Below are 230,686 nucleotides of genomic sequence, written 5' to 3'. Positions count from 1 at the left end.
CGAGGAAATGCTGCGCGCGTTCGGAGCGTTGGCTGATGTCGCCAAAGAACTCTTCTTTCTTGCAGTCTTCGATGATCTTGCCGGCGTCCATGAAGATCACGCGGTCGGCCACTTTACGGGCGAAGCCCATTTCATGGGTCACGCACATCATGGTCATGCCTTCGTGGGCCAGCTGCACCATCACGTCGAGCACTTCGTTGACCATTTCCGGGTCGAGCGCCGAGGTCGGTTCGTCGAACAGCATGACGATCGGGTCCATCGCCAGCGCACGGGCGATCGCCACACGCTGTTGCTGACCGCCGGACAACTGGCCCGGATGTTTGTGGGCATGAGCCGACAGGCCGACGCGCTCGAGCAGTTGCAGGCCTTTCTTGGTCGCCTCTTCCTTGCTGCGGCCCAGCACCTTGATCTGCGCGATGGTCAGGTTTTCGGTGATGGTCAGGTGCGGGAACAGTTCGAAGTGCTGGAACACCATGCCGACGCGCGAGCGCAGTTTCGGCAGGTTGGTCTTCGGATCGGCAATCGACGTGCCGTCGACCACGATGTCACCTTTCTGGAACGGCTCCAGTGCGTTGACGCACTTGATCAGGGTCGACTTGCCCGAACCGGACGGACCGCAGACCACGATCACTTCACCCTTTTTGACCTCGGTGCTGCAATCGGTCAGCACCTGGAAGTCCCCATACCACTTGTTGATGTTCTTGATAGAGATCATACGGCGAACCTTTTTTGCAGACGCTTGACCAGCACCGAGGCGGCAAAGCTGATGGTGAAGTACACGAGACCTGCGAAGATCAGGAACTCATTCGAGCGGCCAATAATGTCGCCACTGGCGCGCGAGGCGTTGAGGAAGTCCACCAGGCCCACGGTGTAGACCAGCGAGGTGTCCTGGAACAGGATGATGCTCTGCTGCAGCAGCAGCGGGGTCATCTTGCGGAACGCCTGGGGCAGGATGATCAGGCGCATCATCTGGCCGTAGGTCATGCCCAGTGCCTGCGCCGCGCCCATCTGGCCTTTCGGGATCGACTGCACGCCGGCCCGGACGATTTCGCAGAAGTACGCCGCTTCGAACATCATGAACGCCACGATGCACGAGGTGAACGCGCCGATCGGGGTGTCTTCGCCGGTGATCCAGCGCAGCACGAACGGCACTGCCAGGTAGAACCAGGTGATCACCAGCAGCAGCGGGATCGAACGGAAGTAGTTGACGTACGCGCCGGCGATGCTCGACAGCAGTTTGCTGTGGGACAGGCGCATCAGCGCGAGGATGGTGCCGAGGATGATCCCGCCGACCACGCCCAGCGCCATCAGCTTGAGGGTCATCAGCATGCCGTTCCACAGGCCGGGAATGGCCGGAACGATGCCACTGAAATCGAATTCCATTATTTACCCCCCACGGAGATCAGGCCGGGCACGGCGACTTTCTTCTCGACCATGCGCATCAGCAGCATCAGGCTCATGTTGAGGGTGAAATAGATCAGGGTCGCCAGGGTGAACGCTTCAAACAGGTTGGCCGAGAATTCGGCGGTCTGTTTGGTTTGCGCCAGCAGCTCCATCAGACCGATCAGGGACGCCACGGAGGAGTTCTTGAACACGTTCAGGAATTCCGAGGTGAGCGGCGGAATGATGATCCGGTAGGCCTGAGGCAGCAGCACGTTCCAGTAGATCTGCGGCAGCTTGAAACCCATGGCGCGGGCAGCGGATTCCTGGCCGCGTGGCAGCGCCTGGATACCGGTGCGAACCTGTTCGCAGACACGGGCGGCGGTGAACAGGCCCAGGCAGACGACAACGCTCAGGTAGGCCGAAGTGGTCGGGTTCAGGTCCTGCTTGTACCACTCCTGCAGATCCGGCGGCAGCAGATCGGGCACCAGGAAGTACCAGATGAACAGCTGAACCAGCAGCGGCACGTTACGGAACAGTTCGACGTAGCAGGTCGCGATGCCCGACACGATGCGGTTCGGCACGGTGCGCATGATGCCCAGCAGCGAGCCGAGTATCAGGGCGATGATCCAGGCCACGATGGCGATGGCGATGGTCCAGCCCAGACCGGAAATGAACCAGTCGAGATAGGTCTCGCTGCCCACGCCGGTGGACTTGAAGAACACGCCCCAGTCCCAGTTGTAATTCATTAGGGTCTCCCCTCGATTCGATCGATGTACAAGTGCCCGCCTGGGGAAGCTCCGTTCCCGCCCTGATTGTGAAAATCAGGCACACGCGATCGGCTCGACAGCCACCGGTTCGAGTGTTTCCAGAAAATGCCAGCAGGGAGTGACCATCCCCTGAAAAGGCAGGCGCCTCCTCAGGGGATAAGGTTAGTCAGAAATCAGGATTTCTTGTCGTCAGCCGCTTTGTCGGTCGGATTGGCGATCAGGGCCTTGAGCTCGTCGCTCATCGGGAAGTTCAGGTTCAGGCCTTTTGGCGGAATCGGCTGCATGAACCATTTTTCGTAGATCTTGTTGATCTCGCCCGAGGCGTAGGTCGCCTTGATGGCGTCGTCGACAGCCTTTTTGAACGGCGCATCGCCCTTGCGCATCATGCAGCCATAGATTTCGTACGACTGTGGCGTGCCGGTTACAGCCCAATCGGAGGCTTTCTTGGCCTTGGCGGCTTCGCCGGCCAGCAGGGCGTCGTCCATCATGAACGCAACGGCACGACCCGATTCCAGCATCTGGAAGGATTCACCGTGGTCCTTGGCGGAGATCACGTTCATGCCCATCTGCTTGTCGGCGTTCATCGCCTTGAGGATGCGCTCGGAAGTGGTGCCGGCGGTGGTCACGACGTTCTTGCCTTTCAGATCGTCGAAATCCTTGTACTTGGAGTCAGCCTTGGACAGCAGACGGGTACCGATTTCGAAGATGCCGACGGAGAAATCAACCTGTTGCTGACGCTCGACGTTGTTGGTGGTGGAGCCGCACTCGACGTCCACGGTGCCGTTCTGCACCAGCGGGATACGGGTTTGCGAAGTCACGAGGTTGTATTTGACCTGCAGGTTTGGCAGGTCCAGGTCTTTCTTGATCGCTTCGACGATGGCCAGCTGGATATCGTGGGAGTAGCCGACCGGCTTGCCGGAAGCGTCAGCGATGTAGGAGAAAGGAATGGAAGCGTCACGGTGGCCCAGGGTGATGACGCCGGACTCTTTGATCTTCTTAAGGGTGCCGGTGAGTTCGGCAGCGAAAACTGGTGTGCTGATCAGAGCGGCAGCAATGGCTGCGCCCAGGATATGGGGAACGATGCGCATCAAATTTTCCTCGACATTGTTTTTTTTATGGAGCCGGTTGAGCGGGCCCTTTGTACTTCGAATGCCTGACGGCTCCTGTTGTGTTGGCGCAACGGGCATTCGTCGAAGGAGTGTAGAGCATGAGTCGTGCCAGACCAGTCAGTACAGGTTAATTCATTGATTTATAACGTTATTAAAGTTTTGTGATGGTGTTTTTCCGTCAATCTGATCCGGTTAACCGAATTGACCGTCAGGTCGCGTTCGGAAAACCGAACGTCCTCATTGCGCCTTGTTTCAGCCTGAATGCAAAAAGCCCCTGAATCTTTCGATTCAGGGGCTTTTTGTTCAGCGACGAACGGATCAGGCCGCTTCGATCTTGCTGCGGTTCTGCTCGACCTTGTTCAGGTATGCCGCCAGTCGCTCTTGCTCGTTCGACGTGGTGAACAGGCCCAGTTTGCTGCGACGCCACAGGATGTCGTGCGCCGTGGTGGCCCACTCTTCAGTGCACAGGTAATCGACTTCACGGGTGTAGAGCCCGCCACCGATGTGTTCACCCATGTCGGCCAGGGTGTCGACGCCTTCGAGCATGCGCCAGGTGCGGCTGCCGTAGGTGGTGGCCCAGCGGCGTGCAATTTCGGTCGGCACGAAGTCAAACTTGTCGCGGATCAGCGCGCTCAGGGCCTGTGGCGTGGTCATGTCCTCGCCGCCGGGCAGGGTGGCGGTGGCCGTCCAGCTCGGGCGCATCTGGGTGAAGTACGGCATCAGCTGCGCCATCGCTGACTCGGCGAGCTTGCGATAGGTGGTCAGCTTGCCGCCGAACACCGACAGCAGCGGCGCTTCTTCGGTGCTGCCGGACAGCGCCAGAGTGTAGTCGCGGGTCACGGCCGAAGGGTTGTCGGACTCGTCGTTGCACAGCGGACGTACGCCCGAGTAGGTGTGCAGGATGTCGTCACGGCTGATCTGCTTCTTGAAGTGAGCGTTGACCACTTTCAGCAGGTAATCGGTTTCGCCGTCGGTGATCGCCACTTTGGCCGGATCGCCGGTGTATTCGCGGTCGGTGGTGCCGATCAGGGTCAGGTTGTTCAGGTACGGAATGGTGAAAACGATGCGCTGATCTTCGTTTTGCAGGATGTGCGCGTGATCGCCTTCGTACAGTTTCGGCACGATGATGTGGCTGCCCTGGATCAGACGGATGCCGTACGGCGACTCCATCTTCAGGTCGTCACGGATGAACTTGGCGACCCACGGGCCGGCGGCGTTCACCAGCGCTTTGGCGGTGATCGAAAACAGGCTGCCGTCGGCGCGTTCCAGGTTCAGGTGCCACAGGCCCTTGGCGCGGCGGGCGCTGACGCAACGGGTCTGGGTGTGAATGTGCGCGCCTTTCTCGCGGGCGGCCATGGCGTTCAGAACCACGAGGCGGGCGTCGTCGACCCAGCAGTCGGAGTATTCGAAGCCTTTGCTGATTTCACTTTTCAGTGCGCTGTCGGCGCCGAACTTCAGGCTTTTCGAGCCTGCGAGTTTTTCGCGCTTGCCGAGGTGGTCATAAAGGAACAGGCCCGCACGGATCATCCACGCCGGACGCAGGTGCGGGCGGTGCGGCAGCACGAAACGCATCGGCTTGACGATGTGCGGGGCCTTGGCCAGCAGCACTTCGCGTTCGGCCAGGGCTTCGCGCACCAGACGGAATTCGTAATGTTCGAGGTAGCGCAGGCCACCGTGGATCAGCTTGCTGCTGGCCGACGAGGTGTGGCTGGCCAGATCGTCCTTTTCGCAAAGGAACACCGAAAGACCGCGACCGGCGGCATCCGCTGCGATCCCCACGCCATTGATCCCGCCGCCGATGACGGCGATGTCGTAGATCTCGGAGATAGGGGGCGTACGCAAGGTAGATGTGGACATCGGCTGGCCTCGGGCTCTTTTGATTTTCTGTCTTGGAAATCGAACATGAATGTTCATTTGCGAAAATGGTAGCCCATAAAGACGCGCGCAGCCAGTCGACTTCGATTGAAAAAACTCATCGAAGGACGGGTAAAAGAAAATTTTCGAACATAAGATGCGCGTTAGAGCACTGATCGTTGCACGCAGAGCGGACTGATCGTTCCCACGCTCTGCGTGGGAGTGCATACATTGACGCTCTGCGTCGGCTTCTGAATGGGACGCAGAGCGTCCCCGGCGGCATTCCCACGCAGAGCGTGGGAACGAGAATTCACCGGGAGGGAGTTATATGCGGGAGGGGGGTTAAACGACTTCCAGACGAATCTTGTGCTGGCTCAGCAGTTGCGCCAGGGCTGGCACCGGCTGCTGATCGGTCACCAGGCAATCGATCAGACTGATCGGGCCGAGGCGGATCATCGCATTACGGCCGAACTTGCTGGAGTCCGCCGCCAGGATCACCTGCCGGGCATTGGCGATGATCGCCTGGGACACCCGCACTTCCTGGTAATCGAAGTCGAGCAGGCTGCCGTCTTCGTCGATACCGCTGATGCCCACCAGCGCAAAGTCGACCTTGAACTGGTTGATGAAGTCCACGCTTGCCTGACCCACCACACCGCCGTCGCGACGCACGTTGCCGCCGGTCAGCAACACATCGAAATCATCCTTGGCGCTGAGCATCGAAGCAACGTGCAGGTTGTTGGTGATGATCTTCAGATGGCTGTGATTGAGCAGGGCGCGGGCAATCGATTCGGTCGTCGTGCCGATGTTGATGAACAGCGAGGCGTGATCGGGAATCTGCGCGGCGATGGCTTCGCCGATGCGTTGCTTTTCATCGCGCATCTGATCGGCGCGCATCGCGTAGGCGGTGTTTTCGACGCTGGAATCATAGGCGGCGCCGCCGTGGTAGCGACGCAGCAGATTGGCTTCCGCCAGTTGATTGATATCGCGGCGGATGGTTTGCGGGGTAACAACGAACAGCGTGGCCATTTCCTCGATGCTCACATAGCCGCGTTCGCGAACCAGCTCGAGGATTTGCTGCTGACGGGGAGGCAGATTCATGGGGCTTCCTTTGGGCTGCCGTGCAAAATTTGCCCATGATGCCGCAGGAATCCGCTCCCTACCAGTTACAACAGGTTACGAGTACTCAGCTTGGCTTATTCAGCGTCTTCACGTTCCCAGTCGCGGGTGCGGCTGACGGCTTTTTTCCAGCCTTTATACAGTTTCTCTTTTGCCGCTTCGTCCAGGCTCGGTTCGAACTCGCGTTCGATCACGGCCTTGCCGCGCAGTTCTTCCAGGCTGCCCCAGAAACCGCACGCCAGGCCTGCCAGATAAGCTGCGCCGAGCGCCGTGGTTTCGCGCATTTTCGGACGCTCGACCTGGGTGCCGAGGATGTCGGCCTGGAACTGCATGAGGAAGTTGTTCGCTACTGCGCCGCCATCCACGCGCAGGGCCTTGAGGCGTTCGCCGGAGTCCTGTTGCATGGCGTCGAGGACGTCGCGGGTCTGGTAGGCGATCGATTCCAGTGCGGCGCGGATGATGTGATCCACACGCACGCCACGGGTCAGGCCGAACAGGGCGCCACGGGCATACGGGTCCCAGTAGGGAGCGCCGAGGCCGGTGAAGGCTGGCACCAGATAGACGCCGTTGCTGTCCTTCACTTTATTGGCGAAGTATTCGGTGTCGTGGGCGTCGTTGACGATTTTCAGTTCATCGCGCAGCCACTGCACGGTCGAACCGCCGTTGAACACAGCGCCTTCCAGTGCGTAAGCCACTTCGCCGCGTGGGCCGCAAGCGATGGTGGTCAGCATGCCGTGCTGGGATTTCACCGCTTTGTCGCCGGTGTTCATCAGCAGGAAGCAACCGGTGCCGTAGGTGTTTTTCGCCTGGCCCGGCTCGACGCACATCTGGCCGAACAGCGCGGCCTGCTGGTCGCCGGCTATACCGCCGATGGCGATGCCGCTTTTGGTGCGACCGTAGATTTCCGAGGAGGCTTTGACTTCCGGCAGCATCTCGCGCGGGATGTCGAGGATCTCCAGCATCTTCGCGTCCCACTCAAGCGTGTGGATGTTGAAGAGCATGGTGCGCGAGGCGTTGGTGTAGTCGGTGACGTGGACCTTGCCGCCGGTAAATTTCCAGATCAGCCAGCTGTCGACAGTGCCGAACAGCAGTTCGCCGTTGCGCGCGCGCTCGCGGCTGCCTTCGACGTTGTCGAGGATCCACTTCAGTTTGGTGCCGGAGAAGTACGGGTCGGTGACCAGACCTGTGGTGTCGCGGATGTAGTCTTCATGACCGTCGCGCTTGAGCTGCTGGCAGATCTCGGTGCTGCGGCGGCATTGCCAGACGATCGCGTTGTACACCGGACGGCCGGTGGTCTTGTCCCAGACCACGGTGGTTTCACGCTGGTTGGTGATGCCGATGGCAGCGACCTGATCGTGATGCAGACCGGCCTGGGCCAACGCTTCGACCATCACCGCGCTCTGGGTGGCGAAGATTTCCATCGGATCGTGTTCGACCCAACCGGCTTGCGGGTAATGCTGGGCGAATTCGCGTTGTGCGGTGCAGACCACGTTCGCGTCGCGGTCGAAAATGATCGCGCGGGAGCTGGTCGTACCCTGATCGAGGGCAATGATGTAGTTCTTATTCTGAATGTCGGTCATGTCGATTGCCTTGGACGAAATAAGGGAGAGTGGGCCGTGGCGCGGGCTCTAAAGGGCAGGAGCCCGCGCCGACTGTTTCAAGAAGTTCTTGGTTTGCCGTCAATGGCCGGTTCTGCATCCTTTGTAGCAGGTGTGGCGCCGGTCAGGTGACGGGCAATCAGCCCGCGATACCCGGCAGCGCCGAGGCAGGCACCGACAATCGGTGCAAAAATCGGAATCAGGAAGTACGGGATTTCACGTGCGCCGGTGAAGGAAATTTCACCCCAGCCGGCGAAGAAAGTCATCAGTTTCGGACCGAAGTCCCGGGCCGGGTTCATCGCGAAACCGGTCAGCGGGCCCATCGAACTGCCGATCACGGCAATCAGCAGACCGATCAGCAGCGGCGCCAGCGGGCCTTTCGGCAGGCCGTTGTTGTCGTCGGTCAGGGACATGATCACGCCCATCAGGATCGCGGTGATGATCACCTCGACCAGGAACGCCTGGGCAGTCGACAGCGCAGGGTTCGGGAAGGTGGAGAACACCGACGCCAGTTCGAGGCTGGCTTCAGTGCCACGAACCATGTGGTGAGTCTGTTCGAAATCGAAGAACAGGTTGCTGTACAGCGTGTAAACCAACAGAGCGCCGCAAAAGGCGCCGGCGACCTGGGCCAGAATGTAGAACGGCAGTTTTCGCTTTTCGAAGTCGGCGAAAATGCTCAGGGCAATACTGACGGCAGGGTTCAGGTGCGCGCCGGAGACGCCGGCGGTGAGGTAGATCGCCATGCTGACGCCGACGCCCCAGATGATGCTGATTTCCCACAGACCGAAGCTGGCGCCCGCGACCTTGAGCGCGGCGACACAACCCGTACCGAAAAAGATCAGGAGTGCAGTACCCAGAAACTCGGCCAGGCATTGGCTCGAGAGCGAGGGTTGCTGTAACGCAGTTGTCATTGAAAACCTCGGTTTTTGTTGTTGTCTGGCGCGTTGCCGACAGGGCAAGGCGCGATTTTCGCCGAGGCAGGATCCCCATCCTGTTCCCGGTTTACTGCTGGGTGCTGCGATGACGATAATTCTTACATTATTCAGATTCGAAAAAATATAGACAAGAAACAAACCTGTCAAAGGTCGAAAGTGAACCGTCAGTCACAAATAAACTATCAGTCACGTGAATGATCCTGCGGGTCACCCGTCTCGCACGATTGTTATCGGCCTGCAAACCCCGGGAAACGTGGCGCGTGGTAGAGCCTTTTGCACAGCGATGGCCTAAAATCCGCCGCAGGTTTTTTTGCCACTGCCGAGCCCGGAGCTGCCATGACCCCTGCGTTGGACTTGTTGAAAAAAGTTCGTGCCGAACATCGCGTGCACAGTTACGAACATGACCCGAAGGCCGCGTCGTATGGCCTGGAGGCCGCGGAGAAACTGGGGCTCGATCCGGCGCAGGTGTTCAAGACGCTGCTCGCGGCGAGTGAGAAGGGTGAGTTGCTGGTGGCGGTGGTGCCGGTCGTCGGAAGTCTCGACCTCAAGGGGCTTGCCCATGCCGCCGGCGTGAAAAAAGTCGAGATGGCCGACCCGGCCGCCGCGCAACGTTCCACTGGTTACCTGCTGGGCGGCATCAGCCCGCTGGGGCAGAAAAAACGCCTGCGTACCTTCATCGATAACTCGGCCCAACCTTTTGCGACCATTTATGTCAGCGCCGGTCGGCGCGGGCTGGAAGTGGAACTGGCGCCGGCGGTATTGGCGGAACACACTCAGGCGAAATTTGCCGACATCGGTCGCCCTTGAAGTCTGTATGAAGAAAATTGGCCGGCACTGTCACTGGCGCTGATCCGGCCGGCGCTGCATGCTCGTTCGACTGACACAGGGAGAAGGTTATGCAGCTCGAGTTTCATCAGGTCGACGCGTTCAGTGATCGACCGTTCAGTGGCAATCCGGCAATGGTCTATCGGCTCGACGCGTGGCTCGCGGACGAACTGATGCAGAAGATCGCCGCCGAGCACAATCTGGCGGAAACCGCGTTTCTGGTGCGCGAAGGGCAGGCGTGGCACATCCGCTGGTTCACGCCGACCACCGAGGTGCCGCTATGTGGTCACGCGACCCTGGCCAGCGCCTATGTACTGTTCGAGATCTATAAGGAAAGCGCCGAGCGTCTGGACTTCACCTGCAAGTCCGGGCCGTTGAGCGTCAGCCGCGAGGGTGGCAGGTTGTGGCTGGATTTCCCGGCCATCGAAGCGGTGGAGAAAGGCGTCACCGTGGAGATCGAACGGGCGCTGAAGGTTCAGGCGGTGGATGTTCTGAGTTCCAACGAGCTATTCGTGGTGCTGGAGTCCGAGCAGGCGGTGCTTGATTGCCAGCCGGACATGGTCGCCCTCGCCAAGCTGCCTTGGCTGGGTGCGATCGTCACCGCCCGGGGCAATCAGCATGATTTTGTCTCGCGCTATTTCGCCCCGGCCATCGGCATCAATGAAGACCCGGTGACCGGCTCGACACATTGCAGCCTGATTCCGTACTGGTCGAAACGTCTGGGCAAATCCAGCCTCACTGCATGCCAGCGTTCGGCGCGGGGTGGTGAACTGTTCTGTCGGCTGGAAGGCGAGCGGGTGAAGATCGGCGGGAATGCGACGCTGGTGGCCAGCGGCACATTGATGCTGGGCTGAAGCCAAAAAACAAGGGAGCCATCAAGCTCCCTTATTATTTGTGTGCAGATCAGTGCGCGGTGCTGTAACGGCGAACGCCGTTTTCCACCGCCGGAATCTGTGCAGCGGTGCTGCCGGAGGCCTGGAACAGCACCAGATGTTCCGCTGCCACCCGAATCCCGACATCTGCCCCTACCTGATGGTCGGCATGGCTCGGGAAGATCGATTCCAGCTGTGCGCCGGTCGGCAGTTGCAGGCGATACAGGGTCGAGGCGCCGAGGAAGGTCTTGCCGACGATCCGCGCTTTCAGCGCACTGTCCGGCGCGTAAACGATGTCGTCCGGACGCAGCAGCACATCCACCGCGCCACCGATCGGCCAGGTGTAGGCGCGATTGCCGCGCAGTTCGCCGAGTTCGGTCTGCACCGATTCCGGGCTGCCCAATTGGCCGCGAATGAAGTAACCCTGACCGATAAAACTGGCCACGTACGGCGTCGCCGGCTCGTGATAGAGGTTGTACGGCGTGTCCCACTGCTCCAGCCGGCCTTCCTTGAACACGCCGACGTGGTCGCTGACGGCGAAGGCTTCTTCCTGGTCGTGGGTCACCAGAATCGCGCTGGTGCCACGGGCTTTGAGGATGTCGCGCACTTCATGGCTGAGCTTGCGGCGCAACTCGCCATCGAGGTTGGAGAACGGCTCGTCGAGCAGCAACAGTTGCGGCTCCGGCGCCAGGGCGCGGGCGAGGGCGACACGTTGCTGCTGGCCGCCGGACAGTTCGTGGGGGAAGCGCTTGCCGAGGTTCTTCAGGTTGACCAGTTCCAGCAGCTCTTCGGTGACGCGCTCCTTGTTCGGGTGCTTGCGGATACCGAAGGCGATGTTGTCCGCGACACTCAGGTGCGGGAACAGCGCGTAGTCCTGGAACACCATGCCGATCCGGCGTTTTTCCGGGGCGAGGGTAAAACCGGCGCTGGAGATGACCTCACCGCCGAGAGAAATTTCCCCTTCGTGCACCGGTTCGAAACCGGCAATCGCACGCAGGGTGGTGGTCTTGCCGCAGCCCGAGGAGCCTAGCAGGCAACCGATGTCGCCGGCGTTGAGGTGCAGATTGAGGTTCTGCACCACACGTTGATCTTGATAGCCGCAAGCGAGGTTGCGCAGGTTCAGCAGTAATTCATGACTCATGCGTGGTGATATGCCGGTTCGACGAGGAACTCGAGCAGGGCCTTCTGTGCGTGGAGACGGTTTTCTGCCTGATCCCAGGCGACGGAGCGCGGATCATCGAGCAGGTCGAGGCTGATTTCCTCACCGCGGTGAGCGGGCAGGCAGTGCATGAATAGCACGTCATCGGCAGCCAGGTCGAGCAGGGCGCGGTTGACCTGAAACGGCGCGAACAGTTTGAGGCGCTTGGCGGTTTCCTCTTCCTGACCCATGGAGGTCCAGACGTCGGTGCTCACCAGATGCGCGCCGCGCACGGCGTCTTTCGGGTCGCGGACGATGGTTACGCGATCACCGGCCTTGGCCACGAATTCAGGGTTTGGCTCATAGCCTTCCGGGCAGGCCACGCGCAACTGGAAGTCGAACTGGATCGCCGCTTCTATATAGCTGTTGCACATGTTGTTGCCGTCGCCGATCCAGGCCACGGTCTTGCCCTGGATCGAGCCGCGGTGTTCGAGGAAGGTCTGCATGTCGGCCAGCAACTGACACGGGTGCAGGTCATCGGACAGGCCGTTGATCACTGGCACGCGGGAGTTGGCGGCGAATTCGGTCAGGGTGCTGTGGGCAAAGGTACGGATCATCACTGCGTCGAGCATGCTCGACATGACGATGGCGCAGTCGCCGATCGGCTCGCCACGGCCCAGCTGGGTGTCGCGCGGCGACAGGAAGATCGCCTGGCCACCGAGCTGGATCATGCCGGCCTCGAAGGAGATCCGGGTACGGGTCGAGGATTTCTCGAAGATCATCCCCAGGACGCGGTTTTTCAGAGGCTCGAACAGTACGCCGCGGTTACGCAGGTCCTTGAGCTCAACGCCTCGACGGATCACGCTGACCAGCTCTTCGGGCGTGCAATCCATCAGGGAGAGAAAGTGCCTTGCGCTCATCATTGACTACCTTTTTGCTACAAACCGCAGATGCTCAAAGCCTTGTTTATCGGAACAACGGGCGAGACCTGCGGCGTAAGCCGCACGGGGGCGACGAAATAGGGGAAGGCGCGATATTGACACTAAATGTCGCGTTTTTCCAATAGGCTACGGTTTTTGCAGAAATGTGCCGGAGTGAGAACAGTGCGAACACTGTGATTTCCGGTCAGTTTTCGAGAGGGCAGCGAGGCATTTGTACACTGGCCCCACCGGGCTTGGCAATCAGGCGCGGCGGGGATGGCACAGCCCTGGTCGGTTTGCGACCGATGAGCCACTGGTTCGCTTGGTCGGATGCGCAGGTTGAAACATTTGCTAAAGCAAAGTGCTGGGTTATAAATAAATCACGAGCGACGCAGGAAGCCTCCGCATGGAATCGAAAGAAAAACTGTTAATGGAACTGCTGGGCCACACGGCACGCTCATTGACCCACCTTACCGCCTCGATGACCTCGATGTCCTTCGAACTGCTGCGCAGCGATGACGACGTGGTCAAGGCCGCCAGCCGGCAGATGATCGACCGCATGGCGACCATCAGCGCCGGGCTCGACGAGCATTGGCGACTGATCGGCGAACTCACCGGCGTCCACGTCGCCCACGAGCAGATCGAGACCATCCAGGAAATCCAGCTGGCCGCACCGCCCCAGCTTCCGGCGAACTGACGCGTCTATCGGCGGGCCTGATGGCCGCCGATTCACAAGACGAACGTCGCTGGCGCTGCACCGGGTCGCGGGCCATAGTTTTGTTCCCGCAGGCGTGATTGCCTGCCCAGAACAAGACAGAGACTGGCCATGACCAAGACTCTCCATCACCGTGCCTGCCACCTGTGTGAAGCCATTTGCGGCTTGACCATCGAAACCACCGAAACCGACGGTCAGGTGCAGATCACCTCGATCAAGGGCGATGCGCTGGACACGTTCAGTCGTGGACACATCTGCCCCAAGGCCGTGGCGCTGCAAGATATCCAGAACGATCCGGATCGCCTTCGCCAGCCGATGCGCCGGGTCGGCAGCGAATGGCTGCCGATCGAGTGGGACGAAGCGTTCGAACTGGTCGCCGAAAAACTCTCGGCGATTCAGGAGCGTCATGGGCAGAACGCGGTCGCCGTGTATCAGGGCAACCCCAGTGTCCACAACTATGGGCTGATGACCCACAGCAATTACTTCCTCGGCCTGTTGAAAACCCGCAACCGCTATTCGGCGACGTCGGTCGATCAACTGCCTCATCACCTGACCAGCTACTTGATGTACGGCCACGGCCTGCTGCTGCCGATCCCGGATATCGATCACACCGATTTCATGCTGATCCTGGGCGGTAATCCGCTGGCGTCCAACGGCAGCATCATGACCGTGCCGGATGTCGAGAAGCGTCTTAAGGCGATCCAGGCCCGAGGCGGCAAAGTGGTGGTGGTCGATCCACGGCGCAGCGAGACGGCGGCGATGGCCGATCAGCATTTGTTCGTGCGCCCCGGTGGCGATGCGGCGTTGTTGTTTGGTGTGCTCAACACGTTGTTCAGCGAAGGGCTGACGTCTGACAGTCATTTGCCGGTGGACGACCTGGATGAGGTTCGCGCTGCGGTGGCGGGGTTCACCGCTGAAGCCATGAGCCCGTTGTGCGCCGTTCCCGCCGAACAGATCCGCCAGCTGGCCCGGGACTTCGCCGCTGCACCAAGCGCCGTTTGCTACGGCCGGATGGGCGTTTCCACTCAGGCTTTCGGCACGCTGTGCCATTGGGTCGTGCAGTTGATCAATCTGGTCACCGGCAACCTCGACCGCGTCGGCGGTGCCTTGTGCACCGAGCCGGCGGTGGATCTGGTGGCGTCGACTTCGGGTGGACACTTCAATAAATGGCAGAGCCGCGTGTCCGGGCGTCCTGAGTACGGCGGCGAGTTGCCGGTCTCGGCGCTGGCCGAAGAAATGCTCACAGAAGGCGAGGGGCAGATTCGCGCGCTGGTTACCGTGGCTGGCAATCCGGTGTTGTCCACGCCCAACGGCCGGCAGCTGGAGCAGGCGCTGGACGGGCTGGAGTTCATGGTCAGCGTCGACCTGTATATCAATGAAACCACGCGCTATGCCGACCTGATCCTGCCATCGACCTCGGCGCTGGAGAACGATCACTACGACACCACCTTCAACCTGTTCGCGGTGCGCAACGTCACCCGGTTCAACCGGGCAATCCTCGCCAAACCCGAAGGGGCGCTGCACGACTGGGAAATTTTCGTCGGCCTGGCCAAGGCCTTTGCCGCGAAGACCGGCAAGGAGCTGAAGCCAACGATGCCGCCGGCGAAGATGATCGACATGGGGTTGCGCATGGGTTTGTATGGCGATGCATCCGAGCACAAATTGTCGCTGGCGACGCTGTTCGATCATCCTCACGGCGTTGATCTGGGAGCGCTGAAACCCAACCTGACACCGCGATTGAAGAGCGCCAATCAACGAGTTCAGGCGGCGCCGCCGGAAATCCTCGCTGACTTGGCGCGCTTTGCCGCTTTGCAGGCACCGGCCGCCGATGAGCTGTTGATGATCGGCCGCCGTCATGTGCGCAGCAACAATTCGTGGATGCACAATTACCATCGTCTGGTGAAGGGCAAGCCGCGTCATCAGCTGTTGATGAACCCGGACGATCTCGCCAGTCGCGGGCTCAGTGATGGTCAGCTTGTGCGCGTGAGTTCACGGGTCGGGCAGATCGAGGTCGAAGTGCTGGGCAGTGCGGACATGATGAAGGGCGTGGTCAGCCTGCCGCATGGATGGGGCCATGCCCGGCCGGGCGTGCAGATGGCGATTGCCAGCGGTCAGCCGGGCTCCAGTGCCAATGACCTGACCGATGAATGCCAGCTCGACGAGCTGTCAGGCAACGCGGCGCTCAATGGCGTGCCGGTGACGGTGGCGGCGGCTTGAGCATGTCTGTCGGGGAGACCGAGCAGCGCGCTCGGGATTCCGTTACAATGCGCCACCGTGCCGACCCATGAGTCGGAAAGTTCAGCCGAGGTGCTCCATGGATATCATCGAAACGATTAAAGAGCAGATTGCCAACAACACCATTCTGCTTTACATGAAAGGCTCGCCGAATGCCCCGCAGTGTGGCTTCTCCGCGAAAGCTGCGCAGGCTGTGATGGGCTGTGGCGAGAAGTTCGCCTACGTCGACATCCTGCAGAACCCGGAAATCCGTGCCAACCTGCCAAAGTACGCCAACTGGCCGACTTTCCCGCAACTGTGGGTCGGCGGTGAACTGGTCGGCGGCAGCGACATCATGGCTGAAATGTTCGCCAACGGTGAGCTGCAGACTCTGGTCAAGGAAGCATCCGCCAAGGCTGCTGCGGCCAAGTCCGAAGCCTGATTGGCTTCTGCCCGGGTTTCAGCCAGTCTGAAATCCGGGCAATAAAAAGCCCCGCCTCTTGAAAGAGGGCGGGGCTTTTTAGTGTCTCGAGTTTAGCGCTGGCTAATTACTCGTCTTCGCCCATCTGCGATTGCAGATAGTTCTCAAGACCGACTTTATCGATCAGGCCCAGTTGGGTTTCCAGCCAGTCGATGTGTTCTTCCTCGGATTCGAGGATGTCTTCGAGCAGTTCGCGGCTGCCGAAGTCACCGACGGATTCGCAGTGGGCGATGGCGGCCTTCAGATCGGCGTGGCCGGTCTTCTCGATACGCAGGTCGCACTCCAGCATTTCCTTGGTGTGCTCGCCGATGTGCAGCTTGCCCAGATCCTGCACGTTCGGCAGGCCTTCGAGGAACAGGATGCGCTTGATCAGCTTGTCCGCGTGCTTCATCTCGTCGATGGATTCGTGGTACTCGTGTTTGCCGAGCTTGTTCAGGCCCCAATCTTCATACATGCGTGCATGCAGGAAGTACTGATTGATCGCGACCAGCTCATTGGCAAGGATCTTGTTGAGATGCTGGATGACTGTTACGTCGCCTTTCATGATGGGAGTCCTGCCCTAAGTAACGGTATATAAGGCAGAGTTTGAGCTTGGTATTTATAAGTGTCAAACCTAAGTTATTGAATAATAAATGAAAATTAATCGGAATAAGAATGTTTGTGTTCCGCGTCTGGGCGCTAAGCAGTTGATTTTCAGGCATAAAAAAACCGGACTTAAGTCCGGTTCTTCGAAATCGGGGTAATTATGCGGCGGTAAATTCTGCCGGGTAGGGGATCGCAGCCTGGGCGGTTTGCAGCTTGGTCAGGGTTTCGCGAACCACTTCCTTCGCCAGGCACGCACATTTGCCGCATTGGCTGGCTACGCCGGTGGCCTGGCGGACTTCTTTATAGCTGCAGCAACCTTCATAGATCGCTTCGCGGATCTGTCCGTCGGTGACGCCAGTGCAGAGGCAAACATACATAAGTGAGAACCGTCGCTGGTTGTGACTCAATTGCGATGGATCTTAATGTTAACGAGAATGATTGTCAAAGTGCTTTCCCAGTGGTTTTCATCGCCAACGCCTGTGACTGACGAACGGTGGTACATGGCCGGATGCCAGCCGGGATTTCGCGAAAAACCTTTGAGGACAGTCGAAAAACGCAGTGTATGATGGTCGGCCCTTGCGAAGGGGGTTCGTGTCACAGGGCTGTCGCCTGAGGGTGGCAGGCTGGCCCGAACCCTGAACTTCAAGTTTCTACACCAGGAGATATCAATGAGCGTACTCGTAGGCAAACAAGCCCCTGACTTCACCGTCCCGGCCGTACTCGGCAATGGCGAGATCGTTGACAGCTTCACCCTGTCCTCGGCCATCAAAGGCAAATACGGCCTGGTGTTCTTCTACCCGCTGGACTTCACCTTCGTCTGCCCGTCCGAGCTGATCGCTCTGGACAACCGCATGGCCGACTTCAAGGCACGCAACGTAGAAGTGATCGCCGTGTCGATCGACTCGCACTTCACCCACAACGCCTGGCGCAACACCCCGGTCAACAATGGCGGCATCGGCCAGGTGAAATACACCATGGCTGCCGACATGAAGCACGACATCGCCAAGGCCTACGACGTTGAATCCGAAGGCGGCGTGGCTTTCCGTGGCGCGTTCCTGATCGACGACAAAGGCGTTGTCCGCTCGCAGATCGTCAACGACCTGCCGCTGGGCCGTAACATGGAAGAGCTGATCCGTCTGGTCGACGCTCTGCAATTCCACGAAGAGCACGGCGAAGTCTGCCCTGCCAACTGGAAAAAAGGCGACAAAGGCATGAACGCTTCGCCAGAAGGCGTTGCGGCTTACCTGACCGAGAACGCTGCTGCCCTGTAAGGCGCAACGTCGAGGTACAAAAAAACCGGCCCATGTGGCCGGTTTTTTCATGAATGGAAGAAACCCGACGAGTATCAGTCGTCGAAGTCTTCCCAACCGCCCATCTGTTTCCACCGGTTGACGATGCCGCAGAACAGCTCGGCCGTCTTCTCGGTGTCGTAGCGCGCGGAGTGCGCTTCACGGCCATCGAAGTCGATGTCGGCTGCCTGACAGGCCTTGGCCAATACGGTTTGACCGTAAGCCAGACCGGCGAGGGTCGCAGTGTCGAAGCTGGAGAATGGGTGGAACGGGTTGCGCTTCATGTCCAGCCGCGCGACGGCGGCGTTGAGGAAGCCCAGGTCGAAGCTGCTGTTGTGGCCAACCAGAATCGCCCGCTTGCAGCCGTTGGCCTTCAAGGCCTTGCGCACGCCACGGAAGATGTCGGTCAGCGCTGTTTCTTCGCTGACGGCCATGCGCAACGGGTGATCGAGCTTGATCCCGGTGAACTCCAGCGCCGCCGCTTCAACGTTGGCGCCTTCGAACGGCTCGACGCGAAAGAAGTAGGTGTGATCCGGGTAGACGAAACCCTTTTCATCCATGGCGATGGTGGTCGCGGCAATCTCCAGCAGAGCGTCGGTGGCCGAGTTGAAACCACCGGTTTCTACGTCGACGACAACCGGCAGGTAGCCGCGAAAACGTGCTGCCATTGGATGGCGCGAACCGCCGCCACCTTGACCGTCCAGTTCGTCGTCGAAATGGTCTTCACTCACGCGTGTTCCTCCAGCAGGCGCCAGCGCAGTTTTTCACCGGCGCGCAGCGGGATAACGGTCAGCTCGCCGAAAGGCAGGCTGGTCGGGGCGGTCCATTCGTCACGAACCAGGGTGATGCGATCGGTGTTCGCCGGCAGGCCGTAGAAACGCGGGCCGTTGAGGCTGGCGAAGGCTTCGAGCTTGTCCAGCGCATTGCGCTGTTCAAAGGCTTCGGCATACAGCTCGATGGCGGCGTACGCGGTGTAGCAGCCGGCGCAGCCGCAGGCGGCTTCCTTGGCGTGCTGGGCGTGCGGCGCCGAGTCGGTACCCAGGAAGAACTTCGCGCTGCCACTGGTGGCCGCGTCGAGCAAAGCTTCCTGATGGGTATTACGCTTGAGGATCGGCAGGCAGTAGAAGTGCGGCCGGATCCCGCCCACCAGCATGTGGTTGCGGTTGTAGAGCAGGTGATGCGCGGTGATGGTCGCGCCGACGTTGGCCGAAGCCTCGTTGACGAACTGCACGGCGTCGCCGGTGGTGATGTGTTCGAACACCACTTTCAGCGTCGGGAAACGCTCGACCACGCGACGCATGTGCTCGTCGATGAAGATTTTTTCGCGGTCGAACACATCGACGTCGCCACGGGTGACTTCACCGTGGATCAACAGCGGCATGCCGACTTCGGCCATGGCTTCCAGCGCCGGGAAAATCTTGTCGATGCTGGTGACCCCGGAATCGGAGTTGGTGGTGGCGCCGGCCGGGTACAGCTTGGCGGCGTGCACGAAACCGCTGGCCTTGGCCTCACGGATTTCTTCGGGCTGGGTGCGGTCGGTGAGGTACAGCACCATCAGCGGCTCGAAACGACTGCCGGCCGGGCGGGCAGCGAGAATCCGCTGGCGATAGCCGTCGGCTTCAGCGGCGTTGCGCACCGGAGGTACCAGGTTGGGCATGATGATGGCGCGACCAAAGGTGCGCGCGACATCCGCAACGGTATTGGTCAACACGGCACCATCGCGAAGATGAATGTGCCAGTCGTCGGGACGCAGCAGGGTCAGGCGGTCGGACATGAGGGGATTCCAGGCGGGTCAAACTGAGGCGAATGCTACCGGAAAAGACTCTTGCAGGCACTCGCTATCAAGTTTTGCGACGAGCGTCCGATATCCCATAGGTATGCCGTAAAGATGTATGTCTCGGTCTTTTTTGTTGTAGAAGCCAATGGAGCCTCCCGTGCGCCAGCGATATTTAGCCTTGCTCAGTGTGTTTGCCAGCCTTCCCGCGATGGCACTGACCTACCAGACCCGTCTGGAGAACATTGAGTGGACGGTCGAGGGCGACAAGTTCGAGTGCCGCCTGACGCAGCCGATCACCGACTTCGGCTCGGGGCAATTCGTGCGCAAGGCCGGCGAGCAGGCGACCTTCCGCCTGAACGCCTACAACGCCATGCTCGGCGGCGGTTCGGCGACCCTGCTGGCAGCGGCTGCGCCGTGGCAGCCGGGACGTGGCGACATCAATCTGGGCACGGTTCGACTGGGCAGCGGCAACGTGCTGTTCAACAGTTCTCAGTCCCAGGCCGGGCAACTGATCAGCGGGCTGATGGACGGTCGCAGCCCGGTGGTACGCCGGGCATCGGGCGATGGTCGGGTGTCGGAAGTGCGCCTGTTGCCGGTCAAGTTCAGCAAGGCGTTCAATGACTATCAGACCTGCGTGGCGAAACTGCTCCCGCAGAATTTCGATCAGGTCAAACAATCGCAGATCGGCTTCCCCGGCGAAGGCATCGAACTGGACGCCGCCGCCAAGGCCAAGCTGCAAGTGATGCTCGAGTATATGAAGGCCGATCCGACGGTCAATCACATCGAACTCGACGGCCATTCCGACAACAGCGGCAATCGCCTGACCAATCGCGAACTGTCGCGTCGCCGCGCGCTGGCGGTGGTCGACTTCTTCAAGGCCAATGGCATCCAGGAATCGCAGATCACCGTGCGTTTCCATGGTGAGCGTTATCCTCTGGTGCCGAACACCAATGCCGCCAACCGGGCCAAGAACCGTCGGGTCAACGTGCATCTGGCGCGGGTGGCACCGACGACTGCTCCGGCACCTCAGGCCAGCACGCCTGCCAACACTGCGGCGACTTCCTGACCTGCCGGTCATCGTCGCCCTCTCGACAGATTCTGTCGCTTTGTCGTCTTAAGCTGTCGCGCCTCTGTAAATTATCGCGTTTGAGCGGTAGACTCCTCGGCTTTCCGTAGAACCCCGTGGAGTGATGGCATGGCGGACGTAAACAAGGTCGTTCTGGCGTATTCCGGCGGCCTGGACACTTCGGTGATCCTCAAGTGGCTGCAGGATACTTATAACTGTGAAGTCGTGACCTTCACCGCTGACCTGGGTCAGGGCGAAGAAGTCGAGCCGGCTCGCGCCAAGGCGCAGGCCATGGGCGTCAAAGAAATCTACATCGACGACCTGCGCGAAGAATTCGTGCGTGACTTCGTGTTCCCGATGTTCCGCGCCAACACCGTTTACGAAGGCGAGTACCTGCTGGGTACTTCCATCGCGCGTCCGCTGATCGCCAAGCGTCTGATCGAAATCGCCAACGAAACCGGCGCCGACGCCATTTCCCACGGCGCGACCGGCAAGGGCAACGACCAGGTGCGTTTCGAACTGGGTGCCTACGCACTCAAGCCAGGCGTGAAAGTGATCGCCCCTTGGCGCGAGTGGGACCTGCTGTCCCGCGAGAAGCTGATGGACTACGCCGAGAAGCACGCGATCCCGATCGAGCGTCATGGCAAGAAGAAATCCCCGTACTCGATGGACGCCAACCTGCTGCACATCTCCTATGAAGGCGGCGTGCTGGAAGACACCTGGACCGAGCACGAAGAAGACATGTGGCGCTGGACCGTCTCTCCGGAGAAGGCTCCCGACACCCCGCAATATCTGGAACTGACCTACCGCAACGGCGACATCGTTGCGCTGGACGGCGTTGAAATGACCCCGGCCACCGTGCTGGCGACGCTGAACAAGATCGGTGGCGAGCACGGCATCGGCCGTCTGGACATCGTCGAGAACCGTTACGTCGGCATGAAGTCACGTGGCTGCTACGAAACCCCGGGCGGCACCATCATGCTGCGCGCTCACCGCGCCATCGAATCGATCACCCTGGACCGCGAAGTCGCTCACCTCAAAGACGAGCTGATGCCGAAGTACGCCAGCCTGATCTACACCGGTTACTGGTGGAGCCCTGAGCGTCTGATGCTGCAACAGATGATCGACGCCTCCCAGGTCAACGTGAACGGCGTAGTGCGCCTGAAGCTGTACAAGGGCAACGTGATCGTGACCGGCCGCAAGTCCGACGATTCGCTGTTCGACGCCAACATCGCGACCTTCGAAGAAGACGGCGGCGCCTACAACCAGGCCGACGCGGCGGGCTTCATCAAGCTCAACGCGCTACGCATGCGCATTGCTGCCAACAAGGGCCGAAAGCTGTTCTGAGTCCATCGGGACTGATGTGAAAAAACGGCCTTGTCTTAATGACAAGGCCGTTTTTTTTGGTGTTTCTTTTTCGACCTGATTGATATCGGACAGCGTTCCCGTCTTCATCGGCTGTAGATCTTGCATTGCATGGATGTCGCGCTCCGCGTTCTATTTTTTAAAACTTTCCCAATACGGAAATGTTAGATGACTGGGTGTTGTAAATACTAAAGTACGTTGTTCCTTGTGGCGTTTTCGCCTGTTTTGCTGATCTGGCGACATGTTCATTGAGTAAAATGTCCGACACCGCGTCAGTTAAAAAAAGGAATAATCGGGGCGAATGCTTGTTTGGGTGTGGGATTTTTTCCAGTAGCTCCTCTATTTTCAGAGTCGTGTTTTTCTGTCGAGCATCAATGATGTACACCTCGCTCAACGGTTTCGGTAGTTTTATTGGGTATGACCCGCTATTGACGTGTTCGCAGGGTATTTCTGGTGGGTGGGTAGTTGTTTCATCGAAAGCCTTCAGGAAATTCTTGTCATTATCAAAATCCGAAGGTGCATATAGTGCGCGATAGTTAAAGTTGAGTGTGATGAAAAATAGAAGCAGCAGGTAGAAAGGAAAGGTGATCAGAAACCAGACGTAGATTTCCCGTTCATTGTTATTGAGGAATGGCAGGGAAACGGCAGCGGAAGTCTCTGATATAAATGCAAAGATGGCGATAACGCTGATCGGGTTGGGTATCTTCTTGTTGAGTTTTAGCATGTTATTTACTCATGGTTTTAGTCTTTCTCATTGTCTTGGGTTGGGTGGGTGTGAAATGACTGGGTCAGTCTGAGGTGTGTTTTTTGTGTTTATATTAATTCTCGTGTTTGCGATACCGATAAGTTGTATCTGCTGTTTTTTTTGTGCTCGATAATAACTCGTGTTTTTTTTCCTTTTTGGATTTGCGGGCGCTCTCTTAAGCAGGGTGGCAGGCGTTCGTCGTACTGAAAAAATTTTATGTTTTTGTGTGGGTGAGTCATTTCTGTAGGAATAGTCTTTATTGGCTGTAGGAGGCGTCTCTCGCTACCCGTGTAGAGGAACTTCTCTATGCCATGTAGGAAATGACTACGTTATTGTGCCGGTTCTAAAAATTCGAACAGCGAAACTGGACTTGCCCATGAATAAAGTGCTGATCGTGGATGATCACCCCGTCATTCGTCTTGCGGTACGTATGCTGATGGAACGTCATGGCTACGAAGTCATTGCAGAAACCGATAATGGCGTAGATGCGTTACAACTGGCTCGTGACCAGATGCCGGATATCGTCATTCTGGATATCGGCATACCGAAACTGGATGGACTGGAAGTCATCGCGCGCCTTACAACAAGTGCAATGCCGTTGAAAGTGCTCGTGCTGACGTCCCAGTCACCGGGACACTTCTCCATGCGATGCATGCAGTCGGGGGCGGCGGGATATGTTTGCAAGCAACAGGATCTGACGGAGTTGCTGAGTGCAATCAAGGCGGTACTGTCTGGATACAGCTATTTTCCGAACCAGGCGTTGCACACCGTGCGAACCAGCCTGGGGAATGCCAGCGAGGCGGACATGGTTGATCGCCTGTCCGGGCGCGAGATGATGGTGTTGCAGCAATTGGCGCGCGGCAAGACCAACAAGGAGATTGCCGACGGAATGTTCCTCAGCAACAAGACCGTGAGTACCTACAAGACTCGGTTGTTATTGAAACTCAATGCGCGCTCGTTGGTGGATCTGATTGAACTGGCGCAACGAAACGGCCTTGTCTGAGCGTTTCAGTGGCTGACGGATCATGGGCGGATCGGAATCAGCGTGTGACATAAAGAGAAAAGCCTCCGTTTCAGGAGGCTTTCAAATGTCAGAGATCAAAATCGTAATCGGCCAATTGCTTCTGCAGTCGGCGCTCCTCGAGCAGGTTGTCGATGGTTCGGCGTTTGCTCAAGTTGGTCTTGGCGACTTCAACCACAGGTTCGGCATCATCGGCCTCCGTGGCGATAAAATCGTCATCCGCTTCTAATTGCTCTTTGCTGGTGCTCATAAGGTCGACTCCAGGCTAAGACTGCCTTTGGCGCTCCTTATATCGATATTCCAGCAGATGGTAAAAAAGATTTTTTCAATCGATAAATCAATAAAACCCATAGCCGCTCAATCGTCGGAAGTTTTGTGCTTGTAATCGCACAGATCTTCGATCCGACAGCTGCCGCAACGGGGTTTGCGCGCCAGACACACGTAGCGTCCGTGAAGAATGAGCCAGTGGTGGGAGTCGAGCAGGTATTCCTTTGGCACAAATTTCATCAGCTTCTTTTCCACCTCGACCACATTTTTACCCGGTGCAATCCCGGTGCGGTTGCTGACCCGGAAAATGTGGGTGTCCACCGCCATGGTCAACTGGCGGAACGCGGTGTTTAGCACCACGTTGGCGGTCTTGCGGCCAACGCCGGGCAAGGCTTCCAGTTCTTCGCGCGTCTGCGGGACTTCGCCATTGTGCAACTCGACCAGCAGGCGGCAGGTCTCGATCACGTTTTTGGCCTTGCTGTTGTAGAGGCCGATAGTCTTGATGTACTCGGACAACCCTTCGACGCCCAAGGCGTGAATGGCTGCCGGCGTGTTCGCCACCGGGAACAGCTTGGCCGTCGCCTTGTTTACCCCGACGTCCGTTGATTGCGCGGACAGAATCACCGCGATCAACAGTTCGAAAGGCGACGAGTAGGCCAGTTCGGTCTTGGGTTCGGGGTTGTCCTCGTGAAGCCTGCGGAAGATCTCCAGACGTTTTGCGGCATTCATGGGTGATGCGTTTCCTCGGGTAGGTCGGAGGGGCGAGCCCAGGCCTGACGGGCGGCCAGTAACAGTCCAAGCAATATGAAGGCGCCGGGCGCCAGCGTCGCGAAATGCAGGCCGTCGCCGAACAGAATCAAACCTTGCCAGTGTTCCGACAAATGATGGCCGATGCTGCCCTGACCGATCAGCTCACGCAACACCGCGAGCACAATCATCAGTGCGGCAAACAGGCCGCACAGTTTCAGTCGATTACGGACAGACCGGCGAAAAAATCCATTGTGCTCCAGCACGACGCACTGCAAGCCGATCAGCCCGGCATAAAGACTGATCAGTTGATGCCACTGCAGCGCACCGCGTTGCAGAACAATATCGGCGCTGCCGGCCAGGGTCGCGGCCAGTACCAGGCTGACCGGCAACAGGCTCTCGTTGCTCAGGCGCGAGCGCAGCGGTGCCATGCACAAACCGTAAATGCCCACGACAACCGCAAATATCAACAGAGTCGCCAGCGCGCCCGCCACAGAGTCGGTGGCACCGATCAACAACACCAGCATCATTGAGTTCGCCAGAGTCGCTGACGTATTCATGGCGTGCTCCCGAGCAGGGTCGTCCGGTGTTCATCAAAGTAACGCAGGGCATCGTGGATGGCATTGATGGCCGCGCGAGAGGTAATGGTTGCGCCCGCGATCTGGTCGAATTGCCCCTGATCCTTCTTCAAGGCCCATCCGGCGTCCGTCGGTTGGTTGCTCGATTTTCCGCTAAAGGTCTGAAGCCAGCTATTTGGCCAGTCGCCGATATGTCCACCCAGCGAAGGTGTTTCGTTTTGCTCGAGGGTTTTTACACCGAGCAATCGGCCGTTAGCGTCGATGGCAATCAGCAACTCGATATTGCCGGCATAACCTTGGGCCTGGCTGCGCAACAGGACTGCCACGGGTTGGCCGCCTTTGCTCGCCCGATAACCGCCCAGCAACAGACTGTGGCTCAGGTTGATGTCGGTCAGCGCCAGAGGTTGTTCAAGCGGCTGATTGTCGTAAGCGTCGACCGGCAGCACGTCCAACAGCTTGCGACTTTCAAGCAGACGCTGTTCGGCGGCGATCTGAGGTGCGTTGCTGCGTTGCACCAACCACGTCACGCCGATGCCCAACGCAGTAATCAACGCCAGTGTGATCAGGCTGTTCGTCCGGTTCATGGCGCCACCTGCGCCTGACGGGCCATCGCGAAGCGCTCCAGCGCCGGCACGCACAGGTTCATCAACAGCACCGCGAACGCCACGCCATCCGGGTAACCACCCCACGTGCGAATCACGTAAGTCAGCAAGCCCACGCCGACGCCGAACAGCAGGCGGGCGAGCGGACTTTTTGCCCCCGATACCGGTTCAGTGACGATGAAAAATGCCCCCAGCATCGTCGCGCCGCTCAGCAGGTGAAACAGTGGCGAGCCGTGGGAGTCGGATCCCGAACCGTTCCAGCACAGCAGGCTGATCACGAACAGGCTGGCGAGCATGCCGACCGGCGCATGCCAGCCAAACACTCGACGCTGCAACAGGAACAACCCACCGGCGAGGAACGCCAGGTTCACCCATTCAACGCCGTGCCCGCCAAAGCGCCCGAATGCCGGATTGCCGGCAAACAGTTCGTCCATGGTCAGGCTTTTATTGATGCGCAGACTGTCCAGCGTGGTGGCCTGAACCCAGGCATCCGGTTGCGCGCCCAGATTGAACACCTGGCCAAAAGCCGCCGCCAGATCCATGCCATGGCCCGGCCAGTGGGTCATCGGCTGAGGAAACATCACCATGGCCAGCGCGAAGCCGAGCATGGCCGGATTGAACGGGTTTCGGCCCACACCACCGTACAGATGTTTGCCCAGCAGCAGGCCCGAGGCGATCGCCGTGACCGTCAGCCACCACGGGCAATAGGGCGGCAGCGCGATCGCCAGCAGCGTGGCGCTGACCACTGCGCTGCCATCGGTCAAGGTGGCCTGCAGAGGTTGCCGACGCAGATGAGTCACGGCAGCTTCAACGCCCAAGGCCGTGACAACGGACAGGATCAGGTTGATCAGCACGCCCCAACCGTAAAACCAGAACAACGCCAGCCATCCCGGCAATGTCGCCAGTAAAACCAGCTTCATTGCCTGTTGCAGGCGCTCGTCTCCGGTTTCAATGGATGACATGGGCTTTTACCTGCTGCTCTGCTTCTTGCAGGCGGGCGCGGGCCTTTTCGAGGATATCGGCGGGCGTGCCGTCGCGCCGTTGCAGTTTGTTCAGGTCGGCGCGAGCGTAGGCCAATTCGGTTTTCAGTTTACGAAGGTGGTCGTCGATCGGACGTTTCTCGACACGCACAAGCTCGGGCGCCGGTTGATCGCTTGCCGCTTCGGCGTTGTGCAACGCCTGTTCGGCGTCACGCAGCGCTTGCTCCAGCGCGGCGATCTCGGCTGGCGGAGCCTCTGCGGTTTGCGCCTTTTTCAGCTCGGCGCGGCGCATCGCCAACTGGATCTTCGCCCGTTTCAGATCGGCGTCCTTCGCCGGAGCGGCCACGACTGGCGCAGGTGCCGCGCTGTTTTCCAGCTTCGCCAGTGCCTGTTCGGCCGCCTCGAACTGCTGTTGCAGGAGGATGAGTTGCGATTGCTGATCGAAGGTCGGCGGATGACCGAACGCCTTGAGCGACTTGTTCAATTGCGCCCGGCTCATGGCCACGTCGATCTTGGCTTTTTTCAGCGCGGCATCGGCGGTCGCGGCCTTTTGCGCGCGCACCCGTTCCAGCGCCGCCTGCACCGGATCGAGCGTGGTGGCGGCGACTTCGACCTGTGCCGCGCGCTGTGCCCGGGCCTCGCGCTCGGCCTGCTTCTGCTGTTCTTCGCGTTGCAGGCGAGCATTGCGCCGTTCAAAGCGTTGTCGGGCGTGATCGCGTTTGGCCGCGCGGGCCTGTTGTTCTTCAAGGCTGGCGGCCAGACCGCCTACCACCGGCAGTGTGCCCAAAGGCAGCGGGTGCATCTCGATGCAATCGACCGGGCAGGGCGCCACGCACAGATCGCAACCGGTGCATTCGTCGATGATGACGGTGTGCATCAGCTTCGCCGCGCCGACAATGGCGTCGATCGGGCAGGCCTGAATGCACTTGGTGCAGCCGATGCATTCGGCTTCGCGGATGTAGGCCACTTGCGGCGGCGCCGAACCACGACTGATGTCCAGCTCCAGCACCGGGATTTTCAACAGTTCGGCCAGCGCCGCGATGGTTTCGTCGCCACCCGGCGGGCACTTGTTGATCGGCTCGCCTTCGGCAATGCCTTCAGCGTAGGGTTTGCATCCGGGATGGCCGCACTTGCCGCATTGGGTCTGCGGCAGCAGGGCATCGATGCGTTGAATCAGACTCATGTTTTGATCAGTCCACTGAATCCGAGAAAAGCCACGGCCATCAGTCCGGCGCCGATCAACAGGATCGGCAGGCCACGAAAGGGCAGGGGAATATCGTTGTCGGCCGTGCGCTCACGCAAATCGCTGAACAGGCTCAACACCAGCCAGAAACCCAGACCGGCGCCAAGGCTCAGCGCTGTCGCATGAAACAGGCCTTTGTCCGCTTGCGCGTTGATCAGCGTCAGCCCCAGCACACCGGCATTGCCCAGCAGCAGCGGCCACAAACCGTCGAACGGCATATCGGGTCGCCAACGCGTCAGCAACTTCAGCAACGGCGTGATCAGCAGGACGCTCAGCGGCAGGAATACAAACAGCCGCAGGAATTCCAGTTGCAACGGCACCAGTAGCCAATGCCAGATCGCATAACCCGCCACGCCGACAATCAGCATCAGGCACAACGTTGCCAGCCCCAGCGCATGTACCTGACGGCGCTCGCCGGCCAGCGACGGATCGACGCCCAGCGGCCAGTGCAACACAAAGTTGTTGATCAGCGCAGCACTGAAGAGCGTAAGCACGAGTTCGGTCATGGTTCTGCCGGTGGCAACGGGGGGTGTCACTTAAGGTTAGGCATTATCCGGCAGCCGTGGAGGGCGGGCCAGATATGAAAAATCCCACAGGCGCACGGAGCACGCCTGTGGGATCTGTCAGGGCAGAACCTTACTTGATGCGCTGACCCGGCTTGGCGCCGCTATCCGGGCTCAGCAGGTAGATTTCTTCACCGCCAGGGCCAGCCGCCATCACCATGCCTTCGGAGATGCCGAACTTCATTTTCCGTGGCTTGAGGTTGGCGATCATCACGGTCAGGCGACCGTCGAGCTTGGACGGATCCGGGTAGGCGCTCTTGATCCCCGAGAACACGTTGCGTTGCTCGTCACCGATGTCGAGGGTCAGACGCAGCAGCTTGTCCGCGCCTTCGACGTGTTCGGCCTTGACGATCAGCGCCACACGCAGGTCGACGGCGGCAAAGGTGTCGAAGTCGATTTCCGGCGACAGCGGATCCTTGGCCAGTTCGCCGTTGCCGACAGGCGCGGCGGCGCCGGTGTCGGTCTGGCTGGCGGTCAGGTCTTCTTTCGAGGCGTCGGTCATGGCTTGCACTTTTACCGGGTCGATGCGGGTCATCAACGGTTTGAATTCGTTCAACTGGTGGTTGGCCAGCAGGGTGGTGTGGTCGTTCCAGGTCAGCGGGGCGACGTTGAGGAACGCCTCGGCATCGGCGGCCAGCACTGGCAACACCGGTTTGAGGAAGATCACCAGCTGGCGGAACAGGTTGATCGCCGTGGCGCAGACCGCCTGGACTTCATCCTGCTTGCCTTCCTGCTTGTTCAGCGACCATGGCGCCTTGTCGGCGATCCAGGCATTGGCGCGGTCGGCCAACGCCATGGTTTCGCGCATGGCACGGGCGAAGTCGCGGGCCTCATAGGCGTCGGCGATGCTCGGCGCAGCAGCCAGGAACGCTTCGGTCAGTTCCGGCGCGGCGTTGGTGTCCACCAGCAGACCGGCGTTGCCCTTCTGGATGAAACCGGCGCAACGGCTGGCGATGTTGACCACTTTGCCGACCAGGTCGGAGTTGACCTTCTGCACGAAGTCTTCGAGGTTCAGGTCGAGGTCGTCCACGCCACGGCCCAGTTTGGCCGCGTAGTAGTAGCGCAGGTATTCCGGTGACAGGTGATCCAGGTAGGTACGGGCCTTGATGAAGGTGCCGCGGGACTTGGACATCTTCTGACCGTTGACCGTCAGGTAGCCGTGCACGTTGATCCCGGTCGGCTTGCGGAAACCCGCGCCTTCGAGCATCGCCGGCCAGAACAGGGCGTGGAAGTTGACGATGTCCTTGCCGATGAAGTGATACAGCTCGGCGGTGGAGTCCTTGCCCCAGAACGCGTCGAAGTCCAGCTCCGGCGTGCGGTTGCAGAGGTTCTTGAAGCTGGCCATGTAGCCGATCGGCGCGTCCAGCCACACGTAGAAGTACTTGCCTGGCTCGCCCGGGATCTCGAAGCCGAAGTACGGCGCATCGCGGGAGATGTCCCACTGTTGCAGGCCGGCGTCCAGCCATTCGGCGATCTTGTTGGCCACGGCGTCTTGCAGGGTGCCGCTGCGGGTCCAGGCCTGCAGCATTTCCTGGAAGTCCGGCAGCTTGAAGAAGAAGTGCTGGGAATCCTTGAGCACCGGGGTGGCGCCGGAGATTGCCGACTTCGGATCCTTCAGGTCGGTCGGCGCGTAGGTTGCACCGCATTTTTCGCAGTTGTCGCCGTACTGGTCTTCGGTGCCGCATTTCGGACAGGTGCCCTTGATGAAGCGGTCGGCCAGGAACATTTTCTTTTCCGGGTCGAAATACTGGGTGATCGAACGTTGGGCGATGTGCCCGGCGTCACGCAGCTTCAGGTAGATCTGGCTCGACAGCTCACGGTTTTCTTCGGCGTGAGTGGAGTGGAAGTTGTCGAAGTCCACCAGGAACTCGGCAAAGTCGGCGCTGTGTTCGGCCTGGACGTTGGCGATCAGTTGTTCCGGGGTGATGCCTTCCTTTTCCGCGCGCAGCATGATCGCCGAACCGTGGGCGTCGTCGGCGCAGACATAAATGCACTGATTGCCGCGATGCTTCTGGAAGCGCACCCACATATCGGTCTGGATGTATTCCAGCATATGGCCAAGGTGGATCGAACCGTTGGCGTAGGGCAGGGCGCTGGTGACGAGAATCTTGCGTGGTTCGGACATGTGGGGCTTCGCTACTTGATGAAACGGAGGTCGGCCACTATAAAGCGCCGGGAAAGATATTTCACCTCTGCAAATCGTTGCCGGGCATGCCGTCCGGAGGACAGAAGGGGTAGGATACCCGCCATCTTTTCCCAGTCTTGTTATCGGAGTTGCCCATGAGTGCCGTCACTCGCGCAGCGGTGGAAGCCGTCCTCAGCCAATACACCGACCCTTACCTGAATCAGGATCCGGTCAGCGCCGGTTGCGTGCGCAACATCGAAATCACCGGCGATCGCGTCAGCGTGCAACTGGAAATCGGTTATGCCGCCGGTCTGTTCAAGAGCGGCTGGGCGCAATTGCTGCAACTGGCCATCGAAAACCTCGACGGCGTGGTGTCGGCCAAGGTTGAAGTCAACAGCGTGATCGCCGCGCACAAGGCCCAGGCACAGATCCCAGGGCTGGCCAACGTCAAGAACGTGGTCGCCGTGGCATCGGGCAAGGGCGGTGTGGGCAAATCCACCACCGCCGCCAACCTGGCGCTGGCGCTGGCTCGCGAAGGTGCGAAGGTCGGGATTCTCGACGCCGATATCTACGGCCCGAGTCAGGGCATCATGTTCGGCATTCCCGAGGGCACCCGACCGCAGATCAAGGATCAGAAGTGGTTCGTGCCGTTGCAGGCCCATGGCGTGGAAGTGATGTCGATGGCGTTCCTGACCGACGACAACACGCCGATGGTCTGGCGCGGGCCGATGGTCTCCGGCGCGCTGCTGCAGCTGGTCACGCAAACCGCTTGGGGCGACCTGGATTATCTGGTGATCGACATGCCGCCAGGCACCGGCGACATCCAGCTGACCCTGGCGCAGAAAGTCCCGGTGGCCGGTGCTGTGATTGTCACGACACCGCAGGATCTGGCGCTGCTGGACGCGCGTAAAGGCGTGGAGATGTTCCGCAAGGTCAACATTCCGGTGCTGGGCGTGGTGGAAAACATGGCCGTGCACATCTGCTCGAACTGCGGACACGCCGAGCATCTGTTCGGTGAGGGCGGTGGCGAGAAGCTGGCGACCCAGTTCGGCGTCGAGCTGCTGGCTTCGTTGCCGCTGTCGATGCTGATCCGCGAACAGGCCGATGGCGGCAAGCCAACGGTGATTTCCGAGCCGGACAGCCAGATCGCCATGGTTTACCAGGAGCTGGCCCGCCACGTCGGCGCGCGGATCGTGTTGCAGGAAGCGGCTTCGCCGGCGATGCCGAACATCACCATCAGCGACGATTGATGCCTGTGGTTTAAACAAAAACGCCCCGGTGCCTGTGCACCGGGGCGTTTTTCATTACGCGACAGAGGTCAGATGCGCAACCCGCCATCCATCTCCAGAATCCGGCCGGTGTAGTAGTCGTTCTCGAAGATGTACGCCGCCGAGTGGGCGATCTCTTCCGGCTTGCCCATGCGCTTGAGCGGAATGCCCGAGGTCATTTTTTCCAGCGCTTCCGGCTTCATGCCCAAGGTCATTTCGGTTTCGATGAAGCCCGGTGCGATGCCCGCCACGCGAATGCCGTAGCGCGCCAGTTCCTTGGCCCAGGTCACGGTCGCTGCCGCCACACCGGCCTTGGCGGCGGAGTAGTTGGTCTGGCCGACGTTGCCCGCGCGGGAGATCGACGAGATGTTGATGATCGCGCCGCTGTTTTTCAGCTCGACCATTTTCGCCGCCACTTCACGGGTGCAGAGGAATACGCCGGTCAGGTTGACGTCGATCACCGCCTGCCATTGGGCCAGGCTCATCTTGGTCATCTCGCCGTCCTTGACCTTGAGCAGCAGGCCGTCGCGCAGGATCCCGGCGTTGTTGATCAGGCCGTGGATCGCGCCAAAGTCTTCGGCGACCTGGGCAACCATGTGCGTCACCTGCTCTTCGTTGGCGACGTTGCACAGGTAGCTGCGCGCCTCGACACCCTTGGCCTTGCAGGCCGCGACCGCGTCGTCGAGTTTTTCCTGGTTCAGGTCGACCAGCGCCAGCTTCGCGCCCAGGCCTGCGAAATACTCGGCCATCGAGCGGCCCAAGCCTTGGCAACCGCCAGTGATAATGATTACTTTGTCGTTGAGTTGCATTCGCATGCCCCCGAGAGCAGGTCAGAGTGGTCCTTACAGGTAGCCTCTCGATCTGCACCGGCCAGCAGCCTGTTGCACATGAGAACTGCCCGATGGCGAGTGGGACAAAACCCATGCGCCTGTCCGTTTTGTCGACGGATTCTATTTAAGGAGTCATAAATTGAGCGTTGAAGCGGCTAAGAATGCCCGAGAATTGCTTCTCAAGGAATACCGTGGCGTGCTGTCGACCCACTCCAAATCAATGCCCGGTTTTCCATTCGGCTCTGTGGTTCCCTACTGCCTGGACGACCAGGGCCGGCCGCTGATCCTGATCAGCCGCATCGCCCAGCACACCCATAACCTGCAGAAAGATCCGAAATGTTCGCTGCTGGTGGGCGAGCGCGAGGCTGACGATGTGCAAGCCGTTGGTCGCCTGACCTATCTGGCCGAGGCGGAAAAACTCGAAGACGCTGCCGCCATCGAAGCTGCCGCCGAGCGTTACTACCGCTATTTCCCCGATTCGCAGAATTACCACAAGGCCCACGATTTCGATTTCTGGGTGCTCAATCCGGTGCGCCATCGCTACATCGGCGGTTTTGGCGCGATCCACTGGGTCGATCACCTGACCCTGGCCAACCCGTTCGCCGGCAAGGCCGAAATCAGCATGGTCGAGCACATGAACAGCGACCACGCCAAGGCCATCGCCCATTACGTCGACCTCGCCGGTCTGCCGAAAACCGTACCGGCGCAACTGGCCGGGATCGACACCGAAGGCATGCACCTGCGCATCGGTCAGGCGCTGTACTGGCTGCCGTTTCAAGCGCCTTGTCATACGCCGATACAAGTGCGCGAGGCCTTGGTTTCTCTGGCTCACGCCGAGGTCTGGCCAAAAAATGCGGTGGCCGACGCTTGAATTCACGAAAGGGCGACGTCATCTAAGGCTTACTGCAAGGCATTTCTTGCGTTGAGGAAACTTTGATGCGCCCTTTTTTGTTGCTCTTTCTGCTGTTCCCGGTGTTGGAGCTGTTCGTATTCGTCAAAGTGGCAGGATCGATCGGATTTTTCCCGGCCCTGCTGCTGATCATTCTCGGCTCGATGTTCGGCGTGTTTGTGCTGCGCGTCGCCGGTCTGGCCACCGCACTGCGTGCCCGTGAAAGCCTGAACCGCGGCGAACTGCCTGCGCAAACCATGCTGGAAGGCCTGATGCTGGCCCTGGCCGGTGGTCTGTTGATCCTGCCGGGCTTCATCAGCGACGTGGTCGGTCTGGTGCTGCTGTTGCCGTTCAGTCGTCGACTGGTCGCCAACAAGATGCGCCAGCGTGCCGAAGAACAGGCCATGCGCCAGCGAGCGTTCGCCGATGACCTGCAACCTCGCGGCGGCCCTGCACCGCGCCAGCCTCTTGGCCGCGAAGGTGATGTGATCGAAGGCGAATTCGAACACCGAGACACCAAGTAACTTCTACGTCGACACGGCACCTTCGGGTGCCGTGTTCGTTTGTGGGGCGAATTCATGCAATGTGCGTGAAAATTTTTTAGCCCCCGCCCTTGTAATAAGCTTATGCGCCCTTATGTATCGGTCACCGAAAGGTTTCCGACATTTTGAGTCGGACAGACTTCCGCGGTTCGCTCGACGAGCCGCAACCGGCGCAGGCCGGATTCGTTAAACCCGCCGGGACTACACCGGCCGATGAAAACCACAATTAGGAGAGATCGACAATGAAGCTTCGTCCTCTGCATGACCGCGTCGTCATCCGTCGCAGCGAAGAAGAAAAGAAAACCGCTGGCGGTATCGTCCTGCCAGGTTCGGCTGCTGAAAAAGCCAACCACGGTGAGATTCTGGCTGTAGGCCCGGGCAAGGCACTGGAAAGCGGTGAAGTGCGCGCACTGTCCGTGAAGGTAGGCGACAAGGTTGTGTTCGGTCCGTACTCCGGCAGCAACACTGTGAAAGTCGACGGCGAAGACCTGCTGGTAATGAGCGAGAACGAAATCCTCGCCGTTATCGAAGGCTGATTACCCCCGTTCATTTTCCCGCTACTACAAAGTATTTAAGGAATATCGATCATGGCTGCTAAAGAAGTTAAATTCGGCGATTCCGCCCGCAAGAAAATGCTGGTTGGCGTAAACGTCCTGGCTGACGCGGTAAAAGCGACCCTGGGCCCGAAAGGCCGTAACGTGATTCTCGAGAAGAGCTTCGGCGCTCCGACCATCACCAAGGACGGCGTTTCCGTCGCCAAGGAAATCGAACTCGAAGACCGTTTCGAAAACATGGGCGCGCAGCTGGTCAAAGACGTTGCCTCCCGTGCCAACGATGACGCTGGTGACGGTACTACCACCGCTACCGTTCTGGCTCAGTCGATCGTCAACGAAGGCCTGAAAGCCGTCGCTGCCGGCATGAACCCGATGGACCTGAAGCGCGGTATCGACAAAGCGACCATCGCGATCGTCAAAGAACTGAAAGCCCTGTCCAAGCCATGCGCCGACACCAAGGCTATCGCTCAGGTAGGCACCATCTCCGCCAACTCCGACAACTCCATCGGCGACATCATTGCCGAAGCCATGGAAAAAGTCGGTAAAGAAGGCGTGATCACCGTTGAAGAAGGCTCGGGCCTGGAAAACGAACTGTCGGTTGTAGAAGGCATGCAGTTCGACCGTGGCTACCTGTCCCCGTACTTCGTCAACAAGCCGGACACCATGGTTGCCGAGCTGGAAGGCGCGCTGATCCTGCTGGTCGACAAGAAGATCTCGAACATCCGCGAAATGCTGCCAGTGCTGGAAGCCGTTGCCAAAGCCGGCCGTCCACTGCTGATCGTTGCCGAAGACGTTGAAGGCGAAGCCCTGGCGACTCTGGTCGTGAACAACATGCGTGGCATCGTTAAAGTCGCAGCCGTCAAGGCTCCAGGCTTCGGCGACCGTCGCAAGGCCATGCTGCAGGACATCGCTGTTCTGACCGGCGGTACCGTTATCTCCGAAGAGATCGGCCTGAGCCTGGAAAGCACCACCCTGGAACACCTGGGTAGCGCCAAGCGCGTGACCCTGTCCAAGGAAAACACCATCATCGTTGACGGTGCTGGCGTTCAAGGCGACATCGAAGCCCGTATCGCTCAGATCCGTGCCCAGGTTGCCGAGACTTCCTCGGACTACGACCGTGAAAAACTGCAAGAGCGTCTGGCCAAGCTGTCCGGCGGCGTTGCAGTGATCAAGGTTGGCGCCGGTTCCGAAGTTGAAATGAAAGAGAAGAAAGCCCGCGTTGAAGACGCCCTGCACGCAACCCGCGCAGCCGTTGAAGAAGGCGTGGTACCTGGCGGTGGCGTTGCGCTGATCCGCGCTCTGGAAGCCCTGACCGAACTGAAAGGCGACAACGCTGACCAGAACGTCGGTATCGCTGTACTGCGCCGCGCTGTTGAAGCGCCGCTGCGCCAGATCGTTGCCAACTCCGGCGACGAGCCAAGCGTGGTTGTCGACAAGGTCAAGAACGGCGAAGGCAGCTTCGGCTACAACGCTGCTACCGGCGAATACGGCGACATGATCGAAATGGGCATCCTGGACCCAACCAAGGTCACCCGTTCGGCTCTGCAAGCTGCAGCCTCCATCGGCGGTCTGATCCTGACCACCGAAGCTGCTGTTGCTGACGCACCGAAGAAAGAAGGTGCAGCTGGCGGCGGTATGCCAGACATGGGCGGCATGGGTGGCATGGGCGGCATGATGTAAGCCAGCCTCACCCTGTAACGAAAAACCCCGTCTGCGAAAGCAGACGGGGTTTTTTATTGCCCGCGTTTCAGGGTTTCAGGCGTTGACCGGACTGGCCTGCGTGTTTGTTTCAGCCTTGACTGCTGGGCGATACAGAATCCAGTAATACGAACCCAGACAGATCAGCCAGCAAAAGATCGCCGTCCACACGTTGTGGGAAAAGAAGTGCGCGCCCTGCATCATCCGGCTGATCGAGAACACCGAACCCAGCGCGAAGGCAAAGATGAACGCCTGACGGGCCAGCCGCGGGCGACGGTCACGCAGCACGAAGAACAGCGCAAACAAGGTGAAACCGGTGGCCGCATGACCACCCGGCCAGCAACGACCGGGCTTGTCGGTCGGCGGGCGATGATCCAGCAGTTTGCTGTAGGTTTCGTGACCGCCAAACTGTTCGAGGCTCCATGGGCATTGCACCGCCGTCACGGCTTTCACCGGCGTGACAAACGAGGTGGCCAGACCCAGCGACAACACCAGGCAACCCAGTTCACGCTTGAATGGTTTGAGCCGTTCGATGAAAAAAGCACCGATGAACCCGAGGATGGAGAACACCGAAAAGGCGATCACCACTTGTTTGGCGCGGTCGTGGAGGATGTCTTCGAGAAAGTAACTGTGGCGGCCGATGAAGTCGCCCGCGACCGGATCGTAAAACAGCCGGGCCAGATCCATGTCCAGGTCGGTCAGCTCCAGCAACACCAGAATGACCGCCGCGACGGCGGGAATGCCCAGGCAAAGCCATACATTCAAAGGCCTTGAAGCAGGGCGGGCAGAGATCGAAACCATGGCAATTCCTTCATCGGTAAGGTCTTCAAAGAAGCACAACCGTGTGAGTCTGCGCCCGGTTCTGTCGGCGATTTGTCGGTCGCTCGTGAAAAACTCGTCAAGTCCGGCGATCCGTGCAATTAAGTCAAATCAACCCACTCGGTGCCTAGCCGTGAGCCACACTTGGCCGTAAGCTGCGCGGGCCAAGACGGCCGCTACTGTGTACGTAGGAGGTGCCCATGCGAATTCTATTGGTCGAAGACAACCGCGATATCCTGGCCAATCTGGCCGATTACCTGGGGCTCAAAGGCTATACCGTCGATTGCGCCCAGGACGGTCTGTCGGGCCTGCATCTGGCCGCCACCGAGCATTACGACCTGATCGTGCTCGACATCATGCTGCCAGGCATCGACGGCTACACCCTGTGCAAGCGCCTGCGCGAAGACGCCCGTCGCGATACGCCGGTAATCATGCTCACCGCTCGCGATCAGCTCGATGACCGCTTGCAGGGCTTCAAGTCCGGGGCCGACGATTACCTGGTCAAGCCGTTCGCGCTGTCGGAACTGGCGGCCCGGGTCGAAGCGGTGATGCGCCGCACTCAGGGCGGCGGTCGTCGGGCCCTGCAGGTCGGCGATCTGAGCTACGACCTCGATACCCTAGAAGTGACCCGCGAAGGCAAACTGCTCAAGCTCAATCCGGTCGGCCTCAAACTGCTGGCGGTGCTGATGCAAAAGAGCCCGCATGTTTTGCGTCGGGAAATTCTCGAAGAAGCGCTGTGGGGCGATGACTGTCCGGACAGCGACAGCCTGCGCAGCCATGTCCACCAATTGCGCCAGGTGATCGACAAACCATTCGCCAAGCCACTGCTGCACACCGTGCACGGCGTGGGTTACCGCCTGGCCGAGGGCCGCGATGGAGTTTAAGCAAAGCCTTGCCCAGCGGATCATCATCGCCTTTGCGCTGATGAGTGCGCTGGTGGCCGGGGCGTTTGCCATGGGCATCGTCGCGACCGTGCACCTGGTCGAGGAAAAACTGATTTCCGCCGGGTTGGGCGGGGATCTGCAACGCCTGCTGCTGATGGACAACGTCTCGGACTGGAGCCATCGGCCGGAGCCGGATCAACTGTTCTACTTCAGCGGCGGGCCGGGCGACTTCGAGCTGCCCAAGGACCTGCGACACCTGGATTCGGGGTTCCATGAAGTCTTTCGCGAGCAGCTGTCGTACCACGCGATGGTCGAGGTGGTCGACGGTCGCCGCTACGTGCTGCTGCAGGATCAAAGCGATTTTGAAGAACGCGAGCGCGTGCTGTTCGCCGTGGTGCTGGTGGGCTTCGTGCTCAGTCTGGCGCTGGCGGTGTTCCTTGGCTGGGTGCTGGCGCGCAAAGTGATGGCCCCGGTGGTGCGTCTTGCCCGCCAGGTGCGCCATCGCGACCAGTTGCTCGGGCTGGCACCTCCACTGGCGCCGGACTATGCGGCTGACGAGGTGGGCGAACTGGCAGTGGCGTTCGATGCCACGCTTGGGCGCCTGCGTCAGGCGCTGACGCGGGAGCGCCTGTTCACCAGCGACGTCAGCCACGAATTGCGTACACCGCTGATGGTATTGGCCAGCTCCTGTGAACTGCTGCTGGAAAATCCGGGCATCGATCAGCGCGGCAAGGCCCAGGTTCAGCGCATTGCGCGGGCCAGTGAAGAGATGCGTGAGCTGGTGCAGACCTTCCTGATGCTCGCTCGCGCCCAGCGTGAAGACGCAGGCGCGGCGCCCCAGCATAACCTCTCGCAAGTGGCCGACAGTTTGCTTTGCCTGTGGCGAGAACCCATCGAATCCAAGGGCTTGCAGCTGATTTTCGAGCCGGGCAATCCGCCCGACACCTGTTATAACGCGACGCTGCTCAATGCGGTGATGGGCAACTTGCTGCGCAATGCCTTGCACTACACCGAGCAGGGGTTCATTCGCCTGACGCTCAACGAGAACGGTTTCGTGGTCGAGGATTCGGGCGTAGGCATTCCCGAGGAAAAACGCGAGGCGATGTTCCAGCCTTTTGTACGCGGAAACGAAAAACGCGGCGAAGGGCTGGGGTTGGGTCTTTCACTGGTTCAACGCATCTGCGAGAACCAGGGCTGGAGCGTCACGTTGAGCACGATGGAGCCCAATGGCTGCCGTTTCGAGGTCGATCTGGGCAAGCGCTGAAGATCAGCCGGTCGACGAGGGTACTCCCGCCAACCTGTCTAATTCCTGTATAACCTTGAAATAGATTGCCGATTTACATGACGTTTTTTTCACAAAGGGATGACCTGACGCTGACACGCCGCTGCTTAAGGTGGCGTCATCAGTAATTCAGGAGTCCTGGTGATGGCCGGCCCGATCAAGCTCGATTTTTCCGAAAAGTACGACGATAAACATGCGCAGAAATACCTGCGCAAGCACCAGGACGGTCTGGGACGTCGTTTGTCCAACTGGCGGGATCAGCAGATGGCCCGCAAGGCGCTGACCCTGGTCGGTGAGCCGGGGCTGGTACTCGACCTGCCGTGCGGTGCGGGGCGTTTCTGGCCGATGCTCGCGGAAAAACCCAACCGGGTGATCATCGGTGCGGACAATTCCGAGTCGATGATCAAGACCGCCATGCAGGCACAACCGGCGGATGTGGTGAAACGGGTACAACCCTTGCACACATCTGCGTTCGACATTGCCTTGCCCGATAACGCCGTCGACAGCATTTTTTGCATGCGACTGCTGCATCACATCGGCGAAGCCGAGCACCGCCGGGCGATTCTGCGCGAATTCGAGCGCGTCACTCGCGACAGCGTGATCATTTCGCTGTGGGTCGACGGCAATTTCAAGTCCTGGAAACGCAAGCGCGCCGAGCGCACGCGTGGGCAGGAAGGTTACCAGAACCGGTTTGTGTTACCGGCCGCTACAGTTGAAAAGGAATTTGAAGACGCGGGGTTCCGGATCCAGGAACAACTGGACTTTATTCCGCTCTATGCCATGTGGCGAGTCTACGTATTACGCAAGAGGTAACAGGATGGCAGTGCAATTTGCAGCAGAAGCGGAAGTCGCTCCCGAGGATCGCTTCGACTACTACTGGAACCAGCGTGGCGAATGGGTCGAGGAACCCAATGTACGCCGGGGTGGCGAAAGTGGTGTGCAACGGATCATGGGACGTGACGGCCAGCTGCTGTATGCCAAACGCCAGACCGGACATATCTATCGCAGCTGGCTGCACCCGTTCGGACGGCCGACCGTGTTGCGCGAGCTCGATGCGCTGACGGGCGTGACCCGGCTCAGCGTCAGAGTCCCTGAAATCGTGTTCTGCGGTGCCCAGCCCGATCCCGAATTTAAATGGCGTGCACTGTTGGTGACGAAGTCGCTCGATGGCTTTCAGGAGTTTGAGCAATGGGAAGCCGCCGGCGGACGCGAGCAATACGGCGAAGCTGTCTATGAGCGCGTGCTCAAGGATCTCGCCGAAAATCTCGCGCGCATGCACAAGGGCCGTTGGCAGCACAGCTGCATCTACATCAAGCACGTATTTGTGCGGGTGACGGGCGAAGGTGAGTCGGTCAAGGTCGAAGTCGCCCTGATCGATCTGGAAAAGTGCCGTCAGCGATTGACCGCTTATCGCGCAGCCGCCCATGACATGAAGCAATTGCGTCGCCACTCGTCGTTCAGCGCAACGGACTGGAAAAAACTCGTCTACTTTTATGAGACGGCGTTTGGCAGCGCTATCAAAGGTTTATAGCGATGAAACTAGAAATTGCACGAGGTTTGTTTCTGGTAGGAGCCTTGGCAGTTGCATCATTGGCGGTGGCGGCCTGGGAACAGCCACGCATGCAGGTGATCGGTGCCTCGGCGAGCGATCCGCATTGCCCGATGCCACGGGTGGCGAAAGCCGCCGTGGCCACTCAGCCGGACCATGATCTGTTGCTGTTCATGTTCGGACTCTCTCAAGGAATGAGGCCGCAGAGTTGAATCGATTGAAATCTCTTTCTAGAAGAGCCAAAGGCCTCGCTGATGCGAGGCCTTTTTTATTGGGTCATGGCTTTTTTTACTGCGTCATGCCTTGGGATCGGGTTTCGCCAGCACGGTGTAAACGCACGGCAGGACAAACAGCGTGAACAACGTCCCGATCGACATCCCGGTGGCAATCACCGTCCCGATGTCGAAACGGCTGACCGCACCGGCGCCGGTGGCCACGATCAGCGGCACCATGCCGAAGACCATCGCCGCCGTGGTCATCAACACCGGGCGCAGGCGAATCGCTGCCGCTTCCTCCACTGCCTCGCGGGGTGTCAGGCCCTTCTCCTTGCGTAACTGGTTGGCGAACTCGACGATCAGGATCCCGTGCTTGCTGATCAGCCCGATCAGCGTCACCAGCCCGACCTGGGTGTAGATGTTCATGCTCGACCAGCCGAGGAACAGCGGAATCAGCGCCCCGCAGATCGACAACGGCACGGTCACCAGAATCACCAATGGGTCGCGGAAGCTTTCGAACTGCGCCGCCAGCACCAGGAAAATGATCGCCAGCGCCAACGCGAAGGTCACCCACAGCGCGCTGCCTTCCTGGACGAACTGCCGGGAGGCGCCGCCGTAATCGAAGGCAAAACCGGCCGGGGCTTCTTCCCGGGCTATCTGCAACACGCTGTCGATGGCTTCGCCCATGCTCACCAGCGGGAACCCGGACAGCTTGGCCGCGTTGAGTTGCTGGAACTGGTTGAGCTGTCGCGGTCGTGCGCGGTCGGTCACGGTGATCAGGGTCGACAGCGGCAGCAGTTCGCCCTGGGTGTTTTTCACGTAGTAATTGTTCAGCCAGTCCGGGTTGTCGCGGTAGGCCCGTTCGACCTGGGCGATGACCTTGTAGCTGCGGCCTTCGATGGTGAACCGGTTGATCTCGGCTTCGCCGAGCAAGGTCGCGAGGGTGCCGCCCAGATCCTGCATCGACACGCCCATCTGCGCAGCCTTGGCGCGGTCGATGTCGACCACCACTTCGGGTTTGTCGAAAGCCAGGTCGAGGTCGACGAAGGCGAACTTGCCCGATTCCATGGCGCGCTTCTTGATCCGGTCGGCCACTTGCAGCAACAGCTCGTAGTCGTTGGCGGTGTTGATCACAAACTCGAACGGCAGGCCTTCACCGGTGCCAGGCAGGGACGGCAGGTTGAAGCCGAAGATCTGCAGGCCCGGAATGCCCTCGAGTCTGCCTTGTACCTCGGGGAGGATTTCCATTTGCGTGCGGCTGCGCTCGTTCCACGGTTTGAGCAGGAAACCGCCGATGCCGCTCTGCACCCCGTTGTAGCCGTTGATCTGGAACGAGGAGTAGTACTCCGGAAACTCCTTGAAGATCTTGATGAACTCGTCGGTGTAGGTGTTCAGGTAATCGAGGTTGGTCGGTTGCGGCGCGTTGGCCATCATGAAGATGATGCCCTGATCCTCGTCCGGTGCCAGTTCCGATTTGGTGAACTTGAGCAGCACCGGAGTCAGGCACAGCACGATCACCGCGAACACCAGCACCACCGGCCGGGTATTGAGCGTGCCGTGCAGCATGCTCTGATAGCGACGCTTGAGGCTGTCGAAAATCCGGTCGAGGCGGTGGGCCAGGCCCGTGGGATTTTCGTCATGGCGCAGCAGCATGGCGCACATCATCGGCGACAGGGTCAGGGCGACGACGCCGGAAATCACCACCGCCCCGGCCAGGGTCAACGCAAACTCCTTGAACAGTGCCCCCGTCAGTCCGGTGAGAAAACCGATCGGTGCGTACACCGCCGCCAGGGTGATGGTCATCGACACCACCGGCATGGCGATTTCCCGTGCGCCTTCGAGCGCGGCCTCCAGTGGTGTCTTGCCTTCCTCGATGTGCCGGTGGATGTTTTCCACCACCACAATCGCGTCGTCCACCACCAACCCGATGGCGAGCACCATCGCCAGCAGGGTCAGCAGGTTGATCGAGTAGCCCATCATCTGCATGAAGAACATCACGCCGATCATCGACAGCGGAATGGTCACCACCGGAATGACCACTGAACGCAGGGCACCGAGGAACAGGAACACCACCACGATCACGATCAGCACCGCCTCGAACAGGGTTTTCACCACTTCGTCGATGGAGGCCTGGATGAACAGCGTGGCGTCGTAGGCGATCTCGCTCTTGAGGTTGGGCGGCAGCTGGGCTTCCAGCTCCGGCATGATCTTGCGCACTTCCTTGATCACTTCCAGCGGGTTGGCCCCGGGTGTGGCCTTGATCCCGATATACACCGAAGGCGTGCCGCCGAACGAACTGATCGAGTTGTAGTTTTCCGCGCCCATTTCGACCCGTGCCACATCGCTGAGCAGCACCCGGCTGTCACCGCTGACCTTGAGCGGGATCTTGCCGAAGGCTTCGGCGGACTTCAGTTCGGTGTTGGCGTTGATGCTGGTGACCACGTACTCGCCTTTCACTTCGCCGGCGGCGGAGAGAAAGTTGTACTGGCGCACCGCGTTGGTCACGTCGCTGGCGCTGAGGCCGAAGCCGGCGAGTTTCACCGGGTCGATCCACAGGCGCATGGCGAACACCTGGTTGCCGAGAATCTCTGCCTCGGCCATGCCCGGCAGGGTCGCCAGTTTCGGCTGGATCACCCGTGAGAGGTAGTCGGTGATCTGCGGGTTGTTCAGCTCCTTGCTGAAGAAGCTGATGTACATCAGCGCCGAGGCGTCGGCGGCTTCCTTGCTCAGCACCGGATCTTCGGCGTCCTGAGGCAACTTGTTCTTCACCTCGTTGGCCTTGGCCAGCAGTTCGGTGAACAAGCGGTCGCTGTTGGAGCCGATGCGCGCGTAGATCGAAATCACCGAGAAGTTCTGGCGACTGACCGAAGTCATGTAGTCGATGCCCTCGGCGCTGGCCAGGCTCTGTTGCATCGGTTGGGTGATGTAGCCCTGGATGGTTTCGGCGTTGGCCCCGGGGTACGCGGTGGTCACCGTGATCAGGGCGTTCTCCATTTGCGGGTACTGGCGCAGCGGCAGCTTGCTCCAGGCCTGGAAGCCCAGCAGCACAATCAGCAGGCTGACCACGGTGGCGAGCACCGGGCGGCGGATGAACGGATCGGTAAAAGCCATGGGGTTTCCTTGATCAGTCGGCGCGGGGCGGACTGTTCTGCTCGCCGAGGGTCTTGTCGTCGCTGATGGCAATGTGGGCGCCGTTGTCCAGTTTGATCTGGCCGGCCGTCACCACCTGTTCGCCGCTCTGCACGCCCTTGTTGATCATCACCTGGCCATCGCGGCGTTCGCCGGTCTCGACGAACCGACGCTCGGCGATCAGCACCGGTTGGCCCTTGTCGTCTTTTTCGACGGTGCCATCTTCGGCTTTCTTCTGGGTGACCACGTACGTCGAGTTGCCGTACAGGGTGTAGGTGATCGCACTTTCCGGGACCACGATGTGTTTCTGCGGATCCGGCAGCAGCACTTCGACGCTGGTGAACATGCCCGGCAGCAACTTGCCATCGGGGTTGGCCAGGGTGGCGCGCACCAGAATGTTGCGAGTGGTGCTTTCGACGATCGGGTTGATGGCGCTGATGGCGCCGGTGAAATGCTGGCCGGGATACGCCGCGACCGTGATCTGTACCGGTTGACCGATAGCCAGTTTCGGCACCGATTGTTCGGGCACGTAGAAATCGGCGTAGAGGCTGCTCAGGTCCTGCAGGGTGGCGATCTTGGTGCCGCTGGCGAGGTAGTCGCCGATGTCGACGAGGCGGATGCCGATGGTGCCGCTGAAGGGCGCGACGATGCGTTTTTTCGCCAGCGCCGCATTGAGCTGATTGACCGTGGCCTTGTTCTTTTGCAACTGCGCCGAGAGCCGGTCGAATTCGCCTTTGGAGATGGCGCTGCTGCCGACGAGTTGACTGCCGCGACCGTAATCCAGCTGCGCGAGGCCGAGATCGGCCTTGGCGGTTTCGAGGAAGGCGGCTTCGACGGCGCTGTCCAGTTGTAGCAACGGCTGGCCGGCCTTGACCTTCTGCCCCGATTCGAACTTCAGCTCGGTGACGGTGCCGGCGTTCTCCAGGCTCAGGTCGACGCCTTGCAGCGCTTTCAGCGTGCCGACGGTGGACAGACGCATCTGCCACGGGCGCTCGACGGCGGTGGCCACGGCGACGCTGATCGGCGGCTTCGGTTTGGAAAAGCCCTGGATCATCGTATAGATCGAGAAGGCCTTGTAACCGGCGAGAAGCAGAACGATCAGCAGTACAACACCCAACATGATCAGCATGCGGCGACGCAGCATATTTCCAGTTCCTTGGAGAAAATCAGGCGAGACAGGCGGGCACATTACCCCGAGTCCGGCAGGGATTCCAACTGCCAGTTTTTACCGGGTATGAGGGGAGGCGATACAAAAAAGCAGCGCCGCCGACCGAACGGCCGGCGGCGAATTTCAGGCCATCAGATGAAGATGGTTGTCCCAGAGCCCTGCGGGCAAATCCAGCGGTTTGGCCAGCAGATCGTCCTGACGGCAATCGTAGTAGCGGCAACGTCCCTGACCGGAGGTCACGACAAACCCGTCCTTCACCGCACCGACGCCGGCGCAGTCGGGCAACGGTGCGTCGAGGCGCACTTCGCCGCTGTCCAGGTCCCAGATGAAGAAGCGGTTGCCGCGCGGTGCGGTCAGTGCCACCAGACGCAGGTCGCTGTGCACGGCGACGCTGGCGGTGTAATGACCCATCGACTGCAACTGATGCTCCGGCACCGGGAACGCCACGAAAGGCTGGCCCGGTCGCTTGATCGCCAGCAGCTCCGAGCGCTCGTGGGAAGGCCCCATGAATTGCTGGCCGGCAACGATGGTGCCGTCGCTGGCGATCCCCAGGTGGCGCACGCTGTTCATCTGCTGGGCGAGGGTTTCCTTGCTCAGCAGGGTGCCATCGCGCTGCATCAGCACCAGGCTTGGCTCCATGGCGTCGAGGTTCATGTCGACCCGGCTTTCGGCCTCGGTGCGGATCCCGCCATTGGCCACCACCAGGGTTTCACCGTCGGGCATCCACGACACCTGATGCGGGCCGAGACCGTGGGTGGAAAGCTCGCCGCTGTGCACCAGCCGTTCGCCTTCGAACTTGTACACCCCGAGCAGTCCACGGCCCGGATCGGTGGTGTCGTTTTCGGTGGCGTACAGGTAGTCGCCGCTGTGGTGGATCACCGCGTGGCCGTAGAAATGCCGGTTCGGCTGCGACGTCACGGTTTGCAGCAATGCACCGTTGCGCAGATCGATCAGGTAGCTCTCGGTGCCCGGCCGGCGGGCAACGAACAGCGCGATCGGCAGCGTCGGGTGATTGATGATGTCGTGGCAGCGCTGGCCGACTTCGGTGGCAAACACCTGGGTGCCGTCCAGCCGATAACCGACGGCGTAATGCTTGCCGTCGGTGTCGTCCCGCGCCGACAACAGCAGCGGGCTTTGGTCCTTGCGTTTGAACAGCGTCCAGCCGCCCAGTGTCACTGCTCCCAGCAGCAAACTACCTAAAGTCAGAGCCTGGCGTCGCAGCATGGCACGTGCCCTCATCAGTCACCGTCGTTGGCGTTGAAGCCCAGTTGGATGCCCAGCGCCTTGGCCAGCTCGCCTTCGTGCAGGCGGTGGACGACGTTGAGGCTGTCGTAGATGTCGTTGAGCTGCTGGCGACCGGCGTCATCGTTGAGCATTTCGGTCAGCGAGCGCTGAGTGCTGCCGAACAGTTTGAGCGACGCCGCGTAAGCTGCATCGATCTTGTCCGCCAGCGGCTTTTGCTCAGCCGGCAGCAGGCCGCGCAGGCCTTTGTTGTCGACGCCTTCCCAGACGGTTTTGGCCGCTGCGAGGCTGGCTTCCAGCGACTCCATCGACGACTGGCTGCGCCATGCATCGGCCTGGAACGGCTGTGGTACGCCCTTGCTCTGACGGCCCATCGGCGTGCCGAGTTTTTTCTTCAGGGTGTCGAGGGCGGTGACCTGTACCCGCAGCAGATCGGCGATCGCTTCGTGGGAGTCGGCGTAGCGCTGGTTCGGGAACTTGCTCATCTGCGCGAGCATGCCGTCGGTGTTATTCCAGCTGCTGAGAATCTCTTCGGCCAGTTGTTTCTGACGCTCGCCGATGGCCACCAGCAGTGGGCAGTACTTGGCTTTCTGCGCGTCGTTGGCGACGTCAGGTTTGGCGTCGAACAGGATGTACTCGTAAGCGGACAGGCCTTGAACCACGACGCTGGACTTGGCCAGTGCGGCGGCATCGATCTGCGGCTGCGCGGTGACCAGTTGCTCGACCTGACGGCCGACCAGGTTTTTCTTGTCCGGCCAGAACTGCACCTGCCACGAACGGTTGCCTTCGGCCAGCGGGCCGATCAACAGCGGTTGCAACTCGGCCCAGGCTTTCTGCGCGTGCAGGAAGTCGGCACGGGCGGTGTCCAGCGACTCTTTGCCCTGGCAGTAAGCGAGGGCGCTGACGGCCAGTTGCTTGTCGGCTTCGACCCAGCGGGTGTAGGTCGGCAGGATCACCGATTTGGCGATGGCCGCCGAGGTGACGGCTTGCGGATCCTGCGGCGAGCACGCGCCGAGGGCCAGTGCGGCAAGGCTGGTGAACAACAGCTTGGGACGGAACATGTCGGGCTCCCGATTCTTTTAAGTGTTTAAAGTGAGTTCAAGAACGCCAGCAGCGCGGCACGCTGCTCGGCGTTGAAAGACAAAACCTGTTGCTGCGCCGCCTTCGCTTCGCCGCCGTGCCAGAGCACGGCTTCGAGCAGGTTGCGGGCGCGGCCGTCATGCAGAAACTGGGTGTGGCCGCTGACCGCCTGCGTCAGGCCGATGCCCCACAGCGGCGGGGTGCGCCAGTCGCGGCCGGAGGCCTGGAATTCGGTGCGGTTGTCCGCCAGGCCTTCGCCCATGTCGTGCAGCAGCAGATCGCTGTACGGGCGAATCACTTGATTGGCCAGTTCAGGTTCGGCCGCGTTGGCGGCGGTGGTGTATTTCGGTGTGTGACAGGACTGGCAACCCGCCTGGAAGAACAGATTCTTGCCGGCCAGCACTTGCGCATCGTTGACCCCACGGCGGGCGGGAACGGCAAGGTTGCGGCTGTAGAACAGCACCAGGCGCAGGATGTTGTCGCTGACTTCCGGTTCGCCGTCCGGGCCATTGCCGTTCGGTGCCTGTTTGCAGGCGGTTTGCGCGTCGGTGCAGTCATCAAACGGTCTCAGGCTGGTGGTGAGGCCCATATCACCAGAAAACGCGTGAACATTTTGTTGATTGAGGTTCGGCTGGCCGGCTTTCCAGCCAAATCGCCCCATGACGGTCTTTTGCTGCTCATCGTCCCAGACCCGATTTGGCCGGCCGTTGATGCCGTTGTTCTCTTTGGCCTGCGCGGCGGCATTGGCGAGGATCGCTTCTTCCGGGATCGCTTCGAGCAGGCCCAGGCCGATCATCGGCGGTGCAACGCGGGCCGAGAAACGTGTGTCCGGGTGCATCGGGCCGTAGCCGAGCTGGGTGATCTGCAGGACCGGTTTACGCAGCTCGACCTCGGTGCCGTCCTTGAAGCGGACCGGCACCGGCGTGTAATCGACCCGCACCTTGCCTTCCGGCGCGACGCCGGGGACGGCCATGTCCTGGAACTGGCCGCCGTAGACTGGCTCCGGCACCACGCCCACTTGCTCGATGACCTTGGCATAGGCCGGCGCATCGGGAATCGACAGGCGTACCAGCATCGACACCGCGTTGGCCGCATCCGGCGTCGGCGGATGGCCGCGGCCGTCCTTGATATGGCAGTTCTGGCAGGCGTTGGTGTTGAACAGCGGGCCGAGGCCATCGCGGGCCGTGGTGGTCGATGGCGCGATCACCCACGGGCTGCGAAAGAAGCTGTTGCCGACGCTGAAGTCCACCCGCCGCGAAGGCGGCAGGTTGGCCGACGGCAGGGAAAACGCGTTCTGATCGCTCTTGCGCACGGTCGCCGCGCCGCCGGAACGGGCCTCACCCGGCTCGGCCTTGGTGAAGCGCGGGGCGTCATCGCAGGCACTCAGGCCCAGGGCCAGAAACAGTGCGGACAAGCGAAGAGGCAGCGAGGGCATCAGACTTCCTGCAAGAGGGGCGAATTTAAAGGCGCAAAGTCTAACAGGGCGAGGGGGTTTGAATAAGAGGAATTATCGTTTGCTTGATGCGCGTCAGGTCAGCCAGAACGAAAAAGGCGACCCGAAGGTCGCCTTTATTAACGCGGACGCTGTGATCAGAACTCGTGATCGGCGTTGTCCGGGTTCAGGTCGCTGATGCCCAGCTTGCCGGCAGCGGCTTCGATCGAACCGGTCTGCTTGACCAGCGAAGCGATGGCGTCGCGCACGATCTGGTTGCCGGCGGTGTTGCCGGCCGCGATCAACTGGTCGTAGTGCTCACCCTTGTTGGCGTGATCGACCATGACCTGGATCTTGGCTTCGGTGGCGGCCAGATCGGCTTTCAGCGCGGTGTCGGCAGCCGGGTCGACCTTGGCCACCAGCGACGACAGGCTGGCGCCGGTCATTTTGGTGCCGTCGACACGGGTGTACTCGCCCAGGTACACGTTACGAATGCCCTTGGCATCGTAGAAGTGCGAGTTGTGGGTGTTGTCGCTGAAGCAATCCTGTTCGTCTTCCGGGGAGTTCGCTTCCAGGGACACTTTCATGCGCTCGCCGGCCAGTTCGCCCAGGGACAGACTGCCCATGCCGAACAGCATTTTGCGCAGGCCGCTTTCAGCCGGTTCGGCTTCCAGGGTGGCGCGGTAGTTGTCGGCCACGTTCGGCTTCCAGTTGCCGACCATTTCTTCCAGGTCGCTGACCAGCAACTGGGTCACGGCTTTCAGGTAGGCACGACGACGATCGTTGTGACCGCCGGTGGCGCCGGCGCCTTCCAGGTAGTCCGAGGCTGGACGGTTGCCGGCGCCAGGGCCGGTGCCGTTCAGGTCCTGGCCCCAGAGCAGGAATTCGATGGCATGGTAGCCGGTGGCAACGTTGGCTTCGGAACCGCCCAGCTCGTTCAGGCTGGCGAGTTTTTCCGGGGTGATGTCCTTGACGTCGACCTTGTCTTCGCCGACCTGTACTTCGGTGTTGGCGATGATGTTGGCGGTGGCGCCCGGGTTGCCCAGTGCGTGTTCGTAGGACTTGTCGACGTAGTCGATCAGGCCTTCGTCCAGAGGCCAGGCGTTCACCTGACCTTCCCAGTCGTCGATGATGGTGTTGCCGAAGCGGAACACTTCGCTCTGCAGGTAAGGAACGCGGGCGGCGACCCAGGCAGCCTTGGCGGCTTTCAGGGTGTCGGCGTTCGGCTTGGCGAGGAACGCGTCGATGGCGGTTTGCAGGGTTTTCGCGGTGGATTCGGCATCGCTGTAAACGGCGAAGACCATGTCGGCGTAGTGCGAGACAACGGCTTTGCCGGCGGCCTCGTCGACTTTACCGGCGGCAGCAGGCGCAGCCGGTGCAGCGGTGCTGGCAGCCGGGGTCGGCGCAGGAGCGGCGGCCTTGTCTTTGTCTTTACCTTCGCCGCAACCGGCGAGGGAAATAGCGATGGCCAGCAGACTGGCGGTAGCCAGAGGCATACGAATCATGGCGAACATCCTGCTTCGGTAATTGAGTGGACAGGCGCGGGGGTGCGCAAAAGCTGCGACATAATGCAAATCTTTCGCATTATGTGTAAAGGGTTGTAGCTGGAAATATTTCTTATTTGCGCGGGGGTTGCGCTGGATCAACAGCGTAGAGCACGCCCGGCGGATCAAGGGGTTTGCCGGGCTTCGCAGGGAGATTTCAGAGGATGGCCGCGTTGCTGCGCTGGGCCTGCTTGAGATAAATGCTCAGCTCGCGCGCCGGTAGCGGTTTGCTGTAGTGGTAGCCCTGACCTTCATGGCAGCCTTCGGAGATGATGTAGGTTTCCTGTTCGGCGGTTTCCACGCCCTCGGCGATCACCTGCATGCCCAGGCTCTTGCCCAGTTGAATGATGGCGCGAACGATGGTCGCGTCATCGTCGTCGTCCAGCAGGTCCTGGACGAAGCTCTTGTCGATCTTGATCTTGTCCAGCGGCAGACTCTTGAGATAACTCAGCGAGGAGTAGCCGGTGCCGAAGTCGTCGATGGCGATCAAGGCGCCGGAGCGGCGCAGGCTCAGCAGGTGCTGGGCGGCGGTGCTGATGTCTTCCATCAGGCCGGTTTCGGTGACTTCCAGCTCCAGGCTCCGCGGTGGCAGGCGGTACATCTGCAACAGGTTGTTGACCACCCGCGGCAGCTCGGCGTGGTGCAGTTGCACGGTGGACAGGTTGACCGCCATGCGCAGATCGACGAAGCCCTGATCGTGCCAGTCGCGCAGTTGCTTGCAGGCCTGATCCAGCACCCATTCGCCAATGGCGATGATGGTGCCGTTCTGCTCGGCCAGCGGGATGAACAGGTCCGGCGGCACCAGACCGTGTTCCGGATGCTGCCAGCGGATCAATGCCTCGACGCCGACCACGCGATGATCGCGGTAGCTGATCTGCGGCTGATAGACGAGGTAGAACTGATCGCGCAGCAAGGCGTCGCGCAGGTCTTTTTCCAGTTCGCGACGGCGGCGCATTTCGCTGTCGACGCTGGCGATATAAAACTGATAACGGTTGCGCGAGCGGGTCTTGGCCAGGGTCATGGTCTGCTCGGCTTTCTGCAACAGCTTCTCGGTGCTGTCGCCGTCCTCCGGGAACAGGGTGATGCCGATGGTCGCGCGCAGACGGATTTCCTGATGATCGAGGGCGAACGGCGCTTCCAGGTCATCAAGAATGCTTTGCGCCAGTTCCGCCGCTTCGTAGGGTTGCTCGATATCGGCCTGCACCAGCGCGAACTGGTCGCCGCCAAGACGGGCGAGGGCGCCGAGGCGACCGCTGTGGGCGCGCAGGCGGTCGGCGAGTGCCAGCAGCAATTGGTCGCCGGTCTGGTAGCTGAATTGTTCGTTGATGCCTTTGAAGTCATCCAGTCCGACACACAACACCGCAACCCGGCGCTGCAGCTTGCCGGCATCCACCAGGATCTTGTCCAGTTGCTGCTGCAATTGCTGGCGGTTCGGCAGGCCGGTGAGGAAATCGTACTGGGCCATGCGCAGCAGGCTGTTTTCCGCTTCGTGGCGCAGGTGGGTATTGCGTTCGATGGATTCGAGCAACTGGTTGGCGGTGTTGATCCAGATCCCCAGTTCGTTTTTCTCGTGGCCCTTGAGCTGCGGAATCTTGTGTTCGCTGGGGCGGTCCGGGTTGATCTCGGTGAGGTGTTCGATGATCCGCGACAGCGGTTTGGTCAGCAGCCAGTGATAGACCAGATACAGCACCAGCCCCATGGCCAAGGCGCGCAACACGCCGGAAATGAAGATGATCACCGAGCTGACGATGAAACCCTGACCGTAGGTGGCCGTGTCGAGGGTAATGCTCAGGTCGCCGTAATATTCGCTGTAGGGGCCGCGTCCCACCAGTTGGGTGGTGAACGTGCGTTCCTGGCCGAGGATCAGGTCGGTCAGCCAGCGACTGTTGGAATGCTGCAGCTCACGGGATTTCTGCGCGAGCATCGCTTCGTTGGGATGGCCGATGGAGGCCTGGCGCACAGCGTCGTCCTGGAACAGGCCTTCGATCACTTGCATGCCCATCTCCCGGTCCAGGCTATAAACCGCCTGGGTGGAGGGATCGCGGAACATGTCGAGGATGCGTTCGGCATCGCCGGCGACGGCCTGGCGTGTTTTATAGGCATCGAAAACGATCTGCGCGCAGCTCAAGACCACGCCGACGATCAATGCCGACAGGAGCACGACCCGGAGCAACTTCACCGACAAGCTGTTCTTGAGTTCCAGCTTCAAAGGGTTATTCCTTGTTCCGTGCGGGTAGCGTCAAGTTGCCATGAGTATTGGCAATCCCGTGTTGGCAGTCAAAGGGACAATCGAGCCGCGGAAAATTTGTCCGTGGCCTTGGCCGAAATGCTGCGGTCTGGAGTATTTGCCCTATTTGTACTGTGTCGGTAGTTTTGGCCTCCAACTTGAGGGGCGTCGGACAATTTTTCCTCTTTTGATGGTAGTTCGCCGCGGCTTGGGGGCAAGGCGAGAAGGGCTGCTTTACGTGTGGGAAAAGGCCCTGTTTGTGATGCGACGCACCCGTGATGATTTCTGCGGGCAGAAAAAAACCCGGCAATAGCCGGGTTTTTTGTCTGGCGTGCAGCTTAAGCGGTGAAGGTCTTGCCTTCGAACTGCTCGGCCACGAACTTCCAGTTGACCAGGTTCCAGAACGCCTCGACGTACTTAGGACGCAGGTTACGGTAGTCGATGTAGTAAGCGTGTTCCCACACGTCGCAGGTCAGCAGCGGGATGTCGCCGCTGGTCAGCGGGTTGCCGGCGCCGATGGTGCTGGCCAGAGCCAGGGAACCGTCAGCCTTTTTCACCAGCCAGCCCCAGCCGGAACCGAATGTGCCGATCGAGGTTTTGCTGAACTCTTCCTTGAACTTGTCGAACGAACCGAAAGCCGCGTTGATGGCTTCAGCCAGGGCGCCGGTTGGTTGACCGCCGGCGTTTGGCGCCAGGCAGTTCCAGTAGAAGGTGTGGTTCCAGACCTGAGCGGCGTTGTTGAAGATGCCGCCCGAGGAAGTCTTGACGATTTCTTCCAGGGTCTTGCCTTCGAACTCGGTGCCTGGCACCAGGTTGTTCAGGTTCACGACGTAGGTGTTGTGGTGCTTGTCGTGGTGGAATTCCAGGGTTTCCTTGGAAATGTGCGGCTGCAGGGCATCGTGTGCGTAAGGCAGCGGCGGCAATTCGAAAGCCATGATGATTCTCCTAATCAGGTCTGTTGCGGTGAGCGCAAGGCCGATCACGGGCGGCCAGAAATGCACCGGCGAGTTTTTACTCTTTGCGGCGCAGGGTTCGGATCATAGCACCGGGGGTGCGGCTTAACCACGCAACAACTGTGTGGGATAGAGGTTCCAGAGCTGTTTGGAATAAATCATGAAGCCAATATCAATTGCCCCGCCACCGTGAACATCATCACCGCCACCAGCAGATCCAGAATCCGCCACGTACTCGGCCGTGCCAGCCACGGTGCGAGCCATGCCGCGCCGAACGCCAGGGTGAAGAACCACAGCAGCGAAGCACTCGCCGCGCCGACGACATAAGCGCCGGGCACCGACTGTTGCGCACCGAGAGAACCGATCAGCAAAACGGTGTCGAGATAGACGTGTGGGTTGAGCAAGGTCACCGCCAGTGCGCTGAGCATCACCGCCCGCAGCGAACGTACGGTCTGGTTTTCACCCTGTTGCAGGCTCTGTTTGGAAAACGCCCGGCGCAACGCCTGGCTGCCGTACCAGATCAGGAACACCGCGCCGCCCCAGCGGGCGACCGCCAGTAAGGTCGGGTTTTGCGCCAGCACCGTGGCCAGACCGAACACACCTGCCGCCACCAGCAACGCATCACAGGCGACGCACAGCGCGGCGACTGGCAGGTGATGTTCACGTCGCAGGCTCTGCGCCAGGACAAAAGCATTCTGGGTGCCGATCGCCATGATCAGCCCGAACGCCACCAGCAAACCGTTGGTATAGCTTTGCCACATGACGGTTACTCCGCGTTGGCTGCGAGATCGCGCAGCACTTGCATGGCGCGTTCGGCGTCGGCCTGACCGACGAACAAATGATCGTGGTAGTAGCCGGCAATCACATTGCAGCTGATGCCGGCCTTGCCCAGTGCGGTGGCGAATGCGGCGGTCAGGCCGACGGCTTCCAGCGCCGAATGAACGTTCAAGGTGATCCAGGCCGCGACGTAGTCGAAGCTGAAACCGGCGCGCTCGGCGTGGGAACGTTCGAGAATTACCGTCAGGCCTTCCTGTTCGCGGAAACTGCCGACGATTTCCAGACCGCTCGGCAACTGCCCGTCGCGCAAAGTACAGAACACGTATTCGCCGGCATTGAGCTGCGGGCTCATGCTGCGCAGCAGGGTGGTCAATGAGGTTTCGCCAGCCATGATGGTGGTCCTTGATAAAGAGTGCTTGCTGGCTATTCTCCCGGTTGACGCGGTATAAGAAAAACCAATAGTGCTGATCGCTCATTAGGAAAACTGATGTTCGACTACAAATTGCTTTCCGCTCTGGCCGCTGTGGTCGAGCAGGCCGGATTCGAACGCGCGGCGCAGGTGTTGGGCCTTTCGCAATCGGCGATTTCCCAAAGGATCAAACTGCTGGAAGCTCGGGTCGGCCAACCGGTGCTGGTACGCGGGACACCGCCGTCGCCAACCGAAATTGGCCGGCGTCTGCTCAACCATGTGCAGCAGGTGCGCCTGCTCGAACGGGATTTGCAGACGCTGGTGCCGGCGCTGGACGAAGAGGGCCTGCCGGAACGGCTGCGAATCGCCCTGAATGCCGACAGTCTTGCCACCTGGTGGGCCGAGGCGGTGGGCGACTTCTGCGCCGAACAACATCTATTGCTCGATCTGATCGTCGAAGACCAGACCGTCGGCCTCAAACGCATGCGCGCCGGTGAAGTGGCCGGTTGTCTCTGCGCCAGTGAGCGTCCGGTGGCAGGCGCGCGCAGCGTGCTGCTCGGAGCGATGCGCTATCGGGCGCTGGCCAGTCCGGCGTTCATCGAGCGGCATTTTCCCGACGGCGTGCGGGCCGAACAATTGCCGCGCACCCCGGCGCTGGTGTTTGGCCCGGACGATTTTCTCCAGCATCGTTACCTCGCCTCCCTCGGCGTCGATGGCGGTTTCGAACATCACCTGTGCCCGTCGTCCGAAGGTTTCATCCGCCTGACCGAAGCCGGGCTCGGTTGGGGACTGGTGCCGGAATTGCAGGTGCGCGAGCAACTGGAGCGCGGCGTACTGCGCGAACTGTTGCCAGATAAACCTATCGACGTGCCCTTGTACTGGCATCATTGGCGCAATGGCGGTCAGTTGCTCGGGCTGTTGACCGAACAATTGGTGCGCTCGTCGGCGCAATGGCTGGTGGCCTGAAAGCAGCTACGAGCGTCAAGCTGCAAGCGCCAAGTAAAGCGCTTGTGTACTGTATTTACCTTGCAGCTCGAAGCTCGAAGCTCGAAGCTTGCAGCTGGTTTTGTTGGAGCTCTACATGAAAATTCTGGTCACCGGCGCAAGCGGCTTCATTGGCGGACGCTTTGCGCGTTTCGCCCTGGAGCAGGGCCTGGAGGTGCGGGTCAACGGTCGCCGGGCCGAGGGTGTCGAGCATCTGGTGCGTCGCGGTGCCGAGTTCGTTCAAGGCGATTTGAGCGACCCGGATCTGGTGCGTGCGCTGTGCAGCGATGTCGAAGCGGTGGTGCATTGCGCCGGCGCGGTCGGCTTGTGGGGCCGGTATCAGGACTTCCATCAGGGCAATGTGCAAGTCACCGAAAACGTGGTCGAGGCCTGCCTGAAGCAACGGGTCCGGCGGCTGGTGCATCTGTCGTCGCCCTCGATCTACTTTGACGGTCGCGACCATCTCGGCCTGACCGAAGAGCAAGTGCCCAAGCGCTTCAAGCATCACTACGCCGCGACCAAATACCTGGCCGAGCAAAAGGTCTTCGGCGCCCAGGAATTCGGCCTCGAAACCCTCGCCCTGCGCCCGCGTTTCGTCACCGGCGCCGGCGACATGAGCATCTTCCCGCGCTTGCTGAACATGCAGCGCAAGGGCCGTCTGGCGATCATCGGCAACGGTCTGAACAAGGTCGATTTCACCAGCGTGCACAACCTCAACGAAGCGTTGCTCAGCAGCCTGCTGGCCGACGCTTCCGCGTTGGGCAAAGCCTACAACATCAGCAACGGCGCTCCGGTGCCGCTGTGGGATGTGGTCAATTACGTGATGCGCAAGATGGAAGTCCCACAGGTCACCAAGTACCGTTCCTACGGTCTGGCCTACAGCGTGGCGGCGCTCAACGAAGGGGTGTGCAAGCTCTGGCCCGGGCGTCCCGAGCCGACCCTGTCGCGCCTGGGCATGCAGGTGATGAACAAAAATTTCACCCTCGACATCAGTCGCGCCCGGCATTATCTGGACTACGATCCGAAAGTCAGTCTGTGGACGGCCCTCGATGAGTTCTGTGGCTGGTGGAAGGCCCAGGACATTCGTTGATACGAATCTGCCGGCCGGCACTGAACCGCGTCACGGCTTGAGGGTCAACCCCAGCGGCCGCGGGGTTTATACTTCGCGCCAATCTGCCATCACCGCGTTTCACAAAGGTTGCCTCAATGTCCATGCGTAACGATGCCCACGACGATTTCGACGATGTACCGAGCCTGCGCGCCGACACCCTCGATGACGACGATTTTCCGGTCACCGCCCGCACCACCGTGCATTCGCGCACGCCGCCGGTGGTCAAGGTCAAGGCCGCCAGCACCGGGCCGTTGTGGGCACTGGTCGGCGCATTGTTCTTCGCCTTCATTGGTCTTGCCTGGTGGAGCTTCCAGCAGATCTCGCTGATGGAGCAGCAACTGGTGGCGACCCAGGAAAGTTTCGCGCGCATCAGTGAGGAAGCGGCGGGGCGCCTGCAGGACATTTCCGGCAAGGTCGTGGCCAGCCAGACCAACGTCACCACCGACAGCGAAGCGTTGAAGCTGCAGATCAAACAGCTGCAAAGCGCGCTTCAGGATCAGAGCAAACAGCAGCAGGGCGTGGCCGGGCAGGCGACGGATCTGGACAAGCGGCTGGCGCAGATGACCGCCCAGACCACTGAACAACAGAACGCCAACACTCAGTTGCAGGCCCAGGTCAAAGCCCTGAGCGCCGAACTGGCCACGCTGAAAAGCACCCCGGCCGACACCAGCAAGCTCGATGCTCAGCTCAAGAGCTTTGATGCACAGGTGAAGGGATTCGATGCGCAGTTCAAGAGCCTCGGTGCCGACATTACGGCTTTGAAAAAACAAGGTGGGTCGAACCCGGCGATCGATCGTCTGGAGCAGGAAATCGTCATCCTCAAGAGCGAGCAGGACAACCGTCCGGCCGCTGCGCAGGGAGGCACCAACACCGCCGAGTTCGATGCGTTCCGAGCGCAGATGACCCGCAACATCAACACCCTGCAAGCGCAGATCCAGAACCTGCAACAGCAACTCAACGCCCGTCCGTAAGCCTCTTGTGTGGCGAGGGCGCGAACGCCCTCGCCACAGCAACATTCAGAAGCTTTCTGAATATCCATACATGCCTTCAGGCCGTCTACGCTCTTGAAACACCAACAAGAACGAGGGATGCGTCATGGGGTTTGTGCACAAGCTGGCCTGGCTCGGCGCGGTGCTGCTGTTGAGTTTCGGTCAGGCCAATGCGGCCACCACGGAAAAAGACGACAGCAAGGCCGCCATCGCCTTGCTGGAAAAGGCTCTGGCCTATTACCACGACAACGGCGACAAGGCGTTCGCGGCGTTCAGCCGCCAGGGCGAATTCGTCGACAAGGACCGTTACGTGTTCGTGGTCGACACCAAGGGCGTGATGCTCGCCAGCGGCGGGCCGTCGTCGGCATTGATCGGTCGCGACGTCAGCGAAGTCCTCGGGCCGGACTTACAGAAGTCCTTCAAGGACGCCCTGAAGGTGCCGGAAGGCAACGGCATCCAGCAGGCCGAATACCGCTGGCAGAACTGGTCCGACGGCAAGGTCGAGCGCAAGCACGTTTACTATCAACGCATCGGTCAGCGGATTCTGGCGGTGGGTTATTACTTGCCGCGGGCGTCGGCGGAGCAGGCAAAAGCGTTGCTCGACAAAGCGGCCAGCGATTTGACCAAGGACGAGAAGGGCACGCTGTCCGCGATCAACTCGCTCAAGGGCGGTTACCTGCAGGACGACCTGTATGTGTTCGTGGTCAATCTCAACAACCACCGCTACGTCGCCCACGGCACCAACCTGCGGCTGATCAACACCGATTTCGCCAAGGTCGACGACCCGGAAGGCAAACCGGTGGGCGAGCCGATTCTGTCGTTGATCGGCAAACAGGATGAGGGCGAGTATGAATACCGCTGGAAAAATCCGGTGACCGGCAAGGTCGAGAACAAACATGCCTACCTGAAGAAGGTCGGGAATTTCCTGGTGGCGGTCGGTTATTACAGTGCTTGAATGCACTTCCCCTGTGGGAGCGAGCTTGCTCGCGATAGCAATGTAGCAGTGACGCAAATGTCGACTGATCAACCGCAATCGCGAGCAAGCTCGCTCCCACAGGTCATACGGTGTTCTACAGTCAGCGGGCGCCGTGCTCACGGCCCCGCAGCAACCGGTTGGGCATCGCAATCGCCGCCGCCAGCCCGAGCAGCGACACCGCCGCGCTCACCATCAGCAAATGCCGGAACGTCACCAGCAATTCGGCACGCAAGGCATTCTGCGCATCGCCGGGCGCGGCGTTCAGACCGTCGAGCAGCACGTTGCCGGAATGCCCTTCGCTCATCAGCGAGCTGCCGGTCAGGTGGGCGAAACTGGAGTCCTGCAACAATGCCAGCAACAGTGCCGACATCAACGCCACACCCACCGCGCCGCCCAAAGAGCGGAAGAGGTTGGTGGTGCTGGTGGCGACGCCGATGTCCTTTTGCTCGACCGAGTTCTGCGTACCCACCAGCGAAGTCGGGAACTGCATGCCACCGGCGATCCCGCTGAGCAGCATGAACAGGCTGCTGAGCAGCGTCGCATCAGGCGGGCTGAAGGCCATGCCAAGGATCGAGATCGGCATCAGCAGCGCACCGGTCAGAATCTGCGGTTTGTAGCGCCCGGTGATCGAGGTGCGACGTCCGGCGAAATACGCGCCGATCGGCAAACCCATCGCCAGCGGCAGCAAGTGCAGCGCAGCGCTGTCGGCCCCGGCGCCGGTCACGCTCTGAAAGCGCAGCGGCATCAGCACGATCAGGGAAATCGCCTGGAAGCTGCAAAAGAAAATCGTGCACCAGCACAGCAGGGCGCTGCGGTTGGTGAATAGGTGCATCGGCAGCAACGGCTCCCGGGCGCGCCGCTCATGCCAGACGAACACCGCAAGCACCGCCACCGCACAAGCGAACAGCCCGAGCACTTCGCTGCTGCGCCACGCATGGCCCTGGCCGACCTGAGTGATCGCCAGCAACAGCGCGGTCAGGCCGATGATCATAAGCAGCGTGCCGAGGTAATCGATGACCGGTTTGCGCTGGGGAATTGGCAGGCCGATCAGATTGCGTCGAGCCACCCAGTACGCGCCAAGTCCCAGCGGAAGGTTGATCAGGAACACCCAGCGCCATGACAGGTACTCGGTCATGTAACCGCCGAGCACCGGACCGGCGACGCTGGCCACCGCATACATGCTGCTGAAATAGCCCTGATAGCGCCCGCGCTCCCGAGGCGGCACGATATCGCCGATGATCGCCTGGCTCACCGAAATCATCCCGCCGGCACCGATGCCCTGGAAAATCCGCGCCAGCACCAGTTGCTCCATGCTCTGGGCCATGCCGCAGAACAGCGAGGCGAGGGTGAACAGGCCCATGCCGAACAGCATCAGTTTGCGCCGCCCGTACAGGTCACCGAGCTTGCCGTAGATCGGCACCGCGACGGTCATCGCCACCATGTAGCCGGAAATCACCCAGGCCAGCAGGCTGACGTCCTTGAACTGTGCGGAGATGGCCGGCATGGAAACGGCGACGATGGTCTGGTCCAGTGCGCCAAGGAAGATCGCCATCATCAGCGCGACCAGCACGCTGCGAATGGCCGGTTTGGGCGTTTCGGGATGGTTGAGATTGGTCACGGGCGAACCTGCGGGCAGTGATTGACCCGCAGTGCCACGGCGAGCGGGTGAGTGCTCGCCAGTGTAAGTCGGTAGCAGGCTATTCGATAGCCTCATAAGGAAGCCCGACGTAATTTTCTGCAATGGTTTTTTGACCGGCCTCCGAGCTGACAAAGTAGTCCAGTTCCGAAGCACAGATCCGCTGGCTGAAATCATCGTGCTCGTCGAAGCGGTGCAGCATCGAGGTCATCCACCAGGAAAACCGTTCGGCCTTCCACACCCGGCGCAGGCAGATCTGCGAGTATTTCTCCAGCAAGTCAGTGCGACCTTCGCGGTAAACCTTCAGCAAAATCCTGAACAGCGTGCTGACATCGCTGGCCGCCAGATTCAAGCCCTTGGCACCGGTCGGCGGAACGATGTGCGCCGCATCCCCGACCAGAAACATCCGCCCGTATTGCATCGGCTCGACCACAAAACTGCGCAGCGGCGCGATGCTCTTTTCAATCGACGGACCGGTCACCAGTTTCTGCGCCAGATCCTCCGGCAGACGATTGCGCAGTTCATCCCAGAAACGCTGATCCGACCAGTCGTCGATGTTTTCCTCGGCCGGCACTTGCAGGTAATAACGGGTGCGGGTCGCCGAGCGCATGCTGCACAGGGCAAAGCCGCGCTCGTGGCGGGCGTAGACCAGTTCATCGTGAATCGGTGGTGTGTCGGCGAGAATCCCCAGCCAGCCGAACGGATACACCCGTTCGAAGACTTTCAGGCAGTCCTCGGGAATCGACTGCCGGGCCACGCCGTGGAAACCGTCGCAACCGGCGATGTAGTCGCAATCGACGCGCCAGGTTTCGCCGTCCTTTTCGAAGGTCACATAGGCTTCGTCGCTTTTCATGCCACAGGGAACGACATGGCTGGCTTCGTAAATTGTCTGCCCACCGGTCTCCCGACGAGCGGCCATCAGGTCGCGAGTGACTTCGGTCTGGCCGTAGACCATCACGGTTTTTCCACCGGTCAGGGCTTGCAGGTCGATGTGGATCCGGCGCCCGTCGAGGGCCAGTTCGAAACCACCGTGCACCAGACCTTCGGCGTCCATCCGCTGACCCACGCCAGCCTCGCGCAACAGCTCTACCATGCCTTGTTCAAGCACGCCGGCGCGGATTCGGCCGAGCACATAGTCAGGTGTCTGGCGCTCCAGAATCAGAGTGTCGATGCCGGCGTTGTGCAGCAGCTGGCCGAGCAATAATCCGGACGGACCGGCGCCGATGATGGCGACTTGGGTTTTCAGCGTTTTCATTGTTTTTATGACTCGCAAGCTTCACGCGACAACGGCCGGTGAATGATTTTCAGGATTCGAGTGCTTGCATTTTTCCCTTGCGGGTCTGTCAATTGAAGGTGAAAACTGAGCCGATACCTGTACATTCTGCCAATCGGTGCGATTATCGCCCGCAAACCTCGAGGCCTGGATTGAAGTGATGAACAAGCCTGACCTGCCTTCGATTCCGGTGTTCAAGCTCTACGGTGAAAGCCTGGACTGGCCGACCCCTGACTTGCTGCACTGTGAAACCATTTCCAAACGCAGCCGCGAACACCAATGGGAAATCAAACCCCACCGCCACGCCGATTTGTGCCAGTTGCTCTTCGTATTCAAAGGTCAGGCAGAGCTTGAAATCGAAGGCCAACGCACGCAACTGAACGAAGCCGCGATCCAGATCCTGCCGCCGTTATCGGTGCATGGATTCCGTTTTTCCGAGGACGTCGAAGGATTTGTCGTTACCCTCGCCACACCGTTGATCAACCATTTGCAGGCGCAACTGGGTAGCGCGGTGCAGGCCCTGGCCCAGGCCGAAAGCTATCCGGCGGGCAAGGACGCGGAGTACCTCAACAGTCTGTTCGCCGCGTTGCAGGCCGAGTACAACGGCCATCAACCGGCGCGGGAAATGCTCATGCATTCGCTGGTCAGTGTGATCATGGTCTGGGTCAGCCGTCAGGCGATTCACCGTCACAACGCCACGCAACGTCCGCAGCGTCAGCGCGAATACCTCAACGGGTTCATTCAGCTGGTGGAAGAAACCTACCGCCAGCACGTCAAGGTCGAAGACCTGGCCCATCGGCTGGGGATTTCCGTCTCGCACCTCAACGGCACCTGCCGTGAACTGGCGGGGCAGCCGGCGTTGCAGATCATGCACGAGCGTCAATTGCTGGAAGCCAAGCGTCTGCTGACTTACACCAGCATGACCATTTACGAGATGTCCGAGGTGTTGGGGTTTTCCGATCCGACCAACTTCACGCGCCTGTTCCGGCGCCGGGTGGGGATCTCGCCAAAGGCGTTCCGCGACCGCTTGAAGGCCGAGCAGAACGACGACGTCTGAGCCTTGTATCAGCGCAAGGCGTTGAGGGTGGCGTTGTGAGGGATGCAGCGCTCGAAGTTGCAGCTCGCGTACTCACGGGGCAGTTGCCGCAACTGCTCCACGCGCCATGCCGCGGTGCCGTACAGCGCCAGCGTGGCCGCGCAGGTGATGAAAATCGCGAGGTATCTTCTTGTTCTGGTGTTCATGGCGTTGACCTCTGAACGAATACCCTTGGGTACTACTTTCAGCATAGGCCAGAGGGGAGCAGCTGCAAGCTTCGAGCTTCAAGATTGAAGCTTCAAGATTGACGCAGGCTCTCCGCTCTCCGCTTGGAGCTCTCCGCTTGCAGCTTGCAGCTTGCAGCTTAAAGCTGATCCCACTGCGGGTTTTCGGGAAAACGCTGCACCAGAAAATCCAGCATGCAGCGCAATGCCGCCGGCATGTGCTTGCGCGAGGCATACACGGCGTAGATGTTCATCTGCCGCGGCTCGGCGTGGGGCAGCAGGCGAACCAGTTCGCCGCTGTGCACATGCACCCCGGCCTGATAGGTCGGCAGCATCGCCACGCCGGCGCCGGCCAGGGTCGCGCGCAGCAGGGTGCTGGCCTCGTTGGCGCTGATGTTGCCCTGCACCGGCACCGAAACCGGTTCGCCATCCTCCTCGAAATGCCACAGGCTCTTGCCGAAATAGGAATGGGTCAGGCAGTTGTGCCGGCTCAGCTCTTCTACGCGCTGCGGCTGCGGATGCTCCTGCAGATAGGCGGGTGCGGCGCAGACCACCGAACGGCATACCGTCAGGCGCCGGGCGATCAGGTTGGGATCGAGATCGTTGCTGGTGCGGATCGCCAGGTCGATGCGCTCGTCCACCAGGTTCACGGTGCGATCGAGCATTTGCAGGTCGATGTTCACCCCCGGATACGCTTTGACGAACGCCGCCATGGCATCGGCCAGTTGCGCCTGGCCGAACGAGGTACTGACGCTGATCCGCAGCAAACCCCGTGGCGCATCGGCAGGTTCGCTGACGGCGGCCTGCATGTCGCCGGACAGCTCCAGCATTTGCCGGCAGCGCGGCAGGATCTCGTTGCCAGCGGCGGTCAGGCTCAACTTGCGCGTGGTGCGGTGCATCAGGCGCGCGCCGACCCAGTCTTCCAGTTCCGCCAGATAGCGCGACACCACCGGCCGTGACAGGTCCAGGTGATCGGCCGCCGCCGACTGGCTGCCCAGATCCACCACCGTGACAAACACCCGCATTGCTTGGAGACGATCCATGATTTGCCCGCTTTCAGAAACAAACTATGTTCAAGCATCGCATTTTTTGTAACGAGTCTGGCAACTAAGCTCTGTCCCCATCGCCAAGCACGGCATTCGAACAGCGGAGCAACCCATGATCGGCTTCACCACCCTCAAGCGCGTTTTACTGGCCACCGCCACCCTCGGCTTTGCTGCCCACGCAGCGGCTGCGAACCTGACCCTCGATGTCTACAACCCGGGCACCCATGCGATCTTCCCGGTGACCTCGGTGCTGGTCAGCGGCGAGAAGGACGCGATTCTGGTGGACGCGCAGTTCGGCAAATCCCAGGCTGAGCAAGTGGTGGAAAAGATCCGCGCCAGCGGCAAGCAACTGACCACCATCTACATCAGCCACGGTGACCCGGATTACTACTTCGGTCTCGACACCCTGACCAAAGCCTTTCCGGATGCCAAGGTGCTGGCTTCGCAACCCACCGTTGATCACATCAAGAAAACCGTCGACGGCAAACTCGCCTTCTGGGGCCCGAAAATGGGCGCCGACGTGCCGGCCAAAACCATCGTGCCGGGCGTGCTCAAGGGCGACAGCCTGATGCTCGAAGGTCAGAAATTGCAGGTGGTTGGTCTGGAAGGCAAGCAGCCGGATCGCAGCTTCGTGTGGATTCCGTCGCTGAAAGCCGTGGTCGGCGGTGTGGTTATCGCCGAGAACATCCACGTCTGGATGGCCGACACCCAGACTGCGCAATCCCACGCTGACTGGCTGGAAACCCTGCATTCGATCGAAACCCTGAAACCGAAAACCGTGGTGCCGGGTCACTACCTGGGTGACAGCGCCCGTTCGCTGGCGGCGGTGAAATTCACTGCCGACTACATCAAGGCATTTGATGCCGAAACGGCCAAGGCCAAGGACTCTGCCGCGCTGATCGCCGCGATGAAAAAACGCTACCCGACACTGGGCGAAGAAAGCTCGCTGGAGCTCAGCGCCAAAGTCGCCAAGGGCGAGATGAAGTGGTAACCCGAATCTGAAAAACGCAGCACTCTCAAGCCAACTGGAGAATGTCATGAGCAAGATCGCAATCATTGGTGCCACCGGCCGTGCCGGCAGCCAATTGCTGGAAGAAGCCCTGCGTCGCGGCCACAGCGTCACCGCCATCGCCCGGGATACCTCGAAGATCGGCGCCCGCGCCGGTGTGGTCAGCAAGAATGTCGACGTGCTGAATGCAGCCGCGCTGCAAGACGCCGTCGCCGGTCACGATGTAGTGATCAGCGCCGCGCATTTCGCCACGGTGCCGGCCAGCGCGCTGATTGGCCCGGTGAAACAGGCCGGGGTGAAACGTCTGCTGGTGGTCGGCGGTGCCGGTTCGCTGTTGCTGCCGGACGGCACCCGCGTGATCGACAGCGCCGGTTTCCCGGCCGAGTACAAGGCTGAGGCCAGCGCCGGTGCGGCGTTCCTTGATGCCTTGCGTCAGGAAAAGGAACTGGACTGGACGTTCCTGTCGCCGTCGGCGCTGTTCTTCGAAGGCGAGCGCACCGGCAAGTTCCGCGTCGGCAAGGATGACTTGCTGGTGAGTGCTGAAGGTCAGAGCTCGATCACCTTTGCCGATTACGCGATTGCGCTGATCGACGAAGTGGAAACGCCGAAGCATTCGCGTCAGCGGTTTACTGTCGGTTATTAAGTACTGAAAAGCCCCTCACCCCAGCCCTCTCCCGGAGGGAGAGGGAGCCGATCGTGGGATGCTTGAAAATTACGCCGACTTGAACGGGATGTATTGAATCCATAATCGCCCAGATTTTTCAGGTCGATGTATTACGTAAGACACCTCGGTCAGTTCCCTCTCCCTCCGGGAGAGGGTTAGGGTGAGGGCAAGGCCTCACCGCGTATGAGCCTGCTCAACCAACCACCCCATCAACTCCTGCAATTTCGCCGACGGCTCCGACGCCGGCGCCACGATGTAATAGCCCAGTCCCGTCTTCACCTTCAGATCGAACGGCATCACCAGTCGCCCGGCGTTCAAGTCGTCGCCGATCAGTGACCAGTCGCCGATCGCCACCCCCGTCCCGTGGGACGCCATCGACATCGCCTGATCCAGCGTTTCGAAATGCTGACCGCTGGCGATATTGCTCAAGTGCAGTTCGGCGGCTTCGAGCCAGAGAGTCCAGTCGTCATCCGTGTGAGTCGGGTGCAGCAGCAGATGCTGTTGCAGATCTGCCGGTGTGTGCAGGGCCGGCCCACCGTTGAGCAGCGTCGGCGAGCAGACCGGCGTCAGTTGTTCATCGAACAGGTGCAGGGTGGCGGGTGAGTCGTGGGGCGCGGTGCCGTAGATCACCGCTGCGTCGAACTGCTCGCGATGAAAATCCACCCCGTGTTGCAGCGACGCCGTGAGTTTCACCGGCACGTCCGGGCGCTCGCGCTGCCATTGCAGCAGGCGCGGCAACAACCAGCGCATCACGCAGCTCGGCGCCTTGAGTTGCAAGGTCTCGCGTTTGGCGCCGATCTGCTCCACCGAGTCGCCGATCAGGCTGAACACCTGCTGCACCCGTGGCAGCCATTCGCGACCTTCGGCCGTCAGCTCCAGGCCTCGGGCCAGGCGAATGAACAGCTCATAACCCAGATGTTCCTCAAGCCCCGCGATCTGCCGGCTCACCGCGCCTTGGGTGATGTGCAACTGCTCGGCGGCCCGGGTGAAGTTGCAGCACTGCGCGGTAATCAGAAACGTGTGCAGGGCGGGCAGGGGAGGCAGTCGTTTCATGTGGATCCAAGGTATGACGTGAGGACATGGCTAGTATGAGCTTTTATCGATTGTTGCGGCTACGGGTCGCCCGTTTCAATGAGGCCAATCACCGGTTCCTTTAAAGCCCGGTGCCTCAACGAACAAGAAGGGCAAAGACATGGCGACGTGTGGCGAAGTACTGGTCAAGTTACTCGAAGATTATGGGGTCGAGCAGGTGTTCGGCATTCCCGGGGTGCATACCGTGGAACTGTATCGCGGGCTGGCCCGTTCGAGCATCAACCACGTCACCCCGCGCCACGAGCAGGGCGCCGGCTTCATGGCCGACGGTTATGCCCGCACCAGCGGCAAACCGGGTGTGTGCTTCATCATCACAGGTCCAGGCATGACCAACATCACCACCGCCATGGGCCAGGCGTACGCCGATTCGATCCCGATGCTGGTGATCTCCAGCGTGCAGTCGCGCAGCCAACTGGGCGGCGGTCGCGGCAAGCTGCATGAACTGCCGAACCAGAGCGCACTGGTCGGTGGCGTGGCGGCGTTCTCCCACACCCTGATGTCGGCGTCCGAATTGCCGGGCGTATTGGCCCGTGCGTTTGCGCTGTTCCAGGCCGGGCGTCCGCGTCCGGTGCACATCGAAATTCCGCTGGACGTGCTGGTCGAAGAAGCCGACGAACTGCTGACCAGCGTGCCGGTCAACATCGACCGCGCCGGTGCTGCGCCGGCCGCCGTGAGCCGCATGACTGAACTGCTGGCCGGCGCTCAGCGTCCGCTGATCCTCGCCGGTGGCGGCGCCATCGACGCAGCGGCCGAACTCACCGAACTGGCTGAGTTGCTCGACGCACCGGTGGCCCTGACCATCAATGCCAAAGGCATGCTGCCGTCCAGCCATCCTCTGCTGATCGGATCGACCCAGAGCCTGGTGGCGACTCGCGCTCTGGTGGCCGATGCCGACGTGGTGCTGGCGATCGGCACCGAACTGGCGGAAACCGACTACGACGTCACCTTCGCCGGTGGTTTCGAAATCTCCGGCAAGTTGCTGCGCGTCGATATCGATCCAGACCAGACCGTGCGCAATTACCCGCCTCACGTGGCGCTGGTGGCCGACTCGCGCAACGCTGTGCAAGCATTGCTGAGCGCGCTGTCGCACAAACCGCTGGCCGAGCGCCGCAACGATTGGGGTCAGGTACGCGCCGCGCGTCTGCGTGAAGACCTGGCCGCGACCTGGGATGCCCCGACGCTGGCCCAGACCCGTTTCCTCGAAACCGTGCTGCACGAATTGCCGAACGCAGTGTTCGTCGGTGACTCCACGCAACCGGTGTACACCGGCAACCTCACGTTCAACCCGGAGCGTCCGCGCCGCTGGTTCAACTCGTCCACCGGTTACGGCACCCTCGGTTACGCCTTGCCGGCAGCGATCGGCGCGTGGCTCGGTGGCAACCTCGAACACGGCGCACGTCCGCCGGTGGTGTGTCTGATCGGCGACGGCGGTCTGCAATTCACCCTGCCGGAACTGGCCAGCGCCGTCGAAGCGCGCACCCCGGTGATCATCCTGCTGTGGAATAACCAGGGTTACGAAGAGATCAAGAAATACATGGTCAACCGCGCCATCGAGCCGGTGGGCGTGGATATCTATACCCCGGATTTCATCGGTGTGGCCAAGGCACTGGGTTGCGCAGCAGAAGCGATCAGCTCGGCCGAACACCTGCGCGGTGCACTGCGCGTCGCCACCGATCGTCAGGGCCCGACCCTGATCGAAATCGACCAGACCCAATGGATGAAGGCGGTGGCCCAATGATCAATTTCCCGACCACACTCGACGGCCTGTACATCAACGGCCAATGGTCCGCCGGCCGCGAACACCTGCGCGTCATCAACCCGGCCACCGAAGCGCTGCTGACCACGGTCAATGGCGGTGACGAAAGCGCCGTCAACCAGGCTGTAGCGGCGGCGACCGAAGTCTTCAAGGGCTGGTCGAAAACCACCGGTGCCGAGCGCGCCGCGATACTGCGCAGCATCGCCAATGGCGTGCGCAACGGTCGCGAACATCTGATGAAGTTGCAGTCGAGCAACAACGGCAAACCGCAGTTCGAAGCGGGCATCGATGTCGACGACGTGATCGCCACCTTCGAGTACTACGCCGAACTCGCCGAAGGCCTCGATGCGAAACAGAACAGCAATGTGCCGCTGCCCAGCGATGACTTCAGCGCACGTCTGCGCCGCGAGCCGTGCGGCGTGGTCGGGCTTATCGTGCCGTGGAATTTCCCGATGGTCACCACCGCATGGAAACTCGCGCCAGCTCTCGCCGCCGGTTGCTGCGTGGTGCTCAAACCGTCGGAAGTCACACCGCTGCCGGAGCTGGAACTGGCGACCATCATTGCCGAATCCGGTCTGCCAAAAGGCGTGTTCAACCTGGTGTGCGGCACCGGTCTGGCAGTCGGCGCGCCGCTGTCGGCGGACCCGCGCATCGCCAAGATTTCCTTCACCGGCAGTAACGCCGTGGGTGTGCAGGTGATGCAGCGCGCCGCTGAAACCGTGAAGGGCGTGAGCCTGGAACTGGGCGGCAAATCCTCGCTGCTGATTCTGGAAGATGCCGACCTTGATCTGGCGGTGGAACTGGCCTGCGGTGGCGGTTTCTTCAACGCCGGGCAGATGTGCTCGGCCACCAGCCGGGTGCTGGTTGCCGATGAAATCGCCGATGAATTCCTGATTCGTCTGAAGGCCCGCGCGGAAAAAATCCGGGTGGCCGATCCGTTCGATCCTGAAGTCGAGATGGGCGCGCTGGTCAATCAGGCGCAGTACCAGCGTGTGCTCGGTCACATCGACCGTGGCCTCAGCGCCGGGGCCAAGCTGATCTGTGGCGGTAATCGTCCGGCCGATCTGCCGCGCGGATATTTCTTGCAGCCGACGATCTTCACCGAAGTGCCCCTCGACAGTGCGCTGTGGTGTGAAGAGATTTTCGGCCCGGTGATCTGCGTGCGCAGTTTCGCTTCGGAAGCGGAGGCGATTGCCCTGGCCAACGACAGTCAGTTCGGGCTGGTCGCCAGTGTCGTCACGCGCAATGCCGAGACCGCGGATCGGGTCGCCAACGCCCTGCAGGCGGGGCTGGTGTGGCTCAACGCGCCGCAGGTGATCTTCCCGCAGACCGCGTGGGGCGGCTACAAACAGAGCAGCATCGGCCGCGAATTGGGGCCATGGGGCCTGGCGGCATTTCAGGAAATCAAGCACGTGATTCGCGCGCTCTGAATGCCCGAAAAAGGTCAGCGCATGCCTCGCAACGAGGCATGCGCCGGCGTCATGGCTCCAATGAGTTTTTATCGATAGTCAGGTGTTTTGCACGACCTCAGGATGAACCCGCAGACCACGCTCAAGCCCTTTGAAACCGGGCGCTTGAGCCATGTCGGTCAGGCAGATGCAAGGGTTGCGATCAGTCTCATACTTACAAAAAAAATGGGAGTCCTAAATGGGCGAGCACGATCTGAACAGGCGTCAATTCATCAAAACCGTCGGCGTGGCCTCGGTGGCCGCGGCGGCCATGAGCATGCCCTTCATCCGGGCCAGTGCCAGCGACACCCGCTTTGCCGGCAAGACCCTGCGCCTGCTGACCTGGTCCGATGACACGGGCCTCGCTGCACTGCGCAACATCGCTGCAACGTTCGAAGCCAAGACCGGCGCCAAAGTGATTGCCGACCGTACCGGCAGCACCTCGGAAATGGTCGCCAAGCTCAAGGCCGGTGGTGACCGCCCGCAGTACGACATCATCACCCTGGCTGGCGTCGGCGCCGAAGGTCTGGCGGCTGCCGGACTGCTGGAAAAACCCGATCTCAACCGTATTCCCAACCTGGTCGACGTCCCGGAAAAATACCGCACCGGGGCCAACGGTCACGGCATCGGTTACCTGCTGTGGTGCAACAGTCTGGTCTACAGCACCCGCACCCAGAAGGAAGCGCCGGACAGTTACGCCGCGCTGTGGGACGCCGATTTGGCACCAAGCATTTTCCTGCCGCCGCCGAACTGGACCGAGGCCATGGACCTGATCATCATCGCCGCCAAACTGGCCGGGGGTGACGAGCACAACATCGAGCCGGGCTTCAAGAAACTCGCCGAGCTGAAAGACCGCGTGGTGACCCTGGGCGAAAACCCGAACCAGATCGCCGAGCTGTTCCGCACCGGTTCCCTGGACATGGGCGGCCTGTATGCCCCGGCGTTTTTCCCCAAGCAGATCCGCGACCCGAACTATGGCCTCGGCGCCACGTTCGGCATGAAGGAAGGTTTCTACACCGACCTGATGCTTTCGGTAATGCCGAAGAACCGTCCGGGCGACACCGACCTGGCCTACGCCTTCATCGACCACTCCCTCGACCCGCTGGTGCAGGGCAAGATGGCCGAAGACATCTTCAACGGCCCGGTCAACGCCAAGGCGATCATCTCCGCGGAAGCGCGCAAGAGCCCGTTCATCCTCACGCCGGAGCAGATCGCGGAGAAGGCGATCATGCACGACAACGCCTTCCTGGCGACCGTGCATGACCAGTGGATCCGTCGCTACACGGAAATCTTTTCTTCCTGATCGAGTGATGGACGCAGGTTCTTCAAACACCGAAGTACCTGTGGGAGCGAGCTTGCTCGCGATTGCGGACTGACATTCACCGACAGTGTCGACTGACAGATTGCTATCGCGAGCAAGCTCGCTCCCACAGATTTCTCGGTGGATTTGAAGGCAGTGTCTGTCAGTTGTTTTTCCATTGACGAGATCATTGCTATGGAACATCAATCCCTGACCCAACCGGTCGGCGCGGGTGACGTGCGCCCGGCGCGCGGTGTTTCGCCGACGGCGCGGGCGTGGTTTTTTCTCACGCCGTCGATGCTGTTTCTCGGCGTGCTGATTGCCGCCAGCCTGCTGGTGCTGCGCATGAGCGTCGGCACCAAGGGCGCGGAGTGGTCCGGTTTCAGCCTGGCCAGTTACGCGCAGTTGCTCGAACCCTACTACCTCAAATCGTTGCTGCTGACCTTGCGTCTGGCGCTGATCAGCGCGGTGATCGCCGTGGTGCTGGCGATCCCGGTGGCGTACACCATGTCGCGCCTGACCTCGCCATTCGTGCGACGGATTTTTCTGGCGGCGGTGCTGTTGCCGCTGCTGGTCAACCTGCTGCTGCAAAGCTATGGCTGGCTGGTGATCCTCGGTCCCGGCGGCATGCTCAACCAGACCCTGATGGGCCTCGGTCTGATCAAGCGTCCGATCATGTTGCTGTACAACCAGAACGGCGTGTTGATGGGCCTGGTGCAGACCGCGTTTCCGCTGGCCGTGCTGCCGATTGCCAGCGCCATGCGCGGCGTCGCCCGCAGCTACGAAGAGGCTGCCGCGACGCTGGGCGCCAGTCGTTTTCAGGTATTCCGTCAGGTGGTGCTGCCGATGAGCCTGCCGGGGATCATCACCGGCGCGACCCTGGTGTTCGCCTACAACGCCAGCAGCTTCGTGGTGCCGCTTTTGCTCGGCGGTCGGCGCGTGCCGATGCTCGCAGTGATGGTGCATGACCAGATCGCCCCGCTGATGAACTGGCCCGCCGCATCCGCCGCCGGTGTGGTGCTGATCGTCACCACGCTCGCCATCATGACCTTGTCCGAATACATCACCGGCCGCCGTCGCCGTCTGCTGGAGGCTTCGCAATGAGTGCCCTGATCAAGAAGCGTCAGTCGCTGTTGCCGGGCGATACCGGCAAGTTCGCTGGCATCCTGTCCGGGATCATTTTGTTCCTGGCTGTGCTGCCGATCCTGACCATGATCGTGATGTCGTTCAGCGGTGCGTCGAACCTCGACTTCCCGCCGAGCAGCTACAGCCTGCAGTGGTACAAGGCGGCGTGGCACACCTTCGTCTCGCCCGATGCCAGCGATGTGCTGAGCCTCGGCCAGGCCATGGGCACCAGTTTGCTGGTGTCGTGCCTGACGATGATTTTCGCCACGCTGATCGCGGTGCCGGCGGCCTACGCGCTGACCCGTTGCGAGTTCCGTGGCAAGGGTGTGGCGCTGCAGCTGATGTCGCTGCCGCTGGTGTTCCCGATGGTGGTGCTGGGGCTGGCGTTGCTGCTGGTGTTCGACAGCCTGCCGTTCCACATGACCACCTCGCGGCTGGTGATCGCCCACGTGATTCTGGCGCTGCCGTTCGTGGTGAAGAACTGCACGGCGGCCATGCTTTCCATCGGCAGCGAAGTCGAAGAGGCTGCGCAGATGCTCGGCGCTTCGCCGTTGCGCGCCATCGGCGATGTGGTGGTGCCGCTGATGAAATCGGGAATTTTGGCGGGGATGCTGCTGGCGTTCATCGTCTCGTTCAACGAATTCACCGTGACCTATTTCCTCTACACCATCGACGTCATGACCGTGCCGATCTGGATGTACAGCCGCACCGTGTCATCGCTCGACCCTACCGTGTTCTCGTTTGCCGTGCTGATCGTGCTGATCGACTTCGTCCTGATCTGGGCATTGGAGAAGCTGGTCGGTGAGGGTGGCGTTTCCTTCTGATTTTGAGGTGATTTTATGTCTGGTCTGATTCTGGAAAACGTCGAGAAACACTACGGCTCGGCCTGCGCGGTGAAAGACGTCAACCTGCATTTACCCGAGGGCAAACTGGTGTGTTTCCTCGGCCCGTCGGGCTGCGGCAAGACCACGTTGCTGCGAATGATCGCCGGGCTGGAAACCCTCACCGGCGGCGAGATCCGCCTGGACGGCGAGGACATCGGCCACACCCCGGCACACCTGCGCAACTTCGGCATGGTGTTCCAGTCGCTGGCGCTGTTCCCGCACATGACCGTGGGCGAGAACATCGCCTATCCGCTGAAACTGCGCGGTGTGAGCAAGGCCGATCAACAGGCGCGGGTGGTGGAGTTGCTGGAACTGATCCAGCTGCAACCGATGATCGATCGTCCGGTGGCCAAACTGTCTGGCGGCCAGCGTCAGCGAGTGGCGATTGCCCGGGCGATTGCCTCGCACCCGAAAATCCTGTTGCTCGACGAACCGCTGTCGGCGCTGGATGCCAAATTGCGTGAATCGATGCAGGTGGAAATCCGTCAACTGCAACAACGCCTGAACATCACTACCATCATGGTGACCCACGATCAACGCGAGGCCATGACCATGGCCGACATCGTGGTGGTCCTCGGTGAGCATCGGGTGCAGCAGGTGGGGACGCCGATTGAAATCTATCGGCACCCGGCCAACGAATTCGTCGCGGACTTTATCGGCTCCGGCAATATCTTCCCGGCCACCGCGCTGGGTGATGGCAAGGTCGTGCTGCCGGGCGGCGATGCGCTGCAAGTGCCGATCTGCAGCAGCATCGTGGTCGGGCAGAAAGTGAAGATGTTGATCCGTCCTGAAGACCTGCAACTGTCGGCGCCGCAGGCTACGGCGGGCAATCGTCTGTTGGGCAAGGTGACGTTTGTGCGGGATATCGGCGCGACGATCGAGACTACGGTGGAGTGTTCCGGGGTGACCTTCACGGCGCTGAGCACGCCGTGTCAGGGCTTCGGTCTGGGGATCGGGCATCCGGTTTCGGTGACGTTGCCGAGTGAGGCGTGTCGGGTGCTCGGCGCCTGATCAGACACTCAATCTCAGGCGCGCCAGATCCCTCAACGGCGGCGCGCCAAACAACCGGCTGTACTCGCGGCTGAACTGCGACGGACTTTCATACCCCACCCGATACCCCGCCGCCGACGCTTCCAGCCCCTCAGCCAGCATCAAACGCCGCGCCTCTTGCAGGCGCAGTTGCTTCTGATACTGCAACGGACTCATCGCCGTCATCGCCTTGAAGCGGTGATGCAGGGTCGAGACGCTGAGGTTCACTTCCTTTGCCAGATCATCGATGCGCAGCGGCTGTTCGAAGTTGCCGTTGAGCCATTTGATCGCCTGGCTGATGCGGTGGCTCTGGCTGTTGGCGATGGCGATTTCGTACAGCCGATGGCCCTGCGGACTGCGCAGCAGGCGATAGAGAATCTCCCGGCGGACCAACGGCGCGAGCATGGCGATGTCTTTCGGCGCGTCGAGCAGGCGGGCCAGACGCAGCACCGCATCGAGCATGGCGCTGTCGATCTTCTCCACATACAAACCGCGTCCGGTCGGACGGGTCGGCACGCCCATCGGGCCGGCGTCGGCGATCAGTGCGGTGATTTCCGCCGGATCGATGTCCAGGCGCACGGCGAGGATCGGCTCTTCGGGCGAGACATTCACCACCCGACCGCTCAACGGCATCGAGACCGATACCACCAGGTAATTAAGCGGGTCGTAATTGAAGAATTCGTCCGCCAGCCGTACCTCTTTGCGACCCTGGGCCATGATGCACAGCGCCGGTTGCGCGAGCACCGGGGCGAAGTCATGGGACTGGGTGTGGCGCGACATGAACAGCGAGCCGACGGCAGTGGCATAACTGCCATCTTCGGATGTGTTGCGGCGAATGATGGCCGCCAGTTCCGCGCGCTGCTTTTCCATGTCGGCATCGGGCGGCGCCTGAAAACGATCGAACGACGTCATGCACAGCCTCCTCGGCAAGGGATGGAATGGGAGCAGAGCATAAGTTTGTGCAAGCGCAAGCGGTAGACACATCCTGCGAAATGCTTGCCTGATCCTGCATCGGGTTGTTGGCCTGTCCAGCCATAGCAGGACGCAGATCGTCAGAGTTGCCCGAAACCGGTGTGACAGGACGGTGACAGCAATTCACGACTTGTTACAGGTCTGCACGACAGTCTCGCAGGATTGTGCAACGCGACGGCAGGAATCGACTAACGGCGAATGGGGGGCGGCCCTTAACCTTGAATCCTGTCGCAGCCCGTCCCCGGCTGCCACGCGACTCCCTGGGAGGGTTGAACATGTCCAAGCAGATTCCCGTCAGTCATATGGCCTTCGTTCGAGCGCGTGCCGGACGTTCGGCGGAACTCGGCATGCGCCTGAGCGCCCTGATCGAACCGTCCCGCGCCGCCCCCGGTTGCCTGAGCTTTGCCTTGCAGCATTCGCAGTGCGATCCGGATTTGTGGCTCGTCTCCGGTTTCTGGAGCAACCAGCAATCGATGACTGCGTATTTCAGCAGCCCGTCGATGGAAATCTTTGCCGAGCTGGTGCAGGAGCTGGTGGTCAACAGCCTGGATTTCCACACGTTCAAGGAAGTCTCGGCCGCTCAGGCCGTAGGGCAATGCACTGCGCCGATACACAAACTCGCCGGTTGAATGTTTAATGTCTGGCTTATCCGACTGAGCCAGGACCTGCGATATGGCACGTAAAGAGTTCGAACACTTCGAAGCGGTTTCCGCTGTCGTCCCCGTCGAGTTGGGCGGCAACAAGGGTTATCACGCGGCAATCGCCGTCAAGGCCCTGGTCGACGGCGGTGCACCGCGCTTTCACAAACTGCTGAACGATCAGGTTTTCCCCGGCGCCATCGCCGCCGATGAAGCCGCGATCAATGAGCTGGACAAGCTCAAGGGCGTCACCGACGACGCCGAGCTGATCTGGTAAGCGCTTACTTCGTCGCCCCCGGGCGCCACATCTTGAACAACGCCTCCGGCCCCAGCTGGAAATAGTCCGCCGGCCCGCCGCCCCGCAGAATCGGTTCGGCGGCGGCGGTGTCGTAGATCCCGTCCTTCAACAGCCACTTGGCAATGTGCACGGCGACCACTTCGCCGAGCACCAGCCAGCTCGGCACGGTCTCGCCGTCGGCGCGCTGCAACTGAATGATCTGGGTCACCTTGCATTCGAAGGACACCGGGCTTTCGCCTACGCGCGGCACGGCAATCACCTTCGACGCCACCGGTGTCAGCCCCGCCAGTTCGAACTCATTGACTTCGGGGCCGACCATCGCGCAGCTCTGGTTCATCTGCTCGGCCAGCGGGCGGGTGGCGAGGTTCCAGACGAATTCGCCGGTCTGCTCGATGTTGTTCAGGCTGTCTTTGCGACCGACGCTGGAGAACCCGATGATCGGCGGAATGTAGTTGAACGCGTTGAAAAAGCTGTAGGGCGCCAGGTTCAGCCGGCCCTCGGCATCCTGCGAAGAAATCCAGCCGATGGGACGCGGGCCGACGATGGCGTTGAACGGGTCGTGGGGCAGGCCGTGGCCGTTGGCCGGTTCGTAGAAATGGATGTCATCGGGCATGGCGGGGTGATCCTGAAGGCTTCTATAAGCGACCAATAGTGCAAGTCCGATCCGCGAAGATCAAATACCGACCTTTGGAAATGAACAAGCCCGGCAATGGCCGGGCTTTGGTGTCTGCATTCTGGCAATCAGCTGATGGCAGCGGCGGTACCGGTTTTATCAAAGCCGTCAGCGGCGATGGCGTTGGCGGTACCGGTTTTATCGAAACCGTCTGCAGCGATGGCGTTGGCAGTGCCGGTTTTATCGAAACCATCGGCAGCAACGGCTTTGCCAACGTTGGTTTTATCGAAACCATCGGCAGCGTAGGCGCCGGTGTGGCTGGTTTCGATGGCAGCGCTGGCGCCGGAAATGAAGTCGGCGGATTTGGTTTTGTCCGAACCGTCGGCGGCAAAAGTGTTGGCGGCCAGTACGGACAGGGTCAGGGCGAGGATCAGTTTGGTTTTCATGGTCGTTCTCCAGATTCGAAATTCGTTGGCGATGTGTTTCGCATGGGGTTCATGCTACGCCAACTAAATTGATTAAAAAGCGCAAAATAATGCTAGAAACAATCGATTAAATTGATATTAAGGGCGACACATTCAATTCGCTTTCGTCGTCGGAGCGAGCGTCGCGCAGTTAATCGATCAGGTAGGTGCAGGATGCGGCAGGGGCATTAACCGGTGATTAATCGCCGTTTTTTGCGTGTGTGACAGAATTTTCATGGATTCCCGACCGGTTTTTCACCCGCGCAACGCCAGTCTGCCCACGGCCATAAAGCCAAAAACCGGCCGTCACACACTGGAGCGTTGCCCGCGATGAACAAACTGCCTCAAATCACCCTGGCCTTCTGGGTCATGAAAATCTGCGCGACGACCCTGGGGGAAACCGCGGGGGATTTGTTGTCGATGACCCTTAACGTCGGCTACGCCATCAGCTCGCTGATCCTGATCAGCGTGTTTGTCCTGACGCTGGTCGCGCAGTTGATGTCCAAGACTTACAAGCCGTTGCTGTACTGGATCGTGATCCTGTCGACCAGCACCGCCGGCACCACCATGTCCGACTTCATGGACCGCACGCTGGAACTGGGTTACGCCACCGGTTCCATGATCCTGATCGCGATCCTGCTGGCGATCTTCGCGGCTTGGCGCCTGAGCGGCGACTCGCTCAACGTCACCAAGGTGCAGAGCTTTCGCGGCGAGATGTTCTACTGGATGGCGATTCTGTTCTCCAACACCCTGGGCACCGCGCTCGGCGATTACCTGGCGGACGACTCCGGCCTGGGCTTTGCCGGTGGCGCGCTGTTGATCGGCTCGGCGATTGGTGTGGTCGTGCTGCTCAAGTACTTCACGAAGATTTCGTCGGTGGCGTTGTTCTGGGTGGCGTTCGTGCTGACCCGGCCGTTTGGCGCGACCTTGGGCGACTTGATGACCAAGTCCCATGAGAAGGGTGGGCTGGATTTCGGCACCATCGGTTCGTCGGCGGTGCTGGCGGGGATTCTGTTGGTGATGATCGTCGGGGCGTCGTATGCGCAGAAGCGCTATGGCAGCAAACAGGGGGTTGCCGAATTGTCCTGATCGGGAAATCGGACAGAAAAGAAACGCGCGAAGGTCTTGCACCTTCGCGCGTTTTTTTGCGATCAGTCAGTGACGATACGCGAGTGTTTCTGCGTGTCTTTCATGGTGATGTACACCAGCAGGGACACCGCGATGCACGCGGTCACGTACCAGTAGTAACCGGTTTCCATGCCGATGCTCTTGAACCACAGTGCGATGTATTCGGCGGTGCCGCCGAAGATCGACACGGTCAGTGCGTACGGCAGGCCGACGCCCAGGGCGCGGATTTCGGTCGGGAACAGCTCGGCCTTCACCACGGCGTTGATCGAGGTGTAGCCGCTGACGATGATCAGCGCCGCCATGATCAGGAAGAACGCACCCCACCAGGTCTGGATGGTGTGCAGGGTCATCAGGATCGGCACGGTGAAGATCGTACCGAGCACGCCGAAGGCGATCAGGATCGGACGACGACCGATTTTATCGGACAGGCCGCCGATGATCGGTTGCAGGCACATGAACAGGAACAGCGTGGCGGCAGAAATGGTGGTGGAGTCGGAGATGCTCATGCCGACGGTGTTCACCAGGTATTTCTGCATGTAGGTGGTGTAGGTGTAGAACGCCAGCGTACCGCCCATGGTCAGGCCGACCACGGTGAGCAGTTCCTTCGGATGACGAAGCAAGGTGCGCATCACGCTTTCCTTGGACTTCTCTTTCTTGGTGAACGACTCGGTTTCTTCCATGCCACGACGCAGGTACAGCGCCACGATTGCGCACAGCGCGCCGATGGCGAACGGAATACGCCAGCCCCACGCGTACAGCTCTTCGGTGGTCAGGAACTGTTGCAGCACGATCAGTACGCCCAGCGCGATGAGCTGGCCGGAAATCAAAGTCACGTACTGGAAACTGGAGAAAAAGCCGCGACGATCCTTGGTCGCCATCTCCGACAGATAAGTCGCCGAGGTGCCGTATTCGCCACCGACCGACAGGCCTTGCAGCAGGCGGGCGAACACCAGCAGGATCGGCGCGCCGACACCGATGGTTTCATAACCCGGGCTCAGGGCGATGATCAGGGAGCCGAAGCACATCAGGTAAACCGAGGCCATCAGGGCTTTTTTGCGTCCGACCTTGTCGGCGTACAGGCCCATCAGCCAGCCACCGATCGGGCGCATCAGGAAGCCCACGGCGAAGATCGCGGCGGTGTTGAGCAGTTGGGCGGTGGTGTCGCCTTTGGGGAAGAAGGCTTTGGCGAAGTACAGCGAGAAGGCGGCATAGACGTACCAGTCGTACCACTCGACCATGTTGCCGACGGAACCGCTGAAGATCGACTTGATGCGACTGGCGGTGGTTCGTTCTTTAGCCGGCACGGCAGCCGACCCAAGAGGCAGGGCGTTGGAGTTATCCATTGAAGGATCCTTCGTTTAATTGTTTTTGTGGAGCGCGTTGAAACGCAGCCTGCGAGGGCTATAGCAGGAGCTGTGCCAACGGGGGGAGGGCCGGTTTAGAGGGGCTGGGGAGATGGGTTGAGCGGGATTTTGCCGATGATCCGGAATGAATGAGCGGATTTCCGCTCATTCAGCGTGATCGTTCCCACGCTCTGCGTGGGAATGCAGCCGGGGACGCTCTGCGTCCCAAAGCGGACGCAGAGCGTCCATTGAGGCATTCCCACGCGGAGCGTGGGAACGATCAATCATCAAACGATCAGTCGGGTACGAACATCTCCCGGGTCAAACCATGCCGCTGCATCTTTTCATTAAACGTACGACGCGGCAGTTGCAGTTCTTCAAGCACGGCTTTCACATCCCCCTTGTGCCGGGTCAAAGCAGCCCGCAAACACTGCGCCTCAAACGCTTCCTGCTGCGCCGCCAGCGACTGCCCCGGATCAATCCCCTGCACCGGTTCATCCAGCCCCAGCACCTGCCGCTCGGCCACGTTCGCCAACTCGCGCACATTCCCCGGCCAGTCATGACTCAACAGATGGCTCAACTGCGCGCCACTGAGCGGCGGGAACGTGCGGCCCAAGCGTTGGGCGGCGCTCTGGGCGAAGGATTCGAACAACAACGGAATGTCTTCACGACGATCACGCAGGGGCGGCAATCGCAGCTCTGCGACGTTCAGCCGATACGCCAGGTCTTCGCGAAAACGCCCGGCCCGCGCTTCATCCAGCAAGTCGGGTTTGGTCGCCGCGACGATCCGCAAGTCCACCCGAATGCTCTGGTTCGACCCCAGCCGCTCCAGCTTCTGCTCCTGCAATACCCGCAGCAGTTTCACCTGCTGGGCCAGTGGCATGCTTTCGATTTCATCGAGAAACAGCGTGCCGCCATCGGCGTATTCCAGCTTGCCGATGCGCTTGCCGGAGGCCCCGGTGAACGCGCCGCTCTCATGCCCGAACAACTCGGCTTCGAACAACTGCTCGGGGATCGCCGCGCAGTTCAGCGCCACAAACGGCTTGTCGGCGCGCGGGCCGAAGTCGTGCAGGCAGCGGGCGACCAGCTCCTTGCCGCTGCCGGTTTCGCCACGGATCAGCACATTGACCGGCAGCGTTGCCAGATCAAGTACCTGCCGGCGCAAGGTCTGCAAGCCACGGGACACGCCGAGCAATGTCGCATCCAGTCTGGCTCGGTTGTCGGCCTGCTCGTGCAGGGCGCGGTTTTCCAGCACCAGCCGACGCTTGTCCAGCGCCCGGCGCAGGCTGCCTAGCAGGGTCTCGGGGCTGAACGGTTTTTCCAGAAAATCGTAGGCGCCGTCGCGCATCGCTTCGACCGCCATCGGCACATCGCCGTGGCCGGTCAGCAGAATCACCGGCAGATCGGCATCCCGGCGCTGCACTTCGGCCAGCAGTTCAAGACCGCTGAGCCCGGGCATGCGCACGTCGCTGACAATCACCCCGGCAAAATGCGCGGGCAGCGCCGCCAGGCATTCCTCGGCGCGGCTGAACAGCTGCACCTCGAACCCGGACAGGCTCAGCCACTGTTCGACGGCACTGCGAATGCTGCTTTCGTCGTCGACCACCATCACCGAGTTGAGCATCAGATGTGCGCCTCCAGATCGATCGGCAAGGTCAGGCTGAACACCGCGCCGTTGTCGCCATTCTCGGCGCACAGGCGTCCGCCGGATTCATGGACGATGGCGAACGATACTGCCAGCCCCAGACCCAACCCGTCACCCACAGGTTTGGTGGTGAAGAACGGATCGAACACCTGACCCAGATGTTCTTCGGCGATGCCGCCGCCGTTGTCGATGACACTCAGTCGCCACAGTTGCTCGTCGGCTTCCAGGCGAATTTCCAGGCGCTTGCACGGTTTGCCCTGCATCGCATCGAGGGCATTGCGCAGCAAATTGATCAGCACTTGTTCGAGGCGGATCGCATCGCCGCGCACCCACGCCGGACGGGTCAGGTGCAGCACCAGACTGACCTGCTCATCGCGTAGACGCGCATCGAGCAATTGCAGGGCCTGATCGACCACCGTCGCCAGATCCAGCCGTTCGCGCAAGCCGCTGGGGCTCTTGCGGGCGAAGGTTTTCAGGTGGCCGGTGAGGGCGGCCATGCGCGTGAGCATGTCATCCACCGGTTTGAGCGCCTTATAGGCGTCATCGACCCGGCCATGATCGAGCAGCAGACGCAGGGTCGCCAGTTGCATGCGCTGGGCGGTCAACGGCTGATTGATTTCGTGGGCCAGCGCGGCGGACATCTGCCCCAATGCCGCCAGTTTTGCCGACTGCACCAGACCGTCCTGGGCGGTGCGCAAGTCGCGCGTGCGCTCTTCGACCAGTTGCTCAAGCTCTTCGCGGCTGCGCTGGCGCATCTTCGCCAGGCGCCAGCGCTGGTTGAGAAACAGCAACAGGAACACCAGCGCCAGCCATACCCCGGCAGCAGCGAGCCCGGCATTGCGTTGATCCTCGAAGGACACCTGCGGGCGCCGCAGCAGGTGCAGCGTCCAGCCTTCGGCGCTCAACGGCAGCGATTCCCACAGGTAATCCGCCGTGCCTTGCGGGCCTTCGACGCGGCGCAGATCACTGTTGTCGTCGAAGGTGCGCAGCGCCAGATGCGTCAGTGGCACCAGCGACTGTTTGTCGTATTGGCGGGTGGCCTTGATCTCGCGGTAATCGGCCGGGCTCAGCGGGTGCAGCAGGCGATAGCGCCAGCCGGGCTGGTTGGCGATGAAGATGATCCCGCGCGCATCGCTGACCAGCAGGGTGTCACTGCCCTGGCTCCATTCGCGTTCGAGTTCGGGGAATTCGAGCTTGACCACCATCGCCCCGAGGAACTCGTCGTTATCGCCGAGCACCGCGCTGGACAGGAAGTAACCGGGAATCCCGCTGGTCACGCCGACCGCGTAGAAACGCCCGGTGCCCTGGGTGCGGGTCTGACTGAAATAGGGGCGAAAGCCGTAGTTGTGACCGACGTAACTGCTGGGCAGACGCCAGTTGCTGGCTGCCACCGCAAGGCCTGTGTGGTCGAGCAGTTCCAGCGTCGAGGACTGCGCCGCGCCGTTGATCTTTTCCAGTTTCAGGTTGAGCGCCGCTTGCTGTTCGGCGTCGACCGGGCCGGCCAGCGCCGCACGCAATTGCGGGTCCAGCGCCAGCACGGCTGGAAGGGCGCGATAGCGGTCGATCAGGGTATGCAGCGAGTTGGCGTACAGCGCCAGCTGTTGATTGGCCCGCGCGGCGTCTTCTTCCAGCGCCTGGCGCTCGGCGTGGCGGATCGCAAGCGTTGCAGCAAGGGCGGCACCGGCGATGATCAGCAGGGTATACAACGACAGACGCAGGGTACGGGAAGTCGGCAGCATGCTGGGGCAAACGGATGGCAGGACGGGCGGGCACGATAGCATGTCGCCGGGTGCTGGCAGTGTTATCACACTATAAAATCCGTGTGTTCACGGGCTGCCCTCTGTCTGGCCCGGTGGTGTCGAAGCGTGTTTGCCAGACCGCGGAGCATGTCAGTGATTTTCCCCCGATGACCCTGGGTGTCCATCATTGCCACTTGACCAGATTTTCACCTTTTCATGCCCGGTTTGATCACCTGTCGGTTGTTAGTTGTTCTTCTGTTTGTGCGCGGTCCGCCTGCCATAGGTCTTGAGCATTTGCTTTCTGTCATCGACAACGTACAAGGCTTTTTCAGTGAGTGCGTGCAGATTATCGAGTCTGACTGATCTGGCTTGTTGAGTGCCGACTCTCCCTTGCCCCAGATCGAGTAGATGATCGACATCCGAGTTGTAGAACTCGTTGACCCCAAGCTCGCTGAAGGCTATTTGGCCGGCATTGGATACTCTGACAACTTTCTCGCGCAATGCGTCGAGCGCATTCAGATGCGCGTCGATCTCTTGTGAAAACATGCCTTCTTCGGCCCTGCTTCCCTGTTCTGCCACTTTCGCGAGTTCTATTAATTCTCCGACGCCGTAGAGTTGTGATCCCCCGGTGGCGGAGATGGCATTGACCGAGGCTTCGATGGCGTCCTTTGGCTCAAAAGATCTGATGTGCATGAAAGCATCGAGGGGGCCACTTTCCACACCCCTCGCCTGTTGCGAGAGTGATTCAGCCGATATATCGGCTTTGCGGGGTATCAGAGGGTTGGAAACGTCCTGAAAGTTTGAAAAGGCCATATCGACCAGTTCAGCGGAACGATCAGCGGTGAAGTTGCCGACGGTCAGCCCCTTGAGTTCACCCACCATTGATGAATAAGGATCTCCTCCGGCGAATGTTTCCACCGCACTGAAGAGATCGTTTGTGGAGAACCAACTGGCAAGAACCTTCGAGACTTGTACGACAAATTTTGCAGTGGTGACGGTACGGAACCGACTCCGACTCGAAAGGTTGTCAATCTGTCGTTCGAGAACGTCCATTTGCCTGTTGGCTGCACTCAGGAAGTTCATCGAGTAGTCAGCCTGCCTTTTCAGCTCTGCAGGTGTCCTGGTCTGCCCGTTAGTGTCGACGTATGTCATCGGGTTGTTCCCGACAAATGCGTACCGGTTCAGCCCGTCCTCATCCCCGGCCGGGTCGCTGCTGACCCAGCGACACAACCACGGCGCGTAATACCGCGCGCCGTAGTAATAAAGCCCGGTGGCGTCCGCTTCCTCGCCTGAGTAGCGGATGAACTTGTAGTCCGCTTCGATCTGCGAGCGGGCCGCCATCGACGCGGTGCCGCCGAAGGCGTAGTAGCTTTCGCGGCTGATTATCTGCGCCCGTTGATCAATCTCCGTCACGCTCGATCCCAGGTGGTCGGAATGGGAATAACGCACCTGATCAACATCGATGCCCGGCGGCTTTCCGGCTACCCAGTGCAGGCAAGTCACCTCACCGATACCGGTTGCGACAGTGATCCGGTGCAATTCCTCACCGCTGCTTTTGGTGCGGATTTCCAGACTTCCCACGTAATGCACTTCATCCACGTGGCTGACTTTGCTGGTGTGGGTTTCGTGACGTTTGTAGACCCTGGTGCCCTGGCTGTATTGGTACAGCTCCTGATCCGATGGCCCGCTGTCATGTTCGACGAGGGTCAGCGATTGCAGTTGGTTGCGGCTGTTCCAGTCGAGCGGCTGGTCGGCCTGCAGATGCCTGAGATTGCCGGCAGGGTCGAACAGAGCGCCGAAATCAGGGACCGGGTCCCCCGTTTTCCAGCGCACACCGCGATTGCTCGCAGGGTCAATGAACATCTCGCGGGTGTAGGTGTTGCCGTCGCGAACGTGGGTCAATTTCTTCAGGTTGTTGCCATCGTCGTATTCGAAAGACTCGACGTAGTTGAGTCGGTCATTGGGATCGGTGGGTTGCGGCCGCCCGGGGTTGTCTGCGGGCGGGGCGTCGCTGTAACCAGTGGCGTGCTTCAGCCGGTACATCGAGTCATAGACAAATGCACGTTCACCGTCGACCCGCTGGTTGCGGAAAAACGTCGTTTTGTAGGTGGGAGCGACAATCCGGATGACGTTTCCTGCTGCGTCGTACTCATACTCGAAATCCTGAACCGCCGGTTCTGATGCCTTTTGCGCATATTGGCGAAGCAGGCGTCCGTCGGCCTGCCGGTAGTGCCAGTGGCTGGTCACGCCGTTGCCGAGCCGTTGCTCGGTGATCTGGCCGGCAGCGTTGTAAGTCGCGCCGTTCAAAATATTCTGGAGGTTTTGTCCACTGAGTTGCAGCTGCACTTGAATAAGCTGCCCGGCGATGTCGTAGGTCGATTGTTGTACATGCCCGCCGGCGTCGGTGATTTGCAGCCGCGCACCGACGGCGCTGAAGCGCTGGCGGCTGGTGCAGATCTTGCCGTCCTTGAAGGTGCGGGTTTCTTCCAGTGACGGGCCGCTCATGGCGAAACTGTTGATTTGTAACGTGCCCGATGGATCGCTTAGCGCCGTCATCTGACCGCGCAGGTTGTGCGTCGGGTCGGCCAGGGCGTCGTCGTAGTTGAAGTTTTCGATGCCGGTTACCCCGTTTTCCGTGACGCTCCGCAGCCGCAGTTGCGGGTCGTAGCCCATCTCCCGGTGATTGTCGTTTGCATCCCAGCTTTGCAGTAGCTCGCTGCCGAGGCCGGGCAGGACAGTGTGTTCTCCGCCGTCGACGTTGTGGGTTCTGACCGCCATGCCATCGAGTCTGTGCACCGTTGTTGTATTGGGTGTGGGCAGGCGCGGATCTCGCTGTGCAACCAGGTGGCCGGCCACGTCATATTGCAGTCGGTTGATGAGCGCTCGCACCTCTCCGCCGGCCACCGTGCGCAGATAGTTAACGTGCCTGACAGCCTCGCCACGGGGGCCGATTACCGACATCTTCGGTGTGAGATGGTGCACGCCGGTGTTCATGACTTGACCCGTTTTGCAGGTTTTGCCGGCGTGGTTTTCTTCGCCGGCCCGGCGGGCGCTGGTTCGTGGGTATCGTTGAAGTCGTAACTGAGTTTGAACCACGGATGCAGAAGCTCGAACGCCAGATCGCCCAAGGCATTGAGTGTCCGGACCGGACGCCCCAACGCGTCGTAGAACATTTGGTCGTGATAGCCGTGCTCACGCATGGCGCTGTCATTGATGCAGCGATGGGTGTCGAGGAAATAAGGGCGATAGGTCCGAATCGGTTCGCCCTTGTGGTTGTATTCGATGCGTCCCATGACCCGCCAGCGACGCGCGGCGGGCATTTCAATCGGCTTGCCGTCGGCGCCGGTCTCGAGGCCGTTATCGGACGTGGCCACAAAGGCATCGCCCGGCGGCACTAGCTGTTTGCTTTGCAGTTCCCGGCCGAATCCGTCGACGTAGCGAAGGGTCATCTGAATCTGTTGCAACGGGTCGGTGTGGTAGCGGTCGGCAACCAGGTTGAGGCTGTGAACCGGCTGCCTGAGGGCGGTCAGGATGATCTTGAGCAGGGTCTGTTCGCTGGCGGTGCGTTTTTTCAGCCTGGTCAACCCGCGCAGGGCCGATGCGCGTATGTGCCCGTCGGGCAGGATCAGGCCGTTGGCGATCCATTGCTTTCTTTTGAGCCGCGCCGTTTTGACCGGTAGCAATGGCATCCAGCTGAACAGATCGGTGCGCACCACGCCGGCAGCGGACGCCAGCACGGTTTTCGGATTGGCGAGGGCAAACTCGACGCTCAGATCAGACTGAGGTGGATAAACGGACAGAGGTTCGAAACCGGCGCGCACGCCCCCTTCGGTTCCATGAGAACTGTGCGCGATGGGATGACCCCCCGCTTCGTACAGCACTTCGTGAATATTCTCGTTGGGGTCGGTGACACTCCACGGCAGCAGTGTGTGCATGTCGTAGGTCACTGTCGTGACGCAGCCGTCCGGCGGTCTTATGGCAATGGTCAGCAGATGGTCTGCGTCCCGGGTGATGTGGGTTGCGCCATGGCTGGCGGTCGGTTGCACATCGGTGACGTGATAAAAACCGTTGGCATTGTCGTAAGTAAAGAAGCCGCTCCGTGCCGACCACAGGTTTTGCAGCTGATCCTGTGCCGAGTCTTCCGGGAAGAACAGCTTCATCGGGGCGTAGCCGATTTTTGCCAACTCGTCCCGAATGACAATTGGGACGTCGTCGTAGGCTGCCAGTGCTTTTTTGTCGAACACCGCCTGCTCGGTTGGCCCCGCCAATGGCGGATACAGAATCTCGCCGGCCGCCTCCAGATAGGTTTGTTGCGAGAGCGAGGTCAGCTCGCGGGCCGCTGTCCATTGCGCACTGTCTTTGTGTAGGACGACGTTTTCGAAACTGATTGCGTCCGCAGTCAATCCACCCGGCAATGCCCCCTTGGGCAACATCAGCGCATTGCCGCGCTTGCGCAAGGGCAGATTGAGCAGCCAGTGGCCGTCAGTGATCAGGTGCGTGTGCTCGACAAGGGTTTCCGCCAGATAGAAGTGCCGCTGTTGCTCATCGTGACTGTCCACCCAGGCGCGCCGCTGATCCTCTTGATCGAAGGGCGGTTCGTCTGTTTCGGTTCGACGGCGTGCGCAGGCAACCGTCAGGCTGTGAGTCAGTTGGCCGTATTCGTTCCACGCCAGATTGACCACGTGCTGACAGTTAGGGTCGTCCATGAAACGTTCGTATTGTTGGCTGCGGCTTTCCAGTTCCAGCACCAGCAGGCTGGATGGGCTTTCGTTGACGACCCGCACCCGATAGCGGGACTCGTTCAGAGAGAACAGGCGCGCAGGGGCAGGGTCGTCTGCCTGGCAGACTTCGGTGCGAAGCAGGCGACCCGCCAGGGCATAGGCAATTTCGGGGGCTTCGGCCTTGCGGCGCTTGCGAATGCGCTCTTTGCGAAGTTTTGTGTCGTAGGCTGAAATGACAGTGGGGCACAGTGGCTGTATCTCATCGTCGAGGTCGCCAATATTGTTCAAAACCAGATCGATACTTTTGCCGGTATGAAACCAGTGCGTCATCCGCGTCGGCGCCGTATGGCCGCTCTCGGCCTTGCCCGATTCCAGTTCGCTGTCGATCTGACAGACCCGGCCGAAGCCGCGAAATTCGCGCTCGAGCCCGTCGTAGTAACCCTCGAAATACTCGTGGAACTGCATCAGGTAATTACCGGTAACTTCATCATCCTGACGCAACCATTCGAGCACCATCTGCGGGAACGGCAGATGGCAGACCGGGCGCCTGAGTGCGATCAGCTCCTGGCGTTTTTCATCCAGCCAGAACTGTGCGCTGCTGCGATAACTCAGGGTGGCGCTGTAGCCCATGTTGTTATTGCAGCCGGTAAGCAGGTACGGCCGCTCACTGACAAAGTGATACACCCAGTGCCGCGGTTTCATGTGTGGCACGGTCAGCAGCAGGCTGGCGCAGCCAATGCCTTGCAGATCGGCGAAGGTCACCTGGCAGAGGTTGTCATAGCGCACGCCTCTGGGCCATGGGACGCGTACCGGCGTCGCGGCCAGGCCATTGCCGCCCTGGTTGAGCCAGATTTCGAAATAATCCGAAGACAGGTAAATGAAGGCCGGGGCACCGGAGCCGTCCAGATCGGCGATACGCACCCGGTCGGCATCGAACTCGCCATAGTTGAACGGCAAGTCGCTCAACTTGAAACCTTCTGCGAACCGACCATGGCCGAGGCTGATCCAGCAACGGATTTCATCGTGGCGAATCCGGCATAGCTCCATTCCACTGGCGCCCATGTTGCTGAAGGTCACCAGTGCGCTTTTGTCATCGCTGAACAGCGGCAATCTGTCCGGGGCATGGGGTACATCCTGGCCGGGAGCGAAGCCCTTTTCCCTCAGGTTCGCATACACCCGCACGCTGTTCGGGCCGATGAGGGCCATCGATTCCAGCCCGTCACCGCTAAAGTCGCCCATTCGCGCTGAATAATGGAAAAATTCCACAGGGAACTGGCTGAAAGGTTTGAACAATGACCAGTTTCGATCCGGGTTGAGCGTGTAATAACCGCTGCCACCGAGCTGCGCGACCACCCAGTCCAGACGTCCGTTGCCGGTAAGATCGGTGAGGATCTGCAGCACTGATTTACTGCTGTCGGCATTGGGGATCAATGGCAGCAAAGACCATGGGTCGTAGTTGATCTCGTCCGTCCCGGGTGTGCCGCGCAAGGGTTCGCGGTAGTACCAGGCGTTGTTGTACTGGCAAAGGAAACCGGGCAAACCTTCACCATAGAGATCGACGCAATGATAGGGCTGGCCGTTGTCGAGGCCGGGCATGCGATCAAGTGCAAGGAAGGCCTGGGGCCGTGTGTTGAGCACAAGAGCCTGATTGAAATACTCGATAGGAGGCGTGTGTTTGACCTGGCCGGCGGCGTCATAACTCATGTGATGCGCGGCTTTCAGCTGGCTGTATTGCTGCGGCGTGGTTTCGTATTCCAGCAACAGGCGATTGACCAGGGCAGGAGCGGGGCCGGTGTGGTTGAACAGCAGAAACTGCCGACACAGGCGCCGGGTGCCGACCTCGAAGCCGAAACGATGCATGCGAAACGGATCGGAGCGCACCGTCCAGGCGTTTTCGTTGGCGGCCGTGTACGGTGGGATGTCGTCATAGCCAGCGACGCGTTCGCCGTAGTCGACGACCAGCCGGAACAGCCAGTCCAGCAGTTCTGGCTGCTCATTACCAAGGCAATACAGATCAGTGCTGGCGCTCTTGTTGCAGTAACAGACCTGACGCAAATAACGTTGGGCCTGGTAATCAAAACGAGCGCCGGCGACTTTGTCATCGGCCTTGTATTCGTAAAAGATGTTTTCTCCCACCGCGTTCCGGGTTTCCACCAGCAACCACGTGGCGATATTGCCTGGGTCTGCCGGGTCGTAGATGCGTGAGCCCGGGTTATTGCCATAGCAATCTTGCGAGCCGTCAGCGCGGAACACGATCCAGAAGGTATTGCCGTCGGCAGAGGTCCAGCGTTCGTAGCGGTCGAACGTACTTTCCAGGCGAGGGATGTAGCGCACCACGGAAAACTTGCGGGCGTTCTTGCCCTTGCCACGGGTGCGCCGGGTTGCCTTGATCTTGCCGCGGGTTGTCAGTTCGGGTCGCAGATCGGTGCCGTCCGCCTGCATGACGTCGTCGGGTGCGTATTTCGGTGCGCCCTTGCTGGTCTTGCGGGAGATGACTGGCAGCGGCAAGTCCCAGCCGAGGCCGCACTTGCCGTTACCCGCGTTGCCGTCATAGACCAGTTGCAGGTCAGGATTGAGCGAGCGCGCAGCGATGATCGGCAACGTCAATGAGTAAGACCGTTGCCCGGTCGCACCGATCTCCCCCCAACTGCGTCCATTGGTGGCAATGGACGCAGTTTTGGCAATGGAGGGCGGGGTGACGAGCGCATCTGCATCAGGAACCATAGCAACGCAACCAGTGAATGCCGAGATTGCACGCTAACAGAGCATTTTTCCTTCGACACCTGTCAGATCTGACAGGTGTCTTTGTCTGCACTTTATGGCAGGCGAAAAAAAAGGCCGGGCGGTCATTGCTGACCGCCCGGCCTTTTCACTGACGGATGAAGCGCTTACTGCACTTCAACCGCCAGGCTTTCGCTGATCTTCTGTTGCCAGATCGCAGGACCGGTGATGTGCACCGATTCACCTTTGCTGTCCACCGCGACGGTGACCGGCATGTCCTTGACCTCGAACTCGTAGATCGCTTCCATGCCCAGCTCGGCGAACGCCAGGACCTTGGACTTCTTGATCGCTTGCGCCACCAGGTAAGCGGCACCGCCGACGGCCATCAGGTACACGGCCTTGTTGTCCTTGATCGCGTCGATGGCGGTCGGGCCACGCTCGGACTTGCCGATCATGCCCAACAGGCCGGTCTGCTCGAGGATCTGACGGGTGAACTTGTCCATCCGCGTGGCGGTGGTCGGGCCAGCCGGGCCAACCACTTCGTCACCGACCGGATCAACCGGGCCGACGTAGTAGATGAAGCGACCTTTGAGGTCCACCGGCAGGGTTTCGCCCTTGTTCAGCATCTCGACCATGCGCTTGTGCGCGGCGTCGCGACCGGTGAGCATCTTGCCGTTGAGCAGGACGGTTTCGCCCGGTTTCCAGCTCTGCACGTCTTCCGGGGTCAGGGTGTTGAGGTTGACGCGACGGGCCGACGGGCCGGCTTCCCAGACGATTTCCGGGTAGGCGTCCAGCGGTGGCGCTTCCAGCGAAGCAGGGCCGGAACCGTCCAGCACGAAGTGCGCGTGACGGGTGGCGGCGCAGTTCGGGATCATGCACACCGGCAAAGAGGCGGCGTGGGTCGGGTAATCCATGATCTTCACGTCGAGCACGGTGGTCAGGCCACCGAGGCCCTGGGCGCCGATGCCCAGCTGGTTGACCTTCTCGAACAGCTCCAGACGCATTTCTTCGATGCGGTTCTGCGGGCCACGGGCTTTGAGCTCGTGAATGTCGATGGATTCCATTAACACTTCTTTTGCCATCACAGCGGCTTTCTCGGCGGTGCCGCCGATGCCGATGCCCAGCATGCCCGGCGGGCACCAGCCGGCGCCCATGGTCGGAACGGTCTTGAGTACCCAGTCGACGATCGAGTCGGACGGGTTGAGCATGGCCATTTTCGACTTGTTCTCGGAACCGCCGCCCTTGGCCGCCACGTCCACTTCCACGGTGTTACCCGGAACGATGGAGTAGTGGATGACTGCCGGGGTGTTGTCCTTGGTGTTCTTGCGCGCACCGGCCGGGTCGGCCAGGATCGAAGCACGCAGGACGTTTTCCGGCAGGTTGTAGGCGCGGCGCACGCCTTCGTTGATCATGTCGTCCAGGCTCATGGTCGCGCCATCCCAACGTACGTCCATGCCCACACGCACGAACACGGTCACGATGCCGGTGTCCTGGCAGATCGGCCGGTGGCCGGTGGCGCACATGCGCGAGTTGATCAGGATCTGCGCCATCGAGTCACGGGCCGCTGGCGATTCTTCGCGCAGGTAGGCTTCGTGCATCGCCTGGATGAAGTCCACGGGGTGGTAGTAGGAAATGAACTGCAGGGCGTCGGCAACGCTCTGAATCAGGTCGTCTTGCTTGATCACGGTCATGAGTCGCGCTCCTCTAAAAGACGGGAACATTCAATAAGGTGCCTGCGGCTTGGGTGCATCGGTCGGTCGCAGACACCTTTCAAGGCACGCCGGGGCTGCTGGCGCGACGCTAAAAAGGCGCGGCAGTATACCGCGCCTCGGTGGCGGGCACATCTGCCGGGAGTCATTCGTTGGTCGCATGGCTGCAGGTTTTTGACGCCAAATACCCGGCCCGAAAATCAATGGTCATTTATCGACTGGGCCACTAAAGTGGCAGCCGGTCTGTAGAGTAGGACACTCGGTCAGCCTCTTATCGCACGGTGAGTCAACGATTGACCCATAACGCCATTCAACGTCTTTTGCTCAAACGCTTCGCCCTCGCTGCAGCCACCTATGGATTGGCTTTGCTGCTGCTGTGGCTGGCGTATTTCACTGGTCATTACAATGACTCACTGGCCGGCGTCGCCGTCGGCAGCGCACTGGTGGTAATCAGTCAGGCGACCCTGTTTGCCCTATTCTTTTCTGGCTGCAACCTGCGTTTTTCCGACCCGAGCCTGACGGAAGCACAAGTGCTGCTTGGCCTCGGCTGGCAGACGTGGCTGATTGCACATCTGGAGGAGGCTCGGGGCGAGTTTCTGGTCTTTTATGTGCTGATCCTGCTGTTCGGCCTGTTCCATCTTTCACAACGGGCGTTCGTGCGCTGCGCGATGCTGGTGTTCTTCAGCTTCTGCGCCATCACGCTGTGGGACGGTTATCACATGCGTCTTCACGATCCGGCGCTGTCCGCGTTGCAGGCGTGCATTCTGCTGATCGTGCTGGCGTGGCTGGTGATTTACGCGCGTTTCGTCCAGACGTCGCGCCAACGCATGCGTCAGCGCCGGTTCGCCTTGCAGGCGCATCAGGACACCCTGCGCGGGATGATGCGCCAGCTCGAAGACCTGGTGGCCACCGACGAATTGACCGGGCTGTTCAATCGCCGGCATTTCCTGCGCCTGGCCACCCGCGAGCTGAATGCGATGGAGGCCGACGTGGTGCATGGCCTGGCGCTGATCGACCTCGACCACTTCAAGCGCATCAACGATATTCACGGCCATGCCGCCGGCGATCAGGTGCTGCAAGCCTTCGCCGGGGTGGCCGGGGCCTGTCTGCGCGACGGCGATGTGCTGGCGCGTTATGGTGGTGAAGAATTCGTGGTGCTGCTGCCCGATTGCAACGCCGAGCGCCTGACCGCCTGTTGCGAACGGCTGCGCATCGCCTTCACCGACGTCGAACTGGTGGGCCTGAATGTGAAAAACCTGAGCCTGTCCGCCGGCATGACCCTGCTGGAACTGGGCGATGATCTGGACGATGCCTTGCAGCGTGCCGATCAGGCGCTGTACCGGGCCAAGCGTGACGGGCGCAACCGTTGCGCAGCCGCGTGGGAGAACGTCGATGCCTGAACTGCGGGTCGGTGAACGACAGTGGTCGGTGGCAGCGGGCAGCAACCTGCTCGATGCCCTCAATCAGAACGGTGTGGCGGTGCCTTATAGCTGCCGCGCCGGCAGTTGCCATGCGTGTCTGGTGCAATGCGTGCAGGGCTTGCCCGCCGACAGTCGCCCCGATGCCTTGAGCGCCGAGCAGCGTGATCAGGGCTGGCGGCTGGCCTGTCAGTGCCAGGTGATCGAAGACTTGCAGGTGCATACTTTCGACCCCGTCACCGATGGTCGCTCGGCCACGGTCGAAGCGCTGGACTGGCTCGGCGACAGCGTGCTGCGATTGCGCCTGACACCCCAGCGGCCGTTGCGCTACAGCGCCGGCCAGCATCTGGTGCTATGGGCCGGCCACATTGCGCGGCCTTATTCGCTGGCGAGCCTGCCGGAAGAAGACCGCTTTCTCGAGTTCCACCTCGATTGCCGCCAGCCCGGCGAATTCAGCGATGCCGCGCGCCGCCTACAGATCGGCGACCCGATCCGCCTCGGCGAACTGCGCGGCGGTGCGTTGCATTACGACCCGGACTGGCATGACCGGCCGCTGTGGCTGCTCGCCGCCGGCACCGGGCTCGGCCCGTTGTTCGGTGTGTTGCGCGAAGCCTTGCGTCACGATCATCGGGGCGCCATCCGCGTCATTCATCTGGCCCATGATGCCGACGGGCATTACCTGGCCAAACCCCTTGAAGCACTGGCCGCGCAGCGGGAAAACCTCAGCGTCGAAGGGTGGACGGCGGCCGAGTTGCCGGGCGCTTTGGCGCAACTGCGCCTTGTCTCCCGACAAACCCTGGCCTTAGTCTGCGGCTCGACGGCCAGCGTCGACGCGTTTGCCAAGCGTCTGTTCCTGGCCGGACTGCCGCGCAATCAACTGCTGGCCGATGTCTTCCTGAGCCGTGGTTGAGCGCTGAATTCTCAGACGCGAGACCTGCCATGCCCGAAGCCATCCTGCTGCACCGCGAACGCGGTTTGCTGACCCTGCGCCTCAACCGTCCCGACAAGAAAAACGCCCTGACCCGCGCCATGTACAGCCAGTTGGCCGATGCGCTCAAACAGGCGAATCACGACCCCGAAATCAACGCCGTGCTGATCACCGGCAGCGCTGAGTGTTTCACCGCCGGCAACGACATCGCCGACTTCATCCAGCAACCGCCGAGCGACCTCGACAGCCCGGTGTTTCACTTCATGCTCGAACTACTGGAGTGCCGCAAACCGGTGATCGCCGCCGTGGCCGGGGCGGCGGTGGGGATTGGCACGACGCTGTTGCTACATTGCGATCTGGTGTACGTGGCGCGGGATGCGCGGTTGCGCATGCCGTTCGTCAATCTCGGGTTGTGCCCGGAGTTCGGTTCCAGCCTGATCCTGCCGCGTTTGTTGGGGCAGGCCAAAGCGTCGGAGTTGTTGCTGCTGGGTGAGGGTTTTACCGGTGAGCAGGCGGCGCAATGGGGGATCGCGACCGAGGCGCTGGGCAGTGGCGAAGCCGCGTTGGGCAAGGCGCGGGAGATGGCGTTGCGGTTTGACGAGTTGCCGGCTGAAGCGGTGCGGATCAGCAAGCAACTGATGCGCGCGCCGGATCGCGAGTTGATCCGCAAGGTGATCGAGGAGGAGGGCGCGCTGTTCACCCAGCGGCTGAGGACGCCGGAGGCGTTGGCGGCGTTGACCGGGTTTATTCGCAAGCACTAAAAACAGCCCTCACCCCAGCCCTCTCCCGGAGGGAGAGGGAGCCGACCGAGGTGTTCTGGCATGCTGCATCGACCTGAAAGATTGAGCTGAACTCAGGATCTGTAATCTCCGAAATCAGTATCTGAATTGAGCCGAACGCCTATTTTGAAAGGCCCCCGATCGGCTCCCTTTCCCCCTCGCCCCCTGGGGGAGAGGGCTGGGGTGAGGGGGCAGGATCTTCAGCACACAACAAATATCAAGCCGAACACCACCAAAACCAAAAAAGCCCCGCCATTCACATGGCGGGGCTTTTCGTTTTCAGCAACCGGTCACTCAGACCTGCGGGTCGCCCACGTGCAGGATCTTCATGCCGTTGGTGCCGCCGGTGGTGTGATAGCTGTCGCCCTTGGTCAGGATGACCCAGTCGCCTTTCTCGACCACGCCGCGCTTGACCAGCTCGTCGATGGCTTTCTGGCTGACTTCGTTCGGGGCCAGCGAAGCCGGGTCGAACGGTACGGTGTACACGCCACGGAACATCGCAGCGCGGGCCTGGGCTTCGCGGTGCGGGGTGAAGCAGTAGATCGGCACCGACGAACGAATACGCGACATGATCAGCGGGGTGTAGCCGCTTTCGGTCAGCGCGATGATCGCTTTCACGCCCGGGAAGTGGTTGGCGGTGTACATGGTCGCCAGCGCAATGCTCTCGTCGCAGCGCTCGAATTCCTTGCCGATGCGGTGGCTGGAGGTCTTGCTGGTCGGGTGCTTTTCAGCGCCGACGCAGATGCGCGCCATCGCCTGCACGGCTTCCAGCGGATAAGCGCCGGCAGCGGATTCGGCAGACAGCATCACGGCGTCGGTGTAGTCGAGCACGGCGTTGGCCACGTCGGACACTTCGGCGCGGGTCGGCATCGGGTTCTGGATCATCGACTCCATCATCTGGGTCGCCACGATCACCGCTTTGTTGTGGCGGCGTGCGTGCAGAATGATTTTCTTCTGGATGCCCACCAGTTCGGCGTCGCCGATTTCCACACCCAGGTCGCCACGGGCAACCATCACGGCGTCGGAAGCCTTGATCAGGCCGTCGAGGGTTTCGTCGTCGGCCACGGCTTCGGCGCGTTCGATCTTCGCCACCAGCCAGGCGGTGCCGCCGGCTTCGTCGCGCAGTTGACGGGCGTAGTTCATGTCGGCAGCGTCACGCGGGAAGGACACGGCGAGGTAGTCGACTTCCATTTCAGCGGCGAGCTTGATGTCGGCCTTGTCTTTTTCAGTCAGGGCCGGAGCGGTCAGGCCGCCACCGCGACGGTTGATGCCTTTGTGGTCGGACAGCGGGCCGCCGATGGTCACGACGCAGTTCAGCTCGGTCGCGGTGGCGGTTTCAACGCGCATGACCACGCGGCCGTCGTCGAGCAGCAGCTCGTCGCCCACGCCGCAGTCCTTGACCAGGTCCGGGTAGTCGATGCCGACCACCTGCTGGTTGCCTTCGGTCAGCGGATGGCTGGTGGAGAAGGTGAACTGGTCACCGATCTTCAGCTCGATGCGCTTGTTGGCGAATTTGGCGATTCGGATTTTCGGGCCTTGCAGGTCACCCAGCAAGGCGACGAAGCGGCCGTGCTTGGCAGCGAGGTCACGCACCAGCTTCGCGCGAGCCTTGTGCTCGTCGGGGGTGCCGTGGGAGAAGTTCAGACGGGCGACGTCCAGGCCAGCCAGAATCAGCTGTTCGAGAACTTCCGGCGAGTTACTGGCCGGGCCAAGGGTAGCGACGATTTTGGTACGACGGACGGACATGCAAAGACTCCTCAAGTTCAAGCGCCAGCGAAGGCTACTATGCTCTTGGGGTGTAGTCATTGTTCGTTTGCACTACTTAATACTTTCTTTATTGAACACGGCAACTTTGGGACAAACGCGCCTGAAGATTTCCGACCAGGGGTCGATACAGAGCACAAGACAGGAGAACCCCCCCCATGCGATTCGTGCCCATTGCCGCCCTTGCCCTCAGCGTCCTCGCCGCTTCGGGCTGCACCCGTTGGTCGATGAACCATCATTTGAACAACGCCTACAGCGCCTACGACCGGGGCAACTGCGAGCAAGTGATGCTCGAACTGTCCAAGGTCGAACGCGCCAGCCGTGCCCGCCCTTACGTGTGGCCGGAAGTGTCGATGATGCGCGGCCAGTGCCTCGAGCGGCAGAAAATGTTCGTCGATGCGGCGCAGACCTATCAGTTCATCATCGCCTCGTACCCCAACAGCGAATACGCCTACCGCGCCCGCGCGCGTCTGGAAACCCTGCAGAGCCTGGGTCACTACCCGACGCGCAGCGCTGCCGCCGTGGTCCGTCCAACCCGGTTCTGATGGCGGTTGTCATACAAAAGCTGGCTGCTTGTATAGGGTGAGCTATAGTCGAATGAAACCGGTGCAGATCGAATTCTGTACCGGCGCAACACCTGCGACTGGCATGAGATGCACGTGGCGAGCGCCACACCGGGAGCGGGGAGAGCGAACCTGACGCACAGGTCCGTTCCGAAGCGAGAGTGCGGCTCTGTGATGGAGCCTTGCATGGCGAACTGAGTATGTTTACCGACCGTCGAATCGAACGGCATCAGCTGCCGTATTTTCTGCGAGTGTTCAACAGCGTCACCGACAAACCCATCGGCTTTCTGGGCAACGTGTCCGAAGACGGTTTGATGCTCATCAGCCAGTTGCCGATGATGATCGGTGCCGAGTTCAACCTGCGCCTGAAAATCCCCTTGGGCGAGGGTTGTCAGCAGGTTATCGACCTGACGGCTTGTTGCCTGTGGTGCCACGAAGACGCGACCCCCCGACACTACGACGCCGGCTTCAGCCTGTACCGGACACCGCCCGAGTATGGGCAACTGGTCGAGGCGTTGAAGCAGTATTTCAGTTTTCAGCCGTTGCCGGCCTCGGCCTGAAAACAAAAAAGGGCCACAACCTGACGAAGGTTGTGGCCTTTTTTCTTATGCGGTTATCGCAATCGCCCGCTCGTTATCCAGCGTCTTCTCCACCAGCAACAACCCCAACTCACTCAACTGATAGATCGCCATCGCCAGATGCCGCGGCTTGTCGTCCAGGCTGTCGGCCAGGTCGAGCAGCAGGATGCTGACTGACGAAAAGGTTTCGTAGGTCTGGATGGCGATGGCTTCGGGGTTGATCTCGGGATCGACCTTGAACATCTGCATGCCGCGATCCACGGAATTGCGCGGTTTTTCGGGCGAGGGATTGAGGTAGAAATCCAGAGCCCGGTGAGCGGCGTCGTGGAGTTTCTTTGAATCGACGGAGGCGTAGGGGGAGACCGGATCGGGTTGATCGGACGGTTCTGTTGGGTCGGTGTCCAGTGGTGGATTTGGAGTTGCTTTGAACATAAACGTAAATCCTCTAGTGGGCCTGCCACCACCTCGCGACTAAACGAGGGGTGGCGGCTGAACGCAGGTTAGTCGACCGGGAGGAATTACGAAAAACCGGCGCGCCCGAGGGCGCCCTGCGTACAGCCACCATCGAGTGCGGGGATAGGGAGTACCCGACTTGATGACGCTTATACACCTTTCGTAATACCTGCCCGAGCGACTAAACCCGGCCGCTGATTGGCAGCGACACGGATCAAGTTACGGGGCAACGCCAAGGCGCACAAGCCGGCGGATTCTGAGTGATTTGTAGGCAATGGCACAAGCCGTCGTAGCCCGTTGTTACGACTTGCAGGACGCTGCCGAACCGGGCTGTGGGAAGAGTTACCGTTTGTCGGGACTGTCAGATTTTACAGGTGTCGGCCATAACCGAATTGGCATTAATGAGAATGGTCAGCTCGTGTCCTACACATCCCGTCGAGGAGCAGGTTATGGAAGATCATGAAGAAGGCACCATTGAAAATGATGTTCCAGACACGAGCAATTCGACGTTGCCATCATTCATCCAGTCAGATGAAGTTTTGGAGGAACGACAAGAGATCAGAGCGTACAAAACCGTTGCAGGCACTGCCTATTGGTGCAGTTTGGAATTTTTCAGTGAATTTACTGCGGACGGTAGTCAATTCAAGTGCAGAACATCACGTTATAACGCCAAGGCTAATGGAGGGACAAAGGGCAACTTATATGTCAGAGCCAGCAGTCAGAACACGTGGGATTTCACCTGGAATGATATAGGTAATCAAAACGGCCAGTGGAATACGCTGGAAGCTACCGGGTGGATTAATTCACCGAGCGGGAGCGCCACTGTTTACTTCAAATACATTTATGACAGATCTGGTGCCAGTGACGTAGAAATGGATGTGGACATCGTCCTCACCTTCAAGCCCACCACGCCCGTCATTAAAAGCCCCTCAGGGAATGTGACAACGACTCCATTCACGGTTACCGGCACGGGAGGCATTCCTAACGCTGGAACTATCACCCTGCATAATGCCAATGGCGGTGCTCAACTCGCTACTGCGGTTATTGCGACCGATGGAGGGTGGACTGCCTCTGTCGCCTTTCCCCCCGGCCTTAAGACGCTGACTTTCTACGCCAAACAGACTATCCGGAATTCTGTTTCAGACGAGTCCAACCGTGTCACTGTGAATCTGGTGGTGGCTGCTGTCACCATTGACTCTCCAAAATCCGGTGACTCGCTGCGAGAGCGTCAACCGGTGATCAATGGCAAGGGCCATTCGGGAGCGACAATCAAGGTCTACGAGGCTGATAGTGGGGTGATTCTCTATGGATCTGGAACGGCCCAAGGCGGACAGTGGAGCATACGGCTGACCACACCGCTCCCCATCGGGCGGTTCACTTTTCATGTAAGCCAGGACTATGCCGGGGAAACGACATGGTCCGACAAGGTGCCTGTTTTCGTTTTGCCCGGATTGCCTGTCATTACCCAACCCGCCGCCCAATCAGAACAGAACCGTTCATTCACGGTCAGCGGCACGGGGGGCGAGGTCGGGGCCATCATGAGGATCCATCTCGATCTGAATGATGCGGTGGTTGGCACTCTTCAATCGGTAGCAGGGAATGACTGGAGTGTACCGGTCGTTATCCCGGCCAGTATCGCTCCCGGCGAAGTCCGCCTTACTGCCCAGCAGACTTTGGGAGTGCCTTCCGATCGAAGCGATTATCGGCCATTTAAAATAAAACCCCCGCAACCGAGCAAACTGACGGTACAGATCGATGCCCAAGGCAAGGTGACCCTCGGAGGTGTCGGACATATCAGTGCGACGTTCTATCTCCACGTCGTGAACAACGGGACGCCTCTCCACTCCTTTACCGTGACAACGTCTCCCTGGTCGGTGTTCTTTCCCGATTGGTTGCCGGGTACTTCGCTGATCGGTGGCCGACAAAGTGTGCCCGACGGTGTAGGGCAGCCGATCTATTCGGACTGGATATCGGAGGGCACCACGGTCGTGGTGCCTGTTCCTCGTCCAACATTGAGTGTGCGCGTCAGCCCGGACGGCATTCCTACGTTTTCCGGTACGGGCAGGAACTGGTCCGGTCAACCGGCCTCCAGAATCGAGGTCCGACTGGAGGGCGCCAGCTCCGCGATCGTGCCGATCGTCGACGTTCCCGAAGATACGACCTGGACCAGCACGGCAACAGCACGCTGGGCTCCTGGTACGTATCAGGTTACGGCCATTCAGTGGTTCACAACGCTGCAATCAGAAAGGGTTCAACCGCCTGTTTCGGTGGTCATCTCCGCCCCCCCTGCCGTTATCGAAAAAGTGACCCCGAACGGCTTGTTTGCAACGGTTGCTGGCCAATGCTGGCCGGGAGCGGTGCTGACGATCAAGTTCAGCGACGATACTACCCCCTATCCGGTTACGGATACGGACAAGAACGGGCAATGGGACTTACAGCGCCCCACGGCGTTTCGCCCCGGCAGGCACACGGTCACGGTCACGCAGACTTTCGGCGGGCAAACCTCTAATCCGGTGTCCATGTCCTTCGATATAGCGGTGAGCGTACCGGTGATCACCCCACCACCCGGTGGGCAAACGGATCATTTGCCGGTATTGCACGGCACCGGCGGGATCGACGGCTTCACGATTAGCGTTTTCGATTTCGTGACCCTCGACCGGTTGGGAGAGACGCTCGCAACAGGGAATGCCTGGTCGGTACAGCTCACGGAACTCGACTACCTGACCCAAACCGTTTTCGCCATACAGGTGCTGGGTGACTTGCAATCGCTGCCCAGCACTTCGGTCGCTTTCAAAGTGGTTTTGTATGCGCCAAGGATCGACTTTCCAACAACAAGAACATCGGTCCCCCGTACATTCACGGTCGAAGGTTATGCCAGAGCAGGGAAAGGATTCGTCCGGACTGAGGTCGATGTGTATCTCGACGGCGTTCCCTTTCGTATTTATCCGCATTTTGGCGATGGATATTTCAAACAGAATTTCACACGGCCAGTGGGGCCATGCGTACTGAAAGCCAGGCAGTATTTCAAGGATCAGGAGTCGCCACTTAGCGAGGATGTGCAGGTCACGATCGTTCCCGACAAGGCATACATTGAAACGCCAGGTAGTGGTGAGGCTGTCGGACGTACTGCGGTGATCTGCGGGTTCGGATACGCAAGAGATACCGTCGTGGTTGCTTTGCCGGGTGGTGCGGAGCTGGGGCAGGCCAAGGTCCAGGAAAACGGGACATGGTTTTGCCGGATCGAAATCCCAGGGACCGGCACCGACCTTTCACTCGTCACCGAGCAGCGCAAGGGGGAGTTCCACTCCGGTTGGTCCGAGGCAAGACCCCTGCAGCGCCTTGCGCCCCCACCCTCATTCAACGAACCGTCGGAGGGCAAGTGGGAGGGAGCAACGCCCAGATTCGCAGGCGGTGCTCTGGCGGGTCCGAAGGTTGATGTGGTCGCCTGGTATGACTCCGAGGATAAACATGCCAAGTCTCTTGTGACCAACGGCGGACGTTGGGCCGGAATATCGGAGCGAAATCTGCCTGCTGGCCCGCAATGGGCCTGTGCCGTACAGGTCGTGGGTGGAAAACATTCCATGCCAGCGGACAGCAAGCGATTCGATGTCGCGCCGCCTGACGAACCGCCAAGTCAGGCTTAATCCGACCAAAGGTCAAGTCTACTGTCAGTTCTGACAGTAGACGCCACCCGCTCGATGACGCCAAATCCTTTGCAGGCACCATGCGAAAGGCGCCGTTCCTTTACTGGAAGTCGTTTCAGACCCAGGAGCATCCACATGTACCGCTCTCCCGCTCAGATCGCTCAGAAGATGTTCACTCAAGCAGTCGGTAAACCCAAGCGCTCGTCCACGACGGCTCTGACACGTTTTTTCAAGGCGGGGGGATCGGTTGCCGTACTGGCGCAGAAAGGCGTCGACGGGTTGATGCACGATTTTGGCCTGAACCGGCAGCAGGCCGGGGAGTTCCAGCAGCGCCTCAATGTGCTGTCGACCGTGGTATTGCGGCAGTTCATCGAGCACCAGTTGACTGCCAGAGATGCCAGAGCTGTTGCGCGTTCGGGGCTCAATAACGGTCCGACTTACGCCTTGTTGTTCAAGCCGAACTTCGACGCGTTATGCCCGCCGGATGCGATCGAAGCCATTCACTCGCCTGCGGCGTATCTGACAGCCCTGTTGCATTGGGCATTGCATCGGCTGGGGGAAACCGATGGCAAGGACCTTCCGCTGGTTGGCCGGCGTACGGATCTCGAAAAACTGCTGATCGATGTCAAGGCCGTCCATGGTGCAGTGTCGTCGGTGGAAGTGATCAGCCACATCATGGAGCACTTCATCACCGCCACGCTGGGGCCCATTCAAAACCTCGATGAGGCGTTGAACCAGAAGGCCTTTCCTCGGGAACTGCCCTTTCACTGGCCTTGGGTTACGCTCGATCATGTACTGAAGGGACATGGCGAATCGGTGGGCAGCGTGGTGCGTCTGTGCGATTTGCAGTATCCGTGCTTTCTTCGTTCGGCACCGTGGAGCGACAAGTCGGATGACGCCCTCGTTCAAGCTTCACGGTTGAGTCCATCACAGCGGACAATCCTGACCGAAGCGAGTCATTTTCCAGACGGGGGCGACGAGTTCTACCAGAAATACCTCGGTCTCAAGGAAATTTCGATTGGTAATCTGAGGCTCGTCCACGTTTTCAATGAAAGAACGAAGCTGGATACGCCGGCGCTTGAGGCATTGCTTTCGATTGAAGGTTTCACTCCCTTCCTGTCCGAAAATGCGCCGGGTGTCGTCACGGGCCCTGTTACAGGCAAGGACCATGGGTCGGTCTTTGTTCATGAGGCAAAGACCCCGTCCATTGCCATTGTCAAAACGGAATCGGGCCTTCTCAATCGTTTCGAGAATATGGGGAGGCCCGACGAGCCCGACGAGCCCGACCATTCCGAGCGGGTTGATCGTGCCAATCGTATATTGCGACTGACTGACTGGTTGCGGTTGGCCAGTGACGAAACCGATCGACTGATCGTTGCGGCAATGCTCGCTGAAGTGCCCCCGCCGACCCCTTCTCGCTACTGGATCACAAGCAATACTCTGCGAGCTATCGGGCTGTTCCAGGCACTGCGGGAGGTCTTTGGATGCACCGCAGAAGACTTCGCCGCCTTTATCGGGCCGCTTTGCGTTTTCGGGCGCGGCACGGAGCGTGCCCAATACGATCGAGTTTTCAACAGTGGTGCCACCGGTTCTCGTCCTTTGGTACTTGATGACCGATCCTTCCCGGTGATTCCCGTGACCGCTGCCGACCTGATTACGGTCAAGCAATTGTGCGCAGGCCTGGGTATTGATCTGGAAACCTATTTTTACCTCGCCAACCTGATTGCCGCCGCTCACGGCCTGGCTGAGCTCAAGTGCAGCTTGCCGATCGTGTCCGGTTTTTATCGCATGGTCAGGCTGCCCCGGTTACTGGGGATTACTCCGATCGAGGCTGTCCTGTTGTTGAATCTGACGGGAGGTCAGGTCTGGGTGAACGCACTGGCCGGCGTGCCCCAGATCAACAACCAACAATCAGCGGGTAAGCCGGACGTACTGAGTGTGATGCATGCCTTGATGGATGGCGTGCAATGGGCCCGGACCGCGCAGTTGCCGGTGCACTGGGTGGTGCAACAAGCAACAGCCTGGCCACCGAGCCGGCCCGATGAAAGACAACTCTCGTTGTTTGATCAATGGCGTCGGCAGGTCCCGGTGGCTCGGGTGACGGAAAATGTACTGAAAATGGCCGGTATCGAGCCCTTGTCGAACAATCGCCAGTGGCTGCGGGCGTTGAGGGCGTTGGTTGACGAACAGGGACTGATTCGTGATTTTGTTGAGTCAGCGGATCAGACCTACGAAGCCCACGCCCGGGAAATGACGGAGCGGGCCGTGTTGTTGGAGACGGGGAGCCTCGATACAGGTCTGGTGGCGCTGATTCTGGCGGTGGTGCTGCGTTGCCGCGCCAGTCAGAACAGTATGGTTCAGGAGGGGTTGGCTGCTTATAGCGGTCTGAAGCCGGATCTGGTTCTGCAGGTGCTTGGCTGGTCCGGCGCAAATGTGCATTTCGTATTGGCTCAGGTACTCGGATTGCCGGAAGCCTCCAAGGACAGCGCTACTGTGCTGCGGCGGGAAGACCCGTCGAGCGATCCTGTTCTGCAGGTGTTGGCCGAGTTCTCGAGACGCAGCGCCGTGGTCGCGAGGCTGGAACTCAGCGGTGAATTTCTCACTCACTTCATCGCGACCGGGTATCGCGAATGGTTCGGTCTGCACTCGGTCGACGCATTCGACCTTTCAGCGTTGTATTACCTGACAGTCTACAAACGTGCCCTGGGCATGAGTGATCAGCCGGAAACGAGGCTGGTTGACTATCTGCGCCGCGTTAACGCGCTGCCGGCCAACCTGAGCAATCACGGGCTTGAGCTGGTCCAGGAGCGAGCCGCGAAGTGGCTCGCCGAGCTGTTCAACTGGAGCGTGGATGAGGTGCGCATCTGCGCTGCCCATGTGAATCCGTCGAAAGGCCTGGTCGTGACCCTGCAACAGCTCGATGTGCTGACACGCATTCGCTTGTTTGCCCAAAAGACCGGTCAGAGTGCCAGGACACTCCTCGAGCTCGGGAAGCTGCCACCGGACAGCGAATATGCCGACTATGAGTACGTCGCAGACCTTGTCAGAGCCAGCCTGACGACCACGACCGAACCGAATTACGCTGACGACGTCATGGCCGTGGGGCTGGACGTGATCGTGCACTGGACGACGGTGCCCGACCCCGTCAGGTTGATCGCTAACAAACCGGACGAATTTGCCGAATTTACCGTAACGGTAAAGAACCGCGAAGGCCAGGCGCGATTGAACGTCAATGTTCATTGCGCCACCACGCTGGGCCGGTTTGAAACTTCAATGATCACCACCGACGTCAACGGCACGGCGACGGTGAAGTTTTTCCCGGACAGCCGGATGGGCAGCGTCACTCCCGTTTTCAGGCTGGATCTGGGTGAGGAGACGGCCGCACCGAGGATCGAAATCGGGCCGGATATGGCCACACTCCATTTGAGAGCCCAAAACCCTTTCCCCGTGCCCGACAGCACCGTGCTGATCGGAACGCCGGTGACCTACCGCGCCATTGTCCTGGACGACTACGACAACCCCATCGCAGGCGCCTCGGTGACCTGGAAACTCGATCCGCTGCCTCAGGGTGAGATCGAGACTGTCACTGATCAACAGGGGCGTACCGAGGTGACATTCACCGGTACCGAGCGGGTCAACGTCAAGGTTACAGCGACAGCCCAAAACTCGACGTCCGTTAAATTCCGGGAAGTGTGGTTTGTCGAAAACCTTCTTCATCGCCGGCGAGTACCGGCGCCCCGCAAGCAACGCAAACAGTGACAGGAGATGGTGATGCTCAACAAAACTTCAGGTGAGCTGTCAGCCCTGCGTCGCAATGCGTTGATTGATTTCTGTCTTCACGCAAAACATGACAAGGCCAGTCATCCCTTTCCGATGAATACCCAATCGGCGGATGACCTCTGGGAATGGCTGCGCACCGATCCGCTGGACAGCGACGAAATTGAAACCTCGTGGGTGGCGGAGGCCAGGAGCTGTTTGCAGTCCTACCTTTTTGCGGTGTTGCAGAAATTTGAACCGGGGTACGACGGGCGGGAGTTCGATCCTGACCTTCTGCAAGAGTGGGATCTCGCCAGCAGTTACGGGTCGTGGTCGGCAAGCATGCTGCTGTTGTGCACACCTGAGGATTACATCACGCCTTATGTGCGCATCCGCAAAACCGGTTTGTTCAGGGCTCTTGAGAGTTATGTGAATCAGACCTCGATCACTGACGATTCGGTGCTCAAGGGCGCTCAGCGCTACCTGCGCAGCTTTGAAGAAACGTGCAATCTGAACGTCAAGACCGGTTATCTGGATGGGGCCAATCCGCTGGAGACGCATTATTACCTGGTGGGCAGGCAACGTGTTGCACCTTTTGGCTGGTTCTGGCGTGAAGCGAACATCAAACTCGCCTTCGACTCGCCATCGGTCAACCCGACTGACTGGCGAGAATGGAAATCTGCCGACATTCCCACCGATGACACTGTGCTGGATTGTCGGATGGTCTTTTGGGAAGGCCGGGCGTGCATGGTCTGGGTCCAATGGCGCCCGGGTGTTTTCGATAACGCGGGTCAACTGCAAAGCCTCCATGAGCTGGAAGTCATGGTGGCGTTCATCGCGCTGGACGACAGCTGGTCGCCACCCATTCGCTTGCATCTGCTGCAGACGGACAAGGACGTTTCGAAGGGTTGCCGGCTGGTCGCGGTAATTTTGCGCGACGAGATCGATACCTCGTATCCCAAGGGCAGGCTGGCGGTACATGTGACCAATGCCGAGCCCAAAGTCGGTACGTCGTCTGTGGTGTCTGTCGCTATCTATGAAACCCGTGACTCGCTGTTTCGCAAAGTGAAGGACGAAACGGCGGTCATGGATTACCTGGCCAATCACCTGTTTGTCGAGCGCCGTACGCTTCAGCAAAAGATGCAGCCGAAGCTGTTTCCGGCCGTTGACAGTGAGATCACCAAGCCCGGCACGCTGGCCGAGTACCTGGGGATCAAGGCTTATATCGTGCGTAACAGCGCTACTGAGCACTCGCTCTGGGTTCAGGGGCATTGTGCCCATGTCTCACGTGGCGTTGGCACGAACGTTGAGTTCACGCTGAAAGTCGAATTCACCACTGGTGGTGACCCGGACCCAGTTACTGCCAGTTACTCGAGTTCCGGTGGATGGGCAACGAAATGGCAGGAGATCAAGCGAACAGGGTTCAACAGCAGCACGCTCACCGTGAAACTGACAGGCGCCGCAGACTACGGTGAGCGAACCCTCGTCCTGACAGTCCCCGCCACGCTCGGTGATCATGGACCTCTACCGTACATCCATGACACCGATGCGCAGGGCGCCCAGTTTCTGGCCTTCAACCAACCGGCAAACGTTCTGAAGTTGAAATACGTCCGGCTCAATACGTTGATCGGTCACGAACTGGTGTTGCGCTCCAGTGTATCGATCGGCGTGTTGCTGGACTGGGCGACGCAGTTTCCGAAGGAGCCGCCTTTGCCCGAAAGCCAGGTCGAGCCGAACGGTCCGTTCGATGGTGCCAATGGTCTGTTTTTCTGGGAGCTGTTTTTTCACCTGCCACATCTGATTGCCGTCCGGCTGCGTGACGAGAACCGTTTTGAGGCGGCCCAGCGCTGGCTGCATTTCATATTCGAGCCGCAGTCGCCCGCTAAACCGGCGCAGGGTGATACCCCGGCAAGGCCGCAATACTGGCATTGCCGGCCTCTGGACGTGGAAAAGCCCGACATCTGCTATTGCTATGAAGTCTTCGCACCGGGGGATCCGGATGCCATCGCCTATTCATCGCCCTGGCATTACAAGGTCGTGATTTTCCTCGAGTATGTGAACAACCTCATCGCCTGGGGTGACTGGCTCTATCGCCAGATGACGCGGGACAGCCTGACGGCCGCCAAGCTGCAGTATGTCCGGGCCCGATCGCTGATGGGAGCCAGGCCGGATACCCGTAGCGTCAATCGCTGGGTTGCAAAGGAACTTGGTGAACTTGTGGGAGAGATGCAGACCCGACCGGCCCTCGCGGAGTTTGAAACGACATTGCAGCTGCGAACAGAGGATTTACCGGTCAGGGCTGCGCGTACTCAGTATTTGGGTGTGTACGGCACGCGTTCTTTCAATATACCGGTCAGCCCGCGTTTGCTGACGTTCTTTGACCTGCCTGATCAGCGTATCGACAACATTCGCCATGGTCGGACAATCGACGGCAAGCTTGCATCCATCCCTCTTTTTACCGCCATGGATCCAAGTGAGTTGTTGAATCGCCTGGCAGCCGGTAAGGCGGGACCGGTGCGACCGATGGGTGGACAGTTGCGAGTTGCGGTCTATCGCTGGGACGTACTGTTCAATGCAGCGTTGCAGATGGTGCAGTACCTGCAGGAGCTGGGGAACGAAGTACAGCGTCTGCTTGAGCAGCAGGATCGTGTCCAGCAGGAGACGTTGCAGCAACGCCATTTGACTGAGCTTGGCGAATTCGCTCGTCGGGCACAGGAAGAATCCATAGCACGTGAGGTCGAGAGCCTTACGGCGTTGCAGCACAGCAGAACCATGGCCGAAGAGCGAGAGCTGCACTACGCCGATCTGTACGACAAGCACATTTCTCCCGATGAGTTCAAAGTCATGGAGCATGTTGAAGCCGCTTCGGGCCTCGCTTCTCTGGCCACTGGCTTTGAGATGGGGGCAGCGGTAATCCATGCGTTCCCCAAAATCTTTGGATTGTCCAATGGCAATCATGAGCCGGCTTATCTGGTCAGTGCCGTGGGATTTGGTTTTCGGATGGCCGCAGACGTGCAGCGCGCCAGTGCCGACAAGACGGCCACCTCCGAAAGCTATCGTCGTCGCCGAGAGGATTGGTGGTTGCTGCGTAAACAGGCCAATACTGAAAAGAATGCGATCAGTGCCCAGATTGCAGGTCAGGAACGGGCCATCAATGCAGCAAGGATCAATCTGGAACACACCCTTGCCGCGAATAGCCAGGCGCTCAGACTGTTCGAGTTCCTGCAGACCCGGGCGACCAATCTGGAGCTTTACCAGTGGTTGATGGGGCAACTGCAGACCTTGCACTTTCAGGCGTATGACGCCGCTGTTGCTCTGTGCCGGAGTGCCCAGACAGCCTTGCGGGCGGAAACCTGTGAGTTCGATGCCTATCAACTGAACACCGATGTCTGGAGCGACCAGCGGCGCGGCTTGACGGCTGGCGCGACATTGCAGGCCGGTTTGTTGCGAATGCGGTCGGAATATCTGCAACGCAATGAGCGACGCCAGGAGATCGTCAAGACCGTTTCGCTACAACGATTGTTCAATGATCCGGCGACCCGGCCAAAGGGTTTTGACAACTGGACTGATGCGCTGGACCACTTGCTGGCAACGGGCGCACTGGATTTCGAGCTGATCCAGCTACTGTTCGATCGCGACTACCACGATCATTACTGCCGCCAGATTTCTCGTGTCGAAGTCAGTCTGCCGGTGCTCACCGGGCCCTTCGAAAATGTGGTGGTGAAACTGATACAGGTCGGCAGCTATATCGCTACAAAACCGTCGAACGAGTCTTTGGAATATCTGCACTCCGGTGGAGGCGTTGCGCCTGTCGATGTGCTGATCAACCTGAGCAGTGGGCAGCAGGTTTCCCTGTCTACCGGGCTGGATGATACCGGTGTGGTTTCACTCAGAGCTGACGAAGGCATGACCCTGCCGTTCGAAAACACCGGTGTCGTTTCGCGCTGGCGGATCGTATTTCCCTGGCATTTGAACCAAAAGCCGATGCTGTCATCGCTGACCGATATCCTGATCAAGGTGTTTTACACCGCCAAGGTCGGGGATCTGGCTTTTTCCAGAAAAGTGCAGGAACTGGTGAACGAAGCTGAGCGCAAGGTCGAGGCCAAGAGGACTCAATCATGAACGAAATCGACATCGACACGGATCACAATTTCGTGATGAACGGCGACATGACTGAGGGCTATGACCACTGGGACGATGTGGCCAATCCGGGGGGCGTCGAAATCCGGAACGACGGTAACGTATCGTACATGGCGCTAACCCACCGCGCGGCGGTTCGGCAAAGGATGATCGTGCCGATCGGACAGCAGGCGGAGATCCGTTATGGCCTGCGTCTTCTTTACGACACCACCTATTTGTCATCGCCCGGGCTAGTGGTTGTAAACAAGAGGGGGAGTGACGAAAAGTTCGAAATCGAATTGCCGGTGAAGACAGGGTTGCAGGATGTCGATCCTTTGGCGATTGATCTGACCGAGATGCGCAAGGATTTGCCGGACAGCCTGGATTTACAAGCGGGTGATGAGCTGGAGATTAATTTGAGCAGCCCGGCAAGGGGTGTGGGCGAACCCAGCTCTGTGGAAATTCGTCTGACCGGGATAGAGATAAAGCTGAATCTTCCGGAGTTGGGGGGGGTGGCCGTTCTCATTGATGGCAAACGTTTCGACGCGGGCAACGTTGTGCCGATCTGCCTGGGGGCTACCGGGGATCAACATCACAGGGTTTTGTTTAAGGTTGATCCGCAGAGTGTCTGGAAAAATCTCGAGGCCAGCCTGTGGATTGAAGATAACCCGCTGGAGGCCATTACCGCCGAGCCCGAGTTGGGAACATCTCAGCTCATCAGTCTGGACTGGCTGCTGGATTGTCCGCAGCCGTCAGGCAGAGAACCTTATGAGCTGGAGGCGAAGATTTACAGCAAATACTCGGCGCCAGCGTATCCGCTATTGGTTTCCTGGGGGCATCACCTCCTGGAGCTGTTCGTACTCAAACAGGCCGAGACGTACCCGGTCATCGAGTACAACCAATCGGTGGAGCTGCAGGTTCAGGTCAGATCCTTCTATACCCAGGCACCGGTAGCGAGTGAGGTGGTCTGGCGGGCAGAGGATAAGGCCGGGAAGGTTTTGCACCGGGCACCCACCGATGCTCAAGGTCGAGCGACCTATCTGTGCACGCCAACCGAGGATGGGGTGAGCAGGGTTATCGCCTCGGTTGCCAGCCCTTTGTCCGACGATGGCGAAGCGACGCATATCTTCGAAGTTCGGGCGTTTGCTATCGATCCGTTCAAAACCTTACAGGCTCGGTTCGATGGTGGGGCACCGGCCGTCTGGGGGGAGAAGACCCGCTATCCGGAACGCGGTGAGTCATTCCCTGTCAATCTGGATATTACTGCGGAGCATCCTCTGATTGCCGCCAACTTTTTCCTGATCTGGGCAAATGGTGATTCACAAGAGGACGTCGGAGCAACCGCTCAACCGAACTTCGGGGCTCCTGCGCCTGTAGTTGACGGTACAGTCCTCTGGACAACGACCTTCGAGGACAAGCGCGACGGCCTGTTTGATTGGGTTCTCGGTTGTTCCAGGTTGCAGCATTTATCGCCAGGCAATGCCCTGTCGCTGGCTTACAACAGAGTCGAGATCGGCAAGACCTGGGGGCCGAACAAGTTGCCGATGGTGGACGAAAGCGAAATCGTCACCTGCATGGTGAATGTGCAAAAGGGCGACAGACAGCCTGTCAGTAACGTAAAAGTCGAGTTTGAAACACCGAAGGGTACAGTCACATCCCTCACGGGCGTGGATGGCTGGGCAAGCGTGGATTACTTGCCCGCCAATGCCGGTGACCAGAATATCGTCGCGCGGGTACAGCGCCACGAAGACGCGCCAGTGGATGAACATTCATTCGCCGTCAAAGCTTTGCCCACCAGCGCATGGAAAGGGCAGGTCAACTTCTCTTTGGACGGGAAACCGATCGATCGACTGATTCAGGGTGTGGTCTGTCGGCGTGGCAGAGCGCACAAGCTGCGGATTGATCCCGTTGCGAACAGCAACTTTATCGGCAAGTCGATTGCACTGCACTGGAATGCAAATACGCCCCCTTTACCGGGGTTTCAGCTGGACCCGCAAGTCGATGTTCCTCGGGTCATGACTTTTTTCGGCCTTGAGTGGCACATCACCTCGGGCACCGATCTCAGCGGGTTCTCGACATTGGCGTTCAGCAGTTCCCATTTGCCGGAAAAGTGCGAGTTTCCCTTGCGGCTGCTGGCCGCCGATCTCGCCAGTGAGGTCCGGGCGATGCTTGATCATGTTTCAGCTGAACCGGGTAACGACAGGTTGTATCCCTGCCTGTGGACGTCTCACCAGTCGATGTATATGCCATATGGGATCAGCGCACTGCATGGGCTGCCTGTGAAAATGGCCATCACACCCTTGGCACCGGGAATGGAGGTCAACCCACCACTGACTGAGGATGTCGTCATGACGGCGGGTGGTGCGCGCAGGCAACTGGATTTCACCAACAGCACAGCCGATGTCGAGATGACTCAGACCGCTACCATCATGATCGATGAAGAGTCGCTGACGGCGCAGACTCAATTGAAGTTGGGCCATCACAAACTCAAGATTCTGGCCACGCGCGGTCCTGCCATTGATCCCGTCATGAGCAAGGGCGAGCGTGCCAGGGTCGAGTTTCGCTTGGGCTCGGCGTTCAATGATCAGCCGGTCAAGGGGGCAGAAATCGCGGTGCAGACCGGGAGTGCCGGGCCGGTTTCCTTACGGACAGATGCCGATGGCTGGGCGCGGCACGATGCACTGCCGAGTCAGGCCGGTATAAGCTTCATCACTGCTGTTGCTTCGAATCCTTACGATGGGTCAACGGCGGAAACCCGGACGCAGCTCACTGCCCTGGCAACGGATCCCTGGCTGGATCTGGATCTGGATCTGGATCTGGATCCGGATGTTTCCGTGAGCGCTTCACAGCGGTATGTGTGGGCAGCCAACGCGTTGTTTCCGAGACGCGGTGAGGCCTTCGGTTTCCGGCTTTTTGCGAGGGATGGCAGCCCCTTGCTTGATCAAAAGTTAGCGCTGGGTCTGGTTAATCCCGGCCGGAGTGAGGTCGGGCTCGAATTCAATCGGGTGTTGGGTGAATTCCACACGCTGGATGAGCGGGGGCTGGATTTTGAGCTCAAGGATGCAGATGTGAAGGACGCCAGTGTGTCTTTGCAGTTGGCTGCCTTTCGCTTGCTGGAACGTTCTCCTGTTCAGCCCCTGTCTTTGGGAAGTCGAGCCCTTGTCGCCCGGATTACCTCGACCAGTAGTGTTCTTGAGGTCGTTGATTGGGGAGCAACAGTGAACGCTGAAGTCACCGTAACCCATGTGTTGACCGGAAAGGCCATGAGAGGTTTACCGATCCGGTGGGAGTTGTCGGAGCAGGAGTCTCGGGTGACTTCCACCAACTATCGGGGGGTTGCGCAGATCAGCTTTGTTCCCGAAGTCGCGGGTCCAGGTATCGTCACCGCTTCTGTTGCCGGTGGCGCTGATTCGGCTTCAGTCGACTTTCGTTATTCAATGAACGAACCGTGCCAGATTGAAGATTTGGTCGTTGATGTGTCGAGCGGAAATCCCGGGCAAAAAGTGTCGGCGCATGTTTTCGTGGTTTCGGCTCTTAGCAAAAAGGCGCTGTCAGGGATCGAGGTGGGCTGGCGGCAGGGTGAACAAATATTGCCTTCGACATTCACTGATGCTCAAGGCAAGGCAACGATCGAGTTCTGGAGGGTGCCCGGTGAAACCCGATTGATCGCTTCGGTTCGAAGCGGTATGGCCGGTAACAATGTGAAGTCGCTGATACTGTCAGCCCCGCCGGATGAGTTGGTCGTTGCAGAGCTGGCCAGTGACAAAACCAGATTTTGGCTGGGTGAGACCATGACAGCACAGGCCCGAGTGCGCTATGAGCGACACGGGGGAGTTGCACCAGGCGTACCGGTGGTTTGGCGTTTCCCGACTTCGCAGTCGCGCACCTCCATGACCAATGAAAATGGACTGGCAATGATGCAAGAGATGCCTGCGCAAATTGGTTTGCATCAGTTGGCTGCCTATGTCCAGGAGACATCTGGCGGATCCGGGACTTTGAATTATGAGGTTCTTGATCCGCTTGATTCTCCTGACCATGCAGATATCGAGTCTGTGACAGCTTCGATCAGTCCGGTGCTCGTTAACACGTACACCACAATGACCGCGCTGATTGTGGCAACGCGGTCCCGCCAGCCTATGGCGAACAGGAAAGTCTTCGTTTCCAGAAATGGACAGCCAAGCCAGGAATCAAGCACCGACAATCAGGGCAAGTACTCGCACTCCTGGTCGCCGACTTCAACCTCTGAGCAGGTTTCTCTTCGGGTCACCCTGGAAAACCCCGGCGGTACTTCGGTCAGCAAGGGGGTGACTGTGCCTGTTGTGGACCGTTGATCCGGAAGTCACAAGGCCTCGCCTTTTTTCCAGGCCAGATATCGGGCCACCAACTCGGCGCCCAGTTCGGTGGGCCGGGCATTGATGATCGGTAGTCCATGAGTCCTCAACTGCTCATGGAGTCTTGCCGTGCCGTTCAAGTAATCCACCGTTGCACAATAGGCCAGCGCTTCCGTCAGCGATTGAACCGGAGTCAGCCGCACGTGTTCGAGCCTTTCTTCGTACAGGCTGGCGATGAGTACGCGGTGTTGCCTGCCCAGTTGTGTCATGGCAGTCAGCAGCTCTTCATCAACCTCATCCCGCACATTAGTCACCAACACCACCAGCGCCCGACGCTTCTGCCTGGCCAACAACTGATCCACCGCCGCCGGATAATCCGCCGAACGTCGCGTGCTATCCAGATCATAAACACCGTTGAGCAACACCTTGAGCTGCCCCGTACCTTTGACCGGTGCAATAAACCGAGGCTGATCGCTGGCGAAGGTGGACAAGCCCACCGCATCCCCCTGCCGCAGCGCCACATAACTCAACAGCAGACACGCATTCAACGCATGATCGAAATGCGACAGCTCGCCGTCCTGACTGCGCATCTGTCGCCCGCAGTCGAGCATAAAAATGATCTGTTGATCCCGTTCGTCTTCGTATTCGCGGGCAATCGGTGTGCGGTGGCGGGCGGTGGCTTTCCAGTCGATCTGGCGCAGGCTGTCGCCTTCGCGAAATTCTCGCAGTTGATGGAATTCCATCCCTTGGCCACGGCGTTGGCGCTGGCGTACGCCGAGCTGGCTGAGCCAGTTGTCGACCGCCAGCAATTGGCCGCCGTAGAGACGGGCGAAGTCGGGGTAGACGCGGGTGTGGTCGGTGATGTTCAGCAGGCGTTTGCCGGACCACAGGCCGAAGGGGCTCGGCAAGTTGAGTTCGCAGGTTTCGAAAGTGAAGTGGCCGCGTTTGAGTGGGCGCAGGCGGTAGCCGATCAGGCTGCGCTGGCCGGGTTGCAGCTCGGTGGAGAGCGGCAGGTTTTCATGGCTGAGGCCGTCGGGTACGTGGTCGAAGAGTTGAATGGCCAGTGGTGGGTCGAGGTCGTGTTCGACTTCCAGCCGGATTTCGCTCCAGCGACCGAGGGCCAGGCTGCCGGGCATCTGTCGTTGCACGCGGGGCGAGGGCAGGCGCTTGAGGCGCAGCGCGTCCAGCAGGCTCAGCGCAAACAGCGCCAGCAACAATCCCCAGTTGATCGACAGCAGGCCCGATGGCACCTCGACGTCCAGCGCCTGCAACGCGCCCAGCACAATGCCGATGACCAGCAGGATCGCCAGCCAGATCAACAGCAGGCGCGAGGGTTTCACAGGCGCGGCGCCGGTACTTGGTCGAGCAGTTGCTGAAGGACTTGATCGACTTGCAGCCCTTCGATGTCCAGCTCCGGTGCAAGGCGTACGCGATGGCGCAACACCGCCAGTGCGCAGCCCTTGATGTCGTCGGGAATCACGAATTCACCGCCGCGCAACAGGGCTCGGGCGCGGGCGCAGCGCACCAGTGCAATGGAGGCACGTGGCCCGGCGCCGAGGGTCAGCCCCGGCCAGGTGCGGGTGCTGCGGGCGAGGCGCACGGCGTAATCGAGTACCTGCTCGTCCAGCGGCAGATCGCTGGCGATGCGCTGCAGGGCTTGCACGTCCTTGGCCTGCAACACGGTGCGCAGCGGTTGCACGTCGAGCATATCGGCGCGGGTCGAGCGGCTGACCTGACGCACCATGTCCAGCTCCTGATCGGCGTCGGGATAGTCCATGCGCACCTTGAGCATGAAACGGTCGAGTTCGGCCTCCGGCAGCGGGTAAGTGCCTTCCTGTTCGATCGGGTTCTGCGTGGCGAGCACCATGAATGGCTGGGCAATCGGCAGGGCCCGGCCTTCGAGGGTGACCTGACGTTCCTGCATCGCTTCGAGCAGGGCGGCTTGCGTCTTGGCCGGGGCGCGGTTGATCTCGTCGGCCAGCAGCAGGTTGGTGAACAACGGGCCTTTGCGCAGTTTGAATTGCTCGGTCTGCAGGTCGTAGACCGCGTGGCCGGTGACGTCGCTGGGCATCAGGTCCGGGGTGAACTGAATGCGCGCGAACTCGCCGCCGAAGCACTTCGCGAGGGCGCGTACCAACAAGGTTTTGCCAAGGCCGGGAACGCCTTCGAGCAGCACGTGACCGCCGGCGATCAGCGCGGTCAGCACGTCGTCGATCACAGCGTTCTGGCCGATCAGCGCCTTCTGCAATTCACCGCGCACCGCTTGGGCCAACTGGCTGGCGCGCTGGCGTTGCTGGGCCGCGTGGCTGGGCGAGCCGGGTTCGATGTGTTCGGTCATAGCATGTTCCTCAAGGCTTGCAGGTGGGCGACCTGACGGCAGAATTCGGCGCTGGACAGACGCCGCTTCGGTGCCGGGCTCAGGGCCTGGCTGATGGCACGGGTCGGCTGGCGGGTCAGGCGCGACAGCACCAGCCATTGTTCGGCGACGTTCAGTTGGTCGAAACCGGGATGACGATGGCGGGCGCGGCGCAGGACGTCCTGCTGCAACGCTTGCAGCAAGGTCTGTTGACCGTTGTGACGCAGGATGAAATCGGCACTGGCGCGCAGGTGTTCCATCAACTGCCGGCGACCACTCGGAGCCGGCGCTTGCAACGGTCCGTGACGCACGCCGACATGCCACAGCCACAGGCCGATCAGCGCCAACAGGGCGACGATGGCTTGCGGGAAATAGCGCCAGAGCAGGGTCAACAGACCGTCGTGTTCGGTGTTGTACAACAAGGTCACGGCGGTGTCGGCGCTGAGGTACCAGAGCAGCCAGGCATTGTCGTGCTGTGCAATCGCCGGGGTTTTCCACAGGTCGGCATCGGTGACCACGGTGATCGTGCCGAGGCCGAAAGCCAGTTGCATCATGTGCGTGGCTTTCGCGCTGTTGGCCCAGGCCTGGGCGAGGTTTTTCGGGTCGTCGAGGTGGAACGCGGTGTCGAACCCGGCATAGGCGGGCGCGTCTTCGTCTTCCAGATAGAGCTTGGTCAGGTTGGGGTAAGGATCTTCGGCGGCATCCGGTGGCGTGCCCTTGAGATCCTTGGTGAAGGATTGATGCAGTTGCACGCGGTCGAGTAGCAGGTCGTTGCTCTGTCCGGTCTTCTCATCCCAGATCGATTCGGCGACGAACACCAGCCTTCCGCCGGCCCGGGCCCAGTTCAGAACCTGATCGACCTGGCGCGGGGTCATTTTCGAGCGGTCGTTGAACATCAGCAGCGTGTGCTGGCGCGGGTCGATGTCGGGCAACACGGCGAGGCTTTCGGCATGACTGACGTCGATTCCGCGTTCACGCAGAAACATCTCCGCCGCCAGATAGGGATTGGCTTGTGCGGCGGGGGACGGGCCGTGATCGACCTCGGCCTGGTAAGGCGTGGCTTTGAGGTACAGATAAATGCCCAGCGCACCGAGCAGGGCGACGATCAGCGCGCCACCCAAAAGCCAGAGCGTGCGCCGGCTCAACGGGCAACTCCGTGGCCGAACAGGGTGCGCCAGCCATCACACAATTCCTGTTGCAGATGCGCCGCCGGTACGCGGTGCCCGTAGGCCATGTTCTGCCAGTGGCCGGTGAGATGACGGCTATAAGTGAGCAGGTCCGGTCGCTGCAATTGTTCGATCCGGGCCAGCACTTCGTTTTCGGTGTCGGCGGGTTTGAGGGTCAGGTTGAAGTCGTGCAATAGATGACTGAGCAGTGCCCGGTACAGCAGACCCAGTGCCGCACGCGGTTCGGTTTGCCAGAGTTGCTCCGCGTGGCTGGCGATGTCATCGGGCAGGCTTTCCTTTTGCAGATCCAGACCGAAGGCCTGTTGCGGCAAGGGCCTTTTGATCTGTTCGGGCAGGCGCGGACGGCGGCCGACGAACGCTTGCAGAAAATCCCGATAACGCCAGACCAGCCAGCCAAGCCCGGCGATAACTGCGCCCCACAGCACGACTTCGATCGCCTTGGCCAGACCGTCGAGGTGTCGACCGTTCAGCCAGTCGAGCAGGGTCTTCAACCATGGTGGTGCTTCGCCTTCCTTGGGTTTTTCGGCAGCAGCGGGATCTTCGCCGAAGCGATAACGGGTGACGGTTTCCTTGTTCTTGAACGGCGGTTGTTCGAGCAAGGCCTTGATGCTGTTGCGGGACGCCTCGCTGGTCAAAGGCTGGTTCAAGAGGCGCGGCGCATCCGGAGCCGTGGCAGGATCGACAGCCCAGGCTGAGGGCAACCCCGGCAACAGCAGACACGCCACCAGTAGCAAGCCGATTGCGCTGCTGTTCAAACGCTGGCGCAAACGGCGAAACACCAGTTCGATGTCCCAGGCTTCGAGGACGGTGCGGCGGTTCAGATACAGGCTGAACCCGCAGGCGACATACACCGGTTCCCAGATGACAAGGATCAGCGCATAGAACGCATTGGTCAGATGCTCCAGCCAGCGCCATTCGTAGTCGGCCGCGAAGATCAGGCTTTGCCAGTCCCAATCGGTTTCGACCTGTTGCGGCAGAAGCAGGTAGAACAACACCATCAGGCCGATCCACAGTGCCGTTTCCAGATGCACGCCGATGATCGTCAGCCACTGCGCGGCGCCGGCATTGCGTTGCAACAGCACTTGTAAACGCTGCTGGCGGGCGGTGCCGTCGAGGCCTTCGAGTTGCAGCACGGGCAGCAGGAAGCTGCGGCTCAGGCTGAAGCGGCGCCAGGTCAGGCTGGCGAGGAGTTGCGGCTTTAGCAGGCGCGGCCATTGGCGCAAGGCCTGTTTCAAGGTGGGTGTTTCGCCGAACAGTGCCTTGGACAGGATGTACAGCGGCAAGCGTTCGTAGGCCGGTTTCAGCCACCAGAAGATGAACACGGCGAGTGACGGCGAATCCCAAAACAACAGGCTGAGCACCGCGAAAAGCGGCAGGGTGACGATGGCCCAACTGGTCATCAGCAGGCGCCGGTGCTGCTGGCTCATGAGCACGCCCAGATCCATGCTTTCCCAGGTGGTGCGCGGACGGATCGCCACGGTCGCATCACTCAGGCGCATGACGGGTCCTTCCGGCGAATAGCAGATAGAGCGCCACGCAGAGCCAGAGCCCGGCGCCGACCAGGTATTTGGTCTGCGGCGAAACCCCGGTGCGCGACGACCAGTAGGCTTCGATAAACGCGGCGATCAACAGAAACAGCATCACGCCACTGATCAGCAGGATGCTCTGGCGCGCCGCAATCTGCAGGGCTTCGATTCGTGTCAGGCGTCCCGGCGCGATCAACGCCCAGCCCAGTTTCAGTCCTGCCGCACCGGCCAGGGCGATGGCGCTGAGTTCGAAAGCACCGTGCCCGATCACGAACGACCAGAAGGTCTGGCCGAAGCCGATCTCGCTGAGATGGCCGGCCACCGCGCCGATGATCAGCCCGTTGTAGAACAGGAAAAACGCACTGCCCACCCCCAGCAGCAAACCGCTGGCGAAGGTCTGAAAGGCGATGCCGATGTTGTGCATGATGTAGTAACCGAACATCACCCAGTCTTCGCTCGCCGCACGCTCGGCCGAACGCCCGAGATGGCCGGCGGCGGGGTCGTACATGCTCTGCATCTCGCGCACCTGATCGGCGGGGATCAGGTTATAGACCAGCTCCGGAAACAGGAAAACCAGCAAACCGAAACCGGCCAGGCTGCCGAAGAACAACAGGGCGGCGGCCAGCACGAAGCGCCATTCGGCGCGCACCAACCGTGGAAAGCCGGCGAGGATGAAACCCAGCACGTTAGCGCCGAGCTGGCTGCGATGACGGTAAAGCTGTTGATGGCCGCGCAGCACTTGCTGTTGCAAGGAGTCGACCAGAAAACTGCTGTAGCCACGTTCCTGCGCCAGCGCCAGATGCTGGCAGAGACGGCGATAGGCCTTGGGAAAATCCGCGACTTGCGAAGTGTCCTTGCCTCGTTCCAGACGTTCGAGGGCGAGGGTGAAACGCTCCCATTCGGCCTTGTGGCGAGTTTCGAAAAGGCTTTGCTTCATGACGGACCCAGCAGGCCGCGCGCGATGCCGTTGAGTTCACCGACGGCTTTCGGCGCACTGATGTGCAGTGGCTGGGCGAGTAATGCAGCAAGTTCGTTGACCCGCGCCGTCGACAGTTCACCCTGGCGCTCGGCGAAAGCGAGCAGGGCGCGTTGTTCAGTCAGGGTCAGCGGGACCGGCGAGCGGCGGGGTTCGGCATCGGGCAATTGCGGGCGCTTGAGCGGGCGTTCGCTATAGATCACCAGCGTGCCGGCAGCGATGTCGCCGAGGCGTTTGAAGGTCGGGTGTTGCAGGCAACTGATCGCACCGAGGAAATAGCCGAACGGCATCAGGTCGACAAAACGCAGCAGGTTGCGCAGCAGCGAGGCCGACCAGCCGACCGGTGTGCCGTCGTCGTGCACCACCCGCAGGCCCATCCATTGCTTGCCCGGTGAGCGGCCCTCACGCAGCACCTCGAACAACACCATGTACCACCAGCTCACCACGAACAGCAGCAGTGAGCCCAGGCCGATACCGAGTTTGCCGAGCAACGCCAGCACCATGAGCAGCAGGCCCAAAATCAGCCCGCGCAACCCCAGATCGAGGGTGAACGCCACAGCACGCACCATCAGGCCGGCGGGACGCAGCGGCAGGTCGATGCCTTCCGGCGTTTCGACCTGGTGCCGCGTGTCCAGTGGCGGGGCCAGCGGTGCTTTCCTTGGCGGTGCTGTGGTCTCGAGCATGGGCTACCTGATGTTGCCGGATCGGGATGCAAGTGCGTCCGATGCTAGCAGTCTCTCGGGGGGGAACGACATAACTATGTCATACACATCTTTCAACCAAAGGTGACTGAATGATGCGGCGCTGGCCGCGACCGCAGTCGAACGCCTAGACTTTGCCGATCTTCAGTTCAGGAACCGCCCGTGACTTCCATTTTCTGGTACGACTACGAAACCACCGGCATCAATCCCCGATGCGACCGCCCGTTGCAGGTGGCCGGGATCCGCACCGACCACGAACTCAACGAAATCGACGCGCCGGTCAATCTCTACTGCCAGCCCAGCGAAGACATCCTTCCGCACCCGGCGGCATGCGCGATCACTGGCATCACCCCGAGCCGCCTCGCCGAACAGGGCTTGAGCGAAGCCGATTTCATGACCCGGGTTCACGCCCAGCTCGCGGCTCCCGGCACCTGCGGCGCGGGTTACAACACCCTGCGCTTCGACGACGAGATGACCCGCTACAGCCTGTACCGCAACTTTTTCGATCCCTATGCCCGTGAATGGCAGGGCGGCAACAGTCGCTGGGACCTGATCGATGTCGTGCGCGCCGCCTATGCGTTGCGCCCGGATGGTCTGGTCTGGCCGACCGATGACGAAGGCAAGGTGACGCTCAAGCTCGAGCGCTTGACCGCCGCCAACAACATCGATCACGGCAATGCGCACGAAGCCTTGTCGGACGTACGCGCCACCATTGCCCTGGCCCGGTTGATCCGCGAGAAGCAGCCGAAGTTGTATGACTGGCTGTTCCAGTTGCGCAGCAAACAGAAGGTCATGGACCAGATTCGTCTGTTGCAGCCGATGGTGCACATCTCCGGTCGTTTCTCCGCTGCGCGCAGTTATGTCGGCGTGGTGCTGCCACTGGCCTGGCATCCGCGCAACAAGAATGCGCTGATTGTCTGTGATCTGCATCTGGACCCGCAGGGCCTGCTCGACCTGGATGCCGAAACATTGCGCCAGCGCCTGTATACCCGGCGTGACGATCTGGCCGAAGGCGAGTTGCCGGTGCCGCTCAAGTTGATTCACATCAACAAGTGCCCGGTGGTGGCGCCGTTGGCGGTGCTGAGGGCTGAAGATCAGCAGCGTCTGGGTCTGGACATGGCGTTGTATCAGGCGCGTGCATTGCGACTAAGTGACGCACAACAAGTTTGGAAAGATAAAGTCTCGGCGATTTATGCCAGCGAAGATTTCACCTCGAGTGAAGATCCCGAACAACAGTTGTACGACGGATTTATCGGTGATCGCGATCGTCGTTTATGTGAGCAAGTGAGGACGACCGATCCTGCTCAATTGGCGCGAGAGCAATGGCCGTTCGATGATGAACGTTTGCCTGAATTGTTGTTTCGATATCGAGCACGTAACTTTCCCGATACGTTGAATTTCGAAGAGCAAGAACGTTGGAAAATCTTTTGCCGGCAACGCTTGTCCGCGCCGGAGTGGGGCGCCCCTAATACCTTGCAATCTTTTGCCGAGGCCATGGAGCAATGGCTGCTTAGTGCTGCGCCGATGCAGGCCGAGGTGTTGGTTGAATGGCAGAACTATGTCCAGGCATTGCGCAAACGTTTGGATCTTTGAAATCGAACATGTCCGGCATCTTGAATGCCGTGCATAAAAAAACGCCAGCATTCGCTGGCGTTTTTTTGTGTTACAGAAGCGCTCTGCGACAAGGGTTGCGGCTTAGCCCAGCAGGGTAGCCCAGCCTTCAACCACGTCACCGCCCCACTTGGCTTTCCACTCTTTCAGAGTTTTGTGGTTGCCACCTTTGGTTTCGATGACTTCGCCGTTGTGCGGGTTTTTGTATTGTTTAACTTTGCGAGCACGCTTGGTGCCGGTAGTTTTGGCTGCGCCGCCACGTGGTGCTTTGGTTTTGGACTCTGGATCCAGCAGCGCGATGATGTCGCGCAGGGATTTGGAATATTCGCCCATCAGTGTGCGCAGTTTGCCTTCGAATTCCAGCTCGGCTTGCAGTTTGTCGTCTTGCGACAGGTTCTTCAAACGGGCTTGCAGCTCTTTGATAGCTTCTTCGGTGGCGCGATATTCGTTGATCAAGGACATGATTACTACCTTATGTGGGAGTGCGCGATGGCAGGGGACAGTGCGGCAATAATAGTCAGGCTGTTTCATCAAGTAAACATTTAACCGGGGTTTTTATTTGAATTAGTTACGTTGAAAAGCCGTGAATTGAATGTTCAGTTAAATAATGTGATGGAGTCTTCACAGATATTCACACAAGCCTGTTCATGCATGGCTATTACTGCGCCATCATTCTGGCGTTTGAGGGCGTCAAAAAAGCTGCGGCGGCCTGCCGTGAGGCTTCGAGGGTCATCAATACTGCAGTTTTTCCGCGCAGTCGCTAGAATGGCCGCCTTTGCGAAGTTCTGGAGTTTCCCCCTCATGCGCACTTTTCGGCTGGTGATTTCTTGCCCGGACCGCGTTGGCATCGTTGCCAAAGTCAGTAACTTTCTGGCGGCCCACAATGGCTGGATCACCGAAGCGAGCCACCACTCGGATAACCAGGTCGGCTGGTTCTTCATGCGTCACGAAATCCGTGCCGATTCCCTGCCTTTCGGTATCGAGGTGTTGCGCGAGAAGTTTGCACCGATCGCCGAAGAGTTCTCGATGGACTGGCGCATCACCGACACCGAGCAGAAAAAACGCGTGGTGCTGATGGCCAGCCGCGAATCCCACTGCCTGGCTGACCTGCTGCACCGCTGGCACAGCGACGAACTGGATTGCGAGATTTCCTGCGTGATTTCCAACCACGACGACCTGCGCAGCATGGTCGAGTGGCACGGCATTCCTTATTACCACGTGCCGGTCAATCCGCAGGACAAGCAACCGGCCTTCGACGAAGTGTCTCGCCTGGTCAAGCAGCACGATGCCGAAGTGGTGGTGCTGGCGCGCTACATGCAGATCCTGCCGCCGGACATGTGCCGCGAATACGCGCATAAGGTCATCAACATTCACCACAGCTTCCTGCCGTCGTTCGTCGGTGCCAAGCCGTACCACCAGGCTTCGATGCGCGGCGTGAAGCTGATCGGTGCGACCTGCCACTACGTGACCGAAGAGCTGGACGCCGGACCGATCATCGAGCAGGACGTGGTGCGTGTCAGCCACAGCGACAGCATCGAAGACATGGTGCGTTTCGGCCGTGACGTCGAGAAGATGGTGCTGGCCCGTGGTCTGCGTTATCACTTGGAAGACCGCGTGCTGGTGCACGGCAACAAGACCGTGGTGTTCTGATTCAGGATCGTTCCCACGCTCTGCGTGGGAATGCCTCTTCAGACGCTCCGCGTCTGCTTTGGGACGCAGGGCGTCCCGGGCTGCGTTCCCACGCAGAGCGTGGGAACGATCCACGGACCTTGAGGACATTACCGATGAGCGATCCACTGGACAAAGCCACTTCCAAGGCGCCCGCCACCCTCGGCGAGGGCTGCCTCAGCCGCTATGACCCGGATGACCTGAGCCCGGAGGATGGCACGGAGTTTCCTGGCGCTGCCGAACTGTGGGAACAACTCAAGGACGAAGAGGATGACCTCAGGAAGCCTGTCTGACGCTCAGCAGTTTTTTCAGCAACGGCCGGCCCAGCATCAATAGAAACACCGGGCCACCGACCAGCAGATAGAAGTAATACGTCACCACCCGCCAGATCAGGATCGCCGCCGCCGCGGTCGATTTGCCGACCATCGGCGCCAACAGCGCCGCCGAGGTCAATTCCGCTGCACCGGCACCGCCCGGCAACAGGCTGAATTGCCCCGCACCCAGCGAAAGCATCTGGATCAGAAACGTCCAGGCCCACTGCACATCCGTCCCCAGCCCGCGCAACGCCAGATACAGCACGCTGTAACGCAGCGACCAGTGCACGCAGGTCAGGACGAACACCTTGATCAATGTCTGCCACGGTAATTTCAGCGCATCGGTGAAAGCGGCAAGAAAGTGCAGCAACTGCCGTGCCCAGCGCCGTCGGGTACGCGGTTCGACGTTCATCCCGGCCAGCAGGCGCCCGCTCAGGCGAATCAAGCGACGGTGATAACGCGCGACCAGCACGCAACTGAACAGGCCGCCGGTCAACGACAGGGCACTGACGATCAGCAGCCATTCCATACGGTCGCTGAGATGCTGGAACAGCGCGTAGATCAGAATTCCGCTCAGGGCGCAGAGAAAGAACAGCAGATCGCTCAACTGATCCATCGCAAACACGGCGCTGCCCCGGGCCGGACGCACGCCGCTGCGCGCCAGCAGCGCCATGATCGTCAACGGTCCTCCGCTGCCGCCGGGTGTGGCGCACCAGGCAAATTCGGCGGCCATCACCACCCCGAGGCTTTTGAGGGGTGTGACCCGGTCACGCTGATCGCCGAGCAACAGCCGCAGGCGCAAGGTGTTGATGCCCCAGCACAGCAGAACCATGGCGAACATGATCAACAGCCAGCGCAGCGGAAACGCCTGCAGGCGCCCCCAGGTCTCGCCGCCCCCGAGCAGGACGGGCACCGCCACGGCCACCAGCAGGCCGATCAGCAACAGAATGCCGCGACTCAAGCGGCACGCTCGGCTTGAGTGCGCTGGCGCGTCAGCCAGTCGATTTTGGTCATGGGCACACGTCCGTCCGCGAGCAGTCGTTCAAGGGTGCGCCACCAGTAATCCCGGGAAAAGCGGTGGCGCATGTCCACCGGGTGCAAGCCTAGACGAATCACTGGCGCCTGGCGCCAGCGCTGCTCTCGCTGTTCGCTGATGACCTTCGACATGCCGCGACGCCAGGCGCTGCGTGCGCTCCAGACCAGTCCCGGGGCCTCGACCGCGGTGAAATCCGGCAAGTGATAAAGATGCTGCGGATCGCTGGTGTAGCGCAGCGGCAATTCGCGCAATGCCTGGCGCGTGCCGTCGCTCATCAGCCAGGCCGGGGCGACGAAACCGTGCAGCGGCCAGTCGTGGCGCCGAAACAGATCGATGCCCGGGCGCAGGCGGGCGAGGGCGGCTTCCCGGGACAACTGGTAGAACTCGCCTTCATGGGTGTAGACCCGGCGCATGAACCAGTCGCGCGCCGTGCGCGGGCCGGGCTCGGTGTCTTCATGAAAATGGCCGTGCAGGGCCAGTTCATCGCCGCGTGCGACGCGCTCGTCGAGCCTTCGACAGAACGCTGGATGGGCTTCAAGTGCATCGCGTCGATGGAAATCCGGAACCACCAGCCACGTCATCGGGACGTTGCCCAACCGGTCAACGGCTTCGACGAACGCTCGATAATCGGCCCACGTGGAGGGCGCCACGTCATGCAGCACCAGCATTACCGCCGGGCGCTCGTGAAATTCAGCCATTGGCCACCCGAGGAACCGAATCGCCGAGTACCGCGTGGTAATGGCTCAGCAGGCTGTCGACCACCGTGTCCCAGGCGTAATGCCGTTCGACATGTTGGCGTGCCTGCTGGCCGAGTACGCCAGTCCCGCGACTGAACAGTTCGCGCACGGCATTGGCCATGGCTTGCGCACTGTTCGGCGCGCAGAGCAGGCCGCAGGATTCGCTGACGATTTCTTCGAACGCTCCGGCCGCCACCGCCACCACCGGAATGCCGCAGGCCATGGCCTCCAGAATCACCAGACCGAAGGTTTCCTGATCGCCGGCGTGGATCAGCGCGTCGGCACTGGCCATCAGCCGTGCGACCTGCGCGGCCGGGCAGAACCGGTCGATCACGCTGACATTGTCCGGGACGGAAGCCGGCATCGACGAGCCGACCAGCAACAGGTGATAACGCGGGCCCAGGCGTTTCATGCAATCGAGCAGCACCGGCAGGTTTTTCTCCTTGGAACCGCGACCGGCGAAGATCAGCAGGCGCGTGTCCTCGGCGATCCCCAGTTCGCTGCGCAACCCGGCGTCGCGGGCATCCGGGTGGAAGGTGTGCAGATCAACGCCCAGCGGTTGCACGAAGACGTTGCGCACGCCCAACCCGCTGAGCTTGTCGGCCATCACCTGGCTGGGTGCCAGCACCCGGTCAAAATTGCCGTACAACTTGCGCACATACGCGTCGACATTCGGCGTGACCCAGTGGCCCATGCGGTTGCCCACCAGCAGCGGCAGATCCGAGTGATAGAAGCCGATCACTGGCACATCGAGTTGTCGACGCGCATCGAGCGCAGCCCATGCGGTGAGGTACGGATCACCAACTTCGATCAGATCAGGCTGCAGATCCTGCAGGACGTTTCGCCAAGGAGCCAGGCGCAGGGGAAAGCGATAGCCCTTGCCGAAGGGCAGGGCGGGGGCGGGAACCGTGTAGACGCCATCGCGTTCGCCCAAGTGCGCGCCGGGAATCAGCAGGCTGTGGCGGATGCCGGGCTTGACTCCCAGCCGACGGTGCTTGGCATCCAGATAGGTGCGCACGCCACCGCTGGCCGGGGCGTAGAACATGGTGATGTCGGCGATATGCACGGTGAACGTCCCTCCGCGTTGATCTCCCTTGGTTGACCTTTATCAAGAATAGATGTTCGGTCGGGGTTTCGCGGTGGGGTGCAAGGCCGGTTTCGGAGGGATTGTCGGTCGTCTTCGTCGGACAGTTGTGAACGACGAAGACGACCGGCAGAGCGGCTTTAAATGCGGAAGCTGCCAACCAGTTGCTTCAATCGCGAAGCCTGCTGCTCCAGATCCGAGCAAGCCCGCAACGTCGCCTGCAGGTTTTCGACACCTTCCTGGTTCAGCGTATTGATCTCGGTGATATCCACGTTGATCGACTCGACCACAGCCGTCTGTTCCTCGGTCGCGGTGGCCACCGACTGGTTCATCCCGTCGATTTCACCAATGCGCTGGGTCACGCTGTTCAGGCGTTCGCCGGCGAGGTTGGCGATGTCCACGCTGTCCTGGCTGTGGCGCTGGCTGTCGCTCATGGTACTCACGGATTCGCGGGCGCCGACTTGCAGCTCCTCGATCATGGTTTGTACCTGTTGCGCCGATTCCTGGGTGCGGTGGGCGAGGTTGCGCACCTCGTCCGCCACCACCGCAAAGCCGCGACCGGCTTCACCGGCACGTGCCGCTTCGATGGCCGCGTTGAGCGCCAGCAGGTTGGTCTGCTGGGAAATGCTGGTGATCACTTCCAGGATCTGGCCGATGTTCACGGTCTTGCTGTTCAGCGATTCGATATTGCTGCTCGATGCGCTGAGCATGCTCGAAAGCTGATTCATGGCCTTGATGCTGCGCTCCACCACTTGCTGGCCGTCTTCAGCCAGGCCGCGGGCGTCGCTGGCCTGGGTCGAGGCCTGGGCGGCATTGCGGGCGATTTCCTGGGCGGCGGCGCCGAGCTGGTTGATCGCCGCAGCCACGCTGTTGGTGCGCGAGGCTTGCTGGTCGGAGTTGTACATCGACGAGTTCGAGGCCGCGACCACCCGCAGGGCGACTTCGTTGACCTGGCCGGTGGCCGATGACACTTCGCGAATCGAGCCGTGAATACGCTCGACGAAACGGTTGAACGCGGTGCCGAGCACGCCGAATTCGTCCTGATTCTGAATGGTCAGACGTTTGGTCAGGTCGCCTTCGCCGTCGGCGATGTCTTCCATGGCACGAGTCATCACGTGCAGCGGCTGGATCAGGATACGGATCAGCATGCCGAGCAGGGCAATGATGATCGCCACCGCAATCACGGTCGCGATCACGGCCGAAGCGCGGAATTCGCTGAGCATCGAGAAAGCTTTGTCTTTGTCCACCGACAGGCCGATGTACCAGTTCACCGACGGCAGGCCCTTGATCGGGGTGAAGTTGACGATGCGGGTCTTGCCCTCGACGGTGACTTCACTGAAGTCACTGCTGATGCGCGGGGTGTCCTGCGGATAGGCTTCCTTCAGTGACTTCATCACAAGGGCCTTGTCCGGGTGCACCAGGATCTTGCCGTCGGCGCTGACCAGGAACGCGTAGCCCATGCCGGAGAAGTCCCGGGCGCTGAGGGTGTTGATCAGGGTTTGCAGGCTCAGGTCGCCGCCCACCACGCCCACGCTCTGACCGGCCTTTTTCGCGGCGGTGGCGATGGAAATGATGGTCTGGCCGGTGGCGGCGTCGATGTACGGTTCGGTCAGGGTCGAGGTGCTGCTGCTTTCCGCACCTTTATACCAAGGACGAACACGTGGATCGAAACCGTCCGGCATCTTCGCATCCGGGCGGATGGTGAAGTGCCCGGTAGCATCGCCGAGGTAAGACGCCATGAAGGTCGACGTCAGGGCTTTCTGTTCCAGCAGGCTGGCGACGGCGGCAGGATCGGGGTTGATGGCGATGTTCTGGGCCGCGTTCTCGATCAGCAGGATGCGCCCGCTGAGCCAGGTCTGGATATTGTCGGCTGTGACCTCGCCCATCTCGTTGAGGTAATTGTCCAGGTCCTCGCGGATCGCATTGCGTTGCAACCAGTCGTTGTACAGCGTGAACGAGGCGAAGGCGGCAATGACGATGAGGGCGGCGGCAAGCAGGATTTTATGGCTGAAACGCAGATTTTTGTTCATGGCTTGGGGTTCCGCTAAGGTCTTATTATTCAGGGCGTGCTTCTATAGATACTCGCCAGGTGGGCTTGATGGGTACAAGCAGGTATTTCCGCTTCTCCTTAGGGAAATCTCCGATGCGGATGTCAGTCGCATCTGTCACCTTTAGCTATCGGCCATGCTCGATCAAAGATTAACCATTGGGTGACCAAATGCCTGAATCTTCGCAACTTGTAATCGGCGCTGACCTCGCCGGGCAACCGATCGCCCAGGCCATGCGTCTGGCCAACCGTCACGGACTGGTGGCCGGCGCAACCGGTACCGGCAAAACCGTCACCCTGCAGCGTCTGGCCGAGGCGTTCAGCGACGCCGGGGTCGCGGTGTTCGCCGCCGACGTCAAGGGCGACCTGTGCGGCCTCGGTGCTGCCGGCAACCCCCAGGGCAAGATCGCCGAGCGCATCGCCGGCATGCCGTGGCTCAAGCACACGCCTCAGGCGTATCCCGTGACCCTGTGGGACATTCACGGTCAGTCCGGTCATCCGTTGCGCACTACGTTGAGTGAAATGGGCCCGCTGCTGATCGGCGCGCTGCTGGAACTGACCGACAGCCAGCAATCGGCGTTGTACGCAGCGTTCAAGGTGGCGGATCGCGAAGGCCTGTTGCTGCTGGATCTCAAAGACCTGAAAGCGCTGCTCAATCACCTCAAGGACAATCCGCAGCTGCTGGGCGAAGACGCCGCGCTGTTCACCACTGGCTCCAGCCAGGCGCTGTTGCGGCGTCTGGCGACGCTGGAGCAGCAGGGTGCCGAGGCGTTGTTCGGCGAGCCGGCGCTGCAACTGGAGGACATTCTGCAGCCGACCGCCGATGGTCGCGGACGCATTCATCTGCTCGACGCCAGTCGTCTGGTACATGAGGCGCCGAAGGTCTACGCGACGTTCCTGCTGTGGCTGCTGGCCGAGCTGTTCGAACAACTGCCGGAACGCGGCGATGCCGACAAACCGCTGCTGGCGCTGTTTTTCGATGAGGCACATTTGTTGTTCGGCGACACGCCCAAGGCGCTGCAAGAGCGCTTGGAGCAAGTGGTGCGGCTGATCCGTTCCAAAGGCGTGGGCGTGTATTTCGTCACCCAGTCGCCGGGCGATCTGCCGGACGATGTGCTGGCGCAACTGGGGCTGCGGATCCAGCACGGCCTGCGCGCGTTCACCGCCAAGGAACAGAAATCCCTGCGGGCGGTGGCGGACGGCTTCCGGCCGAATCCGGCGTTCGACACCTTGTCGGTGCTCACCGAACTCGGGATTGGCGAGGCTCTGGTCGGCACCTTGCAGGAGAAGGGCACGCCGGAAATGGTTCAGCGAGTGCTGGTGGCACCGCCGCAATCGCGGATCGGGCCGTTGACCGAGACCGAGCGCACGGTGCTGATTGCCGGTTCGCCGTTCAAGGGCCGTTATGACAAGCCGATCGACCGCGAGTCGGCCTATGAAATCCTGATGGGGCGCAAGGGGCTGGCACCCGAGGCTGAAGCGGCGCCGGGCAAAACGGCGGCTGAAGAGCCGAGTCTGGCGGACAAGGCCGGAGAATTCCTCGGCACGGCGGCGGGGCAGGCGCTCAAGTCGGCGATGCGCCAGGCGGCGAATTCGCTGGGTAAACAGTTGGTGCGCGGTCTGATGGGTTCATTGCTCGGCGGCAGCAAACGCCGCTGATCAACAAGGCTCAGGTTTTGGGTTTGGCGTGGGCGGCCAGTCGTTCCAGTGCCGCTCGCAGATTCGGATCGCTGATCCCGTCGGCGGTGGCCTGGATGGTCGCCGCCGCATCCGTTGACAGGTCGATCGTCGGCCCGCTCGCTTCGCGCTGGATGGTCGGTGGCCGTACGGCGAACTTGATTCGCGTCAGATTGGCGAACTCGTCGAACATCTGCAGTTGCCGTTGCAGGCGCTTCTGTTGATAGCGCAGGCGCGTGGCCCAATGGCCGTCGGTGACGATCAGCAACAGTTCGCCTTCGCGCCACTTGGCTACGTGGCAGTGTTCACGGGCGGCAGGTTGCAGCTGGCTTTCGAGCAGACGTTGCAGATGGGCCAGGCGCTGGGCATGACCGAGGATGGCTTTCAGCGGTCTGGCTTCGCGTAGCAGAACGGCGGGCGCTCTGGCTGTGAGAGGGCGAAATGCCATGATCTAGGACCTGAAGTGACAGAGGCGCCATGGTAGCAGATGGCAGCCATTTCACTCGCCCATTGCTTTTGTCCCTGCTTTGCCCATTAAATCAACGACTAACTTCTTCGCTGTACGGCTTGAAGTTGAGCAAAACGCCCCTATTTTAAGTGAGCCCCGTCAAAGCGCAGTGCCAGCATCGTGGAATATCCCCACTTTCCTCACCACCGTTTCCGGGTAGAATGCTCGTTCGCATGCGGCCATGAGGGCTGCACGGGCGACTCACGGGGCCGCCCTCCATCCCTTTAGTGTGGAAGATCCTGCCGATATGTTTGCGCCTTTGTTAAAGAAACTTTTTGGAAGCAAGAACGAGCGTGAAATCAAACGCATGCTCAAGACGGTGCAGCTCGTCAATGCCTTCGAAGAGAAGATGGTCGCCCTCTCGGACGATCAACTGCGCGCCAAGACCGCAGAGTTCAAGGACCGCATTGCCAAGGGGGAGACCCTCGACAAGCTGTTGCCCGAAGCCTTCGCGGTCGCCCGTGAAGCCGGCAAGCGTGTCATGGGCATGCGCCACTTTGACGTCCAGCTGATCGGTGGCATGACCCTGCACGAAGGCAAGATCGCCGAAATGCGCACCGGTGAGGGCAAGACGCTGGTGGGTACTCTGGGCGTTTACCTCAACGCGCTGTCCGGCAAGGGCGTGCACGTTGTGACCGTGAACGATTACCTGGCCCGCCGCGACGCCAACTGGATGCGTCCGCTGTATGAATTCCTCGGTCTGAGCGTCGGCATCGTGACGCCGTTCCAGCCGCCGGAAGAGAAGCGCGCCGCCTACGCCGCCGACATCACCTACGGCACCAACAACGAATTCGGGTTCGACTACCTGCGCGACAACATGGCGTTCAGCATGGAAGAGAAATTCCAGCGCGAACTCAACTTTGCCGTGATCGACGAAGTCGACTCCATCCTCATTGACGAAGCGCGTACCCCGCTGATCATTTCCGGTCAGGCCGAGGACAGCTCCAAGCTGTACATCGAGATCAACAAGCTGATCCCGAAACTCAAGCTGCACGTCGAAGAAGTCGAAGGCGAAGTCACCCAGGAAGGCCATTTCACCGTCGACGAGAAGACCCGTCAGGTCGAACTCAACGAAGCCGGTCACCAGTTCATCGAAGAGCAACTCGCCAGTGTTGGCCTGCTGGCTGAAGGCGAGAGCCTGTACTCGGCGCATAATCTGGGTCTGCTGACTCACGTTTACGCCGGCCTGCGTGCGCACAAGCTGTTCAACCGCAATGTCGAATACATCGTGCAAGACGGCCAGGTCGTGCTGGTCGACGAGCACACCGGTCGCACCATGCCGGGTCGTCGTCTGTCCGAAGGCTTGCACCAGGCCATCGAAGCCAAGGAAAACCTGAATATCCAGGCCGAAAGCCAGACTCTGGCATCGACCACGTTCCAGAACTACTTCCGTCTATACACCAAGCTGTCCGGCATGACCGGTACCGCTGATACCGAAGCATTCGAATTCCACCAGATCTATGGTCTGGACGTTATGGTCATTCCGCCGAACAAACCGTTGGCCCGTAAGGACTACAACGACCTGGTGTTCCTGACCGCCGAAGAGAAATATGCGGCGATCGTCAACGACATCAAGGAAAGCATGGCTGCCGGTCGTCCGGTACTGGTGGGTACTGCGACCATCGAAACCTCCGAGCACATGTCCGCATTGCTCGTGAAGGAAGGCATCGAACACAAGGTTCTGAACGCCAAGTTCCACGAAAAAGAAGCTGAAATCATCGCGCAGGCCGGTCGTCCGGGCGCCCTGACCATCGCTACCAACATGGCCGGTCGTGGTACCGACATCCTTTTGGGCGGCAACTGGGAAGTTGAAGTCGCGTCGCTGGAAAACCCGACCCCTGAGCAGATCGCCCAGATCAAGGCCGACTGGCAGAAGCGTCACCAGCAAGTGCTGGAGTCCGGCGGTCTGCAGGTGATCGCGTCCGAGCGTCACGAATCCCGTCGTATCGATAACCAGCTGCGTGGCCGTGCCGGCCGTCAGGGCGATGCCGGTTCCAGCCGCTTCTACCTGTCGCTGGAAGACAGCCTGATGCGCATCTTCGCCTCTGACCGGGTGAAGAACTTCATGAAAGCCCTGGGGATGCAGCCTGGCGAGGCCATCGAGCACCGTATGGTGACCAACGCCATCGAGAAGGCGCAGCGCAAGGTTGAAGGCCGCAACTTCGACATCCGCAAGCAACTGCTCGAGTTCGACGACGTCAACAACGAACAGCGTAAAGTGATCTATCACATGCGTAACACGTTGCTGGCCGCGGACAACATCGGCGAAACCATCGCTGATTTCCGTCAGGACGTCCTGAACGCCACTGTCAGCGCGCACATTCCGCCGCAATCGCTGCCAGAGCAGTGGGACGTGGCCGGTCTGGAAGCGTCGATCGCCAGCGATTTCGGCGTGAAGCTGCCGATCCAGCAATGGCTCGACGAAGACGATCACCTGTACGAAGAAACCCTGCGCGAGAAGCTGATGAACGAGCTGATCGCCGCGTACAACGAAAAAGAAGACCAGGCGGGCGCCGAAGCCCTGCGTTCCTTTGAGAAGCAGATCGTGCTGCGCGTTCTGGACGACCTGTGGAAAGACCACCTGTCGACCATGGATCACCTGCGTCACGGTATCCACCTGCGTGGTTATGCGCAGAAGAACCCGAAGCAGGAATACAAGCGCGAGTCCTTCACGTTGTTCTCCGAGCTGCTGGATTCGATCAAGCGCGACTCGATCCGTGTGTTGTCGCACGTTCAGGTTCGCCGCGAAGATCCGGCCGAAGAAGAGCAACGCCTGCGTCAGGAAGCCGAAGCACTGGCCGCCCGCATGCAGTTCGAACACGCCGAGGCTCCTGGCCTGGAAGCGCAACCGGAACTGGTCGGTGAAGAGGTCGATGTGGCCCTCGCCACCGCCCCGGTGCGCAACGAGCAGAAGCTGGGCCGCAACGAACTGTGCTACTGCGGTTCGGGCAAGAAATTCAAGCATTGCCACGGGCAGATCCAGTAAAACCCGTTTCAATCGCTGAAATACCCGCGCCGCGACCGGCACCAGCCGTCGCGGCGTTTTGCCATTTACACCACCGTCACTACGCTTGGCGGTGCTGACATCATTGAGTAAGGAGCGCATTCATGGCTGTTGGTCTTGGTCCTTTGCCAACGTTGCACCCGGTTGCCGGTTTTGAACTCGGTATCGCTTCGGCCGGCATCAAGCGCCCGGGGCGCAAGGATGTCGTCGTGATGCGTTGCGCCGAAGGTTCCACCGTGGCGGGCGTGTTCACGTTGAACGCTTTCTGTGCAGCGCCGGTGATCCTGGCCAAGAAACGCGTGCAGAACCCGGTGCGCTACCTGTTGACCAACACCGGTAATGCCAACGCCGGCACCGGCGAGCCGGGCCTGGCTGCTGCCGAGCGCACCACCGCCAAACTGGCTGAACTGACCGGCGTGGATGCCAGCCAGATCCTGCCTTACTCCACCGGCGTGATCGGCGAGCCGCTGCCGGTCGAGAAGATCGAAGGCGCCTTGCAGGCCGCGCTGGACGATCTGTCGGAAAACAACTGGGAAGCCGCCGCCACCGGCATCATGACCACCGACACGCTGCCAAAAGGCGCCAGCCGCCAGTTCCAGCATGACGGCGTGACCATCACCGTCACCGGCATCAGCAAAGGCGCGGGCATGATCCGTCCGAACATGGCGACCATGCTCGGTTACATCGCCACCGACGCCAAAGTCTCCCGCGACGTGTTGCAAAACCTGATGCTGGACGGTGCCAACAAGTCGTTCAACCGCATCACCATCGACGGCGACACCTCGACCAACGACTGCTGCATGCTGATCGCCACCGGCAAGGCTGCGCTACCGGAAATCACCCGTGCAGAAGGCGAGCTGTTCGCCAAGCTGAAACAGGCCGTGTTCGAGGTGTGCATGGACGTGGCCCAGGCCATCGTGCGTGACGGCGAAGGCGCGACCAAGTTCGTGACCGTTGAAGTCAACGGCGGCGGCAATCACCAGGAATGCCTGGACGTCGGCTACACCGTGGCCCACTCGCCGCTGATCAAGACTGCACTGTTCGCCTCCGACCCGAACTGGGGCCGCATCCTCGCCGCCGTCGGCCGTGCCGGCGTGCCGGATCTGGACGTGAGCAAGATCGACGTGTTCCTCGGTGACGTGTGCATCGCCAGCCGTGGCGCCCGCGCCGCGACCTACACCGAAGCCCAGGGCTCGGCGGTGATGCAGCAGGAAGAAATCACCATCCGTATCGAATTGGGTCGCGGCGATTGCAGCGAAACCATCTGGACCACCGACCTGTCCCACGAGTACGTGAAGATCAACGCCGAATACCGCACCTGATCCCTGCCGAAGAGGGAGGTCTGCGGACCTCCTTTTCTTCTGTCCCATGAAAGGACCCGAACATGAGCCTTCACCTGATCATCGGCGACAAACTGCTTTCCTCCTGGTCCCTGCGCGCGGCACTGGCGCTTGAACTGACCGGCGCGCCCTACACCGAAGAACTGGTCAAACTCGGCAAGCCCGACACCCGCGAGCGGCTGCTGGCGCACTCGCCGACCGCCAAGGTGCCGCTGCTGAAAACCGCCCGTGGCACCGTCGCCGATTCTCTGGCGATTGCCGAATACCTGGCCGAGCAGTTTCCTTCCGAACAACTCTGGCCGACCGATATCGCCGCCCGTGCTCAGGCCCGATCCGCCTGCGCGCAGATGCACAGCGGCTTCTTCGCCATGCGCAACCACATGCCGTTCAACCTGAGCCACGACGCGCCGCTCAACCCGGTGCCGCCGGAAGTGAAGGTCGATGTCGAGCGCATGCTCGCGCTGTGGGCCGAATGCCGCGCCGTCGCGACCGAGCCTGGGCCTTACCTGTTTGGTCGGGTGTCGCTGGCCGATGCGTTCTTCGCACCGATTGCCGTGCGCCTGCGCACCTATCAGGTGAAGTTGCCGGCCGAGGATGAAGCCTATGTTGAAACCGTCTACCAGTGGCCGGCCTTCAAGGCCTGGCAAAAGGCAGGACTGGAGGAATTGCAGTCGTGAAACGTGTACACGTCGCCGCCGCCGTCATTCGTGACGGCAGCGGCAAGATTCTGATCGCCCGGCGTGCCGATACCCAGCATCAGGGCGGCCTCTGGGAATTTCCCGGTGGCAAGGTCGAAGCCGATGAGTCGGTGCAAACAGCATTGGCCCGCGAGCTGCACGAAGAGTTGGGCATTGTCGTCGGCGCCGCGCGGCCGCTGATCAAGGTGCGCCACGATTACCCGGACAAACAGGTGTTGCTGGATGTCTGGGAAGTCTCGAGCTTTACCGGCGAACCCCATGGTGCCGAAGGCCAGCCATTGGCCTGGGTTTCGGCCAAGGAGCTGACGGATTACGAATTCCCGGCGGCCAACCAGCCGATCGTCGCGGCCGCGCGTCTGCCCGCCGAATACCTGATCACCCCGGAAGACCTGGAAACCCCGGCCTTGCTGCGCGGCATCCAGAAGGCAATCGCCGGTGGCATCAAGCTGATCCAGCTGCGTGCGCCCAATGGTTATGACCCGAAATACCGCGACCTTGCGGTAGACGCGGTCGGATTGTGCGCCGGCAAGGCGCAGTTGATGATCAAGGGCCCGTTCGAGTGGCTGGGCGATTTCCCGGCCGCGGGCTGGCACATCACTTCGGCGCAGTTGCGCAAGTACGCGGCCGCGGGGCGTCCGCTGCCGGCGGAGCGCTGGTTGGCGGCGTCCTGCCACAACGCTGAAGAACTGGCGCTGGCCGAGCAGATGGGCGTGGATTTCGTCACCCTGTCGCCGGTGCAGCCGACCCTGACTCACCCGGATGCACAGCCGTTGGGCTGGGAGCAGGCTTCGACGCTGATCGAAGGCTTCAGCAAACCGGTGTTTCTGTTGGGCGGAGTCGGCCCGGCGGAGCGCGAGAAAGCGTGGAATGCCGGGGCTCAGGGTGTGGCGGGGATTCGGGCGTTCTGGCCACAGGCCTGATTTTGTATTGAGGCTGACGTCCCCTTCGCGAGCAAGCCCGCTCCCACAGTTGAGTGCATTCCAACAGGAAGAACTCGATCAACTGTGGGAGCGGGCTTGCTCCGGGCGGCGTTCCGACGAAGGCGTCCTGACAGTCGCTACTGATCTGAAGGTTTCGCCGCCGGTTGCCACAGAATCTCGGCAACACCCTGGCGCCGGGCGATCAGCCTGGCCGCCACAAACAACAGATCCGACAAGCGATTGATGTACGCCAGGCCAACCCCGGCCAACGGCTCGATCGCATTCAAATGCTGGCAACGCCGCTCGGCACTGCGCGCCAGGCTGCGACAGACATGGGCCTGGGCAATCAGTATCGAACCGCCCGGCAGAATGAAGTTCTCCAGCGGCCCCAATTCCTCGTTCCACAGATCGATCGCGGCTTCCAGCCGTTCGATTTCTGCTGCGTTCAATGCCTGATATTCCGGCATCGCCAGTTCACCGCCAAGGTCGAACAGCCGATGTTGGCAGGGCGCCAACACGTCGATCAGTTCATTCAGCCCAGGGCAGGTTTCGCGCTCGGCGATCAATCCGGCCAGCAGCACGCCGACCTGACTGTTCAGCGTATCGATCTCGCCAATGGCTTCGATGCGCGGGTGGTCCTTGGGCACCCGGCGGCCGTCGCCGAGTCCGGTTTCGCCCTTGTCGCCGGTGCGGGTGTAGATCTTCGACAAGCGAAAGCCCATGGTTTACCTCGGTAGTTGATTGGTTTCGGCGGCGATGGGCGCCGGTTGCGCCAGTGGCAGGCGCAGGGTGAAGCAGGTGCCTTGCCCCGGCGCCGACTGCACTTCCATCTGCCCTTTGTGGTTGTTGGTGATGATGAAGTACGACACCGACAGGCCGAGGCCCGTACCCTGGCCGATTTCCTTGGTGGTGAAGAACGGCTCGAAGGTGCGCTTGCGCACGTTCTCGCTCATGCCGATGCCGTTGTCCTCGACCTGAATCTCGGCCCAGGGCGGATTGAGCCGGGTGCGCAAGGTGATTCGCCCCGGCTCGCTGTCATCTTCGCGCTGGTGGATCGCCTGCGCGGCGTTCTTCAACAGGTTGAGCAGCACCTGTTCGAGTTCGTTGGCGGTGCCGGGCACCGGGCCCAGCGCCGGGTCGAACTGGCGAATGATCGCCTGACCCTTGAAGTCGAAGCCGATGGCCAGGTCAAAGTCGTTACCGGCGATTTCCACCGCTTGATCGATCAGCGCCGGCAGGTCGCACGGTGCCATCTGGCGGTTGCTGCGGCGACTGAAACTGAGCATGTGGGTGACGATCTTCGCCGCCCGGGCGCCGGCCTGCTGGATGCCGTCAAGCAGTTGCGGGACTTCCCGACCTTGCAGATAACGGTTCACGGTATCGAGTTCGATGCCCAGTTGTTCGGCCTGTTCGAGGTTCTTCGGCAGGTCTGGTGACAGGCGTCGGCGGATGTTCTGCACGTTGTGCAGGATCGCCCCCAGCGGGTTGTTGATCTCGTGAGCCATGCCGGCGGCAAGGCCACCCACGGACAGCATTTTCTCCGACTGCACCATCATTTCTTCCAGCGACAGGCGCTGGGTAATGTCGTCGATCCGGATCACCACGCCGCGCCCGGCGCCGCCCATCAATGGGTAGAAGGTGAGGGCGTAGTGCTTGGGCTCGTCGTCCTTGAACCACGTCACCCGCTCGATTTTCGCCACCGTGTGTTGTTCGACGGTCTGCTTGAGTTGCGGCAGAAACGGCTTGAGCGGCTCGAAGGCGAGGAAGATCGGCTGGTTCAGCGCTTCGTCGAGCCGTGTACCGGAAAGGGCGCTGGCCTCCTGGTTCCACTGCGTCACGTAGAGCTGTTCGTCGAGGGCGATCAGCGCCGAGGGCATGGAGTCGATGATGCTGTTGAGGTAGTTCTGGAACCCGGTGAGTTTCTTCTCGATCTTGCTGCGCACCTGGACTTCCAGTTCCAGCTTGCGGTTGGTGTGGCGGGTTTCTTCGGCCAGCCCCTGGGCCTGATCGTAGGCGGCTTGCGAGTCGTCGCGGGCGCGCTTGAGTTGCTGCTCCCGGGCCTCGATGCGCGAAAGCATGGTGTTAAATGCTTCGGCGAGGCTGCCGATTTCGTCATGGTTGCCCCGGGAGGCGCGCAGGGCGTAGTTCTCCTCGCGGGTCACCTGGCGGGACAGTTCTTCCAGTTGATGGATCGGGCGGGTAATCAGGCGCTTGATCTGCCGGGCGATGACCAGCCACAGCAGCACACTGAAAATCAGGATCCCCAGACTGGCCGTGAGCGTGCCGGTGTAGAACGCGACTGGCAGTTCGCTGCTGGCCACCAACAGCAGGTGGCCCGGTGCAGTGCCGGGGCGGGGCAGGGTGATGAGTTGGTTGCTGCGAAACTCGGTCAGTTGCCAGGCTTCGATGTGCCGGTAGCGTTCCGGCAGTTTGAGTTTGTCGCCGTGTTGCAGCTGCGCCAGACGTTCGCCTTTGCCGTCATATAAAGCGGCGGCACGCAGCGGGGAATAGCTGTCGAGTTCCTTGAGCAGGCGCTCGGCGCTTTGCGGCGACTGCAAGGCTTCGGCCACCAGACTCGGGTTCGACACCAGCCGGCCGATGGTCTGCAACGCCTGGGGTGCCATGCTTTCCTGGGAAATGTAATAGGCGGCGCTGATAAAGGTCAGGTTGGCGACCAGCAATACGGTGGTCAACAGCACCAGCAGGGCGGCCAGCAGTTTCTGGCCGACCGGCAGGTTTTCAAGACGCTGGCGCAATGGCATCAGGTTTATCGCAGCAAAGGAACAAGTGGCCAGCGTAGCCGCTGCTCAGTCGACGGGCAATCCGAGACTGTGCAGATGGGCAGTCAGGCGCTGCTGCAACTGCTTGAGATGCGGCAGGTTCAACTGATGACGCTCTGCAACCTTGCAGGCATGCCCAAGCAAATAGCTGATCTCGGTGCGGCGTTTGCTGGCCACGTCCTGATACATGGACGAGAAATTCGCCGCCGTGGCCTGGATCACCCGCTCCACTTCCTGTTGCAGGTTGTCCGCCGCCGCCGGTTGCCCGCAGCGTTCGAGCAGCTCGGTCAGTTCGCCGCACAGCGTGGCGACTTCGCAGTGATGTTGCTGCAAGCCGCCGTTGCGGCAGTCGTGCAGCACCGTCAGCGGATTGATCGCACAGTTGAGCGCCAGTTTGCGCCACAGGCGGGTGAGGATGTCGGCGCTCCATTCATGGGGGATTTTTGCCGCCTCAAGATCGTCCAGCCAGATCGGCGCGACAGGATGACCGGCGTCGCCGAGCCAGGTGTAGCCATGGCCGGCGAATACCACGCGCCAGTCGCCATCGCGAAACGCACCTTCGGTGCTGGAGGCGCTGATGCAGCGGGCCTGCGGGACTCGCGCGGCGACTGCTTCCTGGCTGCCGAGGCCGTTCTGCAAAAGAATCAGTTCGGCGTCCGGTGCCAGGCGATGGGCAAGCCCGGCCACGGCCGCTTCGGCGTCGTAGGCTTTGCAGGCCACCAGCAGGCGACGGATGGGGCCGGGACTGTCCGGGGTTTCGCCGGGGATCGCGTAATGGCTGGCCACGCCCTGTTCGACGAGGGTCAGGCCGCCCGCCGTTGCATAGTCGTGCAGGCGGTCGAGGTCGCGCAGGATCAGCCGGACCGGCAATCCGGCCCGGGCCAGACGTGTGGCCCAGAGCGTGCCCAGACTTCCGGCGCCGAGGACATGCCAGGGGGTGGACATCAGTTTTTCACTCGGTAAGGTACAGGCATGCAAGGCTCGCCGTGTCGGTGGGAAAAGACCCGTTATAATGAGCCCGATTTTAACCGCAAGCCAAGCGCGCCGCGTCCCGTACGAGCGCGCCTTTTTATTGGAGAGATTACATGCCGTCGTTCGACGTGGTATCCGAACTGGACAAACACGAACTCACCAACGCGGTCGAGAACGCCGTGAAGGAACTCGATCGTCGTTATGACCTGAAAGGCAAGGGCAGCTTTGAATTCAAGGAAAAGGACCTGACCGTCCACCTGACCGCTGAAGCCGATTTCCAGCTGGAAGCGATGATCGAGATCCTCAAGCTGGCCCTGGTCAAGCGCAAGATCGACGTGCAGTGCCTTGAAGTCAAAGATTCCTTCGCCTCGGGCAAGCTGATGAAGCAGGACGCCGTCCTCAAGGAAGGCATCGACAAGGAACTGGCGAAGAAGATCGTCGGCCACATCAAGGAAGCCAAGCTCAAGGTACAGGCCGCCATTCAGGGCGAGCAGGTGCGTGTGACCGGCAAGAAGCGTGACGACCTGCAGGAAGCCATCGCGGCCCTGCGTGCCAAGGAATTCGGCATGCCACTGCAGTTCAACAACTTCCGCGACTAAGCTTTTCGGTCGGGAACCTCTCGGCGTTTAAAGCGTCCGAGGCCCAAGCAACGGCAGAAACGATTGAGCCCTTTACGGCCCGGTCTTTCTGCCGCTGGTTTTTTACAGCCCGGGAAGCCGGCAATCAGGAGATAAAAGATGGATTTGAATGCTGAGGTGGACAACCTGGTCAAGGCGTCCCAGGCGTGGATTCCGATGATCATGGAATACGGCAGCCGTGTGTTGCTGGCGGTGATTACCCTGGCCATCGGCTGGTGGCTGATCAACAAGGTCACGCAAAAGCTCGGCGGCCTGCTGGCCCTGCGCAATGCCGACCTGGCCCTGCAAGGTTTCATCAGCAGCCTGGCCAACATCATTCTCAAGGTACTGCTGATTGTCAGCGTGGCATCGATGATCGGCGTCGAGACCACCTCGTTCGTCGCGGCGATCGGTGCGGCCGGCCTAGCCATCGGTCTGGCGTTGCAGGGCAGCCTGGCGAACTTCGCCGGCGGCGTGCTGATTCTGCTGTTCCGTCCGTTCCGCATCGGTGACTGGATCGAAGCCCAGGGTGTGGCGGGTACTGTCGACAGCATCCAGATCTTCCACACCGTGCTGCGCACCGGTGACAACAAGACCATCATCGTGCCGAACGGCAACCTGTCGAACGGCATCATCACCAACACCAACCGTCAGCCGACCCGCAAGGTTGTGTTCGACGTAGGTGTGGATTACGAAGCCGATCTGCAAAAGGCCCGTCAGGTGCTGCTGGATCTGGCCAAGGATGATCGTGTTCTGCAGGATCCGGCACCTCAGGCTGTTATTTCGACACTGGGTGACAGTTCGATCACTGTTTCCCTGCGCGTCTGGGTTAAAACCGCGGATTACTGGGATGTGATGTTCATGTTTAACGAACAGTCCCGTGATCGTTTAAAGACTGCAGGCATTGATATTCCTTTTCCGCAACGAGTGATTCGTGTGGTTCAGGAATCGGCGGTGTAATGATAGGTTGCTAATTAATTGCCTGACTTGTCGGTCAGGCAATTAGTACGAGAAGCAGACAACAAAAAAGGCCCATCCGAAGATGGGCCTTTTTGTTGTTGCCGCGAACTAAATGTTCGCGATTACAAGATCGACAGTGGGTAGTCGACGATCAGACGGAACTCTTTGGTATCGCCTTCACCTTCGTCGGCGTTAGCAAAGTGCCAGGCCTGACGAATACGGAAGGACAGGTCTTTGGCCGGGCCAGACTGAACTACGTATTTGGCTTCGAAGTTGGTTTCGTTGTGTTTGCCATCTTCGCCGTAGAAGCCGGTGTAGCTGCTGCCAGCCGGAGTGTGGGTGCCGTCGATGTCCCAACCTTTCACGTAACGGGTCATGAAGCTCAGACCTGGAACGCCGTACTCGGCCATCTTGATGTCGTAACGGATCTGGGCAGATTTCTCGCCTGGACCGTTGAAGTCAGAGTACTGGATGGAGTTGGCGAGGAAGATCGAGTCGCCACCACGGTTGGATGGACCGTGGCCACCAACACCGATGTAGTCGAACGGCGTGTCACCGTTGATCTTCTGGAAGGCCAGGGTGATGGTGTGTGCTTTCAGGAACGACAAGGCGGTTGCCAGGGAGAACGCAGTGTTGCTGATCTCGCCTGCGTTGGCACTGCCGGTATCCGTGGTGCGGTAGATGTTGAAGTCGGTGTTCAGCGAAGTGTCACCACCGAACGGGGTAGTGAGGTTGACGTTGGCGTAGTACTGGTTCCAGATGTCTTCCAGCTTGGCGCCATACAGCGATGCGCTGAGGTTTTCAGTGATGCCGTACTTGCCGCCGAAGTAGTCGATGCTGTCGGCTTTTACGTTGGCGTAGGTTGCCCACAGCTCGCCATCATGGGCGTTCTTGTCCTGGGCAGTCGCCGCGTAGAAGTGACCGGCTTCGAGATCGAGGTCTTTGACTTCGCTGCTCTGCAGCTGGAAGCCGCTGGCAGTTTGAGGAAGGATACGGGAGCCGCCGACAGCGAACACTGGAGCAGTGCTTGGCTGCATGTCACCGATTTTCAGCTCGGTTTTGGAAACGCGGAACTTGATGGCAGCGCCGGCTTTACCCTGGCTGTCGTTGGCTTCGCGGACACCACGGGCATCCGGGGTGTTCTCACGGCTCATGTTGCCCGAACCGCTGGTGCCATCACCCCCGTCCAGTTTAATGGCCAGGTAACCGAATGCATCAACGCCGACACCAACAGTGCCTTGGGTGTAACCGGAACTGAAGTTGCCCCAGATACCTTGGGTCCAGTCTTTCACGTCCCGGGCACGGTCTTTGTTGTCACGGTTGAAGTAATAGTTGCGAATCAGCAAATCAGCTTTCGCGTCTTCAACAAAGCCTTTGGCTTCAGCCTGGTCACTTACGAACGGTGCGGCCGTAGCCATCTGAGTACTGGCAGCTGCAGCAACTGCCAGTGCGATCATGCTCCACTTCATCACGCGCATCGTGATTTGCTCCTTTGGTTTTAGAAGAGTACTGCCGTCCCACCTGTTTTATTATCTGGGCGGCTCTTTCTTTTTGTGTCGGCGCAAACTTATATCACGCCGACCATGTTGGCGATACTTGCGAATCCAACCTTTCAGCTTCTTTACGAGCGTGTCGCAAACGGCTTGGTAGATGTCGCAAATTTACAGTCCAAATGCAATGGGACTGACAACTTCAGCGCTGTTTTACAGAGCTTGAGCATCGGTAAAAAAGAGTCCCTTGGCAAAACGCTTGAATCTCCATCGGGCAACCCTGCCACTGTTTTTATGGGGCTCAAGGCATCCACTTCTTGTGGTGCGCTTATAGTCCATATGGGTATGAATGCAACAAGCGTGCACAAACCGCTGAATTGTTCCGGTTTTTTTCAAGGTGCGCGTCTGACGCTGTAAAAACCTCATAAAACCGGGGGCTTCGAGGGCCTTTCAAACAGGCTTGACGCCGTCCTTCGCATGGTGTTGCTCCCTGAAAGTCGCAGCGCGACAACCAAAAACGTTACCGGTTCACCCCGTCGGTGAGTATTCGGCGGATGCCCGACGCACTGAGCGTAGACGCACTGTGCGGTTTTGGTGCAAAAAAATTCAAAGGCTGTACTGAATTCATACAGTTGGGTCGCTGGATGAACGTAAACGCTGAGGTGTGCGCCGGTCATTTTGCTCGATTTATTCGCATTTCCGGTTCTGTCCTGGTGCACGCGAGGCATAAATGTCACATTCCGGGGCGTGGAGGAATTCTTGTGGCAACGCTGTTCGCCGTGAAGGTCACTCCAATCGCAGGTATGCTGCCGTCCAGTCGCTTGGCGCGCTGCTTTCACAGCGGGGCGCTAAGCTGAAAACAGGTCATTTCGCCGGGAGTGCGCGCAGTGTTTGCTTTAGATCCACGACTTCAACAGGACACGCTGACTATCGGCGATTTCCCGCTTTGCCGACTGCTGTTGTCCAACGACGCCAACTACCCGTGGTTCATCCTGGTGCCTCGCCGCGACGATATCAGCGAGTTGTTTCAGTTGGATGTCGCCGACCAGCAGCGCCTGTGGCAGGAAACCACCACCCTGGCCGAGGTACTCAAGGATTCCTTCGACGCCGACAAGATGAATGTGGCGACCCTGGGTAATGTGGTCAGCCAGCTGCATATGCATGTGATCGTGCGTAAACGGGACGACGCCGCCTGGCCGGCACCGGTCTGGGGCAAACATCCCGCCAGGCCTTACAGTGCCGAGCAAGTGGCCGCGATCCGCGAGCGCCTGCGTCTGGTGCTGGACGAAGATTTCACCTTTCTGGAGGGCTGAGTGATGAGCCTCGAACAACGTGTTACCGAGCTGGAAAGTCGCTTGGCGTTTCAGGACGACACCATTCAGGCATTGAACGATGTGCTGGTGGAGCAGCAGCGAGTGGTCGAGCGTCTGCAATTGCAGATGGCAGCGGTACTCAAGCGCCAGGAAGAGATGGTGGGCCAGTTCGGTTCTTTCGAAGAAGACGCACCGCCGCCACACTATTGAGAAGTGCGCGGGCGTGCTCCCGTTAAAAACGCATTCATTAAAAAACCGCGAACAGCCTGGCTGTTCGCGGTTTTTTTATTGCGGGAGACTTGGATCAGCGACGCGGCAGGGCGGCGATCACGTCCTCGGCCTGCAGGCCCTTGTCACGGTTCATCACCGAGAACTCCACGCGCTGGCCTTCGACCAGAACGCGGTGGCCTTCGCCACGGATGGCGCGAAAGTGCACGAAAATATCATCGCCGGAATCCCGGGAGATAAAGCCGAAGCCCTTGGAGGTATTGAACCACTTGACGGTGCCGGTATCGCGGTTGCTCATGTCGTAGCTTTGCGCGGCGGCGGCCGGGGAGGATTTGTAGAAGCTGACGGCCAGGTGCAGAACCACGGCGACCAGTGCGATCACCAGGCTGAACAGCACGGCTGGCTGGCCGGCGATGACAGGCATCGGCGCGATCAGGGTCAGTGTTTGCAGGACAACGGTCAGGACCAGCAGGGCGCTGACCAGATTTTGCAGATGCTGGCGCGGACCTTTGTTCCAGTAAGGGATAACTGGTGCAAGGATCAGGTTCAGCAGGCCGAAAAAGGCCAGGTAAAGTGCATCGGGTTGTTGCAGGTAAGGTACCGCTTCGGACTTCAGGCTGGGTATGAAGGACAGCAGCAAGGCTGCTGCGCCCATTAGCAGGTGGACGATTTTCAACATTTTTATTGACTCACGTTATGACGGCTCACAAGGAAGAGCTGAAGGCGCACGGTTCGCTTCGGAACAATAAGAGGCGTTGGACACGTGCACGGCATCAGCCTATGCGCAGGCCCGGAAAACGGGGCGTAGCGACACACTGCCTATTTAACAGCAAAGCCTGCGGCTACTCAAATCACGCCGGCCAGCGGCAACGCGTGGGACGATTTGTCGCCTCTATCGGGTCGATACGGGGGCTGCGGGGTGGGGGTGGCCTTGCTACAGTGAACCGACACCTGCTGGATGAATTTCAATCGCCGTTAGGGGGTAAGCATGGCAATCGATATCGGTATCAGTGAAGAAGACCGCAAATCCATCGTCGAAGGGCTCTCGCGCCTGCTGTCCGACACATACGTGCTGTATCTGAAGACTCACAACTTCCACTGGAACGTCACCGGGCCGATGTTCCGGACCCTGCATCTGATGTTCGAGGAGCAATACAACGAACTGGCACTGGCGGTCGACTCGATCGCCGAACGCATCCGGGCGCTGGGTTTCCCAGCGCCGGGCGCCTATGCGACTTATGCACGTCTTTCCTCCATTAAAGAAGAGGTGGGCGTGCCGAGTGCCGAGGACATGATCAAGCAGCTGGTCGAAGGTCAGGAAGCAGTCACCCGCACGGCGCGGGGGATTTTCCCTTTGCTGGATAAAGTCAGCGATGAGCCAACCGCCGACCTGCTGACCCAGCGCATGCAGGTTCACGAGAAAACCGCGTGGATGTTGCGCGCACTGCTCGAGGCTTGATGAAGGGAAGCGCATGGACATCCATGGTTCGTGCGCTGTTCTCTTGTTCCCCCGGAAATTTCACTCACGACGGTAGGAAACAAGGAAGACACCCCACCGCTCCATGATCCTCCGTATCGCGTTGGCTTATCCTACGTGGATGGTCAAAAAGTCATCTGGATCTGCCTTTGCACCTGCGCTTTTAATGAGATCTCAGGATTTCGCCTTGATCACAGGCGCAGAAATGACAAAGGAGTGTCAGCAATATGGAAGGTGGAGACAGGCGAGGCGACATTGCTGTCGTTTTACAGCAGGACAAGTTCGAGGAGCCGTTTCTCGGCGGGTTCGACATGGAGCTGATCCGGCCGTTGTCCCGATCGGTACGCTTGAACGGGTTCGCGACCTGCATGCGGCTGGAGCAGGTTTACTGGAACATCCTGGGCCGGATGGCCGAGGACAATTGCTGTTCGGTCGGCACGCTGTTGTCCCGTGTCGATCGTGAAGTTCACCTGCGCCATGGCGGGGTGAAAAACTTCAGCGGTCTGATACGGGTGGTGTGTGTGGTGCATGGTCTACGGGATTCTCCGGGGATGCACGGCGCGGGATGTCACTGACGAGACGGCCTGTGCAGTCTTCCGGCTGCACAGGCCGCATTTAATGGATATAATCCCGCTCTTTCGCCGCACAGCCCTGCGCGTGCTGGCAATCTGATTGCCGAGACAACCCCATGCCGATGTACGATTACCAATGTGCTTCCTGTGGTCATCAGTTGGAAGCCATTCAAAAGATCAGCGACGCACCACTGGTCGATTGTCCTGCCTGCCAGGCGCCGGAACTCAAGAAGCAGCTGTCGATGCCGGGCTTTCGCCTCAGCGGCAGCGGCTGGTACGAAACCGATTTCAAGACCGGCGCGAAGAAGAATCTGGCCGGTGGCGACAAATCTGACTAGGGTTCAAACCCAGGTCGAACGACACGCGCGAGTTTCCACTAGTTGCACAGTGCTTGAGTGCAGCGGGATCTCCACCGAATTTCGAATTACGAGAAGCGAACCACTACCATGATGCGCAGCCATTATTGCGGCCAACTGAACGAAAGCCTGGAAGGCCAGGAAATTACCCTTTGCGGATGGGTTCACCGTCGTCGCGACCACGGCGGGGTGATTTTCCTCGATATCCGTGATCGTGACGGTCTGGCCCAGGTAGTGTTCGATCCGGATCGCGCCGAGAGCTTCGCCGCCGCCGATCGCGTGCGCAGCGAATACGTCGTGAAGATCACCGGCAAGGTGCGTCTGCGTCCGGCCGGTGCCACCAACGCCAACATGGCGTCGGGCATGATCGAAGTGCTGGGCTACGAACTCGAAGTGCTGAACGAGTCGGAAACCCCGCCGTTCCCGCTGAACGAGTTCTCCGACGTTGGCGAAGAAACCCGTCTGCGCTATCGCTTCCTGGACCTGCGTCGTCCGGAAATGGCCGAGAAGCTGCGTCTGCGTTCGCGCATGACCACCAGCATCCGTCGCTACCTGGACGAGAACGGCTTCCTCGACGTCGAAACGCCGATCCTGACCCGTGCCACTCCGGAAGGCGCGCGCGACTACCTCGTGCCGAGCCGTACCCACGCCGGTTCGTTCTTCGCGCTGCCGCAATCGCCACAGCTGTTCAAGCAACTGCTGATGGTTGCCGGCTTCGACCGCTATTACCAGATCGCCAAGTGCTTCCGCGACGAAGACCTGCGTGCCGACCGTCAGCCTGAGTTCACTCAGATCGACATCGAGACCAGCTTCCTCGACGAAAAAGACATCATGGGCCTGACCGAAGGCATGATCCGCAACCTGTTCAAGGAAGTGCTGGATCTGGAATTCGGTGAATTCCCGCACATGACCTTCGAAGAAGCCATGCGCCGTTACGGTTCCGACAAACCGGACCTGCGTAACCCGCTGGAACTGGTCGACGTGGCCGATCAGCTGAAAGAAGTTGATTTCAAGGTCTTCAGCGGCCCTGCCAACGATCCGAAATGCCGTATCGCCGCACTGCGCGTACCAGGCGGGGCGAGCATGCCGCGCAAGCAGATCGACGACTACACCAAGTTCGTCGGCATCTACGGTGCAAAGGGCCTGGCATACATCAAGGTCAACGAGCGCGCTGCCGGTGTTGACGGTCTGCAATCGCCGATCGTGAAAAACATCCCGGAAGCCAACCTGAACGTGATCCTCGATCGCGTTGGCGCAGTCGACGGTGACATCGTGTTCTTCGGCGCCGACAAGGCCAAGATCGTCAGCGAAGCCCTGGGCGCGCTGCGTATCAAGCTCGGTCACGACCTGAAGCTGCTGACCTGCGAATGGGCGCCGATGTGGGTCGTCGACTTCCCGATGTTCGAAGAGAACGACGACGGCAGCTTCTCGGCGCTGCACCACCCGTTCACCGCGCCGAAGTGCTCGCCGGAAGAGCTGGAAGCCAACCCGGCCGGCGCTCTGTCCCGTGCCTACGACATGGTGCTGAACGGCACCGAGCTGGGCGGCGGTTCGATCCGTATCCACCGTAAAGAGATGCAACAGGCGGTGTTCCGTCTGCTGGGCATCAACGAAGCGGAACAGGAAGAGAAGTTCGGCTTCCTGCTCGACGCCCTGAAATACGGCGCGCCGCCGCACGGTGGTCTGGCCTTCGGTCTGGACCGTCTGGTGATGCTGATGACCGGCGCTCAGTCGATCCGTGAAGTGATCGCCTTCCCGAAAACCCAGAGTGCTGCCGACGTGATGACGCAGGCGCCGGGTGTCGTGGATGCGAAGGCATTGCGCGAATTGCACATTCGTTTGCGCGAAACGCCAAAGGCCGAGTAAGACGGGCCTGAAGGCGCATCTTCGGATGCGCCTTTTTTCTTTCTGCAGTGATTGAAAACAAGATTTTTTTGCTGGCCGATGCACTTGCATGGCGGGCATTGTTCAAGAGAATTCGGAGCGAGTTATGGCAGGTCATTCCAAGTGGGCGAACATCAAGCACCGCAAAGAACGCCAGGATGCCAAGAGAGGCAAGATCTTCACCAAGTGGATCCGCGAGCTGACCGTGGCGGCCCGTCAGGGCGGCGGTGATCCGGGCTCCAACCCGCGTCTGCGTCTGGCACTGGACAAGGCACTGGGCGCCAACATGAGCCGCGACATCATCGACCGTGCCGTGGCCCGTGGCGCCGGCGCGACCGAAGCCGACAACGTTGAAGAGCTGACCTACGAAGGTTACGGCCCGGGTGGCGTGGCGGTGATGGTCGAGTGCATGACCGACAACCGCAACCGCACCGCAGCAGCTGTTCGCCACGCGTTCAGCAAGTGTGGCGGCAACCTCGGTACCGACGGTTCGGTAGCCTACCTGTTCGAACGCAAGGGGCAGATCAGCTTTGCCCCGGGCGTCGACGAAGACGCACTGACGGAAGCGGCGCTGGAAGCCGATGCCGACGACGTGGTCAGCCACGAAGACGGCTCGATCGACGTGTTCACCTCGTTCACCGGTTTCTACGCGGTACGCAATGCCTTGGAAGCCGCCGGCTTCAAGGGTGATGACGCGGAAATCGTCATGCAGCCGACCACCAGCGCCGAACTGGATCTGGAGGGCGCGGAGAAGGTGCTCAAGCTGATCGACATGCTGGAAGACCTGGACGACGTGCAGAACGTCTACTCCAACGCGGACATTCCGGAAGACGTGGCCGCTCAGCTCGGTTAAGAGCGACTACGATTCAATGTGGGAGATTCCGTGTTTGAGGCTTACCCTCAAGCACGGGATCTCCCACATTTGTTTTTGTGTTTTTTCGAACCAGCAGGCTTATGACTTTAATTCTTGGTATCGACCCCGGTTCGCGCATTACCGGTTACGGCATTGTTCGCGATACCGGACGCGGCGGTTGCATCTACGTCGCCTCGGGTTGTATCCGCACCGGCGCCGGCGAGCTGCATGAACGGTTGCAGATCGTCTATCGCGGCGTGCGGGAAATCATCCAGACCTACGGCCCGGTCACTATGGGCATCGAAAAGGTGTTCATGGCGAAAAACGCCGATTCGGCGCTGAAGCTCGGGCAGGCCCGTGGGGCCGCTATCGTTGCTGGCGCCGAAGAAAGCCTGGAAATCGCCGAGTACACGGCCACCCAGGTCAAGCAGGCTGTGGTGGGAACTGGCGCTGCCAATAAAGAGCAGGTGCAGATGATGGTCATGCACATGCTCAAGCTGACCAGCAAACCGCAAATCGACGCATCGGATGCCCTGGCGATTGCCATTTGTCACGCCCACACCCGCTCCAGTCTGTTGCCGCACGGCTTGGGAACGGCACGCAGTCGTGGCGGGCGCCTGCGTCTCTGATAGCATCAGCAGTCAATTTCACGGAATGTGGATTTCGCGCCTGGGTCGTCGGCCGTCAATCCATGTTCTGTCGGTCGCCAGCCCACGGCTGGCCAACGCTCAAGGATCTGAAACGTGATTGGACGCTTGCGCGGCACTCTGGCTGAGAAACAGCCGCCGCACCTGATTCTGGATGTAAACGGCCTCGGGTATGAGCTGGAAGTGCCCATGACCACCCTTTATCGTCTGCCGTCGGTCGGTGAACCGCTGACCTTGCACACCCATTTGGTCGTACGCGAAGACGCGCAGTTACTCTATGGTTTTGCCGGCAAGCGTGAGCGAGACTTTTTTCGCGAGTTGATCCGTCTCAATGGTGTGGGGCCGAAACTGGCCCTGGCCTTGATGTCGAGTCTGGAAGTCGACGAGCTGATCCGCTGCGTGCAGTCCCAGGACACCTCGGCGTTGACCAAGGTGCCGGGCGTGGGCAAGAAAACTGCCGAGCGTCTGCTGGTCGAACTCAAGGATCGCTTCAAGGCCTGGGAAACCTCGCCGGCCATGTTCGCATTGGTGCCGAACCAGCCGGACGGCCCCGCGCCGGTCAACACCGCCGAGAACGATGCGGTCAGCGCGCTGATTTCCCTGGGCTACAAACCACAGGAAGCGAGCAAGGCGATTTCCGCGATCAAAGAGAAAGGCCTGAGCAGCGAAGACATGATTCGACGCGCCCTGAAGGGAATGATTTAAGTGATTGAAGCTGATCGTCTGATCGCCGCCACGCACAGTCCGCGTGAGCGCGAAGAAGTCCAGGATCGGGCGATACGTCCCGTCAGCCTGGCCGAATACATCGGCCAGCCGACCGTTCGCGAGCAGATGGAACTGTTTATCCAGGCCGCCCGTGGCCGTAGCGAATCCCTCGACCACACCCTGATCTTCGGTCCGCCGGGGCTGGGTAAAACCACGCTGGCGAACATCATCGCCCAGGAAATGGGCGTGTCGATCAAGAGCACGTCCGGCCCGGTGCTGGAACGTCCGGGGGATCTGGCGGCGCTGTTGACCAACCTTGAGCCGCACGACGTGCTGTTCATCGATGAAATCCATCGCCTCTCGCCGATCGTCGAAGAAGTGCTGTACCCGGCGATGGAAGATTTCCAGCTCGACATCATGATCGGTGAAGGGCCGGCGGCGCGGTCGATCAAGCTCGATCTGCCGCCGTTCACCCTGGTTGGCGCGACGACGCGGGCGGGCATGCTGACCAACCCGTTGCGTGACCGTTTCGGTATTGTCCAGCGTCTCGAGTTCTACAGCACCGCAGACCTGGCAACGATTGTCAGCCGTTCGGCGAGCATCCTCGGCCTGCCGCTGGATCCGGAAGGGTCGTTCGAGATTGCCCGCCGCGCCCGTGGTACGCCGCGGATCGCCAACCGACTGTTGCGCCGGGTGCGGGATTTCGCCGAAGTCCGCGCGAAGGGCCACATCACCAAGGCTGTCGCGGATCTGGCGCTTAATCTGCTGGATGTCGACGAGCACGGTTTCGATCATCAGGACCGGCGTCTGCTGTTGACCATGATCGAGAAATTCGACGGTGGTCCGGTGGGCATCGACAGTCTGGCGGCAGCGATCAGCGAAGAACGGCACACCATTGAAGACGTGCTGGAGCCATATCTGATTCAGCAGGGTTACATCATGCGGACGCCGCGGGGCAGGGTGGTTACTCGTCACGCGTACCTGCATTTTGGTTTAAACATTCCGACACGAATGGGCGAGATGCCCGTGGTAGACGAGTTTCTCGATGCCGTGGACGATTAATACACATTTATTGTCGATTTATTCAGCGTTTGTACTGTCTCAGGACGGTACTTTTGCGGTAAAGCCTTCGAACAATGAAAAACAGTTGCCTGGCCGGATTGGCAACCCGAGGAGTAAGCACTAGAGTATGCGCGCGCAAAACGGGCTTGAGCCGTTCGCACATCGTTGTCGCGTTTATTACGAGGACACCGATGCGGGCGGCATCGTGTATTACGTTAATTACCTCAAGTTTATGGAACGGGCTCGAACCGAGCGGCTCCGGGAGCTGGGCTTTGCCCAGTCGGCGCTGGCAGGGGAGGACCTGTTGTTCGTCGTGCATTCCAGCGAAGCGCGTTATCACGCGCCGGCGCGACTGGACGACGAGCTTCTGGTAAGCGCTGATGTAATCGAATTGAACCGTGCCAGCCTGCGCTTTCGACAGCAGGTCAGGCGGGCAACGGATAATGTGCTGCTCTGCGAAGGGCAGTTTCTGGTGGCCTGTGTGCGCACTAACAGTTTGAAACCCCGGGCCCTTCCCGAAGACCTGCGTGCGGCCTTTGCCGACGCGGTCGGCACGGGTACACACTCAAAGCAGGAGATAAAGCGTGGAAGCTAACGTCGTCGACCATTCCTCCATGTGGAGCCTGGTCAGCAATGCCAGCATCGTGGTGCAGTTGGTAATGTTGACCCTGGTAGCCGCATCGGTGACCTCATGGATCATGATCTTTCAGCGCAGCAACCTGCTGCGCGCCGGTCGACGTGCCCTGGAGAGCTTCGAAGAGCGCTTCTGGTCGGGTATCGACCTGTCCAAACTCTACCGTCAGGCCGGCAGCAACCCGGATCCGGATTCGGGTGTCGAGCAGATCTTCCGTGCCGGCTTCAAGGAGTTCTCCCGTCTGCGTCAGCAGCCAGGTGTCGACCCTGAAGCGGTAATGGAAGGTGTGGCCCGTGCCATGCGCGTCGCCATCTCCCGTGAAGAAGAAAAGCTCGAGCAGAGCCTGCCGTTCCTCGCCACCGTCGGTTCCGTCAGCCCGTACATCGGTCTGTTCGGTACCGTCTGGGGCATCATGAACTCCTTCCGTGGTCTGGCCAGCGCCCAACAGGCAACCCTGGCCACCGTGGCACCGGGCATCGCCGAAGCCCTGATCGCCACCGCGATCGGTCTGTTCGCCGCGATCCCGGCCGTTATCGCTTACAACCGTTTCTCTGCCCGCAGCGAAACCTTGCTGAGCCGCTACTACACCTTCGCCGATGAATTCCAGGCGATCCTGCACCGCAAAGTGCACACCAGCGAAGAATAAGCAGGTATTTCCCGATGGCTTTAATCACTCGAGCCCGACACAAGCGCAAGCCGGTCGCCGAGATGAACGTAGTGCCTTACATCGACGTGATGCTGGTGCTGCTGGTCATCTTCATGGTGACTGCGCCGATGCTCAATCAGGGCGTGAAAGTGGATCTGCCCAAGGTTTCCAGCGAAGCCTTGCCGCAGGACAACAACACCCAGGTGCTGACCATTTCGATCAAGTCGGACAAGACCTACTACTGGAACCTTGGCAGCGAAGTCGACACCGAGAAGCAGCAGGACCGGGCCATGACCCTGCCACAGATGACCGACGCGGTGACCAAGATCATTCGCGCCGGCACTGAAGGCGGCAAGCGTACCCAGGTCTTCATCCGTGGCGACAAGTCCGTCGATTATGGCTCCGTCATGGGCGCCATGGGCGGGTTGCAGAAAGCCGGGGTCGGTAACGTTGGCTTGATCACCGAGGCGCCCTGATGCAGCAACAGCGAGAGCCGTCCGCCTCGGAAAGCTACTTCTGGCCTAGTGTCTGGGCGATTGGCTTGCACGTGCTGGTGTTCGGCATGCTGTTCGTCAGTTTCGCCCTGACTCCGGAGCTGCCGCCGGCCAAGCCGATTGTCCAGGCGACCCTGTACCAGCTGAAATCGAAAAGTCAGGCAACCACCCAGACCAATCAGAAGATTGCGGGTGAGGCGAAGAAATCCGCCGCACGCCAGACCGAAGTCGAGCAGATGGAGCAGAAAAAGGTCGAGCAGGAAGCGGTGAAGGCTGCGGAACAAAAGAAAGAAGAAGCGGCTCAAAAGGCCGAGGAAGCCAAGAAGGCCGATGAGGCGAAGAAAGCGGACGAGGCGAAGAAGGCTGATGAAGCCAAGAAAGCCGACGACGCGAAGAAAGCCGCCGAAGCCAAGAAGGCAGAAGAGAAACAATTGGCTGATATAGCCAAGAAGAAAGCCGAAGAAGAAGCCAAGAAGAAAGCTGAAGAAGAGGCCAAGAAAGCGGCCGCTGAAGAAGCCAAGAAGAAGATCGTCGAAGACGCGAAGAAGAAAGCTGCTGCCGATGCTGCGAAGAAGAAAGCGCAGGACGCGGCACGTAAATCCGCCGAAGACAAAAAGGCTCAGGCCCTGGCAGATTTGCTTTCGGACACGCCGCAGCGCCAGCAGGCCTTGGCCGATGAGCAGGGCGATGAAGTCGCGGGCAGTTTCGATGACCTGATTCGTGCGCGGGCAGCGGAAGGCTGGGCACGTCCACCTTCGGCACGCAAAGGCATGACGGTTGTGCTGCAGATCGGCATGTTGCCGGACGGTACGGTGACTTCGGTCAGCGTGGCCAAGTCCAGTGGCGACGGTCCGTTCGATGCGTCGGCAGTGGCAGCGGTCAAGAATATTGGACGTTTGACGGAAATGCAGGGAATGAAGCCGAGCGATTTCGCTCCGTATCGTTCATTCAAGATGACATTCACACCTGAGGATCTAGCCTTGTGAGAAACCTTCTTCGAGGAATGCTGGTCGTGATCTGCTGCATGGCAGGGATCGCGATGGCGGATGAAAAGAACATTCTGGTCACCAGCGGCAGCGATCGGGCAACTCCGATCGCCGTCGTACCGTTCGGTTTCCAGGGCGGTGCCGTCCTGCCGGATGACATGGCTGAAATCATTGGTAACGATTTGCGCAACTCGGGCTATTACTCGCCGATTCCAAAGCAAAACATGATCAGCCAGCCAAGCCAGCCGAGCGAAATCATCTTCCGTGACTGGAAGGCGGTGGGCGCGCAATACATGATGGTCGGCAGCATCGCGCCGGCCGGTGGCCGTCTGCAGGTGCAGTGGGCTCTGTTCAACGTCGCCACCGAGCAGAAAGTGGCTGACGGCAGTGTGTCCGGTACCACCGAACAACTGCGTGACATGGCGCACTTCATCTCCGATCAGTCGTTCGAAAAACTGACCGGCATTAAAGGTGCATTCTCGACTCGCCTGCTGTACGTCACAGCCGAGCGTTTCTCCGAGAAGAACACCCGTTACACCCTGCAGCGTTCGGACTATGACGGCGCCCGGGCCGTGACCCTGCTGCAATCGCGCGAGCCGATCCTGTCGCCGCGTTTTGCACCGGACGGCAAGCGTATCGCCTACGTTTCGTTCGAACAGAAGCGTCCGCGCATCTTCATGCAGAACATCGACACCGGTCGCCGCGAGCAGATCACCAACTTCGAAGGCCTGAATGGCGCGCCAGCCTGGTCGCCGGACGGCAATCGCCTGGCGTTCGTGCTGTCGAAAGATGGTAACCCGGACATCTACGTGATGAACCTCGGTTCGCGTCAGATCACCCGTGTGACCGCAGGTCCTGGCATCAACACCGAACCGTACTGGGGCAAGGATGGTTCGACCATCTACTTCACCTCCGACCGTGGTGGCAAGCCGCAGATCTACAAGACCAGTGCCGGTGGCGGTGGTGCCGAGCGTGTGACGTTCGTGGGCAACTACAACGCCAACCCCAAGCTTTCGGCGGATGAAAAGACCCTGGTGATGATCCATCGTCAGGACGGTTTCACCAATTTCAAAGTGGCGGCCCAGGATTTGCAGCGCGGAAGTGTAAAAATCCTCACTGATAGCACTCTGGACGAGTCGCCTACTGTTGCGCCCAACGGCACCATGGTAATCTACGCCACCCGCCAGCAGGGCCGGGGAGTCTTGATGCTCGTGTCCATTAATGGACGCGTGAGGCTCCCGCTTCCTACCGCTCAAGGCGAAGTCAGAGAACCGTCCTGGTCCCCTTACCTGAACTGACGCGGCGCTTTACGTTTTACTTAACACACTGGGGTTCATTAGGAGTTTCACGATGGAAATGCTGAAGTTTGGTAAATTTGCTGCGCTGGCTCTGGCCATGGCTGTAGCTGTAGGTTGCTCGTCCAAAGGCGGCGACAACGCCGGTGAAGGCGCTGTTGATCCAAACGCTGGTTACGGCGCAAACACTGGTGCAGTTGACGGTTCCCTGAGCGAAGAAGCTGCTCTGCGCGCAATCACCACCTTCTACTTCGAATACGACAGCTCGGACCTGAAGCCAGAAGCCATGCGCGCTCTGGACGTTCACGCCAAAGACCTGAAAGCAAACGGCGCTCGCGTTGTTCTGGAAGGCAACACCGACGAACGTGGTACTCGTGAGTACAACATGGCACTGGGCGAGCGTCGTGCGAAAGCCGTTCAGCGCTACCTGGTACTGCAAGGTGTTTCCCCAGCTCAGCTGGAACTGGTTTCCTACGGCGAAGAGCGTCCAGTTGCTACCGGCAACGACGAGCAGTCCTGGGCTCAAAACCGTCGCGTCGAACTGCGTAAGTAATTCGATATGCGAACGTGCCGTCGTGCTGTAACTGTTCTGGCTCTCAGCCTCGCGCCGCTTGCGGCATGGGCTGCGGTTCCTGTGGTCGATGACAACTCCGGTTATAACAATAGCGGGAGCAGTTATCCGCCTGCAGGTTACGGTACGAACGGCGCCTATGCCGGGGGAGCGGCTTCGGCCCCTGCCTCGGCAAACGGCATGCTGTTCAACCAACTGCAACAAATGCAGGATCAGATATCGCGCCAGCAAGGCGTGATCGAAGAACTGCAGAACCAAGTTTCGCGCATGAAGCAGGAATCCCTGGAGCGATACCAGGATCTTGATCGGCGTATAGGATCCGGCGTTGCACCTGCCGCGACTCCCGAGAATTCTTCTGCCGGTGGCGATGCAAGTGCTGCTGCCGGTGCCGCCGCTGGAGCCGGGGCCGCTGCGGCCGCCCAGGCACCTGCCGCGGGTGGCGAACCGGCTGATCCGGCCAAGGAAAAGCTGTATTACGACGCAGCTTTCGACCTGATCAAGGCCAAGGATTTCGACAAGGCCAGCCAGGCGTTTGCCGCTTTCCTGCGTAAATACCCGAACAGCCAATACGCGGGCAACGCCCAGTACTGGCTGGGTGAAGTGAACCTGGCCAAAGGCGATCTGCAAGGTGCAGGTCAGGCTTTCGCCAAGGTGTCGCAGCTGTATCCCAAGCACGCCAAAGTGCCGGATTCGCTGTACAAGCTGGCTGACGTAGAACGGCGCCTCGGTCATACCGACAAGGTCAAAGGCATTCTGCAGCAGGTGGTGGCCCAGTATCCGGGTACCTCCGCCGCTCAATTGGCCCAGCGCGATCTGCAACGCATGTAACAGCTTTGACCCGTTTGGAAGAAACCCGCGCTTGTCGCGGGTTTTTTCGTTAGAATTCACGCCCTTTTATGAAACACGCTTCTGGTGATCTACGCGTTGGCGGGGTTGCCTGAAGTGCCTGACGGAGGCGGACAGCCTGTTTAGCTGTTACGCCCGTGGCGACTATGCAAGACACATTGAGAATCACCGAAGTTTTCTACTCGTTGCAGGGGGAAACGCGGACTGCCGGGCTGCCCACTGTTTTCGTGCGCCTGACCGGTTGCCCGTTGCGTTGCCAATACTGCGACAGCGCCTACGCGTTCAGCGGTGGCACGATCCGTACCCTCGACGACATCCTCGAGCAAGTGGCCGGCTTTCGCCCGCGCTACGTCTGTGTCACTGGCGGTGAGCCGCTGGCACAACCCAATGCCATCCCTTTGCTCAAGCAGTTGTGCGATGCCGGCTACGAAGTCTCGCTGGAAACCAGCGGCGCCCTCGATATTTCGGCGGTCGATCCGCGAGTCAGTCGGGTGGTCGACCTGAAGACGCCTGACTCCAAAGAAGCCCATCGCAACCGTTACGAGAACATCGAACTGCTGACGCCCAACGATCAGGTGAAGTTTGTCATCTGCTCGAGGGAGGACTACGACTGGGCGGTATCGAAGCTGATCCAGTACGGTCTTGAGCGACGTGCGGGTGAAGTGCTGTTTTCTCCAAGTCACCACGACCTGAACGCTCGGGATCTGGCGGACTGGGTGGTGGCGGATAACCTGCCAGTGCGCCTGCAACTGCAGCTGCATAAATATCTATGGAATGATGAGCCGGGGCGCTGAGATGACTGAACAACTGAACACTAGCCAGAAACGTGCGGTAATCCTGCTGTCGGGTGGTCTGGATTCCGCCACTGTCGTGGCCATGGCCCGCGCTGAAGGCTACGCCTGTTACACCATGAGTTTCGATTACGGTCAGCGTTCCCACGCTGAACTGCATGCCGCTGCTCGCGTTGCCCGCGATCTGGGTGTGGTCGAGCACAAGGTGATCGGCCTGAACCTGAACGGTATGGGCGGTTCGGCCCTGACCGACACCAGCATCGATATCCCGGAAGAGCTGGGCGAAGGCATCCCGGTGACTTACGTGCCGGCGCGCAACACGGTTTTCCTGTCGCTGGCTCTGGGCTGGGCTGAAGTGCTCGGCGCCCGTGACATCTTTATCGGCGTCAACGCGGTGGACTACTCCGGTTACCCGGATTGCCGTCCGGAGTTCATCGAGTCGTTCGAGCGCATGGCCAATCTGGCAACCAAGGCTGGCGTCGAAGGCAATGGTTTCCGCATCCAGGCACCGCTGCAGAACCTGAGCAAGGCGCAGATCGTCCAGGCGGGCGTGAAGCTTGGCGTTGATTACGGGCTGACTGTTTCCTGCTATCAGGCCGACGATGACGGCCGCGCTTGCGGTAAATGCGACAGCTGCCGACTGCGTGCAGAAGGCTTCGCGGCGGCCGGAATCAGCGACCCGACACCTTATTTTTGATTTTTTTCAAATTAGGTGTTGAATAGTCCTTAAAAATCAGTATTATACGCGCCACCACACAGCGGGTCGTTAGCTCAGTTGGTAGAGCAGTTGGCTTTTAACCAATTGGTCGTAGGTTCGAATCCCACACGACCCACCATATTTGGCGGTTTAGAAAATCCGGAAGGCCCACGAAAGTGAGGATTTCCGGGTTTTTTTTTGCCTGCGATTCGGGCATCCCTCCCTTCGTTTCTTCCCGCCGTGACGCAGGTCAGAATCATCTTTTGTATCAACGGGATATTCTGTAGCCTTGCGCAGCTTCAATGCTGTCCGTGCCTGATAATACTCACTCTCCCGGCGGTACCCTCAAGCGGTCCGGAGCCGGGTGTATACTCGACTTTCGCGCGAATGCGCCTGCAGGTCTTGCGAACATGACGCAGATTTCCGAACGCCTTCTGGTACAAGCCCACCTCGACGCCAAGCAGCCCAAGCCGCTGACGGCCGAGGAAGAGGCTTATTACCGTTCCGCCATCGCCGCCGAGCTCAAGGCTCAGGACGCGGTGCTGGTTGCCCACTTTTATTGCGATCCGATCATCCAGGCCCTCGCCGAAGAAACCGGCGGTTGCGTTTCCGACTCCCTGGAAATGGCCCGCTTCGGCAACGCCCATCCGGCCAAGACCGTGGTGGTTGCCGGCGTGAAATTCATGGGCGAGACCGCGAAGATTCTCAATCCTGAAAAGCGCGTGCTGATGCCGACCCTGGAAGCGACCTGCTCGCTGGATCTGGGTTGTCCGGTGGACGAGTTCTCGGCGTTCTGCGATCAGCATCCGGAGCGCACCGTGGTGGTGTATGCCAACACCTCGGCCGCGGTCAAAGCCCGCGCCGACTGGGTAGTGACCTCCAGTTGCGCACTGGAAATCGTCGAAAGCCTTATGGACAACGGCGAAACCATTATCTGGGGCCCGGACAAGCATCTGGGCACCTACATCCAGCGTAAAACCGGCGCCGACATGCTGCTCTGGGACGGTGCCTGCATCGTCCACGAAGAGTTCAAGTCCAAGCAACTGGAAGACATGAAAGCGCTGTACCCGGACGCCGCCATTCTGGTGCACCCGGAGTCGCCGACCTCGGTGATCGAACTGGCGGACGCCGTCGGCTCCACCAGTCAGTTGATTGCTGCCGCGCAATCGCTGCCGAACAAGACCCTGATCGTCGCCACCGATCGCGGCATCTTCTACAAGATGCAGCAGCTGTGCCCGGACAAGGTCTTCATCGAAGCGCCAACCGCCGGTAACGGCGCGGCGTGTCGCAGTTGCGCACATTGCCCGTGGATGGCCATGAACACCCTTGAGCGCACGCTCAAGTGCCTGAAGGAGGGCTCGAACGAGATCTTCGTCGACCCGGCTCTCATTCCCCAGGCGATCCGCCCGCTCAAGCGCATGCTCGATTTCACTCAGGCCGCGCGTATGAAACTGGCCGGCAACGCCTGACCTTGCGACGCAAACAAAAACGCCCCGATTGGATCGGGGCGTTTTTGCATCTGGAGGATTATTTGGTTTTCTTCGGGATTCGCACGAGCTGCGTGTCGGAGTAGATGTCATGCCAGGCGCGTTTCTCTTTATCGAACAGCGACCAGAAGAAACCCAGGCCCAGACACAGCCACGACGCAATCGACACCATGAACCGCAGTAACGCCTGCCACAGGCTGATCGCGGTGCCATCGGCGTTCTGCACGCGAATGCCCCAGACCTGCATGCCCAGGGTCTGTCCGGCGTGAGTCCAGAACTTGGCGAAGAAGCCGAACAACACCAACAGCAGCACCGTGGAGTACAGTGGATCGCCGTCCAGTTGCCCGGCGTCGGTCAGAACCCGCAGACGCTCTTCACCGATGATCGCGGCCTGAATCATCTTGTAGACGCCACCGGTCACGATCAGCAGGGCGGTGCACAGCAGAAAGTCATAGAACATCGCTGCCAGACGACGGCCCAGGCCGACGGCGGGGAAATCGCCCTGGGGAGTGAGCAGGTGTTTCGACATGGCAGCCTCTGGACGGAAAGTGAAGCGCCATTTTACGGATTTGCGCCCACAAAAAAGCCCCTGATATCAATATCAGGGGCTTTTTCGTTACAGAAAATCAGGCTTCTGCGATGACTTCGTCAGCTTGCATGCCTTTCTGGCCTTGCACTGCAACGAAGGTCACTTTCTGGCCTTCTTTCAGGCTCTTGAAGCCGTTGCCCTGAATGGCGCGGAAATGCACGAACAGATCCGGACCGCTTTCTGGAGTGATAAAACCAAAACCTTTCTCGTCGTTAAACCACTTGACGGTACCGCTCTGACGTTGGGACATTTCTTATTTCCTTTGACGCAAAAATTGATGACAGTCTCCTTCTCATGAAAGAGTACTGGGGCTGGTTGCAGGAGAGTAAGAAGACGTCGAACGGGATGTAGCTAACTTGTAGGCTACTGCCCAGGTCACGATTCCAAGCTGACCCATGCAAACACAGTGGACAAACTCTACGCCAACTACGGGAGGAAAAACAAGCCCCGCGAAGGCCCCGGTTTTCCTGCCCTTGCCGGCACTTAGTCGGTCCACTAGTCCGGCTTATTCGATTGGCTTGTTCAATTGTTTTCGAACGTTATAAGCCAAGTTCATATTCGAATCGAATGTAAACGGAGTGCACTGTTTTATGGCGATCGCGTTACACATTAGTGCACGCATAACGCAATCGCGTTACTTATAGAAACAGTCAATCAACCGCGATAGTAGCGTTGTGGAACAAATGGCATTTTGCTTACAAGCAATGGCACCTTTTTCCCACGAACAATCGCCCAAACTGGCGTGTCGAGTGCGACGTAGGCGCTGTCCAGGTAACCCATGGCCAGCGGGCCGCCCAGAGTCGGGCCGAAACCGCCGCTGCACACGCTGCCGACGATCTCGCACGCTCCGTTGACGATTTCTGCACCTTCACGGACCGGCGTACGCTCTTGCGGCAACAGGCCGACGCGTTTGCGCTGAACGCCGTTCTGCTGTTGAGCGAAGACCTGTTCTGCACCCGGGAAACCACCGGCACGTGCACCATCGGCACGTCGAGGCTTGGAGATTGCCCACAGCAGGCTGGCTTCGATCGGGGTGGTCTCGGTGTTCATGTCGTGGCCGTACAGGCACAGGCCGGCTTCCAGGCGCAGCGAGTCACGGGCGCCGAGGCCGATGGCGGCGACTTCCGGTTCGGCGAGCAGGGCGCGGGCGAGTTTTTCTGCGTCGGCTGCCGGAACCGAGATTTCGAAACCGTCTTCACCTGTGTAGCCCGAACGGCTGACAAAGCAGTCAACGCCCAGCAGCTTCACGCGGGTGAATTGCATGAAAGTCATTTTCGCCACTTCCGGCGCCAGGCGCGCCAGCACGGTCACGGCAGCCGGGCCTTGCAGGGCGAGCAGGGCGCGTTCTTCGAACAGTTGCTCGATCTTGCACTGGTCGCCGATGTGTTTCTGCAGATGGGCCAGGTCCTGGTCCTTGCACGCGGCGTTGACCACCAGGAACAACTCGTCGTTGCCGAGGTTGGCGACCATCAGGTCATCGAGGATGCCGCCGGTTTCGTTGGTGAACATAGCGTAGCGCTGCATGCCCACCGGCAGGTCGATGATGTCCACCGGCACCAGGGTTTCCAGGGCTTTGGCGGCATTGGCGCCGGTCAGGCGGATCTGGCCCATGTGCGAGACATCGAACAGCCCGGCCTGCTCACGGGTGTGCTGGTGTTCTTTCATCACGCCCAGCGGGTATTGCACCGGCATGTCGTAGCCGGCGAACGGCACCATGCGGGCGCCGAGTTCGATGTGCAGAGCGTGCAGCGGGGTTTTCGACAGTTGTTCGGTGGACATGCGTGACTCCTTGATTCACACCAACCCTCTCCCGGAGGGAGAGGGGGCCAGTTTTGTGTTCTCTCCCAAAGGGAGAGCGAGTTTATGGCGCGATCAGCACTCGATAATGTTGACCGCCAGACCGCCACGGGCGGTCTCCTTGTATTTGCTTTTCATGTCGGCGCCGGTCTGGCGCATGGTGCGGATGACCTTGTCGAGGGAGACGAAGTGCTGCCCGTCTCCGCGCATGGCCATGCGCACGGCGTTGATCGCCTTGACCGAACCCATGGCGTTGCGCTCGATGCACGGCACCTGCACCAGCCCGCCAATCGGGTCACAGGTCAGGCCGAGGTTGTGTTCCATGCCGATTTCAGCGGCGTTTTCGACTTGCTGCACGCTGCCGCCAAGGACTTCGCACAGCGCGCCGGCCGCCATCGAACAGGCCACGCCGACCTCGCCCTGACAACCGACTTCGGCACCGGAGATCGAGGCGTTTTCCTTGTACAGAATGCCGATGGCCGCGGCGGTGAGCAGGAAGCGCACCACGCCGTCATCGTTCGCACCGGGAATGAAGCGCATGTAGTAATGCAGCACCGCAGGGATGATCCCCGCTGCGCCATTGGTTGGTGCCGTGACCACGCGCCCGCCGTTGGCGTTTTCTTCGTTGACGGCGAGGGCGTAGAGGTTGACCCAGTCCAGCACCGACAGCGGATCGCGCAGCGACGATTCCGGGTTCTTGCACAGTTGCCGGTGCAACGCCGCCGCCCGCCGCTTGACCTTGAGGCCACCCGGCAGGATGCCTTCGTTGCGACAGCCGGCGGCCACGCAGTCCTGCATCACTTGCCAGATTTTCAGCAGGCCGGCGCGGGTTTCCGCTTCCGGGCGCCAGGCGCTTTCGTTGGTCAGCATCACCTGGCTGATCGACAGCCCGTAGGTGGCGCAGTGACCGAGCAAGTCCTTGGCACTTTTGAACGGGAAGGTCAGCGGGGTGGCGTCTTCGACGATCCGGTCGGCGCCGGCCGCGTCTTCGTCGACCACAAACCCACCGCCGACCGAGTAGTACTCGCGGCTGCGGATCTGCAATCCCGCCGCATCGAAGGCGCGGAAGATCATGCCGTTGGGGTGATAGGCCAACGGCTTGCGGATCATTGCCAGGTGTTCTTTCTCGTTGAACGCAATGCTGTGTTCACCGAGCAGGTTCAAACGCCCGTTGCCACGAATCTCCGCGAGACGGGCGGCGACGGTTTCGGTATCCACGGTGTCCGGGTGTTCACCTTCCAGGCCCAGCAGTACGGCCTTGTCGCTGCCGTGACCCTTGCCAGTGGCGCCGAGGGATCCGTACATCTCGACCCTGACGCTGGTGGTGGCCGACAACAGGTTTTCCCGACGCAGGCCTTCGACGAAGCGCGCAGCCGCGCGCATCGGGCCGACGGTGTGGGAGCTGGAGGGGCCGATGCCAATCTTGAACAGGTCGAACACGCTTAACGACATGGTTGTTCTCCGGTTTCTTGTTATAGGCACATCAGGCACGCATGAAAGGGGCGGGCTAACCCGCCCCTTTACAGGTCAAGCGTAGCTTTCGATCGACGGGCAGGCGCAGACCAGGTTGCGGTCGCCGAACACGTTGTCGACGCGACCGACCGGCGGCCAGTATTTGCCTTCGATCAACGACGCCACCGGGTACACCGCCTGTTCGCGGCTGTACGGGTGAGTCCACTCGCCAACCAGTTCCGCTGCGGTGTGCGGAGCGTTCTTCAGCGGGTTGTCGTCCTTGTCCAGGGTGCCGTTTTCCACTGCGCGGATTTCTTCGCGGATGCGGATCATGGCGTCGCAGAAGCGATCCAGTTCTTCCTTGGATTCGCTTTCGGTCGGCTCGATCATCAGCGTGCCGGCCACCGGGAACGACATGGTCGGGGCGTGGAAGCCGAAGTCGATCAGACGCTTGGCGACGTCATCGACGCTGATGCCGCTGCTGTCTTTCAGCGGACGCAGATCGAGGATGCACTCGTGCGCCACCAGACCGTTGCTGCCGGTGTAGAGCACTGGGTAGTGCTCTTCCAGGCGACGGGAAATGTAGTTGGCATTGAGGATCGCCAGTTGCGAAGCGCGCTTCAGGCCTGCGCCACCCATCATGCGAATGTACATCCAGGTGATCGGCAGAATGCTCGCGCTGCCGAACGGTGCTGCGCAGACCGCGCCTTCCTTGCGTTCCATGTGGCCGTGGCCTGGCAGGAACGGAGTCAGGTGCGATTTCACGCCGATCGGGCCGACGCCCGGGCCGCCACCGCCGTGCGGAATGCAGAAAGTCTTGTGCAGGTTCAGGTGCGAGACGTCGCCGCCGAACTTGCCCGGTGCGCAGAGGCCGACCATCGCGTTCATGTTGGCGCCGTCGATGTACACCTGGCCGCCGTTGTCATGAATGATGCCGCAGATTTCGCGGATGCCTTCTTCGAACACGCCGTGGGTCGACGGGTAAGTGATCATCAGCGCCGCGAGGTGTTCGCGGTGCTCGATGGCCTTGGCGCGCAGGTCTTCGATGTCCACGTTGCCACGGGCGTCGCACGCGGTCACGACCACGCGCATGCCGGCCATGTTGGCGGTCGCCGGGTTGGTGCCGTGGGCGGACGACGGGATCAAACAGATGTCGCGACGGTCTTCGCCACGGCTCTGGTGATAGGCGCGAATCGCCAGGAGACCTGCGTACTCACCTTGGGAACCGGCGTTCGGTTGCAGGGAGATCGAGTCGTAACCGGTGGCGGCGCAGAGCATCGCTTCCAGTTCGTCGGTCAGTTGCTGGTAACCGGCGCTTTGCTCGGCCGGGGCGAACGGGTGCAGGGCGCCGAATTCGGCCCAGGTCACCGGGATCATTTCGCTGGCGGCGTTGAGTTTCATGGTGCACGAGCCCAGCGGGATCATGGTGCGGTCCAGTGCCAGGTCCTTGTCCGCCAGTTTGCGCAGGTAGCGCATCAGCTCGGTTTCCGAGTGATAACGGTTGAACACCGGGTGTCTGAGGATCGGCGATTGACGTACCAGCGCGGCTGGAATAGTGCTTTGCGCGGCAGCGGCGAGAGCAGCGAAATCCGGCAGGGTCTTGCCGTCGGCGAACAGGCCCCACAGGGTTTCGATGTCGGCCTGGGTGGTGGTTTCGTCGACCGACAGGCCCAGACGCTGGGCGTCGATCACGCGCAGGTTGATCTGTTGAGCGCGAGCCTTGTCATGCAGCGCGGCAGTTTGCGCGCCGGTGGCCAGGGTCAGGGTGTCGAAGAAGCTGGCTTGCTCGACGGTCACGCCCAGTGCGCTCAGGCCCTTGGCCAGGATCGCGGTCAGGTGATGCACGCGGTTGGCGATCTGGGTCAGGCCTTTAGGGCCGTGGTACACGGCGTACATGCTGGCGATGTTGGCCAGCAGCACTTGCGCGGTGCAGATGTTCGACGTGGCTTTCTCGCGGCGGATGTGTTGCTCGCGGGTCTGCATCGCCAGACGTAGGGCCGGCTTGCCGAAGCGGTCAACCGAGACACCGACCAGACGGCCCGGCATGTCGCGCTTGAACGCATCTTTGGTGGAGAAGTAAGCCGCGTGCGGGCCACCGAAGCCCAGCGGCACGCCGAAACGTTGGGCGCTGCCGATCGCCACGTCGGCGCCGAATTCGCCCGGCGGGGTCAGCAGGGTCAGGGCCAGCAGGTCAGCGGCCACGGCCACCAGTGCGTTGGCGGCGTGGAAGCGTTCGGTCAGTTCGCGGTAGTCGAACACATCACCGTTGCTGGCCGGGTATTGCAGCAGCGCGCCGAAGAACGGCGTCACGTCGGTCAGTTCGCGTTCATCGCCCACGACCACGTCGATGCCCAGCGGCTCGGCACGGGTGCGCAGCACGTCGAGGGTTTGCGGGTGGCTGTGGATCGAGGCGAAGAATTGGTGGCTGCCCTTGTTCTTGCTCAGGCGTTTGCAGAAGGTCATGGCTTCGGCAGCGGCGGTGGCTTCGTCGAGCAGGGATGCGTTGGCGATCGGCAGGCCGGTGAGGTCGCTGATCAGGGTCTGGAAGTTCAGCAGCGCTTCGAGACGGCCCTGGGAAATTTCTGGCTGGTACGGGGTGTAAGCGGTGTACCAGGCCGGGTTTTCCAGCAGGTTGCGCAGGATCGGCGATGGCGTGTGGCAGTTGTAGTAGCCCTGGCCGATGTAGGTCTTGAACAGCTGGTTCTTGCCGGCGATGCCTTTGATCATCGCCAGGGCATCGGCTTCGCTCAGGCCATCGTCGAGGCCGAGTACGCTGGTGCCCTTGATGCTTTCCGGGATGACGCTGGCGCTTAGGGCTTCGAGCGAGTCGAAGCCGAGGCTGTTGAGCATGGCTTGCTCGTCACCGGCGCGCGGGCCGATGTGACGGGCGATGAATTCGTTGGCGGTGCCGAGATTTACTTGGGTCATGTCAGGTTCCTCAGGCTTCGGCTTGGGCTTTGATCAGGCGGTCGTAGGCGTCCTGATCCAGCAGCTTGGCGACGGCCGAAGCGTCGACTGGCTTGAAGCGGAAGAACCAGCCTTCGCCCAGCGGATCTTCGTTGACCAGCTCAGGGCTGTCTTCCAGGGCCGGGTTGGTGGCCAGGACTTCACCGTCCAGTGGCATGTAAACGCCGCTGGCGGCTTTTACCGATTCCACGGTGGCGGCTTCGGCGCCTTTCTCGTACGCCTGCAATTCAGGCAGTTGCACGAACACCACGTCGCCCAGGGCGTTCTGCGCGAACGCGGTGATGCCAACGGTGACAGAACCATCGGCTTCGGCGCGCAGCCATTCGTGATCTTCAGTAAAACGCAACTCGCTCATGGAATCTCCTAGGGGCCAGACTCGTCTGGTGGACGCGGTGGAATACTCGGGCGGCAATGCCCTGATTTTATGAGCGGTTACTTAGCAAGAACGCGGCCAACGTAAAAATATCGTTATAAATCAATGGCTTGATTGATTTTCGAGTAGACGCGAGTACGTTGGCTGTAGCGAAATCGCTACAGTGTGAGGCGAAGAAAAAAGCTGAACCGGATCAAAGCCTTGCACAGCGGTGATCGGAGGAGGGTGTAGCGATATCGTTCCGCTGTAGCGCTTTCAGTACAGATGGAGGTCGTTTTTGGCGCGGTCTCAGGCTTTGTCCGGAATCCCGTACTTGCGCAGCCGATGGGCAATTGCGGTGTGCGAGGTTTGCAGGCGGCTGGCCAGTTGGCGGGTCGAGGGATAGCTGACGTAGAGTTTTTCCAGCAGCGATTTCTCGAAGGCTTCGACGGCTTCTTCGAGGCTGTCGACGTCGGTGTCGGTCTGGCGTGCCACGGAGGTGCCGGCGATATCGAGGTCGCCGATGTCCACCAGGCTGCTTTCGCAGATGGCGGCGGCGCGGAAGATCACGTTCTGCAATTGCCGCACGTTGCCCGGCCAGCGGTTGCCGAGCAGCGCCGGGTAGGTGCCCGGTGCGAGGCGGCAGACCGGGCGCTGGATCTGCGCGCAGGCCTGCTGCATGAAATAGCGCGCCAGCAACAGAATGTCCTGACCGCGTTCGCGCAACGGCGGCACTTCAACGTTGAGCACGTTGAGGCGGTAGAACAGGTCTTCGCGGAACAGGCCTTCGCTGACCATTTTCTCCAGGTCGCGGTGGGTCGCGCTGAGGATCCGCACGTTGACCTTTACCTCACGATCGCCACCGACCCGACGGAAGCTGCCATCGTTGAGAAAGCGCAGCAGCTTGGCCTGCAAGTACGGCGACATCTCGCCGATCTCGTCAAGGAACACGGTGCCCTGGTTGGCCAGTTCCATCAGCCCCGGTTTACCGCCGCGTTGTGCGCCGGTGAAGGCGCCGGGGGCGTAGCCGAACAGTTCGCTCTCGGCGAGGTTCTCCGGCAGGGCCGCGCAGTTCAGCGCGAGGAATGGCGCGCTGTGCCGGGCGCTGATGGCGTGGCAGGCGCGGGCCACCAGTTCTTTGCCGGTGCCGGTTTCGCCCTGGATCAACAGCGGCGCATCGAGGGCCGCGACGCGCTGGGCGCGGGCCTTGAGGGTGCGGATTGGCGGCGATTCACCGAGCAGCGCATCGAAACCTTCGGCGTGATCGTGATGCAGCGCCGAGAGTTGTTCGCCGATGCGGTTCGGCTGATACAGGGTCAGCAGGGCGCCGGCGTCGGTGATCGGCGTGGCGTCGAGCAACAGGGTCTGGCCGTTGACGGTGATTTCTCGCAGCGGCAGGCGGAAGCCTTGTTCGAGCAGGGTTTCGAGCAGGCCCGGATCGTTGAACAGTTCCGAAACGCTTTCACCCGCTGGCTCACGGCCGTACAGGGCGATCAGTGCCGGGTTGGCCAGCAGTACCTTGCCGGCGCTGTCCAGCGCCAGTACCGGGTCGGTCATTGCCGCGAGCAACGCGTCGAGCTGCAAGTGCCGACGCTGGCCGGGGAGGATGTCGACCACGGTTACTGCTTCTACACCACGCACGCGAAACAGCGCATCTTTCAGTTCTTCGAGCACTTGCGGGCTCAAGGTCGGGGCGTCGATGTAGACGTTGGGCGGGATCATCTCCACCGCATCCAGATTGAGATTGCGCCCACCGAGGATAGCCAGGACTTCCTGGGTGATGCCGACGCGGTCGATGAAGCTGACGTGGATACGCATGGGGCGGTTCTGGGTTCTGGAGTGCGGAGGGGGGCAAGTATGCCTTAAATCAAAAGCACCCTCACCCCAGCCCTCCCGAAGCGTCGGACCGCCCGGAGGGAGAGGGAGCTGACCGAGGTGTCTGAGGTTTGACATCGACCTGAAAGAACCAGTCGATTATGGATTCGGTAAAGCAGGTTCAGGTCGGCGTAACTCTGAAATATCCCCGGATCAGTCCCCTCTCCCTCCGGGAGAGGGTTAGGGTGAGGGGCTTTTGGGGGTTACTCGAAATGCTCGGGATTGACCGGATCCCCGGATTTCATATTCAACTTCATGCGGATGTCTTCAAACATCAGGTCGTAATGCTTGTGCACCGAGCCGATCTGGCTGTGGCTCTTGGGGATCCCGTACTTTTCGGCGATCTGCGTCACGTTACGAGCGAAGTTATAAGCCTCTTCCTTGGGCAGAAAGAACGGTTCGTTGACCTCTTTGCCCTGCATGCTGCCATGCAGGGTGAACTGTATCCCTTTGCCTTTCTGGGGATCGGTGAACACTTCATAGTCGAGGTGCACGTTGTAATTGACGTCGTCGTCAGTCAACGCATGCCGCTCAATATGCAAATGACCGGGTTCGAACTGGGCCATGGGTTTCTCCTTTCAAGGCATGGGAGAAGGGCAGACATGAAGTCTGCCCCCGGAGTTTCTTTTTATCGGTAGGTGATGCCCGGCGCTGCCGTGCTGACCCGCGTACCGGCGGTGCCCTGAACGATGGCTTCGATGTCCGAGAGCGAACCGATCACCGCGACCTTGCCAGTATGGCGTGCAAATTCACAGGCTGCCTGCACCTTCGGCCCCATGGAGCCGGCGGCGAAGCCCAGGCGTTCGAGTTCGTCCGGGTGGGCCTGGGCGATGGCTTTCTCGGTGGGTTTCTTGAAGTCGATGTACGCCGCGTTGACGTCGGTGGCGATCACCAGCAAGTCCGCCTCCAGCTGTTCGGCCAGCAGCGCCGAGCACAGGTCCTTGTCGATCACCGCTTCGATGCCTTGCAGCTTGCCGTGCGCGCCATACATGGTCGGGATGCCGCCACCGCCGGCGCAGATCACGATGCTGCCCTTGTCCAGCAGCCACTTGATCGGGCGGATTTCGAAGATGCGTTTCGGCCGGGGGCTGGCCACCACGCGCCGGAACTTGTCGCCGTCCGGGGCGATGGCCCAGCCTTTTTCGGCGGCGAGTTTTTCTGCTTCGGCTTTCTCGTAGACCGGGCCGATCGGTTTGGTCGGGTTCTTGAAGGCCGGGTCGTTGGCGTCGACTTCGACCTGGGTGAGCAGGGTGGCGAACGGGACTTCGAAGTCCAGCAGGTTGCCCAGTTCCTGTTCGATGATATAGCCGATCATGCCTTCGGTTTCGGCACCGAGCACGTCCAGCGGGTAAGGGGTGACGGAAGTGTAGGCCGCCGCCTGCAACGACAGCAGGCCGACTTGCGGACCATTGCCGTGGGCGATGACCAGTTGGTTGCCGGGATGGATCTTGGCGATTTGCTCGGTGGCGATGCGGATGTTGGCGCGCTGGTTGTCAGCGGTCATCGGCTCACCACGGCGGAGCAGGGCGTTACCGCCCAGAGCTACGACGATACGCATGGTGCATGTCCTTTTCGTGTTGATCGTTCCCACGCTCCCGCGTGGGAATGCATCCCGTGACGCTCTGCGTCACAGCTGACGCAGAGCGTCCGGGGGCGGCGTTACCACGCGGAGCGTGGGAACGATCAGTGCCAAAGCCGGGTTACAGGTCTGCCAAAGTCGACACCAGAATCGCCTTGATGGTGTGCATGCGGTTTTCCGCTTGCTCGAAGGCGATGCAGGCAGGCGACTCGAACACGTCGTCGGTCACTTCGATGCCGTTTTTCAGGTGCGGATACTGTTCGGCAATCTGTTTGCCGACCTTGGTATCGCTGTTGTGGAACGCCGGCAGGCAGTGCATGAACTTGGTGCGCGGGTTGCCGGTGGCTTTCATCAGCTCGGCGTTGACCTGATACGGCAGCAGTTGCTGGATTCGCTCGGCCCAGGCTTCAACCGGCTCGCCCATCGATACCCAGACGTCGGTGTGGATGAAGTCCACGCCTTTGACCGCCGCTTTCGGGTCTTCGGTCAGGGTGATGCGGGCGCCGCTTTCCTCTGCGTATTTTTTGCAGCGATCCACCAGATCATCGTGCGGCCACAGGGCTTTCGGCGCGCAGATGCGCACGTCCATGCCGAGTTTGGCGCCGACCAGCAGCAGCGAGTTGCCCATGTTGTTGCGCGCATCGCCCAGGTAGGCGTAGCTGATCTCGTGGATCGGCTTGTCGGCGTGCTCACGCATGGTCAGCACGTCGGCAATCATTTGCGTCGGGTGATATTCATCGGTCAGGCCGTTGAACACCGGTACGCCGGCGAACTTGGCCAGCTCTTCGACGATTTCCTGTTTGAAGCCACGGTACTCGATGGCGTCGTACATGCGACCCAGCACGCGGGCTGTGTCCTTCATGCTTTCCTTGTGGCCGATCTGCGAGGAATTCGGGTCGATGTAGGTGACGTTGGCGCCCTGGTCATAAGCGGCGACTTCGAATGCGCAGCGGGTACGGGTTGAGGTTTTTTCGAAGATCAGGGCAATGTTGTTGCCCTTCAGGTGTTGCTGCTCGGTACCGGTGTACTTGGCGCGCTTGAGGTCGCGGGACAGGTCGAGCAGGTAGCGCAGCTCACGTGGGGTGTGGTGTTCCAGGCTGAGCAGGTTACGGTTGTGAATGTTGAACGCCATGATGATTCTCCTTGGATTCGGTAATCGGCCCGGCCGCTACGGGATAGGTGCGGCCGGGGAGATGGTCGTTTAGTAATCGATAGGGTCGCGGATGATCGGGCAAGTCATGCAGTGGCCGCCGCCGCGGCCACGACCGAGTTCGCCGGCGCTGATGGTGATGACCTCCACGCCCGCCTTGCGCAGCAGGGTGTTGGTGTAGGTGTTGCGGTCGTAGCCGATGACCACGCCCGGCTCCACGGCCACCACGTTGTTGCCGTCATCCCATTGCTCGCGTTCGGCGGCGAAGCTGTTGCCGCCGGTTTCGACGACGCGCAGTTTCGGCAGGTTGAGGGCTTTGGCCACGACGTCGAGGAAGGTGCCTTCTTCGCGACGGATGTCGATGCCGCCCTGTTTGCTTTCGTCAGGGCGCAGGGTGAAGGCGACGATCTGGTTGACCACTTCCGGGAAGATCGTGACCAGGTCGCGGTCGCAGAAGCTGAACACGGTATCGAGGTGCATCGCCGCGCGGGATTTCGGCAGGCCGGCGACGATGACTTTTTCCACGGCCTTGTTCTTGAACAGGTTCAGCGCCAGTTGGCCGATGGCCTGACGGGATGAACGCTCGCCCATACCGATCAGCACCACACCGTTGCCGATTGGCATGACGTCGCCGCCTTCCAGAGTGGAGCTGCCGTGATCCTTGTCCGGGTCGCCGTACCAGATCTCGAACTCGGCGTTGGTGAATTGCGGATGGAATTTGTAGATAGCGGTGGTCAACAGGGTTTCCTGACGACGCGCCGGCCAGTACATCGGGTTCAGCGTCACGCCACCGTAGATCCAGCAGGTGGTGTCGCGGGTGAACTGGGTGTTCGGCAGCGGCGGCAGAATGAAGCTGGAGTGGCCGAGGAAGTCGCGGAACATCTGGATGGTCTTGCCACCAAAGCTGTCCGGCAGATCATCGGCGGAGACGCCGCCAATCAGGAATTCGGCGATGTGTCGCGGCTCCAGGCTTTTCAGCCAGGATTTGACTTCGTTGATCAGGCCCAGGCCCACCGAATCGGCGGTGACCTTGCGCTCGAGGATCCAGTCCAGCGCTTCGGGGATGGCGACGATGTCGGTCAGCAGGTTGTGCATTTCCAGCACGTCGATCCCGCGCTCACGCATCTTGGTCACGAAGTCGAAGTGGTCGCGCTTGGCTTGAGCGACCCACAGCACGTCATCGAACAGCAGTTCATCGCAGTTGTTCGGGGTCAGCCGCTGATGGGCCAGACCTGGGGAGCAAACCATGACTTTGCGCAGTTTGCCGGCTTCGGAATGGACGCCGTACTTAACTTTTTCCGTGGTCATTTCAGTGATCCTCCAGAGAGAAAACGTTGGGCAATTACAGAGTCAGGAAGCCGTCATACAGTCCGTAGGCTGCCACCAGGGCGCCCACGACCACTGCGGCGAAAATCAGCTTCTCGACGTTGGTGAAAACCGGTTGTTTGAGTTCGAGCTTGGCCTTGGCGAACAGGATCGCGCCGGGCGCATAGAGCAGGGCCGACAGCAGCAGGTACTTCACGCCGCCGGCGTAGAGCAGCCACACCGCGTAGATCAGGGCGATGGCACCGATGATCAGGTCCTTGCGTCGTTCGGCCGCGAAGCCTTCGTAGCTTTCGCCGCGCACCGCCAGCAGCAGGGCGTAGGCCGCCGACCACAGGTACGGCACCAGAATCATCGAAGTGGCGAGGTAGATCAGCGACAGGTAAGTGCTGGCCGAGAACAGGGTGATGATCAGGAACAGCTGCACCATCGCGTTGGTCAGCCACAGGGCGTTGACCGGCACGTGGTTGGCGTTCTCCTTGCGCAGGAACTCCGGCATGGTGTGGTCCTTGGCGGCGGCGAACATGATCTCCGCACACAGCAGCACCCACGACAGCAACGCCCCCAGCAGCGAGATGATCAGACCGACGCTGATCAGCACCGCGCCCCAGTGACCGACCACATGCTCAAGCACGGCGGCCATCGACGGGTTCTGCAGTTTGGCCAGTTCCGGCTGGGTCATGATGCCCAGCGACAGCACGTTCACCAGCACCAGGAACAGCAGCACGGTGATGAACCCGATCACGGTCGCCTTGCCGACGTCCGAACGTTTTTCCGCCCGGGCCGAGAAGATGCTCGCGCCTTCGATGCCGATGAACACCCACACGGTGACCAGCATCATGTTGCGCACCTGGTTCATCACGCTGCCCAGATCCGGGTTTTTCACGCCCCAGATGTCAGCGGTAAAGATGTCCAGTTTGAAGGCGAAGATCGCGATCAGCACGAACAGCAGCAGCGGCACGACCTTGGCGACAGTGGTCACGAGGTTGATGAACGCCGCTTCCTTGATCCCGCGCAGCACCAGAAAGTGCACGCCCCACAGCAGGACAGAGGCGCCGATCACGGCAGCAACGGTGTTGCCTTCCCCAAAAACCGGAAAGAAGTAGCCGAGGGTGCTGAACAGCAGAACGAAGTAACCGACGTTGCCCAGCCAGGCACTGATCCAGTAACCCCAGGCCGAGGAGAAACCCATGTAATCGCCGAAACCGGCCTTGGCGTAGGCGTAGACACCGCCGTCCAGGTCAGGCTTGCGATTGGCGAGGGTTTGAAAGACGAAAGCGAGGGTAAGCATGCCGACTGCGGTGATGGCCCAGCCAATCAGTACCGCGCCGACGTCGGCACTGGCGGCCATGTTTTGTGGCAAAGAGAATATCCCGCCACCGATCATTGAGCCGACTACCAACGCGACCAGTGCACCTAGTCGTAGTTTTCCGGGAGCTTCAGACATTGCATGACTCCATTGCAGGAGAGAAGAGTTCACAGCGTAGTTCTGTTGGCTTTTCAAACAGCTGACTTAGATCAGTGCATGGTCACATTCCATTGTTAATGAATGACTTATGAAACGTCTGAAGGCATAAAGCTATTGTCTGGAAGGCCCGTCCTAGAGGCGTTTTGTCAAAAGTGGTTAAGAATGGATCCTATTACTTTCGAATTATCACGCTAGTTCCTTTTCAGGTTTTGGCAAATTTTTCACCGCTGTTTTCAGTACAGAATTGATTTATTAGGATTCGCGCACAAAACTGTCTGAGCGTGCTACGGCGTTAGCGCCAATGGCTATATATAAAGGGCGCAAGTTGGCGTTATTCAATAAACGTCATTACGCTTTATCCATTTAGTTAAAAGCCGGTTGCATAACGGTTTCGCGGCATTCGCCGCTCTGGAACTTGGAGACGCTGGAATGTCGCAACCGACGCAAAAGCTGCGCCTTGGCGCACTGATCGCCCTGGTGGTGGGTTCGATGATTGGCGGAGGGATTTTTTCCCTGCCGCAGAACATGGCGGCCCGCGCCGATGCCGGCGCCATCCTGATCGGCTGGGGCATCACGGCGATCGGCATGCTCACCCTGGCCTTCGTGTTCCAGACCCTGGCCAACCGCAAACCGGAACTGGACTCCGGCGTGTATGCCTACGCCAAGGCCGGGTTTGGCGACTACATGGGTTTTTCGTCCGCGTGGGGTTACTGGATCAGTGCCTGGCTGGGCAACGTCGGGTATTTCGTGTTGCTGTTCAGCACCCTCGGCTACTTCTTTCCGGTGTTCGGCCAAGGCAACACGCCGATTGCCATCGGCTGCGCTTCGGTGTTGCTGTGGGCCGTGCATTTTCTGGTCATGCGCGGGATCAAGGAGGCAGCGCTGATCAATCAGCTGACCACGGTGGCCAAGATTATTCCGTTGATCATGTTCGTGGTCATCGCCGCCGTGGCCTTCAAGGCGGACGTGTTTACCCGCGACATCTGGGGCCGCAGCAACCCGAATTTCGGCGGCGTGATGGATCAGGTGCGCAACATGATGCTGGTCACCGTGTTCGTGTTCATCGGTATCGAAGGCGCCAGCGTTTACTCGGCCCGGGCGGAGAAACGCTCGGATGTGGGCCGCGCCACGGTGATCGGTTTTATCGGTGTGCTGGCGCTGCTCGTGCTGGTCAATGTGTTGTCGCTGGGGATCATGAGTCAGCCGGAACTGGCGACCTTGCAGAACCCGTCGCTGGCCGCCGTGCTGGAACACATTGTCGGGCCATGGGGCGCACTGCTGATCAGCGTGGGCCTGGCCATTTCGTTGCTCGGTGCGTTGTTGTCGTGGGCACTGTTGTGCGCGGAGATTCTGTTTGCCACCGCCAAGGACAATACGATGCCGGCGTTCCTGAAGAAGGAAAACGCCAACCATGTGCCGGTCAATGCGTTGTGGCTGACCAACGTGATGATCCAGATTTTCCTCCTGATCACGCTGTTTTCCGCCGGCACTTACACCAGCCTGATTTACCTCGCCTCCTCGATGATTCTGGTGCCGTATCTGTGGTCGGCGGCCTACGCCGTATTGCTCAGCGGACGGGGGGAAACCTATGAACATGCCTCCGCCGAACGCACCAAGGATCTGCTGATCGGCGGCATCGCGCTGTGTTACGCGGTGTGGCTGTTGTATGCCGGCGGGGTGAAATACCTGCTGCTGTCGGCGCTGCTGTATGCGCCGGGGGTGATCCTGTTCGCCAAGGCCAAACATGAGCAGGGCGAGCCGCTGTTCACCACGCTCGAGAAGGGGATTTTCACCTGCGTGATCGCCGGGGCCGGGCTCGCGGCGTATGGGTTGTACAGCGGCGTGTTATCCCTGTGAGATTGCGGCTCGACTATCAGGGATCCTGCGACTGGCCGGCAATGCTCGAGTTTCTCGCGGCCCGCGCAGTGGTCGGGATGGAGACGGTGGCCGATGGCGTGTATTCGCGCAGCATCGGGTTGAACGGGTTTCACGGCACGGTTTCGGTCCGGCCCGGCGACGGTGATGCGCTGGAGGTGGAGCTGGATTTCCCGGATCCGTCGGCGGTTCCCGAGATTGTTGCGCGTTTGCGACGGATGTTTGATCTGGATGCGGATCTACCCACGATGCAGCGGCATCTGGCGGTAGATCCGCTGCTGGCGCGGCTGATCGCCGAACGGCCGGGGTTGCGGGTGCCGGGGGCGTGGGATGGTCTGGAACTGGCGTTTCGCGCGGTGCTGGGGCAGCAGATCACCGTGGTGGCGGCGATTCGGCTGGCGGGGAAACTGGTGGCGCAGTATGGCGAGCCTTTACGTTCTTCAGTGCCGGGCCTGACCCACGTCTTTCCTCAGGCAAAGGTTTTGGCAAACGCTGATCTGGCGGCGCTGGGCATGCCGAAAAGTCGCGGGCGGACCTTGTCCGGGGTGGCGCAGGCGTCATTGGACGATCCGCTGCTGTTTGCCTCCGGGACGGCGCGGTTGCTGGCGCTGCACGGGATTGGCGACTGGACGGCGCAGTACATTGCCCTGCGCCAGTTGCGGGACATGGACGGGTTTCCGACTGGCGATGTGGGATTGCTGCGGGCGTTGGAGGTGCAGGAAGGGGAACGGATGACGGCGCGGGAGTTGTCTGTTCGGGCAGAGGCCTGGCGGCCGTTTCGGGGGTATGCGGCGCAGGTGTTGTGGACATCCTTGAGTCGCTTTGACTGAATTTTTCGTATCCGTCTTGAAACCGCTGCCCTCACCCCAGCCCTCTCCCGGAGGGAGAGGGAGCCGATTGGGGGATATTTGAGAAGTACACCGACTTGAACGTTATGCACCGAATTCAAAATCGACTCGATCTCTCAGGTCGATGCATGGCGCCAGGCAACTCGGTCGGCTCCCTCTCCCCCCGGGAGAGGGCTGGGGTGAGGGCAGCAGTCTCAAACCATGCACAAACCTTAAATCCACTGCGGACGATGCGACCCCAACTCAGTTGCCGGCAAAACCCACTGCAGAGGCGTCCCGCTAATCTTCAGCGGGGCTTGAAGCCGACGTGCCGGCCCCCAAGGTGTCTGCTCCACCAGCGAGCTTTGATCCTGTGGATTTTCCGGACGCAACGTTTCATCCGTCCCAGCCCCATGCTCAATCAACAACTTCGCCGTCCGTGCCAGCGACAACCGCGCCGATCCACCTCGACCACTGCGTAACCGTTCAGCCAGCAACCGAATCACACTCGCCGCCATCAGATACCCCGTCGCATGATCCAGCGCCTGTACCGGCAGCGGTGTCGGTTTGTCCGCTTGCTTCCAGCGCTGTCCGGCCTCGGCAATCCCGCTGCTCATCTGCACCAGACTGTCGAAACCCCGACGGTTCTGCCACGGGCCGCTCCAGCCGTAGGCGTTGAGGCAGACATCAATCAGCCCCGGCGCCAGTTGCCGGCGACGCTCTATGCCGAAGCCAAGCTGTTCAAGGGCGTCGGCACGATAACCGTGCAGAAGAATGTCGGCATCCTTGAGCAAACCTTCAAACACTGCGCGATCCGCCGGCTTATGCAGATCCAGTCGCGCACAACGTTTGCCGAGGGTCACTTCCGGCACCACGCCGGGTTCATTCCAGGTCGGCGGGTCGATGCGCAGCACATTGGCGCCCAACCCCGCGAGGAAGCGGCTGGCGGTCGGGCCGGCCAGTACGCGGGTCAGATCAAGCACCTTGAGCCCCGCCAATGGCCGCGCCACCGAGCCTTGCCAGGGTTGATGACTTTCTTCTTTCCCGTCACTGAAATGCACCAAGGGTTCGGCATTCACCGCCAACCCTTGCGGATGTTTCTGCCACTGTTCCCAGCTGCGCATCTCAGCCGCACAACCCTTGGCCTCGACCACCGCTTGCTCCAGATCGGCACTGGCCCATTGCGCAACTTTCGCCGCCATCGCCGCGCGGTCGGCACAGGCGCCGAGCACCCTTTCAGCGGCGGTGCGGTGATGCGGGGCGTTGGTGTGCAGGCGGATCCAGCCGTCTCGGGTTGCGTAGTCGCCGGCCACCGGATCCCACAGCGGCGGCACTTCCCAGCCGATCGGTCGCAGCGACGTGGCGAACCAGAACGAGGCGAGGCGGCGGTCGACTTCTACAGTGGGCAAGTCGCCGGTTTGCTGCTGAAGGAGTTCGGCGACAGCTTGCCCGGCAACGGCAATGCTCGCGCAGGCAAGGTCGGTGACGGCAAACGCTGAGGGCAGGGCGCCCTCGGCGGTGAATGGAATCGGCGTGCGGGACAAGCCGAGTGCGGCTTGAATGGACGTGAGCAGATCAGTCATCGAAGGCCCTCCGGAAGAGGGCCTGATCATAGAACAGATGACGAGATCGTTCCCATGCCCTGCGCTCCAGTTCAGGAGCGGGACGCGGAGCGTCCTGGGCTGTATTCCCACGCGGACGGTTCGACGCCTCGACGTGGGAACGATCAGGGAGGGGAGGTCAGACGCGGAACTGATCCATCAATTTCATCTGCTGGCTGGCCAGGGCATTGAGCTGGCTGCTGATCGCCGCCGATTCGGTGGCCTGTTCGGTCAGGGTTTCGGTGACGGTACGGATCGCCGAGACGTTGCGGTTGACCTCTTCGGCCACGGCGCTTTGCTGTTCGGCGGCGCTGGCGATCTGCAGGTTCATGTCGCTGATCACGGTAACCGCGTCGCTGATCTTGCCGAGGGCGTCCACGGCCTGGCGGATCTGCCCGGCGTTGTTGTGAGCCTGGGTCTGGCTCGAGTGCATGGTCGCGACCACGCCACGGGTGCCGGTCTGGATGCGCTCGATCACCACGCGGATTTCTTCGACCGAATCCTGGGTGCGCTTGGCGAGGTTACGGACTTCATCTGCCACCACCGCAAAACCACGACCGCTTTCACCGGCACGGGCCGCTTCGATCGCGGCGTTCAGCGCCAGCAGGTTGGTCTGCTCGGCAATGCTGCGGATCACTTCCAGCACCGAACCGATCTGCTCGCTGTTGACTGCCAGCTCTTCGACTTCGGTCACGGCTTTGCTGACTTCATCGGCCAGTTGGTTGATGTCGCGGGTGCTGCGCTCGATGATCGACATCCCGTCCTTGGCCGACTGATCGGCGCCTTTCGCCGCGTTGGCCGCATTCGACGCGCTGTTCGCCACGTCGTGAGCGGTGGCGCTCATTTCGTTGGAGGCGGTCGCTACCTGATCGATCTCGCGGAACTGCACCTGCATGCCTTCGCTGGTCTGGCGGGCGATTTCCGACGACTGATCGGCGGTGCCACGGGCCTCGGTGATGCTCTGTTTGATCTGGGCGATGGTCGGTTGCAGCTTGTCGAGGAAGCGGTTGAACCAGTTCACCAGTTCGCCCAGTTCATCTTTCTTGGTGTAGTTCAGGCGCTGGGTCAGATCACCTTCACCGCTGGCGATGTTCTTCAGCATTTCGGCGACGCTGTTGATCGGACGGGTCACGCCGGAGGCGGTGAGCCAGATCAGCAGCAGACCGATCAGGCCGGCGATCACGGCCACCGCCAATGCGGTAATCGTGCCGGTTTGCTGCGCGTCGTCGAGCACTGCCTGGAGCTTGACCGAGTCGGCCAGCAGCACTTGTTTCGGCAGGTCGATGACCACGCCCCAGGCCTTGGAGTCGGCAATCGGGTTGACCGGATACACGGCGCGGATCAGGTCGCCCCGCTCGAGAATCTTCGGTGTGCCGGCACTCAGCAGTTGCAGCACGTCCTTGCCCTCGGCGCCGAGGGTGTCGCCGATGCTCTTGCCGACCTTGCCGGCATCCGCGCTGTAGGCACCAAGCACGCCGCTGCCGGAGACGATCAGCATGTGCCCGGCGCTGTTGAACAGGTCACGCTGAGAGTCCACGGCCGCCGCTTGCAGGGCGTCGAGGGCGATGTCGACACCGACCACGCCGATGGCCTTGCCGTCCACCAGCAGGGGCACGGAAATGGTGGTCATGAGCATTTCCTTGCCGCCCACGGTGTCGGCGTAAGGATCAAGCAGGCAGGTACGTTTGTTGTCGCGAGGGCAGGTGTACCAGCTGTTGTAAGGCGTGCCGCTGACGCTGAGGGTGGTCTTGTTCATGTCGTCTTCGACCATGATCGTGTTCAGCGACGGACCCGCAGCACGGCTCCAGTAACTGGCGAAACGTCCCGCCTCGTTGGACTGGCGCGCGGCATCGTTGGCGAATTCGCTGTCCTTGCCGTCCAGTCCGTTGGGTTCGAACGCCAGCCAGATGCCAAGCACCTTGCTGTTGCGCTCGAAGGCGGTTTTCAGGCTCTGGTTCAACTCTTCACGCAGGGCGCCGGCGTCCAGCGAACGCTTGGCGGCCATCACTCGCATGTCCTTGATCTGGTCGGCCAGGGCGGTGATCACCAACAGGCTCTCGCCGAAGGTTTTCTGCACCCGCACCGCTTGCTCGGCAGCCTTGGCCTGCAACAGGTCCTGCACGCTGGCGGTGAGCATCTTGCTGCTGGAAGCACTGACCAGTTCGTCGTTCTGGTTGGTCTGGTAAATGTTGATGCCAACGATCAGCGCGACCACACCGAGCAGGCAGAGGCCGGAGAGCAAGACGATTTTCAGGCGAATGGACAGAGAGTCGAACATGGGACGTTCTCGCGAATGGATGAGCTGTTGGCTAAGAGGCAGGAAGGTGCCCGGTTCGCCAAATCCATTCAGCGCCATTCAATGCTCATCGGCGCGAGGCGGGTACGCATGAGTTGCAAGCCGACGAACGGTCACGGCTAAACGTTTGCGCGAGTAAATGCCCTGAAAACAAGAGAAAAATCAGAAAATCTTCGGCAGCGCTTCCGGTCGCGACCAGATCCACAGGTTGCCCATCGTCATCCCGGCAATCGCCAGATAGATCGGCCAGCCGTGATCGAGCATCACCAGCATCAGCGTGGCGCACAGCAACATGCTGACGGTGGCGCTGACCTTGGCTTTGCGGGCGATGATCTTGCCGTTGCGCCAGTTACTCAGGATCGGCCCGAACAGCCGATGGTTTTCCAGCCAGGCACTCAGGCGCGGCGAACTGCGGGTCGCGGCCCAGGCGGCGAGCAGGATGAACTCGGTGGTCGGCAGGCCGGGCACGACGATGGCGATCAGACCGATGCCGAGGCTGACATAGGCGAGCAGACCGAACAGCAGGCGGGCGAGTCGGGAGGAGGCGGGTTGGGGCATGGGCTCAGCGAGAGGCTAATGTGACAGGGTGGGAATCTTACAGAGTTACGCAATTCCTTGTGGGAGCTGGCTTGCCAGCGATAGCGTCCGGTCAGTCGACAGGGATGTTGTCTGACACGCCGTCATCGCTGGCAAGCCAGCTCCCACAGGTTTTACGGTGTGGCTGGGATCAGGCCGGTTCGGCTTCTGTGGCGTAAGCCTGTTCCAGCAGCACGGTGAAGCGGTTGAACGCATCGATCGCGCCTTGCTCCACTTCCGCTTCTTCTTCAGCACTGAATTGCAGCGAATCGAGGGTACGCACAAAGCTCTTCCAACCTTCGGCGCGACCGCCTTCAGGCTCGCCCAGATGACGGGCGCCAAAGGTTTCGCTCAGGTCCAGCGCGACCGCGCGTTTGATCAGGAACGCAGCGCCGAGCTTGGAACCCTCGGACACGAAAATCCAGCCCAGGGCGCGGGCCTTGCTCGGGTTTTTCACCGTGCCGGCGACTGGCGCAGGCACTTCGGTGTCTAGGTCGGCGAGGTCGGCTTTTGCCGCTTCGGCGCGGCAGCGGGCCGGCAGGTCAGGGACGATGGCGGTCAGTTCGGCATCGTTGTACAGCGACACCAGCTCCGACTGGAACAGGTACTGCGCGGCCACGAAACGGGCGAAATTGGCGCGGGTCTCGAACGGCGCATGGGCCTTGACCAGGGCATCGAGCTTGCTGTGCGGCTCGTGGGTGATCTGGTTCAGGCGTTGCGAACGCAGGGCTTTTTCCGGGGTGCTCATGAGATGTCCTTGAAAAGAAGAGGCGCTTGATAACGAGACGTACGGGCAAGCGCCGGACAGTAAAAAAACCTCACGGCGCGGCCATGCATGCGCGCCGTGAGGTCATCCGGATCAGATATCCCAGACCAGGTTGATCGCGAAGTTGCGACCCGGCTGGGTCAGGCGATCAAGGTTGGCCGGTTGTGTCACCGAGGCTTCGCCGACGCTGTCGTAACCGCGCACGTCATCCCACAGCCAGTATTTCTTGTCGGTCAGGTTGTAGATGCCGCCGCTGACGGTGACGTCGTCGGTGACCTTGTAATAACCGGCCAGATCGAGAATGCCGAAGCCCGGCGACTTGAATTGACTGCTGACACCGTCCGGCGATTTGAAGTTGCTGTCGTCGACGCGATCCTTCTTCTTGACCACGGTCCAGCTCAGCAGGCCGCCGTAGTTGTCCTGGTCATAACCGAGGCCGAACACGCCGGTCAGCGGGTTGACGCTGTTCAAAGGCTCGCCGTTGTCGTTGTTGCGTCCATAGGCGTAGGAGATCGAACCCTGGGTGTACAAGCCTTGCGGCGCGCCGAAGGAATCCAGGTTCAGACGACCTTTGACTTCGGCACCCTTGATGGTGGCGTGCTTGATGTTGCTGGACTGGAACGTCAGCTCGCTGTAGCCCGGGGTGACGGCGTCTTCGTTGATGAAGTCGCGGTACTTGTTATAGAACACCGCCACGTCGAACGAGCCTTGCTCGAAGTTGCCGCGCAGGCCGGTTTCATAGCTTTTGCTCTTTTCCGGTTCCAGGTCCGGGTTCGGCGCCACGTTGTAGCCGGTGGTGCTGTTCTCGAAGCGGCCGTAAAGCGCTTTCGCGGTCGGTGTGCGGAAGCCTTCGGCGTACTGACCGTACCAGGTGTAGTTGTCGGTCAGGGCGTAGGTCAGGCCGAATTTCGGCGAGACTTTATGCCAGGTCTTGTTCTCGTCGCTGACCGTGCCGTTGCCGTCGGCGGCCACGGTGTTGAGGAATTCCTGGGTGATGTGCGGCTTGAGCTGCGTGTAGTCGTAGCGCAGGCCCGGCAGGAAGGTCCAGTTGTTCCAGCTGATCTGATCCTGGGCGAACAGGATGTAGGTGTTGATGGTCGGGTCCGGGAAGTCGCTGGATTTTTTCAGCACGTCAGCCGCGCTGGTGGCGCCGATGGCGGTGCAGCCGCGACCGACCGCCAGGCATGTGCCGTCGCCGCTGCGCGAGCCGGTAACTTTCTGCTGCTTGATGGTGGTGCCGTAAGTCAGCACGTGATCGGTGGCGCCGAGGCTGAAGGCCTTGTCCAGTTGCGCGTCGAAGACCCACTGTTTTTCTTCGTAGATCGTGTCGCGGGTGCGCAGGACTTTACGGGTGATCGGGTAATAGAACTCGTCGGTGCTCTGGTCGGTCTTGGCGGTCTGGTGGTTGAGGCTCCACTTCACGTTGTCCGCCAGCAGGCTGTCGAGCTCGAAGCTGTGCTCCAGGCCGAAACGCTCGCGGGTGATGGTGTCGTTGCCGGTGCGCCACTGGTACATGCCGCCGGGCAGCACGCTGTTCGGGATCGTCGGGGCGCCGTTGAAGTACGGGCCGCCGTAGGCGCTTTTCTGATCGGTGTCGCGATCGTCCTTGTACTTTTCGTAGGTCAGGCCCAGGCGCGAACCTTCGTTGTAGTTCCAGCCGATCTTGGCCAGCACGTTGGCGGCTTTCACGTCCTCCGGGTTGGCGGCGGTGCGCTCAAGGCCGGTGCCGTTGTTGCTGCCGTAGGAATCGGTTTCATGACCGTCGCGCTGGCTGTAGTGCAACAAGCCGTCGAACTGGTCGGCGCGACCGGCGACGGTGGCGGATTTCAGCCAGCTCTCGTCGGCGGAGCTGTAGCCGGTTTTCAGGCGGGCACCGACGTCTTTGCCGGGCTTGATGATGTCGTCCGGGTCGAGGGTGTAGTAGCTGACCGCGCCGCCGATGGCGTTGCTGCCGTACAGCACCGAGGCCGGGCCACGGAGGATCTCGACGCGTTTGACGATTTCCGGGTCGACGTAATTGCGCTGGGTCTTGGCGTAAGGGCCGTTGAAGAAACCGTCAGGCACTTCGACGCCGTCGACCTGAGTCAGAATCCGGTCGCCGTCGATGCCGCGAATGTTGTAGCCGCTGATCCCGCCACGCTGGCCGGCGCCGCCCACGGATACGCCCGGCTCGTAGCGCACCAGATCCTTGATGGTGTTGACGTTGTTGCGGTCCAGATCCTGACGGGTCTGCACGGTGACGGTGGCCGGCACGCTGTTGATCGACTGTTCCTGACGGGTGGCGCTGATGGTCACCTGATCAAGATTGAGTGCGCCGCTGCTGGCGCGTTTTTCCAGCACGACGTTGTTGTTGCTCAGTTTGCGGAAGCTCAGGTTGGTCCCCACCAACAGACGCTCCAGGGCTTTTTCCGGTGGCAGCGAACCGCGCACGCCCGGCGACGACACGTCTTGACCCAGTTCCGCCGGCAAACCGACCTGCCAGCCGGTGACCGCGGTGAACGCATTGAGCGCCGACACCAGCGGCTGTTGGGCAATGGCGAACGAGTAGTCGCCCATGTTGCGCGTCGGCTGTTCGGTGGCGGCCATCAGCGGCGCGGTGCCGGCCATCAGAATGGCGGCGGTCAGCAGCGAAAGCACGCGGGAAGGGGAAGAAGTCTGGCGGGTAAGGCGAGAGGACATCGATAGCGCTCCGTGTCGCACGAATCTTTATAGGTGCTGATTGATCTCGCGAGATGCGAATCAATTGCATTGGCTATAACGAGACGAACGAGCTTCGACTATCGAGTAAAAATAATTCTCATTTAGTTCAAGATCACCAGCGCCGGGAATTCCCGAAGCTTGGCCGAGGTGATATGAGCGAGCGAACGCACCACGTCCAGCGGCTGGTCGAGACGGTAATTGCCGGTGACGGCGACGTCGGCCAACTGCTCGTTGGTGTTGATGATGAAGCCCGGGTAGTAACGGCGCAGTTCGGCCAGCACCTGGTTCAGCGGGCAGTTCTCGAAGATCAGCCGACCCTGCACCCAGGCCAGATCGGTGGCGGCGTCGACCTTGGCCGGGCGGTCGAAACCGTTCGGGCCGATGCGAATGCTCTCACCGGCAGACAGCCGCACCCGCGCATCGTCACGGGTCGCCCGCAGATCGACATCGCCACGCTGCACCCGCACCTGCGCCACGCCGTCCAGATAACGCACGGCGAATGCGGTGTCGCGCACGCTGGCTTTCACCGGCCCGGCGTCGATTTCCAGCGGCTGGCTGCGGCTGGCCGGGATCTCGAAAAACGCTTCGCCCTGATACAGCCGCGCGACTCGCTGCTGATCGTTGATCGTGCTGGAGAACGCGGAATTGGTGTTGAGCAGGACTTTCGAGCCGTCCTCAAGCTGCAGGCGCTGACGCTCGCCGACTACGGTCAGGTGATCGGCCTGCAGACGCATCGGCAGGTTGCTGAAACTGAACAGCCCGAGCAGCAGAACGGCGGCGGTGGCCAGCGGTTTCCAGTGCGGACGCAGGCGAGTGAGGACGGTAACTTTCTTCGGTTTGGCCGCGAGGTTTTGCGCGCACTGAGCGATCTGCGGGCCGTCCCAGATTGCCTGAGCCTTGGCGAACGCCTCGGCATTCAACGGATCGGCCGCCAGCCAGGCATGGAATTGCCGGGTCTGCTCCTCGTCCGGACTGCCGAGCACGATGAGCCAGTCCAGAGCCTGGTCCATTGCGCTGGCGGCGTCCTGCGCCGATGAAGGCGAAGGGGAGCGGTGGGTGTCCGTCACGGTGGTTCCTCGGCAGTGTCTGTGCACGGCTGTTTTTTTAGTGAAGCGTAAAAGTCGGGCAAGGGTAACAAAGCCCGATGATCAGTGCAGTCGATCCTGTCGAATACCGACAAGGCTTGCAGATCAGTCGCCGTTCAGGCGCTCGGCGACACCGATGCAGATGGTCATGATCAGTTTGAGTTCTTTCTGCACCGTGCTGAGGGATACGCTCAGTTCTTCGGCGATTTCCTGATAGCTGTGCCCGTGCAGGCGGCTGAGGATGAAGATTTGCTGTTGGCGGGGGCTGAGTTCACCGAGGCTCACGTTCAGGCGCTCCAGCAATTGTTCGGCGTGGGCGGCGTCTTCGGCGCTGCTGGCGGGGGCGGCGACGCTGTGCACCACGTCCTGCGGCACGTCATCGACCATGGTGCGCGAATGAATCTTGCGCGCACGCAAATGATCCAGTGCCAGGTTGCGCGCGGTCTGGAAGACAAAGGGTTCAAGGTGATCGATGGCCCGTTCGCTCAGCGCCCGGGTGACGCGCAGGTAGGTTTCCTGCAACAGGTCTTCGGCGGTGCTGTGGTTGTTGACCATCCGTTCCAGCGTCCGCAGCAGCGAGGTGCGCTGGGCGAGGAAGACGTGGTTGAAGTGTGATTGACTCACGGGAAGACCTGATCCATTTCGAGCGAATGATAATGCTTATCATCCGCCCGAGTGGTCAAGTGTTGATTTGTCAAAGGTGGGTAAAGCTTTTGCCCGCCCTCAAAACGGCGCCAGCGGTTTTATTCCGCGTTGCACAGGGCCAGGCAGTTATCGAGCATACGGTTGGAGAAGCCCCACTCGTTGTCGTACCAGGCCAGTACTTTCAGAAGTTTGCCGCTGGCTTTGGTGTGGTTGGCGTCGAAGATCGACGACAGCGGGTTGTGGTTGAAGTCGCTCGATACCAGCGGCAGGGTGTTGTAGCCGAGGATCTTCGAATGCTGGCTCGCCGCTTTCATCAGTGCATTGACTTCATCGGCCGAGGCTTCGCGCTTCAACTGCACGGTCAGGTCCACCAGCGACACATTGATCACCGGCACACGCACGGCCATGCCGGTCAGCTTGCCCGCCAGTTCCGGCAGCACCAGGCCCACGGCTTCGGCGGCGCCGGTCTTGCTCGGGATCATGTTCTGGGTGGCGGAGCGCGCGCGGTACGGGTCGGTGTGGTAGACGTCGGTCAGGTTCTGGTCGTTGGTGTAGGCGTGGATGGTGGTCATCAGACCGCTTTCGATGCCCAGTTCGCGGTGCAGCACCTGAGCCACGGGGGCCAGGCAGTTGGTGGTGCACGACGCGTTGGAAATGATCTGGTGCGACTGGCGCAGAATGTCGTGGTTCACACCGTAAACGACGGTGGCATCGGCGCCTTTGGCCGGGGCTGAGATAATCACTTTGCGTGCGCCGGCGGTAATATGCGCGGCGGCTTTGGCCCGGTCGGTGAACAGACCGGTGCATTCGAACACCACATCAATCTTTTCCGCGGCCCATGGCAGGTCGGCCGGATTGCGGATGGCGCTGACCGAAATGCGGTCGCCGTTGACGGTCAGGCTCTCGTTGTCATGAGCCACTTCGGCGTCGAATGTGCCATGAACGGTGTCGTATTTGAGCAGATGCGCATTGATCGCGCTGTCGCCCAGATCGTTGATGGCGACGATCTGCAAATCCTGACGATAGCCTTGGGTATACAGTGCGCGCAGGACATTACGGCCGATGCGGCCAAAACCATTGATTGCGATTCGAAGAGTCATTGAACAGCGCCGCCGTCGTTTTGTTGTTGGAATTACAAGATTATTCGCATAAAAATAGAAAACAAGCCTTTTTAGTGGCAATATTTTGTTTTATCTACAACGAGTGACCTGAATCAACTGGTCCGAATGATCAAGAAAACCGTTCGTCATCCCACGCGAACGGGCTTTTGATCAGCATAGACAATCAGGTCGCCACATCCGTTAGCCTGGAGTTCTACACATGCATCCCCGCGTTCTTGAGGTCACCGAACGGCTTATCGCCCGCAGCCGCGCCACGCGTCAGGCTTACCTTGCGCTGATTCGCGGCGCTGCAACTGACGGGCCGATGCGCGGCAAACTGCAATGCGCCAACTTCGCCCATGGCGTGGCCGGGTGTGGCAGCGAAGACAAGCACAGCCTGCGGATGATGAACTCGGCGAACATCGCAATTGTTTCGTCATATAACGACATGCTTTCGGCGCACCAGCCGTACGAAGTCTTCCCGGAACAGATCAAGAACGCCTTGCGCGAAATCGGCTCGGTCGGCCAGTTCGCCGGCGGCACGCCTGCCATGTGCGACGGCGTGACCCAGGGCGAGCCGGGCATGGAGCTGAGCCTGCCGAGCCGCGAAGTGATCGCGATGTCGACGGCGGTGGCGCTGTCCCACAACATGTTCGACGGCGCGCTGATGCTCGGCATCTGCGACAAGATCGTGCCGGGCCTGATGATGGGCTCTCTGCGTTTCGGTCACTTGCCGACGATTTTCGTCCCGGGCGGGCCGATGGTCTCGGGGATTTCCAACAAGGAAAAAGCCGACGTGCGGCAGAAGTACGCCGAAGGCAAGGCAACCCGCGAAGAGCTGCTGGAATCGGAGATGAAGTCCTACCACAGCCCGGGCACCTGCACCTTCTACGGCACCGCCAACACCAACCAGTTGCTGATGGAAGTGATGGGCCTGCACTTGCCGGGCGCATCGTTCGTCAACCCGAACACGCCGCTGCGTGAGGCCCTGACCCGCGAAGCCGCGCATCAGGTCACCCGCCTGACCAAACAGAACGGCAACTTCATGCCGATCGGCGAAATTGTCGACGAGAAGGCGCTGGTCAACTCGATCGTCGCGCTGCACGCCACCGGCGGTTCGACCAACCACACCCTGCACATGCCGGCCATCGCCATGGCGGCGGGCATTCAACTGACCTGGCAGGACATGGCCGACCTCTCCGAAGTCGTGCCGACCCTGAGCCACGTCTATCCGAACGGCAAGGCCGACATCAACCACTTCCAGGCGGCGGGCGGCATGTCGTTCCTGATTCGCGAACTGCTCGAAGCCGGCCTGCTGCACGAAGACGTCAACACGGTGCTTGGCCACGGCCTGAGCCAGTACACCAAGGAGCCGTTCCTCGATAACGGCAAGCTGGTGTGGCGCGAAGGCCCGACCGACAGCCTCGACGAAAACATCCTGCGCCCGGTGGCCCGTGCGTTCTCGGCAGAGGGCGGCTTGCGCGTGATGGAAGGCAACCTCGGTCGTGGCGTGATGAAGGTGTCCGCCGTGGCGCTGGAAAACCAGATCGTCGAAGCGCCGGCCATGGTGTTCCAGGATCAGCAGGATCTGGCCGACGCTTTCAAGGCCGGTCTGCTGGAGAAGGATTTTGTCGCGGTGATGCGCTTCCAGGGTCCGCGTTCCAACGGCATGCCTGAGCTGCACAAGATGACGCCGTTCCTCGGCGTGCTGCAGGATCGCGGCTTCAAGGTTGCGCTGGTAACTGACGGACGTATGTCCGGCGCATCCGGGAAAATTCCGGCGGCCATTCATGTCAGCCCCGAAGCTTATGTCGGCGGCGCTTTGGCGCGGGTGCAAGAGGGCGATATCATCCGCGTCGATGGCGTCAAAGGCACTTTGGAACTCAAGGTGGACGCCGCCGAATTCGCAGCGCGCGAACCCGCCAAAGGCCTGTTGGGCAACAACATCGGCAGCGGTCGCGAACTGTTTGGCTTCATGCGTTTGGCCTTCAGCTCGGCGGAGCAGGGCGCCAGCGCCTTCACTTCTGCCCTGGAGACGCTTAATTGAAACTGGCTTTGGTCGGTGACATCGGAGGCACCAACGCGCGGTTCGCGTTGTGGAAAGATCAGCAGCTCGAATCGGTTCAGGTGCTGGCCACGGCCGACCATGCCAGCCCGGAAGAGGCGATCAGCCTCTACCTCAGCGGGCTCGGTCTGGCGCCGGGCGCTATCGGCTCGGTGTGCCTGTCGGTGGCGGGGCCGGTGAGCGGCGATGAGTTCAAGTTCACCAACAACCACTGGCGCCTGAGTCGCAAGGCGTTCTGCCAGACCTTGCAGGTCGATCAGTTGTTGCTGATCAACGATTTCTCGGCGATGGCGCTGGGCATGACCCGTTTGCAGCCCGGCGAATTCCGCGTGGTTTGCGAAGGCACGCCGGAGCCGTTGCGTCCGGCAGTGGTGATCGGTCCGGGCACTGGCCTGGGCGTCGGCACGTTGCTCGATCTCGGTGAAGGTCGATTTGCCGCGTTGCCGGGAGAGGGCGGTCACGTCGATCTGCCGCTGAGCAGTCTGCGTGAAACCCAGCTCTGGCAGCACATCCACAACGAAATCGGCCACGTCAGCGCGGAAACCGCGTTGAGCGGCGGCGGCTTGCCTCGGGTGTACCGGGCGATCTGCGCGGTGGATGGTCATGAACCGAAACTCGATACGCCGGAGGCCATCACTGCGGCGGGACTTGCAGGCGACCCGATTGCCCTGGAAGTACTGGAGCAATTCTGCTGCTGGCTCGGTCGCGTGGCCGGCAATAACGTGCTGACCACCGGCGGCCGTGGTGGGGTGTACATCGTGGGTGGCGTGATTCCGCGCTTTGCCGACTTCTTCCTCGAAAGCGGTTTCGCCCGCAGCTTCGCCGACAAGGGCTGCATGAGCGATTACTTCAAGGGGATTCCGGTGTGGCTGGTGACGGCGCCGTATTCCGGGCTCGTCGGTGCAGGAGTGGCGCTCGAACAATCCGGTAAATGATCATTCCCACGCCGAGCGTGGGAACCCTCGACACATCAGGCATAATCCGCCCAATTCCAACAACAAGGATGCCTTCGAAGTGAGCTCAGTCAACAAGTCGATTTTGTTGGTCGATGACGACCAGGAGATACGCGAGTTGCTGGAAACCTACCTGACCCGCGCGGGTTTTCAGGTTCGGGCCACGGCGGATGGCGCCGGTTTTCGTCAGGCGTTGAACGAAGCGCCGAGCGATCTGGTGATCCTCGATGTGATGCTGCCCGATGAAGACGGCTTCAGCCTGTGCCGCTGGGTGCGCCAGCATCCGCGTCAGGCCCAGGTGCCGATCATCATGCTTACCGCCAGTTCCGACGAAGCCGATCGTGTCATCGGTCTGGAGCTAGGCGCCGACGACTACCTCGGCAAACCTTTCAGCCCCCGCGAACTGCAAGCCCGGATCAAGGCCCTGCTGCGTCGCGCCCAATTCGGTCAGGAACGCGGCGGCAGTGAAGTGCTGGCGTTCGATGAGTGGCGACTGGACATGGTCAGCCATCGGCTGTTCCACACCGACGGCGAGGAAGTGATTCTTTCCGGCGCCGACTTCGCCCTGCTGAAACTGTTCCTCGATCACCCTCAGCAAATCCTCGACCGCGACACCATCGGCAACGCCACCCGTGGCCGCGACCTGATGCCCCTCGATCGCATCGTCGACATGGCCGTCAGCCGTTTGCGCCAGCGTCTGCGCGACACCGAAAAACCGCCACGGCTGATCCGCACCGTGCGTGGCAGCGGCTACCAGCTGGCAGCCAATGTGGTTGCCGGCAATGGTCACTGAGTTCCTGCGCACCACCGCGCGCAAAGTGCCGATGCCGCGTTCGTTGCTCGGCCGGATGTTGCTGCTGACGTTGCTCGCGGTGTTGTTCGCCCAGACCCTGTCCAGCGTGATCTGGGTGTCCCAATTGCGCGCGACCCAGCTCGAAGGCCTGGTCACCAGCGCTCGCAGCCTCGCCCATTCGATGACCGCCAGTGTCAGTTACTTCCGCTCGTTGCCGGTGGCCTATCGGCCGCTGGTGCTCGATCAGTTGCGCAGTATGGGCGGCACGCGTTTTGTGGTGACGCTGAACGACAAGCCGCTGGGCATGGAAGTACTGCCGGTGACACCGCGCAAGGCAGCGGTGTTGAAAGCGGTGGATGAAGTGCTGCGTCAGTCGCTGGGCCAGGACACCGACATTCTGGTGACCTTCGTCAGCCCTGATGACCTGCGGATCTTCAACGCCGGGTTGAAACTCGATGAGTTGCCACGTTCGTGGGCGCATTACGCGTTGACGCTGGAACCGGTGAATCCGCCGGTGCTGGTGACCCAGATTCAGTTGGCGCCGGGTGAATGGCTGTACATCGCCTCACTGCTGCCCGAACCCTACACCAGTCTTGAAGAACAGGGCCTGCCGACTCAGCAGGTGTGGTTCATCGTCTTCACCAGTGGATTTCTGTTGCTGTTCATCGGCCTGCTGGTGCACTGGCAGAGCCGGCCGCTCAAGCGTCTGGCACGGGCCGCGCGGGATTTGTCGCTGGGCGCCGACGTCGAGCCGGTGGCCGAGGGCGGCGGCAGTGAAGTGGTCGAAGTGGGCCGCGCCTTCAACACCATGCGCGAGCGCATCAGCCGTTACCTGACCGAGCGCAGCCAGTTGTTCAGCGCGATTTCCCATGACCTGCGCACGCCGATCACCCGTCTGCGACTGCGGGTCGAACTGCTGGAAGACGAAACACTGCAAACCAAGTTCGGCCGCGATCTAGATGAATTGGAGCTGCTGGTCAAAGGCGCGCTGCAATGCGTGAAGGACACCGACATTCACGAAAACATCGAGCCGGTGGACCTGAACCATGTGCTCGACTGTCTGGTGGAACCGTATCTGGCGCCCAACGGCAACGGTCGCGTGACCCAGCAGGGACGGGCGTTGGCGGCTTATCCGGGCAAGCCATTGGCGCTCAAGCGCTGCATCGGCAACCTGATCGACAACGCGTTGAAGTACGGCCAGAACGCGCACTTGCACATCGATGACGACGAAAGCGCATTCGTGCTGCATGTCGATGATGAAGGTCCGGGGGTGCCGGAGCAGCGGTTGGAGCAGGTGTTTGAGCCGCACTTCCGGTTGGCGGGGCAGCAGCAGGGTTACGGTCTCGGTTTGGGGATCGCCCGCAACATTGCCCATAGCCATGGCGGTGAGGTGACGTTGCAGAATCTGCGTGAGGGTGGATTGCGCGTGACCCTGCAATTGCCGCGTTCGGCGGATTAAGTCAAAAGCTTGCCCTCACCCTAACCCTCTCCCGGAGGGAGAGGGGACCGATCGGGGGATGCTTTAAAGATGCATCGACTTGATCCTGCTTTACCGAATCCATAATCGACTCGGTTTTTCAGGTCGATGTATGACGCCAGACACCTCGGTCAGCTCCCTCTCCCTCCGGGAGAGGGCTGGGGTGAGGGTTGCTCTTTTGTCACCGATCGGTGACAAAACCCGCCCCCTTCGTTACAAGCCCCTCCCGGCTCGTTGTTTAGACTGCCCGCAGTCATAACAACAAAAAAGGCCACCCATGGATCACTTCAATCCGGGCTTCAGCAGTTGGCTGAACGCCCCTGCCCACCAGCAATGGCTCGCCGATGAAGGCCTGCGCCTGCTGGCATTTGCCAAGGCTTCACGGTTGCCCGAAGGCTTTGGCAATCTCGATGAGCGCGGCCAGCTCCAGGTCGGCGCGCAAGCCGAAACCATGAACACCGCACGCATGACCCACAGCTTCGCCATGGCCCACATTCAGGGGCTGCCGGGATTCGCCGAGCTGATCGATCACGGCATTGCGGCCCTGCGCGGCCCGTTGCGCGATGCGCTGCACGGCGGTTGGTTCGCTGTCGCCGAGCACCGTGACGGCAACACCGGCAAGAACGCTTATCTGCATGCTTTCGTCGCGCTGGCGGCCAGTTCCGCGGTGGTCGCGCAACGCCCCGGTGCGCAGGCATTGCTGGATGACGCCGTCGACATCATCGACACCTATTTCTGGAGCGAAGAAGAGGGCGCCATGCGCGAATTCTTCAATCGCGACTGGCGCGAAGAAGAAGCCTACCGCGGTGCCAACAGCAACATGCACGCCACCGAAGCCTTCCTTGCGCTGGCCGATGTCACCGAAGACCCGCGCTGGCTGGTGCGTGCGCAACGCATCGTCGAGCGGGTGATTCACGGTCACGCTGCCGCCAACGATTACCTGGTGATCGAGCATTTCGACCGCGACTGGCAGCCGCTGCGTGAATACAACCATGACAATCCCGCCGACGGTTTCCGTCCCTACGGCACCACGCCGGGCCACGGTTTCGAGTGGGCGCGGCTGTTGCTGCACCTCGAAGCCGCGCGGGTTCAGGCCGGCATGCTCACGCCCGGCTGGCTGGCCACTGACGCGCAAAAGCTGTTCGAGAACAACTGCCGTCATGGCTGGGACGTCGATGGCGCGCCGGGCATCGTCTACACCCTCGACTGGAACAACAAAGCGGTAGTGCGTCATCGCCTGCACTGGACTCACGCCGAAGCCAGCGCTGCCGCCAGTGCCTTGCTCAAACGCACCGGCGATGCGCAGTACGAAACCTGGTATCGCCTGTTCTGGGAATTTTGCGAAACGCATTTCATCGACCGCTGCGACGGCAGCTGGCACCACGAACTCGATCCGCAGAACCGCCCAAGTGCCGATATCTGGGCGGGCAAACCGGATCTGTACCACGCCTGGCAGGCCGTGCTGATTCCGCGTCTGCCGCTGGCGCCGAGCATGGCCAGTGCTCTGGCACAGCTTTCCCGAAGCGTTCCTGTGTAACCATGTGGTGACATTCGCGCGTCCCTTCGTTACCTGCGAGGGGAAACGCTCTGTTTAAACTCGTGTGCAGCGCAAGCACCAGACTTGCATGCATAACAACAAGAAAGGTACATCTCAGATGAATGCGATTTCTCGCCTCGCTACTGTCATTTCTGTCGCCTCCCTGTTCCCGCTCGCTGTGCTGCCCCTGAGTGTTTCCGCTGCCGAATCCAAAGGTTCGGTGGAAGTCGTGCATTGGTGGACGTCCGGTGGCGAAAAAGCTGCCGTCGATGTGCTCAAGGCACAAGTCGAGAAAGACGGTTTCACCTGGAAAGACGGCGCTGTCGCCGGTGGTGGCGGTGCGACTGCCATGACCGTGCTGAAAAGCCGCGCGGTAGCCGGCAACCCGCCAGGCGTTGCCCAGATCAAAGGCCCGGACATCCAGGAATGGGCGTCGACCGGTCTGCTCGACACTGACGTCCTGAAAGACGTTTCCAAGTCCGAGAAGTGGGACAGCCTGCTCGACAAGAAAGTCTCCGACACCGTGAAGTTCGAAGGTGATTACGTGGCCGTACCGGTGAACATTCACCGCGTGAACTGGCTGTGGATCAACCCGGAAGTCTTCAAGAAAGCCGGTATCGAAAAAGCCCCGACCACCCTCGAAGAATTCTACGCCGCCGGCGACAAGCTGAAAGCGGCGGGCTTCATCCCGCTGGCTCACGGCGGCCAGCCATGGCAGGACAGCACCGTGTTCGAAGCGGTCGTGCTGTCGGTGATGGGCGTTGATGGTTACAAGAAAGCCCTGGTCGACCTGGACAACGCTGCCCTGACCGGCCCGGAAATGGTCAAGGCCCTGACCGAGCTGAAGAAAGTCGCGACCTACATGGACCAGGACGGCAAAGGCCAGGACTGGAACCTGGAAGCGGCCAAGGTCATCAACGGCAAGGCCGGCATGCAGATCATGGGTGACTGGGCCAAGTCCGAATGGACCGCCGCCAAGAAAGTCGCCGGCAAGGACTACGAGTGCGTAGCGTTCCCGGGCACCGACAAGGCGTTCACCTACAACATCGACTCGCTGGCCGTGTTCAAGCAGAAGGACGCGGGCACCGCGGCCGGTCAGCAGGACATCGCCAAAGTCGTGCTGGGTGAAAACTTCCAGAAAGTCTTCAGCATCAACAAGGGCTCGATCCCGGTGCGTAACGACATGCTCGCCGACATGGGCAAGTACGGTTTCGACTCCTGCGCCCAGACCGCTGCCAAGGACTTCCTGGCAGACGCCAAGAACGGCGGCCTGCAACCGAGCATGGCGCACAACATGGCGACCACGCTGGCCGTGCAGGGTGCGTTCTTTGATGTCGTGACCAACTACATCAACGACCCGAAAGCCGACCCGGCCGACGCTGCCAAAAAACTCGGCACTGCCATCAAGGCTGCCAAGTAAGCGGTAGCGACGAGCTGCGAGCTACAAGCTGCGAGACAAGAGCGCTGCTCTGCTGGTCTTGCAGCTCTCAACTCGTAGCTGCTCTTCTCTTTTTTTATTGGATCTTCCCATGAGTTCTGTTGCTGTGTTCAGCAAGGCCTCGCCGTTCGACGCATTGCAGCGCTGGCTACCGAAACTGGTGCTGGCGCCGAGCATGTTCATCGTTCTGGTGGGCTTCTATGGCTATATCCTCTGGACGTTTGTCCTGTCGTTCACCACGTCGACCTTCCTGCCGAACTACAAGTGGGCAGGCCTGGCGCAATACGAGCGTCTGTTCGACAACGACCGTTGGTGGGTGGCGAGCAAGAACCTGGCCGTGTTCGGCGGCATGTTCATCGGCATCACCCTCGTAATCGGCGTGACACTGGCGATTTTCCTCGACCAGAAAATCCGTCGCGAAGGCTTTATCCGCACCATTTACCTGTACCCGATGGCGCTCTCGATGATCGTCACCGGTACTGCGTGGAAATGGCTGCTCAACCCGGGCATGGGCCTGGACAAATTGCTGCGGGACTGGGGCTGGGAAGGCTTCCGTCTCGACTGGCTGATCGACCCGGATCGCGTGGTGTATTGCCTGGTGATCGCGGCGGTCTGGCAGGCTTCGGGCTTCATCATGGCGATGTTCCTCGCCGGTCTGCGTGGCGTCGATCAATCGATCATTCGTGCCGCCCAGATCGACGGCGCGAGCATGCCGCGCATCTACTGGAAGGTTGTGCTGCCAAGCCTGCGTCCGGTGTTCTTCAGTGCGGTGATGATCCTGGCGCACATCGCGATCAAGAGCTTCGACCTGGTGGCGGCCATGACGGCCGGCGGCCCGGGTTATTCCTCCGATTTGCCGGCGATGTTCATGTACTCGTTCACCTTCAGCCGTGGACAGATGGGCATGGGCTCGGCCAGTGCAATCCTGATGCTCGGTGCGATCCTCGCGATCATCGTGCCTTACCTGTACTCCGAGCTGAGGACCAAGCGTCATGACTAGTCTCGCCTCCAAACCGGCCATCAGCCTGAGTCGCATCGCGATCTACGCGGTGCTGATCCTTGCGGTCCTGCTGTATCTGGTACCGCTGGTGGTCATGCTGCTGACCAGCTTCAAGACCCCGGAAGACATCTCCACCGGCAACCTGCTGAGCTGGCCGACCGTGGTCAGCGGCATCGGCTGGGTGAAAGCCTGGGCCACCGTTGACGGCTACTTCTGGAACTCGATCAAGATCACCGTTCCGGCCGTGATCATCTCCACCGCCATCGGTGCGTTGAACGGTTATGTGCTGTCGTTCTGGCGCTTCCGCGGTTCGCAGCTGTTCTTCGGCCTGCTGTTGTTCGGCTGCTTCCTGCCGTTCCAGACCGTGCTGCTGCCGGCGTCGTTCACCCTCGGCAAGATGGGCCTGGCGAGCACCACTACCGGCCTGGTGTTCATCCATGTGGTCTACGGTCTGGCGTTCACCACGCTGTTCTTCCGTAACTACTACGTGAGCATTCCGGATGCGCTGATCAAGGCCGCGCGTCTCGATGGCGCGGGGTTCTTCACGATCTTCCGCCAGATCATCCTGCCGATGTCCACTCCGATCATCATGGTCTGCCTGATCTGGCAGTTCACCCAGATCTGGAACGACTTCCTGTTCGGCGTGGTGTTCTCCAGCGGTGATTCGCAACCGATCACGGTGGCGCTGAACAACCTGGTCAACACCAGCACCGGGGCCAAGGAATACAACGTGGATATGGCGGCGGCGATGATCGCCGGGCTGCCGACCCTGCTGGTCTATGTGGTCGCAGGCAAGTATTTCGTGCGCGGGCTGACGGCCGGCGCAGTCAAGGGGTAATCATGGCTACGCTCGAACTTCGCAATGTAAACAAGACCTACGGTACCGGCCTGCCGGACACCCTGAAGAACATCGAACTGTCGATCAAGGACGGTGAGTTCCTGATCCTCGTCGGGCCCTCGGGCTGCGGCAAGTCGACCCTGATGAACTGCATCGCCGGCCTGGAAACCATCACCGGCGGCGCGATCATGATCGGTGACCAGGATGTCAGCGGCATGAGCCCGAAAGATCGCGACATCGCCATGGTGTTCCAGTCCTACGCGCTGTATCCGACCATGAGCGTGCGCGAGAACATCGAGTTCGGTCTGAAGATCCGCAAGATGAGCCAGTCGGCGATCGACGAAGAAGTTGCCCGCGTGGCCAAGCTGCTGCAGATCGAGCACCTGCTCAATCGCAAGCCGGGTCAGCTCTCCGGCGGCCAGCAACAGCGCGTGGCGATGGGCCGTGCCCTGGCGCGTCGGCCGAAGATCTATCTGTTCGACGAACCGCTGTCCAACCTCGACGCCAAGCTGCGTGTCGAGATGCGCACCGAAATGAAACTGATGCACCAGCGCCTGAAAACCACCACGGTCTACGTGACCCACGACCAGATCGAGGCGATGACCCTGGGCGACAAAGTGGCGGTGATGAAGGACGGGATCATCCAGCAGTTCGGTACGCCGAAAGAGATCTACAACGACCCGGCCAACCTGTTCGTCGCGAGCTTCATCGGTTCGCCGCCGATGAACTTCATCCCGCTGCGTCTGCAACGCAAGGACGGCCGTCTGGTGGCGCTGCTCGACAGCGGCCAGGCCCGTTGCGAATTGCCGATGGCAATGCAGGACGCCGGTCTTGAAGACCGTGAAGTGATCCTCGGCCTGCGCCCGGAGCAGATTGCTCTGGCCTACGGCGAGGGCAATGGCCTGCCGAGCATCAAGGCTGAAGTGCAGGTCACCGAGCCGACCGGTCCGGACACCCTGGTGTTCGTCAACCTCAACGACACCAAGGTCTGCTGCCGTCTGGCGCCGGACGTGGCGCCGCAGGTGGGCGAAACCCTGACCCTGCAATTCGATCCGTCGAAAGTGCTGCTGTTCGACGCCAAATCCGGTGAGCGCCTGGGGGGTGCAGGCCTGCCGAAAACCGAATCGCACAGCGCCAACGTGGCCCAGTTCAAGGGTCGCTGATCAACCAATGCGGGAGCGGGTTCGCCCGTTCCTGCAGGGAGCACGCGGTGCGTGGCCTGTCGCGCGCCGCATCAGATGTAAACCGCGTTAAATAAGAAGAACAGTTAATAACAATAAAACGAGGATGTAGGGATGAAGAAGAACAACAACGCTCAGCGAATCGGCCAGTTGTCAGCAGTTGCGGCAATGATGCTGGCCGGTAGCGTCCACGCGGCTGACGCGTTCAGCTCCGATTCGGAGTGGATGACCGGGGACTGGGGTGGCGAACGTACCAAGCTGATCGAGCAGGGTATCGACATCAAGATGGACTACGTCGGTGAAGTGGGCGGCAACCTTCACGGCGGTTTCAACGACGACAAGACAGCGCGTTACGCCGACCAGTTCGGTCTGGGCGTGGCGCTGGATCTGCAAAAACTGTGGGGCTGGGACAACACCCAGGCCAAGATCCAGTTCACCAACCGTAACGGCTACAACATTTCCAACGATCGCGTTGGCGATCCGCGTGCCGGCACCCTGAGCTCCTCGCAGGAAGTCTACGGTCGTGGCCACATGGTGCGTCTGACCCAGTTGTGGATCAAACATCAGTTCTTCGACAACAAACTCGACATCAAGGCCGGTTACTTCGGCGAAGGCGAAGACTTCAACACCTTCCCGTGCGAGTTCCAGAACCTGGCGTTCTGCGGTTCGCAAGTGGGTAACTGGGCGACCAACATCTGGTACAACTGGCCGGTCAGCCAGGCGGCCATTCGCGTCAAATACAACATCAACGACGAGCTCTACGCGCAGATTGGTGCGTACAACCAGAACCCGTCGCAACTGGAACACGGCAACGGCTTCAAGTTGAGCGGCAGCGGCACCAAAGGCACCGTGTTGCCAGTGGAGCTGGTCTGGTTGCCTAACCCGAACGGCCTGCCGGGCGAATACCGTGTCGGTTACTACAAGAGCACGGCCGATGCCGACGACGTTCGCGAAGACGTCAACGGTTTCGACGCGGCGACCACTGGTGACGCCTACCGCACCCACAGCAGCAAGCACGGTTACTGGTTCGTTGCACAGCAACAACTCACCAGCCACAACGGTGACAAGAGCCGTGGTCTGAACATCGCTGCCAACGCCACGTTCCATGACAAGGACACCAACTTCATCGACAACTACCAGTCCTTGATGTTTGTGTACAAAGGCCCGTTCGACGCACGTCCGAAAGATGACGTCGGTATCGGTGCGGCACGTATTCACGTCAACAATGACGTGAAGAAAAACGCCGAACTGCTCAACGTCGCCAACGGTGTTTCGGACTACGACAATCCGGTGTTCTCGCCGATTCGTGAAACCGAATACAACTACGAGATCAACTACGGCTTCCACGTGACCAACTGGCTGACCGTACGCCCGAACCTGCAATACATCACTCATCCGGGCGGTGTGGATGAAGTGGATAACGCTTTGGTCGCTGGCCTGAAAATTCAGTCTACGTTCTGACGCGTCTGCGATAAGCTCCTCTCTATGTGCGCATATTTGCGGACAGCCAAGGCTGTCCGCTTTTTTTTGGACAGGGGTGTCGCAGCCCATGAAAGTTGAATCTGGAACCGTGGCCCATGCATGAGCATCCGCTGCAACGCTTCTTCAAATCCTTGCGCGAACGTCCGGTGTTCGCCTGGGAGCGCTATCAGATGCGCGATGTGCTGGTGATCGATCATCCGCTGTGTCAGGCGGTGTTCAGTCGCCAGGGCGCGCAATTGCTGCATTTTCAGCCGCGCGGGCAAAAGCCGTGGTTATGGTGCGCGGCGAAATGGCCGCATGTCGGCGCGATTCGCGGCGGCGTGCCGGTTTGCTGGCCATGGTATGGCCGTCACCCGAGCGAAAACGCGTGGCCGTCCCATGGCTGGGCACGCTTGCTGGACTGGAAACTGCTCGACAGCAGCACCAGCGATGACGGCGTGCGCCTGCATTGGCAATTGCAGTTGTGCGACTGGCAGGTGGACCTGCACGCGCACCTGGGTGAACGCATGGAATTGCGCCTGAGCACCGAGCATCAGGACGACATGCCGTGCCAGTTGAGCCAGGCTTTGCACGCTTACTGGCGTATTGGCGACGTGAGTGAGATAGCGCTGTCTGGGCTCGAAGGGGCGCAGGGTTACGACCAGTTGAACCGTGAAGTTTGCCAGCAGGAAGGCGAATTGCGGGTTGATGGCGGCTGTCAGCGAGTGTTTCAGCACGACGGCGAATTGCAGCTCAAGGATCACGCCTGGCAGCGCGAATTGTGCATCGATACCGGTGACAGCGCGGACACGGTGGTGTGGCATCCGGGTGCGCGGCCGTTGCTGGGCGTGAGCTGGGATGAGATCTCGGAATTTGTCTGTGTTGAAGCGGCGGCGGGCGGGACTGACAGCCTGCATCTGGCGCCGGGGGAGAAGGCGCATTTGAGTTTGCAGGCTTGGGCTGGGGCTTGAGTGTGTCAGTTCGACCGCTGCCCTCACCCTAACCCTCTCCCAGGGGGAGAGGGGACCGATTGGGGGATATTCAAGAGATTCACCGAATTGAACGAATGTCTTTGAATCCATAATCGACCCAATCTTTCAAGTCGATGTATAGCGCAAGACACTTCGGTCAGTCCCCTCTCCCTCCGGGAGAGGGTTAGGGTGAGGGGCTTTTGATCTTCAGTTGAACTCGTCACCCACCGGATACCGGCTCGCATTCAAGCTCTCTTTGATCTTGCGCAGATGCGGCTGGAAATCCACCCCGCGACGCAGCGTCATCCCCGTCGCCAACACATCCAGCACGGTCAACTGAATGATCCGCGAAGTCATCGGCATGTAGATGTCAGTGTCTTCCGGCAGCGGAATATTCAGGCTCAGCGTACTGGCCTTGGCCAGTGGCGAATTCTCTGCCGTCAGGCCCAGTACCGAAGCGCCGTTCTCCCGGGCGATGCGCGCCACTTCCACCAGTTCGCGGGTGCGGCCGGTGTAGGAAATGATCACGAACAGCTCGCCGGTGTGCGCCACCGAAGCAATCATGCGTTGCATCAGCACATCGGCGTGAGCGGTCACCGCCAGGTTGAAGCGAAAGAACTTGTGCTGCGCATCCAGCGCCACCGGCGCCGAAGCGCCGAGGCCGAAGAAGTGGATCTGCCGGGCCTGGATCAACAGGTCGACGGCGCGGCTGATCAGGTTCGGGTCCAGCGCCTGGCAAGCGCTGTCCAACGACGCGATCGCACTGCCGAAAATCTTCTGCGTGTAGGCCTCGGGGTTGTCGTCGGCTTCTACTGCGCGGCTGACATACGCCGCGCCGCTGGCCAGGCTCTGGGCCAGTTGCAGCTTGAGTTCGGGGTAGCCGCTGACGCCGAACGAACGGCAGAAACGGTTGACCGTCGGTTCACTGACCGACGCCGCCTGGGCGAGGGCGGCGATGCTGAAGCGGGTGGCCTGCTGTGGGTTGAGCAGGATCACTTCGGCGACTTTGCGTTCGGCCTTGTTCAGCTCTTCAAGGCGACTCTGGATCTGTTCCAGTAAATTTCGCACGCGGTCCATAAGAATTCCTAGATTCACCGGCGCCGATAAGCGCGCGGCTATGCAAATTGGGCCTTTGATGTGGCCCGTGACGGTGGCCTATCCTACTGATGGCTCCGACCGACCACCACTCGGAATCTGTATTTTGCGAAAATGTTGTGGTTATTACTACATTTTCCCTTGAGTGATGCCTTGAAAAAAGGTATTTGTAGCTTAACTTGATAAAAGAACAAACATCATGCCTTCGATTACGGTTGAACCGTGCACCTTCGCCTTGTTCGGCGCCTTGGGCGATCTGGCCCTGCGCAAGCTGTTTCCTGCCCTTTATCACCTTGATGGCGCCGGCCTGCTGCACGAGGACACGCGCATTATCGCACTGGCCCGTGAGGCGGGCACCGAGCAGCAGCACCTGGCGTTCATCGCCGCCGAGTTGCGCCGTTACGTGGGCAAGGAACTGGACGAGGCCGTGGCCGAGCGCTTTCTGGCGCGTCTGACCTACCTGCACGTCGACTTCCTCAAGGCTGAAGATTATGTGGCGCTGGCCGAACTGGCCGGCAGCACGCAACGCATGATTGCCTACTTCGCCACCCCGGCGGCGGTGTACGGCGCGATCTGCGAGAACCTGGCGAACGTCGGTCTGGCGGAAAACACCCGCGTGGTGCTGGAAAAGCCGATCGGTTCCGACCTGGAATCCTCGCGCAAGGTCAACGACGCCGTGGCGCAGTTCTTCCCGGAGAACCGCACCTACCGCATCGACCACTACCTGGGCAAAGAAACCGTTCAGAACCTGATCGCCCTGCGTTTCGCCAACAGCCTGTTCGAAACCCAGTGGAACCAGAACTACATCTCCCACGTGGAAATCACCGTGGCCGAGAAGGTCGGCATCGAAGGCCGCTGGGGTTACTTCGACAAGGCCGGTCAGCTGCGGGACATGATCCAGAACCACCTGCTGCAACTGCTCTGCCTGATCGCCATGGACCCGCCGGCCGACCTGTCCGCCGACAGCATCCGTGATGAAAAAGTGAAAGTGCTCAAAGCCCTGGCGCCGATCAGTCCGGAAGGCCTGACCACGCAAGTGGTGCGCGGCCAGTACATCGCCGGGCACAGCGAAGGCAAGTCCGTGCCGGGCTACCTTGAAGAGCCGAATTCCAACGCCCAGAGCGATACCGAAACCTTCGTTGCCCTGCGTGCCGACATCCGCAACTGGCGCTGGGCCGGCGTGCCGTTCTACCTGCGTACCGGCAAGCGCATGCCGCAAAAACTGTCGCAGATCGTCATCCACTTCAAGGAACCGTCGCACTACATCTTCGCCCCCGAGCAGCGCCTGCAGATCAGCAACAAACTGATCATCCGCCTGCAACCGGACGAAGGTATTTCCTTGCGCGTGATGACCAAAGAGCAAGGCCTGGACAAGGGCATGCAACTGCGCAGCGGCCCGCTGCAACTGAATTTTTCCGACACCTGGCGCAGCGCTCGGATCCCCGATGCCTACGAGCGGTTGTTGCTGGAAGTGATGAACGGCAATCAGAACCTGTTTGTCCGTAAAGATGAAATCGAAGCCGCGTGGAAATGGTGTGACCAGCTGATCGCCGGGTGGAAAAAATCCGGTGACGCGCCCAAGCCGTATGCGGCCGGGTCGTGGGGGCCGATGAGCTCCATTGCCTTGATCACGCGGGACGGGAGGTCGTGGTATGGCGATATCTGATGTGAAATTGCCCGAGGGCGTGAATGCCCGCGAATTCAAGAGCCCGGTGCTGCTCGCCGAAGGCCTGGCGCTGAATGTCGCCAAGCAATTGAGCGAAGCGCTGGCGGCACGTGGCAACGCCGTGTTGGTGGTGTCCGGCGGTCGTAGCCCGGTGGCGTTTTTCCAGCACCTGGCCAAGCAGGAACTGGACTGGTCGGAGGTCGTCGTGACCCTGGCTGACGAGCGCTGGGTACCGGTCGAACATGCCGACAGCAATGCCGGTCTGCTCAAGCAGTATCTGCTCAAGGGCCCGGCGGCCAAGGCGCAGTTCCTCAGCCTCTACAGCGCGGCGGCCAACGTCGAGCAGGCTGCGGAGCAGGCCGATCGTTTGCTCGCCGAGTTGCCGCCCATCGACGTGCTGGTGTTGGGCATGGGCGATGACGGTCACACCGCGTCGCTGTTCCCGGACAGCCCGAACCTGGCCGAAGCCCTGCAAGCCGACGGCACCCGTCGCTGCTGGCCGATGCTCGCGCCAAGCGTGCCGCGTCAGCGCCTGACCATGAGCCGCGCACTGCTGGCGTCGGCGAGGCACAAGATTCTGTCGATTTCCGGTCAGTCGAAACTGACCACCCTGAATGCCGCACTGGCATCCAACGACGTCGCTGCCATGCCGGTTCGCGCGTTTCTGCAACCTACGTTAGAGATTTACTGGTGCCCATGAGCCAAGGAACAGCCGCTATGAAAACCCCATCCCCGACCGTTTCCATGGCGGACAAAGTTGCCCTGATCGACAGCCTCTGCGCCAAGGCGCGGATCCTGCCGGTAATCACCATCGCCCGCGAACAGGACGTGCTGCCGCTGGCCGACGCCCTGGCGGCCGGCGGTCTGACCGCGCTGGAAGTGACTCTGCGTTCGCAGTTCGGCCTCAAGGCGATCCAGATCCTGCGCGAACAGCGCCCGGAGCTGGTGACCGGTGCCGGCACCGTGCTTGACCGAAACATGCTGGCCGCGGCTGAAGCTGCCGGTTCGCAGTTCATCGTCACCCCGGGCATCACCCGTGACCTGCTGGAAGCCAGCGTCGAAAGCCCGATCCCGCTGCTGCCGGGCATCAGCAATGCCTCCGGCATCATGGAAGGTTATGGCCTGGGTTATCGCCGCTTCAAGCTGTTCCCGGCGGAAGTCAGCGGCGGCGTGGCTGCAATCAAGGCACTCGGCGGCCCGTTCGGCGAAGTGAAATTCTGCCCGACCGGCGGCGTCGGCCCTGCCAACATCAAGAGCTACATGGCGCTGAAAAACGTCATGTGCGTGGGCGGTAGCTGGATGCTCGATCCTGAGTGGATCAAGAACGGCGACTGGGCCCGTATTCAGGAATGCACCGCTGAGGCTTTGGCGCTGCTGGACTGATCGCTTCACCCGACACTTCGTTGTGTGTTCTACGGCTTTACGGTGCGCTTGGTCGGTGCACCGTTTTTTTTTTGCCCGTAAAAAACTTCGTTATCTTGAGATACATAGTTACCGCACCTGGCTGCGCGCGTGGCGTTAACCTGCGTTCATCTTAAGGAAGAGAGAACGCGTCATGGATAACCAGCCTTCAGCTCCATCGGTTTATCAACTGGCCCCCGAGCAAGTCGCCGGGCCGTATTTCCGCAATCCCAAACTGCTGCGCCGCAACATCAGTGAAGGCGCCGAAGGCCTGCCGCTGTTGCTGCGCCTGACCATCGTCGATGCCATGACCGCCGAGCCGGTCAGCGGTGCGCTGGTGGATATCTGGCACTGCAACGCACGCGGCGCGTATTCCGGCTGGAGTCGGGTGAACCCGGATCTGGAAGTCGACGTCGAGGACATTGGCGCGATCCCGCGAACGGACGACGACACCTATCTGCGCGGCGGCCAGTTCAGCGACCACAAGGGCAGGGTGCGCTTCACCACGATCTATCCGGGTTTCTATGCCGGGCGAGCGCTGCACATTCACGTGGCGGTACGCATCGTTGCCGGCAATGAGTACCTCGAGGAGCGCAACGTGGCCTGGGTCGGGCAGCTTTATTTTCCGGAGATGGTGTCCCGTGGCGTGCTCAATGCCAAGGCCTATCGCGGGCGCAGCTCGCTGCCGGTGTGCAACACCGACGATGCCTATTACGCCAACATGGGCGGTGAAGAGTCGACCCTGACGGTGTGGCCGATCAGCCGCGATTCACACGAGGACGGTTACTTCGGCCACCTCACGATCGGCATCGACACCTTTGCGGTGTCGTCGCAGATCAAGCCCGAGGACTTCGACAAGTACACGGTTTAACGCAGTTCGTTCAGCGCCTGAATCAGCGACTGAATCTCCGCCGCCGTGGTGGTCAGCGACGGCGTGACACGGATGCACGGCCCGCAGGCTGCGCCGTTGCGCACGACAGTGAACAGGTTGTAGTCGTTGAGCAGGCGTTCGACCATCGCCTGCTGGTCGGCATGCCGGGTAAAACGCATCGAGGTGATGCCGCAATACAGTCGCGGATCGTCCGGGGTCGTGACTTCGATGCCCGGTAGGTTACGCACGGCGCTCACCCACAGGTTGCGCAGGTAATTCACCCGCGCGCCTTTGGCGGCCGCGCCACCCAGTGCGCGGTGTTCCTCGAACACCAGTGGCAAGGTCATCAGCGCCGGAATGTTCGGCGTGCTGTAAGGCGTGCGCGAACGGATGTCGCCAGCCGAAAAATGCATCTCGCCCATGTCCGGATCGATGTCGGCCAGGCGCTGTGGAGCGATGTAGATAAAGCCGAGGGTCAGCGGCGAGCCGATCCACTTGTGCAGGTTGTACCCGGCGAAGGCGATGCCGAGCGCTTCCAGGTCGAACTCGATCTGACCAAGGGCATGGGCGCCATCGAGGATGATGTCGACGCCGTATTCCTTGGCCAGCGCGGCAATGGCCTGCACCGGCATCACCAGCCCGGTGCGGTGGGTGACGTGGGTCAGCGCCATCAGCTTGAGCTTCGGATAGCGGATGAAGGCTTCGCGGTAAGTCGCCAGCAGGCTGTCGAAGGTGGCGGGGTGGGCGTGCTCGATCTCGATCACCTCGACCCCGCGATGCTTTGCCAGCCAGCGCATGGCGCCCTTGACCGTGTCGTACTCCAGATCGCAGATCAGCACCTGGTCGCCAGGCTGCAGACGGTTGTAGTTGCGGATCAGCGATTGCAGGCCGGCAGTGGCGTTGTGGGTGAACGCCACGCTTTGCGCGCGGACGCCGATCAGCTCGGCCAGTTGCGCGCGGATGTCGAGGCTGTCGTGCTGTTCGAAACGCTGGCGCACGTAGATCGAGTTGCTGTTGTTGATCAGCTCGATGTTGCGCTGGTACTCCTCGACCACCGTGCGCGACATGCGCCCGAAGTAGCCATTCTCCAGATTCACGGGGCCGGGGTGGCGGTCGTAACGGTCGGCGAAGGTTTGCCAGAAGGCTTCGTCTCGGGCACGGCGGGTGTTATCGGGCATGGTCGACTCGACTCGGATCAGGGTGACGCCTTAGTGGCGTGGGGCAGGTTTGCCGTGTTTGGCGCGCAGCGGTTCGAGCAGTTCCGACAGGCCGTTGTGATCGATTTCCTGCATCAACGCCAACAGCCCGCCCAGTTCGCCATGGGGAAATCCTTCCCGGGCAAACCAGTTCAGGTAGGGGCCCGGCAGGTCGGCAATGATCCGGCCCTTGTATTTGCCGAAGGGCATTTCGCGGGTGATCAGCAGTTCGAGCTTTTCAGGGTTCATCGTTGGAATCGTCTGGCTTTGAAAACACTTCGGAAAATACAGGCATTCTGCATGCAGGCCAAATGACAGATCATGCAAATAACAGGCATACAGATTTTCCTTTTATTTATAAGTTATTGAAAAATAACGATTAATTTCTTTTCGAAAAGCTGGCATGACCACTGCAATACTCCTTGCATCTTTCACCCACGCAAGGAATTGAAAAATGACTGACATGAATAAAGAAGCCATCTCCGTCCTCAACGACCTGATCGAAACCAGCAAGGACGGTCAGGAAGGCTTCAAGACCTGCGCTGAAGACATCAAGCACCCAGAGTTGAAAACCCTGTTCGTGAAACGCTCCGCCGATTGCGCAACGGCTGCGGCCGAGCTGCAAGCCGCGGTGCGTTCGATGGGTGGCGATCCGGAAACCTCGACCAGTGTCAGCGGTGATTTGCACCGTCGCTGGGTCGACGTCAAAGCGATGTTCACCGGCAAAGATGAAGAAGCGGTGCTCAACGAAGCCGAGCGCGGTGAAGATCACGCCCTGAAGGCTTATCGTGAAGCGATCGAGAAGATCAACAAGCACAACCTGGTCGGCATTCGTGATCTGGTCGAACGCCAGTACCACGGTGTGCAACGCAATCACGATCAGGTGAAGGCGCTGCGTAACCAGGCTCGCGCACGCTCATAAGCGTTCGAAGCCCACAAAAAACGCCAGCTGGTCTGGCGTTTTTTTGTGTCCGGATTTAACCGAGGACGATCAGCCGATGCTGATGGCCGGCAACGTCGGCAGGGTAACAGTCTGCTGCTTGCGCGGCGCCAGAATTTCGGCCTCGCCATCTACTACCAGCTCATCGCGCTGGTTGAATACGCGAGTGGCGATGCGCACGCGGAACTTCGGCAGTTTCTCGAGGATTTCCAGGCGTACGGTCAGGGTGTCGCCGATCTTCACCGGCTTCTGGAAGCTCATCTGCTGGCCGATATAAATGGTGCCCGGTCCTGGCAGCTCGCAAGCCACTGCCGCACTGATCAGCGCGCCGCTGAACATGCCGTGGGCGATGCGTTCCTTGAACATGCTGGCGGCGGCGAACTCGGCGTCCAGGTGCACCGGGTTGTGGTCGCCGGACATCGCGGCGAACAGCTGAATGTCGCGTTCCTCGACAGTCTTGCTGTAGCTCGCGGTCTGGCCCACTTCGAGGGCTTCGTAAGGGATATTGGTAACCTGGGTCATGGGTCTGAATTCCTGTGACGGATGAAATGAATCCACAAAAAATTATTCGCTGCGGTGCGGCCGGCGATGGCTCAGGGCCTGGTCGATCCAGGCCAGCACATCGGCGGTCACTTCGTCGCGGTTGCTCTCGTTGAACAATTCGTGCCGCGCCTGCGGGTAGATCTTGAGTTGCAGGTTCTGGCTGCCGGCCGCGCGCAAGGCGTTGGCCAGATCAGTCAGACGCTTGCCTTCGCTCACCGGATCACATTCGCCGCCGATCACCAGCAGCGGCAGGCCCGGATCGATCTGGGCGAGATTGGACGCTTTGCTGATTTGCTGCAACCCGCCGAGCAGGTCGATCCACAGTTGATTGGTGCAGCGAAAGCCACACAGCGGGTCGGTGGCGTACTTGTCGACCTCGGCCGGGTCGCGACTCAGCCAGTCAAACGCGGTGCGCGCCGGTTTGAATTTATTGTTGAACGAGCCGAACGACAGCCATTCGATCAGCGCGCTGCGACCCTTGGCGCCCTGGCGCAGCTTTTCAAACCGGGCGATCTGCCGGGCCGCGCGATACAGCGCAACCGGCTGGAAATTCGAGCCGCTGAGAATCGCGCCATGCAGGCTGGCGCTGTGATGCAGTAAATAAGCCTGAGCGATGTAACTGCCCATGCTGTGCCCGAGCAGCACGATCGGCACGCCTGGATGACGCTGGCCGAGGAACTGGTTGAGGCTCGCGAGATCACCGACCACCTTGCACCAGCCATCGTCATCGGCGAAATGCCCCAGCGTCCCATGATCGGCGGTTTTGCCATGGCCGCGCTGGTCGGGCGCGTACACGCCGTAGCCTTCAGCACAGAATGCTTCTGCCAGCCTTGCATAGCGGGCACTGTGTTCTGCCATGCCGTGAGCCAGCAGAATCACCGCCTTCAGCGGCGCGTTCGGCAGCCACAGGTTGACGAAGAGGCGGCTGCGGTCACTCGCGTCCAGCCAGAAGGTGTCGTGGATCATGGCGATTCCTTTTGCGGCCTGTTTTTGCTCAAGCGTCTTGCAGAGGTTGCATTGTATAGCGCGTCCGATCAGCTCACGCCACGGCAGGAAGATTCACACGATCAATGACGACCTTGCCCATATTTGCCTGATTGACCATAGCTGCTAGTGTCCGTGAAGCCCCGCTTTTTGCTCTCGACTTTTTCAGGGACAGAAAGAAATGACAGCGAAGCGGCCCCGGATCGGCTCAGGTAAAGAGGACAAGAACAATGCAACCTGATTTCTGGAATGACAAACGCCCGGCGGGCGTACCCCTGGACATCGACGCGGGTGAATTCAAGTCGGTGATCGAGGTGTTCGAGCGTTCCTGCAAGAAATTCGCTGATCGCCCGGCGTTCAGCAACATGGGCGTGACCCTGACCTATGCCGAGCTGGAGCGCCAGAGCGCCGCGTTCGCCGGTTATCTGCAAGCCCACACCGACCTGGCGCCGGGGGATCGCATTGCGGTGCAGATGCCCAACGTCCTGCATTATCCGATTGCCGTGTTCGGGGCCTTGCGTGCCGGGCTGATCGTCGTCAACACCAACCCGCTGTACACCGCGCGGGAGATGCGTCACCAGTTCAAGGACTCCGGCGCCCGGGCGCTGGTGTACCTGAACATGTTCGGTCAGAAGGTTCAGGAAGTGCTGCCGGACACCGACATTCAGTACCTGATCGAAGCGAAGATGGGCGACCTGATGCCCACCGCCAAGGGCTGGCTGGTCAACACCGTGGTCAGCAAAGTGAAGAAAATGGTCCCGGCGTATTCGCTGCCCCAGGCGATTTCCTTCAAGAGCGCGTTGCGCATGGGCCGGGGCTTGGGCATCAAGCCGTTGAAGGTCGGCCTGGATGACATTGCCGTCTTGCAATACACCGGCGGCACCACCGGCCTGGCCAAGGGCGCGATGCTCACCCACGGCAATCTGGTGGCGAACATGCAGCAGGTGCGTGCCTGTCTCGGTCAGTTCGGCAGCGACGGCCAGCCGTTGTTGCGCGAAGGGCAGGAGGTGATGATCGCGCCGCTGCCGCTCTACCACATCTATGCGTTCACCGCGAATTGCATGTGCATGATGGTGTCGGGCAACCACAACGTGCTGATCACCAACCCGCGCGACATCGGCGGCTTCATCAAGGAGCTGAAGAACTGGAAGTTCTCGGCGCTGCTGGGGCTCAACACCCTGTTCGTCGCGTTGATGGATCACCCGGACTTCAAGACCCTGGACTTCTCCACCCTCAAGCTCACCAACTCCGGCGGCACCGCGCTGGTCAAGGCCACCGCCGAGCGCTGGGAGCAGATCACCGGTTGCCGGATCACCGAAGGCTACGGTCTGACCGAAACCTCGCCGGTGGCCTGCACCAACCCGTACGGCGAGCTGTCGCGAATCGGCACGGTCGGCCTGCCGGTGCCGGGCACCCGCTTGAAAGTCATCAATGACGACGGCGTCGAGCAGCCGCTGGGCGAGCGCGGCGAGCTGTGCATCAAGGGCCCGCAGATCATGAAGGGTTATTGGCAGAAACCCGAAGCCACCGCCGAAGTGCTGGATGCCGAGGGCTGGTTCAAGTCCGGCGACATCGCGGTAATCGACCCGGACGGTTTCGTGCGCATCGTCGACCGCAAGAAGGACATGATCATCGTCTCGGGTTTCAACGTGTACCCGAACGAAATCGAAGACGTGGTGATGGCTCACCCGAAAGTCGCCAACTGCGCAGTGATCGGCGTGCCGGATGAGCGTTCCGGTGAGGCGGTGAAGCTGTTTGTGGTGGCGCGGGAAACCGGGGTGAGCCTGGAAGAGCTGAAGGCCTACTGCAAAGAGAATTTCACGGCGTACAAGGTGCCGAAACACATCGTGCTGCGTGAGTCGTTGCCGATGACGCCTGTCGGGAAAATCCTGCGGAGGGAGTTGCGCGATATCGCCTGATCGGTGATGCGTACCCGTTGAGTACGAAAGATCGCAGTCTCTGGCGGCTACCTCAAGCTGCGGGAGGCTGCGATTTTTGTTTTCTATCCGCGACGTTGTCCCCGAAAACCGGGACTTTCAAGGTGTTATAGGATTTTTGCTCTAAAATGACTGCCAGTAGTTCTTGAGTCATTAAAATGACTGTAGGGGCCGCTTTTGGCTCTAGTCGACCCTTGGCAAAGCTGCTACTCTCGGCGCGCTTTGTGACTTCTCGGCCTTGTAAAAAGCCAGACTCACCAATAAACAAACACCAATAATAATCGCATCAAATGCGGTGCTGAATTCGCGTTGCTGAGGAGTGGGCTTCCATGATCGAAGACTTTTGGAAGGATAAGTACCCCGCTGGAATTGCTGCCGACATCAATCCAGACGAGTACCCGAATATTCAGGCAGTGTTGAAGCAATCCTGCCAACGCTTCGCCGACAAACCGGCGTTCAGCAACCTGGGCAAGACCATCACCTACGGTGAACTGTACGAGTTGTCCGGTGCGTTTGCTGCTTATCTGCAACAGCATACCGATTTGCAGCCCGGTGATCGAATCGCCGTGCAACTGCCCAATGTGTTGCAGTACCCGGTCGCCGTCTTCGGTGCCATTCGCGCCGGGCTGATCGTGGTCAACACCAACCCGCTGTATACCGCGCGGGAAATGGAACACCAATTCAACGACTCCGGTGCCAAGGCGCTGGTGTGCCTGGCGAACATGGCGCACCTGGCCGAAGCCGTGGTGCCGAAAACCGGCGTCAAGCACGTCATCGTCACCGAAGTCGCCGACCTGCTGCCGCCGATCAAGCGCCTGCTGATCAACAGCGTCATCAAGTACGTGAAGAAAATGGTTCCGGCCTATCACCTGCCAAAAGCCGTCAAGTTCAACGACGTGCTGAGCAAGGGCCAGGGTCAGCCGGTCGCCGAAGCCAACCCGGACAGCGGCGACGTCGCGGTGCTGCAATACACCGGCGGCACCACCGGCGTGGCCAAGGGCGCGATGCTCACCCATCGCAACCTCGTCGCCAACATGCTGCAGTGCAAGGCGCTGATGGGCTCCAACCTCAATGAAGGTTGCGAGATCCTGATCACCCCGCTGCCGCTGTACCACATCTATGCGTTCACCTTTCATTGCATGGCGATGATGCTGATCGGCAACCACAACATCCTGATCAGCAACCCGCGCGACCTGCCGGCGATGGTCAAGGAACTTTCGAAGTGGAAGTTCAGTGGCTTCGTTGGCCTCAACACGCTGTTCGTGGCCCTGTGCAACAACGAAGGTTTCCGCAAGCTGGATTTCTCGGCGCTGAAAGTCACCCTGTCCGGCGGCATGGCCCTGCAACTGGCCGCGGCCGAGCGCTGGAAAGCGGTCACCGGTTGCCCGATCTGCGAAGGTTACGGCATGACCGAAACCAGCCCGGTGGCCACGGTCAACCCGATCCAGAACATCCAGATCGGCACCATCGGCATTCCGGTGCCGTCGACCCTGTGCAAAGTCATTGACGACGCCGGTGTCGAGCAGCCGCTGGGCGAAATCGGCGAGCTGTGCGTCAAGGGCCCGCAAGTGATGAAGGGTTACTGGCAGCGTCAGGAAGCCACCGATGAAATGCTCGACAGCGAAGGCTGGCTGAAAACCGGTGACATCGCGCTGATCCAGCCGGACGGCTACATGCGCATCGTCGATCGCAAGAAAGACATGATTCTGGTGTCCGGTTTCAACGTGTATCCGAACGAACTGGAAGACGTGCTGGCGGCCCTGCCGGGCGTGTTGCAGTGCGCAGCCATCGGCGTTCCGGACGAGAAATCCGGCGAGGCGATCAAGATCTTCATCGTCGCCAAACCGGGTGTCACGCTGACCAAGGAACAGGTGATGGAGCACATGCGCGCCAATGTCACCGGCTACAAGGTGCCGCGTTCCGTTGAGTTCCGCGATGCGTTGCCGACCACCAACGTCGGCAAGATCCTGCGTCGCGAACTGCGCGACGAAGAGCTGAAGAAGATCAAGGCGAAAAGCGCCGCATAAAACAGAAAGCCCCGCAGATGCGGGGCTTTTTGTTGGTTAACTGTTTGATCGTTCCCACGCTCTGCGTGGTAACGCATCCCGGGACGCTCTGCGTCCCTCCGTGCTGGACGCGGAGCGTCCGGGGCGGCATTCCCACGCAGAGCGTGGGAACGATCACGTTGGTCAACGTAAAAGGTTTACTGGCGGAACGGCGCGAAGTTCACATTGGTGCCCGCCGGGCGCATGTCCTGCAGGTACGAGTCCTTGTCGGCGCTCAGTTCCAGGCTCAGGGCCGCCTTGCGCTTGCCTTCGTTGCGGATCACCAGGCCTTCGAGCTTTTCGCGCAGAAACACGGTCGGCACTTTCAGGTGCAGCAGTTCGTCGGTGGCCGGGGTGTGCATCAACAGGTGAATCCACTCGTACTGACCGATGGCCAGGCGCGACACCGGCAAGTCGAACCACCAGATGTTGCGGTTGCGGTTCAGTTCGGCGAAGTGGCAGTTGTTGGTGCCGAGCACGGCACCGCCCAGTTCCTGGTTGCGACGGGCGATGGCCTGCTTTTTATCGAGTTTCATAACATTCCTGCGGGATCGGTTCTGTGGCGCATGGCGCCCTTATGGTGGGCATTCTCGGGGGTACGCTCGCAAACATAAAGCCCAACCTGCACGCCGCGACGAAATGAAGCCCTGAAAATAAATGAAACTTGGCGCAAACCGGGCCAGTCAATCATTACGTACTGACTTTCCCCGTTAATGTTCCAAGGAGAATCACCATGGGTAGCACGAGCGATAAAGTGAAAGGCATGACCAACGAAGCGGTCGGCAACGTCAAGCAAGGTGTCGGCAAAGCCACCGACAACACCAAACTGCAGGCCGAAGGTAAAGTGCAAGAGAAGAAAGGCGAGGCCCAGCAAGCGGTGGGCAAAGCCAAGGACGCGGTCAAGAAAGGCGTCGACAAGGCTTGATAGAGCCTTGAACGAAACAACGAAGCGGCCATCCAAGGATGGCCGTTTTCGTGTCCCGTTCATATGCGGTCACGGATCACAGTGTTTCAAAGTCGCCAATTAAGCTACTTTGATGAGAGAAAAACGGCCCCTGAGTCGCCACGACTTCAACCTGTTTTGCGGCGAAAGGAGACGCGAATGATTTTTCCGGACATGAAAGGTCTGCCCCTGCACCGGGTGATGGTGCGCACGGTCACTGAATTCGTCGACGACGAGATGTCGACCTATGCCTCGGCACTGGCCTACCAGATGCTGTTCTCGCTGTTCCCGTTCATTCTGTTCCTGATTGCCCTGATCGGCTTCCTGCACCTGCCGGACTTCTTCTCCTGGCTGCGCCTGCAATCGGAGCTGGTATTGCCGCCCCAGGCGCTGGAACAGGTCAACCCGGTGATCGATCAACTGCAGCAGTCCAAGGGCGGCCTGCTTTCGGTCGGTATCGTCATCGCCCTGTACACCGCGTCTGCCGGCGTGCGCCTGATGATGAGTGCGATGAACGCCGCCTACGACGTGGTCGAAGGACGGCCCCTGTGGAAGCGCTTCCCGCTGTCGATCATCTACACCGTCGGCATCGCCGGCATGTTGCTGGTCGCCGCTGCGCTGATGGTGCTCGGTCCGCAGGTGATGGGCTGGATCGCCGCGCAGGTCGGGCTGGAAGAAGTCATCGTCACCCTGTGGACCATCGCCCGCTGGCCGGTGATCGTGATCCTGATGATGGTGGCCGTGGCGCTGATCTACTACGTAATGCCCGACGTCAAACAGGAGTTTCGCTTCATCACCCCGGGTTCGGTGCTGGCGGTGGTGGTGTGGATCATCGCGTCCCTGGGGTTCGCGTTCTACGTCAAGACATTCGCCAACTACAACGCCATGTATGGCAGCATCGGTGCGATCATCGTGCTGTTGCTGTATTTCTACATTTCCGCCGCCGTGTTGCTGCTCGGCGCGGAGATGAATGCGGTAATCGAACATATGTCCAGCGAGGGCAAGGATTCGGGCGAGAAAGTCCCCGGCGAACTCGATGAACATCCCAAACAACACGTTTCCGGCCTCGGGCGCGATCACTCGCTCAAGCCGAACACTGACGAAGCCTGATCATGATCCGTGAAATCCTGAAGATGGGCGACGAACGCCTGCTGCGCATCGCCCCGCCAGTGCCCGCCGAAATGCTCGACAGTCCGGAGTTGTGGCAACTGATTGACGACATGTTCCAGACCATGGAAAGCGTCGGCGGGGTTGGCCTGGCGGCACCGCAGATTGGCGTCGACCTGCAACTGGTGATCTTCGGTTTCGAGCACAGCGAGCGTTACCCGGACGCCGAAGCGGTGCCGCAGACGATCCTGATCAACCCGCTGATCACGCCGCTCAGTCCGTTGATGGAAGAGGGCTTCGAAGGTTGTCTATCGGTGCCCGGCCTGCGGGGCGCGGTGGATCGTTATCAGCAGATCCGTTACGAAGGCGTGGATCCCAAGGGCGAGCCGATTGTGCGTGTGGCCTCGGGCTTCCATGCGCGGGTGGTGCAGCATGAATGCGATCACCTGATCGGGCGGCTGTACCCGTCGCGCATTACCGATTTCAGCAAGTTCGGTTTCACCGAAGTGATGTTCCCGGACCTCGACCCCGACGCCGACGACTGACTAGTCCGCGCGCGGTGCCAGCTCCATGGCAATCATCGGTTTGCTCCGTGCATAACGGCTCAAGCGCTCGGCCATGGCTTGGGGCAGGGCGGGGTCGAAAGTGAAGCCGCGTCGCTCGTAGAAGCCGCGCAAGTCCGGGTGGCAGAACAGCCACACCGGCGCCTCGACGCCCTTCACCGCTTCGGCAATCAACTGCGCGGCAATGCCCTGTTCGCGACAGGCCGGATCGACGAACAACCCGGTCAGCCAATGCCCGCCGAACACCGGCCGCAGACACAGCGCCGCCACGATTTCTTCCCGCCGCGCCACCCACAATTGCGCCTCGCGCACCGCTTTCATCGACGATTGATGCTGGCGGTAGAACTTGTTCATCAAGGGCCAGGACAGGTCGTCGAGCTGGCTGTAACGGATGTCGGTCATGAATCGGACTGCCGGTGCAAAAGCCGCGGATTATAAAACAACGTGCCCGCCGGGATAGGTGTATACCTGATCTCACATCCCCTCTGAGTGGAGTACGCGTCATGTCCAAAGGTATGGATTCGAAGAAAGCCGCGAAGAAGAAACCGGCCAAGACCGCCATCGAAAAACGCCACGAGAAAAGGGCGAAGAAAGTCGACATCTTTGGCCATTGATCACGCCGTTCGGGAGCCCGGATTCGGGCTCCTGTCTTGTCCTTGAAAACAGCCTGAAAAAATAATCTGCAAGAATTTCCGTTGTCGTTGCACAGAAGGAATGGACTCCTCTTCCGAGCAACGCCATGGCCCATTACTTTGACGATCAGCATCGTCAGCAAATCGAAACCCTGCGCCAGCGCTTCACCGCCCGCACCGAGTGGCCGACCTGGCTGCTGCTGATCGGCGTCTACGGCGGCTGGTTCGCGATTGTGCTGGGCAGCGCACGGCTCGGCGTCTGGTGGAGCACGCTGCTGCTGATTCCGCTGCTGGTACTGTGGCTGTCGGTGCAGCACGAATTGCTCCACGGTCATCCGACGCGCTGGACCTTCGTCAACAAAGTCCTCGGCTATGCACCATTCGCGGTGTGGTATCCGTACACGCTCTATCGCGACAGCCATTTGCAGCACCATCGCGACGAAGACCTGACGATCCCCGGTGTCGATCCCGAAAGCCGTTATCTGAGCGCCGAACGCTGGCAGGGCAGTTCGCTGTTCGAACGCAGCCTGCACTGGCTGAACAAAACCGTATTGGGCCGCTTCATTCTTGGCGCGCCGCTGGCGTTGCTGGCGCTGGCCGGCGAAGAACTGCAACGCCTGAAAAACCGTGAACGCCAGGCCTGGCTGATGTGGCTGACCCACGGTGCCCTGACCGTACTGATGCTGTTTTTCATCGCCCGCTACAGTGTGTTGCCGATCTGGCATTACCTGTTTTTGATCAGCGTGCCGGCGCTGTCGACTGCGATGGTTCGCTCCTACTATGAACACCGGCCGCACACGCAACCGGAGCAGCGCACGGTGCTCAACGAAGCCGGATGGCCGTGGCGCTGGCTGTTCCTGAACCTGAATTTCCATCTGGTGCACCACGACTTGCCGAAGCTTTCGTGGTACGACTTGCCCGAGGCCTACCGCATGCGCCGGGAACAATGGGTGGCGCGCAGTGGCGGATTTCTGGTGCAAGGTTATGGGCAACTGTGGCGCCGGCACGGCATCAAGCCGATCGACAGCCCGCAGCATCCGTTTATTTGAGGCGACCATGACGTCAGGTTACGCAGAGCTATTGATGTACATCGCACCCGAGCCGATCCGCGCGGCGAACGAGCAGTGGCTGGCGCGGATCCTCGAACACCTCGGCCGTTCGCGGCTTGATGCCGACGGTCAGTCGTTGCTCGAACTCTGGCGCTCGCCTGAGTTGCTGCTGACCCAGACCTGCGGCTATCCGCTGATGACCGCGCTGCGTGGGCAGGTGAGGATTGTCGGCCGTCCGCGCTACGAATTGCCGGACGCCAGCGCCGGCAATCATTGCAGCCTGATCCTCGCCCGCGCCGATGATCCACGCCGCAGCCTGGCGGAGTTCTTCGACAGTCGCGGGGTGATCAACAGCGAAGACTCCAACAGCGGCATGAACCTGTTGCGTCAGCGTCTGGCGCCGTTGCACCGGGACGGCCAGTTTTTCGCCTCGGTCGGCATCAGTGGCGGTCACCGCGAAAGCCTGCTTTGGTTGCGCGAAGACCGTGCCGATCTGGCGGCCATCGACAGCGTGACCTTTGCGTACCTGGCGCAGTACGCCGCCGAAGAGGTCAGCGGATTGCGAGTGGTAGCGCGCAGCGCGTTCAGTCCGACATTGCCCTTCATCACTTCGGCCAGCACGACTGACGGACAGATCGAACACCTGCGCCGGGCCATGAACCGCAGTCTTCAAGACCTGCCCGATGTGGCCCGCACCCTCGGTTTGCCCGAAGTATTGCCCGCCAGCGAAAGCGATTACCTCGTCTTGCTGGATTACCAGCGCGAGGCCGAAGAACTGGGTTATGGCCGCTTGCGTTAGCGGCTTCTTGTAATTCACTAATGGAATATAAAAATTCTTTTTAAGTATTTTTAACGCATAAGGCACCTTGCTAGGATCGCGCCACCGGACGACCGGACATTCAGCGACCCTTTACCAAGGAGCCCCCATGTCCGGCGCCGACTCATCCCATCGCAATCATGTGAACACGTTGTTTCGCGACCACTACCAGTGGTTGTGCACACGTCTGCGTCGGCAATCGAATGATGCGGCCACGGCCGAAGACATCGCCGCCGAAACCTTCGCGCAACTGCTCGAAGCCCCCGGCCTGACCGCCATCCGCGAACCCCGCGCCTTGCTCACCACCATCGCCCAACGTCTGCTGTATGAGCGCTGGCGGCGGGGCGATCTTGAGCGTCGGCATCTGCACCAACTGCAACAAGGTGACCTCGATCACGCGCCGTCTCCCGAAGAACTCGCCGACCTGTCGCAGAGCCTCAAGCACCTGGACCGGACACTCCGGCGCCTGCCAGGCAAGGTGCGCTCGACCTTTCTGCTGGCGCGCATCGACGGCCTGACCTACCCGCAAATCGCTGCCGAACTGGGCATCTCCCAGCGTTCGGTGAGCCTGTACATGACCCGTTCCCAGGCCCTGTGCAACCGCCATAGCGCCAACCAAACCCTGATTTCCTCCCAGAACAAGAGGTCCGCATGAGATCGATCAAAACCCTGCTCGGCAGTTCGCTGCTGGCCCTGACCCTGACTGCCGGGCACGTCGTGGCAGCGGAAAAAACCGCGCCGATCCACTTCGGCGACATCACCTGGGAAAGCGGCAGCTTCATCACCGAAGTGCTGCGCCTGATCGTCGAAAAAGGCTACGGCTACCCGACGGACACGCTGCCGGGCAGCACCGTCAGCCTGGAAGCGGCGCTGGCGAAAAACGATATTCAAGTGATCGGCGAAGAGTGGGCCGGGCGCAGTCCGGCGTGGGTCAAGGCTGCCGCCGAGGGCAAAGTGTTCGGCCTCGGTGACACGGTGAAGGGCGCCACCGAGGGTTGGTGGGTGCCGGAGTACGTGATCAAGGGCGATCCCGAGCGCGGGATCAAACCGCTGGCACCGGAGCTGAAATCGGTGGCCGACCTGCCGCGCTACAAGGATGTGTTCAAGGACCCGGAAGACCCGAGCCGTGGGCGCTTCCTCAACAGCCCGACCGGCTGGACCTCGGAAATCGTCAACAGCCAGAAGCTCAAGGCGTATGCGCTGAACGACACCTTCGTCAACTTCCGCACCGGCTCCGGCGCGGCGCTGGATGCCGAGGTGGCGTCGTCGATCAAGCGCGGCAAACCGGTGCTGTTCTACTACTGGTCGCCGACGCCGCTGCTCGGTCGCTTCAAACTGGTGAAGCTGGAAGAGCCGCCGTTCGACGCCGAAGCCTGGAAAACCCTGGCCGACGCCAACAACCCCAACCCGAAAGGCACCCGCTCGATGCCGGCGAGCCTGGCGATTGGCGTGTCGGCGCCGTTCAAGGCGCAGTATCCGGAGCTGGTGACGTTCTTTGAGAAAGTCGATTTGCCGATCGATCTGCTGAACCAGACCCTGGCCGGGATGAGCGAGAAACGCCAGCAACCACGGCAGGTGGCCGAGGCGTTCCTGCGCGATCAGCCGCAAGTGTGGAAGCCTTGGGTGCCGGGTGATGTGGCAAACAAGGTGAGCGGGAGTCTGTAGTTCGTTTCTGATATTTCTGTAGTGCTGCACCGACACCATCGCGGGCAAGCCCGCTCCCACAAGGTTCTGCGCGATGTTCAAGCCTGCGTGGTACCTGTGGGAGCGTGGCTTGCCCGCGATGGCGTTCGACCAGACAAAACTTTTTTGCGCTGAACCGTTTCTCGTCCGCTTCCTGTCCGAATTCCCTCAGTACTGGCCGACTAGTGGCCTTGCGCAAGACTTCGTGCTGTCTATGCTCATTCATAACTAACTATGTCGAACGCCATCCAATGCGCTACGTCCGCTAGCGGTTACCGATCTCAAAGCTGCCAGAGTGCGCAATCCAAGGCACCGACACTTGACCGACAAGGAGCTGTTTTTTAAATGGAAGTTCTTCTGCATGTTAGGAATGGCCCGCCCGCGGGCTATCAAGAGAAGGATGTCTTGATTAGAGCGTCGTCGCATGGACTCTCCGATTAATCATCGTTTATCACCTGACAACTTCCTCCCGTGGAGGAAGGCGTGTGCCTGTTCTGTGGAACGTAGTGGTGGATTCTGAAAGACCTGAACTTTCATCAAATCAAAAGACCGCGCTCAAGGTGATCGAGACATGTTCAACCTACATCACAAGGCTGATCTGCAGGAAATCGAACGTTTCAGTTGTGCCCTGACCGAAGCCAACGCCAAGTTGGAGGCGATCAGCCGTTCGATGGCAATGATCGAATTCACCCCCGATGGCATCGTGCTGGATGCCAATGACAACTTCTGCAAGACCATGGGCTACAGCGCCGAAGAAGTGCGTGGCAAACATCACCGGATTTTTTGTGAAGAAGAATTTTATCGCAGCGAGGAATACGCCAAGTTGTGGCGTGACCTGGCCCGGGGCGAACCCATCAGCGGCACTTTCCTGCGCTTGAACAAAAGCGGCCGGGAGATCTGGCTCGAGGCCAGTTACATGCCGGTGTATGGCCCGGACAAACAGGTCCGCAGTGTGATCAAAGTGGCGTCGGACATAACGGCGCGCGTGAACAAGGAAAAGGAAGAAGAAAGCATGCTCGCTGCCATCGGCCGGTCGATGGCAGTGATCGAGTTCACTCCGGAAGGCAATGTGATCACGGCCAACGACAACTTCCTCAAGACCATGCAGTACTCGCTCAACGAAATCGTCGGCCATCACCACAGTCTTTTCTGTCACCGGGTCGAGGCCGAGTCCGCGCAGTACAAGGCGTTCTGGGCGTCGCTCAATCGCGGCGAATATCACTCGCACCGCTTCGAGCGCAAGAACAAGTCCGGGCAGACCGTTTACCTGGAAGCGTCGTACAACCCGCTGTTCGACGCCAAGGGCCGGCTGTACAAAGTGGTGAAGTTCGCCAGTGACATCACCCACCAGATGACCACCTTGCAGACTGCTGCGGAATCGGCCCACAGCACTTCGGTACAAAACGACGCCTGCGCGCAAAAAGGCTCACAGGTCGTGCAGCAAACGGTGCAGATCATTCAGGACATTTCCCGCGACCTCAACGAAGCGGCGCTGAGCATCGATGCGGTCAGCAAGCAGTCGGACATCATCGGCACCATCGTTCAGACCATTCGCGGGATCGCCGACCAGACCAACCTGCTGGCGCTCAACGCGGCCATCGAGGCGGCGCGGGCGGGCGAGCACGGGCGTGGTTTTGCGGTGGTGGCGGACGAGGTTCGCAGCCTCGCGGCGCGGACCAGCCAAGCGACCCTGGAGATCGTCGACGTGGTGCGCAAGAACCACGAGTTGTCATTGAGCGCAGTGTCGAGCATGCAGTCGAGCCTGAGCCGCACCGGGCTCGGGGTGGAACTGGCGAACGAGGCGGGCGACGCGATCCGGGAGATTCAGCAGGGCTCGCGGCATGTGGTGGATGCGATCAGTCAGTTCAACGAGACGTTGCAGTTGAACTGACGGTTTCACGGCTGAAAAAAGGATCCCCGTGGGGATCCTTTTTTATTGCACCGCTTTTCAGAGCGAAGCGAGGAACTTGTCAGCCGACTCGTCGCTGATCTTCGCCGAGTTGGCATCTTGCTTGTTCTGCTTCTCGGCTTCGGCCAGCTTCATCTTGTCCTGCAGTCGCTCGGCGATTTCTTTGCCGATGGCCAGTTGTTTCTCCGGCGGCATGGCTTTGATGTCGTCTTCGGTCAGACCCATTTCCTTGAGGATACTGTCGCGCAGACGCTGTTCCGGCGTTTTGCTCATGTAGTCCTTGAACTCGTCCAGGGCCGATGAGCCTGAGGATTTGCTCGGCGAAGTATCGGAGGTTTGCAGGGCGACACGGGTCTTGGCGAACGCTTCGTCGACGTTGTCGCTGATACGCGTGGCTTCGCTGACTTGCTGGGTCGCCAGTTGGGTGGCCGATTCCCGCACTTTGGCGGTGGCTTCGGCGGTTTGCGCCTGGGCCTGGTTTTGCAGGGTTTGCAGCATCGCGCCATGCAGACCGCCTTGCAGGCCGGCCGCGGCCGTGGCGGTTGCATCGTCATTCAGCGGCTTGGGCAGGTGAATGATTTGCTGTTGTTTTGCACTGACCAACATGATGAAAGGACCTGTAGGTAATGACTGTCAGCCCTAGGGAGCAATTACCATGCCTATCTAATAAGTTCTTTTATTTCAATGGCTTGTGGTTTTTGGTGAACCGGCAAAGCGGTCATCCCTTGCCGGAGGGCGGCAGAGGATGACCGTTGTCCGTCAGCGATGGGCGATGTTTTCCAGCGCCAGGTTACGGGTGCGAGGGCCGAAATAGCCGATGGTCAGCATCACGATCAACATGCTGGCGACGATGAACGCCAACACGCCCGGTGTGCCGAAGTGGTCGAGGAACAAACCGATCAACAGGCTGCTGAACACCGTCGACAAACGACTGAACGAATAGCAGAACCCCACCGCCCGGGCGCGGATGTTGGTGGGGAACAGTTCGCTCTGATAGGAGTGGTAACTGAAGCTCAGCCAGGCGTTGCAGAAGGTGATCATCACACCGCAGAAGATCAGGCCGAAGGCGCTGGTCTGCAGGGCGAACAAGGTGCCGAAGGTCATGGCGCCGAGGGCCGAGCCGACGATCTGCCATTTGTTCTCGAAGCGGTTGGCGAATTTGACGAACAGCAGCGGCCCGAGCGGGTAGGCGAGGGTGATGATGAACGCGTACATCAGGCTGTGAGTGACGCTGACACCCTGACCGGAGAGCAACGCCGGCAGCCAGTTGCCGAAGCCGAAGAAACCGATGGCCTGGAAGATGTGGAAGACGATCAGCATCAGCGCGCGACGCCGGTAAGGTGGCTGCCAGATATCGGCGAAACGGCCCTTGCCTTCGACGTCGACGGCTACCGCTTCCGGTGCATCCAGTGGCTGGTGGTGATCCTTTTCGCAGCGCGCCTCGATGCCGTCGAGAATCCGGTTCGCCTCATCGAAACGGCCATGCTGGGCCAGCCAGCGCGGCGACTCCGGCAGACGCTTGCGCAGCCACCAGATGAACAGCGCAAACACCGCGCTCGCCAGCACCACCCAACGCCAGCCGGACACCCCGAACGGCGCCTGCGGCACCAGCCACCAGGACATCAACGCCACTGCCGGTACCGACAGGAACTGCACGAAAAATGCGAAGGCAAACGCCGAACTACGCATGCGCTTGGGCACCAGTTCCGAGAGATAGGCGTCGATGGTCACCAGCTCGATGCCAAGGCCGATGCCCACCAGAAAACGCATGCAGATGATCCCCAGCGCCGAACTCTGCACGCCCATCAGCACCGTGGCCACGGTGTACCAGACCAGCGCGAAGGTGAAGATCGCCCGTCGCCCGAAACGATCCGCCATCGGGCTGAGCAGGCTGGCGCCGAGAAACAGGCCGAGGAACGTCGCCGAGGCAAACGCAGCCTGATCGGAGAAACCGAACACGCCCTGATTGCCGGTGGCGAAGATGCCGTCGTGGATCAGCCCGGGGCTGATGTAGGCGGTCTGGAACAGGTCGTAGAGTTCGAAGAAACCACCGATCGATAGCAGCGCCACCAGCCGCCAGATCGTGGCGACTGCCGGGAGGCGGTCGATGCGTGCAGAAATCTCGGCGGCGCGTATCGGGTCGATGCCGTCGCGTTGCGCGGCGGGGGCGTGTGCAGTCATGGGCAGATCCATTTTTTATTGATGGAAAAGCTTAGCCTGCTATCGGAAATCAATGATTGTTTATATCGGCGGTTGGCACGGGAAAACCGCCGATTTCTTGCAATATCCGCTTACCAATTAACGATTTATGTCGCGGGCTGTGGATCCGGCAATGCCGAGGCCGGAAGGCCGAACACCTTATCGAACAGCCAGTTGAACGCGAAGGTGTAGCAAGGGATGAACACGATCAGTGCCAGATCCAGCAGAAAGGCCTGCATCAGACTGATGTTCATCCACCACGCGATCAGCGGAATCAGAAACACGATCAGTGTCAGCTGGAAGCCGACGGCGTGGGCGATGCGCCGTTTTACCGTGCGGGTGCGCGACACCTGACGGCTTTCCCAGCGCTCGAACAGCGAGGTGTAGATGAAGTTCCAGGTCACGGCGATGGTGGTGATGATCACCGCCAGCGGGCCGGTGCTGCCGGGCGAGGTGCCGGACAACAGGGCCAGGCCCAGGGCCGAGAAGGTCATGCCGATCACTTCATAGAGCGACACATAGACCAGTTTGCGTTTGACGCCTTGCATGGGGAATTGCCTCTTTCTTGCGACTTGTGGCCAATGGGACTGGCGAAGGCGACGAAAGATAGCTTCAATATAGATGACAGAAAAAGTCAGTAGCTTTCAGTTTTATTGATAGGTGTGCGAAGTGAATTTCAACAGTGAAAGCATCGAGCTGTTTCTCGCCGTGATCGAACGCGGCTCGTTTTCCGCCGCTGCGAGGGCATTGGGCAGAGTCCCGTCGGCGGTGAGCATGGCCATCGGCAATCTGGAGGCGGAACTCGGTTACTCGCTGTTTGATCGCAGTCACCGCGAACCGCAACCCACGGCAATGGCGCTGTCGCTGGTGCCCCATGCTCGGTTGATCGCCGATCAGCTCAAGCAATTGCAGGTGCATGCGGTGCAGTTGTCGCTGGGGCTTGAGAGCAAATTGTCGATTGGCGTGGCGGCGGATATCGATCGCCGACGGTTGCTGACGGCGATCAAGGATCTCAGCGAGCGTCATCCGCTGCTCGACATCGAAGTGCTGACCGCGCCGCAGGACGATGTGCTGGCGATGCTTCACCGCGGCCGGGTCAGCGTGTGTCTGGCGTTCGCCGGGTTGAGCGTGAATGTGCTGGAGCGTTTTCAGTTTGTCGGCAGTGAGCGGATGATCGCCACGCTGGCGGCGGACAGTCCGTTGTTGCAGGGGCAGGATCTGTTTCTCGAGGATCTGGTGCATGTGCGGCAGATCGTCGTCGGCAGCCGCGACTTGCCGATCAGCGAAACCCGGCCGCTGGTGGCCGAGTCCCACTGGCGCACCGATAACCTGGAAACAGCGCTGGAAATGGTCGAGGCGGGATTGGGCTGGGGCAATTTTCCGCTGTCGGTGGTGCAGCCGTGGCTCGATAGCGGACGGCTGAAACGGTTGAACTTCCGCAATATCGAAAACGGCCTGGTGCTGCCGGTGCACGCGGTGTGGCTCAAGAGCCAGCCGTTGCAGAAGGGGGCGCTGGCGCTTGTTGAAATACTCGGTCGGTGATCGTTCCCACGCTCTGCGTGGGCACGATCAACAGGTTATTGCCGTGCGGGGTCAGGTGCTCTCGCGAATCTTCAGCTCGAACCCCATGTCTTCGACCGGCCGCGCCACGCTATTGCCGGCCATCAGCGTCAGCATCTGCTCCGCCGCACGTTTGCCGATCGCTTCGCGGGGCGTGTTGATGCTGCTCAGGCGCGGCACCATGTGTTCCGACATCGGCAGGTCGTTGAAGCCGAGGATCGCCACTTGCTCGGGGATCCTGATCCCGTTGCGCAGCGCTTCGAGCAGGGCGCCCTGAGCCAGGTCGTCGTTACCGAAGAAGATCGCATCGACATCCGGATGCGCCGCCAGCAGTTGCAGGAACAACTCGCCGCCCAGGCCCACGGACGATGAACGCGGGGTCAGCACTTCCAGATCCGGGTCGTAGCGACCGGCCTTCTGTAGCGCTTTGCGAAAGCCTTCGCCACGCAGCAGGGTGCGCTGATCGAGCTGCGCGCCGATGTACGCCAGACGCTTGCGGCCACGGGACAGCAAATGTTCGGCAGCCGTTTCCCCGGCGCTGAGCTGGGAGAAACCGACGCAGTTCACCCCGGCCGCGCTGTCCAGCTCCATCATGTACACGCAGGGAATGTTGCTGGCCTCGATCATCCGCCGCGAGCTTTCAGTGCGGTCGAAGCCGGTGAGCAGCAAACCGCGTGGCTGATAGGCCATGTAGTTGCGCAGCAGGTTTTCTTCTTCATCGCGGGAATAGTGGAAGTTGCCGATCAGCACCTCGAAACCTTTGGGCGTCAGTACCCGAT

At 60.4% G+C, this 230,686-nt stretch carries 203 protein-coding genes, 1 tRNA gene and 3 pseudogenes (2 of these 207 only partly in view); 106 read left to right on the top strand and 101 right to left on the bottom strand.

The annotated features are described in order from the left end of the window. The 8 genes from CAF74_RS03185 to CAF74_RS03150 all read right to left on the bottom strand — a co-directional run. On the bottom strand, positions 1-715 hold the 5' portion of the coding sequence (locus tag CAF74_RS03185; RefSeq protein WP_007953170.1) for an amino acid ABC transporter ATP-binding protein. It extends 20 nt beyond the left edge of the window; 715 of the gene's 735 nt are visible here — the first part of the coding sequence; it begins with the start codon at positions 713-715; the stop codon falls past the left edge of the window. After that, positions 712-1,383 (bottom strand): amino acid ABC transporter permease, encoded by a 672-nt coding sequence (locus tag CAF74_RS03180; protein ID WP_007953172.1) that lies wholly within the window; start codon positions 1,381-1,383, stop codon positions 712-714. The genes CAF74_RS03185 and CAF74_RS03180 overlap by 4 nt, the downstream gene beginning before the upstream one ends. Then, positions 1,383-2,129: an amino acid ABC transporter permease gene (locus CAF74_RS03175; protein WP_085745278.1), complete on the bottom strand. Its 747-nt coding sequence runs from the start codon at positions 2,127-2,129 to the stop codon at positions 1,383-1,385. Before CAF74_RS03175 ends, CAF74_RS03180 begins: the two co-directional genes overlap by 1 nt. A 194-nt stretch (positions 2,130-2,323) precedes the next feature. Next, on the bottom strand, positions 2,324-3,238 hold the full coding sequence (locus CAF74_RS03170) for a glutamate/aspartate ABC transporter substrate-binding protein (protein ID WP_039765825.1): 915 nt from the start codon (positions 3,236-3,238) through the stop codon (positions 2,324-2,326). Positions 3,239-3,577: 339 nt separating this feature from the next. Then, positions 3,578-5,116, bottom strand: a complete 1,539-nt coding sequence (glpD, locus tag CAF74_RS03165; protein ID WP_085745277.1) for a glycerol-3-phosphate dehydrogenase — start codon at positions 5,114-5,116, stop codon at positions 3,578-3,580. A gap of 339 nt (positions 5,117-5,455) precedes the next feature. Then, positions 5,456-6,211: a DeoR/GlpR family transcriptional regulator gene (locus CAF74_RS03160; RefSeq protein ID WP_007953179.1), complete on the bottom strand. Its 756-nt coding sequence runs from the start codon at positions 6,209-6,211 to the stop codon at positions 5,456-5,458. A 95-nt stretch (positions 6,212-6,306) separates the two neighbouring features. Beyond that, positions 6,307-7,809 carry a glycerol kinase GlpK gene (glpK, locus tag CAF74_RS03155; RefSeq protein WP_039765827.1) on the bottom strand — a complete coding sequence of 501 codons (1,503 nt, stop codon included), beginning with the start codon at positions 7,807-7,809 and terminating at the stop codon, positions 6,307-6,309. Positions 7,810-7,886: 77 nt separating this feature from the next. Beyond that, the gene (locus CAF74_RS03150) at positions 7,887-8,738 is read right to left on the bottom strand and encodes an MIP/aquaporin family protein (RefSeq protein WP_007953183.1); all 852 of its coding nucleotides are present in this window, start codon (positions 8,736-8,738) and stop codon (positions 7,887-7,889) included. Positions 8,739-9,098: 360 nt separating this feature from the next. Here CAF74_RS03150 and ybaK point away from each other — a divergent pair, with 360 nt between their 5' ends. Both ybaK and CAF74_RS03140 read left to right on the top strand, forming a co-directional pair. Continuing rightward, complete coding sequence (ybaK, locus tag CAF74_RS03145; protein ID WP_007953184.1) at positions 9,099-9,569, top strand: Cys-tRNA(Pro) deacylase; 471 nt, start codon at positions 9,099-9,101, stop codon at positions 9,567-9,569. Between the two features lie 89 nt (positions 9,570-9,658). Then, a complete protein-coding gene (locus tag CAF74_RS03140) occupies positions 9,659-10,441 on the top strand; it encodes a PhzF family phenazine biosynthesis protein (protein ID WP_085745276.1) in 783 nt (260 codons plus the stop codon). Positions 10,442-10,490: 49 nt separating this feature from the next. Here CAF74_RS03140 and CAF74_RS03135 read toward each other — a convergent pair whose 3' ends face one another. Both CAF74_RS03135 and argF read right to left on the bottom strand, forming a co-directional pair. Beyond that, positions 10,491-11,600, bottom strand: a complete 1,110-nt coding sequence (locus CAF74_RS03135) for an ABC transporter ATP-binding protein (protein ID WP_085647248.1) — start codon at positions 11,598-11,600, stop codon at positions 10,491-10,493. Beyond that, positions 11,597-12,517, bottom strand: coding sequence for an ornithine carbamoyltransferase (gene argF, locus CAF74_RS03130; RefSeq protein ID WP_039765834.1), 921 nt, complete (start codon positions 12,515-12,517; stop codon positions 11,597-11,599). Before argF ends, CAF74_RS03135 begins: the two co-directional genes overlap by 4 nt. Before the next feature lie 406 nt (positions 12,518-12,923). Here argF and CAF74_RS03125 point away from each other — a divergent pair, with 406 nt between their 5' ends. The 3 genes from CAF74_RS03125 (at position 12,924) to grxD (ending at position 15,888) form a co-directional block, all read left to right on the top strand. After that, a complete protein-coding gene (locus CAF74_RS03125; RefSeq protein ID WP_007953190.1) occupies positions 12,924-13,214 on the top strand; it encodes a hypothetical protein in 291 nt (96 codons plus the stop codon). Between the two features lie 129 nt (positions 13,215-13,343). Next, positions 13,344-15,449, top strand: a complete 2,106-nt coding sequence (locus CAF74_RS03120) for a molybdopterin oxidoreductase family protein (RefSeq protein ID WP_085745275.1) — start codon at positions 13,344-13,346, stop codon at positions 15,447-15,449. 97 nt (positions 15,450-15,546) lie between these two features. Then, complete coding sequence (gene grxD, locus CAF74_RS03115; protein WP_003227729.1) at positions 15,547-15,888, top strand: Grx4 family monothiol glutaredoxin; 342 nt, start codon at positions 15,547-15,549, stop codon at positions 15,886-15,888. A gap of 106 nt (positions 15,889-15,994) precedes the next feature. Here grxD and bfr read toward each other — a convergent pair whose 3' ends face one another. Continuing rightward, complete coding sequence (bfr, locus tag CAF74_RS03110; protein ID WP_011335740.1) at positions 15,995-16,471, bottom strand: bacterioferritin; 477 nt, start codon at positions 16,469-16,471, stop codon at positions 15,995-15,997. A 199-nt stretch (positions 16,472-16,670) separates the two neighbouring features. Then, positions 16,671-16,889, bottom strand: coding sequence for a bacterioferritin-associated ferredoxin (locus tag CAF74_RS03105; protein WP_007953193.1), 219 nt, complete (start codon positions 16,887-16,889; stop codon positions 16,671-16,673). Positions 16,890-17,180: 291 nt separating this feature from the next. Here CAF74_RS03105 and CAF74_RS03100 point away from each other — a divergent pair, with 291 nt between their 5' ends. Then, complete coding sequence (locus tag CAF74_RS03100) at positions 17,181-17,783, top strand: peroxiredoxin (protein ID WP_007953195.1); 603 nt, start codon at positions 17,181-17,183, stop codon at positions 17,781-17,783. A 74-nt stretch (positions 17,784-17,857) separates the two neighbouring features. Here the strand turns inward: CAF74_RS03100 and rnt are convergent, their stop codons facing one another. Beyond that, a complete protein-coding gene (gene rnt / locus CAF74_RS03095; protein ID WP_007953196.1) occupies positions 17,858-18,532 on the bottom strand; it encodes a ribonuclease T in 675 nt (224 codons plus the stop codon). After that, positions 18,529-19,575 (bottom strand): dihydroorotase, encoded by a 1,047-nt coding sequence (pyrC, locus tag CAF74_RS03090; protein ID WP_039765844.1) that lies wholly within the window; start codon positions 19,573-19,575, stop codon positions 18,529-18,531. Before pyrC ends, rnt begins: the two co-directional genes overlap by 4 nt. Before the next feature lie 160 nt (positions 19,576-19,735). Here pyrC and CAF74_RS03085 point away from each other — a divergent pair, with 160 nt between their 5' ends. Next, the gene (locus CAF74_RS03085) at positions 19,736-20,644 is read left to right on the top strand and encodes an OmpA family protein (protein ID WP_007953200.1); all 909 of its coding nucleotides are present in this window, start codon (positions 19,736-19,738) and stop codon (positions 20,642-20,644) included. Between the two features lie 129 nt (positions 20,645-20,773). Beyond that, a complete protein-coding gene (locus tag CAF74_RS03080) occupies positions 20,774-21,991 on the top strand; it encodes an argininosuccinate synthase (protein ID WP_007953201.1) in 1,218 nt (405 codons plus the stop codon). A gap of 157 nt (positions 21,992-22,148) precedes the next feature. On the opposite strand, the gene CAF74_RS03075 is transcribed toward CAF74_RS03080, so the two are convergent. Continuing rightward, the gene (locus CAF74_RS03075) at positions 22,149-22,733 is read right to left on the bottom strand and encodes a hypothetical protein (RefSeq protein ID WP_085745274.1); all 585 of its coding nucleotides are present in this window, start codon (positions 22,731-22,733) and stop codon (positions 22,149-22,151) included. A 397-nt stretch (positions 22,734-23,130) separates the two neighbouring features. Here CAF74_RS03075 and CAF74_RS03070 point away from each other — a divergent pair, with 397 nt between their 5' ends. After that, positions 23,131-23,757, top strand: coding sequence for a response regulator transcription factor (locus tag CAF74_RS03070; protein ID WP_007953203.1), 627 nt, complete (start codon positions 23,131-23,133; stop codon positions 23,755-23,757). An 88-nt stretch (positions 23,758-23,845) separates the two neighbouring features. Here CAF74_RS03070 and CAF74_RS03065 read toward each other — a convergent pair whose 3' ends face one another. The 8 genes from CAF74_RS03065 to metG form a co-directional block, all read right to left on the bottom strand. Continuing rightward, positions 23,846-24,025, bottom strand: coding sequence for a PA3496 family putative envelope integrity protein (locus CAF74_RS03065; protein WP_007953204.1), 180 nt, complete (start codon positions 24,023-24,025; stop codon positions 23,846-23,848). A 107-nt stretch (positions 24,026-24,132) separates the two neighbouring features. Next, positions 24,133-24,771 carry an endonuclease III gene (gene nth, locus CAF74_RS03060; protein WP_007953205.1) on the bottom strand — a complete coding sequence of 213 codons (639 nt, stop codon included), beginning with the start codon at positions 24,769-24,771 and terminating at the stop codon, positions 24,133-24,135. Beyond that, positions 24,768-25,349 carry an Rnf-Nqr domain containing protein gene (locus tag CAF74_RS03055; RefSeq protein ID WP_085745273.1) on the bottom strand — a complete coding sequence of 194 codons (582 nt, stop codon included), beginning with the start codon at positions 25,347-25,349 and terminating at the stop codon, positions 24,768-24,770. Before CAF74_RS03055 ends, nth begins: the two co-directional genes overlap by 4 nt. After that, positions 25,346-25,951: an RnfABCDGE type electron transport complex subunit G gene (locus tag CAF74_RS03050; protein ID WP_085745272.1), complete on the bottom strand. Its 606-nt coding sequence runs from the start codon at positions 25,949-25,951 to the stop codon at positions 25,346-25,348. The genes CAF74_RS03055 and CAF74_RS03050 overlap by 4 nt, the downstream gene beginning before the upstream one ends. Further along, positions 25,948-26,931 (bottom strand): RnfABCDGE type electron transport complex subunit D, encoded by a 984-nt coding sequence (locus CAF74_RS03045; RefSeq protein WP_085745271.1) that lies wholly within the window; start codon positions 26,929-26,931, stop codon positions 25,948-25,950. Before CAF74_RS03045 ends, CAF74_RS03050 begins: the two co-directional genes overlap by 4 nt. Then, positions 26,918-28,132: an electron transport complex subunit RsxB gene (gene rsxB, locus CAF74_RS03040; protein WP_085745270.1), complete on the bottom strand. Its 1,215-nt coding sequence runs from the start codon at positions 28,130-28,132 to the stop codon at positions 26,918-26,920. Before rsxB ends, CAF74_RS03045 begins: the two co-directional genes overlap by 14 nt. Continuing rightward, a complete protein-coding gene (locus CAF74_RS03035) occupies positions 28,129-28,698 on the bottom strand; it encodes an electron transport complex protein RnfA (RefSeq protein ID WP_085745269.1) in 570 nt (189 codons plus the stop codon). The genes rsxB and CAF74_RS03035 overlap by 4 nt, the downstream gene beginning before the upstream one ends. 130 nt (positions 28,699-28,828) lie before the next feature. After that, a complete protein-coding gene (gene metG / locus CAF74_RS03030; protein WP_085745268.1) occupies positions 28,829-30,880 on the bottom strand; it encodes a methionine--tRNA ligase in 2,052 nt (683 codons plus the stop codon). 155 nt (positions 30,881-31,035) lie between these two features. On the opposite strand from metG, the gene apbC reads away from it, so the two are divergent. Further along, positions 31,036-32,130: an iron-sulfur cluster carrier protein ApbC gene (apbC, locus tag CAF74_RS03025; RefSeq protein WP_085745267.1), complete on the top strand. Its 1,095-nt coding sequence runs from the start codon at positions 31,036-31,038 to the stop codon at positions 32,128-32,130. A gap of 68 nt (positions 32,131-32,198) precedes the next feature. Here apbC and CAF74_RS03020 read toward each other — a convergent pair whose 3' ends face one another. Next, on the bottom strand, positions 32,199-32,957 hold the full coding sequence (locus tag CAF74_RS03020; protein WP_085709540.1) for an SDR family oxidoreductase: 759 nt from the start codon (positions 32,955-32,957) through the stop codon (positions 32,199-32,201). 160 nt (positions 32,958-33,117) lie between these two features. Between CAF74_RS03020 and CAF74_RS03015 the strand changes: the two genes are divergently transcribed. The 4 genes from CAF74_RS03015 (at position 33,118) to groL (ending at position 36,643) form a co-directional block, all read left to right on the top strand. Beyond that, on the top strand, positions 33,118-33,849 hold the full coding sequence (locus CAF74_RS03015) for a HugZ family protein (RefSeq protein ID WP_085745266.1): 732 nt from the start codon (positions 33,118-33,120) through the stop codon (positions 33,847-33,849). 65 nt (positions 33,850-33,914) lie between these two features. Beyond that, complete coding sequence (locus CAF74_RS03010; protein ID WP_007953217.1) at positions 33,915-34,391, top strand: FxsA family protein; 477 nt, start codon at positions 33,915-33,917, stop codon at positions 34,389-34,391. A gap of 260 nt (positions 34,392-34,651) precedes the next feature. Beyond that, positions 34,652-34,945, top strand: a complete 294-nt coding sequence (locus CAF74_RS03005) for a co-chaperone GroES (RefSeq protein ID WP_011335724.1) — start codon at positions 34,652-34,654, stop codon at positions 34,943-34,945. A gap of 51 nt (positions 34,946-34,996) precedes the next feature. After that, positions 34,997-36,643, top strand: coding sequence for a chaperonin GroEL (gene groL, locus CAF74_RS03000; RefSeq protein WP_007953220.1), 1,647 nt, complete (start codon positions 34,997-34,999; stop codon positions 36,641-36,643). 75 nt (positions 36,644-36,718) lie between these two features. Here the strand turns inward: groL and CAF74_RS02995 are convergent, their stop codons facing one another. Continuing rightward, entirely contained in the window at positions 36,719-37,462 is a 744-nt protein-coding gene (locus CAF74_RS02995; protein ID WP_085745265.1) for a phosphatase PAP2 family protein, read from the bottom strand. A gap of 218 nt (positions 37,463-37,680) precedes the next feature. On the opposite strand from CAF74_RS02995, the gene colR reads away from it, so the two are divergent. The 5 genes from colR to CAF74_RS02970 all read left to right on the top strand — a co-directional run bounded on the left by colR (position 37,681) and on the right by CAF74_RS02970 (position 41,407). Then, positions 37,681-38,364, top strand: a complete 684-nt coding sequence (gene colR, locus CAF74_RS02990; protein ID WP_007953224.1) for a two-component system response regulator ColR — start codon at positions 37,681-37,683, stop codon at positions 38,362-38,364. After that, complete coding sequence (locus CAF74_RS02985) at positions 38,354-39,628, top strand: HAMP domain-containing sensor histidine kinase (RefSeq protein WP_085745264.1); 1,275 nt, start codon at positions 38,354-38,356, stop codon at positions 39,626-39,628. Before colR ends, CAF74_RS02985 begins: the two co-directional genes overlap by 11 nt. 162 nt (positions 39,629-39,790) lie before the next feature. Then, positions 39,791-40,459: a class I SAM-dependent methyltransferase gene (locus tag CAF74_RS02980; protein ID WP_085745263.1), complete on the top strand. Its 669-nt coding sequence runs from the start codon at positions 39,791-39,793 to the stop codon at positions 40,457-40,459. Positions 40,460-40,463: 4 nt separating this feature from the next. Continuing rightward, positions 40,464-41,177, top strand: a complete 714-nt coding sequence (locus tag CAF74_RS02975) for a lipopolysaccharide kinase InaA family protein (RefSeq protein ID WP_085745262.1) — start codon at positions 40,464-40,466, stop codon at positions 41,175-41,177. 2 nt (positions 41,178-41,179) lie between these two features. Next, the gene (locus CAF74_RS02970; RefSeq protein ID WP_011335717.1) at positions 41,180-41,407 is read left to right on the top strand and encodes a hypothetical protein; all 228 of its coding nucleotides are present in this window, start codon (positions 41,180-41,182) and stop codon (positions 41,405-41,407) included. Between the two features lie 84 nt (positions 41,408-41,491). Here CAF74_RS02970 and CAF74_RS02965 read toward each other — a convergent pair whose 3' ends face one another. The 10 genes from CAF74_RS02965 to CAF74_RS02920 all read right to left on the bottom strand — a co-directional run bounded on the left by CAF74_RS02965 (position 41,492) and on the right by CAF74_RS02920 (position 55,353). Next, positions 41,492-44,521, bottom strand: coding sequence for a multidrug efflux RND transporter permease subunit (locus CAF74_RS02965; RefSeq protein ID WP_085745261.1), 3,030 nt, complete (start codon positions 44,519-44,521; stop codon positions 41,492-41,494). A 13-nt stretch (positions 44,522-44,534) separates the two neighbouring features. Next, positions 44,535-45,683, bottom strand: a complete 1,149-nt coding sequence (locus tag CAF74_RS02960; RefSeq protein ID WP_085745260.1) for an efflux RND transporter periplasmic adaptor subunit — start codon at positions 45,681-45,683, stop codon at positions 44,535-44,537. A 147-nt stretch (positions 45,684-45,830) separates the two neighbouring features. Next, positions 45,831-46,931 (bottom strand): DUF1513 domain-containing protein, encoded by a 1,101-nt coding sequence (locus tag CAF74_RS02955; protein ID WP_085745259.1) that lies wholly within the window; start codon positions 46,929-46,931, stop codon positions 45,831-45,833. Positions 46,932-46,945: 14 nt separating this feature from the next. Continuing rightward, positions 46,946-48,010, bottom strand: coding sequence for an imelysin family protein (locus CAF74_RS02950; RefSeq protein ID WP_007953243.1), 1,065 nt, complete (start codon positions 48,008-48,010; stop codon positions 46,946-46,948). A gap of 26 nt (positions 48,011-48,036) precedes the next feature. After that, entirely contained in the window at positions 48,037-49,464 is a 1,428-nt protein-coding gene (locus tag CAF74_RS02945; protein WP_085745258.1) for a di-heme oxidoredictase family protein, read from the bottom strand. A gap of 155 nt (positions 49,465-49,619) precedes the next feature. Beyond that, positions 49,620-50,966 (bottom strand): imelysin family protein, encoded by a 1,347-nt coding sequence (locus CAF74_RS02940; protein ID WP_085745257.1) that lies wholly within the window; start codon positions 50,964-50,966, stop codon positions 49,620-49,622. 196 nt (positions 50,967-51,162) lie between these two features. Next, positions 51,163-53,214 carry a bifunctional diguanylate cyclase/phosphodiesterase gene (locus CAF74_RS02935; protein WP_011335711.1) on the bottom strand — a complete coding sequence of 684 codons (2,052 nt, stop codon included), beginning with the start codon at positions 53,212-53,214 and terminating at the stop codon, positions 51,163-51,165. Between the two features lie 356 nt (positions 53,215-53,570). Beyond that, a complete protein-coding gene (locus tag CAF74_RS02930; RefSeq protein WP_085745256.1) occupies positions 53,571-54,167 on the bottom strand; it encodes a superoxide dismutase in 597 nt (198 codons plus the stop codon). Positions 54,168-54,343: 176 nt separating this feature from the next. After that, positions 54,344-54,946 (bottom strand): LysE/ArgO family amino acid transporter, encoded by a 603-nt coding sequence (locus CAF74_RS02925; protein ID WP_007953256.1) that lies wholly within the window; start codon positions 54,944-54,946, stop codon positions 54,344-54,346. 5 nt (positions 54,947-54,951) lie between these two features. Beyond that, positions 54,952-55,353 carry an ACT domain-containing protein gene (locus tag CAF74_RS02920; protein WP_085709558.1) on the bottom strand — a complete coding sequence of 134 codons (402 nt, stop codon included), beginning with the start codon at positions 55,351-55,353 and terminating at the stop codon, positions 54,952-54,954. A gap of 96 nt (positions 55,354-55,449) precedes the next feature. Between CAF74_RS02920 and CAF74_RS02915 the strand changes: the two genes are divergently transcribed. From CAF74_RS02915 to CAF74_RS02900, 4 genes are all read left to right on the top strand, one after another. Then, positions 55,450-56,337 (top strand): LysR family transcriptional regulator ArgP, encoded by an 888-nt coding sequence (locus CAF74_RS02915; RefSeq protein ID WP_064383809.1) that lies wholly within the window; start codon positions 55,450-55,452, stop codon positions 56,335-56,337. Between the two features lie 115 nt (positions 56,338-56,452). Further along, positions 56,453-57,445 carry an NAD(P)-dependent oxidoreductase gene (locus tag CAF74_RS02910; RefSeq protein WP_085745255.1) on the top strand — a complete coding sequence of 331 codons (993 nt, stop codon included), beginning with the start codon at positions 56,453-56,455 and terminating at the stop codon, positions 57,443-57,445. A gap of 116 nt (positions 57,446-57,561) precedes the next feature. After that, the gene (locus CAF74_RS02905) at positions 57,562-58,437 is read left to right on the top strand and encodes an ATPase (RefSeq protein WP_085745254.1); all 876 of its coding nucleotides are present in this window, start codon (positions 57,562-57,564) and stop codon (positions 58,435-58,437) included. Between the two features lie 124 nt (positions 58,438-58,561). Continuing rightward, entirely contained in the window at positions 58,562-59,410 is an 849-nt protein-coding gene (locus CAF74_RS02900; RefSeq protein ID WP_085745253.1) for a cache domain-containing protein, read from the top strand. 121 nt (positions 59,411-59,531) lie between these two features. Here CAF74_RS02900 and CAF74_RS02895 read toward each other — a convergent pair whose 3' ends face one another. Beyond that, positions 59,532-61,049, bottom strand: coding sequence for an MDR family MFS transporter (locus tag CAF74_RS02895; RefSeq protein WP_085745252.1), 1,518 nt, complete (start codon positions 61,047-61,049; stop codon positions 59,532-59,534). A 79-nt stretch (positions 61,050-61,128) separates the two neighbouring features. Next, a complete protein-coding gene (gene pobA / locus CAF74_RS02890) occupies positions 61,129-62,322 on the bottom strand; it encodes a 4-hydroxybenzoate 3-monooxygenase (RefSeq protein ID WP_085745251.1) in 1,194 nt (397 codons plus the stop codon). A gap of 178 nt (positions 62,323-62,500) precedes the next feature. Between pobA and CAF74_RS02885 the strand changes: the two genes are divergently transcribed. Further along, complete coding sequence (locus CAF74_RS02885) at positions 62,501-63,397, top strand: helix-turn-helix domain-containing protein (protein ID WP_085745250.1); 897 nt, start codon at positions 62,501-62,503, stop codon at positions 63,395-63,397. A gap of 8 nt (positions 63,398-63,405) precedes the next feature. Here CAF74_RS02885 and CAF74_RS29190 read toward each other — a convergent pair whose 3' ends face one another. After that, a complete protein-coding gene (locus tag CAF74_RS29190; protein ID WP_007953274.1) occupies positions 63,406-63,582 on the bottom strand; it encodes a hypothetical protein in 177 nt (58 codons plus the stop codon). 158 nt (positions 63,583-63,740) lie between these two features. Further along, a complete protein-coding gene (locus tag CAF74_RS02875) occupies positions 63,741-64,643 on the bottom strand; it encodes a LysR family transcriptional regulator (protein WP_218189652.1) in 903 nt (300 codons plus the stop codon). A 115-nt stretch (positions 64,644-64,758) separates the two neighbouring features. On the opposite strand from CAF74_RS02875, the gene CAF74_RS02870 reads away from it, so the two are divergent. After that, on the top strand, positions 64,759-65,637 hold the full coding sequence (locus CAF74_RS02870) for an MBL fold metallo-hydrolase (protein WP_085745248.1): 879 nt from the start codon (positions 64,759-64,761) through the stop codon (positions 65,635-65,637). 46 nt (positions 65,638-65,683) lie between these two features. Then, positions 65,684-66,298 carry an NAD(P)-dependent oxidoreductase gene (locus CAF74_RS02865; RefSeq protein ID WP_085745247.1) on the top strand — a complete coding sequence of 205 codons (615 nt, stop codon included), beginning with the start codon at positions 65,684-65,686 and terminating at the stop codon, positions 66,296-66,298. A 195-nt stretch (positions 66,299-66,493) separates the two neighbouring features. Here the strand turns inward: CAF74_RS02865 and CAF74_RS02860 are convergent, their stop codons facing one another. Beyond that, complete coding sequence (locus tag CAF74_RS02860; RefSeq protein WP_074688417.1) at positions 66,494-67,372, bottom strand: LysR substrate-binding domain-containing protein; 879 nt, start codon at positions 67,370-67,372, stop codon at positions 66,494-66,496. A gap of 139 nt (positions 67,373-67,511) precedes the next feature. Here CAF74_RS02860 and CAF74_RS02855 point away from each other — a divergent pair, with 139 nt between their 5' ends. The 6 genes from CAF74_RS02855 (at position 67,512) to CAF74_RS02830 (ending at position 74,935) form a co-directional block, all read left to right on the top strand. Beyond that, positions 67,512-69,149, top strand: coding sequence for a 5-guanidino-2-oxopentanoate decarboxylase (locus CAF74_RS02855; RefSeq protein WP_085745246.1), 1,638 nt, complete (start codon positions 67,512-67,514; stop codon positions 69,147-69,149). Then, entirely contained in the window at positions 69,146-70,597 is a 1,452-nt protein-coding gene (locus CAF74_RS02850; protein ID WP_085745245.1) for an aldehyde dehydrogenase family protein, read from the top strand. Before CAF74_RS02855 ends, CAF74_RS02850 begins: the two co-directional genes overlap by 4 nt. 217 nt (positions 70,598-70,814) lie before the next feature. Further along, positions 70,815-71,918 carry an ABC transporter substrate-binding protein gene (locus CAF74_RS02845; protein WP_085606688.1) on the top strand — a complete coding sequence of 368 codons (1,104 nt, stop codon included), beginning with the start codon at positions 70,815-70,817 and terminating at the stop codon, positions 71,916-71,918. 192 nt (positions 71,919-72,110) lie between these two features. After that, positions 72,111-73,019 (top strand): ABC transporter permease, encoded by a 909-nt coding sequence (locus CAF74_RS02840; RefSeq protein ID WP_007960163.1) that lies wholly within the window; start codon positions 72,111-72,113, stop codon positions 73,017-73,019. Continuing rightward, entirely contained in the window at positions 73,016-73,864 is an 849-nt protein-coding gene (locus CAF74_RS02835) for an ABC transporter permease (protein WP_085745244.1), read from the top strand. The genes CAF74_RS02840 and CAF74_RS02835 overlap by 4 nt, the downstream gene beginning before the upstream one ends. Positions 73,865-73,879: 15 nt before the next feature. Then, positions 73,880-74,935 (top strand): ABC transporter ATP-binding protein, encoded by a 1,056-nt coding sequence (locus CAF74_RS02830; protein ID WP_007960168.1) that lies wholly within the window; start codon positions 73,880-73,882, stop codon positions 74,933-74,935. On the opposite strand, the gene CAF74_RS02825 is transcribed toward CAF74_RS02830, so the two are convergent. Then, entirely contained in the window at positions 74,936-75,865 is a 930-nt protein-coding gene (locus CAF74_RS02825; protein ID WP_085745243.1) for an AraC family transcriptional regulator, read from the bottom strand. Positions 75,866-76,200: 335 nt separating this feature from the next. On the opposite strand from CAF74_RS02825, the gene CAF74_RS02820 reads away from it, so the two are divergent. Beyond that, positions 76,201-76,554, top strand: coding sequence for a putative quinol monooxygenase (locus CAF74_RS02820; RefSeq protein WP_085745242.1), 354 nt, complete (start codon positions 76,201-76,203; stop codon positions 76,552-76,554). A 43-nt stretch (positions 76,555-76,597) separates the two neighbouring features. After that, a complete protein-coding gene (locus tag CAF74_RS02815) occupies positions 76,598-76,840 on the top strand; it encodes a hypothetical protein (RefSeq protein WP_007960172.1) in 243 nt (80 codons plus the stop codon). 4 nt (positions 76,841-76,844) lie between these two features. On the opposite strand, the gene CAF74_RS02810 is transcribed toward CAF74_RS02815, so the two are convergent. Together CAF74_RS02810 and CAF74_RS02805 are read right to left on the bottom strand one after the other, a co-directional pair. Further along, on the bottom strand, positions 76,845-77,474 hold the full coding sequence (locus tag CAF74_RS02810) for a flavin reductase family protein (RefSeq protein WP_085745241.1): 630 nt from the start codon (positions 77,472-77,474) through the stop codon (positions 76,845-76,847). 128 nt (positions 77,475-77,602) lie between these two features. Beyond that, positions 77,603-77,920 (bottom strand): hypothetical protein, encoded by a 318-nt coding sequence (locus CAF74_RS02805; protein ID WP_085606678.1) that lies wholly within the window; start codon positions 77,918-77,920, stop codon positions 77,603-77,605. A gap of 348 nt (positions 77,921-78,268) precedes the next feature. Here CAF74_RS02805 and CAF74_RS02800 point away from each other — a divergent pair, with 348 nt between their 5' ends. Further along, positions 78,269-79,027 (top strand): hypothetical protein, encoded by a 759-nt coding sequence (locus tag CAF74_RS02800; RefSeq protein WP_085745240.1) that lies wholly within the window; start codon positions 78,269-78,271, stop codon positions 79,025-79,027. A gap of 62 nt (positions 79,028-79,089) precedes the next feature. Here CAF74_RS02800 and CAF74_RS02795 read toward each other — a convergent pair whose 3' ends face one another. The 6 genes from CAF74_RS02795 to CAF74_RS02770 all read right to left on the bottom strand — a co-directional run bounded on the left by CAF74_RS02795 (position 79,090) and on the right by CAF74_RS02770 (position 92,926). After that, entirely contained in the window at positions 79,090-80,409 is a 1,320-nt protein-coding gene (locus CAF74_RS02795; protein ID WP_085745239.1) for an MFS transporter, read from the bottom strand. Between the two features lie 295 nt (positions 80,410-80,704). Then, complete coding sequence (locus CAF74_RS02790; RefSeq protein ID WP_085745238.1) at positions 80,705-82,033, bottom strand: sigma-54 dependent transcriptional regulator; 1,329 nt, start codon at positions 82,031-82,033, stop codon at positions 80,705-80,707. Beyond that, entirely contained in the window at positions 82,033-83,793 is a 1,761-nt protein-coding gene (locus CAF74_RS02785) for an ATP-binding protein (RefSeq protein WP_085745237.1), read from the bottom strand. The genes CAF74_RS02790 and CAF74_RS02785 overlap by 1 nt, the downstream gene beginning before the upstream one ends. A gap of 243 nt (positions 83,794-84,036) precedes the next feature. Next, positions 84,037-86,787 (bottom strand): RHS repeat-associated core domain-containing protein, encoded by a 2,751-nt coding sequence (locus tag CAF74_RS02780; protein WP_085745236.1) that lies wholly within the window; start codon positions 86,785-86,787, stop codon positions 84,037-84,039. After that, a complete protein-coding gene (locus CAF74_RS02775) occupies positions 86,784-91,238 on the bottom strand; it encodes a SpvB/TcaC N-terminal domain-containing protein (RefSeq protein ID WP_085745235.1) in 4,455 nt (1,484 codons plus the stop codon). The genes CAF74_RS02780 and CAF74_RS02775 overlap by 4 nt, the downstream gene beginning before the upstream one ends. Before the next feature lie 164 nt (positions 91,239-91,402). Then, a complete protein-coding gene (locus CAF74_RS02770) occupies positions 91,403-92,926 on the bottom strand; it encodes a fumarate hydratase (RefSeq protein WP_085745234.1) in 1,524 nt (507 codons plus the stop codon). Positions 92,927-93,237: 311 nt separating this feature from the next. On the opposite strand from CAF74_RS02770, the gene CAF74_RS02765 reads away from it, so the two are divergent. The 3 genes from CAF74_RS02765 to CAF74_RS02755 are packed head-to-tail and all read left to right on the top strand — an operon-like array spanning position 93,238 to position 96,051. After that, complete coding sequence (locus CAF74_RS02765; protein WP_085745233.1) at positions 93,238-94,344, top strand: diguanylate cyclase; 1,107 nt, start codon at positions 93,238-93,240, stop codon at positions 94,342-94,344. After that, complete coding sequence (locus CAF74_RS02760) at positions 94,337-95,272, top strand: iron-sulfur-binding ferredoxin reductase (protein ID WP_085745232.1); 936 nt, start codon at positions 94,337-94,339, stop codon at positions 95,270-95,272. Before CAF74_RS02765 ends, CAF74_RS02760 begins: the two co-directional genes overlap by 8 nt. Positions 95,273-95,301: 29 nt before the next feature. Further along, complete coding sequence (locus tag CAF74_RS02755) at positions 95,302-96,051, top strand: enoyl-CoA hydratase-related protein (RefSeq protein WP_085745231.1); 750 nt, start codon at positions 95,302-95,304, stop codon at positions 96,049-96,051. A 312-nt stretch (positions 96,052-96,363) separates the two neighbouring features. Here CAF74_RS02755 and pyk read toward each other — a convergent pair whose 3' ends face one another. Next, complete coding sequence (gene pyk / locus CAF74_RS02750; protein ID WP_007951250.1) at positions 96,364-97,815, bottom strand: pyruvate kinase; 1,452 nt, start codon at positions 97,813-97,815, stop codon at positions 96,364-96,366. A gap of 176 nt (positions 97,816-97,991) precedes the next feature. Between pyk and CAF74_RS02745 the strand changes: the two genes are divergently transcribed. Both CAF74_RS02745 and CAF74_RS02740 read left to right on the top strand, forming a co-directional pair. Then, positions 97,992-98,378, top strand: coding sequence for a tol-pal system YbgF family protein (locus CAF74_RS02745; RefSeq protein WP_011335675.1), 387 nt, complete (start codon positions 97,992-97,994; stop codon positions 98,376-98,378). Between the two features lie 218 nt (positions 98,379-98,596). Continuing rightward, a complete protein-coding gene (locus CAF74_RS02740; RefSeq protein WP_007951248.1) occupies positions 98,597-98,956 on the top strand; it encodes a PilZ domain-containing protein in 360 nt (119 codons plus the stop codon). Between the two features lie 45 nt (positions 98,957-99,001). Here CAF74_RS02740 and CAF74_RS02735 read toward each other — a convergent pair whose 3' ends face one another. Next, the gene (locus CAF74_RS02735) at positions 99,002-99,406 is read right to left on the bottom strand and encodes a DUF6124 family protein (RefSeq protein ID WP_085745230.1); all 405 of its coding nucleotides are present in this window, start codon (positions 99,404-99,406) and stop codon (positions 99,002-99,004) included. A gap of 470 nt (positions 99,407-99,876) precedes the next feature. Between CAF74_RS02735 and CAF74_RS02730 the strand changes: the two genes are divergently transcribed. The 4 genes from CAF74_RS02730 (at position 99,877) to CAF74_RS02715 (ending at position 115,277) form a co-directional block, all read left to right on the top strand. Further along, on the top strand, positions 99,877-103,071 hold the full coding sequence (locus tag CAF74_RS02730; protein WP_085745229.1) for a hypothetical protein: 3,195 nt from the start codon (positions 99,877-99,879) through the stop codon (positions 103,069-103,071). Positions 103,072-103,206: 135 nt separating this feature from the next. Continuing rightward, on the top strand, positions 103,207-106,830 hold the full coding sequence (locus CAF74_RS02725) for a Tc toxin subunit A (protein WP_176240464.1): 3,624 nt from the start codon (positions 103,207-103,209) through the stop codon (positions 106,828-106,830). A 12-nt stretch (positions 106,831-106,842) separates the two neighbouring features. Next, complete coding sequence (locus CAF74_RS02720) at positions 106,843-110,949, top strand: neuraminidase-like domain-containing protein (protein WP_085745227.1); 4,107 nt, start codon at positions 106,843-106,845, stop codon at positions 110,947-110,949. Beyond that, positions 110,946-115,277 (top strand): hypothetical protein, encoded by a 4,332-nt coding sequence (locus CAF74_RS02715; RefSeq protein WP_085745226.1) that lies wholly within the window; start codon positions 110,946-110,948, stop codon positions 115,275-115,277. The genes CAF74_RS02720 and CAF74_RS02715 overlap by 4 nt, the downstream gene beginning before the upstream one ends. Positions 115,278-115,285: 8 nt before the next feature. On the opposite strand, the gene CAF74_RS02710 is transcribed toward CAF74_RS02715, so the two are convergent. The 6 genes from CAF74_RS02710 to CAF74_RS02685 are packed head-to-tail and all read right to left on the bottom strand — an operon-like array spanning position 115,286 to position 122,005. Then, positions 115,286-116,617 carry a DUF58 domain-containing protein gene (locus tag CAF74_RS02710; RefSeq protein ID WP_085745225.1) on the bottom strand — a complete coding sequence of 444 codons (1,332 nt, stop codon included), beginning with the start codon at positions 116,615-116,617 and terminating at the stop codon, positions 115,286-115,288. Next, positions 116,614-117,615, bottom strand: coding sequence for a MoxR family ATPase (locus tag CAF74_RS02705; protein WP_085745224.1), 1,002 nt, complete (start codon positions 117,613-117,615; stop codon positions 116,614-116,616). Before CAF74_RS02705 ends, CAF74_RS02710 begins: the two co-directional genes overlap by 4 nt. Continuing rightward, a complete protein-coding gene (locus CAF74_RS02700) occupies positions 117,612-118,778 on the bottom strand; it encodes a DUF4350 domain-containing protein (protein ID WP_085745223.1) in 1,167 nt (388 codons plus the stop codon). The genes CAF74_RS02705 and CAF74_RS02700 overlap by 4 nt, the downstream gene beginning before the upstream one ends. Continuing rightward, positions 118,775-120,319, bottom strand: a complete 1,545-nt coding sequence (locus CAF74_RS02695) for a DUF4129 domain-containing protein (protein ID WP_085745222.1) — start codon at positions 120,317-120,319, stop codon at positions 118,775-118,777. The genes CAF74_RS02700 and CAF74_RS02695 overlap by 4 nt, the downstream gene beginning before the upstream one ends. After that, complete coding sequence (locus tag CAF74_RS02690) at positions 120,306-121,283, bottom strand: stage II sporulation protein M (RefSeq protein WP_085745221.1); 978 nt, start codon at positions 121,281-121,283, stop codon at positions 120,306-120,308. The genes CAF74_RS02695 and CAF74_RS02690 overlap by 14 nt, the downstream gene beginning before the upstream one ends. Beyond that, a complete protein-coding gene (locus CAF74_RS02685) occupies positions 121,280-122,005 on the bottom strand; it encodes an RDD family protein (RefSeq protein WP_085745220.1) in 726 nt (241 codons plus the stop codon). The genes CAF74_RS02690 and CAF74_RS02685 overlap by 4 nt, the downstream gene beginning before the upstream one ends. Before the next feature lie 180 nt (positions 122,006-122,185). On the opposite strand from CAF74_RS02685, the gene sbcB reads away from it, so the two are divergent. Next, positions 122,186-123,616 (top strand): exodeoxyribonuclease I, encoded by a 1,431-nt coding sequence (gene sbcB, locus CAF74_RS02680; RefSeq protein WP_085745219.1) that lies wholly within the window; start codon positions 122,186-122,188, stop codon positions 123,614-123,616. Positions 123,617-123,718: 102 nt separating this feature from the next. Here the strand turns inward: sbcB and mvaT are convergent, their stop codons facing one another. Further along, positions 123,719-124,096 (bottom strand): histone-like nucleoid-structuring protein MvaT, encoded by a 378-nt coding sequence (gene mvaT / locus CAF74_RS02675; protein WP_007951234.1) that lies wholly within the window; start codon positions 124,094-124,096, stop codon positions 123,719-123,721. 339 nt (positions 124,097-124,435) lie between these two features. On the opposite strand from mvaT, the gene purU reads away from it, so the two are divergent. Beyond that, positions 124,436-125,284, top strand: coding sequence for a formyltetrahydrofolate deformylase (gene purU, locus CAF74_RS02665; protein WP_011335666.1), 849 nt, complete (start codon positions 124,436-124,438; stop codon positions 125,282-125,284). A 134-nt stretch (positions 125,285-125,418) separates the two neighbouring features. Next, on the top strand, positions 125,419-125,595 hold the full coding sequence (locus CAF74_RS29185) for a hypothetical protein (RefSeq protein WP_164872161.1): 177 nt from the start codon (positions 125,419-125,421) through the stop codon (positions 125,593-125,595). Here CAF74_RS29185 and CAF74_RS02660 read toward each other — a convergent pair. The 5 genes and pseudogenes from CAF74_RS02660 to CAF74_RS29550 form a co-directional block, all read right to left on the bottom strand. Next, positions 125,579-126,577, bottom strand: coding sequence for a lysylphosphatidylglycerol synthase transmembrane domain-containing protein (locus CAF74_RS02660; protein WP_085745217.1), 999 nt, complete (start codon positions 126,575-126,577; stop codon positions 125,579-125,581). The two genes, CAF74_RS29185 and CAF74_RS02660, sit on opposite strands and share 17 nt — an antisense overlap. Next, a complete protein-coding gene (locus tag CAF74_RS02655) occupies positions 126,574-127,350 on the bottom strand; it encodes a DUF2334 domain-containing protein (RefSeq protein WP_085745216.1) in 777 nt (258 codons plus the stop codon). Before CAF74_RS02655 ends, CAF74_RS02660 begins: the two co-directional genes overlap by 4 nt. Further along, positions 127,343-128,455, bottom strand: coding sequence for a glycosyltransferase family 1 protein (locus CAF74_RS02650; protein ID WP_085745215.1), 1,113 nt, complete (start codon positions 128,453-128,455; stop codon positions 127,343-127,345). Before CAF74_RS02650 ends, CAF74_RS02655 begins: the two co-directional genes overlap by 8 nt. A gap of 158 nt (positions 128,456-128,613) precedes the next feature. Beyond that, positions 128,614-129,378 carry a methyl-accepting chemotaxis protein gene (locus tag CAF74_RS29555; protein ID WP_371855245.1) on the bottom strand — a complete coding sequence of 255 codons (765 nt, stop codon included), beginning with the start codon at positions 129,376-129,378 and terminating at the stop codon, positions 128,614-128,616. Positions 129,379-129,471: 93 nt separating this feature from the next. Then, positions 129,472-130,503 (bottom strand): annotated as a pseudogene (locus CAF74_RS29550) (cache domain-containing protein); the annotation flags it as partial. Positions 130,504-130,691: 188 nt separating this feature from the next. Here CAF74_RS29550 and CAF74_RS02640 point away from each other — a divergent pair. Continuing rightward, complete coding sequence (locus tag CAF74_RS02640; RefSeq protein ID WP_085745426.1) at positions 130,692-132,179, top strand: helicase HerA-like domain-containing protein; 1,488 nt, start codon at positions 130,692-130,694, stop codon at positions 132,177-132,179. A gap of 10 nt (positions 132,180-132,189) precedes the next feature. Here CAF74_RS02640 and CAF74_RS02635 read toward each other — a convergent pair whose 3' ends face one another. Further along, complete coding sequence (locus tag CAF74_RS02635; protein ID WP_007951226.1) at positions 132,190-132,645, bottom strand: DUF721 domain-containing protein; 456 nt, start codon at positions 132,643-132,645, stop codon at positions 132,190-132,192. A gap of 307 nt (positions 132,646-132,952) precedes the next feature. Between CAF74_RS02635 and secA the strand changes: the two genes are divergently transcribed. The 4 genes from secA to CAF74_RS02615 all read left to right on the top strand — a co-directional run bounded on the left by secA (position 132,953) and on the right by CAF74_RS02615 (position 138,667). Beyond that, the gene (gene secA / locus CAF74_RS02630) at positions 132,953-135,691 is read left to right on the top strand and encodes a preprotein translocase subunit SecA (protein WP_085745213.1); all 2,739 of its coding nucleotides are present in this window, start codon (positions 132,953-132,955) and stop codon (positions 135,689-135,691) included. Between the two features lie 122 nt (positions 135,692-135,813). Next, a complete protein-coding gene (argJ, locus tag CAF74_RS02625) occupies positions 135,814-137,031 on the top strand; it encodes a bifunctional glutamate N-acetyltransferase/amino-acid acetyltransferase ArgJ (protein WP_064383762.1) in 1,218 nt (405 codons plus the stop codon). Positions 137,032-137,093: 62 nt separating this feature from the next. Beyond that, positions 137,094-137,726, top strand: coding sequence for a glutathione S-transferase family protein (locus tag CAF74_RS02620; RefSeq protein ID WP_085745212.1), 633 nt, complete (start codon positions 137,094-137,096; stop codon positions 137,724-137,726). After that, positions 137,723-138,667 carry a Nudix family hydrolase gene (locus tag CAF74_RS02615; RefSeq protein ID WP_085745211.1) on the top strand — a complete coding sequence of 315 codons (945 nt, stop codon included), beginning with the start codon at positions 137,723-137,725 and terminating at the stop codon, positions 138,665-138,667. The genes CAF74_RS02620 and CAF74_RS02615 overlap by 4 nt, the downstream gene beginning before the upstream one ends. Positions 138,668-138,804: 137 nt before the next feature. Here the strand turns inward: CAF74_RS02615 and CAF74_RS02610 are convergent, their stop codons facing one another. Genes CAF74_RS02610 through CAF74_RS02600 form a run of 3 tightly spaced genes read right to left on the bottom strand, consistent with a single transcriptional unit; the run spans position 138,805 to position 142,392 of the window. Further along, positions 138,805-139,389 carry a cob(I)yrinic acid a,c-diamide adenosyltransferase gene (locus tag CAF74_RS02610; protein WP_085745210.1) on the bottom strand — a complete coding sequence of 195 codons (585 nt, stop codon included), beginning with the start codon at positions 139,387-139,389 and terminating at the stop codon, positions 138,805-138,807. A 3-nt stretch (positions 139,390-139,392) separates the two neighbouring features. Beyond that, positions 139,393-141,429, bottom strand: a complete 2,037-nt coding sequence (locus CAF74_RS02605) for a HAMP domain-containing sensor histidine kinase (protein ID WP_085745209.1) — start codon at positions 141,427-141,429, stop codon at positions 139,393-139,395. 45 nt (positions 141,430-141,474) lie between these two features. Continuing rightward, positions 141,475-142,392, bottom strand: a complete 918-nt coding sequence (locus CAF74_RS02600; protein ID WP_085745208.1) for a putative 2-dehydropantoate 2-reductase — start codon at positions 142,390-142,392, stop codon at positions 141,475-141,477. A 140-nt stretch (positions 142,393-142,532) separates the two neighbouring features. On the opposite strand from CAF74_RS02600, the gene CAF74_RS02595 reads away from it, so the two are divergent. Further along, entirely contained in the window at positions 142,533-143,018 is a 486-nt protein-coding gene (locus tag CAF74_RS02595; RefSeq protein WP_007951218.1) for a YajQ family cyclic di-GMP-binding protein, read from the top strand. A 138-nt stretch (positions 143,019-143,156) separates the two neighbouring features. Next, positions 143,157-143,996, top strand: a complete 840-nt coding sequence (locus tag CAF74_RS02590; RefSeq protein ID WP_007951217.1) for a mechanosensitive ion channel family protein — start codon at positions 143,157-143,159, stop codon at positions 143,994-143,996. A gap of 122 nt (positions 143,997-144,118) precedes the next feature. Here CAF74_RS02590 and CAF74_RS02585 read toward each other — a convergent pair whose 3' ends face one another. Further along, on the bottom strand, positions 144,119-145,474 hold the full coding sequence (locus tag CAF74_RS02585) for an OprD family porin (RefSeq protein WP_085745207.1): 1,356 nt from the start codon (positions 145,472-145,474) through the stop codon (positions 144,119-144,121). Positions 145,475-145,549: 75 nt separating this feature from the next. Between CAF74_RS02585 and CAF74_RS28890 the strand changes: the two genes are divergently transcribed. The 3 genes from CAF74_RS28890 (at position 145,550) to CAF74_RS02575 (ending at position 147,009) form a co-directional block, all read left to right on the top strand. Beyond that, a complete protein-coding gene (locus CAF74_RS28890) occupies positions 145,550-145,903 on the top strand; it encodes a hypothetical protein (RefSeq protein WP_127799562.1) in 354 nt (117 codons plus the stop codon). 470 nt (positions 145,904-146,373) lie between these two features. Continuing rightward, the gene (locus CAF74_RS02580; protein WP_085745206.1) at positions 146,374-146,799 is read left to right on the top strand and encodes an HIT domain-containing protein; all 426 of its coding nucleotides are present in this window, start codon (positions 146,374-146,376) and stop codon (positions 146,797-146,799) included. A 3-nt stretch (positions 146,800-146,802) separates the two neighbouring features. Beyond that, the gene (locus CAF74_RS02575; protein WP_007951214.1) at positions 146,803-147,009 is read left to right on the top strand and encodes a SlyX family protein; all 207 of its coding nucleotides are present in this window, start codon (positions 146,803-146,805) and stop codon (positions 147,007-147,009) included. 94 nt (positions 147,010-147,103) lie between these two features. Here CAF74_RS02575 and CAF74_RS29490 read toward each other — a convergent pair whose 3' ends face one another. After that, positions 147,104-147,706 (bottom strand): cold-shock protein, encoded by a 603-nt coding sequence (locus CAF74_RS29490; protein ID WP_007951213.1) that lies wholly within the window; start codon positions 147,704-147,706, stop codon positions 147,104-147,106. A 309-nt stretch (positions 147,707-148,015) separates the two neighbouring features. Between CAF74_RS29490 and CAF74_RS02565 the strand changes: the two genes are divergently transcribed. The 19 genes from CAF74_RS02565 (at position 148,016) to nadA (ending at position 163,012) form a co-directional block, all read left to right on the top strand. Beyond that, positions 148,016-148,486 carry a Dps family protein gene (locus tag CAF74_RS02565; protein ID WP_039766007.1) on the top strand — a complete coding sequence of 157 codons (471 nt, stop codon included), beginning with the start codon at positions 148,016-148,018 and terminating at the stop codon, positions 148,484-148,486. 245 nt (positions 148,487-148,731) lie between these two features. Beyond that, entirely contained in the window at positions 148,732-149,079 is a 348-nt protein-coding gene (locus CAF74_RS02560; protein WP_085745205.1) for a ribbon-helix-helix domain-containing protein, read from the top strand. 113 nt (positions 149,080-149,192) lie between these two features. Continuing rightward, entirely contained in the window at positions 149,193-149,414 is a 222-nt protein-coding gene (locus tag CAF74_RS02555) for an FmdB family zinc ribbon protein (RefSeq protein WP_007951210.1), read from the top strand. A 108-nt stretch (positions 149,415-149,522) separates the two neighbouring features. Beyond that, a complete protein-coding gene (aspS, locus tag CAF74_RS02550; RefSeq protein ID WP_007951209.1) occupies positions 149,523-151,298 on the top strand; it encodes an aspartate--tRNA ligase in 1,776 nt (591 codons plus the stop codon). Positions 151,299-151,422: 124 nt separating this feature from the next. After that, positions 151,423-152,169, top strand: a complete 747-nt coding sequence (locus tag CAF74_RS02545; protein ID WP_085745204.1) for a YebC/PmpR family DNA-binding transcriptional regulator — start codon at positions 151,423-151,425, stop codon at positions 152,167-152,169. Positions 152,170-152,270: 101 nt separating this feature from the next. Then, positions 152,271-152,798 carry a crossover junction endodeoxyribonuclease RuvC gene (gene ruvC / locus CAF74_RS02540; protein ID WP_007951206.1) on the top strand — a complete coding sequence of 176 codons (528 nt, stop codon included), beginning with the start codon at positions 152,271-152,273 and terminating at the stop codon, positions 152,796-152,798. Between the two features lie 114 nt (positions 152,799-152,912). Further along, a complete protein-coding gene (ruvA, locus tag CAF74_RS02535; protein WP_007951205.1) occupies positions 152,913-153,521 on the top strand; it encodes a Holliday junction branch migration protein RuvA in 609 nt (202 codons plus the stop codon). After that, positions 153,522-154,583 carry a Holliday junction branch migration DNA helicase RuvB gene (gene ruvB, locus CAF74_RS02530; RefSeq protein ID WP_085745203.1) on the top strand — a complete coding sequence of 354 codons (1,062 nt, stop codon included), beginning with the start codon at positions 153,522-153,524 and terminating at the stop codon, positions 154,581-154,583. 127 nt (positions 154,584-154,710) lie between these two features. Next, positions 154,711-155,178, top strand: a complete 468-nt coding sequence (gene ybgC / locus CAF74_RS02525; protein ID WP_007951203.1) for a tol-pal system-associated acyl-CoA thioesterase — start codon at positions 154,711-154,713, stop codon at positions 155,176-155,178. Further along, positions 155,168-155,863, top strand: coding sequence for a protein TolQ (tolQ, locus tag CAF74_RS02520; RefSeq protein ID WP_007912733.1), 696 nt, complete (start codon positions 155,168-155,170; stop codon positions 155,861-155,863). Before ybgC ends, tolQ begins: the two co-directional genes overlap by 11 nt. 23 nt (positions 155,864-155,886) lie before the next feature. Next, entirely contained in the window at positions 155,887-156,339 is a 453-nt protein-coding gene (tolR, locus tag CAF74_RS02515; RefSeq protein WP_162130475.1) for a protein TolR, read from the top strand. Continuing rightward, a complete protein-coding gene (gene tolA / locus CAF74_RS02510; RefSeq protein WP_085745202.1) occupies positions 156,339-157,343 on the top strand; it encodes a cell envelope integrity protein TolA in 1,005 nt (334 codons plus the stop codon). The genes tolR and tolA overlap by 1 nt, the downstream gene beginning before the upstream one ends. A gap of 17 nt (positions 157,344-157,360) precedes the next feature. Then, positions 157,361-158,641, top strand: a complete 1,281-nt coding sequence (gene tolB, locus CAF74_RS02505; protein ID WP_162831782.1) for a Tol-Pal system beta propeller repeat protein TolB — start codon at positions 157,361-157,363, stop codon at positions 158,639-158,641. A gap of 52 nt (positions 158,642-158,693) precedes the next feature. Beyond that, positions 158,694-159,191 carry a peptidoglycan-associated lipoprotein Pal gene (gene pal / locus CAF74_RS02500; protein ID WP_003178634.1) on the top strand — a complete coding sequence of 166 codons (498 nt, stop codon included), beginning with the start codon at positions 158,694-158,696 and terminating at the stop codon, positions 159,189-159,191. A gap of 6 nt (positions 159,192-159,197) precedes the next feature. Next, positions 159,198-160,037: a tol-pal system protein YbgF gene (ybgF, locus tag CAF74_RS02495; protein ID WP_007951199.1), complete on the top strand. Its 840-nt coding sequence runs from the start codon at positions 159,198-159,200 to the stop codon at positions 160,035-160,037. A 164-nt stretch (positions 160,038-160,201) separates the two neighbouring features. Further along, positions 160,202-160,849, top strand: a complete 648-nt coding sequence (queE, locus tag CAF74_RS02490) for a 7-carboxy-7-deazaguanine synthase QueE (RefSeq protein WP_007951198.1) — start codon at positions 160,202-160,204, stop codon at positions 160,847-160,849. A gap of 1 nt (position 160,850) precedes the next feature. Further along, the gene (queC, locus tag CAF74_RS02485; protein WP_007951197.1) at positions 160,851-161,543 is read left to right on the top strand and encodes a 7-cyano-7-deazaguanine synthase QueC; all 693 of its coding nucleotides are present in this window, start codon (positions 160,851-160,853) and stop codon (positions 161,541-161,543) included. Between the two features lie 63 nt (positions 161,544-161,606). After that, positions 161,607-161,682: transfer RNA gene (locus CAF74_RS02480), tRNA-Lys, on the top strand. Between the two features lie 271 nt (positions 161,683-161,953). After that, positions 161,954-163,012 carry a quinolinate synthase NadA gene (gene nadA / locus CAF74_RS02475; RefSeq protein ID WP_085689392.1) on the top strand — a complete coding sequence of 353 codons (1,059 nt, stop codon included), beginning with the start codon at positions 161,954-161,956 and terminating at the stop codon, positions 163,010-163,012. 58 nt (positions 163,013-163,070) lie between these two features. On the opposite strand, the gene CAF74_RS02470 is transcribed toward nadA, so the two are convergent. From CAF74_RS02470 to arcD (CAF74_RS02415), 12 genes are all read right to left on the bottom strand, one after another. Beyond that, positions 163,071-163,559 carry an RDD family protein gene (locus CAF74_RS02470; RefSeq protein ID WP_085745201.1) on the bottom strand — a complete coding sequence of 163 codons (489 nt, stop codon included), beginning with the start codon at positions 163,557-163,559 and terminating at the stop codon, positions 163,071-163,073. A gap of 97 nt (positions 163,560-163,656) precedes the next feature. Further along, positions 163,657-163,869: a cold-shock protein gene (locus tag CAF74_RS02465; protein ID WP_011335634.1), complete on the bottom strand. Its 213-nt coding sequence runs from the start codon at positions 163,867-163,869 to the stop codon at positions 163,657-163,659. 404 nt (positions 163,870-164,273) lie between these two features. Beyond that, positions 164,274-165,398: a glycine cleavage system aminomethyltransferase GcvT gene (gcvT, locus tag CAF74_RS02460; RefSeq protein WP_085745200.1), complete on the bottom strand. Its 1,125-nt coding sequence runs from the start codon at positions 165,396-165,398 to the stop codon at positions 164,274-164,276. Between the two features lie 93 nt (positions 165,399-165,491). Continuing rightward, positions 165,492-166,868 (bottom strand): L-serine ammonia-lyase, encoded by a 1,377-nt coding sequence (locus tag CAF74_RS02455; RefSeq protein WP_085745199.1) that lies wholly within the window; start codon positions 166,866-166,868, stop codon positions 165,492-165,494. A gap of 75 nt (positions 166,869-166,943) precedes the next feature. Beyond that, complete coding sequence (gene gcvP, locus CAF74_RS02450; RefSeq protein ID WP_085745198.1) at positions 166,944-169,796, bottom strand: aminomethyl-transferring glycine dehydrogenase; 2,853 nt, start codon at positions 169,794-169,796, stop codon at positions 166,944-166,946. Positions 169,797-169,806: 10 nt separating this feature from the next. Then, complete coding sequence (gene gcvH / locus CAF74_RS02445) at positions 169,807-170,190, bottom strand: glycine cleavage system protein GcvH (RefSeq protein ID WP_085745197.1); 384 nt, start codon at positions 170,188-170,190, stop codon at positions 169,807-169,809. Positions 170,191-170,496: 306 nt separating this feature from the next. After that, positions 170,497-172,005 carry a sigma-54-dependent transcriptional regulator gene (locus tag CAF74_RS02440; protein ID WP_085745196.1) on the bottom strand — a complete coding sequence of 503 codons (1,509 nt, stop codon included), beginning with the start codon at positions 172,003-172,005 and terminating at the stop codon, positions 170,497-170,499. A gap of 260 nt (positions 172,006-172,265) precedes the next feature. Then, the gene (locus CAF74_RS02435; RefSeq protein WP_011335628.1) at positions 172,266-172,628 is read right to left on the bottom strand and encodes a DUF5064 family protein; all 363 of its coding nucleotides are present in this window, start codon (positions 172,626-172,628) and stop codon (positions 172,266-172,268) included. Between the two features lie 62 nt (positions 172,629-172,690). Next, complete coding sequence (gene arcC, locus CAF74_RS02430; RefSeq protein WP_007951187.1) at positions 172,691-173,620, bottom strand: carbamate kinase; 930 nt, start codon at positions 173,618-173,620, stop codon at positions 172,691-172,693. Positions 173,621-173,762: 142 nt separating this feature from the next. After that, a complete protein-coding gene (locus CAF74_RS02425; RefSeq protein ID WP_007951186.1) occupies positions 173,763-174,773 on the bottom strand; it encodes an ornithine carbamoyltransferase in 1,011 nt (336 codons plus the stop codon). Between the two features lie 69 nt (positions 174,774-174,842). Next, complete coding sequence (arcA, locus tag CAF74_RS02420; protein WP_085745195.1) at positions 174,843-176,099, bottom strand: arginine deiminase; 1,257 nt, start codon at positions 176,097-176,099, stop codon at positions 174,843-174,845. 34 nt (positions 176,100-176,133) lie between these two features. After that, the gene (arcD, locus tag CAF74_RS02415) at positions 176,134-177,561 is read right to left on the bottom strand and encodes an arginine-ornithine antiporter (protein ID WP_085745194.1); all 1,428 of its coding nucleotides are present in this window, start codon (positions 177,559-177,561) and stop codon (positions 176,134-176,136) included. A gap of 450 nt (positions 177,562-178,011) precedes the next feature. On the opposite strand from arcD (CAF74_RS02415), the gene arcD (CAF74_RS02410) reads away from it, so the two are divergent. Both arcD (CAF74_RS02410) and CAF74_RS02405 read left to right on the top strand, forming a co-directional pair. Next, the gene (gene arcD, locus CAF74_RS02410) at positions 178,012-179,439 is read left to right on the top strand and encodes an arginine-ornithine antiporter (protein WP_007951183.1); all 1,428 of its coding nucleotides are present in this window, start codon (positions 178,012-178,014) and stop codon (positions 179,437-179,439) included. Continuing rightward, a complete protein-coding gene (locus CAF74_RS02405) occupies positions 179,436-180,287 on the top strand; it encodes a DNA-3-methyladenine glycosylase (RefSeq protein WP_085745193.1) in 852 nt (283 codons plus the stop codon). The genes arcD (CAF74_RS02410) and CAF74_RS02405 overlap by 4 nt, the downstream gene beginning before the upstream one ends. Before the next feature lie 230 nt (positions 180,288-180,517). On the opposite strand, the gene CAF74_RS02400 is transcribed toward CAF74_RS02405, so the two are convergent. From CAF74_RS02400 to gap, 9 genes and pseudogenes are all read right to left on the bottom strand, one after another. After that, entirely contained in the window at positions 180,518-181,867 is a 1,350-nt protein-coding gene (locus tag CAF74_RS02400) for a CoA transferase (RefSeq protein WP_085745192.1), read from the bottom strand. A 157-nt stretch (positions 181,868-182,024) separates the two neighbouring features. Then, the gene (locus CAF74_RS29545; RefSeq protein ID WP_371320921.1) at positions 182,025-182,780 is read right to left on the bottom strand and encodes a methyl-accepting chemotaxis protein; all 756 of its coding nucleotides are present in this window, start codon (positions 182,778-182,780) and stop codon (positions 182,025-182,027) included. A gap of 102 nt (positions 182,781-182,882) precedes the next feature. Then, a pseudogene (locus tag CAF74_RS29540) lies at positions 182,883-183,890 on the bottom strand (HAMP domain-containing protein); the annotation flags it as partial. Positions 183,891-184,343: 453 nt separating this feature from the next. Beyond that, positions 184,344-184,739 carry a YbaN family protein gene (locus CAF74_RS02390; protein ID WP_085745191.1) on the bottom strand — a complete coding sequence of 132 codons (396 nt, stop codon included), beginning with the start codon at positions 184,737-184,739 and terminating at the stop codon, positions 184,344-184,346. A 169-nt stretch (positions 184,740-184,908) separates the two neighbouring features. Further along, positions 184,909-185,505 (bottom strand): biliverdin-producing heme oxygenase, encoded by a 597-nt coding sequence (locus CAF74_RS02385; protein WP_085745190.1) that lies wholly within the window; start codon positions 185,503-185,505, stop codon positions 184,909-184,911. Positions 185,506-185,616: 111 nt separating this feature from the next. After that, positions 185,617-188,202 (bottom strand): TonB-dependent receptor, encoded by a 2,586-nt coding sequence (locus CAF74_RS02380; RefSeq protein ID WP_085745189.1) that lies wholly within the window; start codon positions 188,200-188,202, stop codon positions 185,617-185,619. Positions 188,203-188,324: 122 nt separating this feature from the next. Further along, positions 188,325-189,290: a FecR domain-containing protein gene (locus CAF74_RS02375; protein ID WP_085745188.1), complete on the bottom strand. Its 966-nt coding sequence runs from the start codon at positions 189,288-189,290 to the stop codon at positions 188,325-188,327. Between the two features lie 123 nt (positions 189,291-189,413). After that, the gene (locus CAF74_RS02370; protein ID WP_007951175.1) at positions 189,414-189,932 is read right to left on the bottom strand and encodes an RNA polymerase sigma factor; all 519 of its coding nucleotides are present in this window, start codon (positions 189,930-189,932) and stop codon (positions 189,414-189,416) included. Positions 189,933-190,051: 119 nt separating this feature from the next. Further along, positions 190,052-191,053, bottom strand: coding sequence for a type I glyceraldehyde-3-phosphate dehydrogenase (gene gap / locus CAF74_RS02365; RefSeq protein WP_085689348.1), 1,002 nt, complete (start codon positions 191,051-191,053; stop codon positions 190,052-190,054). 220 nt (positions 191,054-191,273) lie between these two features. Between gap and edd the strand changes: the two genes are divergently transcribed. The 11 genes from edd to CAF74_RS02310 all read left to right on the top strand — a co-directional run bounded on the left by edd (position 191,274) and on the right by CAF74_RS02310 (position 204,767). Beyond that, the gene (gene edd / locus CAF74_RS02360; protein ID WP_085745187.1) at positions 191,274-193,100 is read left to right on the top strand and encodes a phosphogluconate dehydratase; all 1,827 of its coding nucleotides are present in this window, start codon (positions 191,274-191,276) and stop codon (positions 193,098-193,100) included. Then, on the top strand, positions 193,097-194,053 hold the full coding sequence (locus CAF74_RS02355; RefSeq protein ID WP_085745186.1) for a glucokinase: 957 nt from the start codon (positions 193,097-193,099) through the stop codon (positions 194,051-194,053). Before edd ends, CAF74_RS02355 begins: the two co-directional genes overlap by 4 nt. Positions 194,054-194,132: 79 nt before the next feature. Next, positions 194,133-194,864, top strand: coding sequence for a response regulator (locus tag CAF74_RS02350; RefSeq protein WP_007951171.1), 732 nt, complete (start codon positions 194,133-194,135; stop codon positions 194,862-194,864). A 31-nt stretch (positions 194,865-194,895) separates the two neighbouring features. Next, positions 194,896-196,323: an ATP-binding protein gene (locus tag CAF74_RS02345; RefSeq protein ID WP_162803872.1), complete on the top strand. Its 1,428-nt coding sequence runs from the start codon at positions 194,896-194,898 to the stop codon at positions 196,321-196,323. 295 nt (positions 196,324-196,618) lie between these two features. Next, positions 196,619-197,878: an AGE family epimerase/isomerase gene (locus tag CAF74_RS02340; protein WP_085745184.1), complete on the top strand. Its 1,260-nt coding sequence runs from the start codon at positions 196,619-196,621 to the stop codon at positions 197,876-197,878. 118 nt (positions 197,879-197,996) lie between these two features. Next, entirely contained in the window at positions 197,997-199,298 is a 1,302-nt protein-coding gene (locus tag CAF74_RS02335; protein ID WP_007951167.1) for an ABC transporter substrate-binding protein, read from the top strand. A gap of 109 nt (positions 199,299-199,407) precedes the next feature. Then, positions 199,408-200,316, top strand: coding sequence for a carbohydrate ABC transporter permease (locus tag CAF74_RS02330; protein ID WP_007951166.1), 909 nt, complete (start codon positions 199,408-199,410; stop codon positions 200,314-200,316). Next, a complete protein-coding gene (locus CAF74_RS02325; protein WP_007951164.1) occupies positions 200,309-201,154 on the top strand; it encodes a carbohydrate ABC transporter permease in 846 nt (281 codons plus the stop codon). The genes CAF74_RS02330 and CAF74_RS02325 overlap by 8 nt, the downstream gene beginning before the upstream one ends. A gap of 2 nt (positions 201,155-201,156) precedes the next feature. Continuing rightward, on the top strand, positions 201,157-202,317 hold the full coding sequence (locus tag CAF74_RS02320) for a sn-glycerol-3-phosphate ABC transporter ATP-binding protein UgpC (protein WP_085745183.1): 1,161 nt from the start codon (positions 201,157-201,159) through the stop codon (positions 202,315-202,317). Positions 202,318-202,449: 132 nt separating this feature from the next. Continuing rightward, positions 202,450-203,796, top strand: coding sequence for a carbohydrate porin (locus tag CAF74_RS02315; RefSeq protein WP_085745182.1), 1,347 nt, complete (start codon positions 202,450-202,452; stop codon positions 203,794-203,796). A gap of 116 nt (positions 203,797-203,912) precedes the next feature. After that, on the top strand, positions 203,913-204,767 hold the full coding sequence (locus CAF74_RS02310) for a D-hexose-6-phosphate mutarotase (RefSeq protein WP_064383726.1): 855 nt from the start codon (positions 203,913-203,915) through the stop codon (positions 204,765-204,767). A 207-nt stretch (positions 204,768-204,974) separates the two neighbouring features. Here CAF74_RS02310 and CAF74_RS02305 read toward each other — a convergent pair whose 3' ends face one another. Next, positions 204,975-205,835 carry a MurR/RpiR family transcriptional regulator gene (locus tag CAF74_RS02305; protein ID WP_169842436.1) on the bottom strand — a complete coding sequence of 287 codons (861 nt, stop codon included), beginning with the start codon at positions 205,833-205,835 and terminating at the stop codon, positions 204,975-204,977. Between the two features lie 226 nt (positions 205,836-206,061). On the opposite strand from CAF74_RS02305, the gene zwf reads away from it, so the two are divergent. From zwf to CAF74_RS02285, 4 genes are all read left to right on the top strand, one after another. Then, positions 206,062-207,528 (top strand): glucose-6-phosphate dehydrogenase, encoded by a 1,467-nt coding sequence (gene zwf / locus CAF74_RS02300; protein WP_011335604.1) that lies wholly within the window; start codon positions 206,062-206,064, stop codon positions 207,526-207,528. Then, a complete protein-coding gene (gene pgl, locus CAF74_RS02295; RefSeq protein ID WP_085745181.1) occupies positions 207,515-208,228 on the top strand; it encodes a 6-phosphogluconolactonase in 714 nt (237 codons plus the stop codon). Before zwf ends, pgl begins: the two co-directional genes overlap by 14 nt. Positions 208,229-208,245: 17 nt before the next feature. Next, positions 208,246-208,911 (top strand): bifunctional 4-hydroxy-2-oxoglutarate aldolase/2-dehydro-3-deoxy-phosphogluconate aldolase, encoded by a 666-nt coding sequence (locus CAF74_RS02290; protein WP_064383724.1) that lies wholly within the window; start codon positions 208,246-208,248, stop codon positions 208,909-208,911. Between the two features lie 172 nt (positions 208,912-209,083). Further along, complete coding sequence (locus CAF74_RS02285) at positions 209,084-209,800, top strand: intradiol ring-cleavage dioxygenase (RefSeq protein ID WP_085745180.1); 717 nt, start codon at positions 209,084-209,086, stop codon at positions 209,798-209,800. Here CAF74_RS02285 and CAF74_RS02280 read toward each other — a convergent pair. Further along, positions 209,797-210,978, bottom strand: coding sequence for an aminotransferase class V-fold PLP-dependent enzyme (locus tag CAF74_RS02280; protein WP_085745179.1), 1,182 nt, complete (start codon positions 210,976-210,978; stop codon positions 209,797-209,799). The two genes, CAF74_RS02285 and CAF74_RS02280, sit on opposite strands and share 4 nt — an antisense overlap. 30 nt (positions 210,979-211,008) lie before the next feature. Continuing rightward, positions 211,009-211,245, bottom strand: a complete 237-nt coding sequence (locus tag CAF74_RS02275) for a DUF3820 family protein (protein WP_003213031.1) — start codon at positions 211,243-211,245, stop codon at positions 211,009-211,011. Between the two features lie 205 nt (positions 211,246-211,450). Between CAF74_RS02275 and CAF74_RS02270 the strand changes: the two genes are divergently transcribed. Beyond that, on the top strand, positions 211,451-211,918 hold the full coding sequence (locus CAF74_RS02270) for a PA2169 family four-helix-bundle protein (protein ID WP_007951153.1): 468 nt from the start codon (positions 211,451-211,453) through the stop codon (positions 211,916-211,918). 69 nt (positions 211,919-211,987) lie between these two features. On the opposite strand, the gene CAF74_RS02265 is transcribed toward CAF74_RS02270, so the two are convergent. Beyond that, a complete protein-coding gene (locus CAF74_RS02265) occupies positions 211,988-212,458 on the bottom strand; it encodes a MaoC family dehydratase (RefSeq protein WP_003227420.1) in 471 nt (156 codons plus the stop codon). 42 nt (positions 212,459-212,500) lie between these two features. After that, positions 212,501-213,445 carry an alpha/beta hydrolase gene (locus tag CAF74_RS02260; protein WP_085745178.1) on the bottom strand — a complete coding sequence of 315 codons (945 nt, stop codon included), beginning with the start codon at positions 213,443-213,445 and terminating at the stop codon, positions 212,501-212,503. Between the two features lie 248 nt (positions 213,446-213,693). On the opposite strand from CAF74_RS02260, the gene fadD2 reads away from it, so the two are divergent. Together fadD2 and fadD1 are read left to right on the top strand one after the other, a co-directional pair. Next, entirely contained in the window at positions 213,694-215,382 is a 1,689-nt protein-coding gene (gene fadD2 / locus CAF74_RS02255; protein ID WP_085745177.1) for a long-chain-fatty-acid--CoA ligase FadD2, read from the top strand. Positions 215,383-215,729: 347 nt separating this feature from the next. Beyond that, the gene (gene fadD1, locus CAF74_RS02250) at positions 215,730-217,427 is read left to right on the top strand and encodes a long-chain-fatty-acid--CoA ligase FadD1 (RefSeq protein ID WP_064598913.1); all 1,698 of its coding nucleotides are present in this window, start codon (positions 215,730-215,732) and stop codon (positions 217,425-217,427) included. A 176-nt stretch (positions 217,428-217,603) separates the two neighbouring features. Here the strand turns inward: fadD1 and CAF74_RS02245 are convergent, their stop codons facing one another. Next, positions 217,604-217,981: a hypothetical protein gene (locus tag CAF74_RS02245; protein WP_007951149.1), complete on the bottom strand. Its 378-nt coding sequence runs from the start codon at positions 217,979-217,981 to the stop codon at positions 217,604-217,606. Positions 217,982-218,178: 197 nt separating this feature from the next. Between CAF74_RS02245 and CAF74_RS02240 the strand changes: the two genes are divergently transcribed. The 3 genes from CAF74_RS02240 (at position 218,179) to def (ending at position 220,040) form a co-directional block, all read left to right on the top strand. Further along, positions 218,179-218,370, top strand: coding sequence for a CsbD family protein (locus CAF74_RS02240; RefSeq protein ID WP_085745176.1), 192 nt, complete (start codon positions 218,179-218,181; stop codon positions 218,368-218,370). 177 nt (positions 218,371-218,547) lie between these two features. Then, on the top strand, positions 218,548-219,498 hold the full coding sequence (locus CAF74_RS02235) for a YihY/virulence factor BrkB family protein (protein ID WP_039766115.1): 951 nt from the start codon (positions 218,548-218,550) through the stop codon (positions 219,496-219,498). 2 nt (positions 219,499-219,500) lie between these two features. Further along, positions 219,501-220,040, top strand: a complete 540-nt coding sequence (gene def / locus CAF74_RS02230; RefSeq protein ID WP_085745175.1) for a peptide deformylase — start codon at positions 219,501-219,503, stop codon at positions 220,038-220,040. Here def and CAF74_RS02225 read toward each other — a convergent pair whose 3' ends face one another. After that, positions 220,041-220,460, bottom strand: coding sequence for a GNAT family N-acetyltransferase (locus CAF74_RS02225; protein ID WP_085745174.1), 420 nt, complete (start codon positions 220,458-220,460; stop codon positions 220,041-220,043). A gap of 337 nt (positions 220,461-220,797) precedes the next feature. Here CAF74_RS02225 and CAF74_RS02220 point away from each other — a divergent pair, with 337 nt between their 5' ends. From CAF74_RS02220 to CAF74_RS29530, 6 genes and pseudogenes are all read left to right on the top strand, one after another. Next, the gene (locus CAF74_RS02220; protein WP_085745173.1) at positions 220,798-221,739 is read left to right on the top strand and encodes a fatty acid desaturase; all 942 of its coding nucleotides are present in this window, start codon (positions 220,798-220,800) and stop codon (positions 221,737-221,739) included. 7 nt (positions 221,740-221,746) lie between these two features. Next, positions 221,747-222,538: a phosphate/phosphite/phosphonate ABC transporter substrate-binding protein gene (locus CAF74_RS02215; protein WP_085745172.1), complete on the top strand. Its 792-nt coding sequence runs from the start codon at positions 221,747-221,749 to the stop codon at positions 222,536-222,538. A gap of 127 nt (positions 222,539-222,665) precedes the next feature. Continuing rightward, positions 222,666-223,211: a sigma-70 family RNA polymerase sigma factor gene (locus CAF74_RS02210; protein ID WP_085745171.1), complete on the top strand. Its 546-nt coding sequence runs from the start codon at positions 222,666-222,668 to the stop codon at positions 223,209-223,211. Further along, positions 223,208-224,221, top strand: coding sequence for an ABC transporter substrate-binding protein (locus tag CAF74_RS02205; RefSeq protein ID WP_085745170.1), 1,014 nt, complete (start codon positions 223,208-223,210; stop codon positions 224,219-224,221). Before CAF74_RS02210 ends, CAF74_RS02205 begins: the two co-directional genes overlap by 4 nt. 589 nt (positions 224,222-224,810) lie before the next feature. Further along, a pseudogene (locus CAF74_RS29535) lies at positions 224,811-225,581 on the top strand (PAS domain-containing protein); the annotation flags it as partial. A 9-nt stretch (positions 225,582-225,590) separates the two neighbouring features. Beyond that, the gene (locus CAF74_RS29530; RefSeq protein WP_371320920.1) at positions 225,591-226,130 is read left to right on the top strand and encodes a methyl-accepting chemotaxis protein; all 540 of its coding nucleotides are present in this window, start codon (positions 225,591-225,593) and stop codon (positions 226,128-226,130) included. Between the two features lie 57 nt (positions 226,131-226,187). Here CAF74_RS29530 and CAF74_RS02195 read toward each other — a convergent pair whose 3' ends face one another. The 3 genes from CAF74_RS02195 to CAF74_RS02185 all read right to left on the bottom strand — a co-directional run bounded on the left by CAF74_RS02195 (position 226,188) and on the right by CAF74_RS02185 (position 228,895). After that, a complete protein-coding gene (locus CAF74_RS02195; protein ID WP_085745168.1) occupies positions 226,188-226,754 on the bottom strand; it encodes a hypothetical protein in 567 nt (188 codons plus the stop codon). Positions 226,755-226,907: 153 nt separating this feature from the next. Then, positions 226,908-228,329, bottom strand: coding sequence for an MFS transporter (locus CAF74_RS02190; RefSeq protein ID WP_085745167.1), 1,422 nt, complete (start codon positions 228,327-228,329; stop codon positions 226,908-226,910). Positions 228,330-228,454: 125 nt separating this feature from the next. Next, positions 228,455-228,895 (bottom strand): PACE efflux transporter, encoded by a 441-nt coding sequence (locus tag CAF74_RS02185; RefSeq protein WP_085745166.1) that lies wholly within the window; start codon positions 228,893-228,895, stop codon positions 228,455-228,457. 121 nt (positions 228,896-229,016) lie between these two features. Here CAF74_RS02185 and CAF74_RS02180 point away from each other — a divergent pair, with 121 nt between their 5' ends. Next, entirely contained in the window at positions 229,017-229,889 is an 873-nt protein-coding gene (locus CAF74_RS02180) for a LysR family transcriptional regulator (protein ID WP_085745165.1), read from the top strand. A gap of 51 nt (positions 229,890-229,940) precedes the next feature. Here the strand turns inward: CAF74_RS02180 and CAF74_RS02175 are convergent, their stop codons facing one another. Then, on the bottom strand, positions 229,941-230,686 hold the 3' portion of the coding sequence (locus CAF74_RS02175) for a LacI family DNA-binding transcriptional regulator (RefSeq protein ID WP_039766142.1). The gene runs 286 nt beyond the window's last position; only the last 746 of its 1,032 coding nucleotides appear in the window; the start codon falls outside the window, past its right edge — the gene reads right to left on this strand; the stop codon is at positions 229,941-229,943.

Source organism: Pseudomonas sp. R45(2017), from assembly GCF_002112305.1.
GTDB lineage: Bacteria > Pseudomonadota > Gammaproteobacteria > Pseudomonadales > Pseudomonadaceae > Aquipseudomonas > Aquipseudomonas paraglycinae.
This window is presented reverse-complemented; position numbering and strand designations above follow the sequence as displayed.

What these genes read in the sequence shown, in the direction of transcription:
- CAF74_RS03180 (WP_007953172.1), bottom strand. Translation starts at nt 1,383, where the DNA reads ATGGAATTCGATTTCAGTGGCATCGTTCCGGCCATTCCCGGCCTGTGG.
- CAF74_RS03175 (WP_085745278.1), bottom strand. Translation starts at nt 2,129, where the DNA reads ATGAATTACAACTGGGACTGGGGCGTGTTCTTCAAGTCCACCGGCGTG.
- CAF74_RS03170 (WP_039765825.1), bottom strand. Translation starts at nt 3,238, where the DNA reads ATGCGCATCGTTCCCCATATCCTGGGCGCAGCCATTGCTGCCGCTCTG.
- glpD (WP_085745277.1), bottom strand. Translation starts at nt 5,116, where the DNA reads ATGTCCACATCTACCTTGCGTACGCCCCCTATCTCCGAGATCTACGAC.
- CAF74_RS03160 (WP_007953179.1), bottom strand. Translation starts at nt 6,211, where the DNA reads ATGAATCTGCCTCCCCGTCAGCAGCAAATCCTCGAGCTGGTTCGCGAA.
- glpK (WP_039765827.1), bottom strand. Translation starts at nt 7,809, where the DNA reads ATGACCGACATTCAGAATAAGAACTACATCATTGCCCTCGATCAGGGT.
- CAF74_RS03150 (WP_007953183.1), bottom strand. Translation starts at nt 8,738, where the DNA reads ATGACAACTGCGTTACAGCAACCCTCGCTCTCGAGCCAATGCCTGGCC.
- ybaK (WP_007953184.1), top strand. Translation starts at nt 9,099, where the DNA reads ATGACCCCTGCGTTGGACTTGTTGAAAAAAGTTCGTGCCGAACATCGC.
- CAF74_RS03140 (WP_085745276.1), top strand. Translation starts at nt 9,659, where the DNA reads ATGCAGCTCGAGTTTCATCAGGTCGACGCGTTCAGTGATCGACCGTTC.
- CAF74_RS03135 (WP_085647248.1), bottom strand. Translation starts at nt 11,600, where the DNA reads ATGAGTCATGAATTACTGCTGAACCTGCGCAACCTCGCTTGCGGCTAT.
- argF (WP_039765834.1), bottom strand. Translation starts at nt 12,517, where the DNA reads ATGAGCGCAAGGCACTTTCTCTCCCTGATGGATTGCACGCCCGAAGAG.
- CAF74_RS03125 (WP_007953190.1), top strand. Translation starts at nt 12,924, where the DNA reads ATGGAATCGAAAGAAAAACTGTTAATGGAACTGCTGGGCCACACGGCA.
- CAF74_RS03120 (WP_085745275.1), top strand. Translation starts at nt 13,344, where the DNA reads ATGACCAAGACTCTCCATCACCGTGCCTGCCACCTGTGTGAAGCCATT.
- grxD (WP_003227729.1), top strand. Translation starts at nt 15,547, where the DNA reads ATGGATATCATCGAAACGATTAAAGAGCAGATTGCCAACAACACCATT.
- bfr (WP_011335740.1), bottom strand. Translation starts at nt 16,471, where the DNA reads ATGAAAGGCGACGTAACAGTCATCCAGCATCTCAACAAGATCCTTGCC.
- CAF74_RS03105 (WP_007953193.1), bottom strand. Translation starts at nt 16,889, where the DNA reads ATGTATGTTTGCCTCTGCACTGGCGTCACCGACGGACAGATCCGCGAA.
- CAF74_RS03100 (WP_007953195.1), top strand. Translation starts at nt 17,181, where the DNA reads ATGAGCGTACTCGTAGGCAAACAAGCCCCTGACTTCACCGTCCCGGCC.
- pyrC (WP_039765844.1), bottom strand. Translation starts at nt 19,575, where the DNA reads ATGTCCGACCGCCTGACCCTGCTGCGTCCCGACGACTGGCACATTCAT.
- CAF74_RS03080 (WP_007953201.1), top strand. Translation starts at nt 20,774, where the DNA reads ATGGCGGACGTAAACAAGGTCGTTCTGGCGTATTCCGGCGGCCTGGAC.
- CAF74_RS03075 (WP_085745274.1), bottom strand. Translation starts at nt 22,733, where the DNA reads ATGCTAAAACTCAACAAGAAGATACCCAACCCGATCAGCGTTATCGCC.
- CAF74_RS03070 (WP_007953203.1), top strand. Translation starts at nt 23,131, where the DNA reads ATGAATAAAGTGCTGATCGTGGATGATCACCCCGTCATTCGTCTTGCG.
- CAF74_RS03065 (WP_007953204.1), bottom strand. Translation starts at nt 24,025, where the DNA reads ATGAGCACCAGCAAAGAGCAATTAGAAGCGGATGACGATTTTATCGCC.
- nth (WP_007953205.1), bottom strand. Translation starts at nt 24,771, where the DNA reads ATGAATGCCGCAAAACGTCTGGAGATCTTCCGCAGGCTTCACGAGGAC.
- CAF74_RS03055 (WP_085745273.1), bottom strand. Translation starts at nt 25,349, where the DNA reads ATGAATACGTCAGCGACTCTGGCGAACTCAATGATGCTGGTGTTGTTG.
- CAF74_RS03050 (WP_085745272.1), bottom strand. Translation starts at nt 25,951, where the DNA reads ATGAACCGGACGAACAGCCTGATCACACTGGCGTTGATTACTGCGTTG.
- CAF74_RS03045 (WP_085745271.1), bottom strand. Translation starts at nt 26,931, where the DNA reads ATGTCATCCATTGAAACCGGAGACGAGCGCCTGCAACAGGCAATGAAG.
- rsxB (WP_085745270.1), bottom strand. Translation starts at nt 28,132, where the DNA reads ATGAGTCTGATTCAACGCATCGATGCCCTGCTGCCGCAGACCCAATGC.
- CAF74_RS03035 (WP_085745269.1), bottom strand. Translation starts at nt 28,698, where the DNA reads ATGACCGAACTCGTGCTTACGCTCTTCAGTGCTGCGCTGATCAACAAC.
- metG (WP_085745268.1), bottom strand. Translation starts at nt 30,880, where the DNA reads ATGTCCGAACCACGCAAGATTCTCGTCACCAGCGCCCTGCCCTACGCC.
- apbC (WP_085745267.1), top strand. Translation starts at nt 31,036, where the DNA reads ATGAGTGCCGTCACTCGCGCAGCGGTGGAAGCCGTCCTCAGCCAATAC.
- CAF74_RS03020 (WP_085709540.1), bottom strand. Translation starts at nt 32,957, where the DNA reads ATGCAACTCAACGACAAAGTAATCATTATCACTGGCGGTTGCCAAGGC.
- CAF74_RS03010 (WP_007953217.1), top strand. Translation starts at nt 33,915, where the DNA reads ATGCGCCCTTTTTTGTTGCTCTTTCTGCTGTTCCCGGTGTTGGAGCTG.
- CAF74_RS03005 (WP_011335724.1), top strand. Translation starts at nt 34,652, where the DNA reads ATGAAGCTTCGTCCTCTGCATGACCGCGTCGTCATCCGTCGCAGCGAA.
- groL (WP_007953220.1), top strand. Translation starts at nt 34,997, where the DNA reads ATGGCTGCTAAAGAAGTTAAATTCGGCGATTCCGCCCGCAAGAAAATG.
- CAF74_RS02995 (WP_085745265.1), bottom strand. Translation starts at nt 37,462, where the DNA reads ATGGTTTCGATCTCTGCCCGCCCTGCTTCAAGGCCTTTGAATGTATGG.
- colR (WP_007953224.1), top strand. Translation starts at nt 37,681, where the DNA reads ATGCGAATTCTATTGGTCGAAGACAACCGCGATATCCTGGCCAATCTG.
- CAF74_RS02985 (WP_085745264.1), top strand. Translation starts at nt 38,354, where the DNA reads ATGGAGTTTAAGCAAAGCCTTGCCCAGCGGATCATCATCGCCTTTGCG.
- CAF74_RS02980 (WP_085745263.1), top strand. Translation starts at nt 39,791, where the DNA reads ATGGCCGGCCCGATCAAGCTCGATTTTTCCGAAAAGTACGACGATAAA.
- CAF74_RS02975 (WP_085745262.1), top strand. Translation starts at nt 40,464, where the DNA reads ATGGCAGTGCAATTTGCAGCAGAAGCGGAAGTCGCTCCCGAGGATCGC.
- CAF74_RS02970 (WP_011335717.1), top strand. Translation starts at nt 41,180, where the DNA reads ATGAAACTAGAAATTGCACGAGGTTTGTTTCTGGTAGGAGCCTTGGCA.
- CAF74_RS02965 (WP_085745261.1), bottom strand. Translation starts at nt 44,521, where the DNA reads ATGGCTTTTACCGATCCGTTCATCCGCCGCCCGGTGCTCGCCACCGTG.
- CAF74_RS02960 (WP_085745260.1), bottom strand. Translation starts at nt 45,683, where the DNA reads ATGCTGCGTCGCCGCATGCTGATCATGTTGGGTGTTGTACTGCTGATC.
- CAF74_RS02955 (WP_085745259.1), bottom strand. Translation starts at nt 46,931, where the DNA reads ATGCTGCGACGCCAGGCTCTGACTTTAGGTAGTTTGCTGCTGGGAGCA.
- CAF74_RS02950 (WP_007953243.1), bottom strand. Translation starts at nt 48,010, where the DNA reads ATGTTCCGTCCCAAGCTGTTGTTCACCAGCCTTGCCGCACTGGCCCTC.
- CAF74_RS02945 (WP_085745258.1), bottom strand. Translation starts at nt 49,464, where the DNA reads ATGCCCTCGCTGCCTCTTCGCTTGTCCGCACTGTTTCTGGCCCTGGGC.
- CAF74_RS02940 (WP_085745257.1), bottom strand. Translation starts at nt 50,966, where the DNA reads ATGATTCGTATGCCTCTGGCTACCGCCAGTCTGCTGGCCATCGCTATT.
- CAF74_RS02930 (WP_085745256.1), bottom strand. Translation starts at nt 54,167, where the DNA reads ATGGCTTTCGAATTGCCGCCGCTGCCTTACGCACACGATGCCCTGCAG.
- CAF74_RS02925 (WP_007953256.1), bottom strand. Translation starts at nt 54,946, where the DNA reads ATGTGGCAAAGCTATACCAACGGTTTGCTGGTGGCGTTCGGGCTGATC.
- CAF74_RS02920 (WP_085709558.1), bottom strand. Translation starts at nt 55,353, where the DNA reads ATGGCTGGCGAAACCTCATTGACCACCCTGCTGCGCAGCATGAGCCCG.
- CAF74_RS02915 (WP_064383809.1), top strand. Translation starts at nt 55,450, where the DNA reads ATGTTCGACTACAAATTGCTTTCCGCTCTGGCCGCTGTGGTCGAGCAG.
- CAF74_RS02910 (WP_085745255.1), top strand. Translation starts at nt 56,453, where the DNA reads ATGAAAATTCTGGTCACCGGCGCAAGCGGCTTCATTGGCGGACGCTTT.
- CAF74_RS02905 (WP_085745254.1), top strand. Translation starts at nt 57,562, where the DNA reads ATGTCCATGCGTAACGATGCCCACGACGATTTCGACGATGTACCGAGC.
- CAF74_RS02900 (WP_085745253.1), top strand. Translation starts at nt 58,562, where the DNA reads ATGGGGTTTGTGCACAAGCTGGCCTGGCTCGGCGCGGTGCTGCTGTTG.
- pobA (WP_085745251.1), bottom strand. Translation starts at nt 62,322, where the DNA reads ATGAAAACGCTGAAAACCCAAGTCGCCATCATCGGCGCCGGTCCGTCC.
- CAF74_RS02885 (WP_085745250.1), top strand. Translation starts at nt 62,501, where the DNA reads ATGAACAAGCCTGACCTGCCTTCGATTCCGGTGTTCAAGCTCTACGGT.
- CAF74_RS29190 (WP_007953274.1), bottom strand. Translation starts at nt 63,582, where the DNA reads ATGAACACCAGAACAAGAAGATACCTCGCGATTTTCATCACCTGCGCG.
- CAF74_RS02875 (WP_218189652.1), bottom strand. Translation starts at nt 64,643, where the DNA reads ATGGATCGTCTCCAAGCAATGCGGGTGTTTGTCACGGTGGTGGATCTG.
- CAF74_RS02870 (WP_085745248.1), top strand. Translation starts at nt 64,759, where the DNA reads ATGATCGGCTTCACCACCCTCAAGCGCGTTTTACTGGCCACCGCCACC.
- CAF74_RS02865 (WP_085745247.1), top strand. Translation starts at nt 65,684, where the DNA reads ATGAGCAAGATCGCAATCATTGGTGCCACCGGCCGTGCCGGCAGCCAA.
- CAF74_RS02860 (WP_074688417.1), bottom strand. Translation starts at nt 67,372, where the DNA reads ATGAAACGACTGCCTCCCCTGCCCGCCCTGCACACGTTTCTGATTACC.
- CAF74_RS02855 (WP_085745246.1), top strand. Translation starts at nt 67,512, where the DNA reads ATGGCGACGTGTGGCGAAGTACTGGTCAAGTTACTCGAAGATTATGGG.
- CAF74_RS02850 (WP_085745245.1), top strand. Translation starts at nt 69,146, where the DNA reads ATGATCAATTTCCCGACCACACTCGACGGCCTGTACATCAACGGCCAA.
- CAF74_RS02845 (WP_085606688.1), top strand. Translation starts at nt 70,815, where the DNA reads ATGGGCGAGCACGATCTGAACAGGCGTCAATTCATCAAAACCGTCGGC.
- CAF74_RS02840 (WP_007960163.1), top strand. Translation starts at nt 72,111, where the DNA reads ATGGAACATCAATCCCTGACCCAACCGGTCGGCGCGGGTGACGTGCGC.
- CAF74_RS02835 (WP_085745244.1), top strand. Translation starts at nt 73,016, where the DNA reads ATGAGTGCCCTGATCAAGAAGCGTCAGTCGCTGTTGCCGGGCGATACC.
- CAF74_RS02830 (WP_007960168.1), top strand. Translation starts at nt 73,880, where the DNA reads ATGTCTGGTCTGATTCTGGAAAACGTCGAGAAACACTACGGCTCGGCC.
- CAF74_RS02825 (WP_085745243.1), bottom strand. Translation starts at nt 75,865, where the DNA reads ATGACGTCGTTCGATCGTTTTCAGGCGCCGCCCGATGCCGACATGGAA.
- CAF74_RS02820 (WP_085745242.1), top strand. Translation starts at nt 76,201, where the DNA reads ATGTCCAAGCAGATTCCCGTCAGTCATATGGCCTTCGTTCGAGCGCGT.
- CAF74_RS02815 (WP_007960172.1), top strand. Translation starts at nt 76,598, where the DNA reads ATGGCACGTAAAGAGTTCGAACACTTCGAAGCGGTTTCCGCTGTCGTC.
- CAF74_RS02810 (WP_085745241.1), bottom strand. Translation starts at nt 77,474, where the DNA reads ATGCCCGATGACATCCATTTCTACGAACCGGCCAACGGCCACGGCCTG.
- CAF74_RS02805 (WP_085606678.1), bottom strand. Translation starts at nt 77,920, where the DNA reads ATGAAAACCAAACTGATCCTCGCCCTGACCCTGTCCGTACTGGCCGCC.
- CAF74_RS02800 (WP_085745240.1), top strand. Translation starts at nt 78,269, where the DNA reads ATGAACAAACTGCCTCAAATCACCCTGGCCTTCTGGGTCATGAAAATC.
- CAF74_RS02795 (WP_085745239.1), bottom strand. Translation starts at nt 80,409, where the DNA reads ATGGATAACTCCAACGCCCTGCCTCTTGGGTCGGCTGCCGTGCCGGCT.
- CAF74_RS02790 (WP_085745238.1), bottom strand. Translation starts at nt 82,033, where the DNA reads ATGCTCAACTCGGTGATGGTGGTCGACGACGAAAGCAGCATTCGCAGT.
- CAF74_RS02785 (WP_085745237.1), bottom strand. Translation starts at nt 83,793, where the DNA reads ATGCTGCCGACTTCCCGTACCCTGCGTCTGTCGTTGTATACCCTGCTG.
- CAF74_RS02780 (WP_085745236.1), bottom strand. Translation starts at nt 86,787, where the DNA reads ATGAACACCGGCGTGCACCATCTCACACCGAAGATGTCGGTAATCGGC.
- CAF74_RS02775 (WP_085745235.1), bottom strand. Translation starts at nt 91,238, where the DNA reads ATGGTTCCTGATGCAGATGCGCTCGTCACCCCGCCCTCCATTGCCAAA.
- CAF74_RS02770 (WP_085745234.1), bottom strand. Translation starts at nt 92,926, where the DNA reads ATGACCGTGATCAAGCAAGACGACCTGATTCAGAGCGTTGCCGACGCC.
- CAF74_RS02760 (WP_085745232.1), top strand. Translation starts at nt 94,337, where the DNA reads ATGCCTGAACTGCGGGTCGGTGAACGACAGTGGTCGGTGGCAGCGGGC.
- CAF74_RS02755 (WP_085745231.1), top strand. Translation starts at nt 95,302, where the DNA reads ATGCCCGAAGCCATCCTGCTGCACCGCGAACGCGGTTTGCTGACCCTG.
- pyk (WP_007951250.1), bottom strand. Translation starts at nt 97,815, where the DNA reads ATGTCCGTCCGTCGTACCAAAATCGTCGCTACCCTTGGCCCGGCCAGT.
- CAF74_RS02745 (WP_011335675.1), top strand. Translation starts at nt 97,992, where the DNA reads ATGCGATTCGTGCCCATTGCCGCCCTTGCCCTCAGCGTCCTCGCCGCT.
- CAF74_RS02740 (WP_007951248.1), top strand. Translation starts at nt 98,597, where the DNA reads ATGTTTACCGACCGTCGAATCGAACGGCATCAGCTGCCGTATTTTCTG.
- CAF74_RS02735 (WP_085745230.1), bottom strand. Translation starts at nt 99,406, where the DNA reads ATGTTCAAAGCAACTCCAAATCCACCACTGGACACCGACCCAACAGAA.
- CAF74_RS02730 (WP_085745229.1), top strand. Translation starts at nt 99,877, where the DNA reads ATGGAAGATCATGAAGAAGGCACCATTGAAAATGATGTTCCAGACACG.
- CAF74_RS02725 (WP_176240464.1), top strand. Translation starts at nt 103,207, where the DNA reads ATGTACCGCTCTCCCGCTCAGATCGCTCAGAAGATGTTCACTCAAGCA.
- CAF74_RS02720 (WP_085745227.1), top strand. Translation starts at nt 106,843, where the DNA reads ATGCTCAACAAAACTTCAGGTGAGCTGTCAGCCCTGCGTCGCAATGCG.
- CAF74_RS02715 (WP_085745226.1), top strand. Translation starts at nt 110,946, where the DNA reads ATGAACGAAATCGACATCGACACGGATCACAATTTCGTGATGAACGGC.
- CAF74_RS02705 (WP_085745224.1), bottom strand. Translation starts at nt 117,615, where the DNA reads ATGACCGAACACATCGAACCCGGCTCGCCCAGCCACGCGGCCCAGCAA.
- CAF74_RS02695 (WP_085745222.1), bottom strand. Translation starts at nt 120,319, where the DNA reads ATGCGCCTGAGTGATGCGACCGTGGCGATCCGTCCGCGCACCACCTGG.
- CAF74_RS02690 (WP_085745221.1), bottom strand. Translation starts at nt 121,283, where the DNA reads ATGAAGCAAAGCCTTTTCGAAACTCGCCACAAGGCCGAATGGGAGCGT.
- CAF74_RS02685 (WP_085745220.1), bottom strand. Translation starts at nt 122,005, where the DNA reads ATGCTCGAGACCACAGCACCGCCAAGGAAAGCACCGCTGGCCCCGCCA.
- mvaT (WP_007951234.1), bottom strand. Translation starts at nt 124,096, where the DNA reads ATGTCCTTGATCAACGAATATCGCGCCACCGAAGAAGCTATCAAAGAG.
- purU (WP_011335666.1), top strand. Translation starts at nt 124,436, where the DNA reads ATGCGCACTTTTCGGCTGGTGATTTCTTGCCCGGACCGCGTTGGCATC.
- CAF74_RS29185 (WP_164872161.1), top strand. Translation starts at nt 125,419, where the DNA reads ATGAGCGATCCACTGGACAAAGCCACTTCCAAGGCGCCCGCCACCCTC.
- CAF74_RS02655 (WP_085745216.1), bottom strand. Translation starts at nt 127,350, where the DNA reads ATGGCTGAATTTCACGAGCGCCCGGCGGTAATGCTGGTGCTGCATGAC.
- CAF74_RS29555 (WP_371855245.1), bottom strand. Translation starts at nt 129,378, where the DNA reads ATGTACAACTCCGACCAGCAAGCCTCGCGCACCAACAGCGTGGCTGCG.
- CAF74_RS02640 (WP_085745426.1), top strand. Translation starts at nt 130,692, where the DNA reads ATGCCTGAATCTTCGCAACTTGTAATCGGCGCTGACCTCGCCGGGCAA.
- CAF74_RS02635 (WP_007951226.1), bottom strand. Translation starts at nt 132,645, where the DNA reads ATGGCATTTCGCCCTCTCACAGCCAGAGCGCCCGCCGTTCTGCTACGC.
- secA (WP_085745213.1), top strand. Translation starts at nt 132,953, where the DNA reads ATGTTTGCGCCTTTGTTAAAGAAACTTTTTGGAAGCAAGAACGAGCGT.
- argJ (WP_064383762.1), top strand. Translation starts at nt 135,814, where the DNA reads ATGGCTGTTGGTCTTGGTCCTTTGCCAACGTTGCACCCGGTTGCCGGT.
- CAF74_RS02620 (WP_085745212.1), top strand. Translation starts at nt 137,094, where the DNA reads ATGAGCCTTCACCTGATCATCGGCGACAAACTGCTTTCCTCCTGGTCC.
- CAF74_RS02610 (WP_085745210.1), bottom strand. Translation starts at nt 139,389, where the DNA reads ATGGGCTTTCGCTTGTCGAAGATCTACACCCGCACCGGCGACAAGGGC.
- CAF74_RS02605 (WP_085745209.1), bottom strand. Translation starts at nt 141,429, where the DNA reads ATGCCATTGCGCCAGCGTCTTGAAAACCTGCCGGTCGGCCAGAAACTG.
- CAF74_RS02600 (WP_085745208.1), bottom strand. Translation starts at nt 142,392, where the DNA reads ATGTCCACCCCCTGGCATGTCCTCGGCGCCGGAAGTCTGGGCACGCTC.
- CAF74_RS02595 (WP_007951218.1), top strand. Translation starts at nt 142,533, where the DNA reads ATGCCGTCGTTCGACGTGGTATCCGAACTGGACAAACACGAACTCACC.
- CAF74_RS02590 (WP_007951217.1), top strand. Translation starts at nt 143,157, where the DNA reads ATGGATTTGAATGCTGAGGTGGACAACCTGGTCAAGGCGTCCCAGGCG.
- CAF74_RS02585 (WP_085745207.1), bottom strand. Translation starts at nt 145,474, where the DNA reads ATGCGCGTGATGAAGTGGAGCATGATCGCACTGGCAGTTGCTGCAGCT.
- CAF74_RS02575 (WP_007951214.1), top strand. Translation starts at nt 146,803, where the DNA reads ATGAGCCTCGAACAACGTGTTACCGAGCTGGAAAGTCGCTTGGCGTTT.
- CAF74_RS29490 (WP_007951213.1), bottom strand. Translation starts at nt 147,706, where the DNA reads ATGTTGAAAATCGTCCACCTGCTAATGGGCGCAGCAGCCTTGCTGCTG.
- CAF74_RS02565 (WP_039766007.1), top strand. Translation starts at nt 148,016, where the DNA reads ATGGCAATCGATATCGGTATCAGTGAAGAAGACCGCAAATCCATCGTC.
- CAF74_RS02560 (WP_085745205.1), top strand. Translation starts at nt 148,732, where the DNA reads ATGGAAGGTGGAGACAGGCGAGGCGACATTGCTGTCGTTTTACAGCAG.
- CAF74_RS02555 (WP_007951210.1), top strand. Translation starts at nt 149,193, where the DNA reads ATGCCGATGTACGATTACCAATGTGCTTCCTGTGGTCATCAGTTGGAA.
- aspS (WP_007951209.1), top strand. Translation starts at nt 149,523, where the DNA reads ATGATGCGCAGCCATTATTGCGGCCAACTGAACGAAAGCCTGGAAGGC.
- CAF74_RS02545 (WP_085745204.1), top strand. Translation starts at nt 151,423, where the DNA reads ATGGCAGGTCATTCCAAGTGGGCGAACATCAAGCACCGCAAAGAACGC.
- ruvC (WP_007951206.1), top strand. Translation starts at nt 152,271, where the DNA reads ATGACTTTAATTCTTGGTATCGACCCCGGTTCGCGCATTACCGGTTAC.
- ybgC (WP_007951203.1), top strand. Translation starts at nt 154,711, where the DNA reads ATGCGCGCGCAAAACGGGCTTGAGCCGTTCGCACATCGTTGTCGCGTT.
- tolA (WP_085745202.1), top strand. Translation starts at nt 156,339, where the DNA reads ATGCAGCAACAGCGAGAGCCGTCCGCCTCGGAAAGCTACTTCTGGCCT.
- tolB (WP_162831782.1), top strand. Translation starts at nt 157,361, where the DNA reads ATGCTGGTCGTGATCTGCTGCATGGCAGGGATCGCGATGGCGGATGAA.
- pal (WP_003178634.1), top strand. Translation starts at nt 158,694, where the DNA reads ATGGAAATGCTGAAGTTTGGTAAATTTGCTGCGCTGGCTCTGGCCATG.
- ybgF (WP_007951199.1), top strand. Translation starts at nt 159,198, where the DNA reads ATGCGAACGTGCCGTCGTGCTGTAACTGTTCTGGCTCTCAGCCTCGCG.
- queE (WP_007951198.1), top strand. Translation starts at nt 160,202, where the DNA reads ATGCAAGACACATTGAGAATCACCGAAGTTTTCTACTCGTTGCAGGGG.
- queC (WP_007951197.1), top strand. Translation starts at nt 160,851, where the DNA reads ATGACTGAACAACTGAACACTAGCCAGAAACGTGCGGTAATCCTGCTG.
- nadA (WP_085689392.1), top strand. Translation starts at nt 161,954, where the DNA reads ATGACGCAGATTTCCGAACGCCTTCTGGTACAAGCCCACCTCGACGCC.
- CAF74_RS02470 (WP_085745201.1), bottom strand. Translation starts at nt 163,559, where the DNA reads ATGTCGAAACACCTGCTCACTCCCCAGGGCGATTTCCCCGCCGTCGGC.
- CAF74_RS02465 (WP_011335634.1), bottom strand. Translation starts at nt 163,869, where the DNA reads ATGTCCCAACGTCAGAGCGGTACCGTCAAGTGGTTTAACGACGAGAAA.
- gcvT (WP_085745200.1), bottom strand. Translation starts at nt 165,398, where the DNA reads ATGTCCACCGAACAACTGTCGAAAACCCCGCTGCACGCTCTGCACATC.
- CAF74_RS02455 (WP_085745199.1), bottom strand. Translation starts at nt 166,868, where the DNA reads ATGTCGTTAAGCGTGTTCGACCTGTTCAAGATTGGCATCGGCCCCTCC.
- gcvP (WP_085745198.1), bottom strand. Translation starts at nt 169,796, where the DNA reads ATGACCCAAGTAAATCTCGGCACCGCCAACGAATTCATCGCCCGTCAC.
- gcvH (WP_085745197.1), bottom strand. Translation starts at nt 170,190, where the DNA reads ATGAGCGAGTTGCGTTTTACTGAAGATCACGAATGGCTGCGCGCCGAA.
- CAF74_RS02440 (WP_085745196.1), bottom strand. Translation starts at nt 172,005, where the DNA reads ATGCGTATCCACGTCAGCTTCATCGACCGCGTCGGCATCACCCAGGAA.
- CAF74_RS02435 (WP_011335628.1), bottom strand. Translation starts at nt 172,628, where the DNA reads ATGGCCCAGTTCGAACCCGGTCATTTGCATATTGAGCGGCATGCGTTG.
- arcC (WP_007951187.1), bottom strand. Translation starts at nt 173,620, where the DNA reads ATGCGTATCGTCGTAGCTCTGGGCGGTAACGCCCTGCTCCGCCGTGGT.
- CAF74_RS02425 (WP_007951186.1), bottom strand. Translation starts at nt 174,773, where the DNA reads ATGGCGTTCAACATTCACAACCGTAACCTGCTCAGCCTGGAACACCAC.
- arcA (WP_085745195.1), bottom strand. Translation starts at nt 176,099, where the DNA reads ATGACCACGGAAAAAGTTAAGTACGGCGTCCATTCCGAAGCCGGCAAA.
- arcD (WP_085745194.1), bottom strand. Translation starts at nt 177,561, where the DNA reads ATGTCTGAAGCTCCCGGAAAACTACGACTAGGTGCACTGGTCGCGTTG.
- arcD (WP_007951183.1), top strand. Translation starts at nt 178,012, where the DNA reads ATGTCGCAACCGACGCAAAAGCTGCGCCTTGGCGCACTGATCGCCCTG.
- CAF74_RS02400 (WP_085745192.1), bottom strand. Translation starts at nt 181,867, where the DNA reads ATGACTGATCTGCTCACGTCCATTCAAGCCGCACTCGGCTTGTCCCGC.
- CAF74_RS29545 (WP_371320921.1), bottom strand. Translation starts at nt 182,780, where the DNA reads ATGCAGGTGCAGTTCCGCGAGATCGATCAGGTAGCGACCGCCTCCAAC.
- CAF74_RS02390 (WP_085745191.1), bottom strand. Translation starts at nt 184,739, where the DNA reads ATGCCCCAACCCGCCTCCTCCCGACTCGCCCGCCTGCTGTTCGGTCTG.
- CAF74_RS02385 (WP_085745190.1), bottom strand. Translation starts at nt 185,505, where the DNA reads ATGAGCACCCCGGAAAAAGCCCTGCGTTCGCAACGCCTGAACCAGATC.
- CAF74_RS02380 (WP_085745189.1), bottom strand. Translation starts at nt 188,202, where the DNA reads ATGTCCTCTCGCCTTACCCGCCAGACTTCTTCCCCTTCCCGCGTGCTT.
- gap (WP_085689348.1), bottom strand. Translation starts at nt 191,053, where the DNA reads ATGACTCTTCGAATCGCAATCAATGGTTTTGGCCGCATCGGCCGTAAT.
- edd (WP_085745187.1), top strand. Translation starts at nt 191,274, where the DNA reads ATGCATCCCCGCGTTCTTGAGGTCACCGAACGGCTTATCGCCCGCAGC.
- CAF74_RS02345 (WP_162803872.1), top strand. Translation starts at nt 194,896, where the DNA reads ATGCCGCGTTCGTTGCTCGGCCGGATGTTGCTGCTGACGTTGCTCGCG.
- CAF74_RS02340 (WP_085745184.1), top strand. Translation starts at nt 196,619, where the DNA reads ATGGATCACTTCAATCCGGGCTTCAGCAGTTGGCTGAACGCCCCTGCC.
- CAF74_RS02335 (WP_007951167.1), top strand. Translation starts at nt 197,997, where the DNA reads ATGAATGCGATTTCTCGCCTCGCTACTGTCATTTCTGTCGCCTCCCTG.
- CAF74_RS02330 (WP_007951166.1), top strand. Translation starts at nt 199,408, where the DNA reads ATGAGTTCTGTTGCTGTGTTCAGCAAGGCCTCGCCGTTCGACGCATTG.
- CAF74_RS02325 (WP_007951164.1), top strand. Translation starts at nt 200,309, where the DNA reads ATGACTAGTCTCGCCTCCAAACCGGCCATCAGCCTGAGTCGCATCGCG.
- CAF74_RS02320 (WP_085745183.1), top strand. Translation starts at nt 201,157, where the DNA reads ATGGCTACGCTCGAACTTCGCAATGTAAACAAGACCTACGGTACCGGC.
- CAF74_RS02315 (WP_085745182.1), top strand. Translation starts at nt 202,450, where the DNA reads ATGAAGAAGAACAACAACGCTCAGCGAATCGGCCAGTTGTCAGCAGTT.
- CAF74_RS02310 (WP_064383726.1), top strand. Translation starts at nt 203,913, where the DNA reads ATGCATGAGCATCCGCTGCAACGCTTCTTCAAATCCTTGCGCGAACGT.
- zwf (WP_011335604.1), top strand. Translation starts at nt 206,062, where the DNA reads ATGCCTTCGATTACGGTTGAACCGTGCACCTTCGCCTTGTTCGGCGCC.
- pgl (WP_085745181.1), top strand. Translation starts at nt 207,515, where the DNA reads ATGGCGATATCTGATGTGAAATTGCCCGAGGGCGTGAATGCCCGCGAA.
- CAF74_RS02290 (WP_064383724.1), top strand. Translation starts at nt 208,246, where the DNA reads ATGAAAACCCCATCCCCGACCGTTTCCATGGCGGACAAAGTTGCCCTG.
- CAF74_RS02285 (WP_085745180.1), top strand. Translation starts at nt 209,084, where the DNA reads ATGGATAACCAGCCTTCAGCTCCATCGGTTTATCAACTGGCCCCCGAG.
- CAF74_RS02280 (WP_085745179.1), bottom strand. Translation starts at nt 210,978, where the DNA reads ATGCCCGATAACACCCGCCGTGCCCGAGACGAAGCCTTCTGGCAAACC.
- CAF74_RS02275 (WP_003213031.1), bottom strand. Translation starts at nt 211,245, where the DNA reads ATGAACCCTGAAAAGCTCGAACTGCTGATCACCCGCGAAATGCCCTTC.
- CAF74_RS02270 (WP_007951153.1), top strand. Translation starts at nt 211,451, where the DNA reads ATGACTGACATGAATAAAGAAGCCATCTCCGTCCTCAACGACCTGATC.
- CAF74_RS02265 (WP_003227420.1), bottom strand. Translation starts at nt 212,458, where the DNA reads ATGACCCAGGTTACCAATATCCCTTACGAAGCCCTCGAAGTGGGCCAG.
- CAF74_RS02260 (WP_085745178.1), bottom strand. Translation starts at nt 213,445, where the DNA reads ATGATCCACGACACCTTCTGGCTGGACGCGAGTGACCGCAGCCGCCTC.
- fadD2 (WP_085745177.1), top strand. Translation starts at nt 213,694, where the DNA reads ATGCAACCTGATTTCTGGAATGACAAACGCCCGGCGGGCGTACCCCTG.
- fadD1 (WP_064598913.1), top strand. Translation starts at nt 215,730, where the DNA reads ATGATCGAAGACTTTTGGAAGGATAAGTACCCCGCTGGAATTGCTGCC.
- CAF74_RS02245 (WP_007951149.1), bottom strand. Translation starts at nt 217,981, where the DNA reads ATGAAACTCGATAAAAAGCAGGCCATCGCCCGTCGCAACCAGGAACTG.
- CAF74_RS02240 (WP_085745176.1), top strand. Translation starts at nt 218,179, where the DNA reads ATGGGTAGCACGAGCGATAAAGTGAAAGGCATGACCAACGAAGCGGTC.
- CAF74_RS02235 (WP_039766115.1), top strand. Translation starts at nt 218,548, where the DNA reads ATGATTTTTCCGGACATGAAAGGTCTGCCCCTGCACCGGGTGATGGTG.
- def (WP_085745175.1), top strand. Translation starts at nt 219,501, where the DNA reads ATGATCCGTGAAATCCTGAAGATGGGCGACGAACGCCTGCTGCGCATC.
- CAF74_RS02225 (WP_085745174.1), bottom strand. Translation starts at nt 220,460, where the DNA reads ATGACCGACATCCGTTACAGCCAGCTCGACGACCTGTCCTGGCCCTTG.
- CAF74_RS02220 (WP_085745173.1), top strand. Translation starts at nt 220,798, where the DNA reads ATGGCCCATTACTTTGACGATCAGCATCGTCAGCAAATCGAAACCCTG.
- CAF74_RS02215 (WP_085745172.1), top strand. Translation starts at nt 221,747, where the DNA reads ATGACGTCAGGTTACGCAGAGCTATTGATGTACATCGCACCCGAGCCG.
- CAF74_RS02210 (WP_085745171.1), top strand. Translation starts at nt 222,666, where the DNA reads ATGTCCGGCGCCGACTCATCCCATCGCAATCATGTGAACACGTTGTTT.
- CAF74_RS02205 (WP_085745170.1), top strand. Translation starts at nt 223,208, where the DNA reads ATGAGATCGATCAAAACCCTGCTCGGCAGTTCGCTGCTGGCCCTGACC.
- CAF74_RS29530 (WP_371320920.1), top strand. Translation starts at nt 225,591, where the DNA reads ATGACCACCTTGCAGACTGCTGCGGAATCGGCCCACAGCACTTCGGTA.
- CAF74_RS02195 (WP_085745168.1), bottom strand. Translation starts at nt 226,754, where the DNA reads ATGTTGGTCAGTGCAAAACAACAGCAAATCATTCACCTGCCCAAGCCG.
- CAF74_RS02190 (WP_085745167.1), bottom strand. Translation starts at nt 228,329, where the DNA reads ATGACTGCACACGCCCCCGCCGCGCAACGCGACGGCATCGACCCGATA.
- CAF74_RS02185 (WP_085745166.1), bottom strand. Translation starts at nt 228,895, where the DNA reads ATGCAAGGCGTCAAACGCAAACTGGTCTATGTGTCGCTCTATGAAGTG.